Below are 230,686 nucleotides of genomic sequence, written 5' to 3'. Positions count from 1 at the left end.
AGAATTAGACGTTCTTCTCCAAACTAGGCATATGATCAAGATCTCTCGTTTTCAAACTGGCCAGGCCCAACAATTGACGAACAAAAAACCAACCATGATAGGAAATCTCCTTTTTAGCATGGCTGGTCGGTATAAATATCTTAATGCGTTTTAGTAAGTAATTTCATTTCTTTTTCCGTTAACGAGCGCCAGTGTCCCATAGGTAAATCGTTGAGGTGAATTTCTTTTATTCGTATTCTCTTCAACGTCTGGACAGTGTAATCGAACGTGCGACACATGCGCCGAATTTGTCGGTTGAGGCCTTGTGTTAGGGTAATCGAAAATGTTCGATCGTCTAGTTGAATCGCTGTACAGGGGGAGGTTATTTTCCCACGGATGTTGATCTCACCTTGTTGAATACCTTCAATAAGCAGGGGAGTAATGGTCCGATTAACGGTTACGATATATTCCTTTTCATGTTGGAATTCTTCTCGCATCAATGGATTTACAATACTGCCATCATTCGTCAGTAAAATAAGCCCTTCTGAATCTTTGTCCAATCTTCCAATAGGGAAAATCCGTTCAGGGTACTGGATGAAATCAATAATGTTTCCTTCAATAGAAGGTTGAGCGGTACATGTAATGCCTCGTGGTTTATTAAATGCTAAATAAATAGGAGCAGGTTTGCCAGGTAGTGGGTTCCCGTCAATTCGAACATCATCATCTTCTTGAATAGACTGGTTTGGTGTGCAAAGGACGCCATTAACCGTGATTCTTCCAGCCTTTATCAACCGCACTGTCTCTCTGCGTGAACAAACCCCTGATTTGCTTACAAATGAATGAATATGCAATCCGAACACCCCCAAAAGACCTTTAAACATCAAAATGAACAATTATTTAATGGATTAAAGCACTGTGACTCCTAACAAAAATTCTTCCACAACTTTAGCTACGCCGTCGTTCATGTTTGTGTCTGTAATATGGTCAGCGACTTGTTTGATGTCGTCAGGAGAGTTGCCCATTGCGACACCAAGTCCAGCGAATTTAATCATGGATAGGTCGTTGTAGCTGTCGCCTACTGCAATGACTTCTTCTTTGGTTATGCCGATTTTTTTAATTAACTGTTCAATGCTCGACCCTTTAGTTACGCCGTTTTCAGTGAACTCAAGGAAATATGGTTTTGAGCGCATGACGCTAAGTTGACCGCGCATTTCTTCTTGAAGTTTCTTTTCTACGTGAACTAATTTTTCTCCATCTTCTAGCATCAATACTTTCACGACAGGGTCTGTAACGGATTCTTTAAAATCCTCGATGATATTTAATGGTAGGCCAGTAATTTCAGCCTCAATATCTGAATAGGGGTTAGGCGTTTCTGTAATGATGGAATCACCAATGTACGTTTGAATACCAACATTTTCTCGTTGGCTAATATCATATAAATGATGAACTGTTTCAGGGGAAAGAGTGCTGCTGAACAATTCTTCCTTTGTATCGGCGTTAATAATTTTTGCACCATTAAATGACAAAATATAGCTACCGTAATTATCTAATTTAAGTTCCTTTGCAACATCAATCATGGCATACGTAGGTCGACCTGAGGCTAAAACGACCTTAACACCCATCTCTTGTGCAGCCATCAATGCTTTTTTAGTCTGTTCGGAGATGGTATGGTCATCTCGTAAAAGAGTATCATCCATATCGAGTACAATCATTTTATAGTTCATTTTAAAAATCTCCTTCTTATATAAACATGCCCTATATCTTACTACATTTGACTACCATTAAGCTAGTTCGCAACATGGTACTTCACTAGCTCTTACTGACTGATTTCAGATTTAATCGCAGAATCGACTGTCTTTTTAAATTGCGAAGATGTAGAAAAAATGTAAATGCTTAAAGAAAGTGCTACCGCCATCATACTAATCGTTCCGGTTATCACAACGATTTGAAGCGATAATAATTGAGTAAGAAATCCCAAAATCAATGTTGCCATAATAATTAAAATGGCTTCGATCAACCCGTAAATACTGCTAATTCTTCCCATCATTTCAACGGGTACATGATTTTGATAAAAGGTAAGAAATCCTGTATTAGCGAATGAGATGAAAAATGCAAGGGTGAAGACACCGAGAGCTGCAACAGGAAAAGTAGTAGAAAACGCAAAAATCATATACCCGAACGAAACAAGTACAGTGCCACCACTCATTAAAGTGAAAATGGAAAATGTTTTTGTAAGAAACGTATTTATGATCGATCCAACGACAATACCTGCTCCAGCAATGCTTACGAGAAATCCATATTTACTATCGGATAACTGCAAAACCTCTTTAGAAAAAGAAACCTCTAGTGAATCAACCGCTGTTGCCATGACCATCATAACTCCACTAAAAAGAAGATAAATGACAATAACAGGTAGGTTTCTACGGCTAAACGAGATGACTGCTTTCCAATCTTTTTTTAATAATTCCGACGAAAAGGTAGAGTGGTTTGCTCCATCCAAAGTATCACGTTCAAGGTTCGGCATGAACAACGTCGCGAGCGCTGACAAAATAAAAGTAATTACAGTTGTATAGAGGGCAAATATTGGTGTACCAATGTTAAAAAGAATACCTGCAATTGCAGGACCAATAAAAAAAGCACCAGATGTGACCATATTAAAGAGTGAATTGAATTGTCTTCTTTGTTCAACAGGAATTAGCTTTGTGATATAAGTCATCGAGGTAGGTTGAAAAATAGAGTTAGCCATATAAATAATAAAAGCAATGAAATAGATGAGCCAAATTGACGGTAGAAATGGAATCATCATAATAAAGATCGCTCTAGATAAATCTAAGTAGATCATCAAATTACGTTTGTTTTTCCGATCAATGACCGTTCCTGCCCAACTATTTGTACATAATGTAGCTAAAGGGATAAGCGTGTATAGAAATACAATGCTTAATGGAGAGCCTGTCATTTCAAATAAAATTAGATTTAACGCAAGTAAATAAATCCAAGAGCCTATGTTGGAAGCACCAACCCCGAACATTAAAATAGCATAATACTTCCAGCGTTCTTTCACTGTATGCATATCCATCTCTATTCCTCCCCGAATGTTTTTTTGTCACAAGTATTGATTCACACTTAATGCCAATAAAAAAAATCCCGCCTCCAAGATTTTCATCTTGGAGGCGAGATTATGCATTCGCGGTACCACTCCAGTTTTGTTGACATGTCACCATATCATCCTCATTAGGTACAGCATATTAGCTTATACCCTAGCTCTATAACGGGAGCTCCCGTCACACCATCACCAAAAAGGATCCTTTGTGCTGCTCAAAGACTTGGTTCAATAAGTCATTCTTGCTCCTTTTCAGCAACCGGAGCTCTCTTTGAAGAATGACTTTATCTACTCTTCTTATCATCGCGTTTGATTGTTTATGTTAACAGCAGTTGGATTATTTGTAAATAATGAATGTTCATAATTTTTAATAATGATATCTCTAAGCTCCTTAAGGATTTAAGTCACGCCAACTTGTTAGCAAAGAGTACTGACTTGTCGGAGTTCAGCACCCGCTTTCGCCTTTGTTCTATCCAGCTCAAGCGGGTAACCCCTGGGAGCGTACACCACCCAAAAAGCGCCTACTTGTGTTGATCGTTTTACGTCTGTCGGAGTTAAACACCTCTTTTTCTTTTGTTCCTTATGGCAATTCATACGCTTTTACTTCATTCGATTTCACTGTGTAAAGAGTATCTTCAATATAAAGCATACGCTGAACAAGCTCTTCCCAATTATCGTACATTTGCCCTTCGACTTTTTGGTCGTACATTTCTTTCGTAAGTTCAATGCCATTTTCGGGTGTGATCGTGTAGAGAAGGGCACCTTGGTTCACAAAATTCAATTCGCTATTCAGCTCTTTTTGATCGTAAACTGCGATAGGGAAGCCGAATAAATTGCGTTCAGTATGATGAAACAGCGCTTTGTGGTCGGACATAACAGGAGAATGAGTACCTTGCCCACCAATGATCTCAGTGTCCTTTTCTTTTGGATTGCTGAAATCAGTGATATCAAACAATGAAATCTTCATGCCAGTTTGAATGACCAATGGCGGCTGTCCAGCAACTTTACTTTCTTCGAGTTCTGTATCTACGCCAAAACCGATTAAGTGATTTTCATCTAATGGGTGCAAATAGGTACTGAAACCTGGGATTTTTAATTCACCCAATACTTCAGGTGCTTCAGGGTTAGCGGTATCAATAACAAAGAGTGGATCGGTTTCTCTAAATGTCACCATGTACGCTTTGTCACCCATAAATCGAGCGGAGTAGATGCGCTCTCCTTTTGCAAGGTCTTCAACCGAACCAACCTGCTCCATCGCTTCATTTAAAATAAAGAGATGGTTAAAAGAGGTCATGTTTTCTCCCTGCGTATTTCCTTCTGTTGTGACGACTCGGAAATGGTCATCATGCTCATCCATTGAAAATTGATTTAACACATTTCCTTTCACTGAGCCTTTCGCTACAAAATCAACATTCAAATCATCAATGGCAAATTTATAAATAGTTGTGCTTGAGTCTTCGGGTATGACTGGCATAATACCCATTTGTAACGTCGAAACCATATTATTTGTCTCTGCTAAATAAAGGCTGTTTTCCGACATGTATACTTGCCCGCTGCTACCTAAATAGGACTCTGTTAGAACTTCTGAATTGTGATCGCTTACATCTACGACGGTAATGACCGTGTAATTGCTGTTCTCGTTTTCAGGAATTATTTTAATCTCATCAACTGACATTGGTTCGAATGATTCGCTTTTATTACTGTCCCACGTATGAGGGCGTAGTTCGATGTCGCTATCCTCTTCCATAATCCAGTAATTTGGTGCGTGATTTGTAATGACATACAGGTTTGAATCAATCATTCTGGCGTTATTAAAATAACCTTCAGCTCCAACTTCACGCATTAATTCAGGTGCTGTTTGATTACTAACGTCATAAAGCTTGGCAATCGTGACATTTTGGTCGTACGAGTAATCCATATTACCGCTTTTTTCTTGATTAAAAGGAATCCACTTGTCTCCAATGACAACAAGCGTGTCGTCTGTTAAAAATAATTGTGAGACGTAAAAATTATCTTCGAATTCAATGGTTGCTACAGTTTCCAGCGCTTCAGCAGGATAGGATTTAACAACCTTTACATCCTGATGATCGTTAATATGGTAAATAAACTCTCCGTCAGTTTGAACAATATCAGCTTCATTTACACCATCTACTTGGTTATTCGTTTGGGAGTGGCCACTATCGCCACCTGATGAACTTTCTTCTATTGTCATCTTTACATTATCGAATGATTGGTAACTTTGCTCCTGACTCTTTTTATTTTCTAAAATAGCTGCAAAGTGATTTTTAAGGTATTCTTCCGATTCGACAGTAGCTAAGTCGTGACTTACCTTAAGCGGAATGGCTAGTTCTCCGCGTATTCCTAGACCAAACGTTGATTTAATGTTATCTGAAAGGTGTAGCGTGTAATCTTGAAGATTGTTATAACCATTTTCAGGAGGGGTGACGTGTAGAATCTTGCCATCTGTACTTAGCTGAACATCTACTAGAACACGTTCCTTTTCTTTATTTAAAACATAGACAGAATCTTCACTTATTGTAGATTCGTTCAATGAGCGTGAAAAATGAAGCGTCCAAGCATTCGTTTGCAAAGTACCGCTTGTGACTCCCATAACGGATGGTTGTAGAAAGAAAAAGAGCGTCGCTAACGATCCAATCAACAACGTGAGTATACCTGAGAGTACCCACCTTTTTTTATTCACACTGTTTCCCCCTTTACTGAGTGTTCTTTATAAAGTAGACGTGTATTGAGGGGGGAGGTTACAAATAAATATTTTATATTTCCAGATGTAAGAGAAGGAAGGAATGAGTGTTCGCTGACACTGATTTTGTGCTCGGTTAGCGGTGGAACATACGTTTATAAATAAAATGTCAATTTAAGAATCCGAAAGATCCGTCCACATTAACTGCAGACTTCATTGATATAGGTCGACATCTGAACGCTAAATATTTCAGAAAACGGAATAATAAAAAGAGCAGAGCATAACATTTGATAATATCTCGAATTTGAACTATTATAAAACCGTAACATTACCAAATCAAAGAAAAGAGGGTTTAAGTTATGACGAAAGTTCTTTACATTACAGCTAATCCAAATGATCACACTCAGTCTTACAGCATGGCGGTAGGAAAAGCATTTATTGATACTTATAAAGAGGCAAATCCTGCTGACGAAATTGTTCATGTAGATTTGTTTAAAGAAGATGTTCCAGCAATTGATGCGGAAGTATTTGGCGGTTGGGGAAAACTACAAAATGGAGCCGACTTTTCTCAATTATCTGATGGGGAAAAAGCAAAGGTTGGACGTTTGTCTGAACTATGTGAACAATTCATCGGAGCTGATAAATATGTTTTCGCAACACCAATGTGGAATTTCTCGTTCCCTCCAGTAATGAAAGCTTATTTAGACTCTGTTTCGATTGCAGGAAAATCATTTAAATATACAGAACAAGGTCCAGTTGGTCTATTAACAGATAAAAAAGCGATCCATATCCAAGCTAGTGGTGGCGTTTATTCTGAAGGTCCTGCAGCTTCAATGGAAATGGGCCATCGTTATTTAAACACGATCATGCAATTCTTTGCTGTTCCTGAATTTTCAGGAATCTTTGTTGAAGGTCAAAATGCAATGCCAGATAAAGCAGAAGAAATTAAAGAAAAGGCAATCGCTGAAGCAAGAGAAGTTGCTCAAAGCTTCTAATGATCTGATGCCAGCAAACACCCCTTATGAACTTAATTTGGGGTGTTTTTGTCTTTTTTATTATGAGCTAATTCAATTGTGCTAAACAATAACGATCCCGCATTCAACTTGATGATGGGATCATACTATCAATGTTTCAAGGTTATAGAGCCAGTATCTCTTGGAATAGGATAAGAAAAATAAATGGTGACGAATTCAATGGTGTGAAAATAAAATAATAAAACAAAAAACAGCCCCCTTACCAATTGAAGCAAGAGTGGCTTAGTCAATCATAGTATATGTAATTCTTATTGATTATTGTCCATAAGATCAAAGCGATCGACTCGCTTCCATAGAAAAAAGCACCCCGATGGGTGCTACGAGTGATCAATTGCAAATATTAGGTTTGTTACTAATATCACATTTATTTTCTTTGAAATTGTTGAGAGGAACTGTGATATTTTGATCGTTGATATCGAAAGTCGTATTCCCATTCCCATTCCCGAACGCACGATTAAAGAAAACATCATTGTCGTTAGAATTATCATCTAAGGAAATCCCATTAAAAGAAGGGGTATCTTTAACGTTATTTCCTTTAAGCAAGTTCTCGTCCGAAGAGTCTAAGGAAATTCCATTAAACATATTACGATTAACGTTATTCCCTTTAAGCGTGTTTCTATTTGAACTGTCTAACACAATACCCTGCTGATTACCATTAACGCTATTCCCTTTAATCATGTTGCTATTTGAACTAGATAATAAGCGAATACCAAAATCTCCACTCCTATTAACGTCATTCCCTTTAATCATGTTGCTATTTGAACTGGATAAGAAAAAACCAGAGCCAGAGAAGTTTTGAATAGAAAAATTCTGCACCAACACGCCAGATCTGTCAGTAAGATTTATACCTATACCTCCCACGACATCTCCATCTATTACAGGTTTCACTTTCCCTATCCCAATCAGTTTGATATTATCCGTATTAATATCGACGTTTTCCTCATAAGGGGTACCATCTTCTTTTGTTTTTACTAAGATAATATCTCCTTCTACTGCCATATCAACTGCAGATGAAATCGTAGGAAATTCATCCGTCGGCACCATGAGTATTTTTTCGTTAAAGAAAAGGATCCCACCCACGATGACGACCCCTACGAAGAGTAACCCAAACGTGAGAAGTAGAATGGACACTAAACACTTGTCTTTGGACGTTTTCAATCCTTCACCTCCCTACCTTTCCGAACGGTGCTTTCAGCAGTGACGCTTTTTCTCTTTCAAACAGTCACATACAAACTTCGCAAGAAGACAGAGTGTAATCGTTGCCCACTCCTTTACATGCACAGCAGGGGATTTTTCTACTTTATCAGTCATCATTTTTCAGCTCCATTTTTACTGACCATCTATCTTATGAGAGAAGACCTCGCTACATGCTGTTGATAGATAAAAAATACCCCTCCACCAACAGAGGTGACCTCGGTCAAGTAGACAGTGTTGTTTGTCACTATCAAATGCCATTATTATCGCCGCAGCATTGATCGTAATAGGGTTCGGAGAAATGTGGTGGCCTGTGGCTTTCATTCCTGCGATTATCGCCCTTATTGTCGGATGCCATTTTTCAAGTCACTTTGTTGGTTGGCACTATCACCACTGCATTGTTGGTATTAAAAGAAAGAGTAAATGTACCAGGAAGCTCTACCGATATGTATCTTCTTAAAAGTGGTTTATATATCACAGCTAGTCTGATATATGTTGATGTTAAGAATGTTTGATTGATGTCAAAATCCCTCTACCATTTAGTTGGCGGAGGGGTTATTTTTTTGTTATCAGAATATATAACGAGGTCTTCATCATAGGATATAAGTTGAATAAAAATAATCATATGAGGTGAAGAAGAAAAAGTCTTTAGCACATGTACAAGAGTTGGCAAGGCTCTTTCAAGCTCTGAAAGTAACGTGTTCCTTGATGAACAGCGTGGACTTCAGCATCAATTGTCTAGCAGTTCATTCCTACATGACTATGCAGATCCAGTGAACGCACTTGAAAGCTTTGTAACAGATTCTTCGATGAACCGTACCGGCTGGTCAAATGATGAATATGATCAGTTAATTGCAGATTCAAAAGTTGAGTCTGATGAAGCAGCTCGTTATGAATTACTTTATCAAGCTGAGAAGCTCCTGATGGATGAAATGCCTATTTTTCCCGTTCACTACAATAACCAAGTGCATTTGCATGATGAGTTAGTAAAAGACATCGTGCGACACCCAGTTGGCTATGTGGAATTAAAGTGGCAGACAAAACCGAATAATTACTCACTTCAGAAGGAAGTGCAAAATAATGCGCTTCCTTCCACATGGTGATTGCTCTTTATTACTGTGAAAAGTGGGTGTGTGACCACCCTTTTTTCAGAGTGAGAAAGGAGAATGATAGGATGATTTTGCCAAAAAGGTTACAGCGAGGAGATACGGTTGGAGTGATTGCACCAGCGAGCCCTCCTAATATCGAACAACTAAAGCGTTCCTTCATATTTTTAAGGGAGCTAGGTGTGAACGTGAAAATCGGGAACCATGTTCAAGACATCAATGGTTATTTAGCTGGAGCAGATGAAGACCGACTTCATGATTTACATTCAATGTTTAAAGATCCATTTGTTCATGCAATTTTTTGTGCTGGAGGAGGCTACGGCACTGGTCGAATTGCTGAACAAATAAATTATGAACTGATCAAGCGAAATCCAAAAATTTTTTGGGGATATAGTGATATTACATTTTTACACAATGCAATCCGTCAATGTACGGGATTGGTTACCTTTCATGGTCCAATGCTTGCATCTGATGTAGGGAAAGAAGGGTTTGATGACCTTTCAAAAAAGATGTTTCAGCAGTTGTTTGAACCAAAAGAGCTTCATTATACAGAATACATCTCACCACTTGAGGTGATTGCTGAGGGAGAATGTGTTGGGGAGCTTGTTGGAGGAAACCTTTCTCTTATACAGAGCATGATGGGGACCCCGTATGAACTGGAAACCGAAGGAAAGATCTTATTGATTGAAGATGTGGATGAAGAGCCGTATCGCATTGACGGTATGCTTAATCAACTTACAATGGCAGGAAAGCTGGCTTCTGCAGCGGGGGTTGTGGTTGGTGACTTTAAAAATGCTGTACCAACCAACGACAAACCTTCTCAAAGTCTGGATGAAGTGCTTGATCATTATTTAAAAAGATTAGAAATACCTGTTATTAAAGGCTTTAAAATAGGTCATTGTCAGCCACATTTTGCTGTGCCATTAGGAGTAAAAGCAAAGCTCTCGTCAAAAACGAAAAGCTTGATTATTATGCCAGGGGTCCAATGAGCATGTTAAAGGAGCGTATCTATGAAGGTTAAATTAATAGAAACATACCGTGTAGCAGTTCCTCTAAAGAAACCTTTTAAAACTGCGTTGCGCACTTTAACAGTTGCTGAATCTGTTGTGGTGAAAATCACGGCCGATGACGGGAAAATTGGCTATGGCGAAGCGCCTCCAACACATGTGATTACTGGAGACTCAATGGCAAGTATTGAAGCTGCAATCAATGACGTGATGGCACCTAAGCTTCTTAACTACTCCATATTAGATAGAGAGCAATTATTTTATCTTTTACATTCTTCAATGGAACGAAATACAAGTGCAAAAGCCGCAATTGATTCAGCTATTTATGATCTACTTGCTCAGCATGCTAATCTGCCATTGTATCAATTTTTAGGTGGTAATCGCTCACAGTTCACAACAGATTATACAGTGAGTGTAAATGAGCCTGAAGAGATGGCAGAGGATGCATCTCAATTTTTACAAGATGGATTTCGTGTGCTGAAAATAAAAGTAGGAATTGGCTCTATTCAGCAGGATATCGACCGAATCCGTGCAATTCGTGAAAAAGTAGGAATGGACTGTCAGTTGCGCTTAGATGCAAACCAAGGCTGGACCGCAAAAGAAGCAGTCTATGCGATTCGCAAAATGGAAGACGCGGGGTTTGATATTGAACTCGTTGAACAACCTGTCCCAGCACACGATATCGTCGGGTTAAAGCAAGTGACAGACCATACAAGCATACCGATCATGGCGGATGAAAGTGTGTTTACTCCTCAGGATGCGATTAATGTTTTACAAACAAGGAGCGCAGATTTAATCAATATAAAATTGATGAAATCAGGGGGCATTCACCAAGCTCTAACCATTAACAAGTTAGCTGAAGCGTACGGAGTGCTTTGCATGGTCGGCAGTATGATCGAGACGAAAATAGGTATTACGACTGCATCTCATTTTGCAGCTAGTCAACGAAACATCACTCGTTTCGATTTTGATGCACCACTGCTGCTTTCAAGGGATATTGTTCAAGGTGGTGTTCAGTTTGAGAGTGAAAAAATGTTTTTATTAAATACACCGGGTCTAGGGATAACTGAAATTATAGGGTTGAATAGCGTGGATTAGTTATTTTAGGAGGTGTATGTATGAGTATTGCAACAGGTCTTATCAATGTAACGGTAGCAACCCTGTGGACAGATGCACAATCACCTCGTTTAATCGATGAGGAAAGTGTAAGAAACCCCGTGCAAATAGAAGCGTGGCTAGAAAGATTATCACCAGAGGAACGAAAAGCATTATTGGATGAAAAACGAATCCAATCCCAAATCTTATACGGGGAAATTGTTTATATTTTAGAAGAAACAGGTGATTGGGCGCATGTTGTCATCCCGAATCAATTTTCTAAAAAAAATAAACTTGGCTATCCTGGATGGGTTCCGCTTGTGCACATTACAAAAATTGAACGAGATGATGAGGAGGAGTTCACCGACCATCAAATTGTAATAGTAACGGATAAAATAACAACATTATATGGCGAAAACAAAACAGGAATTATCCCGCTTAGCTATAACACGGTATTACCCTTACTTAGTGAACAAGAAGATCTTTTGGAGGTTCACACACCCCATGGAAATGCTTTTATACAAAAAGAAGCAGCAACAGCGTTTGATTCAGTGGATGAGATTCCTAAGAAAAATGGGGAAGGTATCATCAATGAAGCATCACGTTTCCAAGGCCTTTTATATTTATGGGGTGGGATGAGTGCATACGGCTATGATTGCTCAGGATTTAGTTACAACATTTTTAAAGCGAGTGGCTACCTCATTCCTCGAGATGCTAAGGAACAAGCTGAAAAAGGTTTCCGTGTTGAAAAAGAGGAGGTTCTACCAGGTGATTTGTTGTTTTTTTCCTATGAAGAAGGTAAAGGAGCCCTTCACCATGTAGGCATTTACTATGGTGATGGTCAAATGATCCACTCGCCAACACCTGGTGAAAAAATTGTGATTCAGACAATTGAAGGAACCTTTTATGAAAAAGAATGGTGCGAAACACGTCGTTACTGGAACGAATGAATACTTCTAGATTGAAGAGTACACAGGGGGCATTCGCATGACAACAGAAGTTTTATTAGAAGTGAAAAAATTAAAAAAGCATTTCGATATAGGTAAAAGTCAATTGTTAAAAGCGGTGGATAGAGTTAGTTTTCAAGTTTATAGAGGTGAGACGCTCGGTCTTGTTGGGGAATCTGGCTGTGGGAAATCTACAACAGGTCGCACGGTTATGGGGATGTACAAAGGCACAGAAGGAAACGTTCTTTATGATGGACGAGAGGTTCATACGATGAACGAGAAGGAACGATTTTCTTTTTTACGTAGCATGCAAATGATTTTCCAAGATCCATATGCTTCACTAAATCCCCGTTCCACTGTGATGGAAATAATATCAGAGGCCATGGATATTCATGGGATATATAAAACAATAAAGAAATGAAAAATAAAGTGTATCAGTTGCTTGAAGATGTTGGGTTAAACCGAGATCACGCTAATCGATATCCACATGAATTTAGTGGAGGACAAAGGCAGCGAATTGGGATTGCTCGAGCGTTGGCGTTAGAGCCCGATTTTATCATTGCAGATGAACCAATATCCGCACTTGATGTTTCTGTACAAGCGCAAGTAGTGAATTTACTTAAGTCACTGCAGGAGGAAAAAGGATTAACCTATCTTTTTATCGCTCATGATTTGTCGATGGTTAAGCATATTTCAGATCGAATCGGTGTGATGTATCTTGGGCATATGGTTGAATTAACATCAAGTGAGCGATTATATGAAATACCACTGCATCCGTATACGCAAGCATTGCTTTCCGCGATTCCAATACCAGACCCTGATGTAGAAGAGAAACGAGAACGTATTTTGCTTAAAGGAGAATTGCCAAGTCCGATCAACCCACCAAGTGGATGCGTATTCCGCACACGTTGTCCACTTGCAGAAGAACGTTGTGCACAGGAAAAACCGGTGTGGAGAGAAGTGGATAAAAATCACTTTCTTGCTTGTCACTTAGTTTAACCATTAGGTTTGTGATCTGCTCCAAAAGGGAAGAACGTTAACATAACAGGAGGGATCATAACTTATGGGAAAACTATTTCGTAACTTGATAAAATTTGGACCAATTATTTATCCGGTTGTAAAGAAAATAATGAATAATCGAAAAACTAGAAAAAAGTAAATCCTTCATGTGGATCGGATGCGCAGATGAGACATTCCACGTAAAAAGAAAGCGGTTACGCAAAATTTAAAAACATTTTTGAAGTGTCTTCCGCCCAGGTGTTGCTATTTAAAAAAATACGTGCTAGTATTAGGTAATACTTAATAAGTAACTATCTTTTAATTCACATGTTAGCAAGGGTTATATATCTTTCGGCATGTAATCTTTGGTAACATGTGAATTGTCTATTTTTACATTTTTATTAAGTAAAATTTAACAAAATGTTGGAGGTTTTACCATGAACGAAGGTACAGTTAAATGGTTTAATGCAGAAAAAGGATTTGGCTTCATCGAAGTTGAAGGCGGCGAAGATGTATTCGTACACTTCTCAGCTATCACTGGCGAAGGTTTCAAATCACTTGAAGAAGGTCAAAAAGTTAGCTTTGATATCACTCAAGGTAACCGTGGCGACCAAGCTGCTAACGTTGTAAAATTATAATTTTTACAATACAAAACGCCTGACACATCTGTGTCAGGCGTTTTTTTTATTTTAAAGACAATTTGGTTTAGTGAAAGGTGAGTAAACGGTTTGTCGGCTCCAGTAAAGTGATTGTAAACTTCGGTGCTCCATTGCTACCACGTATATCCAACGTATGATCGTACATAACCGCTACGCCATTTCAACCAATCCAAATTTTACAAAGGGATTCGCAGGGAAAATATAGAAGTATATAAAAAGCACAAATATAGATTGGAGCCATTTGACTATGATTCAATACAAACCAGTTCTACCAATATTTTACAACAAATCAACACTTGAACTGGCTCAAAATCTTCTTGGGTGCGTTCTGGTAAAAGAAACGGAAGAAGGTGTTGCGTCTGGATACATCGTTGAAACAGAAGCATACATGGGTCCTGACGATCAAGCAGCACATAGCTTTGGAAATCGGCGCACGAAGAGAACTGAAGTGATGTTTGATCAAGCGGGCACAGTCTACACTTACACGATGCACACTCATACGCTCGTTAATGTGGTATGTGCTGGAGTTGGAATTCCGCATGCGATTTTAATTCGTGCGGTGGAACCATTAGATGGTCAAGAGCTTATGGGAGTGAGACGCTCTGGACGTCCGAAAAAAGAATGGACAAATGGACCAGGGAAATTAACGAAAGCACTTGGTATTAAAATGGATGATTACGGAAAGCATTTTATGAAACCACCATTGATGATTTGCGAGGGGTGGCCAACAGACATACTTACCATTCAAGCAGGACCCCGCATTGGTATTGATAATTCTGGTGAAGCTCGCGATTATCCATGGCGCTTTTATGTAGCAGACAATCCATTCATTTCAAAGTGAATGAAAACACCAATTGAAAAGGGGATAAGTGCACAATGACACCAGATCTTCAAGCAGTTGTAGTGGATAAAAGAGATGAGGACGTTTCTATTGAGGTTAAATTCTTAACAAAAGATCAATTAACAAAAGGGGACGTTTTAATAAAGGTAGCCTATTCTAGTGTGAATTTTAAGGATGGCTTAGCGGGGCTTGCCAACGGTAAAATTGTTCAATCGTATCCGTTCGTTCCTGGAATTGATTTATCAGGCGTTGTTGTTTCATCAAGTGACGAGCGATTTAAAGAGGGCGACCAAGTACTTGCGACAAGCTATGAAATTGGTGTAACTCATTTTGGTGGATATAGCGAGTATGCGAATATTCCAGCTGATTGGATCGTTCCGTTACCTAAAAATATGTCACTAAGAGAAGCCATGATCTATGGTACAGCTGGCTTCACGGCGGCTTTATCTGTTCATCGATTAGAAGCGAATGGGCTAACACCTGACCAAGGAAACGTACTTGTGACGGGGGCAACAGGTGGTGTTGGGAGTATGGCTGTTGCGATGCTTGCGAAAAGAGGATACAAGGTTGTCGCTAGTACAGGGAAAGACGAGGAGCACGATTATGTGAAAAACCTTGGTGCACAAACGATTATTTCAAGACAAGATGTGTATAATGGCACGCTACGACCACTACAAAAAGGTGAGTGGCAAGCTGCAGTTGATCCGGTGGGTGGCCAAAGTCTGGCATCTGTTTTGAGTCGGATCAAGCGTGGCGGAGCAGTTGCTGTGAGTGGATTAACTGGCGGAAGTGACATACCAACGACGGTGCATCCATTTATCCTTCGTGGAGTAAGTTTAATTGGTGTAGATTCAGCGTATTGCCCAATGCCTCTTCGTGAAGAAATTTGGAAAAGACTCGCTGACGATCTTAAACCTGATGATCTGGATGAGATGGTGGATCGAGAAGTTCCTCTTGAAGATGTGCCAATTGCGATGCGTGATATTTTGCAAAGTAAAATTAGAGGACGTGTATTGGTAAAAGTTAATGAGTGATAAACAAACTGGATCTTACGGGTTCGGCTTGTTTATGTCTTAGGTTTTTAAGGCTTAACTTCCCCCTTTGTTGCGAACTCACCACCAATCGTGGACAGACTAAAGTCAATGTTGGCAACATAAAATCCAGTTGGCACCCTTCTGATAAGGCACCAACTGGATGTTTATAATATTTCAGATGTTTTAGCGTTAAAATGGATGTGTGATAGGTTTATCCACAGCTTATTCACTATCTTGGAGAAATACTTTTTTTCAGATAGTGAACTATTAACTGTTGTGTGTTTTATTTTTTCAAGTTTTTCTTGATGTATTGAACAATCTTACGCAGTTCTTTAACGTTTGGTCGGCCAAATGGACTCGTCTGCTTTTGTTGATAAAGAACGTTTCCTTTTTCATCGAGTAAAAAATAACCAGCTTCACCATGTGTGCCATGGTCTTCGTAAGGTGCATCCTCACCGTGGTAAAAAACACCATATTGTGATAACAAATCAAGCGAAGCATCAGATAAAACAGGAAAAGATAAACCATGCTCTTCTTTCATTGCATTAGAATCTTGTTGAATATCAGTGGAAATTGTGGTTATATGCACATCTTTACTTTCAAAATAAGGTTTGCTGTCTTCTAGATCTTTTAAATCCTGAACACAAACCGGGCACCATGCACCTCGGAAAAAAACCAAGAATCTCCATCCAGGACGATCATTTAGATCTTTTTCAAGCGAATAGGTCGCACCTGTTTCTGCCGGAAGTTCAAACAAAGGTGCTTGACTCCCTAATTTTAACGAATTCATAAAATCTCTCCTTTATAAATAAAGTTAATTTTTTTGTTTTTCCCTAATGGAAAAATTAAAATGCAGACCTGATGATTTTATAAACAACCTTTTTTGCTTTTCGTTGACAAGGGATTTAAGAAAAAAACGGTTCTAGAAACGCTTGTACCTCATCGGGTGTTTTGGCATTCGCACTGTGTAGGTGTCCTAGCTTTTGATTATTTTGAAATACGAGTAGGCTAGGGATCCCCATTACATCATTTTTGCTCGCGATGTCTGTAAATTCATCCTTATCAATTGAAAAAGAAGGAATCGAGTTAAAACCTTCCATCACTTCTCCAATAAATAAATCCATTCGTTTGCAATCAGGACACCAGTCCGCATAAAACTTTACTAATACGGGTTGATCTTGACCAATCGTTTTTTCATATTGTTCTGCTGATGTTAGTTGTTCAAACATGATGAAGCCTCCCTGTGAAAAGTTGGTTACTGAATAATAAAATTCAGTAATTAAAATATAACAAATATCAAAGAAAAAAGATGTGAGATGGATTACGTTTTAATTAGCTGTATACAGGTGCTTTTAAAGTAGTTCATTATTTGGCTTAGAGGTTGTTTGAAACTTGTTCATTGATGTGAGAAGATAGCGAAAAGATCTTCTGATCCATTGACAATGTTTGCTGCTGTTCTTAAAAGGTCAGCCGGCTCTTTTTTATATTCTTTTTCATTTTTCTAATGTAACTAGTAAATGCTCTATATTCATTATCTCGTCATATACATAATATTCTTGCTGAATGTTTAAAAGAGGAAATCCCTTTCTTTTCTCAATTGGCACATGTTGAAATAAATGGCGATAATCGAAAATATTATAAGTTTGAAAAGGAATGCCTAGCTCGTTTAATTTCATTTTTGCTTGTTCACATTTGGTACATCCAGGAACAATAAACAATGCATGATCTGAAGGATGCACATTTAATAGAAGAGAGGGGATTTTAACCATGGATAAACTGACACTCCTTTCGCACATCAACCTTTTTGATGAGTTGCCAATGGAAGATTTAGAGTTGATTGATAAAAGTAGTACGATGACGCCGGTGAAAAAAGGGACGCAAATTCTTATCCCTGATCAGCCTCTTGATGTACTATTTTTTCTTAAAAAAGGGCAAGTGCGTCTTTACCGTATGACTCCACAGGGAAAGCAATTTACCACTGATATCCTCATAGACGGCAATGTTTTTGGTGAAACGGAATCCTTTATGCTAACGGATCAGCAAACCTATGCAGAGGCGATGACCGACTGTTATTTATGCACAATGGACAAGGAAAAATTTGAAGATTTTATTCGATCGACGCCTGATGTTTCGCTTAAACTTATTCAAATTTTATCGAATCGACTGAAGGATACGTATGATCTTAGTGAAAAAATCGCACTCGGTGATGTCCGTTATCGAACACTTTTTCTGCTGATTAAAATGAGTGAAAAAAGCGGACAGCGAGAAAAAGAGTGGCAATCAATCAAAATGAAACTTACTCATGAAGATATTGCCACAATGGTGGGTTCCTCTCGAGAGTCGATTTCCCTTCTGATGAGTAAGTTGAAAAAAGAAGGATTACTTAAGAAAAATGTCTTTGGGTACACAATTAAAGCAGATGAAATGAAGAAAATCATTTTAAAGTAAGTATTATAATTATTTTCCCATATTATGCGCTGTAAAAAAGTGAGTTTAACTCACATAAAGAAATAAAAAATTTTCGGTCCTGTTGAAGAAATGATAACCCAACAGAACCGAAAAGTCATGAACTTAAGCTTTCTTTGGTTTATTGACTAGACGACTGAATAAAGCAGCTAGAATGAGAGAGAAGGCCAAGTGGGTGACAAGGTTCATTAGCTGAGCAGTTGTAAACATTTCTCCAATCATTGGACCCATGCCCATCATGATTGGCATCATGAGTAGGGGGCCAATCACCCAAATTAGTACACCGTGGATAAAACCAACTAAGTAATATCGAGAAGAAAGAAGAGTCATCGCTCCAAATCCAAGTCCAAAAATCCAACTGATCATCATATGCATGACCCATCCAATCGCCAGACTTTCTCCTCCCAACATCGTGAGCATGCCCTTCATCTGCATAAGTATTCCGAGAAAAACACCGGCTACTGTACTAGCAATTAAAGATGCTTTTATCATTGACGAATAGCTTGAAATTATTGATGGTTGTTTTGTATTTTCCATAGTTATCACTCCTTTGTTTTTTAATAGTATAAATCAGGATTAGGGTAAAAAAAGTGATGTATCTAACAATTCTAAATAATAAATAAAAAAAGAAGTCGACGTTTTGTCGACTTCTTTTTTTATTTATTATGCTTTTTCCCAATTGGCTTCAATTGGAATGCCAGCAGCTTTCAACGTTGTAAATACTGGGCATCTAGCATCTGTTTTTACTTTCAGTTCCTCAATACGTTCTTGGGTTTCATTCGTTTTTACTTTTGCGTGAACAGAGACATGATTAAAATAAGGTTGAACATCTGTCTGTCCCATTAGACCTCGGGGATCCAGTTCGCCTTTTATATCAAACTCAAGGCCTTGAAGGTCGAATTTCAATTCTTTTGCGACCATATTGGCGATCACATTTTCACAGCCAGCAAGTGAAGCTAGTAAAGTTGATAAAGGGTCGGCTCCTTGATCCGTTCCGCCCATAGTTGCTGGCTCATCAATCGTAATTGAATGATTTTTTGCTTTAAGTTCTGATTTCATTTTACTTGAAGTGCCTGTTACTTGAAAAGTCATCATATTAGACAATGTACTCTCCTCCTTCAATTGATTATGGTTACATTTATACTTTAACCGATTCGATTGAAAGAAAATGTTAGATGGCTAACATGTGAAGGTTGTTTGTTATACGTCTGCCTGGAGCTATACGCTTACTTCAACTTTCGTTACAACCACCACATATCCGTAGGTTGCTCTTTTATATTCACTGATTTCAAATTCGTAACCGCACGTTGGAATCCTTCTTCAATGCTCATAATTGGGTCTTCATGTTCGATGCTGACAACGTAGTCATAGCCATAGGTGCGAAGGGAACTAATGATGTCTGACCATTCTTGTACAGAGTGACCACAACCAACTGAGCGAAAGCTCCATGCGCGTGTGCGGATTTCACTATATGATTGCATGTCTGTTAGACCATACATGTTCACATTGTCTTGATCGATAAATGTATCTTTTGCGTGAAAATGATGAATTGCGTTTTCTTTTCCAAGAATTTTAATTGCGCCCACTGGATCAATTCCTTGCCACCATAAGTGACTTGGGTCAAGGTTCGCTCCTATGTATTCGTTCGTGGCTTCACGAAGTTTTAATAATGTGTATGGTGTGTGAACTGAGAAGCCGCCGTGCAATTCCAAACCAATTTTCACGTCCGCTTCTTTAGCGATTTCAGCGATTTCTTTCCAATAAGGAATCAGCTTGTTCTCCCATTGCCACGATAAAATATCGCCGTATTCATTTGGCCATGGTGCAACAGGCCAGTTTGGATGTTTTGCCTCTTCATCTGCACCTGGTGTTCCAGAGAACGTGTTGACAACGGGAACATCCATCAATTTCGCCAATTTAATGCTTTTTCTCAATGCGTCATCGCTGTCTTTTGCTAAAGTTGGATCTGGACTAACAGGATTACCATGACAGCTAAATGCACTGATTGTAAGACCTCGTGATATAACCGCATCCAAATACTGATTGCGCAATCCTTCATCTTCTAACAGTTCATCAATTGGACAGTGGTCAGTACCAGGATAGCCACCTGTTCCAATTTCAACAGCATCTAACCCTGATGCTTTTACATAATCAAGCATATCTTCGAATGATTTTTGTGCAAATAAGACCGTAAATACTCCTAGTTTCACTTTCTATTCCTCCTTAAGTGATCAAAACCGCTTTTCAGGTCACACTGTCCGTGATGTTTCAAAAAATAGCGTTTTGTCATCAGTTTAAATTTTATAAAAGCCTGCTGATTGTGTAAACGTTTACATAAAGCCGTATTTTGCGCCAACTACTTTTTCTCAAGCTCAATAATATCACGAGCAACTACAAGTTCAACTTGGTCGTTTTCTACATACGCTGATATATGGAGCCGTTTTGCAATTCTTCTGTACTGTTTAAAACAACTTTTAGATTTTTCGGTTTATGCTATTTAATCTTGTAGCCTTCAAGTTTTTCTAGTGGCTTTGCATTGCCGTAGACAGGGGAGTTGCGTGTTGTTGGTGTTGCCCATTTTACAGCGTTGCCAATGACTTTTTGAATTTGTTTGTTGTAGTAAGTTGGATGCGTTTCGTGTCCTGGCCGGAAGTAGAAAATCTTCCCGTTACCACGTTTGAACGTTGCTCCGCTTCGGAACACTTCTCCACCTTGGAACCAACTTAAGAAAACAAGCTCGTCTGGTGCTGGGATATCAAAGTGTTCTCCGTACATTTCTTCTTCTTCAAGCTCAATGTATTCGTCTATTCCTTCAGCGATTGGATGACTTGGATCGACAACCCATAGACGTTCTTTTTCTTTTGCTTCACGCCATTTTAAATCGCAGCCAGTACCCATTAGCTTTTTGAATATTTTAGAGAAGTGAGCAGAGTGAAGGACGATTAAGCCCATACCATCCCAAACACGTTTTTGAACTCTTTCAACAATCGCATCATCCACTTCTTCGTGAGCGAGGTGCCCCCACCATAGAAGGACGTCGGTATTGTTCAAAACGTCTTCTGTTAAGCCGTGTTCTGGCTCGTCTAATGTGGCCGTTTTTACATCGAAGCCTTGCACGCCTAGTTCAGAAGCTAAAACTTGATGTATTCCGGCAGGATAAATTTTACGAACCTCTTCGTGTTGTTGTTCATGACGATATTCGTTCCATACGGTTACATTCATTCATAGCACTCCTTCTTTGGGTTAGTCAGAGGGTTCGTCCAGCTGCAATTCTTCTTCCTCTTCAGGTGGTAAATCAGCTTGCTGAATTTCGATTGCGTGTTCAATGGATCGTGGGACATCACCTGTCGTCATTCTCATTCTTACAAAAAAGGGGACCAGTTCTTTCATATTATTCACATATTCATCGCCGTCACGTAGAGTTGTATGACCAACTGCTTCCCGTTGTTCATTTAAAAGAACAACCATAGGGGAAGATCCTCGTGCAACGACTTCTTGTTTCTCGCGATTCCATTCTTCAAATTCATACCAAAGATAGAGTTCATTTTCATTGCCACCATAAATTTTGTACGCATCGGTTATTACGCTATCTTCTTCATTTTTCCAAGCGATTTTTTCTTCTAAATAAGAATCAAGCGATGCTGAATCATACTTGGGGAGTAAAAAGAGTAGGTTAAAGACTAAGATTAGCAAACTAAGTATAATCATATATAAACCATATTTCGCTGGTCGCTTTAACCTCATATTGTCCCTCCAAATTAAACGGTGTCTTTACTAATTCGACAAATGGTGATGATTCCCTTCTTAGTGAGTCAAAAATATTCAGATGATGCAACCAACATATTAGAAACTTATCGAAATCGATTTTAGTAAGAAATATCGATATAATAGAAATTGAAATGAACGAAACGAATTTAACGAGGAGGCATCAGGTGGTATGACGAAAACGACTGATATAAAATTGATCGCTTTAGATATGGACGGTACGTTGCTAAAAGACGATCACACCGTGTCAGAACTAAACCGCCAAACGATAAAGCGTGCACAACAAGCGGGAGTGACTGTGATAATAAGTACGGGAAGACCTCTTATACACTGCAAAGAAATGGTCCAATCACTGGCATTGTCATCGTTTTTAATCACCGTAAATGGCAGTGAAATTTGGGATTCAGATTTGAACCTGCTCGAGCGAACGACGATTGATGTAAAACATATCGATCAAATGTATGGAATGGCACTTAAATATGGAACGCATTATTGGTCTTCAACTGTGGGGGGAGTGTGGAATAAGCATAGTTCTTTCCCCGAGAAAACGGACGAACATGAGTGGCTGAAATTTGGCTTTGATATTGAAGATGACAAAGTAAGAGAAACAATTAGAGAAGAATTAGGTCAAAACAAAGCGCTTGAAATCACGAATTCGAGTTTGACAAACATAGAAGTGAATGCTGTAGGAATCAATAAAGCAGTAGCAATTCGTAAAGTTTGTGACCAACTGGGTTTAACGATGGATCAAGTCATGGCGGTAGGGGATAGTCTGAACGACCTCGCGATGATTAAAGAATCGGGATTCGGTATTGCCATGGGAAATGCGCAGCAAAAGGTAAAAGATGCAGCAGATTGGGTGACAGATTCGAACCAAGAAGATGGCGTTGCGAAGGCAATTTTGAAGTATGTTTTTTAACTAAACAAACGTTTGATTAAACTTCTTTCATAGATAAATTACAATGTATTTCAGGTACTAGAAAGGAGAAACTCATGTATACTGAATAAGTACATATTTTTGATTTTGAAAGGAGATGTATTATGCAAACTGTAACATTGAATAATGGACTCAAAATGCCCCAAATCGGATTAGGTGTTTGGCGAGTGGAAGATGGACAAGTTGCAACAGACTCCGTGAAACAAGCGATTGAAGTAGGTTACCGCTCAATCGATACAGCTGCTATTTATAAAAATGAAGCTGGTGTAGGTCAAGGGATTAAAGAATCAGGTGTACCTCGTGAAGAACTTTTCATTACGACAAAAGTTTGGAACTCAGATCAAGGCTTTGATTCAACGATCAAAGCGTTTGATGAAAGCTTAGAGAAACTGGGTCTTGATTATGTTGATCTCTATTTAGTGCATTGGCCAATACCAGCCAAAGATAAATACATAGACACATACAAAGCGATGGAGAAGTTATACGAGGATGGCAAAGTAAAAGCGATAGGCGTATGTAACTTTGAAATCGAACATTTAGAACGCTTAATGGCTGAATGCACAGTGAAGCCTGTTTTAAATCAAATAGAGTGCCACCCGTATCTAGGTCAGCACGAACTAAAAGAATTTTGCGCAAAGAATGGTATTTTCGTTGAATCATGGAGCCCACTTATGCAAGGTGGTGCTGTGCTTGAAGACAAAATTGTGTGTAACATTGCAGAGAAATACGGCAAAGAACCAGCACAAGTCGTCATTCGCTGGCATTTACAAAGCAATGCAATCGTTATTCCAAAGTCAGTGACACCATCACGTATCGCATCAAACTTTGACGTATTCAACTTTGAATTAACAGAAGATGAAATGACTTGCATCAACGACCTAGACCGTAGTGAACGTAAAGGTCCACATCCAAACGACATGAACATAGAATGACACAAGCCAACGGTTCTGATGCAAAAATCATTTAATAGAGACATAGAGACACATGGCTGTTTTAAGGACCGGCCGTTTATGGTACAAAACAACTGATATATGAATCTAATTTCATCTTGGACAGACTTCACCTGTGAGTGAAGTTGTCCTTTTTTTCATATGCATGGGTTCAAATACCATCACTCAATGCCCTTCTGAGTCCACGTATTTACAGCGGCCGAATCGCAATCGCACTCTTAGGATTTTCGAGTAAATCCCTCTTCCTCTAAATAAGAAGAAGCTTCATTATACGTTGGGAAGATTCCATCTAAATTCTTCCCTGCGTAAACACTCCACATCTCTTCTTCTTTTGTGAGAGTAAGCGTTTGTTGGTTGCGGTTTTTCCACGTCTCTTCAACGTGCGGTTCAAAATCAGCTAATTCTTCATACTGCTCAACCGATAATGATTTAATGGATTTTTCAATTAACAAGCGAATATCTTCTTCAGGGAATTCTCGAATGTTGATCATGCCTTTGTCATTCTTTTTGTAGCCTTTTACAAAACCGCCAAATACAAAGCCATTTCCATTCGGATGGAGGTGGTAGACGACCAATGTTTTATCTCTTGTGCTTTCTTCGAAATGGAAATTCACTCGTCCAAGTGACACGTCATTTCGTGTTAATTCTGTATAGGATTCAATAATCGTTAATTTCTCTTCAAATGTAAGCATAAAGCCTCCGGTAAGTGTGTCTTGTTTTCGGCTAAGTATACCATAGATCAACTTAGATAAAATAAATTATTAGAGTGAATATTAAATGGTGAAACGTCCTTTTTTTCATGAACACAGTTGTTGGCTACCACCTCTAGTTTGCCACCACCATCTGATCGCAATTCCATTCTGTTAGCTTAAGATCAAGTTGTTTACATTAAGGAGTATGTATTTTACAATTGTGAGAAAATAGAGAACGTTTTTCATCATATAGAGATCAGTCAGAAAGTTGGAGAAATGTCGCTTGTACTTAGGTCCAGTACTGATTCCTCACGCTTAAATTTAAAAAAGGAGGTAGCTCCCATTAAAGTCATCGCCTCTCACGGATATGTGACAGTAACACGAAAAATTCATTGGGAAGAACAACTTATTATTGAGAATAATCATGATTTATTGTTATACGATCATTGTATTTCCGATCAAACACGTCAGTTTTTTCTCTCGGAAATATTAGATATATCATATAAGGCCAGTGCTAATAGTTATGGATGGCTTTATATTCATACAGTTAAAGGGCTCTTTCCATACAAAGTGAAAGAACATCCCAAGCTTTTTATCGAAAAATATCGAGAATTAAAATAGTTTTTCGGTATAATATTTGACATTTTTTGGGTGTTTCGAGATTATGTAGGGGAAGGGGGAATGAGGTATGAGTTTTTCTTTTAGAGGGATTGACCATGTACAATTAGTTTCACCTAAAGGCAAAGAAGATGAAGCAAGAAGGTTTTATACAGGGGTATTAGGTCTTGAAGAAATTCCGAAGCCAGAAAACCTACGTCATAGAGGCGGCTGTTGGTTTATATGTGGTCCGCAAGAAATTCATATTGGCGCATTAGAACCATTTGTTGCACCAAAAAAAGCACATCCAGGTTTCGTCGTTGAAGGTTTACAAAACTTGCGTCAAAAACTAGAGGAAGCTTCGTTTTTGATCGAAGAAGAAGAACCGATTACTGGAAGAGATCGAATGTTTTTAAAAGATCCATTCGGGAATCGACTAGAATTCATTGAATTTCATAAGTAATTAAATTCAACGCTGTCGTCTACTTTTTTACTGGCTGGGTGATATCTTCAATGGAAATCGTTGAAGTAAGTGTTGCACGGTGAGGGATACATCCGTATAATAAGTAAAAATTATAAATTTTAAATCGATGAACGAGAGAGTAGACTTTAGGAGATGCTGAAGCGAGTTGGGGATGGTGTAAGCCCGGCGCAGAACTAATGTTGAAACGCACTCGTGAGGTGTGATGCTGAACATGAGTAGGCATCAACGGATAAAGCGTCCGTTATTCGCTTGAGTTGGAGTGCACCTTTATGGGGTGAGTTCAATTGGAGTGGTACCGCGGATAAAGCATTCGTCTCCTGCATTTTTTGCAGGCGACGAATGCTTTTTTGTATTTATACAAGGAGGAATGAAGATGAAGAGAGACATCGCTCAAACGCTAAATGAGTTATTAAGCAACAAGTTTTCAACAATCGAAATTGAAAAAATGATAGAAAAACCAAAACATGTTGATCATGGAGATTTGGCATTTCCGTGTTTTCGGTTTGCTCGTGAATTCAAACAGTCCCCAGCCGACATAGCTAGAGATTTAGGTGGAGCTTTTGTATGTGAAGGTGTCCATAAAGTGAATGTTGTTGGTGGATACATTAATTTCTATCTTGATATACCAATATTGGCCGCAAAAGTCATGTCAGATATCACTACTCAAGGTTCTCATTTTGGAGAAAAACAGGTGGGACAAGGGAAAGCTGTCACGATTGATTTATCTTCGCCTAATATTGCAAAACCGTTTTCCATGGGGCACTTGAGATCAACAGTAATCGGGAATGCTCTTGCTAATATCGTTGAAAAAGTAGGTTATAAGTCAATTCGTATCAACCATATTGGTGATTGGGGTACACAATTTGGCAAGCTTATTACCGCCTATAAAAAATGGGGGGATGAAGAGAAAGTTAAAACTTCACCCATTGTTGAATTGCATAAATTATATGTTCATTTTCATGAACAAGCTGAATTGGATCCTTCATTAAATGATGAAGCCCGTTTATGGTTTAAACGTTTGGAGGAGGGTGATGCGGAAGCAGCTAAACTGTGGGAGTGGTTCCGAGAGGTCTCTCTTCATGCTTTTTCACTCGTTTATGAACTGATGGGCATCTCGTTTGACTCATTCAACGGAGAAGCATTTTATAATGATAAAATGTCAGCTGTGATCGACATGCTTGAGCGGGCAAATTTGTTGGAGGAATCTGATGGTGCAATGGTTGTACGACTTGATGAGGAAGGGCTCCCGCCATGTTTGATTAAGAAAAGAGACGGAGCTACTCTTTATGCAACACGAGATTTAGCAGCTGCCTACTACCGTTACGAGAACTATTCATTCGCAAAATCTTTATATGTAGTGGGCAACGAGCAATCGCTTCATTTTAAACAACTAGCGGCTGTTTTGAAGAAGTTAGATGTTCCATGGGCGAATGATCTTGTCCACATTCCATTTGGTATGATGTTGAAAGACGGCAAGAAAATGTCGACACGCAAAGGGAAAGTCGTTTTGTTAGAGGAGGTACTTGCTCAATCAGTTAAAATTGCACAAGCTGCTATCGAAGAAAAAAATCCAACTCTCGCAAAAAAAGATCTTGTGGCAAAAAAAGTAGGTGTAGGGGCTGTATTGTTTCATGATTTAAAAGTGTTTCGTCAAAATGATGTTCATTTTTCACTTGAAGATATGCTGAGGTTTGAAGGGGAGACAGGACCATATGTCCAATATGCGCATGCAAGAGCGTGCTCAATTCTTCGTAAAGCTAAAATGGACATGCAACATGGATGGTCAACTACTTATGAAACATTTGGTGAAGAAGAACGACCGCTCATAATCCAACTGCATGCATTTGAAGACACCATTTCAGAAGCAGTAAAAGAATGGGATCCATCTAAAGTTGCCAAATACGTAGTAGAACTATGCCAACACTTCAACCACTACTACGCACATGTCAACTTTCTGCAAAACGCAAATGAACAAGAAAAACAACAACGCCTAACACTTATATATAGCACGACCATTGTTATAAAAGAAAGCCTGCGATTATTGGGCATTGATGCTCCTGAAGAGATGTAGCAATTACTTTCGTTCGCTGAAGGGGACTGTGGACTGTAGCGAGCGAAAGTGCTTCAACCCCCATCTACATAAGCATTTCGGTGTTCGTTGGAGACAGAAATGGTTATGATGGAAAGAGCAATATACATTTTCGGCAGAGAGGGTTCAGGAGGTTATCCTTTTTGCTGTGAGAAAATGAAAAACTGAAAGGGAAATGTCGGATGAAGAATCGTAAAGCAGCGATGCTGTTGTGGGCTAGTCATGTGTTCTATTGTTTATTTTTACCTGTGTGGTTTATTTTCTTTGGCCTGTCAATGAGGATGTTCGATGATCCTAAGCTAGAAGGGAACATACTTGCAATTGTTCTGAAGTACGTGATTGGTGCGTATCCATTTGTTGTGATCGCGGTAATTGTAGTGACCTGGCTATCCTATCAAAAAGAGATATGGAAAAAAATGATTTTAGTCAATGCGCTTCCAATAGTATGGATTGGTCCAATCTTGCTTCTATTTTTGTTTGCTAATTTTATTTAAGGCAGTTTTCTAAGTTGAGGAAGCACTCATCTTTTCAGTTTGGGCAGAGTAGCTTATATAACTGAATTAAAACAAGCACAGAATTCTCTGCGCTTGTTTTAATGATTATTTTTTCGGAGATTTTTCGACAATTTCCCAGGAAATACGTGAAATCTCTTCAAGCTCATCGCGTGATAATTCAAAATTCATTGCTCCGATATTTTCTTCTGCATGATGAGGTTTTGAGGCGCCAGGAATCGCAAAAACTGTTTCACCGTGGTATGAAATTATCCAGTTGAGTGCGATTTGACTTGCGCTCACCTCATATTTTTTTGCCAATTCTTCAAGTTTTAAAATAAGTGGATACGATTTTGCCAATCCGTTAGGTTTAAAGCGCCCTAAATATTTTCTCATGCCACTTTTTTGAACAAGTGATGGATCGTTATGAAATTTCCCGCTGAGAATCCCTTGTTCAAGAGGTGAGTAGGCTATAAGAGAAATGCCAAGCTCTTTTGCTGCGTCAAGAACTCCGTTTTTTTCAATTCTTCGATCTAATAAGCTGTACCTCACTTGATTGGATGTTAAGTTGAGCCCATATTCCTGAAGTCTTGCATGTGCTTTTCTCATGGCAACCTCACTGAAATTACTTACACCTACGTAGTTGATTTTCTTTTCCTCAACTAGCTTGACCATTTGATCCATCTCTTTCTCAACGGAAGAAAAGGAGTGTGGTTGATGAACTTGGTATAAATCGATTGGACGATGATTTAACTTTTCTTGTCGTGTACCAATAGTGTTTGTAATGGAAGAGGAAGAACGGAAAAGTGGCCACCATTTAGTCGCGATATGTGCATCTTCAGGTGAAATGTTCAGTTCGTCTAACATGGCAGCAAGTGTTTCTTCAGATTGTCCTTTACCATAAACTTCAGCTGTATCAAACCAATTAATGCCTCCATCTAATGAAGTCTGTATGATTTCCTTGACTGTGCTATCCTCCATTGTAGCCCAATATCGTCCAACAATTCCTGTACCATTGCTGAACTGCCAGCACCCGAGACCTAGTGGTGAAAGTTTAAGGTCAGTTTGTCCAATCGCTCTTTTGTTGATTTTGCTCATTCTCTAATCCTCCCTAATATGTGTAGTGTGTAATGAGTAGCATACTATGTTCGTTCGGAAAATAACAATTTAATGCAATAAGTACGTGGGAATTTTCAATAGAATACGAGAAGCAAAGTTATCCACATATTATACACAATGAAAAAAGCTACCTTCCTATGCAAGTTGATTTCAAACTTTGATTCATTCTTAGGATAGAAATCTAATTACTATTTAATCTATTCATTTTTTTAGTATTGATGTACATATATGAATGGGCTTATCTTAACCCTATAATAGGTATATAGATATTTAATTATTACAAGCGGGGGGCATGATCAATGGGAGCACTTAATCAAACGATGGTCATCGACAGACCAATTGAGACCGTTTTTGCAATGGCAACCGATATGGAAAGGTCGCCACTAATCATGGATCAGGTCGAGCAGGTAGAAAAATTAACGAATGGTCCAGTTGCAGAAGGAACAAAATATCAAGAGGTTCGCAATCTAGGTGGGCGGCGGGTCCAATCAACTCTAGAGGTTATTGAATTTGTACCCGCAGAATCGTATGCCGTTTCAAGTGAACAAAACGGAGTGAGAATTGAATTTCGTTATACATTCAAACCTCAAGGAGAATCAACGTACGTAACCTTTGATGGGACGATTCAAACGAGTGGCTTTATACGCCGTTTATTTAAAGGGATGGTTGTGCGCATGATTTCCAAGGAAGAACTGTTCCATTTACAAAAATTAAAAAAGTATATTGAAAAAGAGGAAACAACGAAAGATAAAGCATTGTAAAGGAATTATTTTATAGGAAATTTGTGTGAGATCAACTGGTCAGTTATGATGGGGGTATTGCATAAAGGTCTTATCTAATAAGATCAACCCATGCTGTTGAGGAGAGATCATATTGAGCACGATTAAAATTAAGAACAAATTTAAAAATAAAGTAGCAAACGGTTTTCCGCTATTAACAAAAGAGATGCTTGTTAATCAAGATCAGTTGAAGCAGGAAGGTGATATTCTTGTTGCGGTTGATGAGCGAAATCAATTTATTGCGAAAGGATTTCAAGGAAATCAAAATAAAGGAATTGGCTGGCTTTTAACATGGGATTCGAGTGAAGAAGTGGATCAGCGATTATTTTCAAATCGATTACGTGCTGCGCTTGGGCGTAGAAAGAGCTGGTTTACGAAAACCAATACGACTGCTTTTCGTGTGTTTAACGGTGAAGGGGATGGTATTGGTGGGCTGACAATTGATTATTTTGATGGTCATTATTTATTCACGTGGTATAGCGAGGGGATTTACCTTTTCCGCGATGAAATTTTAGCTGCTTTTGAAGAGCTTTCTTCGTATAAAAGTATTTATGAAAAAAAGCGTTTTGATACGAAAGGGAAATATTTGGCTGATGATGACTTTGTACGTGGAGAACGTCCATCATTTCCATTAATCATCAAAGAAAATGGAGTGAATTTTTCTATCTATCTAAATGATGGAGCGATGGTTGGGGTGTTTCTTGACCAACGTGATGTTAGGCGTGCAATTCGTGATCGTTTTGCTGATGGAAAATCAGTCCTTAACCTGTTTTCTTATACAGGTGCATTTTCGGTTTTTGCATCTTTAGGTGGAGCGGTTAAAACGACAAGTGTCGATTTAGCAAATCGAAGCGTGGCAAAGACAATTGAACAATTTAGCATGAATGGGATCGACTATGAAGCACAAGACATTCTCGTTCGTGATGTGTTCCGTTATTTTGATTATGCGGTTAAAAATAATGTAAAGTTTGATCTTGTCGTCATGGACCCGCCAAGCTTTGCGCGTTCGAAAAAACATACTTTCAGTGCGGCAAAAGATTATAAAAATTTAATGAAGCAAGCGATTGATGTGACAGAAGATAAAGGAATGATTGTTGCTTCCACAAATGCAGCTTCATTTAACATGAAAAAATTCCAACGTTTCATAGATGAAGCGTTTAAAGAAAAAGGAATTCGCTATGAAATCCTTGAGACGTATTCACTACCTGAGGACTTCATGATCTCGTCTTCTTTTCCTGAAGGAGATTATCTGAAAGTTGTTTTTGTGAAAAAGAAATAGCTGTTCCACAATGTCATTCACCACCAAGCAATAGACCTCCTTTGAACTCTGCACTTTTTCAAGTGTAATTAGCGATAAGAAGGTCTATTTTTTGCTCCTACTTCGCAACGTCGGCATCCATAACTGCTTATCCTGCTCCTGTATTAAAAAAACCTAGTTAGACCAAGCAAAATGAGTAAAATTCCTGGTATGAATGACACGTGTTGGATCCATTTTATATGATTGAACATATTTCCTATTTTTACTCCACCAGTTGTAAATGATAAAGACAGAATCAGTACTGCTGCTGACAATAACAGCGGAGGATAACCTAAAAATGCTGCAGCAATACCAGCACCTAAACCATCCAATGATAACGCTATCCCTAATATTATTGCTTCAAATCCAGTAATCGTTCCAGAACGACCAAAGTCTGCTGCCAGAGGACGCTTCAGAATATTGATGACAAAACCAATCGATTTGATTTCAAAATTTAATAATATTTTTTCTTCATTAGGCACTTCATCTTCTTTTTCAGGTCGGAAAAATTGATATAAAATATACGTACCTAGTGCAATCAAAATGGTTCCTCCAATATGTTCTGCTGTAGTGGGGGACAAGAAGGATTCAAGTGATTGACCAACTAGCATTGATAATAATAATATCCCTGCCGCAAAGGTAGACATAAGAAAAACCCATTTGAGAGGAATGGTCATTTTGCGAAGGCCATACGTCAGCCCCGCACAGAAAGTGTCAAGGGATAAAGCCAGAGCCAGTAGCACTAATGAAAGAGATGCAGACATTAAAAAAACTCCTTCCAAATAACTTGATTCGGTAGTATATGGAAAGGGCGTTTATAATGTTAAATATTTTATTAATTTTAGGCATATGACCCAACTAGGTGCTTCTCTTCCTGTTGACCATCTTTTCTTATTGAGTTCTACACATTTGCCACTAGAGTGAAGGGTAAACGAAAGCAGCTAGCATTCGCTACGTAAGCGAAAACTAGCTGCTTTTCGTTCATGTCGTTCCAGTGATAACTGTTTCTGCTTTAGTTACTGTGTATGTTTTTAACTCGACCGACTTGCCCATCTTCTAGACGTACTTTTATGCCGTGAGGGTGGTTGGGGGATTTGGTTAGGAGGTCTTTCACGACGCCTTTTGTTAACTTACCTGAGCGTTGATCTTGCTTCAATACGATATCTACTTCAATGCCAGGTTGGATGTTGCTTCTTAGTTGTCCGTTCATGATTTGTTCCTACTCTCTACATGTTTTATTCATCTTATCATAGTACACAAAAAAGAGGGCAAGTTTACTTGACCCTCTGTGTAACTATTACAATTTTGCCATTAGACGTTTGGCAATTTGTTCATATTCATCACGACCAATTCCAGGGGCGAATTCTTCTGGTAAGTCATCAAGGTCGGGAATTGGAGCTCCTTGTGGAACGCCGTCTTGGACGATTAGCGGTTGTCCATTACTTGGGTTTGTGCCTTTCCAGATCGAACGTATATCTTGATAGTCAGTGTCACTCCAAGTAAACAGAACATTACCTACACCTTGATCTTCGTATTTCCTAGCATGATCAAATACGCGATTATCTAAGCTTGGAATTGGTATCATTTTTTTCATATCTACGCCTGTTGCCATTTCAATCGCTTTGGCATAAGCAAGGACGTGCGTTCCACCGCGCACGAGTAAATAACCAATCATTTCGCGGGCTGTTGGATGATCGGTCATTTCATATACGCGCATTTTATGCGTTCTTGCCCCTACCTCTAGGAAGAAGTTGTGTAAAAGGTCTAACACTAAATTTCCACTCGTAAACACATGATCTCCTCGCCAAGAATTACCCATAGAGTCGCCTGCTAGAGCTGTTTGGGCTGACGCAATAAAAGAATAAGTGTTTCTTTTATCTTTTGCATCTTGCAATGGTGTTAAGTCAGGTTCGGCGGTAAAAGTTGTTCCTTTTTGCAATAAATTAATGGTGTTGGCGACGAGCTCTACATGACCAAACTCTTCAGCTGTAATGCTTGCGACAAGGTCATAAAATGGTTTTAGTTTCCCTTTTTGACGGAAATTAAATGATTGATACATATAGTTGTTCAGAGTGGACATTTCACCGAATTTCCCACCTAAAAGCTCTTGTACCGCCGCAGCCGCATTGGCGTCGCCATATTCTGGAGCTGGGAGCTCAATTAGCAGTTTGTTTACTCTCTTAAACATCAGTTCTCCTCCTCTAACATGGTCGTCCTACTATTTATATGTGTGGGAGGAGAAGTTATGAAAGCAGATCTAGTTAAGAAGGTGACACCCATACAATTCTTTGAATTCGGACAAAAAATGGCGTGCGATTGATGTTAATCACAATGTGGTCTGGCGTAACGCCGCTTAACGTACCTTGTAGCGTGTTTTTAGTCGTTTGAACAACAATTTCATTCCCCATCAAATCACTGAGTGTTTGATATAAGTAAGGATCATACGTGCTGGTAAGCTGGACAGATTGTTGAGGTTGACCATTCATCTACATACACCCCTTAAGTAGCAATTGGTCTAGTATATGTTTCATTTTTGGGCGGTGTGACTATAATCCGAAACAGCAGGATCATCTGTCATGGTTTAATTTATGCTCACCGAAGGGCGCTCATAAAGGTAAGATCACGTTTTCGGGGTTGTTTCCATTTGTTTTCCGTATCCCGACACAACAAAAAGCACCCCAAAGGATGCTAAGAGTGATCAATTAAAAATCTAGTTACTTAGAAAATGTTTGAGGAAGTTCACTCAAATAATTAGCAATCACACGCAAACCTTGGTCAAAATTCTCAAGATGAAAGTGTTCATTCGGTGCGTGGAAATTCTCACCCGGCAAGCCGAACCCCATCAATACGATTGGCTTTTGTAAGATTTGGTCAAACGTAGCAACAATCGGGATTGAGCCGCCACCGCGAATGAACTGTGTTGGAACTCCGTACACTTTTTCATATGAACGACCAGCTGCTTGGATGGCAGGGTGAGAATAAGGGGTCACGTAAGGTGCTCCTTTATCAAATGGTGTAACGGTTACTGTGACACCTGGTGGCGTATGAGCGTTAACGTGTTTTGTTAACAATTCAACGATTTCATCTGGATCTTGGTTCGGCACAAGTCGGCACGTGATCTTCGCATGTGCTTCATTCGGCAACACGGTCTTGATTCCTTCCCCTTGGAATCCACCCCACATACCGTTAATTTCTAGTGTTGGACGGACCCAAGTGCGTTCAATATACGTATAGCCTTCTTCACCGACTAATTCCTCAACCGTTAGTTCTTCTTTTAGGCCGTCCTCTGAGAAATTAAGCGCATTATAAGCTGCTTTTTCCTCATCACTGAGTGCTTCTACCTTGTCGTAAAAACGTTTCACTTGAATGACCCCGTTGTCATCACGGAATGACTCAAGTAACTGAACAAGTGCATGTAGCGCGTTTTGAACGCCACCACCGTACAATCCAGAATGAAGGTCACCTTTTGCTCCTTTTACATCGATCTGTACACCAGCGAGTCCGCGCAACCCGTAACAAATAGCTGGCCGTCCTTTTTCCTGCATTCCAGTGTCTGAGATGAGGATTACATCGGATGCTAGTAGTTCTTGGTTTTCTTCTACAAACGCTGGAAGATTAACACTACCAATCTCTTCTTCACCTTCAATTAAAAATTTCACATTTACAGGTAGCTCTCCGTGTATGTTCATTAAAGCTTCAATGGCTTTTAGGTGCATGAAGAATTGTCCCTTATCATCTGTAGCGCCACGTGCGAAGATTTTATTGTCACGTATGGTTGGTTCAAATGGTGCAGTTTCCCAAAGGTGCAGCGGATCAACTGGCTGAACATCGTAATGACCGTAAATTAACACAGTCGGTTTGTTTTCCGCGTGAATCCAATCAGCATATACAACAGGGTGACCTTTTGTGGGGTGAAGCTTAATGTTTTCCATTCCAATTTTCTTTAAAGAATCTGCTATCCATTCTGCTCCTCTAAGTGTATCTTCTTTATGCTCAGAAAGTGAGCTGACACTTGGGATCGAAAGCCATTCTGTTAACTCGTTTAAATGTTGATCACGGTACTTTGTAAGGTAGTTATGAATGTCGTTATGCATGAGTATTGCCTCCTTATGTAGTAGGGTAGTTGACAAACGTTTAGCAGTAAGCTATGATGTGGGTTGATCATTTTACGAGAGCGACAAGAGAGTCGTGCTGACCTCACCAGCCGCTCCTAATTAAATAAAGGTCTGGCATTTAAGGCCTGATTGACTAGATTCGCCCTAGAGCGAGATCAACTGAGCAGTAAAAGTCGTTTGACACCAACAATAGGTATTACCCCCAAAAGCATGTCTGCGTGTACACATACATGTGCAAGGCATCCACTATTTTCTGCGTATCAAAGGACCATTCCATGTTTTACTTCTTATCGGTTCAGAATGTTTGAACCCTTTCAGACCAAAATCCAGATAACTGTACTAATGGGACAACCATTAACGTAGTAATGTCTGATTCACACTGGCACGGTCGAGGAGCCGTAAGGACGAAAGAGAGGTAGGGCTTTCGTTGTCTTAGGTGTTATGTAATAGTCACTCTCGTAAAAGTGATCAACCAATAAATGAACTCTATTTTACTTTACCTCTAGAAACCCCCTTTATCAAATATTCCACACTAGTTTCTCGCAAGAAAAATCCCCAGTTAAAAGCATTCATATGTAACACCATTTAATCGATAAGAAATATCTAAACTTTCAAATTGTGCGAGTGGAAATCTAATGCAATTTAGTATACGCTAAGCTTAATAAAAAACGTTTGATAAAAATCAGGAGGAATATCGTTGGAATTTATAGCCATAGCCTTGTTACTCTTTATGTCATTTTTTCTTTCAGGAAGCGAAACAGCTCTAACAGCAGTTAATAAAATGAAAGTTAAAACACGTGCAGAAAGAGGCGATCTTGCTGCAGAGAAGCTTTTAAAAACAGTGGCTAAGCCAGATAAAATGATTACAACTATTTTGATTGGAAACAATATTTCCAATATTATGATGCCAACCCTAGTGACCATGATTGCTATTAATTATGGTTTCTCAGTAGGGATAGCAACGGCGATATTAACTGTTACGGTCATTATTTTTGCGGAAGTCATCCCAAAAACCATTGCGGCAACTTTTGCTGATCGTATTGCTTTCATCGTAAGTCCAGTCATCCGAATGCTAATGACATTATTAAGTCCCATTACCTTCTTATTGTCTCGATTCACAAATGTTGTTATCCGTGTTTTGTCAAAAGGTGACATTAAAGAAGCAACCATCACGAAAGAAGAATTACGCACAATGGTCGATATCGCTTCAACAGAGGGAACATTTATAGGTGATGAATCATTACGTATTAAAGGGGTACTAGACTTCCAACATAAAGACGTTGGGGATGCGATGAAGACGCCGCGTGTTGATATTGTTGGTATGCCGGTAAATTTCACATACGAGGAAGCACGAAATCATGTCGTTGATAATCCCTATACACGCTATCCAGTATTCAAAGAAAATATGGATAACATCGTGGGGGTCTTTCATTCAAAGCAAGTGATTGAGTGGTCAATGAATCCAGAAAGGCCATTTAATGAATTTATAGACGAGGATCCATTGTTTACAGTAGAAACGACTTCCATTGAACGCATCTTTAAACGCATGCTTCAAGCAAAAAAACACTTTGCGATTATCTTAGATGAATACGGTGGTACACTTGGAATCATCACGCATGAAGATATTATTGAAGCGATGATTGGACAAGAAATTGCGGATGAAAATGATGATGACGAAGAGGTTTGGATTGACGAATTAACGGACTCCCACATCATTTGTCATGGAAAGCTTGCGATTCACCGATTAAATGAAGCCTTTAAAATAAGGTTACCTGAAGAACAAGATGTTCTTGCGGGCTTTGTATTAAAAGAAATTGGTCATCTCCCAGAACAAGGAGAAGCGTTTGATTATCAACATCTACGTTTTAATGTAATCGAAATGGATAAAAACAAAATTACAAAAGTAAAAATAGAAAAGCATATTATGGAAGGAAATAAGAAGAGTAGCGTTCTCGAATCCTAAAAATATGTTGAAAAAGCGACTGTCACGCAGTCGTTTTTTCTTTCGTAAAAACTAATTGATTGTTCGGAAAATTATTGATTTTTCGCTTGACTAATAACCGACTTGTACGATAGGATTAACGTATTAAAGTGAATAGCTCTTATCAAGAGTGGTGGAGGGATTGGCCCTATGAAGCCCGGCAACCACTGACACAAGTCAGAATGGTGCTACGTCCAGCAGGAGATTGAGAAATATTTCCTGAGAGATAAGAAAGAAGCAAAGCACACAACTTCTTCTGTCTCAGGGGAAGTTTTTTTGTTTATTTAGAAGAGGAGAGTGAGGATTAATGAAGTATGGATTTTGGTTACCGATCTTTGGTGGTTGGCTTCGCAATGTGGAGGAAGAAAGAATGCCACCAACCTTTGACTATGCTAAAAAGGTTGTCCAGTCTGCCGAACAATGGGGATACGACACTACATTAATTGCTGAACTTTATTTAAACGATATAAAAGGACCTGAACGAGATTCACTTGAAGCATGGTCAACTGCTGCAGCGCTTGCCGCTGTAACAGATAAAATTGAGATCATGACAGCAATCAGACCGGGTTTTCACAATCCAGCGGTCACGGCGAAAATGACTGCAAACATCGATCACATCTCAAACGGACGCTTTACACTAAATGTTGTATCTGCATGGTGGGCTGAAGAAGCAAAGCAGTACGGTGGCGTCTTCACTGAACATAATGAGCGTTACGATCGTACGGAAGAGTTTATAAAAGTGATGAAAAGCTTATGGACAGAAGAAACGTTCAGTCATAAGGGGAAGTTTTACAATATAGACGGAACCAAGCTCGAACCAAAGCCAGTTCAACGTCCAAATCCGATTCTTTACGCAGGTGGGGAAAGCCCTCGCGGAAAAGAAACAATAGTCAATCACTGTGACGCGTATGTGATGCATGGTGGAACAGTAAAAGAGATTGAGAAGAAAATTGATGAAATGAAACAGCGTCGAGCAATTGCAGGTAAAGATCCATTTCAGTCGTTCGGTATGGCCGCTTACATTATTTGTCGTGATACAGAAGAAGAGGTTCAAGAAGAGCTAGAGCGTATTACCGATGTAAAAGATGTAAGTGGGTACGCGGGTTATAACGATTTTGTTAGCAAATCACAGCTGGAACAGCAAGTAAAGCTATTGGATTACTCTGTTTCAAATCGTGGGTTACGTCCAAACTTAATTGGAACACCAGAACAAATTGCAGACCGCATCATCGCTTTTGAACAAGTAGGATTAGATTTATTGCTCCTTCAATTTTCACCGCAGCTTGAAGAAATGAAACGATTTTCAACCAAAGTAATGCCACTTGTTGAGAAAAAACGTAACCTAGAAAACATAAGCGTATGATTTCGCAGTAGGAGGGTGACCACCAATGGGTAAAGTATACGTGTTACATGAAAATGATGAATGGACTGTTCATTTAACGAAACGATTAGATGAACGAAACGTGCCTTATGAAGTTTGGCATTTAGATGAAGGTGTTGTGGACTTAACAGAAGAGCCTCCAGAGGGTATTTTTTACAGTAGAATGAGTGCGTCATCTCATACACGCGACCACCGATACGCACCAGAGTTAACAGAATCTGTGCTTTCATGGTTGGAACGCCACGGTAGAAAAGTGTTCAATGGCTCGAGAGCGCTTCGACTAGAAGTAAGTAAAGTCAATCAATACATGGCACTTAATGCACAAGGCATCAAAACGCCGAAAACGATGGCAGCAGTAGGGCGTAAACAAATTATCGAAGCGGCAGAAAAACTTGGTGAAAAATCATTTATTACTAAGCACAATCGAGCTGGTAAGGGATTAGGGGTTCAATTATTTCATTCAATTGAAGGCTTAAAACAATATGTGAATGGAGAGGACTTTGAACTTCCGGTCGATGGCATTACATTGATTCAAGAATACATCGAAGCGCCAGAACCATTTATTACACGATGTGAATTTATTGGCGGGGAATTTGTTTATGCTGTTCGTGTAGATGCGTCCGAAGGATTCGAACTTTGTCCAGCCGACGCATGCCAAATAGGGGACCTCTTTTGTCCAGTAGGGGAAGAAGTTGAAGAAAAACCGAAATTTAAAGTGGTCACTGATTTTGATGATCCGATCATTGCACAATATGAATCGTTCTTATCTGCCAATCACATTGCAGTAGCAGGAATTGAATTCATTCGTGATGCGGACGGCACCGTTTACACGTATGACATCAACACTAATACAAACTATAATGCAGATGCCGAAGAAAAAACCGGTAAATATGGAATGGTGGAGTTGGCAAAATTCCTTGAACAAGAACTTAAAAAAGAAGATCATGTTCTAGCTTTAAGTGATTTATAAAAAACGTTAGTCGGTTGAAGCGGCGGACTATGTGCTTCAACCGTCTAATGTTGCGCTTTCTCTGAACAAGAGGTATATTGTATATCAAATAAAATTGATTTAAAAGGAGGATTCTTATGAAAGGGTCTCAAGAATTAAAGCCTACACAAGAAACGTTTCAAAAGTTTGAAAAAAAATTTAAAGCATTGGCTGATGAAAAGAGGCTTGAAATTCTTCATTTAGTTCAAAAGCATGGTTCAGTATGCGTGTGTGATCTAGCTGAAGTGATTGCAATGTCGCAATCAAAACTGTCCTACCATTTAAAGCAGCTATTGGATGCAGACTATGTAACTGTTGAAAAGAAGGGGACATGGAATTATTATTCAATCAACGATGAAGGTTTAAATGGAGTCCTGTCACCAGAGCTTTGTTGCCTGTTTCGGAACGGGGATAAGTGTTAACTACAATTGTTCTAGTGGCAACATCGCTGAAAAAGACGTCATCTCGAACACCTACCCCTTCACTTTTTTCATACAAAAACCTGTAAGTTCTTAGAGAACTTACAGGTTACGTCCGGCAACCAAAAGGTTTGCGGTAAACCCTCCACATGCTGATTTTCAATCAGTTGAAGAATCTACTCCAGCTTATTGTAAGGGTGCATCACTGAAATATTTCACTTGATCTACCGTAAAGCCAAATGCTGTGATGCTGAAATCACTTTCTAAAGTTGCGCTAATTTCGTCACCATCAACAATGACCCAAAATGCATCTTTTGCACCATCGTGGCTCTCAACCGTCGTTCCATTTTGATCTTTAATACGGACAAAATCATAGTTTGCTTCTGTTTCAAACGCTGAGAAGTGGATAGCTACTTTTTGAGCCCCTGCTTTTTTATAAGTAAATGTGTCTGTAAAATTATTCGTATACGGGTGTGGTGTATCATAGCTTGTTTCTTCAACGAGCCATTCACCTTCACTCACCACTTCTTCCGGATAAGAAACCGTCAATGTATACGGACTCGTGCTATTTGCACCATCCCAGCCAATGACTTTCACATAAAACGTTCCTGCACCTGATGCATTATACGTAATGGATTCGTTAGAAGTATTTGCATTTTCTGACTTATCCAATGTTGAACCGTCACTACTTAATAAAAATAAATCGTAATCCTTTGGCACATTTGTTAAATCAATTGAGATTTCACCTGCTCCACTTGTTGTAAACTTATAGAAGTCGTCATCATTTGCATAAGAAATGTAAGAAGTATTCGCTTCTCCACTAGCTACTTCATATGCTTCACTTAACGTGTTGTTTGGCTCAAATGTATCATCAGTACCAGGGTCAACAACGGAACCACCGATTCCAACTGCTGCAAAGCCATCCGCTATCGCATTGTACTCAACTCCATCCTCACCATAAATATCTGCTGCTGATTGAAGTAACGCGTTACGAGCATCAATAAATTGTGATTGGGATGTTAAATATTGTGTTAATGCACGATAATAAATTTGACCTGATTTATCTAGACCAATTGTATTGGCAATGTTATAAAAAGCTTTGTTTGGAATTCCACTGTTCGTGTGAACACCACCCCAGTCACCCTGTTGCGTATTAGGTAAAACGACAAAATCATCATAGTGATCAGGTTGTCCATATTGAGTTGGATTCGAAATACTTCTTAACGCATCTCCACTAATTCCAGGTGTATAGACTTCTTCACCTAAAAGCCAATCGACTGATCCTTCATAGCCAGCCTCTACGATTAGTCCAAACACATCTGAAAATGATTCATTTAATGCACCTGGCTCAAGTTCATAAACTAAATCTGCAGAAAAGTCGGTTACAGCATGTGTTAACTCATGACCAACCACATCTAATGATGCTGATAATGCGGTAAATGTTGATCCATCTCCATCACCGTACACCATTTGCGTTCCAACCCATGCAGCATTGTTCCATGGTCTACTTAAGTCGTTTTGATCACGGACGTGCACACTTGAAATAATGTCACTTCCTTGATTGTCATAGCTATTTCGATTATGCTCCTCTTTGAAATAATCATAGACAACTCCAGCATAGAAATGCGCGTCGACGGCTGCTTTTTGACGAGAAGAAGTAAAGTTATTATCACTGTCCGTGACAATGGTTCCTGTAGCCCACTGATCTCCAGCATCATACGTTTCAATATTTCCATTCATAGGCTTCGTACGATCAGACAATGAATAGGTGCCACTTTGTTCATACGTATTGATCGTTTTCGTATCACCTAAAACCCCAGTACCTGTCCCAGTTGTTTCTGCATGTTGAATTCTGTTATAAGAATCAAGAATTTCACCTTTCTTAGCACTAATAAAGAAGTACTCACGGCCAATGTATGGCTCAAGGAACTGTAGTTCAACAACATAAGCAGGCTCCCATTTATTTTCATGCTTATAAATATACAGCTCAGAAGATGGTTCAACCGTATACGTATTTTCATCTGGCGTAAAGCTTAACTGTGCTTCAGCAATGTCAATTGCCTCCTGTTTAGAAAGTTTTACAGAATTAGACCACTTTTTATTCTCTAGCTTTGGCTCAACAGTACCGTTGATCGCTGTAATTACACCATCGACATCTGTATGAACAATAAGCTCAGCACCAAACACAGGTATTCCATCAGCCTTTAGCTGCGTACGATAATGAGTCATCCCTTGCTCATCTTTTTCAATTTTTTGGATCTCAAATTCACCAGAATTTACATTAAATATGTCTTGATTCTCACTTAGAAAATCAGAAATATTTGCATTTTTATCTGATAGTTTACCAGATATGTAGCTTGGAATCCCTTTCTTTTCATCCCATGTCATTTTAAATTTAGCATTGGCTTTTGTTGTTTTTTCTTGCAATTTTTCCAATTTCTTTTGCTGCTTAGTCTTTTGTTTTGCTTCAGAAGAAGCTTTTTCTGTCGTCTCCAATGCTGAAACTGTGGATGTTGTCGGTACGATTAATGTACTTAGTGCTATCCCCGTTGCTAACATCGACGTAACAAATTTTCTCTTTTTCATTTTTCTCCTCGTTTCTCTTATTTTTTGTGAGCAGCTTGGTTTATTATAAGTATTCGTATGCGGATACTTTGAATTAAAATGTAGTGAGTACGAGGATGACACAAATGATAAGGTGCATCCAAAAATAAACTTCTACTATACATTTGATAGAAAGCTTTCAGCTGTATTTGTAGAAACTATTCCGATATATAATCACTGACACTAAAATTACGTTGAGATCAAACTTTTGATAGTTACCTAATGGACAAGAACAGCTCACTCATATACTTTATATAATTCTGAACATTTGCACAATGTTTTTTTGGTAATTTTGTGAAATTGAATATTTATTACTATAAAATAATAAATCTACAACAATTTGATATATTTACTAGTGAATTAGTATGATTTTTATCAAATGGGAGATTTCCTACCATTGTTATCTAACTTCCCTCATATATATGAATTATTGTAAGTGTAGCGAAAAGAGTCTGAGGTGGTTGAAATGCCGCAATCAAAACTGTCCTATCATTTAAAGCAGCTACTGCATGCAGACTATGAACCGTTGAAAAGAAGGGGACATGTAATCATTATTCAATCAACGATGAAGGTTTGAATGGAGTCCTGTCACCAGAGCTTTGTTGCCTGTTTCGGAGCGGGAATAAGTGTTAACTACATTTATTCTGGCAGTTATATCAATTATTTTTGATTTTTAAAATAAAAAAAGAGCTTGTTTTGAACAAAGATGATCAAAATAAGCATAGTAAGATATCTTTTTTTGTAAAGCAATTTTTTATTGAAACAGGCGAATAATGTATCCGTCTTCTTCCACATTCGGAATCCAGGCAAACCAAATTTGTCAAAAACACGCCTTGCCCGTTTTCCCTTTTATCGAAGTTTTATCCGCGGCTGTAGTGCCAATATCGAAGTCTGAGTGGAGGATATCCGCGGATATGGCATCGTTATCGAAGTCTGCTCAGCGTTTATCCGCACTTCATGCCAAACGTCCTACCGTACATAATGGATATACATATTTCATATTTGAAACGTAACACAAATTCTTACTCATAAGAACCCTTCGTCAATGATCATTGCTTTATTATTTCACTCGAAATAAACAGAAAACCCGAATAAGGACACTTTTTATTTTAGTGTCCATTATTCGGGTTATCGTTCACTTTTTCATACTAACTATTATCATTGGCCCTTTTCAGCAAATTCCTTAATACGAGTACCAATTTGATCACGTACGGTTTGGAATACAATCCATTTTTCTTCGGCTGTGCCTTCTGCTTTGGCTGGATCGTCAAATCCCCAGTGTTCACGCTTTACATGCGGTGGAGTCATTGGACAATGGTCTTCCGCATGCCCGCACAAGGTTACGACAAGATCCGCATTGTTTAAAATGTCTGGATCGATTGTATTCGATGTTTGTCCAGAAATATCAATGCCAACTTCATTCATTGCTTTGACTGCGTTTGGATTTAAGCCGTGTGCTTCAAGCCCTGCACTTAAGACTGTCCATTCGTCACTTAAATAGTTTTTACCAAAGCCTTCAGCTATTTGGCTTCGGCACGAGTTTCCTGTACATAGAAAATAAAGTGTTTTTGTCGCCATTTGAATCACTCCTTCAAAGTTATAAGATAATCATTAGCCATAAATAAAGACCAATTAAAGTGAATAGTAGGGTTGGAATTGTAAGGATGATTCCCACTTTAAAATAGTATCCCCAACTGATATTAAATCCTTTTTTACTTAATACATGTAGCCATAAAAGAGTGGCCAAAGAACCGATTGGTGTAATTTTAGGTCCAAGGTCAGAACCGATTACGTTCGCATAAATAAGTGCTTCGCGAATGGCGCCAGTTGTCGTTGTTTCTTGAATCGCTAAAGCGTCAATCATAACAGTAGGCATGTTGTTCATAACGGACGAAAGAAGCGCTGCGATAAAGCCCATACTGATCGTTGCGACAAACAGCCCTTGAGCAGCTGCTACTTCAATCACATCCGCCAATACGCTTGTTAAACCTACATTTCGTAAACCGTAAACGACGACATACATACCGATTGAAAAAAACACAATTGCCCACGGTGCATCTTTAACCACAGTTTTTGTATGAACGGCAGGACTGCGGCGAGCGATCAATAAGAACACAATCGCGATTACCCCAGCGATCATCGAAACGGGCACGCCAGTAAATTCACTCGCGAAATAGCCGATGAGCAATACAGCTAAAACGCCCCAAGACAAACGAAACATTTTCGCGTCTTTAAGTGCATCTTTCGGTTTTCTCAACTGACTCATATCATAATTTTCTGGAATGCTTTTACGGAAAAATAGCCATAAGACCAGTAAACTTGCTCCGATGCTAAAAAAGTTCGGGATGATCATGCGGCTCGCGTACTCGGCAAAACCAATTCCAAAGACGTCCGCCGAAACGATATTTACAAGGTTGCTTACGATTAATGGTAAAGACGCCGTATCTGCAATAAATCCACTTGCCATAATAAACGGTAAAATCATGGCTTCTTTAAAGTTCAGGTTTCTTACCATTGCAAGAACAATCGGTGTTAAAATCAGCGCTGCACCATCATTCGCAAAGAATGCTGCGACAAGTGCACCTAGAAGTGTGACGTAAACAAACATTTTAATTCCGCTGCCATTGGCAAAACGAGCCATATGAAGAGCAGCCCATTCGAAAAATCCAATTTCATCTAAAATGAGTGAAATGATAATAAGTGCGACAAACGTTAAGGTAGCATTCCAAACGATGGATGTTACATCAACAACATCTTGCATTGATACTACGCCAAGAAGTAACGCGATGAGTGCTCCACCACATGCAGACCAACCAATTCCCAGTCCTTTTGGCTGCAAAATCACAAGTGTTAATGTCGCTAAAAAAATAAGTATGGCTAAACTTACTGAAAACACGGGCTACACTCCTTCAACTTACTCACAGGAAATTCGTTTTCCTTTTTTAATTAGCTCTTCTAAATGATGTTCTTGAACAGGCAGGTGATGAAGGACGCTTTGAATCATGTCATAGCTTTCGAACGCTTCGTTTAGTGAATAAACGATCCATTGTCCTCTGCGTTGCTCTTTAATCATGCCAATGTCCTTCATTTTACGAACGTGCTGGCTGACAGAAGGCTGGCTCATGTCAAATATCTCAACGAATTCACAGACACAGCAATCATGGTCCGCTAAAATACGTAGCATCGTTAACCGTGTTTTATCACCCATCAGCTTAAGTGCCGTTGCTGCTTTATCGATTGAAATGGCTTCTTTTGCGATCAACTGCGTTCACCTCCGAAAATGAGTTGTTTCTTAATCCATAATTAGTATATAGGCATATAATTATATAAGCAACTGATATATTTCATCTTTACATATTCTTAATAAAATTGTTTGTTCAAATGACAACTTTAATGCATTAATATAAAAGAAATAATTGCATCTATTCGCTTTTCCTTCATTGATCTTATATTCTTTTAAATAAAGAGGCTTAATAGGAGGTAATTCTTAATGATACGAAAGATTGGTTTTATAGGATGCGGAAAAATGGCTCAAGCGATGATCGCCGGAATGATACGCTCTGAAATGGTTCCAGCTGCATCTATTATTGTCAGTTCAAAAACAGCAGCTACACGAGAAAAAGTAGCATTACAATATGGGGCTAAAACAGTCCCATCTAATAAAGAAGTAGCGCAGCAAGCGAATATCTTATTTCTTGGCGTGACACCTAACTTGCACCAAGAAATTATTGAAGAAGTACGAGACTTGATTGCAGAGGACGTCATTATTGTGACGATTGCAGCTGGCTTAACGACTGAAGACATTTCAACAATGTTCAATAAAAACATCAAAGTTGTACGTACCATGCCGAATACGCCGTCACTTGTTGGAGAGGGTATGAGTGCTATGTGTGCGAACGACAGGGTGACAGAGGAAGAGCTTTGTGAAATTAAAAAGCTATTTGGATCATTTGGAGAAGTTGAAATTATTTCAGAAGCGTTAATGGATTCGATTCCTTCTATAAGTGGCTCTTCACCGGCTTATGTTTACATGATGATAGAAGCAATGGCTGATGGTGGGGTAAAGCAAGGATTAAAACGGGATCAAGCCTATCGTTTAGCGGCACAAGCTGTTTTAGGTGCGGCGAAAATGGTGCTAGATACTGAGCTTCATCCTGGCACGCTCAAAGACCAAGTTTGTTCTCCGGGTGGCGCGACAATCGCAGCTGTTTCTAGACTTGAGGAAGAAAGGTTCCGTGGTGCGATCTTAAGTGCGATGGAAAGCTGTACCGCTAAAGTAAAAGAATTGGGTAAATAAGAAAAAATCCTTTAGGTTAACGTAAGGTTAATCTAAAGGGTTTTTTAGTTAGTTGCTAGTTAAATAACTCTAATATTATTTGAATTTGACGAACGATTACTCTATAATATTGGTAAAAAATGAGAGGTTGTATATTTGGTTAATTATGGTTTATTCCATTAAAGAGCAGGGTTGCTGAAGAAGATATATAAAGATAAATGTAATCAAAATAATCAGGGGGATCATATGAAAAAATTGTTATTATTATTATTATTTTCTTCTTTATGTGCCATTACCTTTATTGGCTTCCAAATTTATCTGAACAAAGAAATGACCTTATTGGGTACTATAACCGAGGTTTCGATTTCTGAGTCTGAAGGATATGGAGGAATAAATGATAATTTCTTTGTTTCCTTTAAAAAAACAGAAACAGTATCAAATTTCGAAGACATTATGAAGAGTGCAAAAAGAAAACGTGAGGATGTAAATAGAGAAAAACCTGACTATGATATTTTAGTTCAATATCAAGATGATAACTATCACTTACTTCACCTATTACTAGGAAATGAAGGAGAAGAAAGCGCATTTATGTATATGGGTTATGAACATGTTTACTATATAACCCCAGACGCGACAAAAGAATTAAGGCAAATCATCAATGTAGAAGATTAATGCAAGATATTAATATTAAACAAACAAGAGTTTTAATGGTATAAGAAAGGGAACTTTTATTAAAGAAAGTTCCCTTATTTTTGTTCCAATATCAACAATAATCTTTTATTGTTGGAAACTGAAATTTATCTGTGAGAAAGAAATTAGCAATACATGTTTACTAACCTTCACATCCATCCGTTTTAATGACCTCAAGAGGCTTCATAGCTGGACCTTCCAATATCTCACCTTTAATAGTAAAACGGGATCCGTGACACGGGCAATCCCATGATTTTTCAGATGAATTCCAGTTCACAGAACAACCTAGATGCGTACACGTTGTATCAACAGCGTGTACGTTACCACTTTCATCTTTGTAAGCACCAATTTGTTGACCATTCCAATTAACATGTGCACCTGCACCAAGCGGCAGCTGTTTTAAAGTGATCACAGGTATTTCTAATTTGCTTTTAACAAAATGTTTGACTACATCACTGTTGATCGAGATCACTTTTTTCAATGCAGGATCAGCATGAAACCGACTTGGATCAAACAGGTCAGATGAAGGTGTAGAAGTTCCAAGAATGCGCTCACTAATAAGATGAGCCGCCATCGTTCCTTGCGTCATGCCCCATTTGCGAAAACCAGTGGCAACCAATATTCGGGGGTGACGATTCGAAATTGCTCCGATGTAGGGAAGCTTATCAAGCGTCGTATAGTCTTGGGAAGACCATCGATACGTAAAATCAACTTTTCCTAAATGAGTGGAGGTGAATTTTTGTAACACATCAAAATGATGGTCCGTTGGCTCACCCTGACCTGTCGAGTGAGGCTCGCCACCAACAAGGATACCGCGCGAACCGTCCATCGAGAAGAAACGAATGGACCGAACCGTTTGGTCAATCGAAATATACATTCCACCAGGATCTTTTTCTTTCCAATGACCTGCCATCAAATAAGATCGTTCAGGTTTCATTTTGGCGAAATAAAGTCCCATCCCATCGTAAAAGGGAAAATGACTGGCTACAACGACATGCTGACATGTTAATACGTGTCCATTTTCCATGGTGACTTGTATTTCTTGTCCTTCCTGAATATCAACAGCTTTCGTTTGTTCATGGAGCTTTCCACCCATTTCCACAATTTCTTCAACCATGGCAGAAATGTAACGAGTCGGGTGAAATTGTGCTTGGTTTGGCATGATGAGCGCTCCATCACAGTGAATATCGAAAGGAAGCTTAGATGCATGTTTGTAGGGGATATCCAGTTTATCATAGGCATGTTGTTCTTTTTCGAGTTGCTGAATAGTTGCTTCACTGTCAGCATAAATCCATGCGTCTTGTGTTTCGAAATCGCATTCCCACTGCTTTTGTGAGACGGTATTACGAATCCAGTCAATAGCTTGCTGATTTTTTTCATAAAAGGAACGCGCACCCTCAAGGCCGAAATGGTGTAGGAGCTCATCATAAATGGCTCCATGTTGCGCAGTTATTTTTGCTGTAGTATGGCCAGTCGTTCCTGATACGATCTCACTTGCTTCAACGACTGTTACACGTACGCCTTTTTGACAAAGAAGGTATGCAGTTGTGATGCCGGCGATTCCACCACCGACTACCACTACATCTGTCTCTCTACTTTCAGAAAGTGGGGGATGATCAGGCAATTTTGCTGTTAAGCGCCAATAAGCTTCTTGTTCACTTTTTTTATGCATAAGGAAACAACCTTTCTTTTGATAAATATTTCCTTAGTATGGCAATGAATGGAGGTTTTATGAGTGATTTTGCTATTTTATCTAACTAAAAAAAGAAGTCCTACACATCAATGGCGTGTAGGACTTCTTTATTAAATAAGATTATTTTTTTCATACATGATAAACCCTTTTTCAGTTAATGTCCGTAGTTCCTCAAACAACGTTAGATCCGGTTTCTTAAAGTTAAAACAAGATTTTCCGTGCATCCGTTTCTTTAAGTCATCTGAAATTTCTTCAAGTAGCTCTGGGTAAATGTAAACAGGCATTAGATGAAAGCTGACGTAATTTTTCTTGATTTGAACCGCACCGAAAAACACATTTTTTTTATTATGTTCCATGATGGTGTTTGAATCTAAATAGAAATCATTTTCCGTATCTTTTTTCAATACCAAATCTTGTTCATGACGGACTAAAATGTTCTTTAGCTGTTCAAAGGTTTCATTAAATGTAGAGTTGGTTTCCATTCATCATTCACCTCTCGTAGGATGGGGGGAATTTAGTCAAATCACATCATTGATTGGTTAGGCGGAAAAGATGTAAAACTTCCTTATTTAACAAAGAGTTTATTTTTGAGTTTAAAGGTTATTCGACCAGTTTTCCACATTCCACGTTGTTGTTGCCCAGTCTTCGTAAAATTCTGGTTCGTGGCAAACGAGAATGATTGTACCTTTGTATGCTTTTAGTGCGCGTTTTAATTCTTCTTTTGCTGTAACGTCAAGGTGGTTGGTAGGCTCATCAAAAAGTAACCAGTTGCTTTCATGCATCATAAGTTTGCATAAACGAACTTTTGCTTGTTCACCACCGCTTAGTTGATTCATTTGGCGAGTAATGTGTTCGTTTTTCAATCCGCAACGAGCAAGTGCAGAACGAACTTGGTTTTGATCCATTGAAGGAAACTCATTCCACACGTCGTCAATGGGTGTGATGGGTCTTGCTTTAAGCTCTTGTTCAAAATAAGAAGGGTAAAGGAAATCTCCATGAATGACTTTCCCGCCAAGTGGGTTGATTTTCCCCATAATCGTTTTTAATAAAGTTGATTTACCGACCCCATTACAACCGACAACAGCAATTTTTTCGCCACGTTCAATCGTCACATTGAGCTTAGGTAGTAGTGGTTGGTCATAGCCAATTTCAAGTTCTTCAGCTTCAATGACAAAACGACTGCTTCCACGTGATTCTTTAAAGTCAAACGTTGGTTTAACGGCTGTTTCAGGACGGTCAATTCGTTCGATTCGGTCCAATTGTTTTTGACGACTTTTCGCACGGCCTGTAGTCGAGTAACGTGCTTTGTTTTTTGCGATAAAGCTTTCTTGCTTTTTAATGAATTCCTGCTGCTTTTCGTACGCGTTGATATGCTGATTTTTATTTAGTTCAGCCAACTCTAAAAATTTATCATATGTCGCTGTGTAGCGATTCATTTTCGTAAATTCTAAGTGGAGAATAATATCCACGATGCCATTCATAAACGAAGTATCATGTGAGATAAGTAAAAATGCATGCGGATATTCTTTTAAATACATTGACAGCCAATGGATGTGTTCTACATCCAAATAGTTTGTAGGCTCATCCAATAACAAAACTTTAGGCTTTTCTAAAAGTAGTTTCGCAAGTAATACTTTTGTACGTTGACCACCACTAAGTGCAGCAACGTCGCGATCTAAACCAATCGCATCAAGACCTAAACCACGTGCAACTTCTTCGATTTTTAAATCTAACGAATAGAAATCACCTGCGTCTAGCGAATCTTGAACTTCAGCCATTTCTTCAAGCAACTGCTCGAGCTCTTCTGGCGTTGCATCAGCCATTTTTGATGTGATGTCATTTAGCTCTTCTTCCTTTTTAAACAAGGGAAGGTATGCATCTCGAAGTGTATCACGCATCGATCTCCCAGGTGCTAACCTCGTATGTTGGTCCAGGTAACCGTAGTGTGTGCCTGGTAGCCATTCTACTTTTCCTTCATCGTGTATGAGCTCACCGGTTAAAATGCTCATTAACGTGGATTTGCCAACGCCATTCGCTCCAACAAGTCCAATATGTTCTCCATCTAAAAGGCGAAACGATACGTCTTTAAAGAGCGTACGATCACCGAACGTATGTCCAACTTTTTCTACATTTAAAACACTCATTTGTGTAAATTCCTCCGATATTCATAAAGATCTCACTCCATCATACGGCATTTTACGGTTTCATCCTAGCAGAAAATCTTTCTAGGGGGGAGGTAAACAGTGGATGACTTAAAATCAATGCATGCTCTTTTAATATATAATAGAAGAAAAGGGAAAGTTCTTCTTTGATATTGTAGATCAGGTAGGGTGTTAAAAAATCTTTACACAATCAAATTAGAAACAGCATAAGAGAGGGCAAATAATCCTACCATCAATCCCACAAATAAAGCATCCCGTCTTTTGACTTGAATAGTTCGATACCAGTGGGTACGCGGTTCTCCAGTGAAACCTTTTGATTCCATGGCAATTGCAGTGCGCTCTGCTTTTCGGATCGCGCTTGCTAAAAGAGGGATGACAAAGCTTTTCCACTGTGACAAGCGTTCTTTCCATGTACGTGGTCGGCCAACTCCTCGTATTTGTTGTGCGCGTTGCATAATGTGAAATTCCTCTTTGATCAAAGGCAAAAATTGATAGCCAGCCATAATCCCATAGACCAAACGAGATGGGAGTTTAAGTTGCTGCATTAAACTCAGCATCATGACAGTTGGCTTTGTCGTTAAAACGAACAGTAGGGAAAGAGCTGAAAACAGGATGACCCGCAATCCAAGTGCTGCACTTCTAGCGAGCGATTCTTCTGTTAAACTGAGCCAGCCCCACTGCCAAAGCATCGTTTCATTTGCCATCAGTGCTTTATTTGGAAATAACATGGCGGTCCATACATAGCCAATTGCCATAAAGAGAAATGGCGCAGTGAGCAGTGCCCACGTTTTCCATGAAATACGAGCCAGCGTGAAAGTAATAAGGATAAGACCGAACCAAAAAAAGAGATAAAGAAACGGGTCCAAAAAAAACGCTAGAACGACAATCATGAATAGTGTTGTCAGCATTTTAATCGATGGGTTAATGGTGTGTAGCCACACGTGGCAGACCTCCTAACCACGTACGCAATTTCACAGAGGAGGGTAGAACGAGCCCGTGCTGTTCCAACGTTTCTTCTCCGAGTTGCCAAAGTGATGATGTCGGACCTTGAAAAATCTTTTTTCCGTCTGATAAAAGCAACGTACGATCAGCAACTTCCTGAACAAGCTCCATATCGTGGGTAACCATAACAGTCGTTTTTCCTTGCTGTTTTCTTTCTTGAATCATGCCAACAAGGTTTTTTAATGACTTTGCATCCTGTCCATAGGTTGGTTCATCCAATAAAAGAAGTGTCTGGTCATCAATTGTCATACTCGCAACGCTTAACCTTCTTTTTTGTCCCTGGCTTAAAGAGAGAGGGTGGTGATCTTCATAACCTACTAGTCCGATTGATCGCAGCTGAGACTGAATTCGTTCTGACACAATTTCTTCAGGTAACCGTTTTAGTTTTAAGCCAAAGCCAACATCTTCTTTGACTGTATGCTCAACAAACTGATGCTCAGGATTTTGAAATACATAGCCAATTTGACTGCGAACCTCTTGTGAAGAAAGGTGTTCTAGAGGTTTTCCTTGGAGATAAACCTTCCCTGTATAGCGGTTAAAGAGACCTGCCAACAAAAGGGCGAGCGTACTTTTTCCAGCCCCATTATGGCCACAAAACGCAATGGTTTCTCCTTGTAAAATATCTAGATCAACATTTTGTAAAATGTCTTTCCCTTCAACTGAATACGTGAGTGCCTCTGCTTGGATTAAAGGAGGGGTGTTAGTCTCTTTTTTTGGCTTAATTTTGATCTTTTCGTGAAGTAGATCGCATTGTTGTTCGCTCGCATGCTTTTTCCAATGTTTTTCCTTTACATAAACGCACTGACCGTGGATCTTCTGCACTTGAATAAAGAGTGGAAGTGCAATCGTCAACTCTTCAAAAACGTCATAATGATCACTCAGAGCTTTATCCATCGGTTTATCCAATTGAATGCGTCCGTCTGTATCTAGCAATAAAGCGCGATCAATCCATTCGACCCAGCCATGAAGATCATGATCAATCACGATGATAGTTAAATCAAACGTTTGTTTTAATTCAAATAAACAAGCAATTAGCTCTCTTCTTGATAAAGGATCGATATTGGCGAACGGTTCATCTAGTAACAAGATCTCCGTTTTCATGGCGAGTAGACAAGCAAGGGCCACTCGCTGTTTTTGGCCACCAGATAATTGGTGAATCGTTCGTTGTTCAAACCCATCTAATCCGACGCTTGCTAAAGAAGTATGTATACGCTGAACCATTTCGGTCCTTGGTAAATGGAGATTTTCGAGTCCGAAAGCAATTTCTTCTTCAACGGTCGTCTGACAAAATTGGCTATCAGGATCTTGGAACATCACTCCAATCTTTTTGGATATGGACCCAGCAACCCAGTTGGTAGAGACTGTTCCGAACCATTTAATTCGTCCATCTATTACACCGTTTCCGTTTTCTGGTAGTATCCCGTTCATTAACATTGTTAAAGTGCTCTTGCCAGCGCCACTCGGTCCTGAAAGCAGTACACTGTCACCTTGATTTACTACAAAGGAAAGTTCATTTAAAACAGGATCAAGCTCTTCGGAATGTCGGTAGGTTACCTGGTCAAAAGAGATGACGACGTGATCAAGACGCTTCTTCATATGTATCCCTCTTTTTAGCGCGTGCAATGGCATAGCTGTTCAATACGCCTGTTTGATACAGCCCATCAGAAATCCATTTCCCGAGTAAACCAGCTAAAATGGCACCACTTGCTAAACGCAGCACGAACATAAGTGTGACATAACCTGAATCTAGCGCACCGTATCCTGAAATAAAATAGCTCCACGCAAAACTTGTAACAGACGACCCCATACCAGCAAGCATCAGTACCCAAACACTCCAACGTTTGTAGCGTGTTGCAGCAAAGACGGCTTCAGCTCCAGCACCTTGAACCATTGCGGTTACGATTAGCATTGGACCTGTTGCACTTCCGATTAACACCTCGACCGTACCAGCAATCGTTTCAGATAAAAATGCTGTACCTGGCTTACGAAGGATGTAAGCAGCGATAATCGAAACGATGAACCAAATACCAAAAATCCATTCATAGCCAATCGGTCCCATTATTCCGGCCATCACATTACCTAATTGAACGAATGCAAGATACACCACACCGAAGACAACCGCTAAAACAGACAAGACAATTATTTCAGAGAGCTTCCATTTAGCTAACATTTAATTTTCCTCTGATTTGTGAGAGGGACTATTGATGCTCATGTTTACTGTCATCACGATATGTGCGCTGTTACTTTTCTTGGCATTGTTAAAAACATCCTCTAATGTGTTAAAAACATCATGAATATCTCCATGAAGGCCGCTCGCATAGTGAACGCTTTTATTTAGTGTGCCGTGGTTTTTCGCCAACTCAACCTGATCCATGATGGTTTCCATATAATCTGGATCTCCCATTGGGTAAAGAGCAAATTGAGAAGAAACGTATTGTTTAAGATTTTTGACGTTGGGCTCATTTAAACGAATATTATCTTCTGCCATAAACGTGTCACCGTCAGAATCACCTGGGCAACCAACTGAAAATGTAGCAGTTAAAACGACATGAACACCTGTTTTCGTTGCGTGAAGAACCATTGCTTTGACCACGTCAAAAACGTGTTCTTCACGTCCTCGGACCAAGGTGCTCACATCGTCGGTGAAACGCCAAGTTTTCGAGGTATCTACTTTCTCAAAAGCTTCATTGATAAGAGAAACAAAGGAATCGGACATCGGGTGAAGAGAAAAGCGACAGCCGACAATTTGACTTGTTCCACATGCGATTCCTGTGCCTGGTGTTTCAGGTGATTGAGTATTTGACATATATAATTCCCCCTGATGATGTGTTTTTAGACAAAACAAAAAGCTGCATCCTTGAAAGGAAATGCAGCTACTTCATCATCAAGTCGGACGTTCGCCAGTTACTGTGAATGATGAGTCACCACACTTCCCCACGCCAGTATTATCTGGATCGGGTAATGAGGGATCGGAACAAAATGTTCTCATCACAGCCCTTACGAGCACCCCTAGTGTATCGACTTTCATATGCAGTTTGTTTGCCACGTTCATCATAATGGTTGATGTACTTCTTGTAAAGTAGCAAATTATACTTCTGCTCACGAAAGGTTGCTAATGCAACTACTTTTTTGCTATAATGGATTGCAGATGAAATAAACGGAATGGAGAGTATAAAGATGGAAAATCAACGATCATATGAATCGGCTGGACGGTGGCTGTCTACTGTTCATCGTTATGGATATATGCACTTAAGCAAAACTTTCGACGAGTATGGGCTCGGTGAGGGACAAGTGAAATTTTTGATGGTATTGTTCGAAAAAAAAGAGCAGACGCAGGAACAGATGGCGAATGTACTTAATATTGATAAGACGACTACGGCTCGCGCAGTGAAAAAACTTGAAGATGAGGGCTATGTAACAAGAAAACCTCATGCTACAGATCGACGCTCACACCTTGTCTGCTTAACAGCAAAAGCCTTGGACATGGAGCCGATGATCAGATCTATTTTGAAAGACTGGACCAATACATTAACAGAAGATTTTACGGATGAAGAAAAAGTCATTGTAGTTGGTCTTTTAAAAAGAATGGCCACAAATGCCATCGCTAAAATCAAACAAGAGGAAGGAGTGAAAGAAAAATGAAACAGCAAAGTACTCAGCTAGGAACGGATAAAATACCTAAACTTATGATGCGATTTTCGCTTCCGGCGTTTATAGGAATGTTCGTTATGGCATTATACAATATCGCAGATACATTTTATATCGCACGAGGCGTGGGCACACAAGCGGTAGCTGCACTTTCTATTTCTTTCCCGCTTCAATTGATCATCACAGCCTTTGCAGCAGCTATTGGAATTGGTGGAGCATCTATTATTTCTAGAAGACTTGGTGAGGGGAAATTAGGAAAAGCCAATGAAGTGTTCGGTCATGTTATGTGGCTCGTAGGGTTATTTAGTATAATAATGGTTGGATTGTCATTAAGCTTTTTGGATCCGATTTTAGTTGCATTTGGAGCAACACAGGATGTTCTTCCTTATGCGAGTGAATATATGTCAATCATTTTGTATGGTGCTCTTTTTCAAGCTTTTATGATGGCATCCAATAATATTGTTCGTTCTGAAGGAAATGCCAAAGTGGCCATGCTGACAATGATTATTTCAGCGGGATTGAACATCGTGCTGGATCCAATTTTTATTTTCTGGTTAGACATGGGGGTAGCTGGAGCAGCCATTGCAACCGTTATTTCACAAGCGGTAGGGGCAGTTTGGATATTCTTGTATTTCTGGACGGGAAAAAGCTCGCTTACGTTTAAATGGATTGGACTAGTGCCAAAGTTGAATGTTGTACAAGAGATTGTTGGGATTGGTTCAGCTACGTTTGTCCGTCAAGTAGCAGGAAGCTTTATGTTTATCGCTGTTAACTGGATGCTAGTGTTGCATGGTGGTGATACGGCTGTGGCGATTTTTGGAATCATTAATCGAATCATGATGTTCGCAATCATGCCCATGTTTGGAATTGTTCAAGGGATGCAGCCGATTATTGGCTACAACTATGGTGCCAAGCTTTATCATCGAGTGAGTGACACGTTAAAGCTTGGAATCATCATCTCAAGTGGACTGGCAACGTTTGTTTGGGTTGTAACGATGCTTTTCCCTGGAGCTATGATGTCTATTTTTTCAACTGATCCGACAGTGGTTAAAGGCGGAGAAGAAGCAATGCGTTGGGTATTCCTTGCCGCACCAATCATTGGTTTTCAAATGGTTTCGGGAGGTCTTTATCAAGCGCTCGGTAAGGCAAAAATATCGCTTGTATTATCAATGTCTAGACAGCTGGTATTCTTAATTCCGCTCGTGCTTATTTTACCATCCTTCTTCGGTTTGGTGGGTGTTTGGATCGCCTTTCCTATAGCGGATATTTTGTCATTTGTACTATCGCTGTTCTTCATTTGGAGAGATCGTTCAACCCTATTTCAAAAAGCACCTGCCCAGGAGAAATTGCGTGAGGTGGAAGTGAATGGATAGGTAAGAAGAAATTTGTGTATATGAAAGGGTGGAAAGTGAGTGCTTCATCATATTGAGTTGTATGTTTCCGATCTTGAACGAACAAGAGAATATTGGACTTGGTTATTAGATGAACTTGGCTATGAGTCATTTCAAAGCTGGGAACACGGATTTAGCTTAAAGCATGGTGATACTTACATTGTGTTTGTACAGGTTGACAAAGAACACTCAGAAGCTGGGTATCATCGCAAGCGAGTGGGGCTGAATCATTTGGCTTTTTATGCATCATCAAAAAAGCAAGTTGATTCACTTGCCGCTCAAATAAAAGGGCGGGGGGATCGTTTGTTGTATGAAGACCAGTACCCATATGCTGGTGGGCCTAGTCATTATGCTCTCTATGCGGAGGACCCTGACCGTATAAAAGTTGAAATTGTAGCACCTCTTTAAAGCGGATGTGCTCGTTTAACCTCGGTCGGCAAGAGACGTTGCTTACAAATAAATAATTCCTAAAGTTTTTATAATAAAAGAACGATGCTCAAAAAGTGCATCGTTCTTTTAACTTTATTAACTCCCCTTACAAGTGTAGTTTCCTCAGTTCCTCTAGTTCCGCTTCAATTATCACGAGTCTTTTTTCGGCAGATGTTGCATCAGCTCCAACTGATTCATGCTTTTCTAAATCATCCTGCGCACGAACGTATTCCATCTTTAACTCTATAATGCGTTGTTCAATTGTGTTTTTATCCAAGTTAATGCACCTCATTTAATCTATTTTTTTATTTAGTATAGCAAATGGCAGCTCGCTTTTTTTGTTGTATTAAAGATTCCTTAAAATGCAATCAAGTTTTCACTCAGACGCTTTACTTCCACTATCTTGCTTTCACTGAGTCCAACGGCTTATACTAATCTAGAATTGTATCAAGTAGTCCGTGAAGTTAGGAACAGAGAAAAACCAGATAAAAAGAGCGATATGCCTAGATTATGCGCATGTGATAATTTTGCATCATTTTACCCACTCTAATGGAGCCGGGTTAAATAAAAATAAATTGTACAGTAGGAGTGGTAATACATATGAATAAACGTACAGGAGCTGTTATTGGGGCAACTGGGTTAGTAGGGCAGGAGCTAGTCAAAGAGCTTTGTAGTCGAAATGAATATGAATCAATTATCGTGATTACAAGACGCTCTGTAGATCAACACCACCCTAAGATTAAAGTAAAAAAAATTGATTTCAACGATTTAGAGAGCGCAGACATTGGACCTGTAGATGATGTATTCTGTTGTTTAGGGACGACAATGAAACAAGCAAAATCAAAAGAAGCGTTTCGCCAAGTGGATTTGGATTATCCAATTCAATTTGCTTCGATTGCCAAAAAAAATAATGCACAACAATTCCTTGTTATTTCAGCAATAGGTGCCGATTCATCATCTATCTTTTTTTATAATCGTATAAAAGGCCTGTTGGAAGAACAATTAAAAGAAATGGACTTACCACGATTGCAAATTTTTCGACCATCACTCCTGGTTGGCGATCGAGAAGAATTCCGCTTAGGAGAAATAGTTGGTGCTAAAATGATGGGATTGATAGGTTGGACAATGGTTGGTCCGCTGCGTTCTTATCGCGCTATTCACGCGGAGCAAGTCGCACTTGCCATGGTTGAAAACGCCTTAATGCCACCAAGTAAAAAAGTTATCGTTCATAATTCAGCAGCTATTGAAAAAGTTGAACGTATAAAAGAATGATAATCACCAAATGCCGGGGCAAGTTATTTGCATTCCTACGAAGATATTAAACAAGAAAAAAGAATTCGAATCTGGAAGGTAATATCAACAATAATGTAGAAGAATAATTTATGACTATATTTTAGGATTAAGATGTATCGAAGCCTGAACGATTTTTTCAAATCATGGGAAGATGAACCTGGATCAACAAGTAAGGTTCTAAAATTTTGACTGACGAATCACACTGAATTCTATCCGTCATTATACGTTTTGAGCCATTTTTATCAAGGCTTAACAGATAATTTGTTAAGCCATAAAACGGGCGCTTTTCTTGAAAAAAGATGGCGTCTTTTTTGATAGTGCTTTACGGGATTTTCTCCCAGCTCGTAAAAGCGTAGGCTACACGCAATCTGTTCTTAAAGCATGTAATCCATCAGTGTAACTCATAAACTTCTTTTTAAAGTAGATTTTTTTATCCATGAAGGGGGTTGTTGTGATGTCGCATGAGGCTTTCGATTTTATCAACTATACGTTTATATTCTTTTTAGTCATTTCGATTGTTTTGTTTTTGATCGTTACTTTTTTTAGTAAGCATTTTAAGCTAATTAATTGGGTTACTGTTGTGGTCATTTCATTTATTTTTGTAGTGGTTTCTATGTTAGATCTTATCGTATTAGGCTATGCGGCAGATGAAATAAACCTAGAAATGTATGAAAATTCATATTTGTTTATAGCTATCGTTCTTTTGTCAGTCGTTAATATTGTTATTTCTTATAGAAAAAGATAGTAGAAGTGATCCTGTAGGATCTATCTGATGTCGTGCCACTCCAATTGGGATGGCTTTTCTGTTTTTAGGCACATGAAAAGGCAATTGGTAAAAAGTATTCAATATAAAATATAAACATTTCACAGAAATAATATTTCTTCTTATTAAGATTGATGATTTTAATTGTATTACACAAAACGAACGTTTTATGGTCTCTTCAACACTTTTGAAATCAAAGTATTCAAAATCAGCTATAATAAAACTATTTACACAATGGGATGGTGGTGATTGAGGTGGCAAAAAGCGCAAAGGGAAAAACGAATGCAATGAGGAAGCTGGATTCAAGCGGTATTATGTATGAAAGATTTCAATACGATATAGATGATGGATTGCTGGATGGCGCTTCCGTTGCGGTAAAAATAAACCGAACCGTTGAAGAAGTGTTTAAAACGCTTGTCACACATGGGTCTTCAAAGCAAGTTTATGTTTTCCTCGTGCCGGTGCAAAGAGAACTAAGTTTAAAAAAGGCAGCATCAGCAGTTGAAGAAAAGAAAATAGACATGGTGCCTGTCAAGGATATTCAATCCATAACAGGTTACATTAAAGGTGGTTGTTCGCCGATTGGCATGAAAAAAAAATATCCAACTTTTGTTGCTAACCAAGCTACAAACTTGTCTTCGATCATAGTAAGTGCAGGGCAAGTTGGGACCCAAGTCGAATTGAGTGTGTCGGATTTACTTCAAGTGACAGAGGCTAAACTAGTTGATTTAACTTAAGTAGTTAACAGTTTTAATAGAATAGGAAAAGAGCCCGACAAAAGCGGACTCTTTTAGTGATTTTTATCTCCCCGATGAATTGTCGCCCACAACAAGCTATAGGTCTCAGCCGATCTTCCTGTAGTATAACCTTCAAAAATTGTAAAAATTCTTTTACCCCTCATACAGTCATTTTGTGGTAAAGTGGAGCAATAGACCCTTAGGGGGGCGAATGAATTTTTGTAAGGAAAGAAGGTAGGATGGATGAGCCGGAACTATTTGTTACGTTGGCTCTTTTTTATGACAGGTCTTGTCCTGTTGGCACTTGGAGTTAGCTTAACAATAAAAGGACAACGCTTGGGTATAGGTCCTTGGGATGTTTTACATGTTGGATTATTTCAACAACTTGGTTTAACCGTAGGCACGTGGTCGATCATTATGGGGGTTCTCATTATCGGTGTAACCGTGATTGTGACAAAGAAGCCACCTCGAGTCGGAGCCGTTTTAAATATGGTGTTGATCGGAATTTTTATTGATGTATTTAATTTCTTGATTTCAGAACCCTCCACTTTGACCGGAGTTATAACGGTTTTTTGTATTGGTATCGTGGTGATGGGATATGGTGTAGGAATTTATGTTTCTGCCAATCTCGGTGCTGGTCCTAGAGACACGGTGATGATGATGATTGTAGAAAAAACAGGTTGGAGCATCAGTAAGGTTCGGAGAGGAATCGAGCTTGTCGTGCTAGTTATTGGCCTTTCCCTTGGAGGACCTGTTGGTGTTGGAACCCTCATTATGGCACTATTTCTTGGGTCAATTGTTAATGTGTCGTTACCGCAAAGCACCTTGCTACTTCAACGTTTGCTGGACCAAAATAATGCTACAAATGAGTCTCATTTAGCATCAAAAAAATTATAGAGAAAAGAGAAGCGGACATCGTGTTACGCTTCTTTTTTATTTAGTTAAAACATAGAATGGTAATTATGCATATTCTTAAGGTATACGGAAAGAAAACGATGTTAGACAGGAGTGGTTTTTTGTACGATTTCGTCCGCACTAACGAGCAAAGAGAAATGGTTCGAGAACTGGAAAAATTACGACCGCTTTTCAAAAAAAGAGAACCATTACTTGATCAATTAAATTCATTGCCAAAAGAAAATATAGATGCATTAAAAGGAATCGGCTATCATACCTTAACGCTTTCAAAACAATTTGGAGGACAGGGAATGGGGTTGTATTCATTTGTTCTTGGACAAGAGCTAATTGCAAAAGGAAGCGGAGCAACAGCGCTATCGATTGGTTGGCATGTTGGGAGTTTACTTGAATTTAGCGAAAAGCGTCATTGGAATAAAAATGTAACAGACTGGTTATTGGATAAGATTAAGCAAGGTGCGTTAATCAACACGGCATCGACTGAGAAAGGTGCAGGGAGCCCTATGCGCGGTGCGTTACCAGGGACAACTGCAACACAATCGGGCGATCATTGGGTGATTTCTGGTAAGAAGTCTTATACGTCATTAGCACCGTTAATTGATTATTTTTTTGTGACAGCAACAATCGAAAAATCACAAGAGATTGCTACTTTTGTTGTGCCGAGAGAAACAACAGGAGTCTCCATTCTAAAAACGTGGGATAGTGTAGGGATGAGGGGGACAGCGAGTCATGATCTTGTAATGGATAAAGTAGTTATTCCAAAAGACTTTATACTAAAAAGACATGATAAAAAAAGCAAACCGTGGACACCAGGTTGGCAACTTCATATCCCGGCTTGTTACATCGGGATTGCGGGAGCTGCAAGAGATGAAGCTGTTGAATTTGCTGCTTCCTACACACCAGCTTCACTTGGAAAACCAATTGGGTCAATGCCCAACATTCAACAGGAAATCGGCGAAATGGATATTCAATTGCTCAGTGCACGCCAAGTTCTATACCATGCCGCACAATCGTATGAGGAATCGAATGATAAAGAGCAACTTCGCGCGCTCCTTTCATCTGCTAAAGTTACCGTGACAAATGCAGCCATTGATATTGTGGATAAAGCGATGAGAATTGTTGGTCCACAAGCAATGTCACAAAAAAACCCGATGCAACGATACTACTTAGACGTTCGAATGGGTCTCCATAACCCGCCGATGGAAGACATGGTGAAAAAGACCTTTGGTGAGCAAGCGATAAAAACGATTTAAAGTTTACACAGAGACGGATTATTGAGGATGGAGAGAAAGTTAATCAAAATCGCTACTGTATTTGTTGATGGCATAATAAGGATGTGAATAAGCCGTTATCTGGAGATGCGCTTCTTGCTTACAGGAAATATAAATGATAAATTAAATGATTGGACGTGTTTTAATTGAATAGGAAGAACTACTGTCACAACAGCTGAAGTGGCAATCTACTTAGCTGTTTCTCAATATACAGTATTTAAATTTGTTAGAAATCGTGACATCCTTCAGTCAAGATTGGTAGACGAATTTTGTTTAAAATAGATAGCATTGATGAATGGATTAAAGAAAGAGAACAGGGTGGTATTGTATGATGAAGAACTACGATATTTATTTTCTCCATTTTTAGAATGGATGGTTGTTATTGTTCTTAGTATAGTAATAATATTATTTATGAAGCATGAACACGATGGAACTGAAAATATTTGGATCGTTATTACTTTTGGCATTACCTTAATATTACTAACAATCGTTCAAATTATTTCTATTATCTATCGGTTATATTGGTTTAATCGCATAGGACAATAATCTCACGGGAGAGACCTCCTTTCGATTTAGAATCATCTGACTATTTTTGTGACGCCTCGAGATATCTCTAGTGCGTACGCCGACCAGCAACCTCGTGTATAAGAGCTTTCCCTGAAGATAACCTTCTAATGGAGTCCCTCAAAGAATTGATGGCACGAAAACAGGTCGCGGCTGCTGAAGAAAAAAAGCTGTGGGAGTGTCAAGAATCCCCTATTGAAAGAATTTGTTATTTAAATCAACAGTTTTAGAAAGTGGAAATCAACTTTGGTAACGAATTCAGTGCCGACAAAAAATAATAAAAGGTTGACACAACATAGAAAAGGCGGATTATAAATGTTAAACAACGAGATAAACAACTTTGTAGGCAAAAAAATAAAAGAGTTAAGACAAGAAAAAGAGTTAACACAAATGGAATTATCTAAAATGATACGAGTTGATGAAAGTATATTAGCCTATTATGAAGAAGGTTTATTGGAATTAACGGTGTCTAAATTACATGCTTTAGCTGAGAATCTTGATGTTTCGTACTCTTTCTTTCTTCCAAAACAAAAGCGCGTGAAATAGGTGAAGTTAACATAACTAAGATTAGCAGAAGTAAAAACCCCCCTACACTTGTTCAAGGTGCAGGGGGGTTTTGGGTTGTTTTGAATTAGGATTGATCCAGATTGTAGCGCATACGAGCGGGTTAAAGTTTATTAAACAGCAAAAAAGATCATCCCACAATTGTGAGGTGATCTTTTTTACATCTGACTGCTTAGAAGTTTTGAAGCACATGTAATCGCTTTAATAGGTGTAAAATGTACCTTTTTTATGCATGGCATTTACAAAATAATAGAAAATAAAAACTCTTAAAAAGGGGTTGTTATTTTTTCAATAGACGGTACTTCTTTAAAATGATTGTCCCTGAATCGAAAGCCGACTACCGTATAGGTTCGAGTGTCAGGGAGCTCAGCCTGCAAGTAGGGAGGCCCGCGCGTTCCACAGGGTTGACCATTTTTGGACGAATCCATCTATAACGGCACTTCCATATGGTTATATATTTTCTGTTGATATTTCTTATAACGATTTGAGTTATAGATTCGGACCAGGAATATTCAATTATGATAAGGAATTAAATGCTCATGTAACTACTCTTTCTGATAATTCCGTGTTAGAAACGCATAAGTTTTACGGAAGTGTCGTAGAATTCGATTGAAGTTCAGTAGAAGCCTTTGCGCCTTCGATAATTTAAGTTATATTTCCCTCATCCCCTCATATATATAATCGGGTGGCCATCATCAAGGGAGGGGTACAGCATGACTGGTAAGATACGTCATTATTTTACTGGGGGAAATACCGCGAAAGGATACCATCATTTCATTGAATCAAATGTCGATTCGCTTAGCAGGTTGTGGATTATGAAAGGTGGACCTGGTACGGGAAAGTCGACTCTTATGAAGCAGATTGGTCATATTTGGCTTGAAAAAGGCTTTGACATTGAATGGATTCATTGTTCATCAGATCCAGATTCATTAGATGGCGTGATTATTCCATCCCTTCAAATCGGTCTAGTAGATGGGACCGCCCCTCATATTTTGGAACCATCCGCTCCGGGAGCAAAGGAAGAGTACGTCAATCTCGGTCAGGATTGGGATAGTAGAAAACTTCAGTCACATGTTGAAGAGGTAGCTGACTACAATGAGAAGATAGAAGAGTGCTATGAAGAAGCATATAAAACATTTGGAGAAGCACTTGCGATTCATGATGAATGGGAAGAGATTTATATCGATAAAATAGACCGTAAAGTAGCCGATCAACTTGCAGAAAACTACATTAAAAAGCTTGTTGGAAATGTTCATCTTCATAAAAAGGCAGATGTGAAGCACCGGTTTTTAGGGGCAGTTACCTCGCAAGGTGCCGTCGATTATATTCCAAACCTAACGTATGAACTACCAAAACGTTATTTTATAAAAGGAAGACCAGGTACAGGTAAATCCACTTTACTAAAGAAGCTAGCAAAAAAAGCGGAACAGTGTGGGTTAGATGTAGAAGTTTATCATTGCGGATTTGATCCAGAAAACTTAAACATGGTCATTGTACGTGAACTAGGTTTTGCTATTTTCGACAGTACCGCACCACATGAATATTTTCCAGAACGAGAGGGAGACGAAATCCTCGATACGTATGAGAAAATTATTCCACCTGGTACGGATGAAGAGAATGCTGAGGCCATTCAGGAAATTAGGCAGCGTTATAATGTCAAAATGGATGAAGGCATTGCATGTTTAAAGAAAGCAAAATACCTGCATGATGAACTAGAGTCCATTTATATAGAGTCTATGGATTTTGAGCAAGTCAATAAAATACAACAATCCATCCATGCTCAAATTGAAGAATTAGTGGGTTTATCCGAGTGAAAAGAAAGACCATCCTGATGAGGGTGGTCTTAGTTCGTTTTTAAATAGATTCATACATGTGTGGAATCGCTAGGTTGAGCTGAGTGTCTCGTTTTACGAAACACTCGCACTCGCCATTATCATGATATAAAGGGAGAATGTAAGTGCTAGTCCAAGAATGAATGTAAAAGCTGCAGGTGCCTTTTTAGCAAAGGATAAAAAGAATAAGACAATAAATAAGACGGATAAACCACATAATAGAATCGTATTTAGGTTCCATTCAAGGGTGAGGTGGGCAAATTCAATCATCGTATTGCCGGTCATCGATTTAAATAGAGGCGAAACACCGTCGATTCGAATCGTATTTGCAAGATCATTTGGTGGTGCTTGCTGACTCATCACTGCGGTCACAGAAAAAATAAAAAATAAGATCACGCTTTCCGCTTTTGCCCAAGGTTTTGGTTGGTAAGAAGGGTCTTGTAATTTTTTCTTTACCCAAAATCCATTGATACACGCAAATAAAAAGACAGGAATGAATAACAAATGCTTGATCAATAAGGCTTGCCCATAATTGACAACCCATGTAGCAGGATACTGACTTACGTCCATCATTATGGTCATCATCAAATAACCGCTAATGAGCGTTAAGATTAAGCAACCAATCGCAAGTGGAGTAAACCATTTTAAAAACGCTGACCAGTTCGATTCATTGTTCGATAAAAAACTGATCACAATCAGGGTACCTACCCAAGCAGTAATAGCAACAAGGTGCATGGTGTAATATAAAATGCCAAGTGAAGGGGAGATGGATTGTGGATGACTGGACCAACCAAGTGTCACAATTAATCCCAAAGCTAAAACCAGGGCAGGAACTGCAATAGACCCTTGTTTTCCTCCTTTTGAGTAAACGAGGAGAACAAAAAATAAAATGGCAATACAGAGAGTAGCAAGCCAAGCTTGCCCAGCAGTATATTTGGTTAACACTTGCAACAATCCCTCTAGAAACCCACGGGAATCACTTATTCGTAAAATCAGCGGGATCAATGGAGCGAATGAAAAAATCATGACTCCTGCTACTGCATAAGAGATCCAACTACGTTTTATATTGATGGAAGGCTTCATGTTTGAGGGAACAAGTTCAACAATCAGCATCCCTACTAAAAAAGACAAAGACAAGTAAAGCATTGTCTCTGTCAGAAAAAGCGTGGTCATTGTTTTTTCCTGCGTAGGAAAAAGATCGTAGACCCAATTGCAACGGCGGCCAATACCACAATCACAATCGGCATCATGGTCGTATTCGTCGATGATGATGGCACATCACCCGAATCATTTTCCACGCTTTCTTCTTCAGGGATTATAGGGTCATTCATGATACCAACTTCTTGATCAGGATCTTCAACTGTGAAGGAGTAGACATCTTGAATTTGGTGTCCATCTTCACCAATAATATCCCACGCTACATCATACGTACCGTTAGATAAAGGATCTAGGAAGTGCGCGGTTAAGGTGTTTTGATCGATTTCAATCGTCTTCGTTTCAACTACTTGACCATTTTCACGTATGATTTCAATATTGCTTGATTCTTCAATCACGGTATTAAATTGAAGTGAAATTTCTTCAATCGCTTCAGTCACCGTTTCCCCATCTGCTGGTGTTGACTCATCAAGACCCGTATGAGCATAGGCAGGTGTGACTGAAAAAATGCTGATCATAACGAGCAATCCAATTATTTTTTTCATATATATTTCCTCCAAAAATATGTCTATTTCTTGCTAAGTATACTAATAAAAGAGTGTAATGGATCATTTTTTTTTGACAATTGAGTGGCACATCTGGATCAATCAGATGTCGTTTGACGCGAGTGATTGCCCCTCTGCGAACGTACGATACAATTCGTGAGTCGAGAACAATTCATCATGTGAACCGATTCCAGTTGCAAATCCATCATCTACAAATATGATTTGATCCGCATGTAACACAGTCGACAAACGGTGAGCAATGACCATAGTTGTTCGGCCGTCCATCAACCGTTGAAGGGCATCTTGAACAAGAATTTCTGATGAGCTATCTAAGTTTGATGTTGCTTCATCTAATAGTAAAAATTCAGGGTCAAGGATCAGTGCTCTTGCAATCGCAATTCGCTGACGTTGTCCACCAGATAATCGGATCCCTCTTTCGCCAACTTCTGTTTCGTATCCATCTGATAATTTCTCAATAAACTCTGCCGCATTCGCATCTCGAGCTGCCTGTTGAATCGTTTCCATATCCACTTCATGTCCAATGCCATAACAAATATTATCTTTTATGGATCCAGACATAAGTGGACTCTCCTGTGACACATAACCAAAGCCACTTCTCCAAGCGGATAAATCATAGGAAGAAATCGGTTGTTCGTTTAAATGGATCGACCCATTCGTCGGGGAATAAAACCGCTCAATCAATGAAAAGATGGTCGTTTTACCTCCACCACTAGGTCCAACAAAAGCCGTCATTTTCCCGTATGGAACGTTAAAAGATAAATCCTTTAAGATAGATTTTCCGTTATCATAGGAGAAGTCAACTTGATCAAACGAAAGTGTTTTACCTTGCCATTCTATTTGTTCAGTTGTGGAGCGTTGTTCAACATCCGTATCCAAAATTCCTTGAATTCTCTCTGTGGCACCTACGGCTTTTTGAAATGCGGTAAAGAAAGTCGCCATTTGTGTAAAGGGCACAACGATTTGGAATAAGTAAAAGATGATTGCCACTAAATCTCCAGCGGAAAGTTGGTTTGATGATACTTGAATGCCTCCATAGCCTAGAATAACAACCAAAAGAGCCATCATAATAAAGGTCATAAATGGTGAAATGACGGCTTGGATTTTTGCTTCTTTTAATCCGAAACGAAATAGCGATTGAATCCCATTTGATCCTTTAATCGATTCTTTTTCTTCTGCACGATACGCTTTGACCAAGCGAACCTCAGATAGTACACGACCTAACAAACCAGAAAAAGAAGCCATTTCATCTTGAACAGCTCTGGACACTTTGTACATCATTCTCCCAAGCGGCATCATGATTAATAGGGAAAGAGGAACGGCGATGAGTAAGATCAACGTCATTTTCCAGTCAATATAAAGTAAAAAAATGACTGAACCGATAACAGAAATCAAACCAGTCACGAACGTAACAAGATGGCCTGTAATTAACTGCTTTAACGTAGCGGTATCTTGTGTGACTCGACTCATCGTTTCACCTGTTTCGTGGTGGTCAAAAAATGGAATGGGTAACCGAACAATATGTTTCCACAATTTTTCCCGCAAATCAGTCACAATGCTTTCTCCTATGTATGCCAGCATGTAATAGGACACGCCACCCGTAACCCCTTGTATTAAAAACACCCCGATTAATAAACCGAATGTTGACCAGTTGATTGATGTTGCAGAAAGAGTATCAACCATATCCCTTGTAACGAGAGGGATAACTAAACTCACAGAAGTTTGAATTAAGGCGAAAAATAAAGCGAAAAACGTTACCCATTTCGGCCATTTTAATTGACGTATTAGATGAATAAATACACGCCATTGAACAGGCTTTTTTTCTTTAGTGATGGTGGCCATCTTTTTCCTCTCCTTTGAACTGAACCATTTGTTACTTTTAAATGTATCATAGTAAAAGTCTACGATCCTACCATTTAGCACAGGGATTTCAACAACTGTTGATTACCGGAAACGGATCACTGGATTCATTTACATTTTTAGATGACTGAATCGATTGCTTCATTTTTCAATTCGAAGTGGTGATAAAGCTCGCCTGTTTATTAGGATCTTCTGTACAGAAGGCAGTTCTTGAACACGTTGATAAATGAGGGAGTGCATGCGCTTCAGCTAATGGCTTTAACCATTCCATTTATTTTTCCATCCTGCACGAAGTTTGTATTTACAGGGTCTTCAATTGTTTTCATATAGAAGACCTCCAACAAAGAGTCTAGTATATAATATTATAATACCAGTTTATGAAATCTTTAACATATGAATATGTTTTTAAAGGAGTGACTATATGCCTAATATTGAGGAAATAGCTAAAATATGCAAAGTATCTAAAACAACTGTATCCAGAGTTTTAAATAACCATCCATACGTCTCAGAAGAAAAGAGAAGAAAAATTTCAAGTGTGATTAAAGAGCTAGATTATACTCCAAATTCTTTAGCAAGGAATTTAAGAACGAACAAAACGTATACACTCGCAATTTCTGTCCCGAGCATTGATCATTCTTTTTTTGGACAATTAATCAAAGGGATCTCTAATGAAGCATTTGTACAAGGGTATAAGGTTTTAATTTGTCAAACATTCTATGATAAACAAAACGAACTAAAGGTAATGAATTTACTACGAAATAACGAAATAGATGGTGTAATATTAGGAACTTTAGAAAATGAATGGACAGTGATTGAACCTCACTTAAAATATGGACCGATCTTGTTATGTAACGAGTATCATGAAAAAGCGTCCTTACCGATCATTTGCTATGATGAATTTGAAGCAGGTTATAAGGCTGTGAGACATTTAATTGAAAAGGGACATAAAAAAATTGGCTTTTGTTATGATACTTCTTATAGTCAAGCTCAACGACAGCGTAAGGAAGGATTTTTAAAAGCTTTAGCTGAATCAAATTTACAAACAAGGAATGAATGGACTTTCGATCGTGCTTTTAATATCGAAGATGGATTTCGAATTTTTAACGAGATTAATAAGTTAAATGAAAAACCTACCGCTTTGTTTACAGGAAATGATCAAGTAGCTGCAGGAATAATTAAAAAAGCGATAGTAAACGGTTACGAGATCCCTGAGGATTTGGCCGTTATAGGGTATGATAATCAATTGTTATGCCAAGTTACTACTCCTACTATAACAACAATAGGTATTCCTATTATTGAATTGGGAATACAGTCGGTATTAAAAATAATCCAATATATAAGAGGTAATGAAGGAGTTAAACGTGAAATAATTCGACTGTCAACTAAACTCATCGTAAGAGAGTCTACATGACATGAATAACTAATCTGGGAGTCCTGGTGCAAAAACTTCAACATAATTGTGGTTCATCCGTAAGTGTTGGAGATACTGATGACTTTAACTTCAAAGCAAAGGGAGCGGCGTTATTGCTATTAAGCTTAAGCCACTCCTATAACTGTGCTTCATTCATCTTTTTATATCTTCTTCACATATTAGGTGAAAAGAACACTGGTCGTAACGCCACTTTTGATATGACCATTATTTGTGTCACGCGGACCAGTGTTCTTCTTTAGTCTAGTTTGTGGAAAGGATTTCATGTCAACGGGTATAATAAAATAATTCAATAATGCTTAATTTGCGGTGAATATTTTTGAAGAACGCTGGCGTTCTATGTTGGGATTCAAATGAAACATCCACCTCGACATTACTTTTCCGCTCCTTGTACAAGTTTCACTTTTAAATGTACCAGTGTGTCTATAGCCCCATTTAGCACAGTGATTTCAACAACTGTTGATAAGCAGCTGCTTCATCCAATTGACCTGTTTCTTGATAAAGGGTTTGTAGCCATTTTACGGGAGATGGATCATTAGGATTCATTTCCATTTCGTAGATAAATGAATCGATTGCTTCATTTTTCAATCCGAGTTGGTAATAAAGCTCACCTGCCAAAAACTGTTTATTAGGATCTTCTGCATACAAGGCAAGTTTTTGAACACGTTGATAAATGGGAAGTGTGCATTTCGCTTCATCTAATGGCTTTAACCATTCCATTAAGTAGTTTAAGTCATGCGTTTGACTAAGAATAGGTACACATGCTGTTAAGATCGTGTCTAAGTGATGTTTTTCTTCTTTTAAAATGGGAATCAGAGCGCGACTTAATTGATCGATTGGTAAGTGCTCATTCCATTTTACATGTGCGATTGCCTCTTTCAAGCTATGTAAATCTTGATCCTCTAGGAGAAATGGGTGTTGAATGAACGTTGTCAAGGCATCTTCCCAAGCACGCAGACGAATACATTGTCTGAATGCTTCTTGATGAATGACACTATTTGGTGAATGGGTCATTTGAAGCAAAATATCTTTTAACTCCTTTTGGGTGAAAAGATGTTTTGCTGTATCTAAGAATTGGTGTATGGAAGTAGAAGTTGAGCTGGTTAGTTGTTGTTCATAAAGTAAAGAAAATGCAGCTAACGAATGAGCAGACTTCAAACTAAACGAATCTATCCACGTGGTTAAATTCTGTGGCTCATATCGATGTTTCCAAAGAAGCCAATCCATTGTGGTTGGGTCCGTTGTTAAAAGAGAGGAGTCTAAGGTGTCATATTTATCATGATAGGAAGAAAAACTGGCGTCATGTTTTGTGTGAGCAATCCATTCATGTGTGGGGAATGCCTCTTCTAAAGTGACAAGTACAGAATACGCTTTGCCCCATTTTCCGTCACGGCGATAGTCGTAATAACATTCACGCATGACTTTAAATAGTTTATCCTTTTGAATCAATGAGTCGAAGCAGCGGAAAATTTGGGAAACCTCTAGCGGTGAATAACGGTTTTTAATAGACGAATGGAGATCTGTTAGGGATTTGTTTTTCAGTTGATTTTTTCCTTGAAGCAAATGGGTGACAACAGGATGAGGACATAAAAAAACAATTCCTTTTGTCATCGCCAGTTCAAGATAACTACCCAGCCTAGAGCGGGTGACCTTTTTGGCGGCAAGGAATTGTTGCCTGAAAAAATATGCGTGATAAAGTTCGCCTGTTTGGGAAGTGGCTTCCATAATTGTACAAGGAGAATGAACTGCCATTCGAATAGGAGTAAGTTGTGTTTTACGATTGTTTTTTCCCAACAATGTGATTGTGGTCAGATGGTTCATCAAGATCCCTCCTTTTTCTCCCTCTATCATACCATATTTATTCTATGAACGGTAGAAAACTAAGGCCGCCCAACGAATGACAACCAAGCAACCGTCATCTTATCTTTCTGAGCGCTCTCTTTATATTGCTGATACAGCTGTAGAATCATTGTCCGTATCATACAAACATGTTAAACTAGCAATGTGAATAAAGACTAATGAATAAATGAATTTCAGCTTATACTGTATATATCAAAAGGACATCTGTCCAATTCCACGAAAATATAGGAGGAGTACACATGGCAAAGATTTTAGACCAATTCTTAAAAGAAAACTTAAATGACTTAAAAGAACGGGGTCTTTATAACGAAATTGACCCAGTTGAAGGTCCAAACGGTGCGAAAATCAAAATTGGTGGCAGAGAGCTAATTAACCTTTCATCCAACAACTATCTTGGACTTGCAACAAATGATCATTTAAAAGAAGTCGCTAAAACAACGATTGATACATATGGGGTTGGTGCTGGAGCAGTTCGTACAATTAACGGTACGCTTGATCTTCATGTGAAACTTGAAGACAAGCTAGCAGAGTTTAAAAGCACAGAAGCAGCGATTGCTTTCCAATCAGGGTTTAACTGTAACATGGCTGCGATTTCAGCAGTAATGGACAAAAACGACGCGATTTTATCAGATGAGCTAAATCACGCTTCAATCATTGATGGCTGCCGTTTATCTCGTGCAAAAGTTATCCGTTTTAATCACTCTGATATGGAAGATTTGCGTGCTAAAGCAAAAGAAGCGACTGAATCTGGTCAATACAACAAAGTAATGGTTATTACAGATGGCGTATTTTCAATGGATGGTGATGTGGCGAAACTTCCAGAAATCGTTGAAATTTCGAAAGAATTCGACTTGATCACATATGTTGATGACGCTCACGGTTCAGGTGTGATGGGTAAAGGTGCGGGAACGGTTAAACATTTTGGTTTGTCAAAAGACATCGACTTCCAAATGGGTACATTATCAAAAGCAATTGGTGTAGTTGGTGGATATGTCGCTGGATCGCAAGAGCTTATTGACTGGTTAAAGGTTCGCTCCCGTCCATTCTTGTTCTCCACGGCACTAACACCAGGTGATACCGCTGCAATCACAGAAGCGCTTCAAATGCTGATCGATAGCACTGAACTTCACGACAAGCTATGGGAAAACGGCCGTTATTTAAAAGACGGATTGAAAAAAATCGGCTTTGATATTGGTGAGAGTGAAACACCAATTACACCTTGTATCATTGGCGAAGAAAAGCTAACTCAACAATTCAGTAAACGCCTAAGCGAGGAAGGTGTTTACGCAAAATCAATCGTGTTCCCAACCGTTCCGCGTGGCACAGGACGCGTGCGCAACATGCCAATGGCAACGCACACAAAAGAAATGCTTAATGAGGCACTTGCTGTATATGAAAAAGTTGGGAAAGAATTAAATATTATAAATTAAATAAATGCTTAAAGAGATCCTGTCTGGTGATTATGCTAGACGGGATTTTTTTGTTTGAAACGTAAAGTAACAACTTCTTCACGTCATTCTAGCCTATTTAAAAAACTCTGCATAAAATAAACAAAATGCCGGAAATTTCTTTGCCAACTTTCCTTTTTGATATAAATTGCTCAGTGATCGTTATACTTGGTTGATACAGCTGTTGGAGTCAGATGTAGTAAATGTGCTGAACAAAAAATCGAATGTTGCATAATCTTATAATTTCTAACCAAACTAAAAAATGGACTAAGTGTGTCTTGGTTTTTAGTTTGAATAAAGCGGTTACAAAGTTATGAAGATTATCCTCAAAATAAAAGGTCGAATTTATTTGTCCTCCTGGTATAAACATTTTATTCGAAATGTGTTAAGTTATAAATGCATAAAACATGGATTAACTAAAAGTGTGTTTTTGGTGTGTACACTTGTTCTTTCTGTAGGGAGATATACTTACTAAGGTGAAATTGAATAGAGGGGGATAAGATATCATGAAGAGAATTTTAGTCACTGGTGCGCTTGGTCAAATCGGATCAGAGCTTATCACGAAATTGCGCAAAGAATATGGCACAGATGCTGTTGTTGCATCTGATATTCGATCAATGGATAACGAGGTCGTTAACGGAGGACCATTTGAACTTTTGGATGTAACGGATGCAGAGCAGATGAATGCAATTGCGAAAAAACACAATGTTGATACAATTATGCACATGGCAGCATTATTGTCGGCAAAAGCTGAAGAAGCACCACAACTTGCTTGGCATTTAAATATGGGTGGACTTGTGAATGCACTGGAAGTATCTCGCGAGCAAAATCTTCAATTCTTTACACCGAGTTCAATCGGTTCTTTTGGACCTGATACACCAAAGATGGAAACACCACAAGATACATTGCAACGTCCTACGACAATGTATGGTGTGAATAAAGTTGCAGGGGAATTACTTTGCGATTATTATCATTCACGTTTTAATGTAGATACAAGAGGAGTTCGCTTTCCAGGTTTGATTTCATACGTTACGCCACCAGGTGGGGGAACAACAGACTACGCAGTGGAAATTTACTATGAAGCATTGAAAAACGGTCAATACACTTCGTTTATTGATAAAGGTACGTTCATGGATATGATGTATATGCCAGATGCTCTTCAAGCGATTGTAGACTTGATGGAAGCTGATCCTGCTGGATTAAAACACCGTAATGCATTTAATGTAACGGCTATGAGCGTTGAACCAGAGCAAATTGCAACTGAAATTAAAAAACATATTCCTTCATTTGAAATGATCTATAAAGTGGACCCCGTTCGTCAAGCGATTGCTGATAGTTGGCCAAATTCAATTGATGCATCAGCTGCTAAAGCAGAGTGGGGCTTCAAGACAAAGCATGATCTAACATCCATGACAAAAGATATGCTAACAAAACTTAAAACAACGATAACTGTCTGAATACGCAAAAATCCCGCTGAAATGAAATGATTTCCAGCGGGATTTTTCTAATGGCTGGAGAGGGCACAATAAAAAAGGTAGTTAAAATACAAAGGTCGATCTATTCCTACAATATTCAACATGATATGATAATATGGTATTATTTCATTAATTTTACAACTTAATGTTGAAATGTTTGTAGAGGTGGGTGATTTATCCTGATACAATCTTACTCTTGTTCTCATATGAAAGTCCTAATTGGATTATTAATTTTACTTTTCTTTATTCAAGATGCACTTGTTTTTTCTGGAATCGGATGGTTACCTAGACAAATCTACATAGGGGCCGAAATAATTGTCTCATTATTAATTGTTATGGTTGGATTTACTATGTTCAGACGATACCGCAAAGAACAGCAGCTTTTTATAGAAATGAAAGAGGAAGAAGTAAAGATGACAGCGCTTTTTCAATCGATGCCTGACTTTGTTTGCTTTAAAGACGGGGAAGGACGTTGGATCCGTATGAATGATTTTGGGTTAGCGCTTTACGAGTTGGAAAATGAAACATATATAGGAAAAACAGACCGAGATCTCGGGCTCAAAAATCCGTTTTTTAAAGAAGCATTTGAGGGTTGCTTAGAATCAGATGAAGAAACATGGAAAAAAGCTGAAACAATTCGAGTAGAAGAAGAATTTTACGTTCCTTCGGGGGAATTAAAGACTTTTGATGTGATAAAAGTTCCGATGTTTTATAAAGACGGTTCGAGAAAAGCACTCATTATCATTGGGAGAGATATTTCACAGCAAAAAATAGTTGAAGAGCGTTTAGTCAAACAAGAAAAATTGTCTGTTTCAGGTGAACTTGCTGCTGGAATCGCTCATGAAATTAAAAACCCATTAACAAGTTTAAAAGGATTTGTTCAGTTGATGCGTGAACAGCCTCACCTTTCGACAAAAAATGTAGAAATTATGGCTTCAGAAATCGATCGCGTTCATTCAATAGTTGAAGAGCTTTTAGTACTCTCGAAACCTCATAAACGAGTCCAAAAATGCTTTTCCCTTCAAGAAGCAATGGACTATGTCGTGAATGTTATGAAGCATCAAGCTTTGTTAAGTCGTGTAGAGATAATTGTTGAACGTTCTTCTACAGAATCCGATCATGTATTAGGCGATCGAAATAAACTTATTCAAGTGATGATCAACCTGGTTAAAAATGCAATTGAGGCAATGGAAGATGGCGGTGAAATGAAGATCCGTTCGGTTAAAAAGAATGAAGAAGTATGGATCCAAATTCAAGACGAAGGCGTAGGCATTTCAACTGAACAACTCAATAATCTTGCAAAGCCATTTTATACGACAAAAGTAAAAGGAATGGGCTTAGGACTTACCATATGCAACAAAATTATCCATGAGCATAATGGACAGTTAACTATTCAAAGTGAACTAGGAAAAGGAACAATTGTCACGGTAAAGATGCCTATACATAAACTTAAATTTGAGTAAAAAACAGTCGCGCATAAGCACGACTGTTTTTATTTTAGTAGTTTAAGAGGCTAGCCCCTCGAGTCACAAGTCGCTTTCCTGTGGTGGTAAAGAACGCCCTCCTCGGGAACTGCCTTATGCCTGTCGGAGCTGGTCAAGCCGCTTCGCTTTTCGTTGATGTCTAGCTCCAGCGGCTAGCTCCTCGGGGTCATAAGTCAGTTCCCTGTGGTGGTAAAGAACGTCCTCCTCGGGAACTGCCTTATGCCTGTCGGAGCTGGTCAAGCCGCTTCGCTTTTCCGGTTAAAATAGTAAGTGTGCTATTCCAGCAATGATCGGTAATGTGATCAGTGTACGTAGTAAGAAAATCAATACAAGATCAAAGAATGATACCGGGATACGTGAACCGAGTAGCAGGCCACCGACCTCTGACATGTAAATAAGCTGTGTGACAGATACTGCTGCAATCACAAATCGAGTCATATCTGAAGGAATGTCACCGCCGATAATTGCAGGTAAAAACATATCAGCAAATCCGACAACCATCGTTTGTGCAGCGTCAGCCGCATAAGGAATTTGAAGAAGTTCTAATATCGGAACAAATGGTGCACCTAAAATGGCGAAGGTACTTGTTTTTTCTGCAAGAATCAAAGCGATCGTACCAAACGCCATAACAACAGGTGCAACACCCATCCACATATCTAAAATGTTTTTACTGCCATCCACAACAAATTTTTTCGCACTGTTGTTGCGTTTTGCTGCAGCAATAGCCGTTTCAGTTCCGTATTGAAGACGTGTTTTTCCGCCAGGGATATTTTCTAAATCTGAATCCTCTACTGCCTCAGAAATGTATTCCTTTTTCTTTAGAGACAGGGGTGGAATACGGGGCATAATAATTGCAGCCACAAATCCTGCAAGTGCTACAGTTAAATAAAACGGTACAAAATAATTAGCCAAACCAACTTCTTCAATTATGATAATACTAAATGTGAATGAAACAACGGAAAATGTTGTACCAATCACAGCCGCTTCACGTTTTGAATAATGTCCTTCTTCGTATTGCTTGTTTGTAAGAAGAACCCCAATTGTTCCATCTCCAACCCAAGAAGCCAGTGCGTCAACTGATGAACGACCAGGCAATTTAAACAAAGGACGCATAATTTTTGCCATCAGTGCACCGAACCATTCAAGTAGTCCGAAATTCAATAGAAGTGGTAAGAACATTCCTGCAAATAAAAAGATAGAGAACAATGACGATAATAGTCCTCCTTGTTCAAGTAGCAGTCCACCTGTATCAGATGACCAAATGGCTTCCATTAAAGGACTTGAACCTACTTGGAAAAAGGCGATTAGTGCAAAGGTAGAAGCAATGACTCTTACAACCACCCAAAACCATGAAACGAATAATAACTTATTCCAAAATTCATTATTCATAATAAATCCTGGTTTGCCGAGTCTAGCTATAAGCGTTAGTACTGCAGTTAAAACAATAATAAAGGTCATAATAGCAGGGAGAATAGAACCGATACTGTCTTGAAGCCACCCTGATATGATCGCTATCGGAATCGTAAGAGATTTGTCCCCTGTTTCAGGATCTGTTATCGGAAAAGGTGTCATAAAAACTAAAATCCCGATAATGGATGGGATAATAAAGCGTAAATAATCTATTGCTCTTGGTTGCTTCATAATTCTCTCCTTTTTTCTGTATAGAATTTAAAATTCTTCATTATTTATTTTGTATAAAAATAAGTCATATTCTATTTTAATTCACCCCCGGATAAAAATCCATTGATTTTAGAAGAAAAGATTAATAGATATCGATTTTATTAACTCTTGTACTTTATTTAACCACTGCTAGTACTTATTATCAATAATTGTCTGAAAATAATAACATTTTTGAAAATATTTTGGTCGAAAAAGGTGTAATAAACCTCTACATTTCGGGGAATAGATAGAAAAATGAAAATTTTTGAGGTGGGGTATATGAATTCCTTAAAAGGTCTTACAGATGACAAGTTAATTGAAGCATTTGAAACGGCTAAGGAGAAAAACTTATCAAGCGATTTTATTGAATTGCTTGAAGTTGAGATTGTTTTTCGAGAATTGCAAATTTAGTTTTATAAGCAAGCATGGTGAGCAACATGGCCATGCTTTTTCTAATAAAGATGGGTAAGATAAAGTATTGTAAGGGATTGCAAAAAGTAGGGCATGATACAATGGGACTACATTGAAAAAAGAAAGGTGACATAATATGATTAAATTAATGGCATCAGATATGGATGGCACACTTTTAAACGGTGACCATGAAATAGGAATGAAAAGCATCAAAGCGATAAAAGAAGCTCAAAAGCACGGAGTCGAGGTACTCGTTGCAACTGGGCGTTCGTATTTAGAGGCAATGCTTCCGCTAAAAGAAGCAGGTATTGTTTGCCCGGTGATTGCGGTAAACGGAGCAGAAGTGAGAAGTGCTGAAGGTGAACAGCTTCTAGTTAAAGGCATCGACGACAAAGCAGCAAAGCATGTAGCTGAACAGCTTGAAGAGCTAGACATATATTTTGAGGTGTACACAAATAAGGGAACATTTACAAACGATAAAGAGCAAGGAATTGCTTTGCTGATCGATATTTTTTTAACAACGAATCCAGACACTCCACTTCCGCATGTTCAAACGGAAGCAAACAATCGTTATGACGAGGGGCATATCACAGTCATTAAAGGCTATGAAGAATTACTCAAGGATTCGACTCAGACTGTCTTTAAGTTTTTGGCGTTTTCAGCGAATCCAGATTTACTCGTTAAAGCAAGAGAAATCCTTTTAAAGCTAGATGACCTAGCGATTAGTTCATCTGGTAACGAAAACCTTGAAATTACGAGCTCTCGTGCACAAAAAGGGCTCGCACTTGAATGGTATTGTGCGAACAAAGACATTGCGATGAAAAATGTAATGGCGATCGGTGACAATTACAACGACCTATCGATGATGGAGAAAGCTGGTTATTCAGTAGCAATGGGGAATGCACCAGAAGATATTAAAGAGCAGTGTATGCATGTCACAACATCTAATCGAGAAGATGGCGTCGCAAAAGCGATCCAACAACTGATTATGGTTCCATCACGATGAACATTTCCCCGACGTTGGAAAGAGTGAATTGTTATTCAGGAATGGAGTAAATGAAAAAAATCCCGAGTAGCTATGTGCTCGGGATTTTTTAGATGTAAATTTTGTGATTTGTTAGCCATCTTCAGCAGGTAGGTGCTCAAGGTCACAGGTCAATCACTGCAGAAGGCCAAAAGCGCCTACCGTCAGCGCTCGCCCTGTGACTGTCGCATCTAACCGCCAGCTTCCACCATATCTTCAGCAGGTAGGTGCTCGAGGTCACAGGTGAATCACTGCAGAAGGCCAAAAGCGCCTACCATCAGTGCTTGTCCTGAGCTTGCCGCACTCTGCTTTTATTTGTATCCCTGGTCCCAACGGTAGTTGTAAAATCGTTCCTTGGTTAACCACTGGATCGCTTCTGGATCCTGATCAGCTAATCGTTTTTCTAGGTCTTGGAGCATCCATGCTGTTTGAGATATGTGTGCACGTATTGTGTTGAGTTTGATCTCACGAACAGATGAAATATCGTGAATAATATCTGGTTCGCCTAGTTCAGCAAGCGTGTTATTCGAAAATGCAAGACAGTGGAGCTTTGGTCGACGCTCATCTGGTGTGCGTCCCACCGCACGAACAACAGCTCTAGCCGTTGCTTCATGGTCAGGATGAACGCAATAATTAGGATAAAATGTAATGACTAATGACGGATTTACATCATCTATTAAATCTCTCATCATTTTCACCATTTTTTCATCATCTTCAAACTCTACCGTTTTATCGCGAAGCCCCATCATACGTAAATCGTCTAATCCCATTGCATTTGCTGCGCCAAGTAATTCCTGTTTGCGAATAAGCGGAAGTGATTCGCGTGTAGCAAAGGGTGGATTGCCTAGATTCCGTCCCATTTCACCAAGTGTTAAGCAGGCATAGGTAACTCCGTTGCCCATTTGAATATGTGACGCAATTGTTCCAGACACCCCGAATGCTTCATCATCTGGATGAGGAAAAACTACGAGTACATGTTTTTCGGTTGTAATCATCGTATGGACTCCTTTTTAAGAATTAGTAAGACAGGGTTACTCAAATGGCGTCTGGCTAATCTGTAATGCCACCGCAAGCTTTCCCTGATTGTCATGACCAGCCATAAGCAAGCGTTTTTTTGAATCGAGTTCAAAATGGGTAATGCCCTGTGCATAAATCCATCCAAGATCAAGCTTCAATCCGACGCGAGATGGTGCGTCACCAATTATTTTACCAAGCTCATAACGAACTTTCGCATTCCGGATAAAGGCACCTGCATTAAAAAAATTTTCATCCTTATGGGTAGCATACGAACCGTTCGTTGTTTCTAAATGAATATAGACATCTTTTCCTGCAAAGCGATCAATCAATGTCTGCACTTCTTCTATGTTGACAGGCTGCATAACGCTCCTCCTTGATATTTCATTCTACTATTTATAGTTTACTTGATCTGAAACAAGAATGCGAAAAGAAGGTACTATTTAAAAATAGGAGAGCGGAGGTTTATTTTTGACAAAATTAAATATTTACTCGAGAAGTTTTCCTTTATCATACACGACAGACATCGAAAGAACCGAAAGTATACAGTCGTGGAAATGTGGCAAATTTCCTGGGAAATATTCGCTCTGTTTAGTCTGAAGTTGCGTGATTTTGTCGGAATTAAAGATATCAAAAAAGGGTGTTTGATGGTACGGGTTGTAGGTTTTCATCATTCGCCCTTTCTCGTATAATAGAATAGGATTGTCGTACAGTGGATTTTGTGAATTCGCTGGTTATGTCGCAACGATTGTTGATCTAGGAGGAATTCTTATGCCGCATTCAAACGTTCAAAATGATTGGCAACAGCTACTTGAAAAAGAGTTTACGGAGCCATATTATCAGGAGCTTTGTGAGTTTTTAAAAGAAGAATATGCTAGTAAATCGATATTTCCTCCAGTGAAAAACATTTTTCAAGCTCTTCATGATACGCCTTTTTCGAAAGTGAAAGTGGTGATTTTAGGGCAAGACCCTTACCATGGGGTTGGACAAGCGCATGGCTTGAGCTTTTCGGTACAACCTGGAGTTCGCCCCCCCCCTTCATTGAAAAATATATTTAAAGAAATAGAGAGCGACCTTGGAATCACAATTCCATCAAATGGCCATTTGCAGAAATGGGGTAAACAGGGAGTGTTACTTCTAAATACTGTGTTGACGGTTCGTGAAGGTGAGGCAAATTCACATCGTAAACGAGGGTGGGAAACACTGACCAACGAAATTATTCGTTTGCTAGGTGAGCGAGATCAACCTACTGTATTTATTTTGTGGGGAAAACCTGCCCAGTCAAAAAGGATACTAATTAACGAACGATTTCATTGTGTTTTAACCGCTCCACATCCAAGCCCGTTGTCGGCGCATAGAGGTTTTGTTGGTAGCAAGCCATTTTCCAAGACAAATGATTTCCTAGAGACTAATGGGATCGAACGAGTGGATTGGGCGTTAGAGGATTGATTGCTATGTAACTATGGTACAATGAAGCACGCGAAATGATCGCTAAAGGAAACAGGTGTGAAGGATGGAATCGAAGCGTATCAACTGTAATGAATGCAAACATTATTATGTCACATGGGATCCTAAATTCCCCAAAGGATGCAAAGCACATCATTTTAAAACAAAACACCTGCCTTCATTAGAAGTGTTTCGGGCTTCGGGTCATTCTTGTTATGCTTTTGAAAAGAAAATGCACCAACATGCAAGTCGCAATGGAAGGAGGACTAGAAAATGAGCATATCATATGAACAATTACTCATGAAGATTGAGCAAGAAGTAGGGCAAGCAAAACTCGCTCGCTCCTCGCAAATGAGAGAACATCTTCACTCCATTCGTACGCTTTGTGACTTGGCTTTGGAAGACCAGGGGGAAGGAAAGAGTCTTAGAGGGATGGCAGGACAGGAACTTGGTAGAATACAATCAAATGTTGTGGGAAATGTCCAGTCAGCAAATGTTTATCAACCACCTGAACAACCGACTGTCTCCGTTCCACGAGACAAGCCGATGAAAATGGACGATGGATCAAATGGAGACTCTTTGTTTGATTTTTAATTTTGGATGAGAGATAGCGAAAGGATGTTTAAGTAAATGAAATTATTCATTATTATAGGTGCGATCAATGCACTACTTTCAGTGGCACTTGGTGCATTCGGCGCACACGCACTTGAGGGACGCGTTGAAGCGAAATATTTAGCTACTTGGAACACTGCTGTTCAGTACCAAATGTTTCATGCAACAGGTATTCTAATTATCGGTATTTTAATGGGGAACCTTCCAGCAACAGGTTTACTTAGCTGGGCGGGCTGGCTTATGCTAGTCGGCATCATCTTTTTCTCAGGAAGCCTTTACGTACTTAGCCTGACTGGTATCAGCGTTCTCGGTGCTATTACTCCAATCGGTGGTCTCGCATTCTTAGCCGCATGGGGTTGTTTGGTTCTTGCTGCGATGAAAGTGCTTTAATTTGCTAAAGGTATCTAACCGGTCAGTGAACTAACTGAAGCACGCAAAAACCGCTCTCCAATAAGATATGGAGGGCGGTTTTTTGTTCGTGTTAAAATCAATATTTTTATCGTGAAGGGTAGCTTGCCATGCCGTTGAAAGGGTATGAGTACTGAATTTCGCCTTCAAAAGTAATGTAATCTAGGTAAATCATTGGTAAAACATAACGGATTCCTGTTTTCATATCACTTAGAACAATGTGATCACGACCAGCGGCTTCAACGACTCCTTTGAAAATTTTTGCGTTCCATTCGCGGTTATTTTCAAAAGTCATGTATACTGTTGCTGTCTTGCCTCGATTTAGACGCAGTATGTTTTCAATATAGGATTCTTCTGTTGGCAACATCGATTGGCCGCCAACCTGTTGTCCTGTAGGTGCCTGCGTCCCCTGTGTAGGATAGGAGTAGTATGGATAGCTAGCTTGAGATGGTTGGTAGTAGGGGTATGAGTATCTTGCGTTTGGTTGTCCAGTTGACTGTGTATTTGGTTGTCCAGTTGATTGCGCATTTGACTGTGCACTTGGTTGTCCAGTTGGTTGCTGGTTTGCATTATTCATAGATGAAGGGTTAGTCATCAATGAACTCCTCCTTTATATTTCTAGGGATAAGTGAACGTAAATGACTAGTAGACTTCAGGACACTCTCCTTGAGTAGGGGCATAAAAACAATGTGATTTGTATCGTCCAACGTTCCATTGTCCAAAAAATTGGGCGGGACAATCGCCATCAGGTCGGAAAAACCACAGCGTATTTGTAGCAGGGTGGAATCGCTCGCCTTGAAGTACTCTGCGTGCAAGTCTCTTATCTTGTTCACGTGCGCGCTGATAAAAGTACCCCTTTACTGTTGCTTCGAAGCCGCCGGGACGCTGAAAAACCATATCTTGAATTGATACAATATTTGTAAAGTCTAGACATTTCACTCGGGCTCGATTAACACCAACATTGCCAACCATCAGCATACCAAGCTGACCTTCACCTTCAGCCTCAGCGCGCATTAAACGCGCCAACAACTCAATCTCTTTATCAGTATGAGCAACTACAGCCACATATCCTCACTCCTCCCCATCGATTTAAACTATATGCAAAAGAGGAAAGAGTTATGATTTTGTTTTAGTTTTTGTTGTAAAAAAGAAATGAGACTGTCGGTAAACGTAAAAAAGAACAATGACCGAAGCCTATAAACTGAAAGGCACGATCATTGTTCGTTATGTTTAAACGTGTAAAAATTGTGGGAGACTTTCGTCTTCAAGAAGGTTACCTACATAGAAGGAACCGAATTCGCCGTAGCGTGCGCTGACTTCATCAAAACGCATTTCATAAACAATTTTTTTAAACTGGAGAACGTCATCTGCATAAAGTGTAACGCCCCATTCCCAGTCATCAAAACCAACTGAACCTGAAATGATTTGCTTGATTTTACCTGCATAACTTCGACCAATCATGCCGTGGTCGTACATAAGTTGCTTGCGTTTTTCCATCGGAAGCATATACCAGTTATTATCGCCTTCACGCTTTTTATCCATTGGATAGAAACAAATGTGCTTTGCTTTCGGTAGCTGTGGAAACAGGCGAGAACGTACATATGGGTTTTCGTAAGGGTCTTCATCGGATTCGTTCGAACCATAGGTGCCAAGCTCGACAACTGAAACGTATGAATACGTAGGTATCGTATACTCAGCAATTGTTAGTTTATTAAATTCATTTTCGAGGTCGTTCAATTCTTCCATTGTTGGACGTAAAATAAATAACATAAAATCTGCTTTTTGACCAACAATTGAATAAAAAGAATGGCTTCCTTGTTCTTGATCTTGAATGTTATGCAGCTTTTTTAGGAACTGCTGAAATTCGGTAATCGCTAATGTGCGCTCATCGCTTGACAGCCGCTTCCACGATGTCCAATCCATTTTGCGAAAATCATGAAGGCCATACCAGCCATCAAGAGTTGTTGATGCTTCACTCATTCTATGTCACTCCTTGATCAGTACTTAATTTTCTACCGTAATCATATCACAAATAACTCTAATGCACGGAAAACACAACCTACGTTCATTAAATCGTCAAGACAAGACGGCCTAGCGAACAAAAGTGGTGTTAATTGTGTGAAAAAATAAACATCAGCATTGTAAGCGTTCACATATCAGCTTGTTCTTGAATTCTTATATGGATGGGGTATGCTAACGGTAAAGATGGTTTAAGGAGGGTGCATAATGACTAATTTATGGACAACATTGACAGAAAAAGTGAAGGGTAATGACTTACGTATTGTATTTCCAGAGGGACAAGACGAGCGGATTTTACGTGCTGCAAGCCGTTTAGCTGATGAAGGTATTTTAACGCCAATTTTGATTGGTGCTCAAAAAGAAATAGAAACAACAGCATCTAAAGTAAATGTGAAACTTGATGGTTGTGACATCTTAGATCCTGTTACTTATGATCAAATGGATGAACTTGTAGCTACATTTGTTGAGCGTCGTAATGGCAAAGCAACAGAAGAGGATGCACGCAAAATTCTATTGGACGAAAATTATTTCGGCACAATGCTTGTGTACACAAATCGTGCGCAAGGACTTGTAAGTGGTGCGGCTCATTCAACAGCTGACACCGTGCGCCCCGCTCTTCAAATTATTAAAACAAAAGCAGGCGTGAAAAAAACATCTGGCGTATTTATCATGGTTCGAGATGATGAAAAATATGTGTTTGCAGATTGTGCGATCAACATTTCGCCTGATAGCCAAGATTTAGCTGAAATTGCATTAGAAAGTGCGAAAACAGCGCAAATGTTTGATGTAGATCCACGTGTAGCAATGCTTAGCTTTTCAACAAAAGGTTCAGCGAAATCACCTGAAACTGAAAAAGTAGCTGAAGCAGTTAAAATCGCTAAAGAACAAGCACCTGAGTTGACCTTAGACGGAGAATTTCAGTTTGACGCAGCGTTCGTACCAGCAGTTGCGAAAAGCAAAGCACCAGATTCAGACATAAAAGGGGACGCGAACGTATTTGTTTTCCCTAGTCTTGAAGCAGGTAACATCGGTTACAAAATCGCCCAACGTCTAGGGAACTTTGAAGCAGTAGGGCCAATTCTACAAGGGTTAAATGCCCCTGTAAACGACCTTTCCCGTGGTTGTAACGAAGAAGATGTATACAAACTTGCTCTTATTACAGCGGGACAAGCACTTTAATACTTAAAATATAGAGAACAAAACAATCCATAACGAATAAAAAACCCTTACCAAAGTTATTCTTGGTAAGGGTTTTTTGAATACTTTTGTTCACTGATGGGACAGGTCCCTTTAGCGAACAAAAGCACTGAATTTATGCTATAATTTGATCAGTTTGCAATGTAGAGGAGGTTAATTGAAATGGAACAAGATAAGGTACTGGGAGTGTTGCAGCAGTCGGTGTGGAGGATAATAGATCAGTCGAGTTATGGTCCGATGTTTGATGGGTTGCAGTCGTTTGCGATGGACGATACGTTATGTACATCTGTTGGAGCAGGTAATGCACCTGTGACCGCTCGCTCGTGGGTGCATCACGATACGGTTGTGCTCGGCATTCAAGATACACGCACTCCACATTTAAAAGATGGCTTAAAGGAGCTTGAGGAATCTGGCTTTCACTATATAGTACGAAATTCTGGAGGACTAGCGGTTGTACTAGACGAAGGTGTTCTCAATTTGTCGCTTATTTTAGCTGAAAACGAAAAAGGCATAGATATCAATCGTGGCTATGACGCGATGGTTGAACTTGTTCGTGGAATGTTTTCCGACTTTGATGCCCAGATTGAAGCATTTGAAGTTGTAGGTTCCTATTGTCCAGGAAGTTACGATCTAAGCATTGGGGGACAAAAATTTGCAGGGATCTCACAACGTCGTATCAGAGGCGGCGTTGCTGTGCAAATATACTTATGCATGTCTGGCAGCGGTAGCAGTCGGGCAAAGTTGATTCAACGTTTTTATGAACGAGCGGTAAAAGGAGATAAAACGAGAGTAGAATTTCCTGTCATTAAACCACAGGTCATGGCATCACTATCTGAGTTATTGAGTGTTGAATTAACCATTCAAGATGGTATGGTACGTTTTTTGCAGTCGTTAAAAAACATCAGCGGCACCATTCAAGCTGGCCAGCTAAATGAAAAAGAGCGTCTATTGTATGATGGGTATTTAATGAGAGTAATGGATCGCAATAACAAAGCGCTAGATAAATAAAAAAGTCTGTCCTCATGGTGATGATCACCGCTTGGACAGACTGACTATTTTAAGTGATAAAGTGGTTGTGAGTTTAGTTTACACAATTTGCTGGGCGAAAGTTTCCTATCTATGGAAAAAGGATTCGTCTAAGCCCAAATTCCCCGCCCGTTCAATCTAAATTAGTTCTCCATAACCTTTTCTAAGTTCCCATTTCGATCCATTTTAAACGTATTCGATGGCAGTTCTTCTTCCTCAAATAAAATTAGTTTTCTTGCTCTGTTCATAATTTTCATAAGGGTTTCGTAGTCTTCTTGCATAGTTGTTTCTTGGTCTTTAAGTCTATGAACTTGTTGCTCGAGCTTCATGCACTGATCACGTAATAAGTGGTTTTCGTTTAACACACGGTCGAGTTGCCGTCTTGTTTGTGCGTCCTGACCTCGTGTTTGACCTAGCTGTTGTAAATAGGCGATTACAACCTCTAATGATAAAGAAGAGATGGGCGTCTGCTGCGTTGGCTGCATGTCTCGATACGATGTAAAAGATTCGTTTTGTACGTCTTGTACAACTTCTTGTGCAACTTCACTTTGGTAATCTACATCCACATTCACATCCGTTGTTGGCTCATCTGTAAATGGTAGATCGACGGATTGAAATTCTTCGATCGACGTAAGTTTCGGCTGATAGAGCACCTTTTTCTTTCCGCTTTGTTCTTTGCCGAGAAGGCGATGACGTTGTTTACGTTGTTTTTTTGCTAGATCAAGTGCTTTATCGTATTGCTGACGAACGACTGCATTCCAGCGAAATCCGCATGCAGCTGATGTGCGATTTAATTTGTCACCAACTTCTTCAAATGCATTTAACTGAGTACTTCCTTCTCGCACGTGGCGTAGTACTGTATCGGCCAAAATCAAGTCGTCTTCTTCCATCCAAGCGTCTTGTCTTTGTTTCATCTTATTCACTCCTGTTCCAGTAATCTTTCTTTTGGACTAGTATCCATATCGTAAGTGTCACCATGTTTTCAAGAGTTCATACATTCATCGCTTTTAGAAAAGTTAAATAATGTTTCATTTTTGGGATTTGCCTTGAAATGAGAGCATCAAATCGGTACAATGACTGATAGTGAATAAACGAGACTCACGAGGAAAGGGTTGTCGACAAATGGCAAACGAATTTCGAGTTTGCGATGATTGTCAAGCCGTTAATATTAAGACATTGATTCCAAAGTTGAAGGACATAGATCCCGATGCTTCAGTTGATATAAGGTGCCAATCTTATTGTGGTCCAGGCCGCAAAAAGACATTTACCTTTGTCAATAATCGCCCTGTCGCGGCATTGACAGAAGAAGAACTAATGGGTAAGGTACGTAAGAAATTAAAAAAATAACACATAAACGACAAATCAACAGCGTGCAACAAAAGTCCAGCCACCAACGAGCGTTCATTCACTGCCTGACCAAGAAGGTCTTACGCAAAGAAGTTCGCAGACGGGGAGGTTGGATTTTTTAATTGTTTAAGGAATTATATTATGTGTGGATAAATAAACGTGGCGAAACTATTTATCCAGCTAAAGCGGTTTTCTATCGAGTTATCAGTTTTACTGACTTGATGCAGAGAGTCCCACCTTGTCGGGGCGGCTTATACTTGCATAAAACGCTATAATAACTTTTTTAAAGTCTCAAAAATTGAGATAGCAATGTTTTAGAATGGTTGTAAATTGTCAAGTAGTGTAACGAAAAAAATAGCCGTTATAATAAAATTATGAAGTATGAGAAGAGGGGAAACGATGACGTATTCCACGGAAAAGCTTCAAGAGGAAAAGGTTTTTAAAGATCCTGTTCATCGTTATATTCATGTGCGCGACCGTGTGATTTGGGATTTAATCGGTACAAAAGAATTCCAACGTTTACGCCGTATTCGACAGCTTGGAACGACGTATTTAACCTTCCACGGTGCAGAGCACAGCCGTTTCAATCATTCGCTTGGTGTCTATGAAATTATACGTCGAATTGTCGATGATGTATTTGCGCCTCGTTCAGAATGGGACCAAAGTGAACGACTCGTTTCGCTTTGTGCAGCGTTATTACATGATCTTGGGCATGGACCATTTTCACATTCATTTGAAAAGGTGTTTGATTTTGATCACGAAGCATTTACACAAGCGATCATTTTAGGTGATACGGGCGTGAATAGAGTGCTTAGTCGTGTAGATGAGTCATTTCCACAACATGTGTCTGACGTGATTGCTAAAACGTACGAAAACAAGCAAGTTATTAGTTTGATTTCAAGTCAAATTGACGCGGATCGAATGGACTATTTACAGCGCGATGCATATTTTACAGGTGTTAGCTATGGTCATTTTGATATGGAACGTATTTTACGTGTACTGCGACCACGAGAAGATCAAGTTGTCATCAAATCAAGCGGGATGCATGCGGTTGAAGATTACATCATGAGTCGTTATCAAATGTATTGGCAAGTATATTTTCACCCAGTGACCAGAAGCTCAGAAGTGATATTAACTAAGGTTCTTCATCGTGCAAAAGAACTTAGTGAAGAAAACTATGAATTTGCAATGGAGCCGTACCATTTTGTATCGATGTTTAAAGGTGATGTCACATTACAGGATTATCTAAAACTGGACGAATCGATCGTTTTGTATTATTTCCAAATGTGGGAAGAGGAAAAAGATCCAATTCTAAGTGATCTTTGCCAACGATTTATGAATCGTAATCTATTTAAATATGTGGAATTTGATCCATCTAAAGAATATAAGAAATTAAACAAGCTTGAAAAACTGTTCCAGCAGGCTGGCTTGAACCCAGAATATTACTTGGTCGTCGATTCATCTTCAGATTTACCGTATGATTTTTATCGACCAGGCGAAGAAGAGGAACGCGTTCCGATCCATTTAATGATGCCAAGCGGCGAGTTACGTGAGCTTTCAAGGCAGTCGGATATTGTGGACGCTATTTCGGGGAAACGAAGAACGGATCATAAACTCTATTATCCAAAAGATTGTGTAATGAATGATTCTACCCATAAAGAAATTAAAGCGGAAATACGTAATATCCTTGGTATTAACTAGTTATTTGCAGGTAGTTAAAGGAGATGAAAGCCATTGATGAAAGATCATGCCAAGCTGATGCAGGCATTTTTCGCTTCAGGGGATATTGTGGGACGGAAAAAACTGCAAAAGATGATTTATATTGCAAAAAAATTATCATTTCCTTTTCATGAAAAATATCAGTTTCACTTTTTTGGACCGTATTCAGAAGAGTTGACTCTACGCGTTGAAGAACTCTGCAATATGGGGTTTTTGACTGAACAAAAAGAAAAGAAAAGTGGTTATATTCAATATCGATACGGCGTTACAGATGAAGGGAAGGCGTTTTTAGCTTCGCAAAAAGCAGATCCAATGCCGTCGTTAGAAAATTGCTTGGTCGATCTAAACACACAGTCCTCTCGATTTTTAGAACTTGTCGCAACGATGCTTTATTTTGACGGATTAAAAGAAAAGGATCTTGTGGAGAAAGTTCATAAGGTTAAAGGAAAACAAAATTACTCAAACGATGAAATTGATCAAGCGTTGAACTATATTGAGCACCTCTCTATGATTTCATCATGAAAACGATCATCGCCTATGCGGCGGTGATCGTTTTTTTTCTGCGGGAACGGGCTGAAATGTAGAAGTTTAAAAGTTACCTTTTTGAAACGGAGAATCTCTCAACATGCCTTCTGTGACTAATTTTGGATGAAAATGATTGATTTTGATTGATTTTAGAAAGCGTTCTCTTTATACTAAATGTAAGATTTTGAAATGGAGGCGTGTCAGATGCTGACAGACGAGAGGTTTGCACTCATTTTAGAGCGTGTAAAACAACAAGATGTAGTAAAAATTCAAGAGCTCGTTGACGTAATAGGTGTCTCGGAATCTACAATTCGCAGGGATTTAACGGAGCTTGAAAATAAAAAATATATAAAACGAGTTCACGGAGGTGCCAAGCTTTTAAAAGGAAAGCTTCAAGAACCAAGTGTTCCAGAGAAATCATTCAAAAGCTCTCAAGAAAAAAAGAAAATCGCTCAATTTGCATCATCGCAAGTGGAAGAAGGCGATTGTATTTTTATCGATGCCGGAACTACTACGCAACAAATGATCGGTTTTTTACCAGATAAGGAAATCGTCGTCGTGACGAATGGTTTAATGCACATTGAACAACTCCTTCAAAGAGGGATCAAAACATACCTAATTGGTGGTTATATCAAGCCACGAACAAACGCTATGATCGGACGTGGTGCACTTGATTCAATGAAAGCATACCGATTTGATAAAGCGTTTATGGGTACAAATGGGGTTCACTTTGAATCTGGCTATACAACACCAGATCCAGAAGAGGCACAGGTTAAGGAACTAGCCATCTCCTTATCACGCGAAACATATGTACTAGCTGATGATAGCAAAGTGGGCGAAATTGCTTTTTCTAAATTTGGGAATACTGAAGACGCCGTACTTATTACAAACGAATTAGAAGAAGTCGTTAAATCTCAATATAAAAAACAAACAACCATAAAGGTGGTGGGAGTATGATCGTAACCGTCACACTTAATCCGTCAGTGGATTATGTCGTTAGATTAAGTGAACTTAACATCGGTTCATTGAACAGAACAGGTGATGCAACTTATTTTGCAGGTGGAAAAGGGATAAATGTGACCCAAGTCCTTCATGAACTTCATATCCCAAGTGTTGCAACAGGCTTTGTCGGTGGGTTTAGCGGAGAGTTTATCAAAGATTCTTTGACTGCGAGAGGTATTCAAACGAATTTCGTTCAAATTGATGAGCCAACACGGATCAACATTAAACTAAAGACGCGTGATGAAACAGAGGTTAATGCAGCGGGCCCTTCAATTTCAACGGAGAATCTTAACGCTCTATTACAGCTAGTTAATGAATATGGGGAGGGAGACACGCTCGTGTTAGCTGGTAGCATCCCGTCTTCACTGTCATCATCGCTATATGGTGACCTCACCGAAAAGGCATCATCTAGTGGGATGAAAGTTGTTATTGACGCAGAAAAAGCCTTGCTTGAGCCTGCATTAACGTCATCGCTTCACTTTATTAAACCAAACCAACACGAGTTAGGTGAATATTTCGGTGTTGAAGTGAAAACGGTTGAAGAGGCCATTTTGTATGGTAAAAAACTATTAGCTTATGACATTGAAAATATTATGATCTCCATGGCTGAAAAAGGTGCTGTACTACTGACAAAAGACGCCATTTATCAAGCTCAAGTCCCAAAAGGTATAGTGAAAAATAGTGTGGGTTCGGGTGATTCCTCGGTTGCTGGATTTTTAGCGGGGCGTGAGAAAGGCCTCTCGATAGAAGAGTCATTTCGTTTTAGCGTCGCAACAGGTTCTGCAACGGCTTTTTCAGAAGGATTAGCAACTGCCGATGATATTGAACGTTTAGTACCACAAGTAACAATCCAATCACTAATTTAAAGGAGGGTTTTCATTGAAAATAACAGATTTGCTGACAAAAGAGTTAATTCAGCTGGAACTACAGTCAACGGATAAAGCAGGTACAATTGCAGAGATGGTTTCTGTTTTAGATCGTGCGGGAAAGTTAAATGATCGTGTTGCTTATCAGCAAGCAATCCAGGCAAGAGAAGATCAAACGACAACTGGAATCGGTGAAGGGATTGCCATTCCTCACGCAAAAACAGAAGCAGTAAAAAATCCCGCCATCGCATTTGGTCGTTCAACAGCTGGACTTGATTATGAGTCACTTGATGGTCAACCAGCGCATCTAATTTTTATGATCGCTGCCACTGCTGGTGCGAACGATACTCACCTAAAAGCGCTAAGCCGTTTATCTGTGTTGCTATTAAAAGAAGAAGTGAAACAAGGGCTGCTTGAAGCAAAAACGACAGAGGATGTCATTGCTATCATTGCACATCATGAAGAAGAAAAAGAGAGAGAAGAAGCAGTTGAAGCACAGTCACAAAAGGAAGCGACACAACAAGTGTCAAGCGGAAAAGTGTTAGCTGTAACGGCCTGTCCAACAGGAATCGCACACACATACATGGCTGCTGACGCGCTAAAAAATAAATCAAAAGAAATGAACGTAGATATTAAAGTTGAAACAAACGGTTCAGACGGTGCGAAAAATGTGTTAACACCAGCTGAAATCGAAAACGCAGTTGCTATTATTGTCGCTGCAGATACGAAAGTAGAAATGGAACGCTTTAGAGGTAAGCATGTGATTGAAGTTCCTGTTACAGATGGGATTCGAAAATCAGAAGAATTGATCAATCGTGCGATTAAACAAGATGCACCTATTTACCAAAGTTCAGGGGCTGCTTCAAAAGAAGATGGAGCATCCAGTGGAGGAACAGGGCGCTCAGGTGTTTACAAACACTTAATGAACGGGGTTTCAAACATGCTCCCATTAATCGTAGGGGGTGGAATTTTAATCGCAGCATCTTTTGCGTTTGAAAATCAACTTACGGGAGAACGTTCTCCTTTCGGTGATATTTTAAGCTACATCGGTGGCGATAATGCATTCTTCTTAATCGTTCCTGTTCTTGCTGCATTTATCGCGATGAGTATTGCAGATCGTCCAGGTTTTGCACCAGGTATCGTCGGGGGATTAATGGCTGCAACAGGTGGCGGTGGATTTCTTGGAGGGATTATCGCTGGTTTCTTAGCTGGTTACATCGTACTTGGATTGAAATCTATATTTAAAAACCTTCCGGCAATCTTCAATGGATTAAAACCAGTATTGATTTACCCGTTATTCGGTATTTTAGCAACAGGACTTATTATGTATTGGGCGGTTCTGCCACTTAGTGCGATCAATGAAGGCATTCTTAATTGGTTAAGTGGACTTGGAACTGGTAACCTAGCCTTACTCGGCATTCTCCTTGGAGGTATGATGGCAATTGATATGGGGGGACCGATCAACAAAGCTGCATATGCTTTTGCAATAGCCGTTGCTGCTGACGGTCAATTTGGTCCTCAAGCAGCTGTTATGGCAGGAGGAATGGTACCACCACTAGGACTGGCACTTGCAACAACTTTGTTCAAACGTAAATTCAATGATCAAGAACGCAAGACGGGGGTATCGGCATATTTCTTAGGGGCATTTTTTATTACAGAAGGTGCGATCCCGTTTGCCGCGGCTGATCCATTGCGTGTTATTCCATCTGCTGTCGTAGGTTCAGCAATCGCTGGTGGACTAACACTATGGTTTGACCTCGCATTGCGTGCACCACACGGAGGAATTTTCGTCTTTGCTACACTTGAAGATGGGTTAATCAGCATCCTGCTTTATACACTAGCGATTGCAGTCGGAACTGTTGTAACTGCGATTATGGTTGGATTGTTAAAAAAATCGGTTAAGTAATAAAATGATTGAAGTCGCCGCCTTTTGGCGGTGGCTTCTTTTTTGATTGAGGACAAATCCTCGGTTATGACAATTTTATTGAAGTCGACTTATGATTTGGTGTCAAAGGTGTATTGTACCTAATAAAACACCAGAACCACGCAAACGAGCAGTTCTGGCTAAAATATCTACTATTCTATGTCACTTAAACGTTTTCCAGCAACACCGTAATGGTTTTTACTCATCTCTTCGATGAATACCACTACTTTTTCTGTGGGTGCACCTGTTGTTTCAACGACTGCATTCGTTACTTTTTCCACTAACGCTTTTTTCTGATCTTCAGAGCGCCCTTCGATCATTTTAACGGTTACATAAGGCATGTGCATAATCTCCTCTTCAATAAACTTCAGCAACGTATGGTGGATCCCAAATGTGATACAATCGAATCAATCAGTTGCTGCTTCTTTTAGTGTAAATGACCATGGTATAAACACAAGTAAAATAAGTAAAAATGGGTCGATTGAAAGGAAGTTGAAGCGTGTTTTCATTATTTAATAATCCAGAACAGCTCGTGTATATCATCATTACACTTTTGATGGCATTTACATTGCATGAGCTTGCACATGCGTATATTGCTTATAAGTTTGGTGATCCTACCGCGAAAAACGAAGGACGATTAACATTAAATCCGTTAAAGCACTTAGACCCAATTGGGACTATATTGATTTTTATCATTGGATTTGGATGGGCGAAGCCGGTCCCCGTTAATCGATTTTATTTTAAACAACCTCGTCTCGCTGGTGTACTCGTTTCGATTGCGGGACCACTGACAAATCTTATGCTTGCGTTTTTTGCACAAGCGACGTATATTGCACTTGATATAGCAAGTGTTCAAGTACCTTTATTCGTAAGCGATTTGTTAATTACGATGGTTAGTTTAAATATTTTACTGTTCGTGTTTAATTTAATTCCGTTACCTCCGCTTGATGGATACAGAATTATTGCGGATTTGGTGCCGAATCATGTGCGACCAAAACTGACACAGTATGAACAATATGGTGGACTCGTATTTTTAGTTATTGCGATCACCCCGCTCAGTAAATACACAATCACCCCGTTGTTTAATGTGACAATTCCAGCGATTGGACAATTCCTTGGCAAAGTTGTAGGTGCGATTTTTGGACTTTAGAAATAGAGGAGTGGATTTGAATGAGTGAGAAGAAAAAGAAAACTATTGGCTTTAATATTATAAAAAATGATCCTACTGATGGGCACGGTGGCTACGGTATTGGTGCACTTAGTTTAGATAATGTTTCCCCTGTTATTGTTGATGTTGAAGAGGGAGAAGCGGAAATCGATGTCGGTGCAATGCATGCGAGAAGTAAGGCTGAAAAAGGAGTTAAGTTCACACAAAATCGTGAAGACTCTGAGGGAGGCAAGCAGTTCTGGCTTGTATGGGTGACGGTCGACCGTAAACCAGAAGGTCCATATTATGCGGGCGTGACAGCGTGTGAAATGGTTATAAACCGTGAAAAACGCCGCGGTTATAAGATGTTACCTGAACACGTTAATTTAATGGATAAATCAATGAAACGAAAAATTATCGTTGAGAAAATGGATGAGCGATCAAAAGGTGTATTAGCAGACTTTTTGAAACGTCATAATGCAGCAATGTGGACGCACTCGGAACAGGAATTACGCGAAGCCCTACATATCAATAAATAGGGAACAACAAATTTGGACAAAATGTGACGGTTTCTGCAAAAATGGTAAAAATTTATTGCCCCTATAGGAGAAACCGAGTAAACTACAAATACACAAGCATAAAGTGTAACTAGGACAGGAAAAACCTCGAGGCCGCACACCTCGAGGTTTTTCTACTATTTTGAAGAACGTCCTCCCTGGTAATCGCCTTGTGCATGTCGGGGCTGAGCAAGCCGCTTCCGCGCTTTTCGTGATGTCTAGCTCCAGCGGCTAGCCCCTCGAGTCACAAGTCGCTTCCCTGTGGTGGTAAAGAACGCCCTCCTCGGTAATCGCCTTGTGCATGTCGGGGCAGAACGAGCCGCTTCCACTTTTCGTAATGTCTAGCTCCAGCGGCTAGCCCCTCGAGTCACAAGTCGCTTCCCTGTGGTGGTAAAGAACGCCCTCCTCGGTAATCGCCTTGTGCATGTCGGGGCAGAACGAGCCGCTTCCACTTTTCGTTTAAAACTAATTTTCTAACCAATCCCCATCCGCTTCTTCAATTTCCTCAGGTGCCTCAGGTTCTTCGATTGGTGTCATAACTGGTTCGCCTGGTGGGTCAATTTCGTCTTCATTTGAGCATGCATCTATGGGTTCTGTATCATTTAGGAAATAAGCTGTGCGCATACCTTCGCATTGATCGGAAGAAAGTAATCCAGAGTTAGGGTCCATATCGACCGCGACAACACCATCTGGTGGCACAAACCACTCTTCTTCCGTTCCTTCTAACGCACGCTCCATAAAACGAATCCACACGGATTTAGCGATTGCTTTATCTTCGCTTAATGTTAATTCCCGACTGTCATCATAGCCTGTCCATATACCAGCAGTTAAAGAAGGAGAGAAGCCAATCATCCATTGATCAGTGTCGGTTGTTCCTGACTTTGCACCATATTCGCGGGACTTTTCATCTAACAAAGTAATTCCCGTAACAGTTGAATAATCGTTTAGAGCAGGATCGAATGTTCCTGTGAGCATATGCGTCATGACAAACGCCACATTTGAATCGACAACTTCTTGGGATTCATCTTTATGCTCATAAATGACCGTCCCGTCTGCTGTTTCGACACGTCTCACAAAAACAGGTTCAGTGCGTTTCCCGCCATTGGCAAACAGATTGTACGAGTTGATCAATTCGAGCGGGACAACTTCAGATGTTCCAAGTGCTGCAGCTGGTTGGTTGTCAATCTCTGTACTCAATCCAAAGCGATGACCAATCTCACTCAACGTATTTTCCCCTAAGAATTGATGAGTTTTTACGGCATAAATATTGTCTGAAATTGCGATTGCCTGAGCAAGTGTAATCGTGTCATTTGCAAATTTACGGTTAAAGTTTTGTGGTGAGTATTCGCTGTTGCCATTATCGTACGTAAACGTTGTTGGCTCACTACGCATCGTTGTGGCTGGAGTAAAACCATGTTCAAGCGCAGCTGTATAAAGCAATGGTTTAAGCGTTGAACCAGGTTGACGAACGGCTTGTGTCGTTCGGTTAAAAGGGCTTGCGTCGTAATCTCGTCCACCAATCAGAGCCTCTACATAACCTGTCTCTGGATCTAGGGCAGTAAATCCTACTTCAATCTCAGAATCCTCTGGTACAACCTCCTCCATCACTTTTTCTGCAATTTGTTGTTTTTCAAGATCCAGCGTTGTGTAAATTTTTAAGCCGCCGTATTTTAAATGATCGAGTCCTATCTTCTCTTCAAGCTCGGCCCACACCGCGTCTTGGAAAAAAGGTGCGACCTCTGTAGCAGTATATGGATGCTGTGCTGTAATTTCGAGATTCTCAGCTTTTGCCTCATCAGCTGTTTCTTGTGATATATCGCCGTTTGTTACCATGGCAGATAAAATTAGTTCCTGTCGTTCCTTTGCATTATCAAAATAGTTAACAGGCGAATAGCCAGAAGGAGATTTTGGAATACCCGCGAGTAAAGCCGATTGCGCAAGCGTCAGGTCACTAGCGGGGACTCCGAAATAATATTGGCTCGCAGCTTCAATACCATAGGAGCTGTGCCCGTAATAAATCGTATTTAAGTAGCCTTCTAAAATCGTTTCTTTGTCATAGTTCCATTCGAGTCGTACCGTATAAAGTGCTTCGTTCAGCTTGCGATTCCACGTTTTGTCATGGGTGAGATAAAGATTACGAGCGTATTGTTGCGAAATCGTACTTGCCCCTTGAACTTTAGACAGGGCTTTTACATCCGCTATCACAGCTCCTGCAATACGTTTAAAATCAAAGCCACTATGATCATAAAACTTGCGATCTTCAATCGCGAGTGTTGCATTTATTAAATCTGGTGCAATGTTATCTAGCGACTTCCAATATCGTTTTTCACCCGTATGTCGTTCACCAATGGGCTCATCATCAATGGAATAAATGAGTGTTGATTGGCTCACTGCAACAGACGGGGGGCCCGTTGTTTTGGCATAAAAATAGAGACCAACAGCAAGTACACTCCAAAGTCCAACGAACACAACGGTCGATAGTAAACTATAGCGAAGTACTCGAACCCATTTGCGTTTTTTTCTCCTTTCCAATCTACCCATAATTTCCCCACTTCCAGATGTCTTTTATTGATTAGTATGAGCGGATAGGGAAGATTTTAAACGAAACGCTTGAAAGCTTTTGGATAGCTCTATGCTGCTTGGGTAAGGTAAAACAAGGAAGGGTAAATTTTTCACGAAATATCTCTTGAATTTCCTGTATTTATCTCTATAATTTTCTCGTGTGTGTTATTAATTTGAATGATGTGGAAAACAATGCTTAAGTGGTATTAACTTGTTTCTAACAACATCGGAAAATAGAAAATGACCATTTAAAATAGATTTTTACAAAGGAGAATGAACGTGGCAGGATTATGGTTCACTGAAAAGCAAACAGAAAATTTCGGTATTACAATGAAAATTAACAAAACGCTTCACACAGAAAAAACAGATTTTCAACACCTTGAAATGGTTGAAACACCTGAATGGGGTAACATGCTCTTGTTGGATGGCATGGTTATGACGTCTCAGCGTGATGAGTTTGTCTATCATGAAATGGTGGCACATGTACCGTTATTCACTCACCCGAATCCTGAAAACGTTCTTGTCGTTGGAGGCGGAGATGGTGGTGTGATACGAGAAGTGCTAAAGCACCCATCTGTGAAAAAGGCAACACTTGTTGAAATTGACGGTAAAGTAATCGAGTACTCAAAAAAATATTTACCTGAAATCGCTGGTGATCTAGAAGATGCACGTGTAGAAGTCGTTGTGGGAGACGGTTTTATGCACATTGCAGAAAGTGAGAATATTTACGATGTAATCATGGTTGATTCAACGGAGCCTGTTGGACCAGCAGTTAACTTATTTACAAAAGGTTTCTATTCAGGCATATCAAAAGCTTTGAAAGAGGATGGAATCTTTGTTGCTCAATCGGACAATCCTTGGTTTAAAGGAGATTTGATCAAACAAGTAATGAGTGACGTGAAAGAAATTTTCCCTATTACGCGCCTTTATACAGCAAATATCCCAACGTATCCAAGCGGACTTTGGGCGTTTACGTTAGGTTCAAAAAAGCATGATCCGCTTAAAATAGCTGAAGAGCGTTTCCATGAAATCGATACGAAATACTATACGGAAGAGCTGCACTACGCTTCATTCGTACTACCAAAATTCGTTAAAGATTTAACGGAATAGGAGGCTTTATCAGTGCGTTTTGACGAAGCTTATTCAGGAAATGTATTTATTAAAAGTCACCCATCTTACGAGAAAAGTAGTACAGTGATCTACGGTATGCCGATGGATTGGACGGTTAGCTATCGACCAGGTTCACGTTTTGGGCCGTCTCGTATTCGCGAGGTGTCGATTGGGCTTGAAGAGTATAGCCCTTATTTAGATCGCGAATTGGAAGACGTTAAGTATTTTGATGCAGGTGATATTCCATTGCCATTTGGAAATCCATATAAAAGCATTGAGTTGATCGAGCACTATATAGATGGCTTGATGGCGGATGATAAATTTCCACTTGGTATGGGTGGAGAGCATCTCGTGTCATGGCCAGTGATGAAAGCTGTTGCGAAAAAATACCCAGATTTAGCTATCATTCACATGGATGCGCATACCGATCTTCGAGTGGATTATGAAGGAGAGCCGCTTTCTCACTCAACACCAATCCGTAAAATTGCGGAACACATTGGACCGAAAAATGTGTATTCCTTTGGGATTCGTTCAGGAATGAAAGAAGAGTTTGACTGGGCAAAAGAAAAGGGCATGCATATTTCAAAATTTGAAGTGCTAGAGCCATTAAAGGAAATCTTGCCTAAGTTAGCAGGGCGCCCAGTCTATGTTACGATTGATATTGATGTACTAGACCCGGCTCATGCACCGGGAACAGGCACAGTTGACGCAGGTGGGATCACATCACGCGAACTTCTTGCTTCGATTCACGCAATTGCGGGTTCAGATGTAAATGTAGTTGGAGCAGATCTTGTTGAAGTTGCACCAATCTATGACCACTCCGAGCAAACAGCAAACACAGCAAGCAAACTGATGCGTGAAATGATTCTTGGATGGGTAAAATAAGGTTTAAGTTAGCTGCCGGATAAAGAGTCCGGCAGTTTTTGCGTCTTGTTGAGTCGTAGTCGTGGGGGCGGAGAGAAAAATATGTCGAAAGGCTGTATATTGTTGATGAAAAGCAGAAGGTCACAATCGAAGTACAGAACGATCGACACAACCACAGCAGCCATTGCATTTTGCCACAAACATTTCTATAATAGTAAGGTTACAAATTACGATAAGTATGGATCTCCCATTTATAATAGATTACAAATGGCTAAAGGAGTGAATAATGTGGAAAACTCAACTCCGGTGAGCATCACATTAACAAGCGTGATCACACAACCAGACGGTTCAAAAGAAGAGTTGACACTAACCTCATCAGGTGAATGGATTACAAAAAATAATATAGATTATTTAAAGTATGAAGAAGCACAAGAAGAAGGAACGATTCGCACGGTTGTAAAAATGGAAGAAGACCAAGCTGTGATTTTACGCAGTGGAGCACTTAAAATGCGACTTGCTTTTCGTTTAGGAGAGTCTATGATGTGCTCCTACGACAGTGAATACGGCACAATTTCTCTCATAACTAATACAACAAAATACATACATCGCACCCCTGCAAAAGAGCCTGGATGCTTTCATGTTTCCTATGGACTTGAAATGGATGGGGAATCAGTTGGCACCTATGCGATGACCATTGAATATAAGGAGGTTACTTAATTATGACGATTGTTTCCTATGTGCAGGAAAATTTAAAGCAAGAAATTAAAGCGGCAGTTATCAAAGCAGGGCTGGCAACAGAAGAGCAGCTTCCTGAAGTCGTTTTAGAAACACCAAAAGATAAAGCAAACGGTGATTTCTCAACCAATATGGCGATGCAGCTTGCTCGTATTGCAAAAAAAGCTCCACGCGTCATTGCTGAGGGTATTGTTGAATACTTTGATTCGTCAAAAGCTTCGATCAAAAAAATTGATATTGCGGGACCTGGATTCATTAATTTTTACATGGATAATGCTTACCTAAATGATTTGATCAAAACGATCCTTCAAGCAGGTGACCAGTATGGCGAGTCACAGGTTGGAGCGGGGCAAAAAGTTCAAGTCGAATTTGTTTCAGCTAATCCTACAGGCGACCTTCATCTCGGTCATGCGCGCGGTGCTGCGGTTGGCGATGCGCTTTGTAATGTACTTTCAAAAGCAGGCTATGAGGTGTCAAGGGAGTATTATATTAACGACGCGGGTAACCAAATTCATAACCTCGCATTGTCGGTGGAAGCAAGATACTTCCAAGCTCTCAACCTTCAAAAAACCATGCCTGAAGACGGATATCATGGTGCAGACATCATCGGTATCGCTAACAACTTAGCTGAAGAATATGGCGATAAGTATGTTAACACAACAGAAGAAGAGCGTTATGAATTTTTCCGTGAGTACGGGTTGAAATACGAACTTAAAAAGTTACAAGATGATCTTGAAGCGTTCCGAGTGCCATTTAATGTATGGTTCTCAGAAACGTCTCTTTATAAAAGCGGGAAAATTGATGCAGCGCTTGATGTGTTAAAAGAACGTGGCCACGTATATGAAGAAGATGCGGCGACATGGTTCCGTTCAACCGAACTTGGTGATGATAAAAACCGCGTACTAATTAAAAACGATGGCTCATATACGTACTTAACACCTGACTTAGCGTACCACCGTGATAAATTTGAACGTGGATTTGATAAAGTCATTAACATTTGGGGAGCGGATCATCACGGCTATATTCCACGAATGAAAGCGGCTGTTGAAGCACTTGGTTACAAGCGTGAAGACCTTGAAGTTGCGGTGATTCAAATGGTTCAGCTGTATAAAGATGGAGAAAAAATGAAGATGAGTAAACGCACAGGTAAAGCTGTCACAATGCGAGAACTCGTTGACGAAGTTGGCTTAGATGCAGTTCGTTATTTCTTCGCAATGCGTAGTGGAGATTCTCATATGGATTTTGATTTAGATTTAGCGGTTTCTCAATCAAATGAAAATCCAGTTTATTATGCTCAATATGCACACGCTCGCATTTGCAGCATCCTTCGCCAAGCTGAAGAACAAGGCATTGATCTTAAAAGCGATGCAGATCTTTCATTGATCGGATCTGAAAAAGAAGTAGACTTGCTGAAAAAACTAGGTGATTTCCCGCAAACCATAAGCGATGCAGCAGAAATGCGCACACCGCACCGAATCGCAACCTACATCAATGAACTCGCATCTGCTTTCCATAGCTTTTACAATGCCAACAAAGTATTGGATGCAGAATCTCCAGAACGCACAAAAGCTCGCTTGAAACTGATCGAAGCAGTCCGTCAAACGATAAAGAATGCTTTAAAACTAATTAGTGTTGAAGCTCCCAATAAAATGTAATCACAAAAGCGGAAGCGGCTCGTTTAGCTCCGACAAGCATAAGGCAATTCCCGAGGAGGGCGTACTTTACCACCACAGGGAAGTGACTTATGACTCGAGGAGCTAGCCGCTGGAGCTAGACGAAACAAAAGCATAAGCGGCTCGTTTAGCTCCGACAAGCATAAGGCAGTTCCCGAGGAGGGCGTACTTTACCACCACAGGGAAGTGACTTATGACTCGAGGTGCGATTAACCAATTAGAACCATCAAGAATCTTTGTGATTCTTTGATGGTTTTTTCTCATTACACACCCAATTTATGTCTTATGAAATTACATATAGATCGACCTATTTAGAAAAAGGATTTTAATGATTGTTCTCGAATTAAACTAGGTAGGAGGCGAGACGATGAACGTATTAACGAAGCATTTATCAACAAAACAAATTACAGCCATTCATTTATTTCTTCAGCGTGATGCAAGAGAGGTGGATCGCGCATTCCACCTTTATCGCCAAGGGGAAGGTTCGTATGAAGAGGTGATTCAAGCGCTTCAAGCGTTCCAAAATCAAGATGGTGGCTTTGGGCGCGCATTAGAACCCGATAGTCGATTGCTGGACTCATCCGTGTTAAATACAACTGTAGCGCTTCAATATTTAGTGCAACTTCCTGTTAGAGGAGACCATCCAATGGTGAAAAAAGCGCTTGATTACTTGAGTCTACAATTTGATTCTGTTCATAAAAAATGGCCGATTGTACCTGTAACGATCAATAATGTGCCTCGTGCACCTTGGTGGAATGTGAATGAAGAAACAGGGGAGACAGGATTCGAAAAAACACCTGGAAACCCTGCAGCTGAAATTGTTGGTTATTTTCATTTTTACCGTGATTATGTGCCACAGGATTTGATTGAGAAATCTCAATTGATGGTGATGAAGCGCTGGGATGAAATGACTGATTGGGAAACGCACGAGGTCCAGTGCTACTATCGTTTAGCAGAACTGACGGACGACAATGAAATTAAACAACGAATAATTGAGAAAATGAAGCAAAATCTAGACAATATTTTCACTCTTACACCCGAACAGTGGTTAGGTTATGGACTTCAACCAGTTGCAATCATTAATCAAACGAGCTCTCCTCTATACAATGAATTAGAAGAAATTGTAGAAGAGAATGCATATTGGTTGGCTGAGCAATTAACCAAAGATGGGTACTGGGAGCCGAGTTGGGAGTGGGGGCAGTATCCGCTCGAATGGGAGCAAGCAAAAAAAGAGTGGAGAAGCTTTTTAACTGTAAAGGCATGTCATCCATCAAAGTTTGAAATGTAACTAGCAGGAACTTGCCACCATGAATTATTTACTATCAGTTTCTTTCAAAGATTTATCTCTCGATTTATAATTGCAACCCATTCACCCATTTTATTGGCTCTTACAGGTGCTGAGATTTTGGAGTTGGGAGAGGGTTGTGTTTTTGAAGAAGAGAACTATGATGATCTAGAACGTTATTTATAAAAGAGTGTGTCTGTCAAAAAACAAAAAACGTGACAGATATGCTCATTTTTTGTTAAAATAATCACCGACCTACATTATTCCGAGTATACTGGTAAGAATACTTTAGATTGAATGGAGTGTGCTTAAAGTGGGGCGCGAATTTGTAGGGATATTTGATGAATGGATAGATTCGTATGATGATTCCGTAAGCGGCAAAGACGAAGAATATCGTGAAGTTTTTGCAGGCTACGATGATATATTGCAACAAGTAGCTGATCGTTCTCAAGGATTAACAGTTGAGTTTGGGGTTGGCACGGGAAATTTAACAGAGAAGCTTTTACAAAAAAAATTAGATGTTGTGGGTGTTGAACCAAATGCAGCGATGAGAGCACGAACACAAACACGTTTTCCTGATCTTTCGGTGGTGGATGGAGACTTTAATCATTTTCCTTTGCCTGAAAAGCCGATTGACACATTGGTCAGCACATACGCTTTTCACCATTTAACGGATGAGGAAAAAGCGCAAGCGGTTAATCAATACGCAAAGATTTTATCCCCGAATGGGCAAGTGGTATTTGCGGATACGATGTTTGAAAATGATGAAGCGCGTCAAAAACAATGGGAAAAAGTCAAAAAACAGGGCTTCAACAACCTTCTTGAAGATTTAAAACGTGAATTCTATACGACAAAGCAGATCATGCAAAAATTGTTTGAGGATGCAGGTTTTTTGATCTCATTTTCACAATTGAACGATTACGTCTGGTTAATTCACGGGAAAAAACAAGCTTAAAAGAAAATTGGCCAGGTAACAACTTACTTACACATAGTATCTGTACAGCATATAAATGAAGCATGGAGATAAAAGTAATTAGATTAAATTTGCATAAAGGGGAGATACCAAACATGACGAAAAAAATGAATGTAGAAAGCTTTAACTTAGATCACACAAAAGTAGTAGCACCGTATGTACGACTTGTAGGCGTGACATCAGGACACAATGGAGATGAAATTCATAAATACGATCTTCGTTTCACACAACCTAACAAAGCGCACATGAAAATGGATGGTCTTCACTCCCTTGAGCATTTAATGGCTGAAAACATTCGAAACCATATGACAAACGTGATCGACATCGGTCCAATGGGTTGCCAAACAGGCTTTTATTTATCCGTTATTAACCATAATGATTACGATGAAGTGTTAGTTGTCATAGAAAAAACGTTAAATGACGTGCTTGAAGCTAGCGAGGTACCAGCTTGTAACGAAGTACAATGCGGATGGGCAGCCAATCACAGTCTAGAAGGTGCGAAAGACATCGCTCGTGACATGCTAACAAAACGTGATGAGTGGAAGAACGTATTTGGTGAGGAAGCATAAATGAATATCGCAAAAAATGTCCAAGAATTGATTGGCAATACGCCGATCGTTGAAATAACGAATATTGACATTCCGAATAAGTCGCGCATTTTTGCGAAATTGGAATTTTTTAATCCTGGAGGCAGTGTCAAAGATCGACTTGGCATGGAGCTTTTAGAAGATGCAATCGCGGGCGGTAAATTGCAGGCAGGAGGCACGATAATTGAGCCAACAGCCGGCAACACAGGCATTGGGCTCGCACTTGCAGCAGTTGGTCGCGGCTTTAACGTCATGTTTGTTGTACCAGAAAAGTTCAGTGTGGAAAAACAAACGCTGATGCGTGTTCTTGGTGCAACCGTTGTAAATACACCGACTGAAGAAGGCATGAAGGGTGCAATTGCAAAAGCTGAACAGCTTGTAAAAGAAATCGAAGGATCATTTTCCCCTGCTCAGTTTGGCAATCCAGCGAATCCTATGACCTATTACAAAACGATGGGTCCAGAAATTTGGCGTGATTTAGACGGTAAGGTGGATGTGTTTTTAGCAGGTGCTGGAACTGGCGGCACCTTTATGGGCACAGCCCGCTATTTAAAAGATCAAAAGGCTGACGTAAAAACGGTCATTGTAGAACCTGAGGGGTCAACCATCAATGGCGGCGAATCAGGTCCACATAAAACGGAAGGCATCGGTATGGAGTTCTTGCCCGACTATATGGACCGGAGTTATTTTGACGGCATTCATACAGTAGATGATGTTGATGCATTTTACTGGGTCAAAGAGCTCGCAGCAAAAGAAGGATTACTCGTTGGAAGCTCTTCAGGTGCAGCGTTTCATGCAGCTCTGAAGGAAGCGGAAGTGAGTGCACCGGGCAGCCACATTGTGACCGTTTTTGCGGATAGTAGTGAGCGTTACTTAAGCCAGAATATATATAAAGGTGGAAAATAGATATGCAACCAAAAACGAAACTAATTCATGGTGGTGTTTTCGGAGACGAAACAACAGGAGCTGTTTCAACACCAATTTATCAAGTTAGCTCGTATAAGCAAGATGGCGTCGGAGGTTTGCGTCAAGGTTACGAATACTCTCGTACTAGCAACCCAACTCGTCACGCGTTAGAAGAACTAATCAAAGACATTGAGAATGGACATGCAGGATTTGCGTTTGGCTCAGGAATGGCTGCGATCAGCTCTGTCATGATGATGTTTGGAGCAGGATCACATATCGTGTTAACAGATGACGTCTACGGTGGAACGTACCGCGTCATGACAAAGGTGATGAACCGTTTGGGTATCACATCAACCTTTGTCGACACAAGCAAACTTGACAATGTGGTTGCTGCGATTCAAGACAATACAAAAGCAGTGTTTATTGAAACACCAACGAATCCACTTTTAAAGGTAACAGACATTGAAGCTGTATCAAATGTTGCAAAGGAGCATGGATTATTAACGATTGTTGATAATACATTTACAACGCCATATTGGCAAACGCCACTTGATCACGGAGCAGACATCGTTGTTCACAGTGCAACAAAATACATCGGCGGTCACAGTGACGTTGTCGCAGGGCTTGTTGTTGTCAATTCTGCAGCACTTGCGGAAGAGATTCATTTCGTACAAAACTCTGTAGGCGCAGTGCTCGGACCACAGGATTCATGGTTGTTGATCCGTGGCTTGAGAACGCTAGGTATTCGTATGGAAGAACACGAAGTAAATGCAAAAGAAATAGTCAAGTTCTTAGAAAATCATAAGGGTGTTTCGACCATTCACTATCCAGGCATCAAATCACACCCAGGTCACCAGATAGCGAACAAACAATCACGCGGCTTTGGCGGCATAATCTCATTTGATGTAGGCAGTGGAGAAAAAGCAGATCAAGTATTAAAAAAACTACGCTATTTTACACTGGCAGAAAGCCTAGGTGCAGTAGAAAGCTTAATCTCTGTTCCAGCACGAATGACACATGCTTCCATCCCGCAAGAACGCCGTGCGGAACTAGGTATCACAGACGGACTCGTGCGAATTTCTGTTGGTATCGAAGACATTAAAGACTTGTTGGAAGATTTGGAGCAGGCATTAGCTTAAGGTATAAGAGTGGAATAGAAAGGATCGCATGGCGGCTCTTTTGGGGGAGAATGAATATGTATCGAGCGTGGGACATATGTGAATCCTGTGCCGAAATGTAAGAATTCTCACCCGAAATGTGAGCATGTGCGACCACTCTCACTACTTGCATTCTCTCACAAAATCATTTATAATAAAATCAAATATCTCGAATTCAAGATAAAATGATAGAGGGAGTGTTTTTAATGAAAGTAACAGGAATTCATCACGTTTCGGCGATTACAGGGCAGGCAGAAGAGAATTATGATTTCTTTACGCGGATTTTGGGGATGCGTTTGGTGAAAAGAACGGTGAATCAAGATAATACATCTTCGTATCATTTGTTTTATGCGGACGCGGTTGGAAGTGCTGGGACGGATATGACATATTTTGATATTCCGATGGCAGGCCGTACGTATCCTGGAGTATCTAGTATTTCAAATACGGCGTTTCGTGTAGCAACTACGAATTCGCTTCATTATTGGAAAGAACGATTCCAATCGTTACATGTAAAGCATGAGGATATTACTAAACGAGCGAATCGCGATACTCTTTATTTTGAAGATAATGAAGGATCTCGTTTAATGCTTGTTGCCGATAATGGTGAAGATGGCGTTGCACCAGGTGTTCCTTGGACAGGAGCAGACGTGCCAGCTGAGCATGCGATTATTGGACTTGGTCCTGTAACATTAACGGTTCGTTATGCTGATCGCACAATAGAAATATTAGAGAAAGTGCTTGGATTTAAAAAAATTGGCGAATATCCATCAAATGCGGGTGATTTTCCTGCGATTCAAGTCATGTCCGTTGCTGAAGGTGGAACGGGTGCAGAGGTTCATATTGAAGAGCGTCCTGATCTACCACCTGAGCGTCCGGGTCGTGGAAGTGTGCATCACGTGGCATTCCGTATTCCAACGTATGAGGATTATGATAAATGGGATGATCACTTGCGTAGCTTCGGTTTGCAAACATCAGGTGAAGTGGATCGATTCTATTTCCGCTCCATTTACTTCCGAGAAGCAAATGGCATTTTGTTTGAATTAGCAACTGATCAGCCTGGATTTGCAACAGATGAAGAGATGGATCAACTAGGTGAATCATTAGCGCTGCCACCATTCTTGGAGCCGCGCAGAAAAGAAATTGAAGCATCACTTCGTCCGCTCAAAATTGAAAATTAATCTACATTATTTCCGCTCTGCTAAAAGGATTTTACATCTTTTAGCAGAGTTTTTTATTATTATCGTGCGAGATTGTCGAATTTTCGCTATAATGATAATGGAAAAACATTTCATATGGACGGATGTAGGTGCTCTTGCGTTTAACGACAAGGAGTTAAAAGGGAAGCTGGTGAAAATCCAGCGCGGTCCCGCCACTGTAAAATGGGAGTGAATTGCTGATGACCACTGTAGCAAGTATGCTATGGGAAGGGGCGATGAACATTGACCATAAGCCAGGAAACCTGCCTACATTCCCACATCATAAAAACCTACGAGGATAGGTCGGTGTTGCAGGCTTCGTTTGATGAGCAAAAAGCCATACGATTCTTCGTGCAACCCAACATCTCCGACTGGTGAGGTGTTTTTTTATGTTCAAAAAGAAGGTTGTCCTCGCTCGATCAGGCATAATAACATGCTTCCCCCATTTACATAGGTTTTAGGACAAAGGACAGATTGAACCTGATCTGTCTGTTTGAATGAACGTTTTGTAGACTTTATTTTAGGAGGAGAAGAAATGAAGAATTGGAAATGGATGATTAGTTTACTAGTCGCATTAGGACTTTTAGCAGCATGCGGTGATCCGGATACTGAAACAGGAAGTGATTCAGAGCAAAGTGTAGAAACAGCCTTTCCTGTAACGATTACAGATGCAACTGGTGAAGAGGTTACGATTGACGAAGAGCCGAAAGCAATCGTATCTATGATCCCGAGTAATACAGAGATTGTGTATGCACTTGGCTTAGATGAAGAGATTGTTGGTGTTTCCGATTTTGATAACTACCCTGAAGAAGCAGAGGACGTAGAAAAAATCGGTGGTATGGAATTTAACGTTGAGAAAATTATTTCACTTCAACCAGATGTAGTATTGGCTCATGATTCTAATTCAACGCAAGAAGACGGTCTCAAGCAGATTGAAGATGCAGGGATTACAGTCGTGGTAATTGAAAATGCGACATCATTTGATCAGGTATATGACACGATCGATACGATTGGTAAAGTGACTGGTAAAGTGACAGAAGCGGAGCAAGTGATCGAGGATATGCAGGATGGCTTTGCTGAAATTGAAGAAAAAGCAGCAACGGTTGAAGAAGCAGATCGTAAAAAGGTGTTAATTGCTGTTTCGCAAATGCCGGATGTTTATGTAGCTGGAAACGATACATTTATGCAAGAGATGCTTGATTTGATTCAAGCTGATAATGCTGCAGGGGAACAAGATGGTTTCCCAATGCTCGCTGAAGAAGAAATCGTACGTCTTAACCCTGATACCGTTGTTGTTACATCTGGGTATTATGAGGAAAATCTGACGCAAGAATGGTTAACACATGGCAGCTTTAGTGATTTAACGGCTGTTCAAAATGAAGATATTCAAGAAGTTTCCTCTGATCCGGTTAATCGTTCAGGCCCTAGACTAGTAGAAGGTGCACAAGAACTTGCTGAAGCGATTTATCCGGACATTTTCAGTGAGTAAGATATGGGTAGGATATGTACTGTCAGCGCTTTTATTAGTGTTCGCTTTTTGTCTAGCGATCACAGTAGGAACGGTGCAGGTACCATTAAAAGAGATGCTCCAAATTTTTGGGGGCACTCTTTTTGGCACTTATGAGGGAATTGAACCGATGTTCACGACGATTGTGCTGTATATTCGTTTTCCTCGTGTAGTATTAGCGGCTTTAGTAGGTGCATCTTTGGCGGTTGCGGGTGCATCTTTTCAAGGTTTGCTGAAAAACCCATTAGCCGATCCGTACACATTAGGTGTTTCTTCGGGTGCTTCAGTGGGTGCGGTAATGACGATCTTCTTAGGCCTAACGCTACCTGGTCTAGGAAGATTTACTTTACCAACAGTAAGTATTCTTGCCGCAATACTGACATTAATGATTGTTCTAAGCTTTGCTCGGTATGTTGATCGGGCTATGAAAATGGAAACGATTATTTTAACCGGAATTATCTTTAGTTCTTTTTTAGGGTCCACTTTATCACTTATGATTACGTTGTCTGGCGAAGACCTTCGACAAATTATTACTTGGCTTCTCGGTAGTGTTTCGATGCGAGGCTGGGAATATATTCACTTAATCGCTCCGTTTTTTGTGATTGGGTCTATGTTGTTGATGTGGAACGCAAGAGAATTGAATGCCATGGCATTTGGTGAAGAACGTGCACACCATCTTGGGGTGAATGTTCAGCTCCGAAAATACATTGTGTTAGTGTCGGGTTCATTATTGACGGGTGCTGCTGTAGCAGTATCTGGAACGATTGGCTTTGTTGGATTAGTCGTTCCGCATATGGTAAGAACAGCCTGGGGGGCTGACCATCGTCATGTCCTGCCGCTTTCGATGATTAATGGGGCAAGCTTATTGATCGTGTGTGATTTGATCGCACGAACGATCTTGTCGCCAACTGAGCTTCCAATTGGCGTTATTACCGCATTGATTGGTGCACCGGTATTTGGTTATATTTTGATCACACAACGAAAAGAAAGAAGAGGATAGCGATGCTAAATGTGACAGGTGTAAGTGGAGGGTATGGAGAACAGATCGTAGTGAAAAATATATCCTTCCATTTACAACAACAGGAGATACTTGGCATATTAGGCCCCAACGGCAGTGGCAAAACGACACTGATGAAGCTGATCAGTGGGTTATTACCTCCTCAAGAAGGGACCATTTCTTTTAAAGGACTCAAGCTTAGCGATTATTCCTCAAAGCAATTGGCGAAAGAGATTGCTGTTCTTCCTCAGCTTCATAGCCATGCATTTGATTACACCGTTCGTGAAACGGTATGTATGGGTCGATATCCACATCAAAAGGGAATGTTCGCTCCATGGACGGAGCAAGATGAAAAAGCAGTGATCGATGCGATGGAACAAACGGGCGTTCTTCAATTTGAAAAACATTCGATTCAGGATTTATCAGGTGGAGAGCGTCAGCGTGTTTTCTTGGCACAAGCTTTAGCACAAGAACCTAAGCTTCTCTTGCTTGATGAGCCAACGAATCATTTAGATTTGTCATACCAAAAACAGCTGTTAGATTTATTAAAGGAATGGACGACTTCGCACGAGCTCACGGTGATTTCGATTTTTCATGATTTAAATGTGGCATCCTTGTATTGTGATCGTCTACTGTTGCTTCATCATGGAGAAACGGTAAAGTTGGCTTCACCAGGCGCTGTATTGAAAAAAGAAACGGTTGAACAAGTATATCAAGCTCGTATTCACACGCAAGCGCATCCGGAATTGCCTAAGCCACAAGTTACTTTGCTTCCAAAACACGGTCAAAGTGGGGATGACTTCATTACGAAAGACCTTTTTCATATTTCCTCTGATCACGTGCATTTGACCGCGCCACAACCTTTAAAAACGCTGTCATCGGCAGTAATTGGGCCAGGTTTAGGATGGCACCGTCATTTTGTTAATCGTCACGTCCCAATGGATTATCAGTGTGATGATAGTTATCAGGACATGTGTAACTATGCGGGTGAATGGGGATGGAATCCTTCCGACACGGTCGGGATGATGACGGCTGTGATGGTAGAGGATGTTGTCATAAAGGAATTCAAAACGCAGGAGCTTTCTATTGTGATTGCTGTTACAGCAGGCGTTGGAAATGCAGTCGATGTTGCACTAGCGCATGAAAGAGAGCACCCATCTTCAATAGGTACAATCAATATCTGGCTCTTTGTGAACGGGAAGCTATCTGATGAGGCATTTATTCAAGCGATGATGACAGTGACAGAGGCTAAAGTGAAAGCACTGCAGCACGCAGACGTTAAAGACCCGCTTACGAATACGCTAGCAACAGGCACCGCGACGGATAGTGTGATGGTTGCCGCCACTCAGTCAGGAAATAGTGTTCAATACGCAGGTCCCATCACCGATCTAGGAAAAATGATTGGTAAAGGTGTTGTTCTATGCACCACAGAAGCCATTCAACAGTATTCAAAGCGGAAGAAGCATTTATAGCATGCTTGTTCATCTATTAGCCGTGATCATCGCACTCATTGCTGATCGATTCATTGGGGATCCGCCTAATTGGCCACATCCTGTAAGATGGATTGGCTCATTGATCATGTTTTCTGAGAGAAGAATGAATAGGGGCAAACATAGGAAGTTAAACATTGGCTAGAGCAGGTATCAAAACAAGAGAGCAAAATGATCGTTTACTACAGGCGGTGACAGCATGGATTCAGGAGGAATCATCACAGTAATAGGTGGAGTACGTAGCGGAAAAACAAGCTGGACAGAAAAACAAGCTATCCTTTTGGCTGATGCAGAAAACAGTAGGCTCATTTATATTGCATCTGGCGTGGCGTTAGATGAAGAAATGAAAAATCGGATCAATCGACACAAAGTAGATCGCATGAATCAACAATGGATCACTATCGAACAGCCAGTGGATCTTATGAGTTGCACACATAAGCTTCAACCGAGTGACGTTGTCGTCTGGGATTGTCTCACCACATGGCTTACTAACGAACTCATGCAGCGGTTTGATGAAACAGATAAAAAATCGCAATTATCTGTGCAAGAAACCATACAAAAAGAATTATACACCTTTATCAACTGGATTAAAGCTAACCTTCTCACATGCTTTATCGTATCTAATGAAGTCGTAAGTGAAGCAGTTTTTGAAGAGGAACTAACGGCTGTTTATCAGAAAATGATCGGGGAGCTCCATCAGTCATTAGTTGCTATGAGTAAAAAAGCAATCGAAATGGAAGCCGGTATACCATTGGTTCGCAAAGGAGCGTATCCAGTATGAAAGGGATTATGCTACAAGGAACGTCCTCAGATGTAGGGAAAAGCCTAGTCGCGACAGCGTTTTGCCGATTATTGGCGCAAGAAGGGGTTAAAGTAGCGCCATTTAAATCACAAAATATGTCCAATAATTCATATGTTACACAAGATGGTCTTGAAATTGGACGTGCACAAGGCGTACAAGCAGAGGCAGCTGGAATTCCTGCAAGTGTAAATATGAATCCCATTTTATTAAAACCTCAAAATGATCGATCTTCAGAAGTTGTTTTATTTGGTAAACGACTGGCTTCTTATGACGGCATGGCGTATCGAAAAGAGTTTTATGAAAATGGAAAAAAAGCAATTCAATCGTCTTTGTCAAGTCTTTCAAATGAATATGAAGCCATTGTGATTGAAGGGGCGGGTAGCCCTGTTGAAATGAACCTTCAATCAAGAGAGCTTGTCAATATGATGGTCGCTCGAATGGCAGATGTTCCAGTCGTTCTTGTTTCAGATATTGAACGAGGCGGTGTGTTTGCGAGTATTATAGGAACACTCGAACTTCTTTCAAAAGAAGATGTGCAACGTGTGAAAGGAATCATCATCAATAAATTTCGTGGAGATCGAAAGCTCTTTGAAGATGGGGTCAAATGGATTGAAGAACATACCGGTATCCCTGTTTTAGGAGTGCTTCCTCACATCGAAAACCACGGAATAGAACAAGAAGATTCACTTGGCGTGAATGTAGTAACTAAAAGCGCCATAAATCCTGAAGCCTTCGTATCGATTGTGGTGATTCAATTGCCGTATATGTCGAATTTCACGGATGTAGAAGCGCTGTTACAAGAACCAGATGTCTCTTTAACGTGGATTAGTCGTCCGGAAGATCTGAAGGAAGTGCCTGATCTGCTTATTATTCCAGGAACGAAAAGCTCTATTTTTAATCTTAGAGAGTTGAAGAGACTAGGGTGGCAGATGGAATTAGAAAGCCTGCAACAACAAGGCGTATGGATTATGGGCATTTGTGGAGGCTTTCAACTGTTGGGTGAAGAACTGTCAGATCCATTCGGTTTAGATACAGGGATGAACGAAACCATGGAAAATGGTTTTGGACTATTCCCGTCTAAAACCGTTTTTCAACAGGAGAAAGAAGTGACATGCCGATCTGGCTTTGTATTATCTGACAAGGGTGAGCCGGTTGCTAGCATAAAGGGATATGAAATTCATTTAGGAAGAACATCCGTGAGGAAAACTTCGTACTTGCGTCCCTTTTTAGCGTTAGAGTTTGGCCAAACAGAGGGATACTGGTCTTCAGAAAAGCGGCTTATCGGAACATACCTTCATGATGTATTTCGCGTTGCACCTGCCCGCAGATACATATTAAATGAAATTAGAAAATCAAATGGATTAAAGGAATTTAAGCAAACAGCAGAGAAAAAGGATGTGTACGATGAACTTGCCAATGCGCTAAGACCTCATCTTGAATGGGATAAAATTCGAAGGATAATAGGGGTAGATAAATGAATAAGTTCAAGCTACCTAACCTGCTAAATGGTTTTTTGCTGGCACTTCAGTTTTTTACTATCATTCCTATACGGAAAGAAATAGAGATGAATGAGCGCACCGTTCCTTGGATGGTAGGGAGCATGCCTTTAATTGGCTTTATCATAGGTGGAGTAACAATTGTATTTGTCGAAATCACAGATAAAGTATTCACGATCAGTCCACTCATCACGGCTTTTCTTTTATTGATAAGCTTTATTATATGGACTGGCGGATTACATTTGGACGGTTGGACAGATGTAAGTGATGCTTTTTTTTCCTATCAAGATTTTGATAATAGACATCGCATTTTAAAAGATCCTCGAGTCGGGGCGTTTGGTGTTCTGTCAATAGTGATTTTACTTGCCACGAAAGCCATCGTACTTATCGATATTTCCTACCAGTTTGGCATAGAAGTTATTTGGTTTTTGTGGATTCCTGTACTTTCTCGTTTAATGATCTCGCTATTGTTAGTCAGGATGCCGTTAGCAAGAGAGGATGGTCTAGCTTATTTTCTCAGACAGTCAGTGAAACGAAGTCATATAGCTATTCCTTTCGTTCTTTCTGTCTTACTACTCGCAGTGCCCTTTGCGTTTGTCCAAGTGGAATGGCAACTGATGATCTTGCTGATGGCAGGTTGGTTCATCTATCTAATTGGTTTTATACGATTTGCGAAAAAGGAGTTTGGTGGTATAACGGGGGATTTACTAGGTGCTTGTTTGGAAGGGGGAGAATTATGGAGCGTAATTCTGGTGTGGTGTTATCTCTCTATCGCCATGGTTTAACAACAGCTAATCAAGCAAAACAGTATATTGGCTGGACGGATGCACCTTTAGCACCTGAAGGTCTTGAGGTGCTTATGAAAACGGCTCAATTTAGACCTGAGGCAGACCGTGTAATTGTTAGCGATTTAACTAGGTGTGTTGAGTCAGCTGAGCAATTATTTCCAGAACAAAAAAAGATCTATCATAAGGGACTGAGAGAAGTTAACTTTGGCGAGTGGGAAGGGAAAACGGCTGATGAATTGATGTCACGTCTTGATTTTTCCACTTGGCTGAGCGATCCGGAGAAGATGGAGCCTGAAAACGGGGAGTCCTTTTTCGATTTCACCAAGCGATTAGGTGGGACTTGGGACATGATTCGAGAATGGTGCTTTCAAGATGGAGTGAACAAAATAGCCATTGTGTCTCATGGTGGACCGATACGCCAGCTTCTAGTCAACCTTGCCCCGGAGAGGAAAAACTTTTGGGATTGGAAACCACTGCATGGTCAAGGAGTTACCCTTTTTTGGTCTGATCATGATGCGTTTAGGAGGGGTGAGAGATGCACTTTGTTATCGGCGGTGCCTATAATGGAAAAAGAGAATGGGTGAAAAATAAATTGATTACTGATGCGATTTCAGCGGACAGTATTCAATTTAGAAAATCCGTCGTAGAAAGAGCCTCATGTAAAGACGTTCAAGTAATTATTTGGACTGGAATTGAAAAGTGGATCGAAGAAAAGTGTGTCCAAGGCTTATCAGAAGCTACCATCCTTGAGCAATGGAAAAGAGAACTGACTGATTTAGCTCATTGGGAAAAAGGCAGTAATCAAAGACAGGTCATAATTATTGGTACAGATCAATCCAAAGGCATTGTTCCGCTGGATCGTATGAAGCGATTCGTACGTGACGTTTCAGGGTGGTGTCATCAATTTACGGCCAAAAAAGCCTCTCGAGTAACGAGAGTTTGGTACGGTATAGCAGAAGAATTAAAAAACGAGGAGGACTAGCCATGAAAATTTATACGAAAACAGGCGATAAAGGTCAAACAAGTCTGATTGGTGGCCGCGTTGATAAAGATGATGTTCGCGTAGAAGCTTACGGAACGATTGATGAAGTAAATAGTTTTGTAGGAAAAGTTGTAACTGACTTAGACCAAGAAAAGTTTTCGGATATTTTAGAGGACCTCGAAGCGATTCAGCATGAGCTTTTTGATGCTGGTGGAGATCTTGCAAATGTATCGTCAAGAAGAGAATGGAAGTTGGATGGTAAAGCCATTGAGCAGCTTGAACGGAGAATTGATCAGTTGATAGAAGATGCGCCTGACTTAGAACGATTTGTTTTGCCTGGCGGTTCTCAAGCTTCTGCATCGCTACACATCGCCCGTACCATTACGAGAAGAGCAGAAAGACAAGTTGTTTCATTAGCAAAAGTAGATCCTGAACTTCCCGTAACACCTCAGAAATACCTTAATCGCTTATCTGACTACTTTTTTGCATGTGCCCGTGCTGTTAATGCTCGTCAAGGCATCTCAGATGTTGAATACATTCGCAGCGCAAAAGTTTTTCGAACGGGCAAACGCATATCCAAACAAGAAGAACAATGAAAACGTCAGAAGTTGGACGTAATGCATTAGAATGGTCCGTTGGTAACAGCATATGGGTAATGACAACGGATAACAGCGGGGCTATCGGCGAAAAACCTGGAGATCATGTGAAGGTTTCTTATCATATTGTTGCGTATTTCTCCTTTCGTTCAGCAGTACTAGATTGTTTGTCAGCTGGTGCACTACCCGCAACAGTTATCCTGCATAATTTTTGTGGAGATCATGTTTGGGATAAACTTGTAGAAGGGGTCAATCAAGGACTTGAAGAGCTTGGATTACAAGACGTTGTGGTAACTGGAAGTACTGAATCAAACATGTCTTTAAATCAATCGGCGGTTGCCATTACAATTATTGGTGAGCGGAAACGCCATTTTGCTATTCCGTCGCAAGGGACAATCGAATGGGACCTTATTGGTGAGCCTCTTGTTGGGATGGACGTGATCAAAAAAAGTGACCGTATTGCTCCGCTTTCAAAAGCGATTGAACTTTTTTCGGATGAGGAAACAATCGTTTTCTGGCCAATTGGTTCAAAAGGTATTCGTCAAGAGTGGTCGAACCTAAGTGACCGATTTAATTGGAGTGAAACGCCTCCTCCCTTCAATGAAGACATCGATGCTTCAGCAGGACCTTCAACTTGCTGGATTTTGGGGAGGAAACATGATCAATAAGTGTTACGTCTAGAGCAGGTGGGAGATCGAACGGGCAAGCCATTCTTTTGTCACATCGACCATCCCATTTGCTTTTATTTGCTCTTTTGTCAACAACACTGAATGCTCCAAATCTTTGTCAATACTCGCGAGCAATTGAGCAATAATTGCTGGATCGTCTGTTAGTACATTTATCTCATCATTGATAAGCAAACTTCTTCGATCAAAATTTGCTGTTCCAATGTCTCCAAGTGTCTGATCAATCAATAGGGCCTTTGCATGGTAAAATCCATTTTGAAAGTGAAATACTTGTGCGCCGCAATCAATCAATTCACGCAGATATCGATAAGAGGCTGGCTGGACGAGCACGTGATCAGGAGTACCGGGAACTAAAATGGTTAGTTTGATTCCCTCTTCTAAGCGTTTTATTAAAGAAGAAAACACTGCCTTAGTCGGTATAAAATAAGGCGTTCCTATGAAAATAGAGGACTGTGCTTGATTAAAAAGACTGATCATAAATGCTTCCAGATCGATAGGTTCTGATGGAACAATTTGGTGTTTCGAAGTCATCTTTTCTTTTTTTTCAACCGATTCCTCCGCCACATCAATCTTCTTCAACCGCGACGTTTCATCGAATTCTCTTTTCCAATCAATTTCAAATTCCATTAACGCGTCTTGAACACCTTCACCTGTGAAGCGCAAATGATAATCGCGCCAAGGAGAGAGTACGGGATCGAGGTGAACATATTCTCGGCCGATATTAAATCCGCCAATATGCGCAACAACTCCGTCAACAATAGCAATTTTTCGGTGGTTGCGTCGTTGCAACGCAAAAAGCGATCCTTTAAAAATAGGTGGACGACTCATCCCTACCTCAATTCCCTCGTCCTGCAAAGGTTTTAGCCATTTTTTCATTTTATGGCTACCTAAGGCATCAACTAGTAACCGAACATGAACCCCTTCCTGCGCACGTTCTTTTAGTAAAGTGAACAGTCGACGTCCTACTTCATCGGGCTGAATAATATAAAATGAAATACATATGGATTCCTTTGCTTGTATGCAATCGAGCTCTAATGTTTTCATCCATTCGATGCCGTCATCGTAAAACGTAAGATTTCCTGATCGCCAAGGATAAATGGAGGAAGCACGTTGACGTTTTAATGAGTGTAGACCAATCAGCCAATCTAAACGCAACCATAAACAAATTAAAAAAAGTATGCCAACGATTGTCATGTTAAAAAACCTCCTTTATCAGCTTTAGCATGCCCAATGGAGTAAAATCAATGGCGCTTAAGAGAGAAATTCATCGGAAAATAGTTGACTGAATGTTCCTTCATAATATAATGGAAAGAGAGATATAATTTTTTATGTTGCGACATCAAAGGGGAGGAGTGCATCGATCATGGGGAGTACATTGCTGATTATCAATTGGATTGCGTTCTTTCTTGTAAGCGCTTACGCATTATTTTTGTTCGGTTATTTACTTAAGACACGTTATGAATTCATTAAACTCGGCAAGAAGACTGAGTTTGATAATAACGTTAAAGTGCGCATGAAGAAGTTCATGGTCCACGTATTCGGCCAAAAGAAACTGTTAAAAGATAAAAAAAGCGGCATTATTCATCTTATGTTCTTTTATGGGTTTCTGTTAGTTCAAATGGGAGCGATTGATTTTATTTATAAAGGATTAATCCCTGGCGCGCACTTGCCACTTGGGATTTTTTATCCGGGCTTTACCTTTTTCCAGGAACTTGTGACGTTAATGATCTTAGTTGCTGTAGTTTGGGCTTTCTATCGTCGTTATATGGAAAAACTTGTTCGTTTGAAAAGAGGATTTAAATCAGGCATCGTCTTGATTTTTATTGGCGGACTTATGCTTTCTGTGTTGATTGGAAATGGCGCGGGAATAGTTTGGTTAAATCACGATTTGGCTTGGACTGAGCCAGTGGCATCTGCCATCGCATTTGCGACAGGTTGGATGGGTGAAAGTGTGGCTGTCGTACTATTTTATATCGCATGGTGGGTTCATTTATTATTCCTTCTAGGCTTCTTAGTATACGTACCACAATCCAAGCACGCTCACTTAATCGCGGGTCCTGCTAATGTATATGTTAACCGCATTGATAACCCAGGTAAGCTTAGCAAAATTGATTTTGAAGATGAGTCGCAAGAAACATTTGGAGCTGGCAAAGTTCAAGATTTTACACAGCTGCAACTAATGGACTTATACGCATGTGTGGAATGTGGGCGCTGTACTAATATGTGTCCTGCAACAGGTACAGGAAAAATGCTTTCACCAATGGATTTAATTACGAAAATCCGTGACCACTTAACATTCACTGGAGCTGCGGTTACCTCCCAGTCTCCGTGGGTCCCAGTACCTGCTTTTTCAAATACGAAAGGGAACCAAATTGCGGCAGCAGCTATGAGCGGTGGTCAAGAAGCAGCGATAGACATGTACCATCCAAGCTTGATTGGGGATGTGATTACAGAAGAAGAAATTTGGGCATGTACGACTTGCCGAAACTGTGAAGACCAATGCCCAGTCATGAATGAACATGTTGATAAAATCATCGACCTTCGCCGTTACTTGGTTTTAACTGAAGGGAAAATGGAGCCAGATGCACAGCGCGCGATGCAAAGCATTGAACGTCAAGGCAATCCTTGGGGGCTAAACCGTAAAGAACGCGAAAAATGGCGTGAAGCTCGTGAAGACGTTGTGGTGCCAACAGTAAAAGAAATGAAAAAAGCAGATGAAGAGTTTGAATATTTGTTCTGGGTAGGATCTATGGGTTCATTTGATAATCGCAGCCAAAAAATTGCTCTGTCGTTTGCCAAATTGATGAACGAGGCAGGAGTAAAATTTGCCATTCTCGGAAACAAAGAGAAAAACTCTGGCGATACACCTAGACGCCTTGGAAATGAGTTTTTATTCCAAGAGCTTGCAACAGCTAACATCAAGGAATTTGAGAAAAATGAGATTACTAAAATCATAACGATCGATCCGCATGCGTATAACATATTTAAAAATGAGTATCCTGATTTTGGCTTGAAAGCAGAGGTTTATCACCATACTGAAATCCTTGCGAAGCTTGTGGGAGAAGGACGCTTGAAACCAGTGCATGCAGTAAATGAGGAAATTACCTTCCATGATTCTTGCTATCTAGGAAGATATAACGAAGTATACGATCCACCACGTGAAATTTTAAAAGCGATTCCTGGTGTGACCTTAATTGAAATGGATCGAAACCGCGAAAACGGCATGTGCTGTGGAGCGGGTGGAGGTCTAATGTGGATGGAAGAAGATAAAGGACATCGGATCAATGTCGCGCGTACAGAACAAGCGCTTGCTGTTCAACCTTCTGTCATTAGCTCTGGCTGTCCATATTGCTTAACCATGCTATCCGACGGAACAAAAGCAAAAGAAGTGGAAGAAGAAATTGGTACGTATGATGTTGCTGAACTGCTAGAACGCAGTGTAGTCGGAACTTCGAACCTCAGCGAGAAAATATTACTCGCTAAAAAATAAAATAAACAAAAGTGGGACCGAACAAGTCCCTTTTCTTATCACTCGATTTCGAGCGAACGCTCAGTCAACAAGTGAACAATTATTTAACAAAGGGGAGAACAACAATGACAAAAACGGTAATTTTAGATGGTGCTCGTACACCTTTTGGTAAATTCAGTGGAAGCTTATCCTCATTTTCAGCTTCAGATTTAGGTGGCTTTGCAATTAAAGAAGCACTTAAACGCTCCAACGTAGAAGCAGACCAAATTGATGAAGTGATCATGGGCTCAGTACTTCAAGGAGGTCAAGGGCAAATTCCGTCAAGGCAGGCAGCGCAAAAAGCGGGGATTCCGTGGGAAGTGAAAACAGAAACGATCAACAAAGTATGTGCATCAGGTTTGCGTAGTGTAACGCTTGGTGATCAGCTGATTCGTTTAGGAGATGAGTCAGTGATTGTAGCGGGTGGCATGGAATCGATGACGAATGCACCTTATTTTATTGATAAAGCACGTGGTGGTTTGCGCATGGGTGATGCAACAATTAAAGATATGATGGTTCACGACGGGCTTACATGCTCGTTTAATAATGTCCATATGGGAACCTATGGAAACTCGACAGCTGCAGAATTTGATTTAACTAGAGAAGAGCAAGACGAATGGTCATTCAGAAGTCATCAGCTGGCGGGAAAAGCAGTTGATAATGGTATTTTTTCTGAAGAAATCGTTGCTCTTGAAGTACCCCAACGTAAAAGCGATCCAATTAAAGTCGTACACGATGAGTCGCCACGTAAAGATACATCAGTTGAAAAGCTCTCAAGACTTAGACCTGTATTTGACAAAGACGGCACGATCACAGCAGGAAATGCACCAGGAATCAACGATGGTGCGTGCGCAATGGTGTTAATGAGTGATGAACGTGCTCAACAAGAAGGAAAAACCCCACTTGCGACGATTTTAGGTCACGCAGAAGTTGCAGTTGAAGCAAAAGACTTTCCGCAAACACCCGGTTTAGTGATCAATAAATTACTAGAGAAAACCGGCCGCACAATTGAAGAAATTGATCTTTTTGAAATCAATGAAGCTTTTTCAGCTGTAGCTCTAGCAAGTATGAAAATTGCGCAATTAGATTTAGAGAAAGTGAATGTTAACGGAGGCGCGGTAGCACTTGGTCACCCAATTGGGGCAAGTGGCGCACGCATTATTTTAACACTCGCTTATGAATTAAAGCGTCGAGGTGGTGGCGTTGGAATCGCGTCAATTTGTAGTGGCGGCGGGCAAGGTGATGCCGTAATGATCGAAGTAAAATAATTGAGCTTTAGGGGGAAATCGGATGAATATTCAAAAAGTAATGGTAATTGGCGCTGGTCAAATGGGCGGCGGAATTGCACAGGTGTGCGCGCAAGCTGGCTATGACGTCTTACTAAATGACTTGAAAGATGAATACCTTGATCGCGGGATTGCTGTCATTTCCAAAAACCTTTCCCGCTCAGTTGAAAAAGGGCGCATGGCAGAAGAAGACAAAACAGCAGCACTAGCAAATATTACTCGCTCAACCGATCTTCAAGATGCAGTTGACGTTGACATTGTCATTGAAGCTGCAGTTGAAAACATGAAAATCAAAACAGAAATTTTTCAAAAATTAGATGTGATTGTACCAGCACATGCAATCCTAGCAACGAACACATCATCACTACCAATCACTGAAATTGCTGCGGCAACAAAACGTCCAAACCAAGTAATAGGCATGCATTTTATGAATCCAGTGCCTATCATGAAGCTGGTTGAAATTATTCGTGGACTAGCCACAACAGACGAAGTCTACAATACGGTTGAAAAAATGACGAAAGATCTGAAAAAATCACCTGTTGAAGTAAATGACTTTCCAGGATTCATATCAAATCGCATCTTGATGCCGATGATCAATGAAGCAATTTACTCACTTTACGAAGGTGTTGCAACGAAAGAAGCAATTGATGACGTAATGAAAATGGGCATGAACCATCCAATGGGACCACTTCAATTAGCGGATTTCATCGGGCTTGATACATGCCTGTACATTATGGAAATCTTACACGAAGGCTTTGGCGACAGTAAATACCGCCCTTGTCCGTTGCTTAGAAAATATGTCAAAGCTGGCTGGTTAGGTAAGAAAACAGGTCGAGGATTTTATGAGTATGCATAATACCTAGGGGGATAAATGATGGAATTTCGCTTTACAGAAGAACAAAAAATGATGAGAAAAATGGTGAGAGACTTCGCGCGTGATGAAGTAGCACCATTTATAGAACGAATGGAACAAGGGGAATTCCCACGTGAAATAATAAAAAAAATGGGTGAGCTTGGCTTAATGGGTATTTCGGTTCCTGAAAAATACGGTGGCTCAGAAATGGATTTTATTTCATACATTATTGCGGTTCATGAACTATCAAAGGTGAGTGCAGTTGTGGGCGTTATTTTATCAGTGCACACATCAGTTGGCACAAATCCAATTCTTTATTACGGAAATGAAGAACAGAAACAAAAATACGTCCCGAAGCTTGCAACGGGTGAGCACCTAGGTGCGTTTTGTTTAACAGAGCCTGGTGCAGGGTCCGATGCTGCCAGTTTAAAAACAAAAGCGGTGAAAAAAGACGATCATTACGTCATAAACGGATCGAAAATTTTCATTACAAATGGAGGAGAAGCCGATACGAATATCGTGTTTGCGATCACAGATCCAGCAGCGGGTACACGTGGCATTTCAGCCTTTATCGTAGGAAAAGACACGCCTGGTTTTATCGTAGGAAAAGATGAAGAAAAAATGGGTCTGCACGGTTCACGAACAGTGCAGTTAACATTTGAAGATATGAAAGTTCCTGCCCAAAATCTTCTTGGAGAAGAAGGAGAAGGATTTAAAATTGCGCTTGGAAATCTCGACACGGGTCGAATTGGTATCGCGGCAAAATCACTTGGAATCGCTGAAGCAGCGTTTGAAGCAGCGGTGGATTATGCCAAGCAGCGAGAGCAATTTGGTAAGCCTATTTCAGCACAGCAAGGAATTGGCTTTAAGTTGGCTGATATGGGGACTGCAACTGAAGCATCACGTTTACTTGTGTATCAAGCAGCGAGCCTGCGAGCACAGGGGAAGTCTTGTGGAAAAGAAGCTTCCATGGCAAAACTTTTTGCTTCAACAACAGCTATGAATAACGCAATTGAAGCGGTTCAAGTGTTTGGTGGAAATGGCTATACAGAAGATTATCCAGTTGAGCGCTTTTTCCGAGATGCAAAAATATGTGAGATTTATGAAGGTACGAGTGAAATTCAGCGTATCGTAATTAGCAAACAAGTAACCAACTAATTTAAAAGATTGACAGGGGGAAATACAATGAATTTTAAACTAACTGAAGAGCATGAAATGATTCGAAAAATGGTACGCGATTTCGCGGAGAAAGACGTAGCGCCAACTGCTGCTGAGCGTGATGAAGAAGAACGTTTTGATCGCTCCATTTTTAATAAGATGGCTGATCTTGGTTTAACGGGAATTCCATGGCCAGAAGAGTACGGAGGGATTGGCAGTGACTATCTTGCGTATGTCATTGCGGTTGAAGAATTATCACGCGTGTGTGCGTCAACGGGCGTAACACTTTCTGCTCACCTTTCACTTGCAAGCTGGCCGATCTTTAAATTCGGAACAGAAGAACAGAAAAAGCATTACCTTCGTGCATTAGCACAAGGAGAAATGCTTGGCGCTTTTGGTTTATCTGAGGCGGGTGCAGGTTCTGATGTTTCTTCGATGAAAACCAAAGCTGTAAGAAAAGAGGACCACTACGTGCTTAATGGTTCAAAAGTTTGGATTACGAACGGCGGTGTTGCCGATCTTTACATCATTTTTGCCATCACTGAACCGGGACAAGGCACACGCGGCATGAGTGCATTTATCGTGGAACCAGGATGGGAAGGTTTCTCGGTTGGAAAGAAAGAGAAGAAGCTCGGCATTCGTTCATCTCCAACAACTGAACTTATTTTCGAAGATGTAAAAGTACCTGCTTCAAATCTCCTCGGAAAAGAAGGGGAAGGATTTAAAATTGCGATGATGACACTTGATGGAGGTCGTAACGGAATTGCCGCACAAGCTGTTGGGATCGCACAAGGTGCAATGGATGCAGCAATTGACTACGCAAAAGGACGGGAGCAGTTTGGTAAAACAATTTTAGCGAATCAAGGTGTGTCATTCAAAATTGCTGACATGGCAACTGGAATTGAAGCATCACGTCTATTAACGTACCAAGCAGCATGGCTTGAATCAGAAGGACTTTCATACGGAAAAGAGTCGGCAATGTCGAAATTATTTGCTGGTGATACAGCAATGAAAGTAACGGTTGAAGCGGTGCAAGTATTCGGTGGATACGGCTATACGAAAGATTATCCAGTTGAGCGCTTTATGCGCGATGCCAAAATCACTCAAATTTACGAAGGAACACAAGAAATCCAACGCCTAGTCATCGGACGAATGGTTAGTAAGTAAAAGCGGAAGCGGGCGTTTAGGCTCGACAGACGTAAGGGAGGCGCCGAGGAGGGCGTTCTTTACCACCGCAGTCGCATTCCTTACGATCCGAGAGCCTGCCCGATGTAGCTAGATAAAGTAAAAGCGGAAGCGGGCGTTTAGGCTCGACAGACGTAAGGGAGGCGCCGAGGAGGGCGTTCTTTACCACCGCAGTCGCATTCCTTACGATCCGAGAGCCTGCCCGCTGAAGCTGGATAAAGTAAAAGCGGAAGCGGGCGTTTAGCCCTGCTAAGCACAATCCACGATAGCGATGCGACGGTACGAATATTTCGATCACATAAAACGAAAGGTGGCTGATGCGATTGGATAAACGACGTGAAGTGCAGTCTTCAGTGAAAGATGAACGATTAGTTGAGATGCGTCGTAATCAAATGATTCGAGGAGCCGTTTCGCTATTTAAGCAAAAGGGATTTCACCGGACGACAACTCGGGAAATTGCTCGTGCGTCTGGCTTTAGTATCGGGACACTTTATGAATACATCAGAACAAAGGAAGATGTGCTGTACCTCGTCTGTGATCGCATTTACGATGAGGTTCGAGCGCAGCTTAATAGCATGGATTTAAACGGTGGGACGATTAGCGATCTGTCTATCGGCATCGCTCATTATTTTAAAGTAGTGGACGCGATGCAAGACGAAGTTCTAGTCATGTATCAAGAAACGAAATCACTGTCCAAAGATGCACTGCCTTACGTTTTAAAAAAAGAACTAGAGATGGTTCAAATGTTTGAAACGCTAATTAGGCAATGTGTTGAAAAAGGAGAGCTACATATAGAGGAGAAACAAATTCATTTGTTGGCTCAAAACATCTTTGTCCAGGGGCAGATGTGGGGATTTAGAAGATGGGCGCTTCATCACACGTACACTATCGAGCAGTACATTGAACGTCAAACTGAATTGTTGTTAATTGGCATTAAAGGCTACAAAGCAGCAGAGAAGAAGGGGGAATCATAATGTCTGTAAATGAAGCAACGATCTACAAGCCAACGAATTCAGTCAGATTTGTAACGGCTTCTAGTCTTTTTGACGGGCACGATGCGTCGATCAATATTATGCGTCGTATTTTACAATCGAGCGGAGCGGAAGTGATTCATTTAGGGCACAACCGGTCTGTTGAAGAAGTCGTAAACGCGGCGATTCAAGAGGATGTGCAAGGTATCGCGATTTCATCGTACCAAGGTGGTCACGTTGAATATTTTAAATACATGTATGATTTGCTAGAGGAACGAGGGGCTCCTCACATTCGTCTTTATGGCGGAGGTGGAGGGGTTATCATTCCTCGTGAAATAAAAGAGCTCCATGAATACGGTATCGCTCGGATTTTTTCACCCGAAGACGGCCGTCAACACGGTCTTCAAGGCATGATTAACCAAATGCTTGAAGAATGCGATTTTTCAACGGTTAATTCAGAAATGACAGACCAAATGAACGAGTTAAAAACAGGTAAAACTCCTGTTATATCAAAATTCATTTCGCTTGCTGAGTACCGAATGCAGGCAGGTGGAGGAGATCAAGATCAGTGGCAAGTGATTATGGATCAGGTGAAAAAAATTGAAGAATCTGCGCCAGTCGTTGGAATTACAGGTACAGGTGGAGCAGGGAAAAGTTCACTAACAGACGAACTCATCCGTCGCTTCATCAACGAGGTTCCTGACAAAAAAGTGGCGATCCTTTCGATTGACCCAACAAAGCAAAAAACAGGCGGCGCACTACTTGGTGACCGTATTCGAATGAACGCTATTTTCTCTGATCGTGTTTACATGAGGAGTTTGGCGACTCGTGGATCGAAAAGTGAGCTGTCACTTGCAATTAGAGACGCCATTTCTGTTGCGAAAGCGGCAGAATTTGACTTGATCATTATTGAAACGAGTGGAATTGGGCAAGGGGATGCAGAAATTGCGGAAATCGCTGATGTGTCAATGTATGTTATGACAAGTGAATTTGGTGCACCTTCTCAGCTCGAAAAAATCGACATGATTGATTATGCAGATCTCATCGTGATTAATAAATATGAACGTAAAGGTTCTGAAGATGCAAAGCGTCAAGTTCAAAAACAATACCAACGAAGCCACATGCTATTTGAAGAAGATCTCGACAATATGCCGGTTTTTGGCACAATCGCGTCTCAATTTAATGATGCTGGAACGAATGCACTTTTTGCAACACTCATTGGTGTCATTAACAAAAAGACCGAACTTGACTGGGCTACGGCTTTTTCAACAAAAGCAGACGTTGAAAAACAAAATGTCATTATTCCAAATGACCGGCGTTATTATTTGCGTGAAATCTCAGAAAGCGTTCGTCGTTATTTTTCAACTAGCGAACAACAATCTAAGCTGGCACGTCGATTCTTCCAATTAGAAGGTTCAATTGAAGCGCTAAAAGAGCAAGATAAAGAGGGGGGATCGCTTGAATCGTTGAAAGAAGAGGTATGGGAGAAGCTTTCACTTGAGTCGAAAAAAGTACTTGAAGGCTGGCAGGACCAAAAAATTCTTTATGCTCAAGAACAATTCACAACGAAAATTCGTGATAAAGAAATCGTAACGGAGCTGACAACGAAAAGCTTATCTGGTTTGTCGATTCCAAAAGTTGCGCTTCCTAAATACGAGGACTACGGTGAAATTTTAAAATGGGTATTCAAAGAAAATGTGCCAGGTTCATTCCCTTACACAGCAGGTGTTTTCCCGTTTAAGCGAAAGGGTGAAGATCCGAAGCGTCAATTTGCTGGTGAAGGAACCCCTGAACGTACGAATCGTCGTTTTCATTACCTTTCAAAAGATGACGATGCAAAACGCTTAAGCACAGCGTTTGACTCTGTAACTCTTTACGGCGAAGACCCTGACCATCGTCCTGATATTTATGGCAAGGTCGGCGAAAGTGGTGTTAGTATTTGTACACTTGAAGACATGAAAAAGCTTTATGCCGGGTTTGATCTTTGTGCGCCATCAACCTCAGTTTCGATGACGATCAATGGTCCAGCACCGATCATTTTAGCCATGTTCATGAATGCTGCAGTGGATCAACAAGTTAAGCGTAAAGAAGAAGAACTAGGTCGCGCATTGTCGATGGAAGAGTTTATGGACGTTCGTGCAGGGACACTTCAAGTTGTACGAGGAACAGTTCAAGCTGATATTTTAAAAGAAGATCAAGGACAAAACACGTGTGTTTTCTCAACAGAATTTGCCTTGCGTATGATGGGTGATATTCAACAATATTTCATTGATCAAAAAGTGCGTAACTACTATTCCGTGTCAATTTCTGGTTATCACATTGCAGAAGCGGGAGCAAATCCAATTTCTCAGCTTGCCTTTACTCTTGCAAATGGCTTTACGTATGTGGAGTATTATTTAAGCCGTGGAATGGATATTAATGCATTCGCACCAAACCTATCATTCTTCTTCTCAAATGGTCTCGATCCTGAATACACAGTGATTGGTCGTGTAGCTCGACGCATCTGGGCAATAGTGATGAGGGATAAGTATGGTGCAAACGAGCGTAGTCAAAAGCTAAAATATCATATTCAAACGTCAGGTCGATCACTGCATGCGCAAGAAATCGATTTTAATGATATTCGTACAACGCTCCAAGCATTAATGGCGCTGCAGGATAACTGTAACTCTCTTCACACGAATGCGTACGACGAAGCAATTACAACACCAACGGAAGAATCCGTGCGACGTGCAATGGCGATACAAATGATCATTACGAAAGAACACGGGCTAAGCAAAAACGAGAACCCGCTTCAAGGATCTTTTATCGTAGAAGAGTTAACAGATTTAGTTGAAGAAATGGTACTCCAAGAATTTGAGCGCATTAATGATCGTGGTGGAGTCCTTGGTGCTATGGAAACACAATATCAACGTGGCAAAATTCAAGAAGAATCCATGTTTTATGAAATGAAAAAGCATACAGGTGAACTGCCGATTATTGGCGTGAACACTTATCTAAATCCTAACCCTCCATCTGAAGAGCAAATGGACAGCATGGAACTTGCTCGTGCAACAAAAGAGGAGAAAGAAACGCAAATCAATAATTTACGAACTTTCCAAGTGAAAAACGATGCGGAAGTTGAAGAAGCGTTACAACGCCTTAAAGACACAGCAGTTTCAGGGGGGAACCTTTTCTCAGAGTTGATGGAGACGGTTCAAGTGGCAAGTCTTGGCCAAATCACACACGCTCTCTATGAAGTTGGCGGGCAATATCGTAGAAACATGTAAAGAGTATGTAAATTGCCTGACGCTAGGAATAATATTGCGTCAGGTTTTTCAGTTTCGGTTATAATAAAGATATACATAATTTTTATGCAGACAGGACGTGAGCCAATGGCTAAAACACTAGTCTTATATGCGACCATAATCTTGATGATTGTAATCACTATTATGCTCTATAATCGAATGTTAGGTGCGATCCCATTGTTGCTTTTATCCATTGTTCTCTATTATTGTGCCTTCCTCGAGTCGAAGCAAGCAGACAAGGATCGAAAACAGTAGAGGGATTAATTCACGGAATTGCGATAGTAGGTATGGCATAATCATTATGACTTTGGTTATAATGGATAATATGCTTTCGGAGAACAAAAAAGAAATTTCTTTTTATAATAGGAAGTATCATTTGAAAAGAGAGTATGGGGTGCCTCACTTAAGGTGAACGCCCCCTTTCTAACTAAAAGGAGTGCACGTAATGGAACTTAAGAATCTATCAAAAGAAGAACTTCGTGAATATTCATTTATCGAAATCACACATTACCTTCTCGTTGAACGCCACGAGGCGATGTCTTTTCATGATATGTTAAATGAATGGAAGAAGCTTCTTGGGTATAACGATAAAGAAATGAAAGCTCGCATGGTTCAATTTTACACAGACTTAAATGTAGATGGCAGATTCATCTCTTTAGGAGAAAACAAGTGGGGCTTGCGTACGTGGTATCCACTTGATCAAGTAGAGGATGAGCAAGTGACAAGCGAAATTCAAACAAAGAAAAAGAAAAAGACAAAATCAAAAGCCAAAAAGAAAAAAGCAGCTGATGAGGATCTTGACTTTGATAACTTAGACGACAAAGAAGACGACCTTGTGTACGATGAGTCAGAGGATGCTGACGACGAGGATGACTTCGATGAAGAGCTAGTGGACGAAGATGAGTATGACCTCGATGAAGATGAAGATGAAGATGCTGATGAAGACGAGGATGATAAATAGTTGATTTGCAAGTGCTTAAGTTTTAGTGTTACTCAATAAGTGCACTGTACTTGAGTTTTGCCGGGTCTGAACGAGCCGTTCGCTTACTTGTGTTGTGCGGCTTATACTTGTTGGATCTGAATAATCTGCTTGCATTTTTGTACTTGACTTCTCGTTTTTTGATGGTAGTATTTTATTTGGGCTCCTTGAAAAAGGATCAATCGCAGATATTCGCGCTCCCTTGCGTTTTTACACGTGGGTGGGGCGCTTTTTGTTTTTTTTATTAGCTAGATCTTACAAAATATCGATACGCTATAGTTCAAATAATTTGTTGAACACCCTCATAAAAAGGCAAGCTAAGTAAAGCCTAATTTAGAAATCAGATCGATAGCATCGAAAGGAGAAAGAAGCATGACAAAGTATATTTTCGTAACAGGTGGCGTAGTATCGTCCCTCGGAAAAGGAATTACAGCCGCATCACTTGGACGTCTATTGAAGAATAGAGGGTTGAATGTCACGATTCAAAAATTTGATCCATACATTAACGTGGATCCAGGAACGATGAGCCCATATCAGCATGGTGAAGTTTTCGTAACAGATGACGGTGCTGAAACGGATCTAGACCTTGGCCACTATGAGCGTTTTATCGATATCAACTTAAATAAATACAGTAACGTCACGACAGGAAAGGTTTACTCTACTGTTCTGAAAAAAGAACGTCGTGGTGACTACCTTGGCGGAACTGTACAAGTTATCCCACATATTACGAACGAACTAAAAGAACGCGTTTACCGTGCAGGTCGTGAAACAAGTGCAGATGTCGTTATTACGGAAATCGGTGGAACAGTTGGAGATATCGAATCGCTACCATTCTTAGAAGCCATTCGCCAAATTAAAAGTGACGTTGGACGTGACAACGTGATGTACATTCACTGTACACTCATTCCTTACCTAAAAGCAGCAGGCGAAATGAAAACAAAACCAACACAACATAGTGTAAAAGAATTACGTAGTCTAGGGATTCAACCAAATATCATCGTTGTGCGTACGGAAATGCCCATTTCTCAAGATATGAAAGACAAACTTGCGCTATTCTGTGACATTGATGAATCGTCAGTTATTGAAGCAGCAGATGCAGATACATTATATGCAGTTCCACTTGCACTTCAAGCACAAAAAATGGACAGCATCGTGTGCGAACATTTGAAACTTGATGTGGGCGAACCAGATATGACGGAATGGAACGCACTTGTTGATCGTGTTCGTGACCTTTCAGGAAAAACGAAAATCGCCCTTGTCGGTAAATATGTTGAACTTCAAGATGCATATATTTCTGTTGTTGAATCGTTAAAACACGCTGGGTACCAGTTTGACGTGGATGTTGAAGTGAAATGGTTAAATTCCGAATTACTTACTCGTGAAAACATCGAGCAAGAGCTGGGTGATGTTGACGGAATTCTTGTACCAGGAGGATTTGGTAACCGTGGAATCGAAGGGAAAATCGAAGCTATTCGCTATGCGCGTGAAACAAAAACACCATTCTTCGGAATTTGTCTCGGCATGCAGCTTGCTTCAATCGAGTTTGCACGTAATGTATTGGGTCTAGAGGGTGCTCACTCGGCTGAAATTATGCCAACAACATCGCATCCAATCATCGACCTTTTACCAGAACAAAAAGATATTGAGGACCTAGGTGGAACGCTTCGTCTTGGCCTTTACCCATGTAGATTAGACGCTGGCACAAAAGCGGTTGAAGCATACAATGCAGAAGTTGTATATGAACGTCACCGCCACCGTTTTGAATTTAACAATCAATACCGTGAACAAATGGAGAACGAAGGATTCCTATTTTCAGGAACAAGCCCTGACGGCCGCCTAGTTGAAATCATCGAACTAGCTGACCACCCATGGTTTGTCGCTTCCCAGTTCCATCCAGAATTCACATCACGCCCAACGCGCCCACAACCACTGTTTAGAGACTTTATCAAAGCAACATTGGCGAAATAATCGTATTGCACAAAAAACGACAAGCTGCGGCTTGTCGTTTTTGCTCTTTATAGTTGAAAAATAGCGGTCATCATCAATATGCTGTTCAAGAAATCCAAACAGAACTGTCGTTGAAGTAGTTTGCTCTCCTAATATTCTTCAACCATTTCCTCAAGCGTAAACTTCACGCCATGGTATAGATACAAAGCCGCAATCAATGATGGAAAACCAAATCTACCACCATCTTCATGCGGTAACATACCTTTTACAACCTGCGTGTTCAAGCAAACATTAGCCATCGACAAAAGATCGTGTTCACTATTTTTCACTACGCCGCAAATCGTAACAAACGGAATATCTTTTTCAACAAGTTTTGCACCGAGCTTCAGCGCTTCTTCATCCGTTGAGCGTCTCGTTACAAGCAACACACGGTCAGTCCCGCTTAACTCGTCAATGTCAACGAACTCACGCATGCCTTGTAGAGGTTCTTCGCCAGTCAAGGCTTCACTCACCACGCCATTCATTTCACGATATCCCTTTATGAAAATCGTACCTTCTCCAACTGCTGCTTGTGCGAGTAGGCGAGCTGCGTCTTCTATTTCCATTTCTTCTTTTCCGTGAATTCTTAAAAATAATCCAGAAAGCTGGGTTGTAAACATTTTTAACATTTTTCTTCATCCCTTTCAGTGTTTTTCAAGGTGTAAAGTTCTATTTGTTGAATGGTGTGAAACAATTCTTATTCCCTAATTGAGAACATAAGCAGGAAATGTTCAATATCTGTAGAATGTACCATAGCATAAGAAGAATTTGAAAATATATCGACAGGTATAGGCATAAAGACTTATTATGTTAATGAGGTGAAAAAAGTGGGAGAGAAAATTTTAATCGTAGATGACCAATTCGGTATTAGGATATTATTGAACGAGGTACTGAATAAAGAGGGGTATGTAACATTCCAAGCAGCTAATGGCCATGAGGCACTCGCTTTTCTTAAAGAAGATCCTGACCTCGTATTATTAGACATGAAGATTCCAGGGATGGACGGCATTGAAATTCTGAAGCGGATGAAGAAGCAACGTCCTGCTATTCGTGTTGTAATAATGACCGCTTATGGCGAATTAGATATGATTCAAGAGGCAAAAGATTTGGGTGCGCTTACACAAGTGACGAAGCCTTTTGACATTGAGGATATCCGACAAGTTGTACGAAAATATTTGCAGTACGTTAGTTGAATAGTATAAATAGCTTGAATTATATTTCTTTTAATGGGTAAGGTGCAAACATAGTCAAATGGTGTTTCATTTGATATGATATTAGGGAAAAATATTTGTTGAGTCCATTGAATAGGGGGATCCTATTCAATGATCACAGCCGGTATAAAACCATTCAATTACAAGGAGGATTATAATTATGCCTTTAGTATCAATGACAGACATGTTAAATATAGCAAAAGAAAAAGGGTATGCAGTAGGACAGTTTAACTTGAACAACCTTGAGTTCACTCAAGCTATTCTTCAAGCGGCTGAGGAAGAAAAATCACCAGTTATTCTTGGAGTATCCGAGGGTGCTGCACGTTATATGAGTGGATTTAAAACGGTTGTTAAAATGGTTGAAGGTCTTTTAGAGGACTTGAATATCACAGTGCCAGTTGCCATTCATTTAGATCACGGTTCAAGTTTTGAAAAATGTAAAGAAGCGATTGATGCAGGTTTCACATCTGTTATGATCGATGCTTCTCACGGTCCTTTTGAAGAAAACGTTGCAGTTACAGCTAAAGTAGTTGATTACGCTCATTCTAAAGGTGTTTCAGTTGAGGCTGAGCTAGGTGTTGTAGGCGGACAAGAAGATGACGTGATCGCTGATGGCGTTATTTACGCTGACCCTAAAGAATGTCAAGAGCTTGTTGAACGTACAGGCATTGATACACTTGCACCAGCACTAGGTTCTGTTCACGGTCCTTACAAAGGCGAACCAAACCTTGGTTTTAAGGAAATGGAAGAAATCGGTTTGGCAGCTAGTGTTCCAATCGTACTTCACGGCGGAACAGGAATCCCAACTAAGGATATCCAAAAAGCCATTTCTTACGGTACGGCAAAAATCAACGTAAATACAGAAAACCAACTTGCTTCAGCTAAAGTTGTTCGCGAAGTTTTAGCTACTGATGCTGAAGTGTATGATCCACGTAAATACCTAGGGCCTGCACGTGAAGCAATCAAAACGACAGTCGCTGGTAAAATGCGTGAATTTGGTTCTTCAAATCAAGCGTAAGAACTAAGTCTCGGTTTCCTGTTTAAAGGAAAAGAGTCATATCATAAAAGAGGCTGACTCACGAACAAGAGCCGACGCCAAAGGATGATGTTCTTCAGATGAAGCATACATGCTCAATCTGAGAATCCATCCTAGGAGTTGGCTGGTTTAGAGTCAGCCTTTAGTTTATCTTTAAAAATCTGTATTTTTAATTTTTTTAACACGAATAAGGAGATGGCGAGATGAAATTTTTTATTGATACAGCTAACATGGATGAAATTAAAGAAGCGCATAGCTGGGGAATTGTTGCCGGGGTAACGACAAATCCGTCTTTAGTAGCAAAGGAAAACATTTCATTTCATGATCGTTTAAAAGAAATTACGTCACTTGTTGATGGATCGGTAAGTGCAGAAGTGATTTCAACTGAGGCAGAAGGTATGATCAAAGAAGGACTAGAACTGGCTAAGATTGCACCAAACATCACTATCAAAGTCCCAATGACCCCTGATGGACTGCGTGCAACTGCTGCTTTTGCGAAACAAGGGATCAAAACAAACGTAACACTGATCTTTAGTGCGAACCAAGCGTTGCTTGCAGCAAGAGCAGGAGCAGCATACGTATCACCTTTCCTAGGTAGACTCGATGACATCGGCCATGACGGCATGGATTTAATCAACACAATTTCAGATATTTTTACAATTCACGAAATTGACACGGAAATTATTGCGGCATCCATACGTCATCCTCAACACGTCACTTCAGCAGCATTAAACGGAGCACACATTGCTACCTGCCCAATTAAAGTGTTAAAACAATTGTTCCACCACCCATTAACAGATGCGGGGATTGAAGCATTCTTAAACGATTGGAATAAACAGAAATAATTTTTATCTATTCTCATAATTTCTTTCACATGAATGGAAAGAAGTGTGTACACACTAACATAAAAGTCATCGATGAACCAGTGTGATTAAGAGCGAAAAAGAGTCACAACAAAAAGGGTTCTACAACGCTTCTTAATGGAATGGCGGAAGGAGCTTCAACATGGATAAACTTAAAATAGAAGGTGGACACCCTTTACACGGCAATATTAAAGTAAGTGGAGCCAAAAATAGCGCCGTAGCACTCATTCCTGCAACAATATTAGCCGATTCTCCAACAGTCATTGAGGGCTTACCTGAAATTTCAGACGTCCTCACACTTAAAGAACTGCTAGAAGAGATTGGCGGTAAAGTAGCGATTCATGAAGGTGAAATGCACGTTAATCCTGAGGGGATGGTCGCTATGCCAATTCCCAATGGACGTGTGAAAAAGCTTCGCGCATCTTACTACATGATGGGCGCCATGCTTGGACGTTTTAAAAAAGCAGTGATCGGTTTACCAGGTGGCTGTCATCTTGGACCTCGACCGATCGATCAGCATATTAAAGGGTTTGAAGCGTTGGGTGCAAAAGTAACAAACGAACAGGGGGCAATCTATTTACGGGCAGATGAGTTAAAAGGAGCACGCATTTATTTAGATGTGGTTAGTGTTGGTGCAACCATCAACATTATGCTTGCCGCTGTACGTGCAAAAGGTCAAACAATAATTGAAAATGCCGCAAAAGAACCTGAAATCATTGATGTTGCTACCCTTTTAGTCAATATGGGGGCAAAAATCAAAGGAGCAGGAACGAATGTCATCCGAATTGATGGCGTGGAGGAGCTTCATGGAACAAGACATACGATTATTCCCGATCGAATAGAGGCAGGTACATACATGATTCTCGGTGCAGCCGCTGGTGGTGGTGTGACAGTTGAAAATGTAATCCCGCTTCACATGGAATCGTTAATTGCAAAGCTCCGCGAAATGGGCGTGCCAATTGAAGTAGACGACGAAGACATCCATATTGGCAAGACAGACAAACTTCGTGCAGTCGATATTAAAACGCTCGTATACCCGGGCTTCCCGACAGACTTGCAGCAACCAATGACGACGCTATTAACGAAAGCGGAAGGAACGGCTACGATAACAGATACAATTTATTCTGCCCGATTTAAGCACACAGACGAACTCAGAAGAATGAACGCGAATATCAAAACAGAAGGTCGTTCAGCCTTTGTTTATGGACCGACGAACCTTCAAGGGGATCGAGTAAAAGCCTCTGATTTACGTGCGGGTGCAGCGCTTGTTATCGCGGGCATTATGGCAGAGGGAATCACGGAAGTCACTGGACTCGAGCACATCGATCGTGGGTATAGTGATCTAATTGATAAATTAACGGGGTTAGGCGCAGTTGTTTGGCGTGAAAAAATGACAGAAGAAGAGCTCGAACAAGTTAAAAATTCTTGAAAACAAAATAGTATGTCACATTTTGGTGCGAATGTGTTATACTGATCCCGAGATAACATAAAAAGGGGATGGGACACATGGAACGTAGTTTATCGATGGAACTCGTGCGTGTAACAGAAGCAGCAGCTCTTTCATCTGCAAGATGGATGGGGAGAGGACTTAAAATGGAGGCGGATGATGCAGCCACTACTGCGATGAGAGATGTGTTTGATACCATTCCAATGAAAGGTACAGTTGTCATCGGTGAAGGGGAAATGGACGAAGCCCCAATGCTTTATATTGGTGAAAAGCTTGGTACTGGATATGGACCACGCCTTGACGTTGCTGTTGATCCACTCGAAGGAACAAACATTGTCGCTTCAGGTGGTTGGAATGCGCTTGCTGTTTTAGCTGTCGCTGACCATGGTAACTTATTAAACGCACCAGATATGTATATGGAGAAAATTGCTGTTGGACCAGAGTCCGTCGGTAAAATTGATATTAACGCTTCCGTATTGGACAACCTCAAGGCTGTTGCGAAAGCGAAAAATAAAGACATCGAAGACGTTGTGGCGACAATTTTAAATCGCCCCCGCCACGCAAAGATTATAGAAGAGCTTAGAAATGCCGGAGCTAGAATCAAACTCATTGACGATGGGGATGTTGCTGGTGCCATCAATACAGCATTTGACACAACGGGAGTGGACATTTTATTTGGCTCAGGTGGCGCACCTGAAGGCGTTATCGCAGCAGTCGGATTGAAATGCCTTGGCGGTGAAATCCAAGGGAAACTACTTCCTCAAAATGATGAAGAAGTAATTCGTTGTGAAGCGATGAACATCGACACCAACAAAATTCTTCTAATGGAAGATTTAGTGCGTGGTGACGATGCGATCTTTGCTGCAACAGGCGTAACAGATGGTGAGCTTTTAAAAGGGGTTCAATTTAAAGCAACCTACGGCGAAACGCACTCACTAGTTATGCGAGCAAAATCAGGCACGATACGCTTCGTAGAAGGCAACCATAGCTTGAATAAAAAACCGAACTTAGTAATGAAATGAAAGCGGAAGCGGCTCGTACAGCCCTAGCAAATGGACGTATAAGTTCCTCCGAATTCATTTCAAGCGTAAACACACGTGAAGTTTCGAGAACATAATTAATTTGGACTCGAAGCTTCATTTTTTTTAGCATTGCGTGTCTCACTGAAAAAAGGTAAAATGATGGTGATAAAAAGATTTCTTCACGCTCCAATCAACGGTTAAAAGCAATCAACCTCTTTTCTTCTAGTAATATGCCCTTACCCATTTCAACAACCAACCAACAACGTATGGCTAGAGAACTGAAAATTTAAAAAGTGTGGTGTCCTTATGGAATTGACAATGTCGTCGCTGGATAATATGAAATTAAAAGAATTATACGAGCTGGCGAAAGAATATCGTATATCGTACTATAGCAAACTGACAAAAAAAGAACTTATTTTTGCTATTATAAAATCTCGTGCCGAGCAAGAAGGCTTTTTCTTTATGGAAGGTGTTCTTGAAATCATCCAATCTGAAGGTTTTGGATTCTTGCGTCCAATCAATTACTCGCCAAGCTCAGAGGATATCTATATATCAGCATCACAAATTCGCCGTTTTGATTTACGAAATGGGGATAAGGTGTCTGGAAAAGTACGTCCTCCTAAAGAAAATGAACGTTACTTCGGACTTCTTCATGTGCAAGCAGTCAATGGTGAGGATCCTGAAACGTCAAAAGAGCGTGTGCATTTTCCTGCTCTAACTCCGCTGTACCCAGATCGTCATATAAAGCTTGAAACAGAGTCGAAATTGCTATCAACGCGCATTATGGATCTTGTTTCTCCGGTTGGTTTTGGGCAACGTGGACTTATTGTTGCTCCACCAAAAGCTGGTAAAACGGTGCTGTTAAAAGAAATCGCGAACTCGGTTACAACAAATCATCCTGAAGCAGAACTGATCGTATTGCTAATCGATGAGCGCCCTGAGGAAGTAACTGATATCGAACGTTCGGTACAAGCTGACGTAGTTAGTTCAACATTTGATGAAGTACCTGAAAACCATATTAAAGTAGCTGAGCTAGTACTAGAGCGTGCAATGCGTTTAGTTGAACATAAGCGTGATGTTATTATTTTAATGGATAGCATTACGCGTCTTGCACGTGCTTACAACTTGGTTATTCCGCCAAGTGGACGTACACTTTCAGGGGGGATTGACCCTGCTGCGTTCCACCGTCCAAAACGATTTTTCGGTGCTGCTCGTAACATCGAAGAAGGTGGTAGCTTAACCATCTTAGCAACGGCTCTTGTGGAGACAGGGTCTCGCATGGATGAAGTTATTTATGAAGAATTTAAAGGAACAGGAAACATGGAACTTCACTTAGATCGTAACTTAGCTGAACGTCGTATTTTCCCTGCGATTGACATTCGCCGAAGCGGTACGCGGAAAGAAGAGCTAATTGTTCCATCAACCCACCTAGACAAGCTGTGGACGATCCGTCGAGCATTGTCAGATTCACAAGACTTTGGTGAGCGATTCCTTCGCAAACTTCGTCAATCCAAAACGAACGGTGAATTTTTCGAGAACCTAACAGATGAAATGAAAACCCATCAATCAAACAGTTCTTCACGTAACAAATAAATGAGTGGTTGATTATCGAAAAAGACGCTGTTATAATATTAGCAGTGTGCTTGATCGACACTTAGTTACATGGTATTCTTATAATTACTTACTCTGTTCCAGATGGTTCAGGGCGGAAGGAGATGAAAGAGATGAGAGCAGGAATTCATCCAAATTTCAAAATTGCTAAGGTTTCTTGTACTTGCGGTAATGAATTTGAAACTGGTTCTGTGAAAGAAGATATTCGTGTTGAGGTTTGTTCTGAATGTCACCCATTCTATACAGGTCGTCAGAAATTCGCAGCAGCGGATGGACGTGTAGATCGTTTCAACAAAAAATACGGTCTTAAAGAAACAGTTAAGTCAGAATAAATTTCAAACAGGCAAGAGCTTGTCTTGCCTGTTTTTTTACGGCTAAAATAGGGAAAAAAAGGGGGATATTGACGAATTGGGTCTAATTATCCCCTGTTCTATTTTTACTAACCACGTAAAATAAAACCATTAACAAAGGCAAACATAATACGTCGAATGACTCCTCTTACATAACAAATAAAAAGGAGATCATTCTTTTATTTTTCATATAGATCGTTGATGTGTAGTGCTTTTTCGCTAAAAAGTGTTTACCTCGCAATTGAAAAAGCAAAAGCGGAAGGAGCTGAGTGTCTGGTGTATGTGATGAAGCAATCAGGCTGGGTTGAGGTTATTTGCGGAAGTATGTTTTCTGGGAAGTCAGAGGAATTGATCAGACGTGTACGTAGAGCGCAATTTGCACGACAACGAATTTTGGTGTTTAAGCCGAAGGTAGATGATCGTTATAGTGAAGAGGCGATCGTTTCACATAATGGTGCATCTGTTATCGCAGCTCCGGCTGATGGGTCTTCTGAAATTTGGGAACAAGTAACGCCTGATACAGATTTAATTGCAATTGATGAAGTGCAATTTTTTGATCACGGCATAATTGATGTCGTAACAAAATTAGCTGATCATGGGTATCGAGTAGTTGTTGCAGGTCTTGACCAAGATTTTAAAGGTGAACCATTTGGACCGGTACCTCATTTAATGGCATTAGCTGAGCAAGTGACCAAGTTTCAAGCAGTTTGTGCAGTTTGTGGATCGCCTGCAAGCAGAACGCAACGTTTAATTGAAGGGCGCCCAGCAGGCTATGATGATCCAATCATTTTAGTTGGTGCTTCGGAGGCCTACGAACCACGTTGCAGACACCATCATGAAGTTCCAAAAGGCGTAACGGTTGCGAATGATTCTTCTATTCAACCGTCTTCATAATAAAATGAACACCTCATTTAAAGGCGAAAGCTGGTAATAGAGGTGTTTTTATTTTGTAAACATTGTCTACAAACAGCTATTCCTATATACTATCTAAAGAGGTGAGCAATCATGTTTGATCGATTACAGGCGGTAGAAGACCGTTATGATAAATTAAATGAAATGCTTAGTGATCCAGCAATTATTAGTGATACGCATAAACTGCGTGATTACTCAAAAGAACAGTCTGATATGACAGAAACGGTTGAAACGTATCGTCAGTATAAGGAAGTGTACCAACAGCATAAAGATGCAAAAGAGATGCTGGATGAAAAGCTTGATGCTGACATGCGCGAAATGGTGAAAGAAGAAGTGAATGAACTAGCGAAAGAAATTGAAATGCTAGAAGAAAAGCTTCACGTGTTGCTAATTCCAAAAGATCCAAACGATGATAAAAACGTAATTATGGAAATTAGGGGTGCTGCTGGCGGTGATGAAGCGGCTTTATTTGCCGGCGACCTTTATCGTATGTATAGCCGTTATGCAGAAGTACAAGGCTGGAAGATTGAAGTCATTGAAGCAAGCACAACAGATGTTGGTGGCTATAAAGAAATTATCTTTATGGTCAATGGAAACGGTGCCTACTCTCACATGAAATTTGAAAATGGGGCACATCGCGTTCAACGTGTACCTGAAACTGAATCTGGCGGACGAATTCATACATCAACAGCAACGGTTGCGTGTTTGCCTGAAACAGAAGAAGTTGAGATCGACATTCATGAAAAAGACATTCGCGTTGATACATTTGCGTCAAGTGGACCAGGTGGACAGTCGGTAAATACAACAATGTCTGCCGTTCGTTTAACGCACGTACCAACAGGCATTGTCGCATCGATTCAAGATGAAAAATCACAAATCAAAAACAAAGAAAAAGCGATGAAATTATTGCGCGCTCGTGTGTATGATAAATTCCAACAAGAAGCTCAAGCGGAATATGACGCAGTACGTAAGTCAGCTGTAGGCTCAGGTGACCGTTCTGAACGAATTCGTACGTACAATTTCCCGCAAAACCGTGTAACCGATCACCGAATTGGCTTAACGATTCAAAAACTGGATCAAATTTTACAAGGCAAGCTTGATGAAGTGGTTGAAGCGCTGATCATGGAAGAGCAATCTAGTAAAATGGAGTCAATGAACAATGGCGAAAATGTATAAAATTTATGAGGCCCTTAATTGGGCTTCTTCTTATTTAGAGGACCGTGAACGCGAGCCTTATGCAGCCGAAATTTTATTGCAGTACGTCTTAAATGTAGATCGAACAAAAATGTTTATGAACTTTCGAGAAGATATGACAAACGAAGATTTTGACCAATATGAGCAAGTCATACAAAAGCATGCTCAGGGTATTCCAGTTCAGCACATAATGGGTGTTGAATCATTTTTCGGACGAACATTTAGGGTAAATAAAGATGTACTAATTCCCCGTCCAGAAACAGAAGAACTTATTTTCTATGCACTTGAGCGCTGTGAAAAACTATTTGAGAAAGAAGCTCCGTTATCGTTTGTGGATATTGGGACGGGCAGTGGAGCGATAGCAGTGACTGTTAAACTTGAACGTCCGACCTGGAGCGTTAAAGCAGTCGACTTATCACAGGCTGCACTCGCTGTTGCAAGAACTAACGCAGAAACTCTGCAAGCTGAGGTTAAATTTTTGGAAGGTGACCTGTTCACACCTCTTGATCAAAATGAACAGATTGATGTGGTATTGTCGAACCCACCGTACATTCCACATTCTGATCAATCATCAATGTCTGATGTTGTGGTGAATCACGAGCCTCACGAAGCGCTGTTTGCGGATGAAGAGGGGCTCAAGCTATATCGTCAAATGAGTGAACAACTTCCAGGGCGAATGAATCGTCCGGGCTTAATTGGCTTCGAAGTCGGGGCTGGTCAAGGGAAACCCGTATCACAACTTTTACAAAACGTATTTCCACAGGACGAGGTTGAAGTTGTGTATGACATTAACGGGAAAGATCGAATGGTATTTTGTCGATTAACGCCTCATGTTTAAAAGTTAAATCATTCGTCCACACTGTCGTAGTAACTGAAGTGTGGAGGAACGATTATGCGAAAAAAAATGCTAGTAGCTGCAATTCTATCAAGCTCTTTACTTTTTCCAACTAACCAATTAGAAGCAAACGAGCAGCAAGATATCCGTTTTCGTGTGCTTGCGCATAGCGACAACGAACAGGACCAAGCTGTAAAAGAAAAAATCTACGAACAGCTACAAGAAGAGTTGTTCAAAACGTTTGCTGTGGATAACGTGTGGGAAAGAGAGTCAGTGATTGAAAAAATTGAAGAACAGATAAGTGAATGGGAACAACTTGTGCAGAACGCATTAATCAACGAGGGTTTCACTTATGGTGCCACGGTTCGATTTGAGAAGCATCTTTTTCCAACTAAAATAACGAAGGATGGTACGTTTCCATCTGGTGTGTTTGATACCATTGTCGTTAGACTTGGTGAGGCTGAAGGAAAGAACTGGTGGTGTTCCATTTTTCCAGATCTTTGTGGACAAGTGTTAATAAGCGACTCTAAAAAGAAAGAAAAGGATAGCGAAGAAACGTGCGAAACAGACTTATCCCCAGAAAAAGATCTTTCAGACGACACGGTGAAAGTAGATTCTGCTATCGTAAGTTGGATTCAAAAAGGGTGGAAATGGATTTTTTAACTAAATCTCCTCAATGGACCGAATAAAACGATAAATACTTATTTATGCACAAACTTATACACAAAACGATTAAAGTTATACACGGTTTGTGGACAATTAGAACAAAATTGTTGATTAAAATAAATATAATAAACTAATAATTTAAGATAGTTAGAGCTAAATGAAGAAAATACAGTGTTTCGATCAGATAAAACATAAAAATAAAAATGATTTGGGAGATGATTCACATGCACACTAACCGGTGGACTGTGGATAACAATGTGGATAAAAATAAAAGTTATTCACACATTCAACAAGCTGCACAATTATTAAACGACGGACAAACAGTTGCCTTCCCAACTGAGACGGTATATGGGCTTGGTGCAGATGCGACAAATGATCAAGCAGTGCAAAAAATTTTCAATGCAAAAGGCAGACCATCTGATAATCCGTTGATTGTACATATCGCTTTAAAAAGCCAACTAAAAGGCTTAGTGGAAGGTTTTAGTGATAAGGCGGAAAAACTTATGGACAGCTTTTGGCCAGGACCATTAACGATTATATTTAGAAAGAAACAAGGTGTATTTTCGGAGTTAGTAACTGCTGGGCTCGATACAGTTGGCATTCGACTTCCGAGCCATCCTGTTGCGCTTGCTATAATCGAACAATCCACACGTCCAATCGCTGCACCGAGTGCCAATCGTAGCGGCAAACCGAGTCCGACAACGGCAGAGCATGTTTATCACGATCTTAATGGACGAATTGCAGGAATAGTAGATGCTGGGGAAACGGGCGTAGGGGTAGAATCAACCGTTATTGACTGTACCGTTGATCCTCCAATGATCCTTCGACCAGGAGGCGTATCAAAGGAAGAGATTGAGGACTGTATAGGCTTTGTTGAGGTGGATCCGTCCATGCAGCAACAACATGAAACAGCTCGTTCACCAGGCATGAAATACACACACTATGCACCAACTGCCCCTCTTTATGTTACAGAAGGTTCAATGGAATGGTTTCAACAAACGATCAACACTTATCAACAAGTGGATAAAAGGGTCGGAGTCTTAGCTGTGAAAGAAACGATCGAACAATTACAAGCAGATGTACTCGTCGCTTGTGGGAGCAGTAAAGACTTATACACAACCGCCCACTCACTTTATGACAGCATCCGTGCATTTGACGAAGAAGCTGTGGATATCATTTTAGCAGAAAGCTACGAAACCTCAGGCATTGGTGCAGCCATCATGAATCGACTCGACAAAGCCGCAGGTCATAAATGGTTAAAAGAAATTGAATAATAAAACATGTCTCTAGGTTTTGGAGACATGTTTTTTTTGGAGTAAAAATGATCGCTGGGTTTTTCTCTGCCATAAAGGGGAAAATCATGCCTAGCGTGGAGGCATTGTCAGAGAGTATTACGTTTGGTGCAGGTATCAATATATATTGACTACATTTTCACTACCTTCTTACCACCTTCTCCTTCCTAGGTTAGGTTATCCTTCTGAGTTCCAACAATTCCCCATTTTTTAGTAACATCAGTAACTTATTCACGTTTGATCTAGGCTGAAATTGATTGATTCAAGTAAATTTACTGTTGTTAATAAGTTGTTAATTCATCTCCCAAGTGAATTAAACAACCAAAGGAAATTGCAAATACAGCTGCTACTGAAATAGCAAAGTAACTTCATCGATATAAAACATTCGACAGTTGTTGAATTGAGAGCGCCCTTTTATAAAAAAATAATAGAATAATAAAATATTTTGAAAAATTTATATTATTTTCATTGATTTTAACTAAAATAAATTTAAAATAGAATTGTAATCGTCTTCATTGTTGTTTCTTTAGGTAAACAGGAGGTTGGAGTATGAGGTTGGATTTTTTAGAAAATTCATTTAAAAGGGTTTTTCAACGAGAGCATGAGCATCGTTTCTTCGCTCCGGGACGAATTAATTTAATTGGTGAACACACAGATTATAATGGAGGAAATGTTTTTCCGTTAGCGATCACATATGGCACTTATGCTTTAGTTGCAAAAAGAAATGATCGTATGATTCGATTTATGTCACTTAATTTTGAGGAATTAGGTGTGCTTGAAAACTCACTAGATTCTCTGAGCTTTGATCCAGCAGCCGATTGGACCAATTATCCAAAAGGTGTAACAAAATTTTTCATAGAAAATGGACACGCGATTGATCATGGATTTGATGTTCTATACTACGGTGATATTCCAAATGGCGCAGGCCTATCATCATCTGCATCGATTGAGATGGCTACAGGCGTCCTACTTCAACGTTTGTTTAATTTAACGATTGAACGTATTGAAATGATTAAGGTATGTAAAATGGTGGAAAACGAATACATTGGCGTACATAGCGGAATCATGGATCAGTTTGCGATCGGAATGGGTAAAAAAGGGCATGCAATATGGTTAAACTGTGACACGCTTGAATACGAATATGCTCCCGTAGAGTTAGAAGAAGAACAAATCGTTATTATGAACACAAATAAACGCCGACAATTAGCATCGTCAAAATATAATGAAAGGCGCAATGAATGTGAGGAAGCTCTAAAGCGCATCCAACAAAACATTCCTGTTCGATCATTGGGTGAAGTAACTCCAGAGAAGTTTGAGGAAATAAAAAGTGTGATAAATGACGAGCTTTTGATTAAAAGAGCAGCTCATGTAATATATGAAAATGCCAGAACAGAAAAAGCCTTGAATTATTTGAAAGCAGGGGATTTACTAGCTGTGGGTGAATTGATGAATGATTCTCATCGATCACTGAAAAATGATTTCGAAGTTACCGGAAAAGAATTAGACACATTAGTTGAATTTGCATGGAAACAAACTGGTGTGATTGGTGCTCGCATGACAGGAGCGGGATTTGGAGGATGTGCGATTGCGATTGTAAAAACATCATCTATTCCAAGTTTTATTGAAAACGTTGGTGCTCACTACTTCAAAGAATGTGGATTGAAAGCAACATTTTATACTGCTCGTGTTGGAGATGGAGCACATGAAATGAAGAAAAATGCATGAATGACACCGCATTAATAGAGTTAACTAAGCCTACTTTAAAGGGCTGAACGTATTTTTCTGAAGGTAGTTCATAAAACAAGGAGGCGCTGATCAATGTCAATCATTGTAACAGGTGGTGCTGGGTACATAGGAAGCCATGCAGTGCTCGCGTTAAAACGCCAAAATAAAGATGTAATAATTATTGATAGTTTACAAACAGGACATCAGCAAGCGGTAGACGACGATACCACGTTTTATCAAGGGGATCTTCGAGATAGCGCATTTTTAGATACTGTATTTTCTTCTCATGATGTGGAAGCGGTCATTCATTTTGCAGCAGATTCTTTAGTTGGTGAAAGTGTTAAAGATCCTCTTAAATATTATGATAATAATGTTGGAGGAGCTATTTCACTGTTACAAGCAATGAATCGTCATGAAGTGAAAAAAATCGTATTTTCTTCAACTGCTGCTATCTACGGAGAGCCACAGTCTCAATATATCGATGAGAATGATCAGGCTGTGCCAACGAATCCATATGGAGAAACAAAACTCGCAATTGAAAAGATATTGAAGTGGGCTGAGAATGCTTATGGAATTCGCTGGATTGCACTGCGCTATTTCAACGTTGCAGGAGCAGATATTGAAGGGAAAAAAGGTGAAGACCATCGTCCAGAGACTCATCTTATTCCAATCGTGCTACAAGTAGCGCTTAACCAGCGAGATGAAATCACTGTTTTTGGTTCGGATTATAAAACACCGGATGGTACGTGTATACGTGATTACATACACGTAACTGATTTAGTCGATGCACATTTACTATCATTGGAAAAATTAAGTGATGAGGCAAAAAGTGACGTATACAACCTAGGAAATGGAAAAGGTTTTAGTGTGATGGAAGTAATTGAAACAGCACGTAAAGTGACAGGACAAAAAATCCCTGCTCGAATGGCACCAAGACGTGAAGGTGATCCTGCTTACCTCGTTGCTTCATCTGCAAAAGCAACACGCCAATTAAAGTGGTCACCTAACTACACTTCTTTAGAGACGATTATTGAAAGCGCTTGGAATTGGTATGTTAACCATCCAAATGGTTATACGACTCATAAATAACTGTGGATTTAAAGGAGGAATTCTGTGTTTATATCCATTCAGGTTGAACGATTAATCCAGTTTGGTATCCAAAAACAGATGGTAGGAAGTATGGACAAGGATTATGTAAGAAATCGTCTGATGAGAATCCTTCAGTTGGACGATATAAAAGAAGTGAAACCACCAGAAGAAATGTTAGATTATCCAGTAGAAATACTTGGGAATATCCTTGGTTGGGCGGCGGAAGAGGGGGTATTGCAAGTAAATAGCATCACAGAACGCGACCAGCTGGATGCTGAACTTATGGATTGCTTATTATCACGTCCTTCTGAAGTTAACCATTCATTTTTCACACGCTATTGTCAATCCCCATCGCTTGCAACTGATTATTTCTACACGTTATCAAAAAATGCAAATTATATAAGAACAGATCGGATCGCAAAAAATGATCACTGGTATAGCGAAACTGAATATGGAAGCCTTGAAATAACAATCAATTTATCCAAGCCTGAAAAAGATCCAGAAACCATTGCGACAGAGAAGCAGGCTAAATCCATTAGTTATCCACTCTGTTTATTATGTAAAGAAAACGTTGGATATGCTGGAAGAATCAATCACCCCGCAAGAAATAATCATCGAATTATCCCTGTGAATTTAACAAACGAGAGATGGTATTTTCAATTTTCTCCATATGTGTATTATAACGAACATGCAATTATCTTTTCTGAGGAACACAGACCAATGAAAATCTCAAAAAGTGGATTTGATCGTCTCTTACAATTTGTTGAGCAATTTCCTCATTATTTTGTTGGTTCCAATGCGGATCTTCCAATTGTCGGTGGATCAATTTTAAGTCACGACCATTTCCAAGCAGGAAGACACGACTTTCCGATGGCGAAAGCGCCTGTAGAAAAGAAGTATCTGATTGCAGGTTTTGAAAAAGTTGAGGTTGGTACGGTTAAGTGGGCGATGTCGGTAGTGAGACTAAGGGGGGAAAATCGCGACCAAATTTCTGAGCTGGGTAACCTAATTTTAACAGCGTGGAAAGGCTACAGCGATGAATCAGCCTCTATTCACGCTAATACAAAGGGTATCCCACACAATACAGTAACCCCTATCGCAAGAATGATAGACGGTTTCTTCCAACTCGATTTAGTTTTAAGAAATAATCGAACAAACGAAGAGCATCCATTAGGAATTTTTCATCCGCATAAAGAGGTTCATCATATTAAAAAAGAAAATATTGGCTTGATCGAAGTAATGGGACTTGCGGTTCTACCAGGGCGTTTAAAGGAAGAACTTAGCCTTCTTGCTGATCATCTAGTTAATGATTCCTTGGATAAAGCAATTAAAGATGAACGGACAGCAAAACATGTACAATGGGCAAAAAAAGTAGTCGTGGAAGAGGGAGTGATTACAGCAAGATCGGTTCAAGAGGTGCTTCGTAAACATGTAGGGTTTGTTTTTTCAAAAGTGCTTGAAGACGCGGGTGTATTTAAACGCGATTCGCAGGGACAAGCTGCTTTTGAAAGGTTTATGCAATATCTAAACGAAATTCGTGAAGGAAGTTGTCATATCAAACAAAACTCTTAAATATATATTTTTAAAAAAGAAAAAGCAGGAATGTCAGCCTTGGTTGATATTCCTGTTTTTTGGTTATTTATCTATTTTCCTGAAAGAATACTCCTACCTCAAATGCGAATGCGTGAAGGGTGTAGCCCCGCATTATGTAGGGGATGAATTTCGGGTTGGCGTCAGCCATCTTAACCGTAGGAACTACGGAGTTAGCCTAGTCAATTAGAGATCGTTAGATTTCTGTACCTAGGAATCCCCCACTTCAATCCAGACCGTAAGGTCGGATAAGTGGTGGGTAGTTCAAGATCGGTTATATGTCTCATAACTTGGCAATGCTTGATATAAGACTGCAAAATGAAAAGGATTCCAATAAGCGCAACAAACACGATTTGTGGTATGATTATCTTTAGATCACGTTCCGTCTGCTTAGATAATGTACGGGAGGAAAACGCTATGAATATATTATTTGTTTGTACAGGAAATACCTGTAGAAGCCCGATGGCAGAGGCCATTTTACGACATAAAAATATTGATTTCATTGAGGTCAGGTCAGCAGGCATTTTTGCGATGGAAGGCGGACAAAGTTCTCATCACACAAAACATGTGCTTGATGAAAATGGTATTCATCATGACCATCAATCGCACAGTGTGACGCAAGCGGATGTGCACTGGGCAAACTATGTTTTTTCGATGACAGGTGCTCACAAAGCGATGCTTGTTGAACAGTTTTCATTTGCTACGGACCGAATTTTTACGTTAAAAGAATTTACGACTGGAATGGGTCTCGACGTTTCAGATCCTTTTGGTGGATCCGTTGAGATGTATAGACAAACTTATCGGGAGCTCGCTCAATTGATGGATAGACTTATTATCAATATTGAGCATCAAACGCTAGGAAGATAAGGTTGCACTTAAAGGAGGAAATGAGCATGAAAGTTGCGCTAGCATCAGACCATGGTGGTATTAATTTACGAAAAGAGATTGCCGAGGTTTTAACGGAGCTCGGTATTCAATATGAAGACTTTGGTTGCGATTGTGAAGGATCAGTTGATTACCCAGACTACGCACTTCCTGTGGCGAAAAAGGTTGCAAGCGGCGACTTTGACCGTGGAATATTAATTTGTGGTACTGGAATCGGTATGAATATCGCAGCAAACAAGGTTAAAGGCATTCGCTGCGCTCTTGTACATGATACTTTTAGCGCAAAAGCAACCCGGGGACATAACGACACGAACATTCTGGCAATGGGCGAACGGGTCATCGGACCTGGTCTTGCACGTGATATCGCAAAAATCTGGCTATCAACTGATTTTGAAGGTGGACGTCACGAAAACCGCATTCGGAAAATTAGTGATTACGAGAAATTAGTATAGTCTTGAAAAGGGCGATCCTGATGAAGAATGAATTGGTAGGTATTTTATCAGAGTATCAGAAACAAGCACAGCTTAAACCTGGACAGCTTTTTGTCATCGGATGTTCAACATCTGAAGTTGTCGGTAAAAAGATCGGCACGGCAGGAACGAACGACATCGCATCTTCTTTATACGAAGCTTGTGTTGAATTTTGGAGCGACAAAGGTATCCAACTTGCATTTCAAGGTTGTGAACATATTAATCGTGCGCTTGTGATGGAACGGGAAGCTGCCCACATGCGAGGCTATGACGAAGTAACGGTCGTCCCTGTGCGAAAAGCAGGTGGCGCAATGGCATCGTTTGCGTTTCGTGCGATGAAAGATCCTGTCATAGTCGAACATATACAGGCGCAAGGCGGCATCGATATTGGAGATACGTTCATTGGTATGCACCTAAAACATGTGACCGTGCCAGTGAGGGTTTCAGCTCGAACACTTGGTGAAGCACACATCACACTTGCACGTACAAGACCAAAGATGGTCGGTGGCGCGAGAGCTGTTTATGAAATGGAATAATATTACTAGAGCCTAGTGAGAGGGGATCTCGCTGGGTTTTTTAGTGTTGCCGAATCTTAATGAATTTACTCTGTATTAGTGAAAACAATATTTTGAGTAATAGAATGATTTATTCTGATAATCGTAGAATCCTAAAAAGAATACCATAAGTGGTATAACTCTTGAAATATGGGTATCGGCATCGGCTCTGAAGCAAGTGGGTCCGCTCACAAATTAATTATTCAATCATAACTTTCACGTGCAGAAAAAAGTAAACAATGAACAATTCTCTTTAATTAAAATATGTTTAGAGTGAATGAAGAGCCTATAAGGACTATAAGGTAACCCCATAAAACTACCCTAAAGACCTCTCCCAACAACTGTCCGTCGTAGAAATGCAAAAGAATCGTCAACCAGGCGGCTTGTCCCATAAAATACTTTTCCCGCACATAGACAAAGAATGATAAAATAAAGAAGATTTTTTGGCCAATGACGGGAATTGTCCCGAAGACCTGAGGGGGATTACAATGAATAAGATTCAGCAGCAGGATCAAGCACTATTCGAAGCGATGCAAAATGAGTTGAAGCGTCAACGTACGAAAATCGAGTTGATTGCTTCAGAAAATTTTGTTAGTGAAGCAGTCATGGAAGCGCAAGGATCAGTTTTAACCAACAAATACGCAGAAGGTTATCCTAGTCGTCGGTATTACGGTGGCTGTGAATATGTAGATGTAGCAGAAAATCTTGCGCGCGATCGTTCGAAAGAAATTTTTGGCGCAGAGCATGCAAACGTACAGCCTCATTCTGGCGCGCAGGCAAATATGGCTGTTTACTTCACAATCCTTGAGCCAGGTGATACGGTTCTAGGTATGAACCTGTCCCACGGTGGTCATTTAACGCACGGAAGTCCAGTAAATTTTAGTGGACAGCTTTACAACTTTGTAGACTACGGTGTGTCAAAAGAAGACGAGCGCATCAATTATGAAGACGTTCGCCAAAAAGCGCTTGAGCACAAACCTAAGCTTATTGTAGCGGGTGCGAGTGCTTACTCTCGTTCAATCGATTTCGCGAAGTTCCGTGAAATTGCAGACGAAGTGGATGCGTATTTAATGGTTGATATGGCACATATTGCTGGTCTCGTTGCAACTGGCGCACATCCAAGTCCAGTGCCACACGCTGATTTTGTTACAACAACAACGCATAAAACTCTTCGTGGACCTCGTGGTGGATTGATTTTATGTAAAGAACAATTCGCTAAAAAAATTGACAAATCAATTTTCCCTGGGGTACAGGGTGGCCCGTTGATGCACGTCATCGCTGCAAAAGCAGTAGCATTTGGCGAAGCGTTGGAAGAGTCATTTAAAGGCTATATTGATCAAGTTGTGAAAAATGCAAAAGCAATGGCAGAAGCATTTAAAAAAGAAGGCATTGATATCGTTTCAGACGGAACGGACAATCATCTTGTTCTTGTTAATCTTCGTTCGCTTGAAATGACAGGGAAAATTGCGGAGAAAGTGTTGGATGACGTTGGAATTACGGTCAATAAAAACACAATCCCATTTGATCCAGAAAGCCCATTTGTCACAAGCGGGATCCGTATTGGAACACCAGCTGTAACGTCACGTGGGTTTAAAGAAGAAGAGATGGAAGAAATTGCAGCACTAATTGCTTTTACACTGAAAAACCACGAAGATGAAGCGAAACTAAAAGAATCAGCAGAACGCGTTGAAGCTATCACAAGACGCTTTCCACTGTACGAATAAAAACATATTGGTGAAACAAGCAGAGGAGTGGATTCCTCTGCCTTTTTCATTTTTTATTAGATGAAATAGGAGTGACGGGTAGAAGACCACCTATAGGGATGCTTTTTCATTTATATTAAACGTCTTGGGTAAGCGGTGATATCTAAATTTAATAAATGACTTATATAAACTGGGTGCGTCAGTTCTGTAAGGTATAACCCTATAAAAATTGGTTATAATAATTTGAGTTATCCTATCAAGTGAGGTGATTAAATGAATTTAAAAGAATTTGCGTCTTATACAAAAAAAGATATTTTCATTTTGGTAGTGGTCATTATAGTGATGTACAGTATATTTACTTTTGCTTATCTTTTTTTAAAAGATGTATTCAAGTTGTTGTTTTAATCAATTACACAAGGGCTTGCCGTTATTCGGCAGGATCTTTTTTATTTATTTTCAAAACTCCCACCACTTCTTCTTAGACTTCTCTATCTTCTGAAACATCGAAGGTTACGCGATAGATTAAGCTCTACTTATCCACCCTCGGTTTTGGCGATTTCTTGTCAAATTCCACGAAGTATGATAACTTTCGTGAGGATTTGCTTTATAATAGTAAGGAAAAACATGTTTACATAGAAGGAGTGGTAGCTATGGGAAAAGTTTATGTTTTCGACCATCCGTTAATTCAGCACAAACTGACATATATTCGTGACGAGCGAACGGGTACAAAAGACTTTCGTGAATTAGTTGACGAAGTTGCAACACTAATGGCATTTGAAATAACGCGAGATCTACCTTTAGAAGATGTTTATATTGACACACCAGTTAGCGAAGCTACAGGGAAGATCCTTTCAGGTAAAAAGTTAGCAATCGTTCCTATCCTGCGTGCAGGAATCGGTATGGTTGACGGTATTTTAAAATTGATTCCAGCTGCAAAAGTAGGACACGTGGGATTGTATCGTGATCCTGAAACACTGCAACCAATCGAGTACTACGTGAAACTTCCATCTGATGTGGAGGAACGTGATTTTATTTTGGTGGATCCAATGCTCGCAACGGGTGGATCGGCAGTTGAAGCCATTCACTCACTTAAAAAGCGTGGAGCGAAAAATATTAAATTCCTTTGTCTAGTAGCAGCTCCTGAAGGTGTCGAAGAAATCCAAAAAGAACACGACGACGTTGACATCTATATTGCATCTCTTGACGAAAAACTAAACGAAAAAGGCTACATCGTACCAGGTCTAGGCGATGCTGGCGACAGACTTTTCGGAACGAAATAATTCCTAACGAACAATAAAATGTTGAATTCGCATTGGCTTAAGGACACTTTTGTGCGTGAAGGGGTTTAACCCCGTTAGCGCTCAAAAGCGTTTTTTATATGCTTGCCTTAAAGAGGAGGAACCAGCATCATGTTCAAACGAATTAAGGTTATGACGATTTTTGGGACGAGACCTGAGGCGATTAAGATGTCTCCACTCGTACTTGAATTAAAGAAGCAAAGTGAATTTTTTGAACCGATTGTGACGGTTACAGCGCAACACCGTGAAATGCTAGATCAAGTGATGAATATTTTTAATATCACGCCTGACCATGATTTAAATATAATGAAGGATCGGCAAACGCTTATTGATGTGACAGCGCGTGGGTTGGAAGGCTTAGATCGCATTATGAAAGAGACGAAGCCTGATATCGTACTTGTTCATGGTGATACAACGACGACTTTCGTCGCGAGTCTTGCAGCATTTTACAATCAAATCGCAGTGGGACACGTGGAAGCAGGTCTTCGGACGTGGAACAAATACTCTCCATTCCCAGAAGAAATGAATCGTCAACTAACAGGCGTTGTAGCAGACCTTCACTTCTCACCAACCGATCAATCATTTGCCAATCTAATCCGTGAGAATAAACCAGAAGCAAGTATTTTCATTACGGGTAACACAGCGATTGATGCCTTAAAGACAACGGTAAAAGAGGATTACTCTAGTGAGATCTTAACGAAGCTTGGTGATGATCGCTTAATTCTTTTAACCGCTCATCGACGGGAAAACCTTGGTGAGCCAATGAAGAATATGTTTAGAGCAATTAAACGCATTGTGGACGAGCATGAGGATGTGCAGGTTGTATATCCGGTTCATATGAATCCAGCTGTTCGTGAAATTGCTCAAGAGATTCTTGGTGGAGACGATCGCATTCATTTAATCGAACCGCTTGATGTGATTGACTTCCATAACTTCGCATCAAAAGCCTATCTTATTTTAACGGATTCTGGTGGAGTGCAAGAAGAAGCACCGTCGCTTGGGGTACCAGTTCTTGTGTTACGTGATACGACAGAGCGTCCTGAAGGAATTGAAGCAGGTACGTTAAAGCTTGCAGGAATCAAAGAAGAACAAATTTATACGATGGCAAAAGAGCTTGTTGTTGATTCAAAAGCGCATGAAAAAATGTCGAAAGCATCCAATCCATATGGGGACGGAAATGCATCAAAACGAATTGCGGAAGCAATCCGTTTTCACTTCGATCAAATTTCTGAACGACCAGCCCCTTTTAATGTCGAAAAATAGCTCAAAAAGCATCATGGAGACGCGCCATCTCTATGGTGCTTTTTGCTTGTCTATGTCGAACTGAAGACCGGGCGTAAACTGTCACCCCGAAAACCATTTCGGGCTCTGAAATACCCTTGGTGAACAGCAATTCTTAGCTGTAAAGAGTGTTGAATCATGCTTTCGTTCGCTGGTGGGGACAGCGTATTTTAGCGAACGAAAGGTCGTTTTGTCCAAAATGTGAACGCGCTTAGAACCATTTTTGACGTTGTGAACTTTTTGTCGAGTACTCGTTGACATACAATAGTGCCTATTGTATGCTTTTAAAGGGTGTAATGATAAGGTTTTCATGGACTCGAGAAGCGGGCATTTTCCGGTTCTTTCGAGGCTTTTTTTTGCCCAGACCCCAATTCCATTCTCAGAATGTGAGGATGCGCTTATGTGTCAACATAGACGTCCGTACCGAGCGATGGCATTGTATTCTGCCATTCTGTCACAACTAGCTGGTTCCATGCTGGTCGGTCTTTTCGCCGGAAGGTGGTTAGATCAGAAATGGAACACAGAACCGCTGTTTTTGATCATGGGTTTAGTTCTTGGTCTTGGGACGGGAATTTACGCCATGCTTCGGCACAGTGAATCATTTCGACTCAGGAGACTAATAGAATGCCTGACCTAAAACAGCATTTCCAACGGTATACCAAGTACATATTATACTTGCTATCCATCTTCTTCCTCGGCTGGGGATTTACCCCCTATCCATCCGTTTTTCTAGGCCTAATACTAGGAAGTTCGCTCAGCCTTTTTAACCTCTGGTTGATTAGGAAGCGAATGGAGCGCTTTGATCGCGCGCTTGAAGAAGGGAAAAAAGTGCGCTCACTTGGAACGTTTTCTCGAATGGCCTCAGCAGGGGTTGCAGTGTTAATTGCATTGAAGTTTCCGGAATTCATTCACTTGATTTCCACTGTTATTGGATTAATGATGGTTTACATCGTCATTATGATAGATTATTTTTGGCAACAAACTATCCTACACAAGAAGCAGAAAGAGAGGTGAAAATAAATGGATCATGAAGCGCCGTTGCGTGAGTTTCTGGGGCTAACCTTTAATCTTTCCAATGTTCTGATGGTGACAGTTGCAAGTGTAATCGTGTTTCTTATCGCTGTTCTTTCGACAAGAGCACTAGCAATGAAGCCGACTGGAATGCAAAATTTCATGGAATGGATCATGGATTTTGTGCGAAATATCATTAAGAGTAACATGGACTGGAAAACGGGTGGTAGTTTCCATATTCTTGGTATTACCTTGATTATGTATGTGGCCATTTCCAACTTTTTGGGGTTGCCATTCGCGATCACATATGACCACGTATTATGGTGGAAATCACCAACAGCTGATCCAGTCATTACGATGACTCTTGCTATTATGGTTATTGGTTTAACCCATTATTATGGTATTAGAATGAAGGGCTTCAAGGAATACGGAAAAGACTTTTTCCGCCCAATGAGTTTCCTATTCCCGCTGAAGATCATTGAAGAATTCGCTAATACGTTAACACTCGGTTTACGTCTCTACGGTAACGTCTACGCAGGTGAGATCCTACTCGCACTATTAGTAGGAGGATTAGCTACTACTGGTGCTTTTGGTTGGGCTGCAGCAGCAATTCCAACGCTCGCTTGGATGTCATTCAAAGTCTTTATCCTTACAATCCAAGCATATATCTTTGTTATGTTAACGATGGTTTATATGTCTCACAAAGTGAGTCACGACCATTAATATATTACCTGTTCAGTAAATGAACAATCAGTATTCATAAAAAATTATTATCTAATACAAGGAGGATTTCCCCAAATGATTACAGGTTCAATTGGTCTATTAGCAGCAGCAATAGCGGTAGGTTTAGCAGCACTAGGTGCAGGTATCGGTAACGGTATGATCGTTTCTAAAACAGTAGAAGGTATCGCTCGTCAACCAGAAGCTCGTGGTATGCTTCAAACTACAATGTTCATCGGGGTTGCATTGGTTGAGGCCGTTCCGATTATCGCAGTAGTTATTGCGTTCATCGTACAAGGTCAATAATCACGTAACAACGTTCCAACCTGGCGAAGATCATTCCAAGCGAACCTTCGCCATTCCTTTATGTCTATAATCTTTCTCTCAAATAGTAGAAAGATGAACTATACATTGTATTTTTGATCAACTCTTGAAGGGAGTGAAACGAGCGTGTTCACACTTGACGCATTTATTCTTGGAGCAGGTAGTGGCTTTAACGGTGGAGATATTCTTTTCCAACTAGTTATGTTCATGATCTTATTGTTCCTAATGAAGAAATTCGCATGGGGTCCACTTATGGGCATCATGAAGCAACGTGAAGACCACATTGCTGGTGAAATTGAAGCAGCTGAAAAAAGTCGTATTGAAGCAAAGCAACAGCTTGAAGAGCAACGTCAACTTTTAAAAGAAGCTCGTCAAGACGCACAAGAACTGATTGAAAACGCGCGTAAACAAGGTGCCCTTCAACGTGAAGATGTTATTTCTGCCGCTCGTGCAGAATCTGATCGTATGAAAGAATCTGCATTACGTGAAATTGAGACTGAAAAAGATCAAGCAGTTGCCGCACTTCGCGAGCAAGTAGCTACTTTATCTGTCTTAATTGCATCGAAAGTGATCGAGAAAGAATTGACTCTTGAAGAGCAACAACAGCTAATCAACGAGACAATTGAGAAGGCAGGCGATCTGCGATGAGCAAATCAACAGTCGCAAACCGTTATGCACAGGCTCTTTTTGAGCTTGCACAACAACATGGAAAAGTAGAGGCAGTCGAAGCAGATTTGCGCGTGGTACGCCAAGTGTTCCAAGGCAATCCTGATTTTTCTTTACTTCTCCAATCTCCCAAGTTTACAAAAACACAGAAGAAGCAACTATTCAAACAATCGTTTGTTGGGTTGTCTCCGTATGTGTTAAATGTAGTATCTATGTTAATCGATCGTCGTCGAGACACTGAATTTGTGTCAATGGCGGATGCTTATATTGAGCTTGCACTGTCAGCTCGCGGTGTTGCTGTTGCAGAAGTGTATTCTGCAACCAAACTAAGCGACGCGGACCAAGCAGCTTTATCTACAGCTTTTGCTACACGCGTTGGAAAACAGAGCTTACAAATAAATAATAGTGTCGATTCATCGTTACTTGGCGGACTTAGGATTCGTATTGGAAACCGCATTTTTGACGGAACCATTCGCAGTAAGTTACAACGTCTTGAGCGTGAATTGAAGCGATAAGATCCATAAAATAAGGGGTGACATTCATGAGCATCAAAGCTGAAGAAATCAGTGCGCTGATCAAACAGCAGATTGAGAATTATCAATCGGACATTCAAGTAACAGAGGTTGGTACCGTCATCGAAATCGGGGATGGTATTGCTCGTGCTCATGGCCTTGATAACGTCATGGCGGGAGAGTTAGTTGAATTCTCTACTGGTGTTATGGGTATGGCACAAAACTTGGAAGAAAATAATGTTGGTATCATTATTCTTGGACCATACCGCGACATCAAAGAAGGCGATGAAGTTCGTCGTACAGGCCGTATTATGGAAGTTCCAGTTGGGAATGAGCTAATAGGACGAGTAGTTAATCCACTTGGTCAGCCAGTTGATGGCTTAGGACCAATCTCAACATCTAAGTCACGTCCAATCGAAAGCCCAGCACCAGGTGTAATGGCGCGTAAATCCGTTCACGAACCACTTCAAACGGGTATTAAAGCGATCGATGCACTTGTGCCAATCGGCCGTGGACAACGTGAGCTAATCATCGGTGACCGTCAAACAGGTAAAACATCTGTTGCGATCGATACGATTTTAAATCAAAAAGACCAAGACATGATCTGTATTTATGTTGCAATTGGTCAAAAAGAATCAACGGTACGTGGAACGGTTGAAACCCTTCGTAAACACGGAGCGCTAGACTACTCAATCGTTGTAACAGCTTCTGCATCACAGCCATCCCCATTATTATTCCTAGCTCCATACACAGGAATCACAATGGGTGAAGACTTCATGCTAGACGGCAAGCACGTTCTTGTTGTGTATGATGATCTTTCAAAACAAGCTGCTGCATACCGTGAGCTGTCATTACTACTTCGCCGTCCTCCAGGTCGTGAAGCGTATCCTGGTGACGTATTCTACTTGCACAGCCGTTTACTTGAGCGTGCAGCTAAATTAAACGAAACGCTTGGATCTGGTTCGATTACAGCTCTTCCATTCGTTGAAACACAAGCTGGAGATATCTCTGCTTATATCCCAACAAACGTTATCTCGATCACAGATGGACAGATCTTCTTACAATCAGATCTATTCTTCTCGGGTGTACGTCCAGCGATCAACGCGGGTCTTTCTGTATCACGTGTTGGTGGGTCGGCTCAAATCAAAGCAATGAAAAAAGTATCTGGTACACTACGTCTTGACCTTGCAGCATACCGTGAACTTGAAGCATTTGCTCAGTTTGGATCAGATCTTGATAAAGCAACACAAGGTAAACTTAACCGTGGAGCTCGTACTGTTGAAGTACTGAAGCAAGACTTGAATAAACCACTTAAGGTTGAAAAACAAGTTATGATTCTTTATTCATTAACACGAGGCCATTTAGATGATATTCCAGTTGTAGATATTCGTCGTTTCGAAAACGAATTCCTAAGCTGGTTGGATTCAAACCATTCCGAGTTGTTGGATCAAATCCGCACTACTCAAGGTCTTCCAGGAGACGATGAAATGGTTGCGGCAATCAATGCATTCAAAAAGACGTTTGCAAAAACAGAATAGTTTTTAAAGGGAGTTAACCTTTAAAGATCTGCAAGTATAGGATCTTTTTGAACGATGAAGGGGTATTAAATCTCTTTACCGGATCCATATTTTCAACCAAAAGGGTGGTGAGAACCAATGGCATCGTTACGCGATATAAAAAACCGAATTACGTCGACGAAAAAGACGAGTCAAATCACAAAAGCGATGGAAATGGTATCTGCCTCTAAATTAAGCCGTGCAGAGAATAATGCAAAAGCATTCGTCCCTTACATGGATAAAATTCAAGAAGTAGTAGCATCCATTGCAGTTGGCGCAAAAGATGCAACGCACCCAATGCTTGTATCACGCCCTGTGAAAAAAACAGCGTATCTTGTTATTACTTCAGACCGTGGGCTTGCAGGTGCATACAACTCAAACGTGTTGCGTGCAGCGAATAATGCAATCCAAAGTCGCCATACAAGTAAAGACGAATATGTTGTTTTGACTGTTGGCCGCGTAGGCCGCGACTTTTTCGCGAAAAAAGGGACTAACATTATCGATAGCATCCTTGGATTACCAGATCAGCCAACCTTTGCTGACATAAAAGAAATTACGAGCAAAGCAGTGGCCATGTATGCAGATAGCGTTTTTGATGAGCTCTATATGTACTACAACCACTTCGTAAGTGCAATCTCTCAAGAAGTAACGGAGAAAAAGGTCCTTCCTCTAACAGATGTAGCAACTGTATCAAACAAGCTATCATCGTATGAGTTTGAACCTTCCGCCGAAGCGATTCTTGAAGTGCTTTTACCTCAATATGCAGAGAGCCTGATTTATGGCGCATTGCTTGATGGTAAAGCAAGTGAGCACGCAGCACGTATGACGGCAATGAGAAGTGCAACTGATAATGCTAAAGATTTAATCGATTCGTTATCTCTATCCTATAACCGCGCTCGTCAAGCAGCGATTACGCAAGAAATTACCGAAATCGTCGGCGGAGTAGCTGCATTAGAATAGAAAAGTGGAAGCGGACGTTTAGCTCCGACAGGCGTAAGACGAGCAAGCTGAGCAGGTCTTTTTACCTACGGAGTAACCCGCTGATACGAAACAAGATGCATTCATAAAAGTAAGCTAGGAGGGAAAACATGAATAAAGGACGCGTTCAAAAGGTAATGGGTCCAGTTATCGACGTTAAATTTGATAACGGTCAACTACCTAATATTTATAACGCTTTAACGGTACCAGTCGGCGTCAATGGCGAAACGACACTAACGTTAGAAGTTGCGCTTCATCTTGGGGATGACGCAGTTCGTACGATTGCAATGTCCTCCACGGACGGAGTAACACGTGGCGCTGAAGTTACAGACCTTGGTTCCCCAATTTCTGTTCCAGTTGGAGATCATACACTAGGTCGTGTATTTAACGTACTTGGAGAAGCAATTGACTTAGCTGACGAAATGGAGCCGGGTACTCGTCGTGACCCAATTCACCGTTTAGCACCAACATTCGAAATGCTTTCAACTGATACAGAAATTCTTGAAACAGGAATCAAGGTTGTAGACCTTTTGGCTCCTTACATCAAGGGTGGAAAAATCGGTCTTTTCGGAGGAGCTGGTGTTGGTAAAACAGTACTTATCCAAGAATTGATCAACAACATCGCACAAGAACACGGTGGTATTTCTGTATTCGCTGGTGTTGGAGAGCGTACTCGTGAAGGAAATGACCTTTTCCATGAGATGACCGATTCAGGCGTTATTAAAAAGACTGCCATGGTATTTGGTCAAATGAATGAGCCACCGGGTGCGCGTATGCGTGTAGCTCTTTCTGGACTAACAATGGCTGAATATTTCCGTGATGAGCAAGGACAAGACGTTCTTCTTTTCATCGATAACATCTTCCGTTTCACACAAGCAGGTTCTGAGGTATCGGCACTTCTTGGTCGTATGCCATCAGCGGTTGGTTACCAGCCAACACTTGCTACAGAGATGGGTCAACTTCAAGAGCGTATTACATCTACAAATGTTGGTTCTGTTACATCGATTCAAGCGATCTATGTTCCAGCCGATGACTATACGGATCCAGCGCCAGCAACAACGTTTGCTCACTTGGATGCAACGACTAACCTTGAGCGTAAGCTTTCGGAAATGGGTATTTATCCAGCGGTGGATCCTCTTGCTTCAACTTCTCGTGCCCTGTCACCTGAAATTGTTGGAGAAGAACATTACAGCATTGCCCGTGAAGTGCAACAAACACTTCAACGTTATAAAGAGCTTCAAGATATCATTGCGATCCTTGGAATGGATGAGCTTCAAGATGAAGACAAGCAAGTCGTGTCTCGTGCACGACGTATTCAATTCTTCTTGTCTCAAAACTTCCACGTAGCAGAACAATTTACAGGTCAAAAAGGTTCGTATGTACCGGTAGCTGAAACGATTTCTGGTTTCAAGGATATCCTTGCAGGCAAATACGATCACCTTCCAGAAGATGCTTTCCGTCTAGTTGGACGCATTGAAGAAGTAATTGAAGCTGCGAAAAAATTGGGTGTAGAGGTATAATTAGGGACCAGGAGGGAAAAAAATGAAGACCGTTAAAGTCAGTATTGTGACTCCCGATGGCCCTGTGTACGAGTCTGATGTGGAAATGGTAAGCACTAAGGCTCAGAGCGGTGAGCTAGGCATTTTACCAGGGCACATCCCGATGGTTGCTCCGCTTGATATTGGTGCTGTTCGATTGAAAAAAGAAGGACACACTGATTATGTAGCTGTAACAGGTGGTTTCCTAGAAGTACGTCCTGAGCAAGTAACCATTCTTGCACAAGCTGCAGAGCCGGCAGACCAAATTGACATTGAACGTGCGAAGGAAGCAAAGCATCGTGCTGAGCAAAACCTTCAAGCGAAGCAGGACAACATTGATTTCAAACGTGCAGATTTAGCGCTACAACGTGCGATGAACCGAATCCAAGTTCATCAACACACTAAGTAAGTTTTCTGCATTTCAACATACCGGCTCTTATTTCGGATTTCAGTCACGAATTTCGTGCTATCCGAATAAGGGGCGGTATTTATTTTTGCTTTATAATACGGGTAGTGACTTTTAATCTATCTTTTCAAACACAACGATTTATACAATTCCTTCAAATTCTTACCTAGCTTTGATATACTTACAAAGTTGGTTAAAAGGAGAGTCATTCATGGTTAATTTTGGACAGCAAGCTTTACTTAGTATGATTGTTCATTTAGTATTTATCTCGTTGAGCTTTTGGGCGTTGCAAGCACTTCGGTTTGAAAAAGCGCTTCGACCAAACCGTGTTATGCAAGCGCGCGTACTTTATATCTTAATAAGTATTGCGATTGGATCAACTGTCGCAGACTTCTTTTTGTCTTATTCCATCTCGTCTCAACAGCTCCATTTACTCTGGTAACATTTTATACGGATGATGTAAGTGTTTTCATTGAAAAAATGTGCTTTTAAGTTAGAAATAAACGATTTTAACCTATGAATTCAATTGAAAATGGTTTATTTTTATTTAGAGGTGGAATAGATACTCAACCATTGATCCATTACATTTTGGTAACAGATTTTACTCGAAACTCTCTATATATAAGAGAACGGTCGTGACGCTTTATTAGAAAGCTTTTTAGTCGCTACACTGTGGTACAAATTCAAAAAATGCTTTCTGTACAGTGAAAATTCGACAGTCGATTTTCGACAAGTTGGGTCAATTCATGACCTTATTCTCTTGTATTAAAGAGTCTTTGAATGATATGATTTGTCATGTTTTAGTTTTAATGATTACAAGATAACCTGCACATGATTTGTAAATTTGATATTACTTTGTCCTTTGAATATGAGCTGATTGAGTGTGGGTGCAAATGCGTTTTCACTTCAGTCACTAAACTTGAATATGAATAGTAGTAATAGAATAAGACGCGGAGGGGAACTCAATTGGATAAAATTATCGTACGTGGCGGTAATACGCTACATGGAACAGTTAAAGTAGAAGGAGCGAAAAACGCTGTCCTTCCTATTCTTGCAGCATCCCTGTTAGCCAGTGAAGGAAAAAGTACATTATTAGACGTACCGGCATTATCGGATGTCGATACGATCAACGAAGTACTTCGTCACTTAAATGCAGAGGTATCATACTCGGTTAATGATAACAAAGTGGAAGTAGATGCACAGGGCAATCTAGAAGCAGAGGCACCATTTGAATACGTGCGCAAAATGCGTGCATCCGTTCAAGTAATGGGACCACTTCTTGCACGTAATGGTCATGCGCGTGTTGCATTACCAGGCGGTTGTGCGATTGGATCTCGTCCGATTGATTTACACCTAAAAGGCTTTGAAGCTATGGGTGCAGCTGTTACAGTGGGTAATGGCTTTATAGAAGCAAGAGTGAATGGACGTTTAATAGGGGCAAAAATTTATCTTGATTTCCCAAGTGTTGGTGCTACAGAAAACATCATGGCTGCAGCAACATTAGCTAAAGGCACAACTATTCTTGAGAACTGTGCGAGAGAACCAGAAATCGTTGATATGGCTAACTACATGAACAAAATGGGTGCTAAAATCAAAGGTGCGGGTACAGACACAATTCGCATTGAAGGCGTTGAAGCGCTACATGGCGCAGTCCACAACATTATTCCTGACCGCATCGAAGCTGGAACATTTATGATTGCAGCAGCGATTACAAACGGTAATGTATTAATCGAAAATGCAGTACCCGAACATTTAGCTTCTATTACTGCTAAATTAGAAGAAATGGGTGTTTCTGTTGTTGAAGAGAACGAAGGACTTCGTGTCATCGGTCAACCAATTTTAAAATCAGTTGATATCAAAACGATGCCACACCCAGGGTTCCCTACAGATATGCAATCACAAATGATGGCCTTAATGCTGAAAGCCCAAGGTACAGGTGTGATCACAGAAACAGTTTTTGAAAATCGTTTTATGCACGTGGAAGAATTCCGTCGCATGAATGCGAATATTAAAATTGAAGGTCGTTCTGTTATTATAAACGGACCAAATGACCTTCAAGGTGCAGAAGTCGCAGCGACTGATCTTCGTGCTGGTGCAGCATTGATCTTGGCAGGTCTTGTTTCAGAAGGCTATACACAAGTGACAGAACTAAAACACCTTGACCGTGGCTACGTTAACTTTCACCAAAAGCTGGTTTCTCTTGGGGCGAATGTTGAAAGAGTCAACGATGAGGTAAAAGTACGAGAAGAAGAAGCGGTTCGAGTTTAAATGAACTTATTTTAGTGCTACTAAACCACTTACTCATACTATTAAACTATAAGCAGTATACCCATGATTCGTCGTGGGTATACTGCTTTTTCATTGGTCGATTTCTAAAAATCTCTAGAATTATTAGGAGTCGCATCCCGCTATGTAGCGCAACATAAGTGATCATCAGCGAAGAGCAGTTACCCTAGGCGGACATACGTATTCTGTGTAGTCTGCACGCTCTTCACTTATGTGCTATTTATCTACCTATCTGCATACAGTTGAACAAAGGCCGAATGATAAGGAGGGAGTCTACTTGCATAAACAGAAATCGCTCTTAATCGTACTCATTACGTACATGTTGTTATTGCTACTCATCCCAGCCGTTATACTGCTCCCATTTTCAAAAGAACACCGTGCTGAACCAAAGTCGGAGGAAATTCAATCTACTGACTTTACTGTTGCTGTTTTTCGTGATCAGAAAAACCAGGTAGAAGAGATTGAACTAGAAACATACGTAGAGGGTGTTGTCGCAAGCGAAATGCCAGCTTCTTTTGAAGAAGAAGCGCTTAAGGCACAAGCACTCGCTGCAAGAACGTATGTGACACAACTCATTGCGAATGGAGGAGCCACAGGTCTCCCGGTTGAAGCAGAGATAACCGATACCATCGCACATCAAGTTTATAAAGATGATGAAGAGCTAAAACAAATATGGGGTGAAGCATACGAAGATAATAAAGAAAAAATCCAGCAAGCAGTAGCTGCGACAAAAGGTGAAGTATTGACATATCAAGGAAAACCAATCACCGCATCCTTTTTCTCTACAAGCAACGGCTGGACAGAAAATGCCAAAGATTATTGGGAAGAAGATGTTCCTTATTTGCAATCAACTGAAAGTGAGTGGGATTTGGAAGTTTCACCTGAATTCTTACACGAAATCACCATGCCTGTTGATGAATTTGAAACAAAACTAGGCATCACACTAAGCGAAGGAGAAATTGGTACCATCGTTGAACGCACAGCAGGGCAGCGCATCAAAACAGTTAGCATTGCTGGCCAAACATTTACAGGAAGAGAAATACGCGAAAAACTTGAGTTGCGTTCTAGCGATTTTCACTGGACGCTACAAGGAGACTCAATCGTCATCGAAACGAAAGGCTACGGGCATGGTGTTGGAATGAGTCAATACGGAGCAAACGGTATGGCAATTGAAGGAAATACTTATGGGGACATCGTAACGTATTATTTCAAAGGGGTAGAAATTACATCAGTTGAGACGATTTTGCCACCTTTACTAGTGCAGAGATAGATTTGTTTTTTTGAGAGATTGTCGGTAGGAAGGGATTATTGCACGCGGAGGGGTTATTTATGTAACTAAAAGAGGTGGTTTCGATCAAAACCAGCGACCTGCAATGACAAAAAACGATCAAGCTCTCAGCTTGATCGTTTTTTCTGTTCATTCCCCTATACATTTCTCAAACGCATGCGCCGGACACCCTACGTACCTTATCGCATGCCTGAAATAATAAACGCTGTGCAATCAGATAAACGATCAATGCACCGATCAAATCCTTCACGACGTCCACTGATGTAGAAAAGCGTGAGTGACCGAATACATGATAATCCATTTAGTAATCCACAGACCGATAGCAGCAATATGTGTTGGAACGGCCAACTTTCCATGGGCAATGATTCTTTGAAATATAGGAAAAATGATTTCGACGCAAAGCAAAACGGATCGTATGGCAAGCTAGAAAGTAATCAAATGATAATTATACATAGGAAAGGTAAGAATGTTAGAATCCTCTTTTCAGAAACCGTGTCCTCTCGAGGGTTTAATCATAGTGGGATTGTGTGTCATTTGATTGTGATTCAAAAAGAAATATTTTGAGGCAATGTATAGAATTTCCTTTATCCGTTCAAAATGGTTGCTGAGGTGATGAATATGAATAAGGGAGACAAAAAACAATCTACCCTAAAAGCAAACTGGAAAGTGTTTTTGAAAAAACGTTGGTCGTTGCCTGTTCTATACTTAGCGTGTGCAGCCGTCATCGTATCAGCTGTTGTTGTGTTACAAAATCCTGGTGATAAGGATGTTGCGTCGGACAATGATGATTTGACGTTTGAGCAAAATCAAACAGACTGGGCACAAGATCCATCTGAAGAAGTAACGGAAGTAAATCAGTCAGTGGAAAAAATGGTAATGCCTGTTGAAGATCCAAATGCAATCGTAATCAACCGCTCATTCTATGACCAAAATGCATCAGCTGAGGAGCAACAAGATGCCTTGATTGTTGTTAATCAAAACTATTATCCGAATCAAGGGATTGATATTGTGCAAGATGGAGAGTCTTCTTTTGAGGTCTTAGCTGCGATGAGTGGAACAGTCACAGTGGTGCAAGAAGATCCATTTATCGGTAATGCGATCGAAATTGAGCACGCAGATGGTTTAGTAACAAAATATAATTCTATAAAAGATATCACAGTACAAGTTGGGGAAGAAGTCAATCAAGGTCAACCAATTGCGATGTCAGGAACAAGCGAGCTTAATGTTGAAGCGGGTACACATCTACACTTTGAAGTTTACGAAGACAATGTAGCTGTTAATCCAGTATCGTATACAGAATAATGATGATGACGAAAAGTCATTCAGGTGCCTGCATCTGAGTGACTTTTTTAATGTTCGAAACCTATATGTTTAAAAAATGTGGATAACTAAACATGCGTTATTCTTCATTTAGCGCAGGCGATCAGCGGTTCGAGGTCAGGAGTCAATCACTACAGAAGAAAAAAATGCCTTAGGTTAGTGTTTGCCTTGTGCTTGTCGCAGCTGAACAAGCCGCATGCACTTTTGTATCGTCTAGCGCAAGCGGCTAGCCCCTCGAGGTCATAAGTCAATTCCCTGTGGTGGTAAAGAACGCCCTCCTCGGGAATTGCCTTATGCTTGTCGTGGCTGAACAAGCGCATGCGCTTTTGTATCGTCCAACGTCATTGGTTAGCCATTTTGATATTTTTGAAAGAAATCACGCATAGCCTTGGCAGTACTCTGCATATAATGGGACAAATGGAGGGGGTCACTCCCCTGGATTGATCCCCTGTAGGAGGCCGTGAAGCTGTGCACGACTACATCAGGGAGAGAACGCTCTTGGTTGGTAAGCACATAGTGGAGACGAGACAGACTGTACGCGTCACTGCCAAAACCTTTGGTGTATCCAAAAGCACCATACACAAGGATCTGACCGAGCGACTGCCTGAATTAAATCCGGCATTGGCCAACGATGTAAAACATATTCTAGACTACCATAAATCGATACGGCATCTAAGGGGCGGGCAAGCAACAAAACAAAAGTACAAGGGATAAGAGGTCATAAATCAAACGTTTGTTTGGTTCATGACCTCTTGTCTTTGTTGTGGTAATATATACTTATTGGACTATGCTTGCGTGCGAAATGCTGTGAGTCTTATCTGGTCATACATCGATTACATAAATGACTTGATCGGAATCCATTTAAATCAGGAAAAACGAATGATAAATTAAGCTAGAGAAGAGTGAAGGGAGCAACGACAAGAATGTTTGCAAAAGATATTGGAATTGACCTTGGTACAGCTAACTTATTGATTCATGTAAAAGGTAAAGGAATCGTTTTAAATGAACCTTCTGTTGTCGCAATTGATAAAAATACGAATCGCGTTTTAGCAGTTGGAGAAGAAGCACACAGTATGGTAGGAAGAACGCCTGGAAACATCGTTGCGATTCGTCCGTTAAAAGACGGTGTTATCGCAGATTTTGATGTAACAGAAGCAATGTTAAAGCATTTTATAAATAAATTAAATGTAAAAGGAGTTCTTTCAAAGCCACGTATCTTAATTTGCTGTCCAACTAATATCACGAGTGTTGAACAAAAAGCGATTCGTGAAGCAGCTGAAAAAAGTGGTGGTAAGAAAATTTTCTTAGAAGAAGAACCAAAAGTTGCTGCGATCGGAGCGGGCATGGATATTTTTCTACCAAGCGGAAATATGGTCGTTGATATCGGTGGAGGAACAACGGATGTAGCGGTTTTATCAATGGGCGACATCGTCACATCTTCTTCAATCAAAATGGCCGGCGATCAGTTTGATGCTGACATTTTGAATTATGTAAAAAAAGAATACAAATTATTGATTGGTGAACGTACAGCTGAGGCAATCAAAATAAAAATTGCAACAGTGTTCCCAGATTCTCGCCAAGAAGAGCTTGAAATTCGCGGGCGCGACATGGTAAGCGGTCTTCCACGTACAATCACAGTTACATCAAGTGAAGTAGAAGGTGCATTACGCGAATCCATTTCAGTTATCGTACAAGCAGCGAAAAATGTACTAGAAAAAACGCCACCTGAGCTTTCATCAGATATTATTGACCGAGGAGTTATTTTAACAGGCGGGGGAGCACTTCTTCATGGTATTGACCAACTTTTAGCAGAAGAATTAAAGGTTCCAGTTTTTGTAGCAGAAAACCCAATGGACTGCGTAGCAATTGGTACAGGTGTCGTACTTGAAAACATTGATAAAATACCACACCGAAAACTAGGTTAATAGGACACATGGAAGATGGTTTTCAACTATTTGAAATTGAAAAACCATCCAAATTATCCATCCACAATTTAGCGAAATTTGTTTATAATAAAAAGAACAAAAGCGGAAGCGGCTCGTTCAGCTCCGACAAGCATAAGACAGTTCCTGAGGAGGGCGTACTTTACCACCGCAGGGAAGTGACTTATGACTCGAGGAGCTAGCCGCTGGAGCTAGGTGATGAGTCATTTGGAAATTTCACAAAGTAAACTAACTATTTATACAACATCGAATAACGAGGTGATTAGATGTTTAGAGGATTTTATACCGCTGCAACAGGAATGATTGCACAACAGCGAAGAACTGACCTGTTAACCAACAATATGTCCAATGTTAATACACCTGGTTTCAAGGCGGATCAGTCTTCAATGAGAGCTTTTCCCGACATGCTACTTTCAAGTCTTGGCGAATCAAAAATTCCAACCGAAAAAGGCCTGACACTAGCGAATATGCCAACCGTCGGCGCTTTGAACACGGGTGTATATATGCAAGAAACCATTCCTCTGTTTACACAAGGTGACGTTAGAGAAACTCAGTTTACGACTGACATGGCACTTGTCCAAGGCGATATGCCACTAAATGGAGAAACAGGTTTACCGGGAATGATCTTCTTTACGTTAGAAAATCCAGATGGAACAAACCGCCTAACTCGTAACGGAAACTTTACGCTTGATGCACAGGGCTTCCTAACAACAGCAAACGGTTATTATGTGTTAGATGATGCGGGTAACCGAATCGAGCTTGAGAGTGATCAATTTCAAGTTAGTGAAGATGGTCGTATAGTAGTAGATGGCACTGATGTTGCTCGAGTAGGTGTAGCTTACTCAGATGACCCGCAAGCGCTTGTTAATGAAGGCGATGGCCTTTTAAGAGCACCAGATGGGGTTGTATTGCCCAACGCATATGCACAAGAGGACATTGCATTTAGAGTAAATCAAGGCTTTCTTGAGCAATCTAACGTCGACAGCGCACGTACGATGACGGATCTTACGAACGCTTACCGCGCGTATGAAGCGAATCAAACGGTTTTACAAGCCTATGATCGCAGCATAGAAAAGACGGTGAATGAAGTTGGGCGTGTGAACTAATCTTTGTTAAGGGGAACTTACAATGACTCGAAATATGGTAACGGCAACAAACACGTTGGGACAATTGCAACAACAATTAGACATCATTTCAAATAACATCGCAAATGTAGACACAATTGGCTATAAACAAAGTACAGCAACGTTCACATCTTTATTAACACAGGAATTTCAAAACCAACGAGGCGACGATGCAGATCGTCAAACACCGCTCGGTATTCGAATGGGAAATGGTGCGAAAATAGCTCAATCCCAGTTGAATGGGAAGCAAGGTAGTTTGCAAGGAACGGACCGCTCGTTAGATTTTGGATTCACCGCAGAAAATCAATACTTTAAAGTACTTATACAAGGTGCAAATGGGGATCAAGAACAAAACTTCACTCGAGCTGGTGCGTTTTATTTTACACCAATCAATGATGATGAAGTTATGCTTGTTGATGGACAAGGGAATGCGCTTTTGAATCAAAATGATGAAATTATTGTATTTGATGGTCCGGTTGATAATATTCGATTGACTAACACCGGGACATTACAAGTTTCAGCTAATGGAGTACAGCAAGAGGTTGACTTAGGCGTTGTGAACATTCAACGTCCTCAACTCATGGAACGCGTAGCCAGTGGGTACCTCAGTATGCCCAATAATTTAGAAGAGCTTGGTGTGTTTCCTGGCGAAGTGATGGTTCAAATGGAAGGAGAGCTTCGTCAGCAAATCGGTCTCGAACAAGGTACACTTGAACAATCAAACGTGGACTTAACAACAGCGTATACTGATTTAATAGAAGTTCAACGCAATTACCAATTTCTCTCAAGAGCAATCTCCATGTCAGACCAAATGGCTGGTCTTGTAAACGGAATGCGTTAAAGGAGTTTTTATTTATGAAACAAACACGATCGTTTGAGGAAAAATCTTCGACGAATGAAGAACAAGAGCAAGATCAACAAAAAAACGCACACCAAAATGGGTACAAATCCGCCGATTTCCCATCCTAATAAGACTGGCACTAGTCATCGCGCTAATATCAGCAAGTTTGATTATTGGGCTAATGGTCGGGTACGGCGTCATTGGAGACGGTGATCCTCAAGATGTCTTGAAGAAAGAAACGTGGACGCACATTTTAGACCTTGTGATGAAAGATGCTAAATAAAGAAAACAGGGGGATTATTCATGTTAGATACACAACAAATTAAAGAAATTATTCCACATCGTTATCCTTTTTTACTTATTGATAAAATTATTGAGATCGATGAGGGCAAACGCGCAATCGGCATTAAAAATGTCACAGCAAATGAAGAATTTTTCAATGGTCATTTTCCAGATTACCCAGTAATGCCTGGTGTATTAATTGTGGAAGCACTTGCTCAAACAGGTGCGGTTGCCATACTTAAACAAGAAGAGTACAAAGGCAAATTAGCATTTTTCGCTGGAATCAATAATTGCCGATTCAAGCGTCAAGTGAAACCTGGTGATCAGCTTCGTTTGGAAGTAGAAATTGTGCGTGTCAAAGGTCCGATCGGTAAAGGCAAAGCAACAGCAACTATCGACGGTGAAATTGCTTGCGAAACGGAAATCACGTTTGCATTAAAATAAAAGTATGTCAAACGAAAGTAGGAATGAGGTGATTGTTCCTAGCTTTCGTTTTTATTATGTCCAAATATGGGGATAAAATAAATGAAGGTAGCTTCATCCCAAGCAGGTTCTCAGGTCGTAAGTGATCCAGCTGCGGTGGTAAAGAACACCTCCCTCGCTGTTTCCCTACATTTATTGAGCCCTCCGCTTTTAAATACATAAATCATCTTCCCATGGAGAAACTACGAAAGACCATTAAAGGTCATTTAATTTCGAAGGGGGAGAAGGCTTGAATGAATAAAGTGCTTAAGGTTACAGCAGGTACCATGGTGGCAGCCGCTTTAATGGTTGGATGTAACATGAATGACGAGGCAAACGAATCGTTAATGAATGAACCAAACCGTGATATTGAAAAAGCGGTTGATCGTGAAAATACCATTAACAATAATATGAACGACAGAAAAAATGAAGAAGAAGATCTAATGCGTGATAAAAAATTAAATAATGAAGAAGACCCTTTTAATGATGAAAACAAGCGTGAACGTAAAGACAGAAACAATATGGGTGAGTAATCAGTAACGACTTAGTTAAGTTTTGAAAGGGGGAGAGATCCCCTTTTTACATATATGACAGTAGTTTAATCACCTATAAGATCCAGAGGGTCTGCAGGTTATACATGGAAATCCGCAGAATTGCTTCGGTCAAATTCATATTTTAGGTTCTGCGTTTTCATACATCCCCTTACAATTTCTAAAAGATAAAATGTCTTAACTTTTATTTAGCCTCGGTCGCTTCTTCATTTGCTCGCGAAAAGTATCTATAAGAGCGTTACCAGTTAAATCGGTGTGGGATACGAGATGGTCAAGTAATTGACCAGCATATTCATTACGTTGATTTTTTAGTTGTCCTTTAAATAACACGCTCACCTTATCGCCAATCTGGCGGACTTCATGCACTTGAGCAAATAGGGATGCTGGATCATTTCGTTCATTTGTAATCACCGCAAGAACTTCGATGTCTTCACGTTTTTGTTGGATGCGCTGAAAATAATCCAGGTCATCATCACGTAAAAATGCTTCTAATATCCACGTATGTTTGTCATCTTCTTTATTGATAATCAGTCCATCAAGGAGCGAGAAATTACGTGTATTATCGCTTTCAACGATTTGTAGTTTAATCAGTTTAAATGTCTTCATCATCAAGCCCTCCTTCCTGTTTATTTTATGTTTACTTATTATACCATTACGTGCGAGTTTCTACACATTTCCATAAGCGCAGGGGATTCGCACATACCACCCTATATCTATGTCGAGAAAAAAATTGAATAAGATAGCTTAAATATTTTTTTCATGTAAATAAAATGATAAAAGAGATAAACCTCTTAGAGAAAAAATTCTTTTTCTTTAAAATTTTACACAAAAAGCATTTTTTCACTGTTTTACAACAAAAAATAGATGCGCTATGATGACCTTATCCTTACGAAAGGAGGGGGAAATAATTAACCAAGTAACACTTGTTGGTCGGTTGACAAAGGACCCAGAGCTTCGGGCAATTGGCAATGGAAAGCATGTATTATCTGTTATTGTTGCTGTCACTCGTCCATTTAAAAATCAAAACGGTGAAAAGGATGCTGATTTCGTTCGATGTACCATGTGGAATCGTAACGCTGAAAACACGTCTGAGTACTGTGCGAAAGGTTCACTCGTGGGCATCACAGGAAGGCTCCAAACACGCAACTTTGATCGTGAAGACGGCAATCGGCATTTTATGACTGAAGTTGTAGCTGAATCCGTCCGCTTTCTTGAACCCAAACGCCTCGCATTTACACCAGTCAAAAATTCTGTCGAATTACCCGCGAAAGAAGAACATCTCCATGTAGAAACCATTCGATAATAATGTTCTAAAATCATTCCTCTAACAAAACTTCGAAATATAGTGGTAACTTCGCTGTACCTTCTCCGCAATGAATAAGCCCCAGTTTGCTAGATCGACTGGGGCGCTTCGTATGTTAATCTGACAATAGCAATAAATCCTCAAGCTCTTTATTTGACAGCTCGGTGATCCATTGGTCACCTTTAATAATTTCGTCATTCAACGTCTGTTTTTTCTCGAGCATTAAATCAATTTTTTCTTCAACTGTACCAGAACTAATAAATTTATGAACATGTACAAAACGCTTTTGACCAATTCGATATGCACGGTCTGTTGCTTGATTCTCAACAGCTGGATTCCACCAACGATCATAATGAACGACATGATTTGCAGCCGTAAGTGTTAACCCTGTTCCTCCTGCTTTCAACGACAAAATGAAAATAGGGAACTTTCCACTCTGGAATTGCTCAACCATTTCATCCCGGCGATTTTTCGGTGTAGATCCATTTAAAAACGGAACCGTGACCCCGTATTCATTCTCGAGAGCCCTCTTGATCATGTTGCCCATCGAAATGTACTGGGTGAAAATAATCGTTCCTTCGTCTGCTTCCATGATTTGTTCCACTAAATCCATTAGCTTCAACATTTTTTCAGAGCGAGCGACGAGGTGGTCAGGATCTAACTCTTTTAAAAATAAAGCTGGGTGATCGCAAAGTTGTTTTAATTTGTTTAGCATTTGTAAAACCATTCCCTTGCGTTCAATTCCACTCAATGTTGGCACTTTCTCAAGGGTGTCTTTAACAAGCTGTTCATACAGCGAAGCTTGCTCTGACGTTAATGGACAGAATTCTTTTTGCTCGATTTTTGAAGGTAAATTCAAACCGACAGCTGGATCGTTTTTTGTTCGTCTCAGTAAAAATGGACGTATTCGACCTTGGAGCTTTCTCGTTAACGCTTCCGAGTTATCTCGTTCAATCGGCACAATATAATGTTGACGGAAGTTTGACAAGGAACCAAGATACCCGTGATTGATAAAATCAAAAATAGCCCAAAGTTCCGATAGTCGATTTTCCATAGGTGTACCAGTTAAAGCGATATGATGTTGCCCTTGAAGCTGTCTAATCGCTCTTGATTGCTTTGTATGTGGATTCTTAATGTTCTGCGCTTCATCTAACGCGACAGCTGACCATTGAATGGAAGTAAGCACTTCTTGGTCGGCATGACACAAACCATATGAAGTAAGCACGACATCTGCTTTTTGGATCGCTTGATTAAATGAATCTTTTTTTGCACGATTTGCCCCATAATGCAAATAAAGCGATAAACTTGGTGAAAAACGCTCAATTTCACGCTGCCAGTTGCCTAAAACAGACGTTGGACAGACGATTAAAAACGGTGTCTTCAAGGTTTCAGTTTCTTTTATATGAAGCATATAGCTGATCAATTGAATCGTTTTACCAAGACCCATATCATCTGCTAAGCATGCACCAAATCGATTTGAACGTAAAAAATTCATCCAGCTAAACCCTTGCTGCTGGTACGGACGTAACGTACCCTTCAAGAGAGATGGAGGAGCGATGAGCGGGATTTTTCCAACATCCGCAAGTGTATCCATCATGGATTTCATCGATCGATTTAATTCATATTGAATACGTAAGCCATCTTGTTCATCACTCATTGCATCTTCATCTTCATTTTCCGCTTGGTCGAGCTCTTGTTCTAGTAAATCTTGCATGCGAATCCCACGTTTTTTTGCAGTGGACATTGCTTGTTGAATACGTGCGATAAGTGCAGGGTCTAGCGCGATCCAATCGCCGTTAATTTGAACAAAGCGACGTTTTTCATTAACTAGATCATTGAACTCTTCATCGGTCATATCGCTTCCATTGATTGATACCTTCCAATCGTAATCTACAAGCGCATCAAGTCCAACAAAGGAAGGACGGTAGCTGCGATCACCTTTAACTGCAGCTTTTAGGGAAACATTTGATTGCTGAATCGATTTCCACCATGATGGAAGTAAAATCTCCACATCGAGCGCAAGAAGCTTTTGACTTCCCTCCGTTAAAAACAACCATGCGCGTTCTTCGGTCATTTCCGTTTGCCACTCGTCTTCACTCTTCAAATAAGGAATCAGACGAACCCAGCGAGCTAGCTCTTGTTCAATTTCCTGTTTTTCCTTTTTCCAGCGATCAGGAAGCGAACGCTCGAGTGGCAATGACATAGTTAAATCATACGTCCAATCTGCGCGGCGTTGATCACGCAAAAATGGCTGCATGGTCCAAAGTCCTTCTTCAGATTCAGGCTCTTCAAAACGAATGCCAAAACGGTAGGGATGTGTTAAATCCTTTTCTTGGATCCAAGAAGCCCATTTATCTTCATCAAAATAGGTTGCCAAATCTTCAGCTGTGAGTGCATGGTCTTGATTAAAAATTCTCTCTGCTAGCCCCTGACTGCGATGGTGATGCTCAAAAAAGAATGCAATAGATTGCTGATACCATTCGTTAACATGCTCTTTTGATTCGCTTGCGAGTGGCTCAGCGTCCTCATGCGCGATATCTGCCCACTCTGCCCAAAAGTCCTCGCTTAACGTCATCGAAAAACGCTTATCTTGTTGTGTGTCCTGGTGGTGCCATTCGTCAAGCCATTTACCTTCTGTGATCCACTCAAAAAGCAGTGGAGCCACATCATAATAAAACTGTGCATTAGGAGATAAATTCCACTCAATTCGTCCGTGGAAACTCGGTTGTGCAAATAATGTGAGGAGCGCCCAGCTATCGAGCACAATGCTGTGTGCATGGGCTTTGTCGTGTTGTTTAAGCAGCGTTCCGTGATAACTTTCCTTGTGCCATAAAAGCAGTTGGTTCTTCCATTTAAAAGGATCGAGTGTTTCACCATCCTTACTGCTAACCTGTAAGGAGAAATGACCGTCTGGTAGTGATGTTACATCGATCATTTTGAGATCACTCATCCACATTAATCAACTTCCCCCTTTTGCATTCTTCTTGAAAAGCACGTAGTCGTTTATGTTGCTGTAAAATCGAATGAAAATACCGATCCCATTTTGACGTTTGTTTACTTTGTGTGTAAATTTTCTTTAATTTTTTCAAATAACCAACGGCTTTACGGTAACTATCACGTTGTCTTTGTGCGATTAACTCTTCGATCCATTGATGAAGAATAGGGACCGACAAATCTGGTCGCTCTTCAAGAAGCTGTTTAAATCCAGTGATTTGAAGTTCTTCTGGCGAAAAGCCAATCCAATGAACAAGCTCAACCCACTCTTTATAACGCCCAGAATCAAGTAATAACGAGCCTAAATGACGTGAACTATACGGAAGTAGCGATTCATACACAGCTATCGTTGACTCAGGTGACTGCATGCGTATTTTGCTTGGCTCAAGCTTGCGGATCAACCAAAGTGAAAAAGAGCGTTTCTCCGAATCAAGTGTGAACGAGTCCAAATAAGCAGGAACTTTTTTTGGTAACGCTTTTAAAATGGTGACAGCTGCCAAGGCACGGTCATCCCACAACAGCCATTCCATCCATCGCACCGCATGGGGGACAATGGATGGAGAAGACAAGTGGAATTGTTCTTTCCAAACATCATTTTTCATTAGTAGTAGCGCAAGAGCCGTTCGTGCGAAATATAGTTCTTCTGTGTCATTATTTCGTTCTGTAAGTTGTTCAAGTTCATTTTCTCTCCACGCTTTCGTTGTGAAAAGTTGAAACCATAAAAGTGAGTAAACTGAAAACGAGACCTGTGACGACACATCCTCTAACAACTCACGCGAACCGATGCGTAAGTCTTTCAAAAAAGGATCGAATGCAAATGGGCGAGCATACACAGCCAAATCTGACATGGCATCTTCCATCTCTTCTAACATGCGAGTCAAAGTATCCATCACGTCTTCATGTTTTAGCGCATTCGGTTGGGCAGATGAGAACCCTTTTGAAAGAGTAATGAACAACCAAAACATTGTGTGTAAATCATATAAAGGTTTCCACTCTTTTTCCATAGGCGCTTGTTTTTGAATCGTCATAAGTGCGTTTTGTACGTAATGATCAAGTAAAAAAGGTTGATCAATTAGCTGTGAATAATTTAATTTGGAAACTGCTTGCTGCACAATCTGTTTCCAAGCTTCGGGGGATTTTTGAGCTTTAAGAAGCGTTGATTTTTGATTCCGCCAACGCGTGATCCACTGACTTACGCTTGCGGTTTGCTGGTAAAACTTAAAAAATACGGCCATGCGATGTCGGCACCACTGCTCTTCTGGACAGCTACAGCTACTGGCTTTCGCAGGATCAAGTGAAATACGGACATTCACTTGATAAACATCCCGCACCTTCGCACGAAGCATTTGAAGTGAGGATTCGTAGGCAACATCATACACGGTACCTTGTCTATATAAGAAAAGTCCTTTTTGAATAAGGCGTTCGTCCTGCTGATTTGAGGGTAAAAATTGTCTAAAAAGCTTTGATTCCAATTGCTCAATACCATTTGTAAATGATTGAGAATGAAAACTCATATAGTAACTACCACCTTTAAAAAATCAAAAAAACGTACCTTTTATTATACTCCATTTTGGAGGAAAAACGAACTGTGAGGATGTAAGTTTCTAAAAAGACCAATATGATGAGGGGTGAAAAAGATTGCACGTGAAGGGTAGATACGCACCTACTTCACCCGAATCCTAAATCTAATACATTCTCAATCAAAACAAGACCCCCGTACACACAAAAGTATACGGGGGTCCATTTGAGTCATTTAATGAGGTAATACACCTAGCAACAAATGCTTCCAATTATCACGGGTCGCCATGTGATCCAGATTATCAAACGTTAATCGCTTGATCGTCATCTGAGCAAGGTATGGCGAATTGAAACGTTCAACCTGCTTAGGGTCAGCGACGATCCATTCACCAGGGGCAACGTTGTCCAACGCTTCCTGACGATCTTCCACGCGTAATCCAAACTCAACCATGCGTGGCTCCACAAGTCCTGTCGCAGAAAGAACATTGACACGCTGCTGCTCATCTAAACTAATAATCGGAACAGTCGTCGCGTCCAATGACTCATCTAAAACAATTTCATTAACAACATGCTGGCCGATAAACCATTCGTTACCTTGCTCAAAGAGGTCGATAGCAACCGGGTACAAGCTGTTTGAACCGAGTACAGGTTGTTCTTCGGGAATTTGAGTATTTGTCAAAACTGCACCATCAACCGTCGCATTCGCAACTGGTGAAGTCACGCGTGAAGACATGCCAGTCAACACTTCTCTTGCTTCAGCCTCGGTTAACGTTGACTTAGAAACAAGGCTCTCTGTATGTATAGTAATAAGCGGGTTACCCATATCTTCTGCTAAATTAGCAATCTTTCCGTCAAATTCACTTTCAATCGTTACAACTGGGCTTTCTTCTAAACCGCTAATTAATCGTTCGAATTTCTCCTGTTCAGCTTCTAAACGACCAATGACCGCTTCCTGTTCACCGATTTTTTGATTTAAAATGGATCGCGTTTGATCAATCGTCGCATCAGTGATATCAATGCCAACTTCAAGTCCGATTGTGATCATCAATTCTTCATCTTCTAATGAATTTGTTGGTGTATTCGTTGTTGATGGAGAGGAGCCTGAAGGTAGTTGACTCTCGATTGATGATAACTCTCCAATGTAGCTTTCAAGTGAAGAAATTTCGCTTGAAAGTTGCTCTGCTTCTGATTCGAACAGCAACCTCTGCTCTTCCAAATCTAAAACCGTATATTCATAGAGTGGCGTACCTTGTGTAACCATTTGTCCTTCCTCTACTAGAAAACGAGTAAACATACCCAACTGCTCAGAAAAATACACATGTTGTTCAGCTGCAGTATCGATCACACCGTTTTTCACTAGCAAATGTTGAAGATTTTCTATTTGAGCTTGCTTTTGATCATGGACGATCGACGTACGATCAATCAAGTCAGCATCTGTTTTAATTAAATAAAGATTCGATCCGACAAACAACAGAGCCAGTAAGCCGACACCCATCCATTTATTCCGAGTATTCAAGTTGTTTGCCTCCTTTAGCTATACAAGTATTGGTGAAAATTCAACGTGGCAAACGTAGCAGTAATAGCCCAAAACAAGGTGTTCATTGCTAAAATAATAACGAAGACCACCCACCATTTTAACGTTGTGACGATTCGTAGGGATAAGAACTGCCAATACATGACCCATATTTTAAATAGAGAAATAGATCCTAAGAAATAAATGGTCCACTGATGTTCAATGACAAGTTGGCCAATCACTCCTAATGAGAATGGAGACGAATGCCAATCAATTCCTTGCCAAACCATTAAAAGAATGAACAGTAACTGCTCAAGCAATAAAATAGATATAGGAAAAATTTGTATCATAACAAATTTTCGATACGAATGCTCGTCGGCAAGCAACCAATAAAGAAGTGCAGGGAAAAGTAATAGGACCGCAATATATAAAATTCCTAGTAATATTCTCCCGAGAAAAAAATAAAATCGTTGAAGATCATATTCTAACCCATACGCTGTTACAAATTGCCCTGACCACGTTTGGCTTCCCATACCGATCCACCCAACAACTCCAAAAATCACACTACTTATAAAAAAAAGTGCAAACATCCTGCTTCGTATATTTGTAAATGACTCGACTGTCTTCCAGCTTTCTAGAAAAACTGAAGGTTCTTTTAACCCTTGAAAAAAACGAAAATTCATCATTGAACCTCCCATTTTCACACGCTTATTCTATTGTAAAGAAAAAAGAGAATGTTGTCACTGTTAGAAACATTTTCAAGAAAAAAGTCATAATTAATTGTGACTTACATATTCATGAAAAAAGAGATCAATAAAAAAAGCCTTTAGAGAACGATCGATCGAAGTCTCTAAAAGCTTTGGTTAGGTGAAATGTTTAACTGCTTTTATTAGGTTAATTAATCCTTCAACGTTCTTTTTCTGCCTTGCTGTTGGAAGCGTCGATAATGTTTGTAAATGTTCGTGAAGGGTTGGGTATAGCTCAAGGAACTGCATTAATTCGATGGTTTCCCGATCTTCATATTGGGCACGAAGTTCGGTGCTTTCTTCACGAATTCGATCTGCGACTTTATCACGATCTAAAAGCATATTGATAAATGTACCGTCATCAATTTCGTATTTTTGTTTCCAAAGTACAAGCATGTCTATTGGGATTTGCCGTCTGCCAAGCTCGTAGTTTGATAATGTAGATTGTTCAATATTCATCATTTGTGCCGCTTTGTCTTGTGGAATATTTAGCACTTCAAGTCGATATTGTCGTAAATGTTCATAAAACGCCATTTCGTTCACCCGATTCCTATCTAGATAATTATATTTACGATAGCAACAAAATCAAGGGGAAACGAAAAATATTCATTACGAAATAAATAAGCGTATGACGTATTGTTAAAATGGTTTAGGAGTACTATATAATAGAATATAGAATACTATATAATAGAATAATATTATATTTGTAATATTCAAACATCTAAGGAGGTAAGCATATGAGTGAATCACTAATGAAGTTAAAAAGATTACAAGATGAGTTTGAGGAGAAATTAGACAGAGAACTTGAACAAAATGAAATCGAATTTCTACAGTGGCTCGCGAATAAAAAGTTAGATGATGATATGATTGCAAGTGTAGAGTGTAGTTAGAAGATTTTTAAATACATGAGAAAGGAGTGCAAGTGCCTCTTTCAAAAGATAAAATAAATTTTATCTATGTATGACAAATCGTTATGAAGTTCAACAAATTTTTAATTGCATTTCGTTAAAAAGAGAATTTTTTCTATATTTTATATAATCTTCCTTATATTTTGTTGTATGATGTATTCGTATCATATATTGGATATATTGGAGGTTTTGATGATGATGTATAATGCACAATTCACTGGAGCTTTTCCGGCTTATTTAAGTAAGTTGAGAAAGGATTTTCGAGAGTATCAACGTGTGTCAAACGTTGACCACTTACCTGAGAGCTCCTTCTTTAAACAATTAAAAACAATTCTATATCGTGAACAAATTTGTTACTTTAAAGAATGTATTCGTTATCAAACAACTGAACTGCCTCAAGACTGCTCCTACAAAATTACCCTTCATAAAAATGTTGATTTCACCCTCACCATCGACATCAACTACCTAGAAAAGACTTTTTCACTATCAATACCTAACAATACACACGTAAAACCAGAAGTCATCGGCAAAATTACCTGTTTTTGTCTAACAAATGACTTCGACCAACATGCAAAAAAAGGTAATTGGTCGGGAATTGTGTGGAGATAATACAAAAAAACAGGACTTTCGACTCCATTTGAGGTATAATACTAGCATATCTACAAACGGAGCGAATCAGCGATGAAAACTCAAAGCACAACCTTCACAAACGAACATCTATCCCTTCTACTAGAACAAGCCCACAAAAGAGGCACCGAAGAAGAGATCACTATGTCAGAAATGATCAAATGGTTGGCGGAAAAACTAAAGAAGTAGTCTAGCCTTAAGAAATACGAGCGATACCCCCTAGGAAGGTTATCCCTTGGGGGTTATTGTGGTGGATTTATCATCTACACTTCTAGGAAAGGAATTAGTAAAATCTTTATCACCGCGACAAAGAATCCTTCGTTCCGACGGATTACTTTGGTGCTTATTGCACTAAAGTTGCACTCTAGGATGTTCTGAGACTAGATTTGTCGATAATTGTCTTTTTCCAAAGAAAGGCACCTATTATCATGTTGTGGTATGTGTTAATATACAAGAGTAGTTAGTTATTATACAAAACAAAATAGTATTGTATTATACAAGTTAATCGTTATTAACTTACTGGTAATGTCTCCAGTACCATTATAAATGGGGGCACTCGATCACGCCGTGGGTAGATACATAAATGTATTACCGTAGACAGTCTTTGTCATTGGTGTGGTGTGAGGATGGGTTAAATGCCCATTATTTCTAATAAAACAGTTAGATAATAAATATCTAATGAAAGGGCTTACATGAGTGTGCCTTTTCATTAGGTATTTATTTTTGTGCGAGATCTCGCAATAAAAACTCATGGAAAGGTGGCTGAAAAATGACCTATAAGAAAAGGATTGCAAGTCTTGTTTTTGTAGATTCGCTAATTGTTTTAGCGTCCATTTTTATTTGCTATTATTTATTACTACCATATGAAAACAGCTATTCCCCAGTCTTAGTTGCTAGCTCAGTTGTATTACTATTAATTCATCACTTTTTTGCCTATCGTTATGGCCTTTATAAAAAGGTTTGGGCATACTCAAGCGTGAGTGAATTGGTTGCTATTCTTAAAGCAGTCACATTTTCTGTATTGATTGTTGCTATCTTACAATTGGTCGTAGCAAATTCCTTATATACACGAACATTAGCGATCACCTGGATGATGCACATTCTATTAATCGGCGGTTCACGATTTGCATGGCGTATGTATCGTGATACATATATCAAACCCAATCCAGATCGCAAACGAGCATTGATTATTGGTGCTGGAGCAGCTGGAACAATGGTTGCGAGAGATCTTAATCAAAAAATAAACTCAGAGCTTGAGCCGATTGGTTACATTGATGATGATTTTACTAAACATAGTCTAGAGATTATGAATATCCCCGTTCTTGGTGGGGTTAAACAAATCGAATCGATTGTCAAAGAATTTAAGATAGAGCATATTATCATCGCTATTCCTTCATTAAGTAGAATGGATGTTCAACGTATTTACACGGAGTGTGCAAAAACGACAGCAAAAACGAAGATCCTTCCACTGCTTGAAGATCTCATGACAGGGAAAGTCGAAGTTAGCCAAATACGTGAAGTTCAAGTAGAAGATTTACTTGGAAGAGATCCAGTCGAGTTGGATATGGAGAGTATTTCGGAAAAACTTGAAGGAAAAACGATCCTTGTGACAGGAGCGGGAGGCTCGATCGGTTCAGAGATTTGTCGTCAAGTGTGCAAATTCAATCCCGAGAAATTAATTCTACTAGGGCATGGTGAAAACTCCATCTACACCATTCATATGGAGCTGCGAAATCAATATGGAGACGCTATTGATATCGTGCCAATCATTGCTGACGTACAAGATCGAAAGCGTATTTTTGAAGTTGTCGAAAAATATATGCCAAGCGTCATCTACCATGCAGCTGCACATAAGCACGTACCTCTAATGGAAATCAATCCAAAAGAAGCGGTCAAAAACAACATTTTCGGAACAAAAAATGTAGCCGAAGCCGCACATGAATATCATGTGGAAAATTTTGTTCTTGTATCGACAGACAAAGCGGTTAACCCACCAAATGTCATGGGTGCTACCAAGCGCTTTGCTGAAATGGTCATTCAAAATTTGGCACAAGGGAGTAATACAAAATTTGCCGCTGTGCGTTTTGGTAATGTATTAGGTTCAAGAGGTAGTGTCATTCCCCTTTTTAAAAAGCAAATTGCAGCAGGCGGACCTGTCACCGTAACCGACCCTGAAATGACCCGTTACTTTATGACGATTCCTGAAGCATCAAGATTAGTCATTCAGGCAGGTGCACTCGCATCAGGTGGAGAAGTGTTTGTGCTTGATATGGGTGAGCCAGTGAAGATAGTAGATTTAGCTAAGAACGTGATTCGTCTTTCTGGGTATACGGAAGATGAGATTAAGATTAATTACAGTGGTATTCGCCCTGGTGAGAAGTTGTTTGAAGAGCTTCTGAATGAAAATGAGATTCAGAGTGAGAAGGTGTTTCCGAAGATTTATGTTGGGAAGGCTGCGCCGATTAGTAAGCATGAGTTGGTTTATCTTTTGGAGGAGATTCCTAGCCTTACAAGTAGTGAGTTGAAGGAACTTTTGGTTGGTGTTGCTTGTAGGAAGAATGTTGAGGTTAGTGGAGAAGTAATAGGTTAATGAGAAATTTATCTATTAATTAATGAATGTGGGGATATGAAATGAATTTTGGAATAATTGGTTGTGGATTTATAGCAAAAAAGCATGCTTTAGCAATTGAAAAAATACCATCTGCTAAATTAGTAGCTGTATGTGACAGAGTTCCCGAAACAATGGAATATTATACTGAAACCTACGGAGCTAAAGCATATACGGATTCAATAGAAATGTTGAAAAATACAGATCTTGATGTTATTTGTATTTGTACACCGAGTGGATTACATGCGCCAATCGCTGAGCAAGTAGCAAAAGCAAAAAAACATATTGTACTTGAAAAGCCGATTGCAATGACACTTGAGGAAACGGATCGTATTATCGAAGCAGCTAACTCGAACAATGTTAAATTGACAATCGTTCATCCGAATCGCTTTAGGACAGCAGTTCAAGTAACTAAGAAATTACTGGATCAAAATTTATTAGGGAAAATTAGTCACGCGAATTGCTTGGTCAACTGGAATCGTGGCCAAGAATATTATAATCAAGCACCTTGGCGAGGAACAAAAACTCATGACGGTGGGGTATTGATGAATCAATCAATACACAATGTAGATCTTCTTTTATGGTTTATGGGAAAACCTAAAGAAATCTTTAGTATGGAAGCTACTAGACTACGAGATATCGAAGCAGAAGATGTATCTACAGGAGTTATTCGATTTGAGAGTGGCGCGTTGGCAAATGTTCAAGCATCAACAACGGTCTATCCGAAGAACTTTGAAGAATCAATTACAATATTTGGTGAAAAAGGAACGGTTAAAATCGGAGGTGCTAATGCGCTTTATTTTGAAAAGCTTGAAATAGAAGATTTGAATGAGTCAGAAATCAATGAACTTATAAATAGAGTAAAAGATGATCCATGGGGAACGCCAGGACATCAGCGAATCATTGAAGAGTTGATTTACTCAATCGAAAACAATCTTGAGCCTTCTGTAACTGGGGAAGACGGGAAAAATGCTTTAAATCTTGTGTTGGCATTTTATGAATCTGCAGAAACAAAAAGTCTTGTAAGCATTTCAGAAAAAACTATTAAAAGGAGCTTAATATGACAACAATCACATTAGAAAAATTAGATGCAAATTTAATAAGTAAATTACAATCCAAAACAGCCACAATTGGTGTAGTAGGACTCGGGTATGTAGGTTTACCTTTAGCGGTAGAAAAAGCGAAGGCTGGTTTTAATGTTATCGGGTTTGATGTTCAAGAAGAAAAAGTAAATAGCGTTAATGATGGTATTAACTATATAGGTGACGTATTGCCTGCAGATTTGGAAGCATTAGTGAAATGCGGGAAATTAAAAGCGACATCTGATTATTCCTTTATTAAAGAGGTTGACGCAGTAGCAATTTGTGTTCCAACACCCTTGGATATTTATAAGCAACCTAATATGTCTTATGTTGAAAGTTCTGCTAAAGCTATAGCTGATAACTTTACAAAAGGTACACTAATCGTCTTAGAGAGCACAACTTATCCAGGAACAACTGAAGAATTAATTAAACCGATTTTAGAAGCTGAGGGAATGATTTGTGGAGAAGACTTCTTCCTAGCATACTCACCAGAGCGAGTAGATCCAGGTAACAAGGACTTCAATACTAAAAACACACCAAAAGTTGTTGGTGGAATGACAGAGAACTGTACGAAAGTGGCAGCAGCTATGTACCGAGCTGTATTAGAGGGAGACGTTCACGAAGTTTCAAGTCCAGCCGTAGCAGAGATGGAAAAACTACTAGAAAATACATTCAGAAATATTAATGTTGCTTTAGCAAATGAAATGGCTATACTCTGTCATAAAATGGATATTGATGTTTGGGAAGTAATTGATGCAGCTGCTACAAAACCTTACGGGTTTATGCCTTTCTATCCAGGTCCAGGATTAGGTGGACATTGTATTCCGATAGATCCTTGGTACTTAACTTGGAAAGCGCGTGAATACAACTACCATACAAAGTTGATTGAAACTGCTGGTGAGATAAATGATAGCATGCCAGATTTTGTTGTACAAAGATGTGCAGAGATTTTAAATGAGCAGGGGAAAGCTCTTAGAGGATCTAAAATTTTAGTACTTGGAGTTGCATATAAAAAAGATATTGATGACTATAGGGAGTCTCCTGTGTTGCCAATATTGGATAGATTAACAAAGACAGGTGCAGAGTGGTGTGTTGTAGATCCATATATTCCGGAGTTTAAATTACACAGAGAATTAGTAAAGACAGTAGAGATGACAGAAGAGAGTTTACATGAATCGGATCTTGTTTTGATTGCTACTAACCATAGTGGATTTGATTATCACTTAATTGGTGAGAAGAGTAAGGCGATATTGGATACAAGAAATACGATCGTGGATAACGATAAATATTATAAACTATAAAATGATGTAGCAATGTAATTCAAGGAGCTGCATTGTTGGTAGGATGGTCAAGGTGTCAAAAACAAAAAATTCTTTTTCGAAAAATGTATTAACCGTTTTAACAGGAACTACATTCGCTCAAGCATTACCGATTATAGCATCACCTATAATAACTCGATTATACACCCCCGAAGAATTTGGTGAGTTTGGGTTATTCATTGCAGTGTTAGCTGTTCTGTCAGTAATTGTATGTTTAAGATATGATCTTGCAATAGCATTACCGAACGACGATCGCAAGGCAGTAAATGTACTTGCACTATCAGTAACTAGCGCAGCAATTTTCAGTTCCGTACTATTAGTTTTAGCTTTCATAATAAACATGACATCAATAATTCCAGAAATAAATCCAGATTTAACTACAGTAATTTGGATACTTCCTTTTGCAGTATTATTAACTGGTATATTCCAATCTCTTCTAAACTGGAGTATTAGAACTGAAAAATTCAAAGTGATCGCTACAACTCAAATTCATAGATCAACTACTATTGTTTCCGGCCAAATAAGTACAGGTTTTTTTATGAATAGTTCCCTTACTCTAATGCTTTCTCAGCTGGTAGGCCAGCTGATAGCCGTAATTAGTATATTAAAAAGTTCACTTGTAGATATATTAAAGCACAAAGAACATATAAAAAAGAAAGTTATGAAAGAGCAATTATTTAAATACAAGAAATTTCCTGTTTTTAATTCTTGGTCTTCTCTACTTAACGCAGGTTCAGTGCAACTTCCTCTATTTATGTTAGCTTTTTTCTTTAATCCAGTCATAGTAGGATTTTACACATTAGCACATAGAGTACTGGCAGCTCCTATTTCAATTATTGGTACGGCGATTGCTCAGCCTTATTTACAAAAAGCAACGGAAAAAAATAGAGAAAATAAATTAGGTGAATTTAGTTTACAAATATTCAAAGTTCTGCTAAGCATTGGTCTAGTCCCAATAATACTGATTTCCATAATTGCTCCTGAATTATTTGCAACAATTTTTGGGGCTACATGGTCTAAGGCTGGGGTCTATGTTCAATTAATTTCAATTTGGTTGTTATTCGTTTTTATAGTATCACCACTTTCTCATATTTTTACAATTTTAGAATTACAGAAAGAAAGCTTGAACTTTAATATTGTATTATTCTTAAGTAGAATTGCTGTTCTAACTATCGGTGGATTGACAGGTAATGACGTTATTACAATAGGTTTGTTTGGAATAACAGGTGCCATATTGTATTTTCTTCAGTTACTCTGGCTATTAAGGAAAACGGGAGTGAAAATCTCATTAACTGTAAAAAGTCTATGGAATGAATTTTTGTTTGGAATACCATTTATCATTATATTAATTGTATCTAAAATATTTATAAATACAGACTTGTTTATTTTCGTTATAACTTTAATAATTTTATTTTTGTTTGTACTCATTAGGTTTAAGAAGTTTTATTTAAACTTGTTAAAAACAAAGTGAGATTTTATCGGAGAGTTTTAATTAAGAAAAAATTTTTTGGGAAATGTGATGACATGAAGATAAAAAAAGGAATGTTAATAACGGTAGTATCAATATTTTTATTAAAGGTAATTTTTGACTATTTGTATTTCAATTATGTATCACAATACTTTGTAATAGATCTTTTTTATTTAGACTACTCACTTGACAAGCATGTATATTCATATTTACTGCTGTTTGTTGTCAGTATATTCGTTTTGTCATCGTTTAACCAAATCCGTAAGCCTAGCAACGTGGTTATTTTAATAATGTTTTTATGTATTATAATTCCACTACTAACGTTATATGGTTTTCAAAATGCATCTTCTAGCTTCGTGCTTGTAGTAATACTGAGCTTCGTACTGATTATTGTACAAATAAATATTCTGCCTACCATTGAATTTAAAATATTTCATAGAAGTTTGGTAATAGTATTGCTGGGAGGCATAGTTCTTATTTATCTATACGTATATTCCTATTTGATCTTCACTGGTGGTTTATTAAGGTTTAATTTTAACCTTGAGGAAGTATATGATATTAGGTCAGAATATGCCGTCTTAGCAGCTAAGGGACCTTTGTTAGGCTATTTTATTACATGGGTTGCAAATGTATTTAATATCGGAATACTTTCATGGGGTTTGTTCAAAAAGAATAAGAAATTTATTATTGTAGCAATCATTCTGCAGCTATTCCTTTTTGGAATGACTAATTTTAAATCATTTCTTTTTGCCCCTTGTTTAGTTATTTTTCTTTATATATTTACGAAAAATAGAAACTTATTACTTTATTCAGTTCTATCAGTGTCAATTTTATTGCTAATCAGCTATTTCAGCTTCGTTCTGTATAATGACCACCAATGGTCATCAATGTTTATTAGAAGGCAATTTTTCACGCCTTCAAATTTACATTTAATTTATTATGATTTTTTTAGTCATGAATATAATCCATTTATATATCTATCTAATTCAATATTTCAGGTTTTTTTGGAATATCCATATCAAACAGAAGTGACAAAGGTAATCTCTTGGGAGTATTGGGGGAAAGATGGTGGACCGAATGTGGGTTTTTTTGCTAATGCCTATAGTAATTTCGGGTATTTTGGAATCTTCATATTCTCAGCAATGTTAGGTTTTATTTTGAAAATACTTGATAGTTTAGTTTCTGTATTACCTCATAATTTAATTGCAGCATTTATAGCTATTCCGGCATTTTCTTTGGTTAATTCTGGATTATTTACTACTCTATTAACACATGGTTTTTTAGTTTCTATATTAACTTTATTAATTATGGGGAATTTAGTAAAAAGAGAGGGTATCAAATGAATATATGTCATTTAACATCGGTTCATTCTAAATCAGACACAAGGATTTTTCTGAAGGAATGTCGTTCATTAGTGCAAGCGGGATATGTAGTGAACTATGTGGTCCCAGGTGTTGAAAATTCAATTGAAGAAAACGTTAATATTCATGGTATAAAAAAAAGTAATGGGAATCGACTTGATCGTATGACGAAGACAGTGAAGGCCATTTATCTAAAAGCCCTAGAAATTGATGCGGATGTTTATCACTTCCATGATCCTGAGCTCATGCCAGTCGGTTTAAAGTTGAAGAAAAAAGGTAAAAAAGTTATTTACGATATACATGAAGATTTACCTAGAGCACTACTTTCAAAAAGGTGGATCAACCCAATAATAAGAAAGCCGATGTCACTCATCTTTGAGTTTTACGAGGATTATGCTTCCAAGAAATTTGACTGCCTTATGACTGCAACCCCCTTTATCACAGAGCGATTTAATAGAATAAATACTAATACTGTTAACATTAACAACTATCCATTGCTCGGAGAACTACAAATTTCTAATACGGATATTCCTCAGTCTAAACAAAAACAGGTATGTTATGTGGGAGGATTGAATCCGATAAGAGGTATTTACCAGCTATTGAGTGCTGCAGATTCAATAAAAGGAGCTGGAGCTATACTTATTGCAGGTCCGATTAACCCTAATGAAATGAAACAACAACTCCATGCACATGATAACATTGAATACTTGGGTTTCGTGGATAGAGTTGAATTGAAAAAACTACTAGCTTCTTCCATTGCAGGTATAGTCACATTTTTACCTGAACCGAATCATATTAACGCTCAGCCGAATAAAATGTTTGAATATATGTCTGCTGGTATCCCAGTAATTTGTTCTGATTTTCCTCTATGGCGTTCAATTATTGATAAGCACCGTTGTGGTGTTTGCGTTGATCCTGAAAAACCAGAAGCTATTGCGGAAGCTATCAATTACCTGTTGGATAATCCAGGTGAGGCAGAACGTATGGGTCAAAATGGAAGGGGAGCAGTAGAAGCAGAATATAATTGGGAGCAAGAGAGTGAAAAGCTAATTCAAGCATATAAAAATTTATAATTAATGATGATTAGGAGATAAAAAAATGAAAATTCCAATGCTCGATCTATCAGAACAATATTCGATACTTAAAGATGAAGTTCTTTCAAAACTTGACGAAGTTATGTCATCGTCGCAATTCATCCTAGGAAGTCATGTGAAACAAGTTGAGAATGATATTGCTGAAATGAGTAAGACGAAAAATGGGATTGGTGTTGGGAATGGGTCTGACGCAATCCATATAGCGCTTCAAGCGGCTGGTGTGTGTGAAGGAGACGAGGTAATTACAACATCGTTTACTTTCTTTGCCACGGCGGGTGCCATTGCACGTGCGAATGCGAAACCGGTGTTCGTTGACATTGATCCGGTTACATTTAATATTGACCCATCTAAAATTGAAGCTGCTATTACAGAAAAAACCAAGGCGATTATTCCCGTTCACCTATATGGACAAATGGCGGATATGGATCCAATCATGGAAATCGCTAAGAAACATAACTTGCATGTCATTGAAGACGCTGCACAAGCAATTGGTTCTGAGTACAAAGGAATGCAAGTTGGGGAAATGAGTAGTGCTGCTACTTACAGCTTTTTCCCTACTAAGAACTTGGGTGCATACGGTGATGGAGGGATGATCGTTTCAAATGACGATGATCTGTCTGAACAAGCACGCATCATACGTGTACATGGTAGTAAGCCGAAGTATCATCATCACATATTGGGTTATAATAGCCGACTCGATGAAATGCAGGCAGCCATAGTCAGTGTTAAAATTCCTCATTTGTCATCTTGGAGTGAGAATCGTAGGAAGCATGCTGCATACTACACTGAGAAGATTAACAATGCAGTTGCTGAGAACATCGTAACACCAGTTGAAGTAGAAAACCGTTACCATGTATTCCACCAATATACACTTCGTGTTGAAAAAAGGGACGAGCTTCAAGCATATTTGAAAGAGCAAGGAATTGCTACAATGATTTATTATCCAGTTCCACTACACACGCAGCCTGTATTCAAAGAACTTGGTTATAAAGAAGGCGATTTACCTGAAACGGAAAAAGCGGCGATTGAAGCATTGTCATTGCCGATGTTCCCAGAACTAAAGAAAGAACAACAAGACTATGTCATTGAGAAGATTGTGGATTTTTATTCATGAAAAAGATTTTAACGATTGCAGGGACAAGACCACAGTTAGTAAAAATAGCAGCTGTCTCAAGGGTATTACGTCAGTCATTTGAAGAAGTGCTTGTTAATACAGGTCAGCATTATGATTACAATATGGCTGGTGTGTTCTTTGACGAGTTAAATATACCGAAGCCCGATTATGACTTAGGTATAGGGTCTGATTCTCATGGCAGACAGACAGGAAAAATGTTGATTGCCGTGGAAGAAGTGGTGGAGAAAGAACAGCCAGATGTAATCCTCGTTTATGGAGACACGAATTCTACATTAGCTGGAGCAACAGTCGCCAGTAAATTGCACATACCGATTGTGCATATTGAAGCTGGATTACGCAGTTATAATAAGAAAATGCCTGAGGAAATTAATCGTATCCTAACAGATCATGTCTCCACTCTTTTGTTTGCACCAACTGATGTCGCAGTGTCTAATTTGGAAAACGAGGGCATCAATAATGGTGTTTATCAAGTTGGAGATGTTATGTATGATGCAGTTCAATTCAATATGGAATTGGCTGAGCAGAAATATAAACTTTCCTATTTCGGGTTGGAACATAAATCTTTTGTTTTAGGCACAATCCATAGAGCTGACAACACTGATAATAAAGATCGTTTGGAAGCAATATTACGTGCATTTGCTTCTATTGAAGAAGAGGTTTATTTGCCTCTGCATCCAAGGACGAAAAGCAAAATTGAACAATATGGTTTTGAACCCATCCTTGAGCAAGCACGGAATATTACGGTTGTCGCACCCATTTCATACTTAGAAATGTTGTTGTTAGAGAAGCATGCCAAAGCGATTGTAACGGATTCTGGCGGAGTTCAGAAAGAAGCTTATTTTGCTAAAGTTCCTTGCGTTACCCTACGCGATCAAACCGAATGGGTGGAAACGATTGATTCAGGATGGAATCAATTAGTCAATCCACTTAAAGTAGATTTGGGAACGATTCTCTCAAATTTGACTGATGGTAAGCCGATAGAGGGTCTTTATGGAGATGGAAAATCTGCCCGGGAAATTGTATCAATCATGCATGATTACTTTAAATAATAAAAAGAGGCCAGTCCGTTTAAGACTGGCTTTCTTTAAGGAGAATTTGAATGGAGATTAATAAAGGTGTAAACGTGGTAATCGGTGAAGGTGTACGGTTTGGAGAAAATGTTGTAATGGGAAATAATGTGGTGATCTATGCTGGAACAGTTATTGGAAACAATGTAATCATCCAAGATAATGCAGTAATAGGTAAACAGCCTACTCGTGCAAAAGCTTCTATTCTTCCAGAAGTAAAGCAATTACCACCTGCACAAATTGGAAACGGTGTAACAATTGGTACTTCAGCCATCATATATGCCAATTCTCAAATAGCTGATGAAGTATTCGTTGCAGACTTAGCCACAATTAGAGAAAGAGTAAGTGTTGGTGCAAGAACCATTGTTGGTCGTGGTGTAGCAATAGAGAATGATTGTGTAGTTGGAAAACGATGCAAACTTGAGACTAACTGTTATATTACAGCTTATTCGGAATTAGGGGATTATGTATTCGTCGCTCCTTGTGTTGTTACGACTAATGATAATTACATGGCACGGGGAAAAGAAAGGTTTGACAAATTTAAAGGTGTAACAGTTGAAGACGGAGGTCGCATTGGTGCTAACGCAACCATCCTGCCAGGAAAAACAATTTCCCTAGATGGTACTGTAGCTGCGGGAAGTATTGTATCGAGGAACGTAGAACAAGAGAGCTTGGTTGTGGGATCGCCTGCGAAAGAACTAAGAAAGGTTCCTGAAGAGCAACTGTTAAGGAATCAGTAAGGATGTTTTACACATGAATTTATGGATATTCAATCATTATGCAGCAGGACCAAATAGTTATGGTGTAACAAGACATTTTGATTTAGCGAAATACCTTGTGAAAAAAGGGCATAAGGTTACCATTTTTGCATCATCATTTAACCATTGGAGAAAAGAAGAGTCTAAAGACTATTCTAGAAATGAATTTTATAAAATAGAGACCTATGATGGAGTCAGATTTGTTTGGTTTAAAACGTCTCCATATAAAAGCAATAGTCTTTCAAGGATAAAGAACATATTCTCATTCTATTTTGTATTGAAAAAATTCAATTACAAAATTTTAAATGAGAAACCTGATTATATTTTAGGTTCTATTCTACACCACTTATCTGGTTGGTTTGCATTTAAAATTGCAAATAAATTTAAAGCAAAGTTTATTTTTGAAGAGAGAGATCTCTGGCCACAAACTTTAATTGATCTGGGAAAAGTCTCTAAATGGAACCCGATTGTTAAGATATTAGACATTTATGAATCATTTATGTACAAGAAAGCTTTTAAGATTATAGTATTGTTTGATAAAGCAGATCAATATGTCATGTCTAAAGGCATAGACCCAAATAAAATTATATATTTACCAAATGGTACTGATATTTCTCGCTTTACCAACATTGAGAAATTTGGTGAGGTGAATGATATTTCAACTCGTTTGGAAGGAAAATTGGTGATAGGTTATGTTGGTTCCCATAGTTTAGCAAACAACTTAGATCGAATAATTAAACTTGCTCAAATTCTTAAAACAGATAAAAGGTATGTATTTCTATTTGTGGGAGAAGGCACTTATAAGGATGAAGTAATAAGTAGTGTTAAAGATATGTCTTTGAATAATTGTATCTTTTTACCTGCAGTAAACAAAGAAAAAATACCATCAATTTTAAACCATTGTGATTTTGGTATTATATCTTTAAAGGATAGCCCGGTTTATAATTATGGTTTTAGTTTAAATAAACTCTACGATTATTTGGCTGCAAAACTACCTGTAATTATTGATACATCTGTAAAAAATAACGTTATTAACTCGAATGATTTAGGTATATCATCTAATAATTTAGTTGATTTGGCTAACATGTTATCAAATCTAACTAAAGAAGAAATTGATGTAATGAAGAAAAATGCATCAAAGTATGTTTTAGATAATCACAACTGGGAATTATTAGCTGATAAATTTGAATCTGAAATTTTCTTAAAAGGGAACGAGATCAATGTATGATTTAGTAAAAAGAATAATAGATTTTATAGCTTCTTTATTAACAATTATATTCATGTTTCCGGTTCTTTGTCTTGTTGCAGTCGTAATTAAATGTGATTCTAAAGGACCTGTCATTTTTAAGCAACAGAGACATGGAAGAAATCAAAAGCTCTTTACTATATATAAATTCAGAACTATGAGAACTGATACACCAAACGTATCAACAGAGAATCTTGGAGATCCATCTGTTTATATGACTAAAATAGGTGAATTTCTAAGGAAATCTAGCTTAGATGAACTTCCTCAACTCTTTAATATATTGAAGGGGGACATGTCGATAGTCGGACCAAGACCAGCTCTGTATAACCAATATGATTTAATTGAAATGCGTGAGAAAGTTAAGGTCAATTCCATTCGTCCTGGTCTTACAGGATATGCACAAGTTAGAGGTAGAGACTTTATTACCGATACTGAAAAAGTTGAATTTGATAGGTATTATTTTGAGAATATGAATCTCTTATTTGATATTCAAATTATTTGGTGGACTGTTAAAAGTGTATCTAAATTAGAAGGTGTAAAAATTAATTAATTTAAGAAGTTTATTAAATTAATTGAAATAAATTGAAATAAATTGAAATAAATATATTACTAAAGTCGTCAAGTTTTTCTTGAAAAACTAGTTTAAATGAACTTTCGCACCACTTTAATGCAATTTAAGAAGGGATTTCATTGCCGTCCTGTATTGTATAATCAACGTGAGTTAATCAAGTTTGGTATGAACTAAATGTCATGATAAGCAATTCCTCGCTGGTTTTGGGCGAGGTTTTGTATTTCGTTGCCCTCCAGTTGAAGAGACCAGCTCAAAAAAGTAACTTGGCTGGCCAGGATAAAATAAAATTAGAAGGGAAGAATTAATTTATTCCCAACCACTTATCTATAACCTATGTTAAGCCAACTCCCTCATTCTTATCCTCCCCAAAGCCCCCTTCCTCCACTTCTTAACCGCCGATAAACTAACACCTTCCTGCTCAGCAATTTCCACAACTGTTAACTGCTCTTGAAACGTCAGCCAAAACCATTTTTGTTGCGTGGAGGTTAGCAGCTCAGCGAATTCTTGGAGTGTATCTTGTTCTAAGTGTTTGTCTAGTTCACCATCCGTTCGCATGTCCCAGTACGCCTCTGATCGCACGATTTCTTTTTCTTTATAACGATTGTCTTTTCGCATGTAGGTCAACATGCCGCCGCGTATGCATTGGTAGGCATAGGGGGCGAATTCGCCTTGTGTTGAGTCAAACTTTTCCCATGCGCGCCATAGTGATAGCATGCCTTCTTGCACGTAGATATCGTGATCTTGTCGGATATTGAGTTTGCGGATCATGTGAAAAATCATTGGTTCAAATTGGGTGTATACTTCCTCAAACGTGTTCATGGTTATTCTCCGATTAGGAGACGCGTCGCCTGTTATTCTCGAGTGACTTTAGTGTAGCGAGAATGGTTATGGGAGACGAATGGACGTTTGCAGGAAACGGGATGGATGATTGCTTTGTTTGTGCTTAATTAGGTGGTTGAAACGAAAAACGAAGATTGTTAACTGATAAACGACAGTTTCCAAAATAAAATGGTGTGAGCGAATGGAATCAAATCCATTTGTTCACACCATTTTGTTTCATTAAATTGGAAATGGATCCCTCGGTCGATCAGGATCGATTCTTGGGAAAAATGAAAACTCATAAAACAACTGTGAGGTTCGCTTTTGTTGATTACGAAAAGATGACAAAGAGCAATTAGCCGTGATGAATTGGTTCGTACTTAAAATGATGATGGTTTTCTTTGGGTTGTCTGGGTGGGGGCGTTGATCGACCACATGAGGAGGGAAGAACCAAATGTTTTGATCATTCGTAGATGAGTGGGTAGGGAATGCATATAAATAGGTAAGTGGGTCTATGATGAGTGGTATTTTGTTGCGTATGGTCAACGTATGTCTGGCGGCTTCCAGTCGTCCCTTCATTTTACTGCCAGCTCGAAGACAACTTTCCTCCAAAAGAGCCATCACGGGCTTTTTTGAATAGTAGGTACCTTTACGATCGTAAATAACGGATTCATACTCTAAATGAAACGCTTGCTGTATGGCCATTGTAGATTGACTAATCCTGTACTCGTGATTTGCCATATAAGTCATTAACCACCCCTCCAGTCTTTGTCCCTATTATACTTTATCATTCTACAAATAAAAACAATAAAATTGAAAATTATGAATAATTTGCTTGATGGTTATAGTTATCCACAAGTACTTAAAACTTGTCCCTGTTTAATGTTGATTCTTGCAATACATAATCATGCTGAGTCTATGGGTGGGGGCCCTTTTTCTATGTTAGACACCACCACCAAGTTACGATATCATTTAATTGTTAGAACATTTAAATAGAATAAAGTTTTCCGATACCAAAACGATGAGTTTATATAAACTAACATTGGTATTTCAAGAACGAAAGGGTGAACTAGCATGTATATAGCAGGTATAGATCTTGGAGGAACTAGAGTACGTGTAGGTGTAATAGATGATGATGCGACAGTACTACACTGGGAAGAAAGAGATTCAGAGGTTGGACATGGGCCGGCTCATACTCTTTCGATCATATTCGCGATGTTAGAACGAGCAATGGAGAAGTACCCGTTCCAGCGAATTGGATTATGTGCTCCTGGACCGTTGGATCACCAGCAAGGTCTGTTGTTAGATCCGCCTAATCTTCCTAATTGGGGACATTTTCATATTACAAAGGCGCTACAAGAGCATGTTAATCTTCCAGTGTTCCTTGTGAACGATGCAAATGCATCGGCTCTTTCAGAGGCAATGAATGGGGCGGGAAAAGGGTACGAAAGTGTCTGGTTTACAACAGTTAGTACAGGAGTTGGAAGTGGTTATGTTCACCAAGGCGCTCTCATTCAAGGAGATAAAGGATGTGCTGGTGAGATTGGAAACATGATCATCGTGCCAGACGGTAGGATTCACGCGAATATGAATCCAGGTGCTTTGGAGGCCTATGCTAGTGGCACAGCCTTATCACGTGAGAGTCGAAGGCAATTCGGATGGGAAAACGGAGCACAAGAAGCGATTCAGCGGGCCATCGCAGGTGAAAAAGAAGCTGTTCAGCTAGTTGACGAAACCCTTACTTACATCGCGATCGCATTGGCGAATGTTGCGCACACGATCAATCCAGCGATTTTCGTTATGGGTGGAGGCGTGATGACTGAACACGAATACCTATTACCTATCTTGGTTGAAAAAACGAACGAGCGCGTCTACGATAGTTTAAAACATTCATTTCATTTCTCTCACGCTACACACGGTAATGAAGCGGGCGTTCTAGGTGCGGCGTTTTATGCAAAGAGTGAGGTCTACGTGGGCTAGAATTCTTTTAGCTTGGAGACGGTTTTAACCTTTAAGAACATACACGTTATTACCAAAACAAAAAATGTTGACAGTCTATTTTGTCAATGATATTATTCTGTTAATTCAATATTTTGAAACTCTTATTTAGAGAGGCAGAGGGACTGGCCCTATGAAGCCCGGCAACCTTCCAGCACTAAGTGTTGAAAAGGTGCCAATTCCAGCAAAGCAAAAAATGCTTTGAGAAATAAGAGGGGTGCGTAAATGAGCCTCTCTATCTACAAAATAGAGTGGTTTTTTTGTTTTCTATCGCACTCATTACCAATTAAATATCGTGAATGACTTCAGGTGTTGTCTTAGCTATCCAAAGCTAATTCAACTTAAAAGGGAAGTTCGGTGAGAATCCGACGCGGTCCCGCCACTGTATATGGGAGCAACCTGCACAAAGGTCACTGTCTCTTTCGTGAAAAGAGATGGGAAGGCGCAGGAAGTGAAGAACATAAGCCAGGAAACCTGCCTGTTGGAAAGACACTAGACTACGAGGATAGGGAGGTGTTATGAACGCGTTGGGACAAGACTGTCTTCACAACCTTTATTTGACCATGCGCCCATAACAATCTCTCTGAAAATGGAGAGATTTTTTTATTGGGTTCGTTTTGTATGTAATGAAAAAATGAATGGAGGAATAAAAATGACGAAAGTACTAAGTTCAACGATCGGTTATCCAAGAATCGGAGTAAAAAGAGAATGGAAAAAAGCCCTTGAGCAATTTTGGGCAGGAAAAATCACTAAATCGTCATTGTCGACAGAAATGGAGCATCTCCGCTTACACGATCTTCAGAAACAAAAAGAGATGGGAATTGACCTCATTCCAGTGGGAGATTTTAGTTTTTACGACCATGTTCTTGACACGGCAGTCATGTTTGGATTCGTACCAAAGCGTTTCCAGCATAAAGGTGGAGAAGTGCCAATCGAAACGTACTTTGACATCGCACGAGGTAACAAAGAATCGGTCGCTTCTGAAATGACGAAATGGTTTAACACAAATTATCATTACATTGTCCCAGAGCTTGAATCTAGCGAGCCAACGCTTACAGAAAATCGTCTGCTTCATTCCTTTCTTGAAGCAAAAGATAAAGTTGGAATCGTAGGGAAGCCAGTTATTCTCGGCCCAATTACTTTTTTAAAACTATCCAAAGGATACGATAAAAAGGATTTTCATAAACTACTTCAAAAACTTATTCCGCTGTACATAAACGTTTTTAAAGAGTTGGAGAACGCTGGAGCTGAATGGATACAAATTGATGAGCCAATCTTAACAACATCTATCTCAGAGGAAGAAATCAACTTATTTAAAGAAACGTATAAGAGTATACAAAAGGGAGTTCCGAGTATAAAAATTCTCCTTCAAACGTACTTTGAAGCGGTCGAACATTACACGGAGATCATTTCTCTTCCTGTTGCCGGGATCGGACTTGACTTTGTTCATGATCAAGGTGCCAATCTGGAATCTCTAAAAAAGTATGGCTTTCCTGAAGACAAATTCTTGGCTGCGGGGATCATCAATGGTCGTAACATTTGGAGGTCAGACCTGGATGGTAAACTCACACAGCTTGAGAGGATTTTATCCGTTGTTGAAAAAGACCGACTAATCGTACAACCATCCTGTAGCTTACTGCATGTCCCTGTAACCGTTACAACGGAGAAGGAGATTGATGCCGCAGTAAAAAACGCCCTCGCCTTTGCGGATGAAAAGCTTGAAGAGGCGATTGTTCTAGCAGAAGGTTTGAATAACGGAAAAAAAGCGATCGAAGCAAAAATCAAAGAGAGTGCCCGAGGAATAGAAATCCTTTGGCAGTCACCAGGTAGAAATCAAAAGAAAGTCCAAGAAGAGCTCAAAAGATGGGACGAAGTGGAGCCGAAACGAAAGACACACTACTCCATCCGCCAGCAAATACAACAAGATGTCTTTAAGCTTCCGCTGCTACCAACAACAACGATTGGCAGCCTCCCCCAAACCAAATTAATCCGGCAAGCACGGCTTAAATGGCGAAGAGGAGAATGGTCTAACGGGCAGTATGAAAAATTTATTGAAGAAAACATCTCCTACTGGATCGAGCATCAGGAGGGAATCGGCCTCGATGTACTCGTACATGGTGAATTTGAACGCAATGATATGGTCGAATATTTCGGAGAAAAGCTGGACGGGTTTGCCTTTACCAAGTACGGTTGGGTACAATCATACGGTTCTCGATGTGTGAAGCCACCTATTATTTATGGAGATATTTCATTAAAAGGATCAATGACGGTAAAGGAAATCTCATACGCTCAATCTCTCACAAAAAAACCGGTGAAAGGGATGTTGACAGGCCCTATTACAATTTTGAATTGGTCATTTGTCCGAGATGATATAAGCCGATTTGAAGTCACCAAACAAATTGCTCTGGCATTGAAAAAAGAAATTAAATTCCTTGAGGAAAATCGTATTCATATGATACAGGTTGATGAGCCAGCTTTACGAGAAGGCCTTCCACTGAAAGTCGAAAAGCAAAAGGAATATTTGAAGGAGGCAGTTCACGCCTTTAAGCTCGCCACATCCTCTGTACAGGATAACACTCAAATCCATACACATATGTGCTATTCTGATTTCGAGAAAATCATGGATACCATCGATCAATTGGATGCTGACGTCATCTCGATTGAAGCTGCCCGAAGCCATGGAGAGTTGATTTCTGCTTTCGAAGAAAAGGCATATGAAAAAGGAATCGGGTTAGGCGTATACGACATTCATAGTCCGCGAGTACCGGGAGTGGAAGAAATTAAAACCAACATCCAACGAGCATTACACGTACTTCAACCAAAAATTTTCTGGATTAATCCAGACTGCGGATTGAAAACAAGAGGAATCGAAGAAACAACCAACGCCCTTAAAAACATGGTCGAAGCAGCCCGACAAATTCGAAAGGAAACACCAAGCGAGGCACTAGTTAAGTAGTAGAAACGGATAGAAAGGGGGTTCCATATTGAACAGGCAAAGCGCTTCAGTCAATCAATCACACACGTTACAAACAAGGCTGGTCATACCGCCAGATACGAATCATATAGAGACGATTTTTGGCGGACAGGTATTATCATATATTGATGAAATAGCTGCTATTTCTGCCATGAGGCATTGCAACAAAGTTGTTGTAACAGCGTCTATCGATTCGGTTAATTTTGTCGGCGCAGCTAAAGTAGGAGATATCTTGATTTTAGAGGCTTTTGTTTCATCTACGGGAAAAACATCGATGGAAGTATATGTGAAAGTCTACTCTGAAAATTTATTAGAAAAAGTGAAAAAAGTAACCACCACCTCATTTTTAACAATGGTTGCTGTTGATGATAAAGGAACACCTACAGAAGTTCCTTTGGTGGTACCAGAAACGGAAGAGCAAAAGTGGCTTTTTCAAACTTCCCAGCAACGAAGAGAGCAACGAAAAAGGACAGTCAATCAGGATGCTCCGTTAGTCAAACATAAGTAAGTAGTACCGCTCGTAAGGATAACACCTGTAAGAGATGAGTGACATGGTACCAGCCTTCGTCAATCGACCGCAATTTGGTTGGAAAAATGGAGCAAAAGACGTGGTTCAGCTGTTATCTCCATATATAGACGGAATAAACAGGGGAAGGAAGAACCAATCCAGTTTAAGAGGATCACTCCGACAAGATCGGTGTGATCCTCTTTGATGTGCAAATATATTAACAAGTTCTTTTTTGTAGGTGTAGAAAAAAAGACAACATTTTGCAAACTGGTAATGCAGTAAAGAGATATTCCAAGAATACATAGACATACAGTAGAAGAAACATGTCAGAAAGGAAGTATTATAAGCTTAACTATAGAATTTAATAGATTGTGTTTAATTGTAAAATCAAATGCAACACCTCTCCAGACACCGATTTTTCACCCGCACCCTGCTTGTTTAAGTGTAGATACAATAGGTAAATCACCAATCGTCTTTTTATAATTCGAATTAATTTTAATTTCCAGATCTCTACATGCAGAATAACTCTGTCCGTTGCACAGCAATAACGAAAATACTCAGTTGTTATTTTCCTTCCGATTCTCATTTGCTCTCTAGCTACTTGTTGAATGACCAAATATACATTGACGACTTAGTGATGCTTTTTTTACCTCTACAAAAAGTACAGTAAATGTGAAGAGCTCTTTACATGCTTGTTTTTTTGAGAAGGAAAGGCTATAAGTATGCTCTTTTTTAGTACAATAATCGGAATCCTAATTGTGATGAGTAAGAGTAATGTGCAGATTAATAATCGCTTATACAATTTAATGGAGTGTTGAGTACTGTGTTTGGAATCTACTATATGTATAAGCTGGGGGTCATGCTCCTTATTTTATGATGCAATAATATGCTCGGTATGAGCTTTATTAGAAAAGTATTTGACATGTAGGTTAATCAACTTATCTAACTTTTCACTACAATGTAGCGTTTCTGTACTATTTATTCCAGTTTCAAAAGCGGTGTTAATCATTTCTTTTCTAATTCTATTAATCTTTTTTAATAGTAGTTGTTCAATGCTAACTCTATTCATTGTACTCTCCCTTAATTGTATTTTTTTCTCACAAAGACTATTATAGAAGATATTTCATATTTCGAAATAGCATCGACAAAGGTTCTAAAAAAAAGACAAAAAAAGAAAAAAGGTGCAAGTGGGAGAGGAGTAAAACGTGTCCATGTAGGAAATAAATAGACACGACAAAATTGCATATAAAAAGAAGAATTCGCTACAGTGATTTGAAAAGCAGGTGATTCGATCACCGGGTGCGCAGATTCTCACATCAAACCAAATAATTCGCACATATCCCCGAACCAACTACTTTTTTGATCACCATGAACCAATGCTAATGCAAAGGGTCAGTTCTTCGTCGCAATCACGTATCGAAGATCTGATCCTATGTTTGTTACTTGCTATGAATAAACGCTTTTTTAACCGCACACGTTAAAATCTCAACTCCATGTACAAGACAAGATCGGTCAAAAGTCATCTTTGGATGATGTAGGCCAGGGGTGAGATTTGCCCCTAAGGCTAGCATTGTTGCTTTTAGGTTCGGTCGTTTGATCGTGTAAAAGTGAAAATCATCACTTCCTGGTGTAGTGATTGGTTCAACTAGATTGGCGTCTCCTCTTGTTTCCCTGATTGCCGATTCAAGGATGTGTTTCGCTTCATCAGAAACTTCTGCTCCGGGCGTATAATCGATCCACGTTCCTTGAATTTTAACCGCATACAAATTCTCCAATGAATTCATAATGGCTTGCGTACGTTCTTGTAAAGTCGATAAACCTTGATTGGTTTGTGATCGAACATCCACACTGAAAGAAGCAGAGCCAGGAATGATATTGGGGCTTTTACTTCCAGCATGAAATTTTGTCATTTTAATTGAATGTGGAATCATTGGGGAAAGACGCAACTGATTAAGGTGTTGCTGAAGTGTCATGCCTATATCGATGGCGTTCACCCCTAGATAAGGTCGTGCCCCATGTGTATCCGAACCAACAATTTCTCCTTCATAAAAGATTGCCGCACCATGTCGTAAAGAGGGGGCGGACTTACCTAATGCTAGTTCTTCTTTTGGACGTAGGTGGACGCCAAATAAAAAATCCATATCATCGACAAAGCCAGTTTGAACCACAGACAATGAACCATTCCCTTGTTCTTCAGCGGGTTGAAAAAGGCAACGTATCGTTCCTTTTAACGAAGCTTCTTCTTGTTTGAGCGCGAGCAATACACCAATCGCAATGGTCATATGCGCATCGTGACCACACGAGTGATTGGCTCGCATTTTGCCATCTACCTCTTGCCAAAGAGCATCGATATCTGCTCTTATACCTATCACTGGTTTACCTGATCCTACTTCAGCAATTAGGCCGGTATGATGGGGAAATCGCTCAACATTAATGTTATTTTCTTTAAGGAATTTCTCTATAAATTTCGTCGTGTTTTTCTCTTCCCAACTTACCTCAGGGATCGAGTGCAATGTATCAAAAATCTCAAGGAGTTTCATCTCATCGTCCTCCTGTTATGTTCGTTCTTTTTTACAATAAGCCCATAAAAACAGGCATGATTAACGCAGGTGTCAGCGATAATAAACCAACCTAAGAATCTACTATTATACAAATATCAATAGTTAGAACGTCACTTTGTCCTGTTTCACGCTTAAGTCTTCAAGAATTGCGTGATTCACTGTGATACCTAAACCTGGTTCCCCACTCAATGACACGGTCGGAATATCATAAAGAAGGTCCCCGATATCTTTAGAAAAGAGGAGTGGACCCGTAAGTTCTGTACCTGTGATATTTCTTTTTGATAGGGCTACATGGTAGCCAGCCGCAGATCCTATGGATGACTCAACCATAGATCCTATTTGGCACGTTAAGCCTGCTGCTTCAGCGGTTTTTGCAAGATGAATGGCTGGATAAATGCCGCCGCATTTCATTAGTTTAATATTGATTTTATCTGCAGATCTTGTTGTAATTGCTCGTTGTAAGTCTTGGGCATTATGTATACTTTCATCCAGCATGAGGGGAGTGGACGTTTGCTTGCGAAGTTCACTCATCTCATTAAAATAGGAAGGGTCTAGTGGTTGTTCCACCCAATCTAATTCCAGCTGTTCTAACTTCGCCAGTGCTCGTTTGGCTTGATCGTAGGTTCGCCAACCTTGATTTACATCGATACGAATCGGTACGTTACTTGTTACGGCTTCACGGATCGCTTGTAATCGGATGATATCCACTTTGACATCACCGCTTACTTTTATTTTTAATTCCTCGTATCCAGCATGAAGTGCTTTTTTGCATGCATCCACCATTTCATCAGGCGTCCCAATTGAAATCACTTTCGGATAGGTTTGCCGATCATGAGCCTTTCCCCCGATCAGGTTATAAATCGGCTGACCTATCGCTTTTCCCATTAAGTCATAGCAGGCAATATCAATCGCAGCTTTAATAGAGGGATTTTGGCGGATACTATCGTCTAAACGCGCGTGAATAGCTTCAATATTAAATGGAGACTGATTCATAATCGCAGGAAGTAATTGATGTTTTAGCAACTCATACGATGCTAGAAACGATTCTCCAGTGACGTGTTCATCTGGTACAGCTTCACCATACCCAACTAATCCATCATCGGTCTTTAACTGAACAATAATCGATGGCATATGGTGAAAAGTTGCATACGAAATCACAAATGGTTCTTTTAGTGGTAAATGAATTCCCCATAATCGAGCTTCAACAATGTTCATGGTATACCAACTTTCTGTCGTTTAATTGTCGTTAAATACGCACGTTAATAATAATCAGAAAATTTTTTATAGTCAACTGTGGCTTGAAATAAAGTTATAAAAATAATGAGATGGGTAATTGAAATCATAGTACGTTATTTGATATTATAATTTTGCTTTTTCTCGTTATGTTCCGGAGATTAAAGGATTTTTGCATATTTTTGTCGAACTAATGATGCAGTTAGTTTTTAGAGGTGTCACTGGTTCATTGCTGCCCGAATAAATGAACCAGGTTAATATAAAGAACGCAGGGTAGGATATTTAATAGGTAAAAGCAAATGAGGGTGTGTAGAGAATATGATTTTTTGGGTTGCTGAAATAAGGTGAGAACAGATACCGTACTTAATCCCGACGATCAATTTGAGCCTAACCTCGCATGGCGTATGCTCGGATGGCTGCTGCTCGCGCAAATTATTGTTGCATTAGTGGGAAGAAGCATTGCGCCTATTTCTCCATTCATTGCCGAAGATTTAGGCTTAACCAACGCTCAAGTTGGTTTGTTGCCATCTGCTCTTTTTGCAGGACAAATGCTAGTGAGTATTCCGTCTGGATTGCTGGTTGATCGGATGGGAACCAAGAAGTTATTGTTTATCGTTTGTTTGATGTTAGGAGCTTCATACACGGTAGCAACTTTACTTGAATCTTATGTACTTATCCTTTTATGCATCGTTCTTGGTGGAATGGCGTATGGTACCATGCATCCGGTAACCAACCGAGGCATCTTATATTGGTTCCCCAAAAGACGGCGTGGGATGGCAATGGGTATTAAGCAGATGGGCATTACCTTTGGATCTGCCTTAGCTGCCATTGTGCTTTTACCAATAGCGATCGGGAGCGGGTGGCGGATAGCGATGGTGGGTGCATGCTTGCTATTGATTTTAGCTGGTGCTCTCTCTTACGTTAACTATAAAGAGAGGCCAATTCAGCAAAAAGAAGGATCTGAGAGTACAAAGTCGTTGTTTGTTCAAGTAATGAGTGTAGCTAAGTATCGACCGCTTGTTATCATTAGTCTGGTTGCTCTTATTATCAACGGATCCCAGATGAGCTTAAATATCTATTTGTTGTTTTATGTAGGTAATGAGCTGTTATTTGGATTAGCGATTGCTGGGACGATGTTTGTATTATCGGAAGTTGGAGGGTCTGTCGGTCGTGTTGTGTGGGGAACGATTAGTGATACGTTTTTTGGAGGAAGTCGTTTTGCGGTTATGCTTATTCTAACGATTATTGGATTTGGTGGGTCACTTTCCATGACATTCCTCGAACCTACGACACCTGTGTGGCTTTTAGGATTGTTGATTTTCATTTTAGGTTTTGCCGTTTCTGGATTCAATGGACTATGGATGAACATCGCGACTGAACTTACACCTCCTGAAAAAGCGGGATTGGCAAGTGGTTTTAGTCTAACGATTGGTTCCGTAGGGGTCATTATTTTTCCACCCGTTTTTGGAATGATTTCGGATATTAACAATAGTTTTATTGCTTCGTGGATATTTATGGCTGGATTAATGTTACTAGCGGCCCTTCTTTTACTAGTATTAAGGAAAACGAGAAAATTTTAGAAAAACACCTATTTGCCGCGCTAATTCACGTACAAATAGGTGTTTTTTAGTGTGATGAATTTCATAAAATCTCTTAGTCCATTTCATCAGCTGTGATTACATTTTGATCTTAGGCGATTAAAAACAATCAAAATATAAGTCTTTTGACCTTGTTAATTAGATTATAATAATATAAATGATTATAAAGTAATTGATTTTTTTATGGATATTTAGTATTATATGAATGAAAAAACTTATATAATATCTTCTGTTTTCACTAGAGCTTTTAATATAAGATTTTCATAGGGAAGTCCTCTTTTCTGTGAATTGGTTGTGGTGACTTCTTCTTTAAGAAGGTCGTCTTTTTTTATCTCTAGGGAAGATACTAAAGTATAAATTTCTTAGATAAACCTAAAGTTATACATTTGTATAATTAAACCAATAACTCCTATTTTTAACTAAAACTATAATTGCATTGATTTCATTGTATTCTAAATGTATATTTAATAGGAAAAGGCTGGACCACAAAGTTACAGTCTAATGTTTAATTGATATGACGGCTGAAACGCCGAAAATACTTTATTGTTAGTGTTTTATGGAGGTTAGATGATGAGCGTTTTAGGAGAGTATCAAGATAGAAGGTGTCAGGACCTATGAAACTTAGACACTGGTTTGATTGTAGAATTAGAAAAAAACATAGATATGACTATTACACCGATCGATGCATCATATGTGATAGAAAGAAATCAGACTCAACAATTAAAAAAAGATAGAATATTAATCGTCAATTAAAAACGTTGCCCCTTATGATTTTTGATCGGAGGCAATGTTTTTTAATTGACGATTGTTGCAGTAATACTACTGGTTGTTATTTAACCCAAGATTACAAAAAACCAGTTCTGGCACTAGTCGCAGAACTGGTTTTTGTGTGGTTAATTTACAAATTAAGATGATCTTTTAGTGATGATTGAATTTTTGAGATTTCTTCATCGGGAACTACATAGTAATAAATACCGTCAATCATTTGACCTGATCCATTTTCAATCGTTGATTGCTCAAGACTTGATGCAGCAGCTCGGTATTCACGTTGAATATCGACCATCTGATCAAGGGATAGATTTGTCTTAATGTTATTTCCTAATGCATCAAAAATATTTCCAAAATTCCAAAGCGAGTTCACACTTGCTCCCTCTTGTATAAAAGCTTCCATAACTTGACGTTGACGTTCTTGACGACCAAAGTCACCATTTGGATCCTCATAGCGCATACGTGTGAATGCTAATGCCTCATCACCACTTAAAGATAATTCTCCCTCAGGAAACGAATGACCACCAGATTCAAACGAAAAATTATTATTAATAGTCACGCCATCAACAGCGTCAACGAGTTCTTCAAAGCCTTCCATGCTCACTTCAACAAAGTAATCAATAGGTATATCTAATAAATTTTCAACGGTATCCATTGCCATTGGAACGCCACCGAATGCATAAGCGTGATTGATTTTATCGTCGTATCCGTATCCTGCTCCGATCATTTCTGTATACGTATCACGTGGGATACTTAAAATCTTTGTCGTTTCTTCTTGAGGGTTTACCGTCATGACCATCATCGTGTCGGAACGCCCTGTCCCATTTTCGTCCCGATCTATTCCTAGCAGCAATACAGAAAATGGATCTTTTTCTTCGAACTGAACTTCTTCCGCTCGCTTGTCAGAACCATCTCGATCAATGGATTGATGCATTTGATCCGTCGCTGAAGTTAGAGATCGATAGATTGAAAATCCATATACTCCAATTCCAACTACGAATAGTAGTGAAATAATCAACGTCCACTTCAGCCACTTTTTCTTTTTCTTGTTGCTATTTTTCGTTCGCGTACTCATCCTGTCCCTCATTTCAAAATTAGTGTCTAATTGTAATGATATCATGCAATAAGGGAAAAAGGAATATTCGAAAAATAAGTACAATAATAGGAAGGAACTAGTTTTACTCAAAATATATGTCATCGTCAATCATCTTTACCTTACTGCCTACAATCCTGTCACACCACAAAAAAACAGTCCAAAGATACATCAACATGCCTCAGACTGTTTTCAATATTAGTTACTATTCAATTGTTTTCGCATAACATCTTCTATATACTCCATTCCTTCTGTCGTCAGTTGATAGCGCATTTGACCATCGTATTTTATTTTCTTAACTTTTGGACGAGAACGACTTAGAGCGATTTGCACAGCTTTTAATGAATATTTATACGAAAAGTAATCACGTAAAATCGTGTGGACATCTTGTGCAGAGAGATGTGAAAAATCCAGTTCCGTTTTATAAATGTAAAGTACGCTTAGCGCTTGGTCTTCCATTCGTTCGAGCAATGATGGATTCGGGTTTTGGTCTAAATGAAGCTCTTCCAACGTGAAATCGAGTAACTGACGCTGACGATCGTTTTGTGTGGTATTTGTTAAATCAGCAGCATTTTCCTGCTCAGAGTTGATCTTTTTTAAGTTCCGAATATAATGAATGCCTGTCTCGGTAATCTCGTACGTTTTCTGAAGTTCTGCTAGGCCAAATTCTTTTAAATAGTCTTTTTTTACACACGTATGAAAACTTAAATGGATATTATTCGGAACAGTGTGGCGTGCTTCAGAAAATTGTTTACGTACAGATTTAGCTGTAAATGATGGCTGTAATTTATATTGAGATAAATAAAAAGCCATCGCCAGGGTGAACTGCCATTCTGAGTGAAGAGGCAATTCTTCAAGAAAAAGCTGAATATCACGTTTTTCTTCTATCGGTATCTGGGCGATTGGTTTGCGTGTAGTTGAAGGTTTTTCAAGATCAAGGGTGCCCGAAATTTTAACGTCACGTGTTGCTGGATTAGGGATTGGATCATTTCTATCAAAATTGATCTCTTTATTCATCAATTGTGATAGCAAATCAAGGGCAATCGGTTCGTGACGATCAATAAAGGATGCGTCTCCAGAAACTGTGTATTCAAAATCTTTATAACGAACACTTAGTGTGCCCTCTTTTTCACTCATTCTTGGCCCTCCTCACAAAAGTTAACTTCACTAGTTCACTCAACGGAAAATATATTATATTTTAATTTTAGCCCTTTCAACGAGAAGTTACAACACTTTCGTTCTGTATTAAGAACTATCTTTTGATTTGTGAAATCTTGTACTACTACCACTAGCTTGTACCATAAGTACATAATTAAACAATTTATTATGTAAGTTAAAATATTCAAACACCTGTAAATCGTCTGCTTTGTGCTCATTCGTGAAAATTGCCTTCAGATCTGTATAAGCTTTCTTATCCCACTTATTCAATTCGACGTTTGGCTAGGTACTCCTTTTTTTAGTTTCATATCTCTTAATTCCATTAGTGTTGGCTATGATTCGATTATTCTTATCATTGTCTATTTTAAGAATTTTATCCAACTTGACTTTAAAAGTTAAAACGTTTAAAAATTTTCTTCACAGAATGTTAAATCTTGTGTCACAGAAAGGCTTTTTTAAAAAAATGTTGTTGTGAAGATACATAATCAAATTGATAAGTTGTCGCAAGGGCAGGTGAGGGCAGTTCACACTTAAATATGTCTATATTGTTAACCAGTCAATCATTCTTTGCATTTCTTGTTGTTCAGATGATACTTCAATCAACTTTAACTTTAGGAGTCTAGTAATAAGAAAATTATAGTCATAAATACATTATTCATTCTTTGCATTTCTTGTTGTTCAGATGTATACTTCAATCAACTTTAACTTTAGGAGTCTTGTAAATGGAACTATTTATACAGGCTGTGATGGAGTCCTTGCAGGAAGGGACGATCCCTCTTGCTTACTTATTATTGTTGATATGGAGCTTTAATGGCCCACTTAGGATCAGTGGACTTAAGCAAAGCTGGTCACGAAAAAACATAATTGTTCCTTTAAATAATAATAGATCAACAACTAACTCACGTGCAATCGAAGCGTATTGTAGTCGCATGCTTTTCGGAAAGGCGATTAAACGAAAAGTTTGCCCGGATGATTCTGAAGATGCGTACGTTCCTTTTTCTATTTAAAATAATCGGATTTTAATAGAAAAAGGAATGGTGGAAAAACGTGAAGAAATTATCAGTATTATTAATGGGGACGCTAGTAACACTCTTTTTAACAGGATGTGTAAGTGTTGAAAACGTAAAAGGGATATTCGTACGTCCTTTTGAAATAGGGATTTTTGAAATAGGAACATTTTTTAATGATGATTTTGGTTTGTCGATTATCATCATCACATTGATCATCCGACTGATCCTCATGCCGTTCATGCTCAAAACGTACAAAACCCAGCAAGTGATGAGAGAAAAAATGGAGATCTTAAAACCTGAAATGGATGATGTTCAAAAACGGTTGAAAATGGCTGAATCAAAAGAAGATCAAATGAAAATCCAACAAGAAATGATGGGGCTTTATCGTAAACATGGCGTAAACCCACTCAATATAGGGTGTTTGCCACTCCTCATTCAAATGCCAATTTTGATGGGGTTATATTTTGCGATTAGAAGCTCAGAGGAGATTGCAACACACTCGTTTTTGTGGTTTAGCTTGGGAAGTCCAGATATGGCGATGACGCTGATCGCGGGTGCCATTTATTTTGTTCAGGGGTTTGTAACATTAAAAAATATGCCTGAAGCACAGCGCAAACAAATGAAAATTATGACGTTTATATCACCAGTGATGATCATGTTTATTTCATTTTCGGCCCCAGCAGCTTTACCGCTTTACTGGACTGTTGGAGGAGTGTTTCTCATAATTCAAACGTTGATCGGTCAAAAGCTTTATCGTAAACGTCCTGAAAAAACCGAGGAATCCGTCCAGGCTTGAACGGCAATTAATATGATTTGAAATTAATAATAAAAAGGTAAGCTGCGATCTTCGTAGCTTACCTTTTTATTGTAGAACCTCACCTCAAGAAAAGTGTATACTAAACAAAAGAAATTAAGGAGGACTTTACATGATTTGTGCTATTGTAACAGGTGCTTCTAAAGGATTAGGGGCTGCAATCGGGGATCAACTTCTAGAAAATAATATTCACCTTATAGATGTGTCGCGATCAGGAAACGATGATTTGAGAAAAAAAGCTGAGGAACACAACCTCAATTATCATCATGAAAAATTGGATGTTAGCTCAACAAAGGAGTCAGTGAATTTCTTGCAGAGTTGGTTTGATGAGCAAACAAACAGACCACCAGAAAAGCTTTATCTTATACATAATGCCGGGACAGTTGAACCCATCGAAACGGTTGGTCAGTTAGATGCTGATTCAGTTGAACGTAGCGTCCATATCAATTACATTACGCCTGTTTTATTAACGAATATAGCTTTCGAACGTACAACAGAACTTGGGATCTCATTGACAGTCGTTAACGTTACTTCGGGTGCAGCTGACAAACCAAATCATGGTTGGAGTGTATACGGAAGTACCAAAGCTGCGCTAAATTTATTTACAGAGACAGCAGCACTAGAACAGAGTAAAGCAGATTCAGAGCATATGATCATCTCATTTAGCCCAAGTATTATGGACACTGATATGCAAAGTGTGATTCGCTCATCCTCCTCATCCGCTTTTACGCAAGTTGAACGATTTAAAGAATTTAAAGAAAAAGGGCAACTACGACAACCGCATGAGGTAGGAAAAGCTCTTGTACAATTATTGATGAGCGAAAAACTTGAAAACGGAAAGCTATATCACATCAACGATCTTCTATAGAAATAGCGAAAAACCTTCAACCATTAGTGAAAAGAAGTAATGGTTGAAGGTTTTTTGGTCGTACGAAGGAATTAAGCTAGTTTACGCATATGCATCCACAAGCCCAAGAAGATCGTAGGAATCACAGCAACTCCCATGCCAATAAATGCATAACCAGAAGACACTTCATATAAATAGCCTCCTACTTGCGTTAATACTGCAGCACTAAATCCCATTCCAAGAGACGCGTAGACGCCTTGTGCGGTTGGAATTAATGGTCGATCAACGGCACGATACAAGTAGCGGATGAATGCATAATGGGCGAGGCCGAATGTTACTGAGTGTAAGGTCTGCGTTAAAATAAAGATCCAAAGTGAAGGGAAAAGACCCACTAAGACCCATCTAATAACTGAACCTATGCCAACAATGATAAACATGGATGACACCGGTGTGTGTTTTAATAGTCGATCTGCAAAGGCAAAAAATAGTATTTCAGAAAGCACCGCGATATTTAAAATAAAGCCAATGTAAAGACTAGAAACCTGTAAGTCTTGTAAATAAATGAATCCATAGTTGTAATAGGCCGCATGTGAACCTTGAATTAAGATACAAATACTCATGACAACAATAAAACCTGGTGTAACAAACAGAGCACGGAAGCTGCCTCTTTGTGGACTTACTCGTTCATGTAAAGCTTCTGGAGCAGATCTAAAAGAGGCTGTAATCATCATGACGCACCCTAGTACCATGACTACCATAATCGAAGATTCGGACCATATGGCCGTTGTGATCCCGATCACAATTAGTCCCACTGTATACCCGAGAGAACCCCAAGAACGACTTCGACCGTAATTGATGTTGTTCGTTCTCATAAGCAGGGATGCATTGCTTTCCATCATTGGTAGCATGTTTGGATAAAACAAACTAAATAATATCATCACAACCATCAGACCGAAAAATGATTGAACGGGGATAAATAAAAGTAACAAAGCTGTTGAAATAAGAGGTAAGATTTTCATAAGTTGAGCAAGACTAAATCGTTTACTTAACTCAGGAAAAAAGAACAAGGTTGAAAAAGAGCGTGCGAACAGTCCGGCTGCAATAATCGAGCTTGCAGATGCAACACTAAGATCCTTTTCAAAGACGAGCCACCCTGTCCAGTAAGGTAAAAATACGCCCCACGTAAAGAAGAACGTAAAGAAATTAGTAGATAACCACGCTTGTTGCTTCAATTTAAATCACTCCATCTATCCATTCAAATAATTGTCGAACCCTAGTATAGCAGAAAGAAGGACGACAACAAAATGTATCCTGCCTTTTGATATTTCACCACAAATACCAAAAATTGCATTAAAAAATAATCTTCAGATAGAAAGAAAGGAAAAAGGCGTTTTTTTACAGATATAGTGGGGTTTAGAACAAAGCTCATAAACTGATTGAGTGACCTACTATTGTAGGGTTTTCTGTATTATTTGTGTTTTCGCTGTGTTACTGTAATATCTTTTGGTAGAATGGTGTAGTGATTGAAGGATTTAAATTGTTGCCAGAGAGGATAAAGTTCATCATGAGAAAAGAGAGATTATTTATAAATAAAAAAAAGAGAACGAAATGGTGGATTTCTTTAGCTGTGATCTTCACGATTTTAGTAGGGGCATCACTTGGTACATTGAGTATGTATAATTGGTCCGTTAACCAAGCAATACAAGGATTATTTTACAATACAAAACAACCTGTAAATGTTGCCGATGACACAGGGGAAGAAAATCCTTCAGATAATAATGAAGAAGATCCAACATCTGAAACGCCAGATCCTTCTGAAGATGAACTAGATGATGTAACACCACCGACATATGGGGAAAACGAAAAAACACCAGAAACGATAGAGGAGCCAACCTTTGTGGAGGACGTACTTATTTCGAATAAGCAAAACCCTATTCCAGCTACTTATGATCCTGGTGAGAGCGAAGAAGCAAGAGAAGCATTTTTAGCAATGAAAGCAGCAGGAGCTGCGGAAGGTTTTGATTTAGTCGCATTTAGTACGTATCGATCGTATGATACTCAAGTTCGCTTATATAGTGAGTATGTGGAAGACTATGGTCAAGATGAAGCTGATCGTTTTAGTGCGCGACCGGGCTATTCAGAGCACCAAACTGGCTTAAGTTTTGATATAGGTGAGGTTGGACAAGAGATACATTGGGCGGAAGATAGCTTTCAAGATACAGCTGCAGCGCACTGGCTTAATGAAAACGCTCATAATTTTGGTTTTATCTTGCGCTATCCAGAAGACAAGGAACACATCACTGGGTATAAATATGAAGCATGGCACTTTCGTTATTTAGGGGAAGATCTTGCTACAGAAGTTTATAATAGTGAATTAACGTTAGAAGAATATTTGAATATATAAGATTAGAAAACCTGCCTGGGATGATGTTCTTGGTGGGTTTTTTCAGATAGTCTTCTCTAATATGATCTTAATTCTTTTAATTCTGAATATTGAAAGTTATAATGGGTTTAATATCTTCACAATAAAGGAGGCGTTAGATGAGGTTGTTAATTCTGGGTGGAACACAATTTTGTGGTCGGCATATGGTAGAGAGTGCACGAAAATCAGGTCATGAGGTAACATTGTTTAATCGAGGGAAATCGAATCAAGACTTATTTCCTGATGTTGAAAAACGTGTTGGTGATCGAAATGGAGATTTAACGTCCCTAGAGGAAGGGGCGTGGGATGCGGTTATCGATGTGTCAGGTTATGTGCCGAGTCAAGTGAAGGCAACGACTAATCTCTTAAAGGATCGAGTGAAGCATTATACGTTTATTTCAACTATATCTGTCTATGAAGATTTTACAAAAGGTCCTGTGATTGAAGGCGAGACAAAACTCGGTGAACTAACAGAGGATACAGAAGAAGTGACAGGGGGAACATACGGGCCACTAAAACAACTTAGTGAAGAAATCGTAAAAGAGACATTTGGTGAGCGTTCGTTATGTATTCGCCCAGGTCTGATCGTAGGGCCAGATGACACAACTGATAGATTTACGTACTGGGTCAATCGAGTAGGAGAAGGCGGTTCCGTACTTGTACCAGGTGAACCGTCAAGAGAAATTCAATGGATCGACGTACGGGATTTAACAGAATGGATCATTCGGATGGTAGAAAAAGAAGCGACTGGAACGTACAACGCAGCTGGATTAACGTACTACCCATCAATGGAAGAATACGTAACGACTGTTAAAAAAGTAACGAATTCGGATGCGGTGTTTCAATGGGTATCTGACGATGTGTTGACTAGACAGGGAGCTTTCGCATTTGTGGAAGTGCCGTTTTGGATTCCACGTAGCGAGACGTATCCAGATGGATTTATTTTAGCGGATGCCACGAAAGCTATTGAACAAGGGTTAACGTTTAGATCTGCAGAAGAAACGATTAGAGATACGTTTATATGGCAAGCTGCAAGAAAAGGTCACCAATGGAAAGCAGGTCTAACGAGTGAAAAAGAAAAATCCATATTAAGTTCAATATAACGGAATAAATTGTTTTTTGTGAAAATATAATAAATAGGCCTACTAATATGTGGGAGGTGGAAGATGTGGATCGTATTACAAGGAATGGTTATATTGTCGCTGCCATCCATACGGCATTTTTCCTGAATCTAGCGTTTGATTTTATCATATTTTCTTGAATAACAGTATAACAAAAGGAGCTTCCCTAGCTGTTGTAGGGTAGCTCCTTTGTTTTTGTTTGACTTACTTCATCGTCTAGCTCCATGATAGGAGCTGGTTGAGCTTTGGATCTTATAAAATCGGTGATAGTAATCTTGATATCGATTCTTTAAAACGAATGTAATGAGAACGTTGCTGATAAAGCTCTGGAGTTAATTCGGTAGATAACTCCATATCTTCAATGAAAATTTGGCAAAGGGTTGTCACCGTTTCTTGATGATACACAAAGGCATTTACTTCAAAATTCAATCGGAAACTACGTAAATCAATATTTGCTGTCCCAACAGAAGCGGCTGAATCATCGGTTACTAAAGTTTTTGCATGGATAAATCCATTTTCGTAAATGTAAATTTTTGCACCGGCTTTAATGAGTTCGCCAACATAAGAATAGGTGGCCCAGTACACAAACATGTGATCCGGTTTATTTGGAATCATAATGCGTACATCAACACCTGACAATGCTGCGATTCTTAAAGCGTCAAGCAAGCTTGCATCAGGTATAAAGTAGGGTGTTTGTATGTAAATATATTTTTTGGCATTCGTCACCAGTTTGATGTAGCCATTTTTAATTTGCTCCCACTCAGAATCTGGTCCACTCGAAACAATTTGCATCGCAACGTCTCCTTTAAGAGGAATCGAAGGAAAGTAATCATCTGCATATTCAATATCATATCGATACGAGGCTTGATTCCAATCAAGAATGAAACGAGTTTGGATTGGGTGAACGGCACTTCCTTCAACACGTAAATGCGTATCACGCCAGTACCCGAAACGTTTATTTAGACCTAAGTATTCATCACCAACATTAAATCCACCGATATATCCGACTCTGCCATCTATAATGATGACTTTACGGTGATTTCTAAAATTTAGACGTGGGTTAATGAGAGGTACGTGTGAAGGAAAAAAAGCTTCCACTTCGCCACCAGCTGCACGGAGTTCTCTAAAGTAACGTTTTGTCATCCCACGCGAACCCATGTCGTCATAAAGCACACGCACTTGAACACCTTGCTGCGCTTTTTTTATCAACAAAGCAAGTAGTCGTTTTCCTAAGTCATCACGTCGCAAAATATACGTCTGAAGATGAATATGGTCTCTTGCAGCTTCAATGTCTTTGAACATAGCCATAAATTTCTTTTGACCATCAATAAAAATATCCACAGCATTGTCTTGAGTTAAAACGGAGTCATCATTTTTAAGTTGCATATAAATAAGATCTTGCATGGCTTCTGTTTCTTTTGATTTGAATTCGAACGTTTTGTCCTGGATGGCATTACTTTGATAACGGATCAGCTGCTCAATCCCTACTTTGCTTCGTTCATCCCAATCAAATAAACGCTTTTTATTCAAGCGTCTTCCAAGAAGTAGATACAAAGCAAATCCTAACACAGGAATAAAAAAGAGGACCATCAACCATGCCCATGTAGCGCTTGCATCTTTTCGCTCGAGGAAAATAAGAATGCCAGCAAAGATGAAGTTTAAAAAAAAGATCAATCCAACAAGAATTGAGATCCAATCCATAATAATCCCTGCCAATCTGTAAGTGGTTTAGAGTAGGTTTAATAAGTTCTTTCTATTATATATGAAAACTAGGGAAAATACGCTTAATTAGTAAATGCTTCAAATTTTTGGTCGTGAATGATAATGAAAAAACCTTCATTCCATAATAATGATGTGGAATGAAGATTTAAATAAAATATTCTTTTTGAATAGGGGAGTGGTTAACGATGTGCGTGAATTCTTGGTTCTCCCTTTTAGTATTGTGTCAATTCCTCAACTGAAACAAATGTAGGAATCATTCCACCTTTATATTCGTCTTCAATAAACTGTGCAACATCGTCCTCTTGATATAGTTCTGCAATCCTTTGAAGGTCTTCACGTTCTACATCTTCTGTACGACTTGCAATAATATTGAGGTAAGGAGTTGCCGTTTCGCTTTCACGGAATATAGAATCATTTGTAGGACTGAACCCAGCGTCCACCGCGACGCCATTATTGATAATGGATGCATCTACGTCTGGTAGAGAGCGGGGGGTTTGACCTGCAACGACAGGTAGAATCTCGATGTTTTTAGGATTTTCAATAATGTGTTGATCCGTACCTGTTAATCCTGCGTCATCACTTAATGTGATAAGCCCTGCTTCTTCAAGCAAAAGTAGGGCGCGTCCTAAGTTCGTTGCTTCGTTTGGAGCGGCAATTGTTGCGCCATCTGGTAGTTCGTCAATAGATTCGACCTTTTCTGAGTACAGGGCCATAGGTGCGATAACTGTTGCCGCGATTGGAGATAATTCTAATCCTCTTTCTTCAATAAATGAATCAAAATAAGAGATGGTTTGAAAAGCATTTAAATCTAATTCACCCTCATCAAGAGCAATATTTGGTTGTACATAGTCTGAAAATGTTACGATTTCAATTTCAATATCTTCTTCTGCTGCTTTTTCCGCAACAAACTCCCAAATGCGTGTATCCGAACCACTGACGCCTATTTTAATTGGTCCGCTTTCATCGTCTCCGCACGCTGATAACTCGATTGATAAGAGTGAAATAAGAGTCAGTATTGTTTTTTTCATGTCAAATTCCTCCTGTAATTAGCTTCTTCGAATTTTTTTAGATAGTAAATTACCTGTTGATTGTAATCCTTGAACCATGATGATTAAGATCCCAACTGTGATATACATGGTTGTTGTATCAAAACGTTGATATCCATATGTGATAGCTAAATCACCGAGCCCTCCGCCCCCAACAGCACCAGCCATTGCAGAGGCACCAATCAATCCAACCGTTGCGATGGTCAACGCTAAAACAAGAGAGCTTAATGCTTCAGGAACTAAAAATCGAAAAATAATTTGACCTGGTGTAGCGCCCATCGCTTCAGCTGCCTCGACCACTCCTTTATCAACTTCTAACAGAGAGTTCTCGATAAGTCTTGCAATGTAAGGACCAGCATAGAAGACGAGAGGGACAATCGCTGCTGCAGTTCCAATAGATGTTCCAACAATAAAGCGAGTCACTGGAATGATGGCGACCATTAAGATAATGAATGGAACGGAACGAAAAACATTTATAATGCCATTTAGAACATTGAAAAAAGGTGCGTTTTCGAGTAAATGTCCTTTTCGTGTAACAACAAGCAAGATACCTAGCGGAAAACCGATGAGGGTAGAAAATAATAGTGAGAATCCGACCATCGAAATCGTTTCCCACAATGCTTCAGTGATCTGGTCAGTACTAACTAGCATGGTTGATCACATCCTTTACCGCTATGTTTTGCTGTTGAATCGACAACAACGCTTGTTGAATTTGCGCACGATCACCAATAAATTCAACGATCAAGTTACCATACGGAATTCCTTGTAGTTCTGTAATATTGCCGTACAACACATTTAAATCAAGATCAAATTCACGAGAAATTCTTGATAAAAGCGGTTGACCAGTAGAGGATCCTGTATATTGAATACGATAAATTTGGTGATGCTCTTTCTCTTTAATTTCGTTAAGTATACTTTCAGGAAGTTGGTCGTTCATGATTGATTTGACAAATTTCTTTGATGTCGCATGCTGTGGGTTCGTAAATACATCAAACACGCTTCCTTGTTCTTGCACCACACCATTTTCAAGCACGGCAACCTTATCGCAAATCTCTCTTATCACGGTCATTTCATGCGTGATAATTAAAATCGTAATGTTGTATTCCTGGTTAATCCGCCGCAGCAGTTCCAATATCGATTGCGTCGTTTCAGGATCAAGCGCTGACGTTGCTTCATCACAGAGCAGAACGGAGGGGTTGGTTGCCAATGCACGAGCAATGCCAACGCGCTGCTTCTGCCCCCCAGAAAGCTGGTCGGGGTATTGTTCAGCCTTATCCTCCAACCCTACAAATGCAAGAAGGTCTGTAACTCTTTTAGTCACAACACTTCTTTTTAAATTTGAAAGAAGAAGAGGCATAGCGACATTATGGAACACCGTTTTTGAATTTAAGAGATTGAAATGTTGAAAAATCATTCCGATATCTTTTCTCGTTTCTCTAATTTGTTTTTTGGATAGCGTCGTAAGATCTTTTTGATGAATAAGAATTCTTCCTTCGGTGGGACGCTCTAATAGGTTAACGCAACGAATGAGTGAACTTTTCCCCGCTCCGCTGAATCCAATGACACCGAAAATTTCACCTGTCTCAACTGTTAAATCAATGCCGCTCAACGCATGAACAGCGTCTTCACCACTGCCATACGTTTTTGTAACTGATTCAAATTGAATCACTTTTATACCCCCTCAGAAAATATAACTAAACAAATAGTATTAGTTGGTTTAATTATGAGAAGAGGACTCTTTAGTGAAAATATGATACAAAAAAGCCTCTTCTCGCAAAAACAAGAAGAGGCTACTCGCGTAAACACCTCTTCTCATCTCTCAGACGAATGTCTGCTGGAGTTGGCACGGTGCTTGCAATCGCAAGTCCGCTGCCGAGGTATCGTAGGGCCAGTCCCTCCACCTCTCTGGATAAGAAGATATTGTTCTATTCAAATGTTGTTCCTAACTTTACTACGCGTTTTTTAACTTGTCAAACAATTTTTAAAATATTATTCATCTTGGGGAAGAGTGCTTTATCATGACAAAGCGAAACAAAGGGCTTTACATACCTAGAGGGGGTATGTTATTCTTATTGCAGGAAAGAAGTTACTAGGAGTGATAGGCATGGCGGATCTTGAGGGAAAGGAAAACATGCTGAAGGTGGATGGTGGTCATTGTGCAACAAATCATGAGCGCAAGAGTCATCATTCAGATGCAATGAAGAAAAACTTAACAACGCGATTAAATCGTATAGAAGGGCAAATTCGTGGGATCAAAAAGTTGATTGACAAAGATACCTACTGCGATGATGTCATTACTCAAATTGCTGCATCTCAATCAGCGCTCAACAGCGTTTCAAATCTTTTGCTAGAGGGTCATATGAAGAGTTGTATCGTAGACCGCATCCAAGAGGGTGACCTTGAGGTGGTTGACGAATTACTTTCAACGATGAAACGATTGACGAAAAAATAGGGGGAATGAATCATGGTAGAATCGGTAACGCTAAATGTAGAAGGTATGTCATGCCAACATTGTGTAAACGCAGTTGATACCAATGTACGCGATCTTGCTGGAGTAAACGAAGTACGCGTTCATCTTGAACAAGGTACAGTTGACGTTGATTTCCAACCAGCGTCCGTTACAGTAAGTGAAATTCGCGAAATAATTGAAGAGCAAGGTTACACAATCAAGTAATAAATAGTAAAAGTGTGCAGCGAAGGCAGCGCACTTTTTTTACCAAAGAAATATACCCTTATGGGGTATGGGGGTGGCTAATATGACACAATTGAAAAGAGAAATACAAATCTCTGGCATGACATGTACGGCTTGTTCCACACGTATAGAAAAAAGTCTTCAAAAGCTTGAAGGCGTTGATCATGCTTCGATTAACCCTGCACTTGAACAAGCAAGTATATCTTATGATTCTACAGCATTGACGCTAAAAGAAATTGAACAAAAAGTTGAAGACCTAGGGTACGGTGTTGTGACATCTAAGGCTGAATTCGATATTATAGGTATGACCTGTGCCACGTGTGCCACGCGTGTTGAAAAAGGACTTAACCGTTTGGAAGGCGTGAAAACGGCGAATGTAAATTTAGCTTTAGAGCAAGCAACCGTAGAATTTAACGAAAGTAGTTTGGCGGTTGAAGATATAATCGCACAAGTTCAAAAACTTGGTTATGATGCAAAGCGAAAAGATGATCAACAAGAGCAAGTAGACCATCGTCAAGTTGAAATCCAAAAGCAGCAACGCAAGTTTATCTTTTCATTGATTTTCGCACTGCCGTTGCTTTGGACGATGTTTGGTCATTTCAGTTTTACTTCGTGGCTATATGTTCCGGATATCTTGATGAATCCATGGTTTCAAATGGCACTCGCCACACCCGTTCAATTTGTCGTTGGGAAGTCGTTTTATGTCGGTGGTTATAAAGCCCTTCGACATGGTAGTGCGAACATGGACGTACTTGTTGCACTAGGTACATCTGCTGCATATTTTTACAGTGTGTATTTAGCTTTCCAATCAATCGGAATGCAAGGTCACCAAATGGGTTACTATTTTGAAACGAGTGCGGTACTTATAACGCTTATCGTTTTAGGAAAACTGTTTGAAGTAAAAGCAAAAGGCAGATCATCTGAAGCAATCAAAAAACTAATGGGTCTTCAAGCCAAAACGGCCTTCATCATCCGTGATGATAAAGAGCAAGAGGTTCCTTTAGAGGACGTGCGTGTTGGAGACATCATGATCGTGAAACCAGGTGAAAAAATCCCTGCAGATGGAACGATTTTAGAAGGAAGTTCAGCCATTGATGAATCGATGATTACTGGTGAAAGTGTCCCTGTGGATAAAAAACAAGGAGACGCTGTCATTGGATCGACAATGAACAAGCAAGGATTTTTGAAAATAACCGCTACAAAAGTTGGTAAGGAGACGGCGCTCTCACAAATTATCAAAGTTGTAGAACAAGCTCAAGGTTCTAAAGCGCCAATTCAGCGTCAAGCAGATAAAATCTCTGGTGTTTTCGTCCCGATTGTTGTGGGCATTGCGTTGCTTACGTTTATTGTTTGGCTTACGGTTGTCTCACCAGGTGAAATCGCACCTGCACTAGAAGCAACGATTGCCGTTCTTGTTATTGCTTGTCCTTGTGCGCTCGGTCTTGCAACACCAACATCAATCATGGCCGGATCTGGTCGTGCAGCTGAATTCGGCATTTTATTTAAAGGTGGAGAACACCTAGAAATGACACACACAATTGATACGATCGTCCTTGATAAAACAGGGACCGTAACGAAAGGTGAACCAGTATTAACAGATGTGTTAGCGGTGGGAGAATGGTCTGAAGAAGACCTACTCTATCTTGTTGGTTCAGCCGAGAAAGGCTCAGAACATCCTTTAGCTGAAGCGATTGTTAAAGGAATTCAGGCTAAAGATCTTAAAGTTGGATCTCCATCTTTCTTTGAATCAGTCACAGGGTTTGGCATACGCGCTACTGTGAATGAAAAAGATGTGTTAATTGGCACGCGTAACTTGTTGAAGCAATCAGGTATTGACAGCAATGATGTGGAAGATGCGATGATGACTTTTGAGCAGGCTGGGAAAACAGCGATGCTCGTAGCAATTGATGGTGAGTTAGCCGGAATGGTAGCTGTTGCAGATACCATTAAAGAAACGTCAAAAGAAGCGATCACTCAACTGCGTTCAATGGGGTTAGATGTGATTATGATAACTGGTGATAACAAACGAACTGCGATGGAAATTGCAAAAGAAGCAGGAATTACAAAAACCATTGCTGAAGTTTTGCCAGAAGGAAAAGCAGATGAAATTAGCAAGCTTCAAGCAACAGGTAAAATAGTTGCGATGGTTGGCGATGGAATTAATGATGCGCCAGCACTAGCAGTGGCAGACATTGGAATGGCCATTGGGACAGGCACTGACGTTGCAATGGAAGCTGCAGATATTACACTCATTCGTGGTGACTTAAAAAGTATTGCGGATGCAATTACGATGAGTCGCAAAACGATGAAAAATATTAAACAAAACTTGTTCTGGGCATTTGGGTACAATACGCTAGGAATTCCCATTGCAGCTGTAGGTCTGCTCGCACCGTGGTTAGCTGGAGCGGCCATGGCATTTAGCTCCGTCTCCGTTGTATTAAACGCACTGCGTTTGCAGCGAGTAAAGTTGTAAACGAACAATGTAGAACTCCCCTGATTGGTATGCCAGTTCTCGCAATGTGGAGAAAACAAAAAACAGTTCAGCACACAAAAACGCTTGGGAAGTAACTTAACCAAGCGTTTTTGTTCATCATAGTTAATTGTTTTTGATAACTAACTCCTGCAACTACTTAAATCACATTTACCATTGGGGAATTATGAATAGTTCTTAACATAACGAATCCCCTAAGTCAGTCCATCCACTTTATCAGCATCCACATACTGCAACAGTAATTCTTCTGGTTTTTTGCTATATAAAAAGAGTCGGTGCATGGCGCGTGTCATGGCGACATAAAGTAATTTAATATCAAGCTCATTCTCTTCATATTTCACTTCCAGAGAAGGAATGAAAACGGCGTCAAACTCCAGACCTTTGGCTAAGTGGGAAGGGAGGAGGGTGATGTGATCTTTTTTCAAATCTTCATGTTCAGTGATTAGTTGAACTTTTACTAAGCTAGACTCCATTCGTTTAAAAATAGCTGTGCATTCAGCCGGTGTTTTTCCAATGATGGCGATCGTGTGATAACCGTCTTTTTTTACCGAAAGGATATCTTTTTCGATTTGGACGGCCATTTCATCATGATTTATCAGGTGATATGTAGGCATTTCGCCACGCCTGACAACAGGTTCAACAAGAGGAAGCGGTTCGGTCATACGTTGCATCACATCATTAGCAACATTCATAATTTCAATCGTTGTTCTGTAACTTTTTTGCAGTGTGAAATAATGTGCTTCACTAAAAATGTCTTTCTCAATCACTTTCCAGTCGCGCATTCCCCTGTAGGAATGAATTCCTTGAGCCAAGTCACCAACGACAGTGAACAAGCTTGTATCTAAAATTCTCCGAAGAGCCGCTAACTGAAAATAGCTATAGTCTTGCGCTTCATCAATAAATACGCTTTTGACTTTTGCTTCATCAGCTAGTCCATGTAAACGACCGTGTAAATAATAAAGAGGTGCTAAGTCTTCTAATTCGTATGTTCTTTTCGAAAAAATTTGCTGGCTATGCGAACAGATCAATTGGACCTGTTTTGTCGTCAGTTCCTCTGCAACAGATTTGAGTAAATCAGGCGATGACAATAATTCTTTGTACAAATCGATTGGTGACTTTTTATCAAATGATTTCATGTATAGGCGTACTGTAGAGCGTGCTTCTTTTTGAATGGAATCTAGGCGCGCCGCTTTCGTATCCATGATAAAAGTGACTTTTTTCCGTCGCTTGTTATCGTTTCGAATACCATACAATGCTTTTTCTAATGCGTCTTCATAGACGTCTTCAATTTTCTTGAGGACTTGTTTTTTCTTTGTTCGCATATGATTCTGGATGACGCCTTTGATTTTATCGAATCGTTTATATACAGGCATGTAGGTGTAGTCGTGCAAAAAAAGTGTTCGTAACCGATTTCCTCTGAGAATTCTAAATTTCTCGAGCATGACATCTTCACTTGGTGCCATTGCTTCTTCGATTTGATCAATGTAACGATCGACAATTTTCATAAAGGTTAGCGAACCTTTAAACTCAGACAGCCACTTGATTTGTTCATTATTTTTCCCGCGTTCAATTAAAGCTAGTAACTTTATGGTAGGGTCTATCAAGCGAATATTTTGACCAATCGCCATTTTCATATAGTCAATCAATGTTGTTTGTTTAATTTTATCTACACCAAGCTCCGGAAGAACTTCTGAAATGTATTCGATAAATAGTTGATTTGGTGCTAGGATCATAAGGTTTGATGGGTGGAAGGTTTCACTATTTACATATAAGAAATATGAAATTCGGTGAAGTGCGATTGTTGTTTTTCCGCTACCTGCAGCTCCTTGAACAATGATTGGACGATTTAGAGGTGCGCGAATAATATCGTTTTGTTCTTTTTGAATGGTTGATACGATTTCATTTAAACGATTGTCTGCTTTTTGTGCGAGTGATTGTTGTAGTAGTTCATCGGTGGTTGTGAGATCGACGTCTTGGATATTTAGTAATTGACCATCTTCAATTTGGTATTGGCGTTTAAGGGATAAATAGCCTTCCGTGGTGTAACCATTCACTTCATATTCCACATCACCGAGTCGACCGTCATAGTAGACATTGGCAACAGGCGAGCGCCAGTCAACGATGATTTGGGATTGTGTCTCTGGATTATGAAGTGAAGCCTTGCCTATGTAAAGCGACTCTTTTTCTTCTGTTTCCTTTTGGTAATCAATGCGAGCAAAGTATGGTTTGTCATAGACACTTTCAAGTCGTTTGATTTGATCAGCACTCATTTGAAGCAAGCTCGCACCAGTTAATAAATTCATGTAGCTTAAACTACTGTCGAGCGAATCGAGTGTCTCGTATGCTTGGCGTAAACTTTCGCGTGCGTTACCTTCACTCTGTTTTGAAGTTGTTAAGGCTTGATCAATATACAATCTCGTAAAAGTTAATCGATCTTTTTCATCTTTGTAGTCGGGGTGGTTAAGGGAAGGGGGAACAATTTTTTTGGTCATCTTACTGTCACCTCATTCGCATAGTTTCAATCGCAGCCGCGAAAAAAGAGCGTTTACAATCGTATCATAAAGCGAACGTAAAAGGAAGACCCTTCCATGAAGTCTGTCGAGAGGTTCTTGATAGATAGTTTTGGATTTCATTAATGACCTGAGTACTTATTTAAAGAGATAAAGTCAGCTACGAAAAAGAATATGATCGCATTAGTATTTATAAAAAAGATAAACAATCAAATTATCAGAAGCAATCCGGTTCTGGTGCAAAAACATCAAGATCCATGCAAGTAATCTCTAAACCTTGGACAT

221 protein-coding genes, 1 pseudogene, 6 riboswitches and 2 other annotated features are annotated in these 230,686 nt (G+C 39.7%); of the genes and pseudogenes, 154 read left to right on the top strand and 68 right to left on the bottom strand.

All coding sequences use genetic code 11. The features are described 5' to 3' along the window. Window positions 1-140: 140 nt before the first annotated feature. From AB1471_RS04130 to AB1471_RS04115, 4 genes are all read right to left on the bottom strand, one after another. Window positions 141-830: a pseudouridine synthase gene (locus AB1471_RS04130; protein WP_367778331.1), complete on the bottom strand. Its 690-nt coding sequence runs from the start codon at window positions 828-830 to the stop codon at window positions 141-143. 54 nt (window positions 831-884) lie between these two features. Further along, window positions 885-1,703: a Cof-type HAD-IIB family hydrolase gene (locus AB1471_RS04125; RefSeq protein ID WP_367778330.1), complete on the bottom strand. Its 819-nt coding sequence runs from the start codon at window positions 1,701-1,703 to the stop codon at window positions 885-887. Between the two features lie 92 nt (window positions 1,704-1,795). Beyond that, complete coding sequence (locus AB1471_RS04120; protein ID WP_367778672.1) at window positions 1,796-3,049, bottom strand: MFS transporter; 1,254 nt, start codon at window positions 3,047-3,049, stop codon at window positions 1,796-1,798. A 93-nt stretch (window positions 3,050-3,142) separates the two neighbouring features. Further along, window positions 3,143-3,392, bottom strand: a binding site (T-box leader). Between the two features lie 267 nt (window positions 3,393-3,659). Then, window positions 3,660-5,780, bottom strand: coding sequence for a beta-propeller domain-containing protein (locus AB1471_RS04115; protein WP_367778329.1), 2,121 nt, complete (start codon window positions 5,778-5,780; stop codon window positions 3,660-3,662). Window positions 5,781-6,139: 359 nt separating this feature from the next. Here AB1471_RS04115 and AB1471_RS04110 point away from each other — a divergent pair, with 359 nt between their 5' ends. After that, a complete protein-coding gene (locus AB1471_RS04110) occupies window positions 6,140-6,775 on the top strand; it encodes an FMN-dependent NADH-azoreductase (RefSeq protein ID WP_367778328.1) in 636 nt (211 codons plus the stop codon). Window positions 6,776-7,141: 366 nt separating this feature from the next. Here AB1471_RS04110 and AB1471_RS04105 read toward each other — a convergent pair whose 3' ends face one another. Together AB1471_RS04105 and AB1471_RS04100 are read right to left on the bottom strand one after the other, a co-directional pair. After that, window positions 7,142-7,972: a NosD domain-containing protein gene (locus AB1471_RS04105; protein ID WP_367778327.1), complete on the bottom strand. Its 831-nt coding sequence runs from the start codon at window positions 7,970-7,972 to the stop codon at window positions 7,142-7,144. Between the two features lie 33 nt (window positions 7,973-8,005). Continuing rightward, complete coding sequence (locus AB1471_RS04100; RefSeq protein WP_367778326.1) at window positions 8,006-8,128, bottom strand: hypothetical protein; 123 nt, start codon at window positions 8,126-8,128, stop codon at window positions 8,006-8,008. 578 nt (window positions 8,129-8,706) lie between these two features. Here AB1471_RS04100 and AB1471_RS04095 point away from each other — a divergent pair. The 9 genes and pseudogenes from AB1471_RS04095 (at window position 8,707) to AB1471_RS04060 (ending at window position 15,696) form a co-directional block, all read left to right on the top strand. Beyond that, window positions 8,707-9,111, top strand: a complete 405-nt coding sequence (locus AB1471_RS04095) for a periplasmic substrate-binding domain-containing protein (RefSeq protein WP_367778325.1) — start codon at window positions 8,707-8,709, stop codon at window positions 9,109-9,111. 71 nt (window positions 9,112-9,182) lie between these two features. After that, window positions 9,183-10,103: a S66 peptidase family protein gene (locus AB1471_RS04090; protein ID WP_367778324.1), complete on the top strand. Its 921-nt coding sequence runs from the start codon at window positions 9,183-9,185 to the stop codon at window positions 10,101-10,103. A 21-nt stretch (window positions 10,104-10,124) separates the two neighbouring features. After that, on the top strand, window positions 10,125-11,219 hold the full coding sequence (locus AB1471_RS04085; RefSeq protein ID WP_367778323.1) for a dipeptide epimerase: 1,095 nt from the start codon (window positions 10,125-10,127) through the stop codon (window positions 11,217-11,219). A 20-nt stretch (window positions 11,220-11,239) separates the two neighbouring features. Next, window positions 11,240-12,166, top strand: coding sequence for a C40 family peptidase (locus tag AB1471_RS04080; protein WP_367778322.1), 927 nt, complete (start codon window positions 11,240-11,242; stop codon window positions 12,164-12,166). 37 nt (window positions 12,167-12,203) lie between these two features. Next, window positions 12,204-13,162 (top strand): annotated as a pseudogene (locus AB1471_RS04075) (ABC transporter ATP-binding protein). Window positions 13,163-13,226: 64 nt separating this feature from the next. Further along, window positions 13,227-13,322 carry a small protein YxzF gene (yxzF, locus tag AB1471_RS18500; RefSeq protein ID WP_496350329.1) on the top strand — a complete coding sequence of 32 codons (96 nt, stop codon included), beginning with the start codon at window positions 13,227-13,229 and terminating at the stop codon, window positions 13,320-13,322. A 277-nt stretch (window positions 13,323-13,599) separates the two neighbouring features. Continuing rightward, window positions 13,600-13,800 carry a cold-shock protein gene (locus AB1471_RS04070; protein ID WP_041053681.1) on the top strand — a complete coding sequence of 67 codons (201 nt, stop codon included), beginning with the start codon at window positions 13,600-13,602 and terminating at the stop codon, window positions 13,798-13,800. Between the two features lie 268 nt (window positions 13,801-14,068). Then, entirely contained in the window at window positions 14,069-14,662 is a 594-nt protein-coding gene (locus tag AB1471_RS04065; RefSeq protein WP_367778321.1) for a DNA-3-methyladenine glycosylase, read from the top strand. A gap of 35 nt (window positions 14,663-14,697) precedes the next feature. Next, entirely contained in the window at window positions 14,698-15,696 is a 999-nt protein-coding gene (locus AB1471_RS04060) for an acrylyl-CoA reductase family protein (protein WP_367778320.1), read from the top strand. 283 nt (window positions 15,697-15,979) lie between these two features. Here the strand turns inward: AB1471_RS04060 and AB1471_RS04055 are convergent, their stop codons facing one another. The 3 genes from AB1471_RS04055 to AB1471_RS04045 all read right to left on the bottom strand — a co-directional run bounded on the left by AB1471_RS04055 (window position 15,980) and on the right by AB1471_RS04045 (window position 17,465). Beyond that, window positions 15,980-16,486 carry a peroxiredoxin family protein gene (locus AB1471_RS04055; protein ID WP_367778319.1) on the bottom strand — a complete coding sequence of 169 codons (507 nt, stop codon included), beginning with the start codon at window positions 16,484-16,486 and terminating at the stop codon, window positions 15,980-15,982. A 115-nt stretch (window positions 16,487-16,601) separates the two neighbouring features. Continuing rightward, entirely contained in the window at window positions 16,602-16,925 is a 324-nt protein-coding gene (locus tag AB1471_RS04050; RefSeq protein WP_367778318.1) for a thioredoxin family protein, read from the bottom strand. Between the two features lie 264 nt (window positions 16,926-17,189). Further along, the gene (locus AB1471_RS04045) at window positions 17,190-17,465 is read right to left on the bottom strand and encodes a glutaredoxin domain-containing protein (RefSeq protein ID WP_367778317.1); all 276 of its coding nucleotides are present in this window, start codon (window positions 17,463-17,465) and stop codon (window positions 17,190-17,192) included. On the opposite strand from AB1471_RS04045, the gene AB1471_RS04040 reads away from it, so the two are divergent. After that, window positions 17,464-18,144 carry a Crp/Fnr family transcriptional regulator gene (locus AB1471_RS04040; RefSeq protein WP_367778316.1) on the top strand — a complete coding sequence of 227 codons (681 nt, stop codon included), beginning with the start codon at window positions 17,464-17,466 and terminating at the stop codon, window positions 18,142-18,144. The genes AB1471_RS04045 and AB1471_RS04040 overlap by 2 nt on opposite strands. A 123-nt stretch (window positions 18,145-18,267) precedes the next feature. On the opposite strand, the gene AB1471_RS04035 is transcribed toward AB1471_RS04040, so the two are convergent. The 5 genes from AB1471_RS04035 to AB1471_RS04015 form a co-directional block, all read right to left on the bottom strand. Continuing rightward, window positions 18,268-18,699 (bottom strand): hypothetical protein, encoded by a 432-nt coding sequence (locus tag AB1471_RS04035; RefSeq protein ID WP_367778315.1) that lies wholly within the window; start codon window positions 18,697-18,699, stop codon window positions 18,268-18,270. Window positions 18,700-18,825: 126 nt separating this feature from the next. After that, window positions 18,826-19,266 carry an OsmC family protein gene (locus tag AB1471_RS04030; RefSeq protein WP_367778314.1) on the bottom strand — a complete coding sequence of 147 codons (441 nt, stop codon included), beginning with the start codon at window positions 19,264-19,266 and terminating at the stop codon, window positions 18,826-18,828. A gap of 137 nt (window positions 19,267-19,403) precedes the next feature. Then, window positions 19,404-20,372: a sugar phosphate isomerase/epimerase family protein gene (locus tag AB1471_RS04025; protein WP_367778313.1), complete on the bottom strand. Its 969-nt coding sequence runs from the start codon at window positions 20,370-20,372 to the stop codon at window positions 19,404-19,406. Between the two features lie 283 nt (window positions 20,373-20,655). After that, window positions 20,656-21,384, bottom strand: coding sequence for a ThuA domain-containing protein (locus tag AB1471_RS04020; protein WP_367778312.1), 729 nt, complete (start codon window positions 21,382-21,384; stop codon window positions 20,656-20,658). 21 nt (window positions 21,385-21,405) lie between these two features. Beyond that, window positions 21,406-21,906 (bottom strand): hypothetical protein, encoded by a 501-nt coding sequence (locus AB1471_RS04015; RefSeq protein ID WP_367778311.1) that lies wholly within the window; start codon window positions 21,904-21,906, stop codon window positions 21,406-21,408. Between the two features lie 193 nt (window positions 21,907-22,099). On the opposite strand from AB1471_RS04015, the gene AB1471_RS04010 reads away from it, so the two are divergent. Together AB1471_RS04010 and AB1471_RS04005 are read left to right on the top strand one after the other, a co-directional pair. Continuing rightward, entirely contained in the window at window positions 22,100-22,846 is a 747-nt protein-coding gene (locus AB1471_RS04010; protein ID WP_367778310.1) for a Cof-type HAD-IIB family hydrolase, read from the top strand. 122 nt (window positions 22,847-22,968) lie between these two features. Further along, entirely contained in the window at window positions 22,969-23,796 is an 828-nt protein-coding gene (locus AB1471_RS04005) for an aldo/keto reductase (RefSeq protein ID WP_367778309.1), read from the top strand. 236 nt (window positions 23,797-24,032) lie between these two features. Here AB1471_RS04005 and AB1471_RS04000 read toward each other — a convergent pair whose 3' ends face one another. Continuing rightward, window positions 24,033-24,506 carry a hypothetical protein gene (locus AB1471_RS04000; protein ID WP_367778308.1) on the bottom strand — a complete coding sequence of 158 codons (474 nt, stop codon included), beginning with the start codon at window positions 24,504-24,506 and terminating at the stop codon, window positions 24,033-24,035. A 688-nt stretch (window positions 24,507-25,194) separates the two neighbouring features. Between AB1471_RS04000 and AB1471_RS03995 the strand changes: the two genes are divergently transcribed. The 3 genes from AB1471_RS03995 (at window position 25,195) to AB1471_RS03985 (ending at window position 28,170) form a co-directional block, all read left to right on the top strand. Next, window positions 25,195-25,566, top strand: coding sequence for a VOC family protein (locus AB1471_RS03995; RefSeq protein WP_367778307.1), 372 nt, complete (start codon window positions 25,195-25,197; stop codon window positions 25,564-25,566). Window positions 25,567-25,684: 118 nt separating this feature from the next. Further along, window positions 25,685-25,908, top strand: a binding site (T-box leader). 46 nt (window positions 25,909-25,954) lie between these two features. Next, window positions 25,955-27,658, top strand: a complete 1,704-nt coding sequence (gene argS / locus AB1471_RS03990) for an arginine--tRNA ligase (protein ID WP_437342328.1) — start codon at window positions 25,955-25,957, stop codon at window positions 27,656-27,658. A 200-nt stretch (window positions 27,659-27,858) separates the two neighbouring features. Continuing rightward, on the top strand, window positions 27,859-28,170 hold the full coding sequence (locus AB1471_RS03985; RefSeq protein WP_367778305.1) for a hypothetical protein: 312 nt from the start codon (window positions 27,859-27,861) through the stop codon (window positions 28,168-28,170). Between the two features lie 105 nt (window positions 28,171-28,275). Here the strand turns inward: AB1471_RS03985 and AB1471_RS03980 are convergent, their stop codons facing one another. Further along, the gene (locus AB1471_RS03980; RefSeq protein WP_367778304.1) at window positions 28,276-29,265 is read right to left on the bottom strand and encodes an aldo/keto reductase; all 990 of its coding nucleotides are present in this window, start codon (window positions 29,263-29,265) and stop codon (window positions 28,276-28,278) included. A 320-nt stretch (window positions 29,266-29,585) separates the two neighbouring features. On the opposite strand from AB1471_RS03980, the gene AB1471_RS03975 reads away from it, so the two are divergent. Both AB1471_RS03975 and AB1471_RS03970 read left to right on the top strand, forming a co-directional pair. After that, window positions 29,586-30,047: an SRPBCC family protein gene (locus AB1471_RS03975; RefSeq protein ID WP_367778303.1), complete on the top strand. Its 462-nt coding sequence runs from the start codon at window positions 29,586-29,588 to the stop codon at window positions 30,045-30,047. A 112-nt stretch (window positions 30,048-30,159) separates the two neighbouring features. Beyond that, complete coding sequence (locus AB1471_RS03970) at window positions 30,160-31,344, top strand: class I SAM-dependent rRNA methyltransferase (RefSeq protein ID WP_437342327.1); 1,185 nt, start codon at window positions 30,160-30,162, stop codon at window positions 31,342-31,344. Window positions 31,345-31,487: 143 nt separating this feature from the next. Here the strand turns inward: AB1471_RS03970 and ytaF are convergent, their stop codons facing one another. From ytaF to AB1471_RS03945, 5 genes are all read right to left on the bottom strand, one after another. Further along, window positions 31,488-32,126, bottom strand: a complete 639-nt coding sequence (ytaF, locus tag AB1471_RS03965) for a sporulation membrane protein YtaF (protein ID WP_367778302.1) — start codon at window positions 32,124-32,126, stop codon at window positions 31,488-31,490. Between the two features lie 248 nt (window positions 32,127-32,374). Beyond that, entirely contained in the window at window positions 32,375-32,572 is a 198-nt protein-coding gene (locus tag AB1471_RS03960) for a YwbE family protein (protein WP_367778301.1), read from the bottom strand. An 87-nt stretch (window positions 32,573-32,659) separates the two neighbouring features. After that, on the bottom strand, window positions 32,660-33,550 hold the full coding sequence (locus AB1471_RS03955) for a manganese catalase family protein (RefSeq protein ID WP_367778300.1): 891 nt from the start codon (window positions 33,548-33,550) through the stop codon (window positions 32,660-32,662). 73 nt (window positions 33,551-33,623) lie between these two features. Beyond that, window positions 33,624-33,848 (bottom strand): YuzF family protein, encoded by a 225-nt coding sequence (locus tag AB1471_RS03950; RefSeq protein WP_367778299.1) that lies wholly within the window; start codon window positions 33,846-33,848, stop codon window positions 33,624-33,626. A gap of 228 nt (window positions 33,849-34,076) precedes the next feature. Further along, window positions 34,077-35,456: a dipeptidase gene (locus tag AB1471_RS03945; protein WP_367778298.1), complete on the bottom strand. Its 1,380-nt coding sequence runs from the start codon at window positions 35,454-35,456 to the stop codon at window positions 34,077-34,079. A gap of 718 nt (window positions 35,457-36,174) precedes the next feature. Between AB1471_RS03945 and AB1471_RS03940 the strand changes: the two genes are divergently transcribed. The 4 genes from AB1471_RS03940 to AB1471_RS03925 all read left to right on the top strand — a co-directional run bounded on the left by AB1471_RS03940 (window position 36,175) and on the right by AB1471_RS03925 (window position 40,249). Continuing rightward, entirely contained in the window at window positions 36,175-37,440 is a 1,266-nt protein-coding gene (locus AB1471_RS03940; RefSeq protein WP_367778297.1) for a hemolysin family protein, read from the top strand. 136 nt (window positions 37,441-37,576) lie between these two features. Continuing rightward, window positions 37,577-37,691: riboswitch (SAM riboswitch) on the top strand. A 74-nt stretch (window positions 37,692-37,765) separates the two neighbouring features. Then, the gene (locus AB1471_RS03935; protein ID WP_367778296.1) at window positions 37,766-38,821 is read left to right on the top strand and encodes an LLM class flavin-dependent oxidoreductase; all 1,056 of its coding nucleotides are present in this window, start codon (window positions 37,766-37,768) and stop codon (window positions 38,819-38,821) included. Window positions 38,822-38,846: 25 nt separating this feature from the next. Continuing rightward, window positions 38,847-39,809 carry an ATP-grasp domain-containing protein gene (locus tag AB1471_RS03930; RefSeq protein ID WP_367778295.1) on the top strand — a complete coding sequence of 321 codons (963 nt, stop codon included), beginning with the start codon at window positions 38,847-38,849 and terminating at the stop codon, window positions 39,807-39,809. Between the two features lie 116 nt (window positions 39,810-39,925). Then, a complete protein-coding gene (locus AB1471_RS03925) occupies window positions 39,926-40,249 on the top strand; it encodes an ArsR/SmtB family transcription factor (protein ID WP_367778294.1) in 324 nt (107 codons plus the stop codon). Window positions 40,250-40,432: 183 nt separating this feature from the next. Here AB1471_RS03925 and AB1471_RS03920 read toward each other — a convergent pair whose 3' ends face one another. From AB1471_RS03920 to AB1471_RS03900, 4 genes are all read right to left on the bottom strand, one after another. Next, window positions 40,433-42,832, bottom strand: a complete 2,400-nt coding sequence (locus AB1471_RS03920) for a M4 family metallopeptidase (RefSeq protein WP_367778293.1) — start codon at window positions 42,830-42,832, stop codon at window positions 40,433-40,435. 1,176 nt (window positions 42,833-44,008) lie between these two features. Further along, window positions 44,009-44,428 (bottom strand): arsenate reductase (thioredoxin), encoded by a 420-nt coding sequence (gene arsC / locus AB1471_RS03910; RefSeq protein WP_367778292.1) that lies wholly within the window; start codon window positions 44,426-44,428, stop codon window positions 44,009-44,011. 19 nt (window positions 44,429-44,447) lie between these two features. Continuing rightward, a complete protein-coding gene (locus AB1471_RS03905) occupies window positions 44,448-45,746 on the bottom strand; it encodes an arsenic transporter (RefSeq protein WP_367778291.1) in 1,299 nt (432 codons plus the stop codon). An 18-nt stretch (window positions 45,747-45,764) separates the two neighbouring features. Beyond that, the gene (locus AB1471_RS03900) at window positions 45,765-46,109 is read right to left on the bottom strand and encodes an ArsR/SmtB family transcription factor (protein WP_367778670.1); all 345 of its coding nucleotides are present in this window, start codon (window positions 46,107-46,109) and stop codon (window positions 45,765-45,767) included. A 231-nt stretch (window positions 46,110-46,340) separates the two neighbouring features. On the opposite strand from AB1471_RS03900, the gene proC reads away from it, so the two are divergent. Further along, window positions 46,341-47,147, top strand: coding sequence for a pyrroline-5-carboxylate reductase (gene proC, locus AB1471_RS03895; RefSeq protein WP_367778290.1), 807 nt, complete (start codon window positions 46,341-46,343; stop codon window positions 47,145-47,147). Between the two features lie 225 nt (window positions 47,148-47,372). After that, complete coding sequence (locus tag AB1471_RS03890) at window positions 47,373-47,798, top strand: YhfM domain-containing protein (protein ID WP_367778289.1); 426 nt, start codon at window positions 47,373-47,375, stop codon at window positions 47,796-47,798. Between the two features lie 160 nt (window positions 47,799-47,958). Here the strand turns inward: AB1471_RS03890 and AB1471_RS03885 are convergent, their stop codons facing one another. The 7 genes from AB1471_RS03885 to AB1471_RS03855 all read right to left on the bottom strand — a co-directional run bounded on the left by AB1471_RS03885 (window position 47,959) and on the right by AB1471_RS03855 (window position 55,479). After that, window positions 47,959-49,488 carry an FAD-dependent oxidoreductase gene (locus tag AB1471_RS03885; protein ID WP_367778288.1) on the bottom strand — a complete coding sequence of 510 codons (1,530 nt, stop codon included), beginning with the start codon at window positions 49,486-49,488 and terminating at the stop codon, window positions 47,959-47,961. A gap of 131 nt (window positions 49,489-49,619) precedes the next feature. Next, window positions 49,620-49,991 (bottom strand): hypothetical protein, encoded by a 372-nt coding sequence (locus AB1471_RS03880; RefSeq protein WP_367778287.1) that lies wholly within the window; start codon window positions 49,989-49,991, stop codon window positions 49,620-49,622. 111 nt (window positions 49,992-50,102) lie between these two features. Beyond that, window positions 50,103-51,653, bottom strand: coding sequence for an ABC-F family ATP-binding cassette domain-containing protein (locus tag AB1471_RS03875; protein ID WP_367778286.1), 1,551 nt, complete (start codon window positions 51,651-51,653; stop codon window positions 50,103-50,105). Window positions 51,654-51,853: 200 nt separating this feature from the next. Continuing rightward, on the bottom strand, window positions 51,854-52,612 hold the full coding sequence (locus AB1471_RS03870) for an energy-coupling factor transporter transmembrane component T family protein (protein WP_367778285.1): 759 nt from the start codon (window positions 52,610-52,612) through the stop codon (window positions 51,854-51,856). Further along, entirely contained in the window at window positions 52,593-54,269 is a 1,677-nt protein-coding gene (locus AB1471_RS03865) for an ABC transporter ATP-binding protein (RefSeq protein ID WP_367778284.1), read from the bottom strand. Before AB1471_RS03865 ends, AB1471_RS03870 begins: the two co-directional genes overlap by 20 nt. Continuing rightward, window positions 54,253-54,843: an ECF transporter S component gene (locus AB1471_RS03860; protein ID WP_367778283.1), complete on the bottom strand. Its 591-nt coding sequence runs from the start codon at window positions 54,841-54,843 to the stop codon at window positions 54,253-54,255. Before AB1471_RS03860 ends, AB1471_RS03865 begins: the two co-directional genes overlap by 17 nt. Continuing rightward, window positions 54,844-55,479, bottom strand: a complete 636-nt coding sequence (locus tag AB1471_RS03855) for a YkoF family thiamine/hydroxymethylpyrimidine-binding protein (protein WP_367778282.1) — start codon at window positions 55,477-55,479, stop codon at window positions 54,844-54,846. It abuts the gene before it with no gap. 108 nt (window positions 55,480-55,587) lie between these two features. Beyond that, a riboswitch (TPP riboswitch) is annotated at window positions 55,588-55,694 on the bottom strand. 156 nt (window positions 55,695-55,850) lie between these two features. Here AB1471_RS03855 and AB1471_RS03850 point away from each other — a divergent pair. From AB1471_RS03850 to AB1471_RS03840, 3 genes are read left to right on the top strand one after another with little or no spacing between them, the layout of a single operon-like run. Then, complete coding sequence (locus AB1471_RS03850; protein ID WP_367778281.1) at window positions 55,851-56,315, top strand: MarR family winged helix-turn-helix transcriptional regulator; 465 nt, start codon at window positions 55,851-55,853, stop codon at window positions 56,313-56,315. Then, entirely contained in the window at window positions 56,312-57,694 is a 1,383-nt protein-coding gene (locus tag AB1471_RS03845; RefSeq protein ID WP_367778280.1) for an MATE family efflux transporter, read from the top strand. Before AB1471_RS03850 ends, AB1471_RS03845 begins: the two co-directional genes overlap by 4 nt. Before the next feature lie 39 nt (window positions 57,695-57,733). Next, on the top strand, window positions 57,734-58,120 hold the full coding sequence (locus AB1471_RS03840; RefSeq protein WP_367778279.1) for a VOC family protein: 387 nt from the start codon (window positions 57,734-57,736) through the stop codon (window positions 58,118-58,120). Between the two features lie 127 nt (window positions 58,121-58,247). On the opposite strand, the gene AB1471_RS03835 is transcribed toward AB1471_RS03840, so the two are convergent. Then, complete coding sequence (locus AB1471_RS03835; protein ID WP_367778278.1) at window positions 58,248-58,418, bottom strand: SE1832 family protein; 171 nt, start codon at window positions 58,416-58,418, stop codon at window positions 58,248-58,250. Window positions 58,419-58,741: 323 nt separating this feature from the next. Here AB1471_RS03835 and AB1471_RS03830 point away from each other — a divergent pair, with 323 nt between their 5' ends. The 8 genes from AB1471_RS03830 to AB1471_RS03800 all read left to right on the top strand — a co-directional run bounded on the left by AB1471_RS03830 (window position 58,742) and on the right by AB1471_RS03800 (window position 66,059). Continuing rightward, window positions 58,742-59,413 carry an oxidoreductase gene (locus AB1471_RS03830; protein ID WP_367778277.1) on the top strand — a complete coding sequence of 224 codons (672 nt, stop codon included), beginning with the start codon at window positions 58,742-58,744 and terminating at the stop codon, window positions 59,411-59,413. 475 nt (window positions 59,414-59,888) lie between these two features. Continuing rightward, a complete protein-coding gene (locus AB1471_RS03825) occupies window positions 59,889-60,179 on the top strand; it encodes a hypothetical protein (protein WP_367778276.1) in 291 nt (96 codons plus the stop codon). A 272-nt stretch (window positions 60,180-60,451) separates the two neighbouring features. Continuing rightward, complete coding sequence (gene ybaK, locus AB1471_RS03820) at window positions 60,452-60,934, top strand: Cys-tRNA(Pro) deacylase (protein ID WP_367778275.1); 483 nt, start codon at window positions 60,452-60,454, stop codon at window positions 60,932-60,934. Window positions 60,935-61,177: 243 nt separating this feature from the next. Then, on the top strand, window positions 61,178-61,831 hold the full coding sequence (locus AB1471_RS03815; RefSeq protein ID WP_367778274.1) for a YczE/YyaS/YitT family protein: 654 nt from the start codon (window positions 61,178-61,180) through the stop codon (window positions 61,829-61,831). Between the two features lie 119 nt (window positions 61,832-61,950). Next, window positions 61,951-63,099 carry an acyl-CoA dehydrogenase family protein gene (locus tag AB1471_RS03810; RefSeq protein ID WP_437342326.1) on the top strand — a complete coding sequence of 383 codons (1,149 nt, stop codon included), beginning with the start codon at window positions 61,951-61,953 and terminating at the stop codon, window positions 63,097-63,099. A 692-nt stretch (window positions 63,100-63,791) separates the two neighbouring features. After that, on the top strand, window positions 63,792-63,911 hold the full coding sequence (locus tag AB1471_RS18490; protein WP_496350328.1) for a hypothetical protein: 120 nt from the start codon (window positions 63,792-63,794) through the stop codon (window positions 63,909-63,911). 85 nt (window positions 63,912-63,996) lie between these two features. After that, window positions 63,997-64,227, top strand: coding sequence for a helix-turn-helix domain-containing protein (locus tag AB1471_RS03805; protein ID WP_367778273.1), 231 nt, complete (start codon window positions 63,997-63,999; stop codon window positions 64,225-64,227). A gap of 731 nt (window positions 64,228-64,958) precedes the next feature. Continuing rightward, window positions 64,959-66,059: a PRK06851 family protein gene (locus tag AB1471_RS03800; RefSeq protein WP_367778272.1), complete on the top strand. Its 1,101-nt coding sequence runs from the start codon at window positions 64,959-64,961 to the stop codon at window positions 66,057-66,059. 93 nt (window positions 66,060-66,152) lie between these two features. Here the strand turns inward: AB1471_RS03800 and AB1471_RS03795 are convergent, their stop codons facing one another. The 4 genes from AB1471_RS03795 to AB1471_RS03780 form a co-directional block, all read right to left on the bottom strand. Beyond that, window positions 66,153-67,250, bottom strand: coding sequence for a CopD family protein (locus AB1471_RS03795; protein WP_367778271.1), 1,098 nt, complete (start codon window positions 67,248-67,250; stop codon window positions 66,153-66,155). Next, complete coding sequence (locus tag AB1471_RS03790; RefSeq protein WP_367778270.1) at window positions 67,247-67,777, bottom strand: copper resistance CopC family protein; 531 nt, start codon at window positions 67,775-67,777, stop codon at window positions 67,247-67,249. The genes AB1471_RS03795 and AB1471_RS03790 overlap by 4 nt, the downstream gene beginning before the upstream one ends. 102 nt (window positions 67,778-67,879) lie before the next feature. Beyond that, complete coding sequence (locus AB1471_RS03785) at window positions 67,880-69,637, bottom strand: ABC transporter ATP-binding protein (RefSeq protein ID WP_367778269.1); 1,758 nt, start codon at window positions 69,635-69,637, stop codon at window positions 67,880-67,882. Window positions 69,638-69,803: 166 nt separating this feature from the next. Next, window positions 69,804-69,926 carry a hypothetical protein gene (locus AB1471_RS03780; protein ID WP_367778268.1) on the bottom strand — a complete coding sequence of 41 codons (123 nt, stop codon included), beginning with the start codon at window positions 69,924-69,926 and terminating at the stop codon, window positions 69,804-69,806. Window positions 69,927-70,076: 150 nt separating this feature from the next. Here AB1471_RS03780 and AB1471_RS03775 point away from each other — a divergent pair, with 150 nt between their 5' ends. Continuing rightward, window positions 70,077-71,066 carry a LacI family DNA-binding transcriptional regulator gene (locus AB1471_RS03775; RefSeq protein WP_367778267.1) on the top strand — a complete coding sequence of 330 codons (990 nt, stop codon included), beginning with the start codon at window positions 70,077-70,079 and terminating at the stop codon, window positions 71,064-71,066. Between the two features lie 453 nt (window positions 71,067-71,519). On the opposite strand, the gene AB1471_RS03770 is transcribed toward AB1471_RS03775, so the two are convergent. After that, entirely contained in the window at window positions 71,520-72,905 is a 1,386-nt protein-coding gene (locus AB1471_RS03770; protein ID WP_367778266.1) for a tetratricopeptide repeat protein, read from the bottom strand. Window positions 72,906-73,183: 278 nt separating this feature from the next. Between AB1471_RS03770 and AB1471_RS03765 the strand changes: the two genes are divergently transcribed. The 3 genes from AB1471_RS03765 (at window position 73,184) to AB1471_RS03755 (ending at window position 77,330) form a co-directional block, all read left to right on the top strand. Then, window positions 73,184-74,374 carry a glycine C-acetyltransferase gene (locus AB1471_RS03765; RefSeq protein WP_367778265.1) on the top strand — a complete coding sequence of 397 codons (1,191 nt, stop codon included), beginning with the start codon at window positions 73,184-73,186 and terminating at the stop codon, window positions 74,372-74,374. Between the two features lie 524 nt (window positions 74,375-74,898). After that, the gene (locus AB1471_RS03760; RefSeq protein WP_367778264.1) at window positions 74,899-75,849 is read left to right on the top strand and encodes an L-threonine 3-dehydrogenase; all 951 of its coding nucleotides are present in this window, start codon (window positions 74,899-74,901) and stop codon (window positions 75,847-75,849) included. Window positions 75,850-76,073: 224 nt separating this feature from the next. After that, window positions 76,074-77,330, top strand: coding sequence for an ATP-binding protein (locus tag AB1471_RS03755; protein ID WP_367778263.1), 1,257 nt, complete (start codon window positions 76,074-76,076; stop codon window positions 77,328-77,330). 279 nt (window positions 77,331-77,609) lie between these two features. Here AB1471_RS03755 and AB1471_RS03750 read toward each other — a convergent pair whose 3' ends face one another. After that, window positions 77,610-78,992 carry a YjiH family protein gene (locus AB1471_RS03750; protein WP_367778262.1) on the bottom strand — a complete coding sequence of 461 codons (1,383 nt, stop codon included), beginning with the start codon at window positions 78,990-78,992 and terminating at the stop codon, window positions 77,610-77,612. A 297-nt stretch (window positions 78,993-79,289) separates the two neighbouring features. On the opposite strand from AB1471_RS03750, the gene sda reads away from it, so the two are divergent. Both sda and AB1471_RS03740 read left to right on the top strand, forming a co-directional pair. Then, a complete protein-coding gene (gene sda / locus AB1471_RS03745; protein ID WP_367778261.1) occupies window positions 79,290-79,421 on the top strand; it encodes a sporulation histidine kinase inhibitor Sda in 132 nt (43 codons plus the stop codon). A gap of 136 nt (window positions 79,422-79,557) precedes the next feature. Beyond that, window positions 79,558-80,427, top strand: a complete 870-nt coding sequence (locus tag AB1471_RS03740; RefSeq protein ID WP_367778260.1) for a Cof-type HAD-IIB family hydrolase — start codon at window positions 79,558-79,560, stop codon at window positions 80,425-80,427. 329 nt (window positions 80,428-80,756) lie between these two features. On the opposite strand, the gene bshB2 is transcribed toward AB1471_RS03740, so the two are convergent. Together bshB2 and AB1471_RS03730 are read right to left on the bottom strand one after the other, a co-directional pair. Further along, window positions 80,757-81,440 carry a bacillithiol biosynthesis deacetylase BshB2 gene (bshB2, locus tag AB1471_RS03735; protein ID WP_367778259.1) on the bottom strand — a complete coding sequence of 228 codons (684 nt, stop codon included), beginning with the start codon at window positions 81,438-81,440 and terminating at the stop codon, window positions 80,757-80,759. A gap of 36 nt (window positions 81,441-81,476) precedes the next feature. Continuing rightward, entirely contained in the window at window positions 81,477-81,824 is a 348-nt protein-coding gene (locus tag AB1471_RS03730; protein WP_367778258.1) for a YojF family protein, read from the bottom strand. Window positions 81,825-82,230: 406 nt separating this feature from the next. On the opposite strand from AB1471_RS03730, the gene AB1471_RS03725 reads away from it, so the two are divergent. The 3 genes from AB1471_RS03725 to AB1471_RS03715 all read left to right on the top strand — a co-directional run bounded on the left by AB1471_RS03725 (window position 82,231) and on the right by AB1471_RS03715 (window position 83,907). Beyond that, window positions 82,231-82,908 carry a uracil-DNA glycosylase gene (locus AB1471_RS03725; RefSeq protein WP_367778257.1) on the top strand — a complete coding sequence of 226 codons (678 nt, stop codon included), beginning with the start codon at window positions 82,231-82,233 and terminating at the stop codon, window positions 82,906-82,908. A gap of 270 nt (window positions 82,909-83,178) precedes the next feature. Beyond that, window positions 83,179-83,499, top strand: coding sequence for a YwdI family protein (locus tag AB1471_RS03720; RefSeq protein ID WP_367778256.1), 321 nt, complete (start codon window positions 83,179-83,181; stop codon window positions 83,497-83,499). A 36-nt stretch (window positions 83,500-83,535) separates the two neighbouring features. Further along, window positions 83,536-83,907: a DUF423 domain-containing protein gene (locus AB1471_RS03715; RefSeq protein ID WP_367778255.1), complete on the top strand. Its 372-nt coding sequence runs from the start codon at window positions 83,536-83,538 to the stop codon at window positions 83,905-83,907. 106 nt (window positions 83,908-84,013) lie between these two features. On the opposite strand, the gene gerQ is transcribed toward AB1471_RS03715, so the two are convergent. The 3 genes from gerQ to hemQ all read right to left on the bottom strand — a co-directional run bounded on the left by gerQ (window position 84,014) and on the right by hemQ (window position 85,905). Further along, entirely contained in the window at window positions 84,014-84,520 is a 507-nt protein-coding gene (gene gerQ, locus AB1471_RS03710) for a spore coat protein GerQ (RefSeq protein ID WP_367778254.1), read from the bottom strand. Window positions 84,521-84,567: 47 nt separating this feature from the next. Further along, entirely contained in the window at window positions 84,568-84,990 is a 423-nt protein-coding gene (locus AB1471_RS03705) for a cell wall hydrolase (protein WP_367778253.1), read from the bottom strand. Window positions 84,991-85,155: 165 nt separating this feature from the next. Next, window positions 85,156-85,905 (bottom strand): hydrogen peroxide-dependent heme synthase, encoded by a 750-nt coding sequence (gene hemQ / locus AB1471_RS03700; RefSeq protein ID WP_367778252.1) that lies wholly within the window; start codon window positions 85,903-85,905, stop codon window positions 85,156-85,158. Between the two features lie 246 nt (window positions 85,906-86,151). On the opposite strand from hemQ, the gene pta reads away from it, so the two are divergent. Further along, a complete protein-coding gene (gene pta / locus AB1471_RS03695; RefSeq protein WP_367778251.1) occupies window positions 86,152-87,123 on the top strand; it encodes a phosphate acetyltransferase in 972 nt (323 codons plus the stop codon). A 180-nt stretch (window positions 87,124-87,303) separates the two neighbouring features. Further along, on the top strand, window positions 87,304-88,149 hold the full coding sequence (gene lipL, locus AB1471_RS03690; RefSeq protein ID WP_367778250.1) for an octanoyl-[GcvH]:protein N-octanoyltransferase: 846 nt from the start codon (window positions 87,304-87,306) through the stop codon (window positions 88,147-88,149). 161 nt (window positions 88,150-88,310) lie between these two features. Here the strand turns inward: lipL and AB1471_RS03685 are convergent, their stop codons facing one another. Continuing rightward, a complete protein-coding gene (locus AB1471_RS03685; RefSeq protein ID WP_367778249.1) occupies window positions 88,311-89,081 on the bottom strand; it encodes an RsfA family transcriptional regulator in 771 nt (256 codons plus the stop codon). Window positions 89,082-89,289: 208 nt separating this feature from the next. Between AB1471_RS03685 and AB1471_RS03680 the strand changes: the two genes are divergently transcribed. The 6 genes from AB1471_RS03680 to AB1471_RS03655 all read left to right on the top strand — a co-directional run bounded on the left by AB1471_RS03680 (window position 89,290) and on the right by AB1471_RS03655 (window position 95,532). Next, entirely contained in the window at window positions 89,290-89,514 is a 225-nt protein-coding gene (locus AB1471_RS03680) for a YuzB family protein (RefSeq protein WP_367778248.1), read from the top strand. Between the two features lie 399 nt (window positions 89,515-89,913). Continuing rightward, entirely contained in the window at window positions 89,914-91,215 is a 1,302-nt protein-coding gene (locus AB1471_RS03675) for an HD domain-containing protein (protein ID WP_367778247.1), read from the top strand. 33 nt (window positions 91,216-91,248) lie between these two features. After that, on the top strand, window positions 91,249-91,755 hold the full coding sequence (locus AB1471_RS03670; RefSeq protein ID WP_367778246.1) for a YwgA family protein: 507 nt from the start codon (window positions 91,249-91,251) through the stop codon (window positions 91,753-91,755). Between the two features lie 207 nt (window positions 91,756-91,962). After that, a complete protein-coding gene (locus AB1471_RS03665; RefSeq protein WP_367778245.1) occupies window positions 91,963-92,715 on the top strand; it encodes a DeoR/GlpR family DNA-binding transcription regulator in 753 nt (250 codons plus the stop codon). Further along, window positions 92,712-93,626, top strand: coding sequence for a 1-phosphofructokinase (gene pfkB / locus AB1471_RS03660; RefSeq protein WP_367778244.1), 915 nt, complete (start codon window positions 92,712-92,714; stop codon window positions 93,624-93,626). The genes AB1471_RS03665 and pfkB overlap by 4 nt, the downstream gene beginning before the upstream one ends. 13 nt (window positions 93,627-93,639) lie before the next feature. Further along, window positions 93,640-95,532, top strand: a complete 1,893-nt coding sequence (locus tag AB1471_RS03655; protein WP_367778243.1) for a PTS fructose transporter subunit IIABC — start codon at window positions 93,640-93,642, stop codon at window positions 95,530-95,532. Between the two features lie 170 nt (window positions 95,533-95,702). Here AB1471_RS03655 and thmT read toward each other — a convergent pair whose 3' ends face one another. Further along, complete coding sequence (gene thmT / locus AB1471_RS03650; protein ID WP_367778242.1) at window positions 95,703-95,891, bottom strand: 2-hydroxymuconate tautomerase; 189 nt, start codon at window positions 95,889-95,891, stop codon at window positions 95,703-95,705. Window positions 95,892-96,106: 215 nt separating this feature from the next. Here thmT and AB1471_RS03645 point away from each other — a divergent pair, with 215 nt between their 5' ends. Together AB1471_RS03645 and AB1471_RS03640 are read left to right on the top strand one after the other, a co-directional pair. Further along, a complete protein-coding gene (locus AB1471_RS03645) occupies window positions 96,107-96,700 on the top strand; it encodes a site-2 protease family protein (protein WP_367778668.1) in 594 nt (197 codons plus the stop codon). A gap of 20 nt (window positions 96,701-96,720) precedes the next feature. Continuing rightward, the gene (locus tag AB1471_RS03640) at window positions 96,721-97,236 is read left to right on the top strand and encodes a YwhD family protein (protein ID WP_367778241.1); all 516 of its coding nucleotides are present in this window, start codon (window positions 96,721-96,723) and stop codon (window positions 97,234-97,236) included. 483 nt (window positions 97,237-97,719) lie between these two features. Here the strand turns inward: AB1471_RS03640 and AB1471_RS03635 are convergent, their stop codons facing one another. Continuing rightward, window positions 97,720-99,795, bottom strand: coding sequence for a transglycosylase domain-containing protein (locus AB1471_RS03635; RefSeq protein ID WP_367778240.1), 2,076 nt, complete (start codon window positions 99,793-99,795; stop codon window positions 97,720-97,722). Window positions 99,796-100,095: 300 nt separating this feature from the next. On the opposite strand from AB1471_RS03635, the gene speE reads away from it, so the two are divergent. The 21 genes from speE to AB1471_RS03530 all read left to right on the top strand — a co-directional run bounded on the left by speE (window position 100,096) and on the right by AB1471_RS03530 (window position 119,628). Then, window positions 100,096-100,926: a polyamine aminopropyltransferase gene (gene speE / locus AB1471_RS03630; protein WP_367778239.1), complete on the top strand. Its 831-nt coding sequence runs from the start codon at window positions 100,096-100,098 to the stop codon at window positions 100,924-100,926. Window positions 100,927-100,938: 12 nt separating this feature from the next. Further along, window positions 100,939-101,811 (top strand): agmatinase, encoded by an 873-nt coding sequence (speB, locus tag AB1471_RS03625; protein ID WP_367778238.1) that lies wholly within the window; start codon window positions 100,939-100,941, stop codon window positions 101,809-101,811. A gap of 267 nt (window positions 101,812-102,078) precedes the next feature. After that, complete coding sequence (locus tag AB1471_RS03620) at window positions 102,079-102,507, top strand: YwiB family protein (RefSeq protein WP_367778237.1); 429 nt, start codon at window positions 102,079-102,081, stop codon at window positions 102,505-102,507. A 2-nt stretch (window positions 102,508-102,509) separates the two neighbouring features. After that, window positions 102,510-104,180, top strand: a complete 1,671-nt coding sequence (argS, locus tag AB1471_RS03615) for an arginine--tRNA ligase (RefSeq protein WP_367778236.1) — start codon at window positions 102,510-102,512, stop codon at window positions 104,178-104,180. A gap of 385 nt (window positions 104,181-104,565) precedes the next feature. After that, window positions 104,566-105,486: a hypothetical protein gene (locus AB1471_RS03610; protein WP_367778235.1), complete on the top strand. Its 921-nt coding sequence runs from the start codon at window positions 104,566-104,568 to the stop codon at window positions 105,484-105,486. Between the two features lie 310 nt (window positions 105,487-105,796). Then, window positions 105,797-106,438: a class I SAM-dependent methyltransferase gene (locus AB1471_RS03605; protein ID WP_367778234.1), complete on the top strand. Its 642-nt coding sequence runs from the start codon at window positions 105,797-105,799 to the stop codon at window positions 106,436-106,438. 113 nt (window positions 106,439-106,551) lie between these two features. Continuing rightward, window positions 106,552-107,025, top strand: a complete 474-nt coding sequence (locus AB1471_RS03600) for an S-ribosylhomocysteine lyase (RefSeq protein ID WP_367778233.1) — start codon at window positions 106,552-106,554, stop codon at window positions 107,023-107,025. Further along, window positions 107,026-107,949 carry a PLP-dependent cysteine synthase family protein gene (locus AB1471_RS03595; RefSeq protein WP_367778232.1) on the top strand — a complete coding sequence of 308 codons (924 nt, stop codon included), beginning with the start codon at window positions 107,026-107,028 and terminating at the stop codon, window positions 107,947-107,949. Between the two features lie 2 nt (window positions 107,950-107,951). After that, on the top strand, window positions 107,952-109,088 hold the full coding sequence (locus tag AB1471_RS03590) for a bifunctional cystathionine gamma-lyase/homocysteine desulfhydrase (protein ID WP_367778231.1): 1,137 nt from the start codon (window positions 107,952-107,954) through the stop codon (window positions 109,086-109,088). Between the two features lie 224 nt (window positions 109,089-109,312). Next, window positions 109,313-110,284 carry a ring-cleaving dioxygenase gene (locus tag AB1471_RS03585; RefSeq protein WP_367778230.1) on the top strand — a complete coding sequence of 324 codons (972 nt, stop codon included), beginning with the start codon at window positions 109,313-109,315 and terminating at the stop codon, window positions 110,282-110,284. A gap of 109 nt (window positions 110,285-110,393) precedes the next feature. Next, window positions 110,394-110,587, top strand: a riboswitch (cobalamin riboswitch). Between the two features lie 250 nt (window positions 110,588-110,837). Next, window positions 110,838-111,791 carry an ABC transporter substrate-binding protein gene (locus AB1471_RS03580; protein ID WP_367778229.1) on the top strand — a complete coding sequence of 318 codons (954 nt, stop codon included), beginning with the start codon at window positions 110,838-110,840 and terminating at the stop codon, window positions 111,789-111,791. Then, complete coding sequence (locus tag AB1471_RS03575; protein WP_367778228.1) at window positions 111,754-112,809, top strand: FecCD family ABC transporter permease; 1,056 nt, start codon at window positions 111,754-111,756, stop codon at window positions 112,807-112,809. Before AB1471_RS03580 ends, AB1471_RS03575 begins: the two co-directional genes overlap by 38 nt. Window positions 112,810-112,811: 2 nt before the next feature. Next, entirely contained in the window at window positions 112,812-114,278 is a 1,467-nt protein-coding gene (locus AB1471_RS03570; protein ID WP_367778227.1) for an adenosylcobinamide amidohydrolase, read from the top strand. Between the two features lies 1 nt (window position 114,279). After that, window positions 114,280-114,441, top strand: coding sequence for a cobalamin biosynthesis protein (locus AB1471_RS03565; protein ID WP_367778226.1), 162 nt, complete (start codon window positions 114,280-114,282; stop codon window positions 114,439-114,441). A 54-nt stretch (window positions 114,442-114,495) separates the two neighbouring features. After that, window positions 114,496-115,077, top strand: a complete 582-nt coding sequence (locus AB1471_RS03560; protein ID WP_367778225.1) for a bifunctional adenosylcobinamide kinase/adenosylcobinamide-phosphate guanylyltransferase — start codon at window positions 114,496-114,498, stop codon at window positions 115,075-115,077. Further along, a complete protein-coding gene (locus AB1471_RS03555; protein ID WP_367778224.1) occupies window positions 115,074-116,576 on the top strand; it encodes a cobyric acid synthase in 1,503 nt (500 codons plus the stop codon). The genes AB1471_RS03560 and AB1471_RS03555 overlap by 4 nt, the downstream gene beginning before the upstream one ends. Beyond that, a complete protein-coding gene (locus tag AB1471_RS03550) occupies window positions 116,573-117,379 on the top strand; it encodes an adenosylcobinamide-GDP ribazoletransferase (protein ID WP_367778223.1) in 807 nt (268 codons plus the stop codon). Before AB1471_RS03555 ends, AB1471_RS03550 begins: the two co-directional genes overlap by 4 nt. Then, window positions 117,331-117,966, top strand: coding sequence for a histidine phosphatase family protein (locus AB1471_RS03545; RefSeq protein WP_367778222.1), 636 nt, complete (start codon window positions 117,331-117,333; stop codon window positions 117,964-117,966). Before AB1471_RS03550 ends, AB1471_RS03545 begins: the two co-directional genes overlap by 49 nt. Next, window positions 117,918-118,364 carry a bifunctional adenosylcobinamide kinase/adenosylcobinamide-phosphate guanylyltransferase gene (locus tag AB1471_RS03540; protein WP_367778221.1) on the top strand — a complete coding sequence of 149 codons (447 nt, stop codon included), beginning with the start codon at window positions 117,918-117,920 and terminating at the stop codon, window positions 118,362-118,364. Before AB1471_RS03545 ends, AB1471_RS03540 begins: the two co-directional genes overlap by 49 nt. A 2-nt stretch (window positions 118,365-118,366) precedes the next feature. Next, a complete protein-coding gene (locus AB1471_RS03535; protein ID WP_367778220.1) occupies window positions 118,367-118,960 on the top strand; it encodes a cob(I)yrinic acid a,c-diamide adenosyltransferase in 594 nt (197 codons plus the stop codon). Beyond that, a complete protein-coding gene (locus tag AB1471_RS03530) occupies window positions 118,957-119,628 on the top strand; it encodes an ATP-binding protein (RefSeq protein WP_367778219.1) in 672 nt (223 codons plus the stop codon). The genes AB1471_RS03535 and AB1471_RS03530 overlap by 4 nt, the downstream gene beginning before the upstream one ends. Before the next feature lie 9 nt (window positions 119,629-119,637). Here the strand turns inward: AB1471_RS03530 and AB1471_RS03525 are convergent, their stop codons facing one another. Further along, the gene (locus tag AB1471_RS03525; RefSeq protein ID WP_367778218.1) at window positions 119,638-120,840 is read right to left on the bottom strand and encodes a phospholipase D-like domain-containing protein; all 1,203 of its coding nucleotides are present in this window, start codon (window positions 120,838-120,840) and stop codon (window positions 119,638-119,640) included. Window positions 120,841-121,009: 169 nt separating this feature from the next. On the opposite strand from AB1471_RS03525, the gene AB1471_RS03520 reads away from it, so the two are divergent. The 10 genes from AB1471_RS03520 to pyrG all read left to right on the top strand — a co-directional run bounded on the left by AB1471_RS03520 (window position 121,010) and on the right by pyrG (window position 134,838). Further along, window positions 121,010-123,136: a heterodisulfide reductase-related iron-sulfur binding cluster gene (locus AB1471_RS03520; protein WP_367778217.1), complete on the top strand. Its 2,127-nt coding sequence runs from the start codon at window positions 121,010-121,012 to the stop codon at window positions 123,134-123,136. 104 nt (window positions 123,137-123,240) lie between these two features. Then, on the top strand, window positions 123,241-124,422 hold the full coding sequence (locus AB1471_RS03515) for an acetyl-CoA C-acetyltransferase (protein ID WP_367778216.1): 1,182 nt from the start codon (window positions 123,241-123,243) through the stop codon (window positions 124,420-124,422). Between the two features lie 22 nt (window positions 124,423-124,444). Next, window positions 124,445-125,296, top strand: a complete 852-nt coding sequence (locus tag AB1471_RS03510) for a 3-hydroxybutyryl-CoA dehydrogenase (RefSeq protein ID WP_367778215.1) — start codon at window positions 124,445-124,447, stop codon at window positions 125,294-125,296. An 18-nt stretch (window positions 125,297-125,314) separates the two neighbouring features. Further along, a complete protein-coding gene (locus tag AB1471_RS03505) occupies window positions 125,315-126,451 on the top strand; it encodes an acyl-CoA dehydrogenase (protein ID WP_367778214.1) in 1,137 nt (378 codons plus the stop codon). 27 nt (window positions 126,452-126,478) lie between these two features. Further along, window positions 126,479-127,618 carry an acyl-CoA dehydrogenase gene (locus tag AB1471_RS03500; RefSeq protein WP_367778213.1) on the top strand — a complete coding sequence of 380 codons (1,140 nt, stop codon included), beginning with the start codon at window positions 126,479-126,481 and terminating at the stop codon, window positions 127,616-127,618. 341 nt (window positions 127,619-127,959) lie between these two features. After that, window positions 127,960-128,610 (top strand): TetR/AcrR family transcriptional regulator, encoded by a 651-nt coding sequence (locus tag AB1471_RS03495; RefSeq protein WP_367778212.1) that lies wholly within the window; start codon window positions 127,960-127,962, stop codon window positions 128,608-128,610. Continuing rightward, window positions 128,610-131,873: a fused isobutyryl-CoA mutase/GTPase IcmF gene (gene icmF, locus AB1471_RS03490; protein WP_367778211.1), complete on the top strand. Its 3,264-nt coding sequence runs from the start codon at window positions 128,610-128,612 to the stop codon at window positions 131,871-131,873. Before AB1471_RS03495 ends, icmF begins: the two co-directional genes overlap by 1 nt. Window positions 131,874-131,978: 105 nt before the next feature. Beyond that, on the top strand, window positions 131,979-132,146 hold the full coding sequence (locus AB1471_RS03485; RefSeq protein WP_367778210.1) for a hypothetical protein: 168 nt from the start codon (window positions 131,979-131,981) through the stop codon (window positions 132,144-132,146). A 190-nt stretch (window positions 132,147-132,336) separates the two neighbouring features. Further along, window positions 132,337-132,852 carry a DNA-directed RNA polymerase subunit delta gene (gene rpoE / locus AB1471_RS03480; RefSeq protein ID WP_367778209.1) on the top strand — a complete coding sequence of 172 codons (516 nt, stop codon included), beginning with the start codon at window positions 132,337-132,339 and terminating at the stop codon, window positions 132,850-132,852. 390 nt (window positions 132,853-133,242) lie between these two features. After that, the gene (pyrG, locus tag AB1471_RS03475) at window positions 133,243-134,838 is read left to right on the top strand and encodes a CTP synthase (protein WP_367778208.1); all 1,596 of its coding nucleotides are present in this window, start codon (window positions 133,243-133,245) and stop codon (window positions 134,836-134,838) included. 128 nt (window positions 134,839-134,966) lie between these two features. Here pyrG and AB1471_RS03470 read toward each other — a convergent pair whose 3' ends face one another. Further along, complete coding sequence (locus AB1471_RS03470) at window positions 134,967-135,485, bottom strand: DUF2529 family protein (RefSeq protein ID WP_367778207.1); 519 nt, start codon at window positions 135,483-135,485, stop codon at window positions 134,967-134,969. A gap of 198 nt (window positions 135,486-135,683) precedes the next feature. On the opposite strand from AB1471_RS03470, the gene AB1471_RS03465 reads away from it, so the two are divergent. From AB1471_RS03465 to AB1471_RS03260, 42 genes are all read left to right on the top strand, one after another. Next, window positions 135,684-136,049 (top strand): response regulator, encoded by a 366-nt coding sequence (locus AB1471_RS03465; RefSeq protein WP_367778206.1) that lies wholly within the window; start codon window positions 135,684-135,686, stop codon window positions 136,047-136,049. A 178-nt stretch (window positions 136,050-136,227) separates the two neighbouring features. Further along, entirely contained in the window at window positions 136,228-137,085 is an 858-nt protein-coding gene (locus AB1471_RS03460) for a class II fructose-bisphosphate aldolase (protein WP_367778205.1), read from the top strand. Window positions 137,086-137,306: 221 nt separating this feature from the next. Continuing rightward, a complete protein-coding gene (fsa, locus tag AB1471_RS03455; protein WP_367778204.1) occupies window positions 137,307-137,948 on the top strand; it encodes a fructose-6-phosphate aldolase in 642 nt (213 codons plus the stop codon). Between the two features lie 160 nt (window positions 137,949-138,108). Further along, entirely contained in the window at window positions 138,109-139,395 is a 1,287-nt protein-coding gene (gene murA, locus AB1471_RS03450; RefSeq protein WP_367778203.1) for a UDP-N-acetylglucosamine 1-carboxyvinyltransferase, read from the top strand. 77 nt (window positions 139,396-139,472) lie between these two features. Further along, window positions 139,473-140,435, top strand: coding sequence for a class II fructose-bisphosphatase (glpX, locus tag AB1471_RS03445; RefSeq protein ID WP_367778202.1), 963 nt, complete (start codon window positions 139,473-139,475; stop codon window positions 140,433-140,435). Between the two features lie 306 nt (window positions 140,436-140,741). Then, window positions 140,742-142,028 (top strand): transcription termination factor Rho, encoded by a 1,287-nt coding sequence (gene rho, locus AB1471_RS03440; RefSeq protein ID WP_367778201.1) that lies wholly within the window; start codon window positions 140,742-140,744, stop codon window positions 142,026-142,028. Window positions 142,029-142,159: 131 nt separating this feature from the next. Further along, on the top strand, window positions 142,160-142,378 hold the full coding sequence (gene rpmE / locus AB1471_RS03435; RefSeq protein WP_367778200.1) for a 50S ribosomal protein L31: 219 nt from the start codon (window positions 142,160-142,162) through the stop codon (window positions 142,376-142,378). A gap of 294 nt (window positions 142,379-142,672) precedes the next feature. Beyond that, entirely contained in the window at window positions 142,673-143,290 is a 618-nt protein-coding gene (locus AB1471_RS03430; protein ID WP_367778199.1) for a thymidine kinase, read from the top strand. 111 nt (window positions 143,291-143,401) lie between these two features. Then, entirely contained in the window at window positions 143,402-144,484 is a 1,083-nt protein-coding gene (gene prfA / locus AB1471_RS03425; RefSeq protein ID WP_367778198.1) for a peptide chain release factor 1, read from the top strand. Beyond that, window positions 144,468-145,340 (top strand): peptide chain release factor N(5)-glutamine methyltransferase, encoded by an 873-nt coding sequence (gene prmC, locus AB1471_RS03420; protein WP_367778197.1) that lies wholly within the window; start codon window positions 144,468-144,470, stop codon window positions 145,338-145,340. The genes prfA and prmC overlap by 17 nt, the downstream gene beginning before the upstream one ends. 54 nt (window positions 145,341-145,394) lie before the next feature. Next, a complete protein-coding gene (locus AB1471_RS03415) occupies window positions 145,395-146,000 on the top strand; it encodes a stage II sporulation protein R (RefSeq protein ID WP_367778196.1) in 606 nt (201 codons plus the stop codon). Between the two features lie 227 nt (window positions 146,001-146,227). Next, window positions 146,228-147,277 carry an L-threonylcarbamoyladenylate synthase gene (locus tag AB1471_RS03410; RefSeq protein ID WP_367778195.1) on the top strand — a complete coding sequence of 350 codons (1,050 nt, stop codon included), beginning with the start codon at window positions 146,228-146,230 and terminating at the stop codon, window positions 147,275-147,277. Window positions 147,278-147,844: 567 nt separating this feature from the next. Then, complete coding sequence (locus AB1471_RS03405) at window positions 147,845-149,020, top strand: galactokinase (RefSeq protein WP_367778194.1); 1,176 nt, start codon at window positions 147,845-147,847, stop codon at window positions 149,018-149,020. Window positions 149,021-149,113: 93 nt separating this feature from the next. Next, complete coding sequence (galE, locus tag AB1471_RS03400; protein WP_367778193.1) at window positions 149,114-150,109, top strand: UDP-glucose 4-epimerase GalE; 996 nt, start codon at window positions 149,114-149,116, stop codon at window positions 150,107-150,109. A gap of 24 nt (window positions 150,110-150,133) precedes the next feature. After that, window positions 150,134-151,681, top strand: a complete 1,548-nt coding sequence (gene galT / locus AB1471_RS03395) for a UDP-glucose--hexose-1-phosphate uridylyltransferase (protein WP_367778192.1) — start codon at window positions 150,134-150,136, stop codon at window positions 151,679-151,681. Window positions 151,682-152,116: 435 nt separating this feature from the next. Then, entirely contained in the window at window positions 152,117-152,566 is a 450-nt protein-coding gene (locus AB1471_RS03390; RefSeq protein ID WP_367778191.1) for a low molecular weight protein arginine phosphatase, read from the top strand. Between the two features lie 26 nt (window positions 152,567-152,592). Next, entirely contained in the window at window positions 152,593-153,036 is a 444-nt protein-coding gene (rpiB, locus tag AB1471_RS03385) for a ribose 5-phosphate isomerase B (RefSeq protein WP_367778190.1), read from the top strand. A 20-nt stretch (window positions 153,037-153,056) separates the two neighbouring features. Further along, window positions 153,057-153,590, top strand: a complete 534-nt coding sequence (locus AB1471_RS03380; RefSeq protein WP_367778189.1) for a TIGR01440 family protein — start codon at window positions 153,057-153,059, stop codon at window positions 153,588-153,590. Window positions 153,591-154,096: 506 nt separating this feature from the next. Continuing rightward, on the top strand, window positions 154,097-155,332 hold the full coding sequence (gene glyA / locus AB1471_RS03375) for a serine hydroxymethyltransferase (protein WP_367778188.1): 1,236 nt from the start codon (window positions 154,097-154,099) through the stop codon (window positions 155,330-155,332). Window positions 155,333-155,961: 629 nt separating this feature from the next. After that, complete coding sequence (gene upp, locus AB1471_RS03370; RefSeq protein WP_367778187.1) at window positions 155,962-156,591, top strand: uracil phosphoribosyltransferase; 630 nt, start codon at window positions 155,962-155,964, stop codon at window positions 156,589-156,591. A gap of 129 nt (window positions 156,592-156,720) precedes the next feature. Beyond that, window positions 156,721-157,872 (top strand): non-hydrolyzing UDP-N-acetylglucosamine 2-epimerase, encoded by a 1,152-nt coding sequence (gene wecB / locus AB1471_RS03365; RefSeq protein WP_367778186.1) that lies wholly within the window; start codon window positions 156,721-156,723, stop codon window positions 157,870-157,872. Window positions 157,873-158,290: 418 nt separating this feature from the next. Next, on the top strand, window positions 158,291-158,527 hold the full coding sequence (locus AB1471_RS03360; protein WP_367778185.1) for an AtpZ/AtpI family protein: 237 nt from the start codon (window positions 158,291-158,293) through the stop codon (window positions 158,525-158,527). Next, complete coding sequence (locus tag AB1471_RS03355; RefSeq protein WP_367778184.1) at window positions 158,515-158,904, top strand: ATP synthase subunit I; 390 nt, start codon at window positions 158,515-158,517, stop codon at window positions 158,902-158,904. Before AB1471_RS03360 ends, AB1471_RS03355 begins: the two co-directional genes overlap by 13 nt. Before the next feature lie 6 nt (window positions 158,905-158,910). Next, on the top strand, window positions 158,911-159,624 hold the full coding sequence (gene atpB, locus AB1471_RS03350; protein WP_367778183.1) for a F0F1 ATP synthase subunit A: 714 nt from the start codon (window positions 158,911-158,913) through the stop codon (window positions 159,622-159,624). A gap of 90 nt (window positions 159,625-159,714) precedes the next feature. After that, window positions 159,715-159,927, top strand: a complete 213-nt coding sequence (gene atpE, locus AB1471_RS03345; RefSeq protein ID WP_041061890.1) for a F0F1 ATP synthase subunit C — start codon at window positions 159,715-159,717, stop codon at window positions 159,925-159,927. A 144-nt stretch (window positions 159,928-160,071) separates the two neighbouring features. Continuing rightward, window positions 160,072-160,593, top strand: coding sequence for a F0F1 ATP synthase subunit B (gene atpF, locus AB1471_RS03340; protein WP_367778182.1), 522 nt, complete (start codon window positions 160,072-160,074; stop codon window positions 160,591-160,593). Continuing rightward, complete coding sequence (locus AB1471_RS03335) at window positions 160,590-161,126, top strand: F0F1 ATP synthase subunit delta (RefSeq protein ID WP_367778181.1); 537 nt, start codon at window positions 160,590-160,592, stop codon at window positions 161,124-161,126. The genes atpF and AB1471_RS03335 overlap by 4 nt, the downstream gene beginning before the upstream one ends. A 26-nt stretch (window positions 161,127-161,152) precedes the next feature. Continuing rightward, complete coding sequence (gene atpA, locus AB1471_RS03330; RefSeq protein WP_367778180.1) at window positions 161,153-162,661, top strand: F0F1 ATP synthase subunit alpha; 1,509 nt, start codon at window positions 161,153-161,155, stop codon at window positions 162,659-162,661. Between the two features lie 117 nt (window positions 162,662-162,778). Then, a complete protein-coding gene (locus tag AB1471_RS03325; protein WP_367778179.1) occupies window positions 162,779-163,639 on the top strand; it encodes a F0F1 ATP synthase subunit gamma in 861 nt (286 codons plus the stop codon). Between the two features lie 128 nt (window positions 163,640-163,767). Beyond that, a complete protein-coding gene (gene atpD, locus AB1471_RS03320) occupies window positions 163,768-165,177 on the top strand; it encodes a F0F1 ATP synthase subunit beta (RefSeq protein WP_367778178.1) in 1,410 nt (469 codons plus the stop codon). A gap of 22 nt (window positions 165,178-165,199) precedes the next feature. After that, entirely contained in the window at window positions 165,200-165,604 is a 405-nt protein-coding gene (locus AB1471_RS03315) for a F0F1 ATP synthase subunit epsilon (protein WP_367778177.1), read from the top strand. 208 nt (window positions 165,605-165,812) lie between these two features. After that, window positions 165,813-166,043 carry a DUF1146 family protein gene (locus tag AB1471_RS03310; protein WP_367778176.1) on the top strand — a complete coding sequence of 77 codons (231 nt, stop codon included), beginning with the start codon at window positions 165,813-165,815 and terminating at the stop codon, window positions 166,041-166,043. A gap of 524 nt (window positions 166,044-166,567) precedes the next feature. Continuing rightward, window positions 166,568-167,869 (top strand): UDP-N-acetylglucosamine 1-carboxyvinyltransferase, encoded by a 1,302-nt coding sequence (gene murA / locus AB1471_RS03305; protein WP_367778175.1) that lies wholly within the window; start codon window positions 166,568-166,570, stop codon window positions 167,867-167,869. A 295-nt stretch (window positions 167,870-168,164) separates the two neighbouring features. Continuing rightward, entirely contained in the window at window positions 168,165-169,157 is a 993-nt protein-coding gene (gene spoIID / locus AB1471_RS03300) for a stage II sporulation protein D (RefSeq protein ID WP_437342325.1), read from the top strand. 636 nt (window positions 169,158-169,793) lie between these two features. Then, window positions 169,794-170,477, top strand: coding sequence for a stage II sporulation protein SpoIIQ (gene spoIIQ / locus AB1471_RS03295; protein WP_367778174.1), 684 nt, complete (start codon window positions 169,794-169,796; stop codon window positions 170,475-170,477). A gap of 486 nt (window positions 170,478-170,963) precedes the next feature. After that, window positions 170,964-171,209, top strand: coding sequence for a sporulation transcriptional regulator SpoIIID (gene spoIIID, locus AB1471_RS03290; protein ID WP_367778173.1), 246 nt, complete (start codon window positions 170,964-170,966; stop codon window positions 171,207-171,209). Window positions 171,210-171,418: 209 nt separating this feature from the next. Continuing rightward, a complete protein-coding gene (locus tag AB1471_RS03285; RefSeq protein WP_367778172.1) occupies window positions 171,419-172,420 on the top strand; it encodes a rod shape-determining protein in 1,002 nt (333 codons plus the stop codon). Window positions 172,421-172,704: 284 nt separating this feature from the next. Then, window positions 172,705-173,544 (top strand): flagellar hook-basal body protein, encoded by an 840-nt coding sequence (locus tag AB1471_RS03280; RefSeq protein ID WP_367778171.1) that lies wholly within the window; start codon window positions 172,705-172,707, stop codon window positions 173,542-173,544. A gap of 22 nt (window positions 173,545-173,566) precedes the next feature. Then, the gene (locus AB1471_RS03275; protein ID WP_367778170.1) at window positions 173,567-174,403 is read left to right on the top strand and encodes a flagellar hook-basal body protein; all 837 of its coding nucleotides are present in this window, start codon (window positions 173,567-173,569) and stop codon (window positions 174,401-174,403) included. Between the two features lie 106 nt (window positions 174,404-174,509). Beyond that, window positions 174,510-174,686, top strand: coding sequence for a DNA-directed RNA polymerase subunit beta (locus AB1471_RS18315; protein WP_437342333.1), 177 nt, complete (start codon window positions 174,510-174,512; stop codon window positions 174,684-174,686). Window positions 174,687-174,706: 20 nt separating this feature from the next. After that, window positions 174,707-175,129 (top strand): 3-hydroxyacyl-ACP dehydratase FabZ, encoded by a 423-nt coding sequence (gene fabZ / locus AB1471_RS03265; RefSeq protein ID WP_367778168.1) that lies wholly within the window; start codon window positions 174,707-174,709, stop codon window positions 175,127-175,129. Between the two features lie 272 nt (window positions 175,130-175,401). Next, window positions 175,402-175,680, top strand: coding sequence for a hypothetical protein (locus AB1471_RS03260; protein ID WP_367778167.1), 279 nt, complete (start codon window positions 175,402-175,404; stop codon window positions 175,678-175,680). 195 nt (window positions 175,681-175,875) lie between these two features. On the opposite strand, the gene AB1471_RS03255 is transcribed toward AB1471_RS03260, so the two are convergent. Next, window positions 175,876-176,304 carry a YwpF family protein gene (locus tag AB1471_RS03255; RefSeq protein WP_367778166.1) on the bottom strand — a complete coding sequence of 143 codons (429 nt, stop codon included), beginning with the start codon at window positions 176,302-176,304 and terminating at the stop codon, window positions 175,876-175,878. 298 nt (window positions 176,305-176,602) lie between these two features. On the opposite strand from AB1471_RS03255, the gene AB1471_RS03250 reads away from it, so the two are divergent. Continuing rightward, window positions 176,603-177,001 (top strand): single-stranded DNA-binding protein, encoded by a 399-nt coding sequence (locus AB1471_RS03250; protein WP_367778666.1) that lies wholly within the window; start codon window positions 176,603-176,605, stop codon window positions 176,999-177,001. A 115-nt stretch (window positions 177,002-177,116) separates the two neighbouring features. Here the strand turns inward: AB1471_RS03250 and AB1471_RS03245 are convergent, their stop codons facing one another. The 5 genes from AB1471_RS03245 to AB1471_RS03225 form a co-directional block, all read right to left on the bottom strand. Next, the gene (locus AB1471_RS03245; protein ID WP_367778165.1) at window positions 177,117-179,957 is read right to left on the bottom strand and encodes a DEAD/DEAH box helicase; all 2,841 of its coding nucleotides are present in this window, start codon (window positions 179,955-179,957) and stop codon (window positions 177,117-177,119) included. Continuing rightward, on the bottom strand, window positions 179,944-181,509 hold the full coding sequence (locus tag AB1471_RS03240) for an SWIM zinc finger family protein (protein ID WP_367778164.1): 1,566 nt from the start codon (window positions 181,507-181,509) through the stop codon (window positions 179,944-179,946). Before AB1471_RS03240 ends, AB1471_RS03245 begins: the two co-directional genes overlap by 14 nt. 239 nt (window positions 181,510-181,748) lie before the next feature. Next, entirely contained in the window at window positions 181,749-183,029 is a 1,281-nt protein-coding gene (locus AB1471_RS03235; protein ID WP_367778163.1) for an efflux RND transporter periplasmic adaptor subunit, read from the bottom strand. A 14-nt stretch (window positions 183,030-183,043) separates the two neighbouring features. Next, window positions 183,044-183,709 (bottom strand): hypothetical protein, encoded by a 666-nt coding sequence (locus AB1471_RS03230; protein WP_367778162.1) that lies wholly within the window; start codon window positions 183,707-183,709, stop codon window positions 183,044-183,046. 180 nt (window positions 183,710-183,889) lie between these two features. Continuing rightward, window positions 183,890-184,306 carry a helix-turn-helix domain-containing protein gene (locus AB1471_RS03225; protein ID WP_367778161.1) on the bottom strand — a complete coding sequence of 139 codons (417 nt, stop codon included), beginning with the start codon at window positions 184,304-184,306 and terminating at the stop codon, window positions 183,890-183,892. Between the two features lie 203 nt (window positions 184,307-184,509). Between AB1471_RS03225 and AB1471_RS03220 the strand changes: the two genes are divergently transcribed. The 14 genes from AB1471_RS03220 (at window position 184,510) to AB1471_RS03160 (ending at window position 198,995) form a co-directional block, all read left to right on the top strand. Continuing rightward, entirely contained in the window at window positions 184,510-184,662 is a 153-nt protein-coding gene (locus AB1471_RS03220) for a hypothetical protein (RefSeq protein WP_367778160.1), read from the top strand. A 213-nt stretch (window positions 184,663-184,875) separates the two neighbouring features. After that, window positions 184,876-185,289 (top strand): hypothetical protein, encoded by a 414-nt coding sequence (locus AB1471_RS03215; protein WP_367778159.1) that lies wholly within the window; start codon window positions 184,876-184,878, stop codon window positions 185,287-185,289. Window positions 185,290-185,361: 72 nt separating this feature from the next. Further along, window positions 185,362-185,496: a YwzD family small protein gene (locus tag AB1471_RS18485; protein ID WP_496350327.1), complete on the top strand. Its 135-nt coding sequence runs from the start codon at window positions 185,362-185,364 to the stop codon at window positions 185,494-185,496. 580 nt (window positions 185,497-186,076) lie between these two features. Further along, window positions 186,077-187,897: a polysaccharide biosynthesis protein gene (locus AB1471_RS03210; protein WP_367778158.1), complete on the top strand. Its 1,821-nt coding sequence runs from the start codon at window positions 186,077-186,079 to the stop codon at window positions 187,895-187,897. A 41-nt stretch (window positions 187,898-187,938) separates the two neighbouring features. Next, the gene (locus tag AB1471_RS03205) at window positions 187,939-188,979 is read left to right on the top strand and encodes a Gfo/Idh/MocA family protein (RefSeq protein WP_367778157.1); all 1,041 of its coding nucleotides are present in this window, start codon (window positions 187,939-187,941) and stop codon (window positions 188,977-188,979) included. Continuing rightward, entirely contained in the window at window positions 188,976-190,298 is a 1,323-nt protein-coding gene (locus AB1471_RS03200; RefSeq protein ID WP_367778156.1) for a nucleotide sugar dehydrogenase, read from the top strand. Before AB1471_RS03205 ends, AB1471_RS03200 begins: the two co-directional genes overlap by 4 nt. 52 nt (window positions 190,299-190,350) lie before the next feature. Next, window positions 190,351-191,787, top strand: coding sequence for a lipopolysaccharide biosynthesis protein (locus tag AB1471_RS03195; protein ID WP_367778155.1), 1,437 nt, complete (start codon window positions 190,351-190,353; stop codon window positions 191,785-191,787). 53 nt (window positions 191,788-191,840) lie between these two features. Continuing rightward, window positions 191,841-193,127: an O-antigen polymerase gene (locus tag AB1471_RS03190; RefSeq protein WP_367778154.1), complete on the top strand. Its 1,287-nt coding sequence runs from the start codon at window positions 191,841-191,843 to the stop codon at window positions 193,125-193,127. Beyond that, a complete protein-coding gene (locus AB1471_RS03185; protein ID WP_367778153.1) occupies window positions 193,124-194,218 on the top strand; it encodes a glycosyltransferase in 1,095 nt (364 codons plus the stop codon). The genes AB1471_RS03190 and AB1471_RS03185 overlap by 4 nt, the downstream gene beginning before the upstream one ends. 25 nt (window positions 194,219-194,243) lie before the next feature. Beyond that, the gene (locus AB1471_RS03180; RefSeq protein ID WP_367778152.1) at window positions 194,244-195,353 is read left to right on the top strand and encodes a DegT/DnrJ/EryC1/StrS family aminotransferase; all 1,110 of its coding nucleotides are present in this window, start codon (window positions 194,244-194,246) and stop codon (window positions 195,351-195,353) included. Continuing rightward, window positions 195,350-196,423, top strand: coding sequence for a non-hydrolyzing UDP-N-acetylglucosamine 2-epimerase (gene wecB / locus AB1471_RS03175; protein ID WP_367778151.1), 1,074 nt, complete (start codon window positions 195,350-195,352; stop codon window positions 196,421-196,423). The genes AB1471_RS03180 and wecB (AB1471_RS03175) overlap by 4 nt, the downstream gene beginning before the upstream one ends. 50 nt (window positions 196,424-196,473) lie before the next feature. Further along, window positions 196,474-197,181: an acyltransferase gene (locus tag AB1471_RS03170; RefSeq protein ID WP_367778150.1), complete on the top strand. Its 708-nt coding sequence runs from the start codon at window positions 196,474-196,476 to the stop codon at window positions 197,179-197,181. A gap of 13 nt (window positions 197,182-197,194) precedes the next feature. Further along, window positions 197,195-198,427: a glycosyltransferase family 4 protein gene (locus AB1471_RS03165; RefSeq protein WP_367778149.1), complete on the top strand. Its 1,233-nt coding sequence runs from the start codon at window positions 197,195-197,197 to the stop codon at window positions 198,425-198,427. Continuing rightward, complete coding sequence (locus AB1471_RS03160; RefSeq protein ID WP_367778148.1) at window positions 198,420-198,995, top strand: sugar transferase; 576 nt, start codon at window positions 198,420-198,422, stop codon at window positions 198,993-198,995. The genes AB1471_RS03165 and AB1471_RS03160 overlap by 8 nt, the downstream gene beginning before the upstream one ends. A gap of 357 nt (window positions 198,996-199,352) precedes the next feature. Here the strand turns inward: AB1471_RS03160 and AB1471_RS03155 are convergent, their stop codons facing one another. Both AB1471_RS03155 and AB1471_RS03150 read right to left on the bottom strand, forming a co-directional pair. Then, the gene (locus tag AB1471_RS03155) at window positions 199,353-199,835 is read right to left on the bottom strand and encodes a sigma-70 family RNA polymerase sigma factor (RefSeq protein WP_367778147.1); all 483 of its coding nucleotides are present in this window, start codon (window positions 199,833-199,835) and stop codon (window positions 199,353-199,355) included. Between the two features lie 240 nt (window positions 199,836-200,075). Beyond that, window positions 200,076-200,585 carry a competence protein ComK gene (locus tag AB1471_RS03150; protein ID WP_367778146.1) on the bottom strand — a complete coding sequence of 170 codons (510 nt, stop codon included), beginning with the start codon at window positions 200,583-200,585 and terminating at the stop codon, window positions 200,076-200,078. 324 nt (window positions 200,586-200,909) lie between these two features. Between AB1471_RS03150 and AB1471_RS03145 the strand changes: the two genes are divergently transcribed. The 3 genes from AB1471_RS03145 to AB1471_RS03135 all read left to right on the top strand — a co-directional run bounded on the left by AB1471_RS03145 (window position 200,910) and on the right by AB1471_RS03135 (window position 205,315). After that, entirely contained in the window at window positions 200,910-201,815 is a 906-nt protein-coding gene (locus AB1471_RS03145; RefSeq protein ID WP_367778145.1) for an ROK family protein, read from the top strand. A gap of 119 nt (window positions 201,816-201,934) precedes the next feature. Then, window positions 201,935-202,048: riboswitch (SAM riboswitch) on the top strand. Window positions 202,049-202,123: 75 nt separating this feature from the next. Next, window positions 202,124-202,329, top strand: a riboswitch (cobalamin riboswitch). 156 nt (window positions 202,330-202,485) lie between these two features. Beyond that, the gene (gene metE / locus AB1471_RS03140; protein WP_367778144.1) at window positions 202,486-204,789 is read left to right on the top strand and encodes a 5-methyltetrahydropteroyltriglutamate--homocysteine S-methyltransferase; all 2,304 of its coding nucleotides are present in this window, start codon (window positions 202,486-202,488) and stop codon (window positions 204,787-204,789) included. Between the two features lie 28 nt (window positions 204,790-204,817). Then, window positions 204,818-205,315, top strand: coding sequence for an acyl-CoA thioesterase (locus AB1471_RS03135; RefSeq protein WP_367778143.1), 498 nt, complete (start codon window positions 204,818-204,820; stop codon window positions 205,313-205,315). An 871-nt stretch (window positions 205,316-206,186) separates the two neighbouring features. On the opposite strand, the gene AB1471_RS03130 is transcribed toward AB1471_RS03135, so the two are convergent. The 3 genes from AB1471_RS03130 to AB1471_RS03120 all read right to left on the bottom strand — a co-directional run bounded on the left by AB1471_RS03130 (window position 206,187) and on the right by AB1471_RS03120 (window position 209,091). Beyond that, window positions 206,187-206,384 (bottom strand): Spo0E family sporulation regulatory protein-aspartic acid phosphatase, encoded by a 198-nt coding sequence (locus AB1471_RS03130; protein WP_367778142.1) that lies wholly within the window; start codon window positions 206,382-206,384, stop codon window positions 206,187-206,189. A gap of 370 nt (window positions 206,385-206,754) precedes the next feature. Next, window positions 206,755-207,855 carry an amidohydrolase gene (locus AB1471_RS03125; protein ID WP_367778141.1) on the bottom strand — a complete coding sequence of 367 codons (1,101 nt, stop codon included), beginning with the start codon at window positions 207,853-207,855 and terminating at the stop codon, window positions 206,755-206,757. A 123-nt stretch (window positions 207,856-207,978) separates the two neighbouring features. Continuing rightward, window positions 207,979-209,091 carry a mandelate racemase/muconate lactonizing enzyme family protein gene (locus tag AB1471_RS03120; RefSeq protein ID WP_367778140.1) on the bottom strand — a complete coding sequence of 371 codons (1,113 nt, stop codon included), beginning with the start codon at window positions 209,089-209,091 and terminating at the stop codon, window positions 207,979-207,981. A gap of 362 nt (window positions 209,092-209,453) precedes the next feature. Between AB1471_RS03120 and AB1471_RS03115 the strand changes: the two genes are divergently transcribed. After that, a complete protein-coding gene (locus AB1471_RS03115; RefSeq protein ID WP_367778139.1) occupies window positions 209,454-210,689 on the top strand; it encodes an MFS transporter in 1,236 nt (411 codons plus the stop codon). A 916-nt stretch (window positions 210,690-211,605) separates the two neighbouring features. Here AB1471_RS03115 and AB1471_RS03110 read toward each other — a convergent pair. Both AB1471_RS03110 and AB1471_RS03105 read right to left on the bottom strand, forming a co-directional pair. After that, the gene (locus AB1471_RS03110) at window positions 211,606-212,550 is read right to left on the bottom strand and encodes an LCP family glycopolymer transferase (protein ID WP_367778138.1); all 945 of its coding nucleotides are present in this window, start codon (window positions 212,548-212,550) and stop codon (window positions 211,606-211,608) included. A 216-nt stretch (window positions 212,551-212,766) separates the two neighbouring features. Then, window positions 212,767-213,705 carry a hypothetical protein gene (locus AB1471_RS03105; RefSeq protein ID WP_367778137.1) on the bottom strand — a complete coding sequence of 313 codons (939 nt, stop codon included), beginning with the start codon at window positions 213,703-213,705 and terminating at the stop codon, window positions 212,767-212,769. Between the two features lie 743 nt (window positions 213,706-214,448). On the opposite strand from AB1471_RS03105, the gene AB1471_RS03100 reads away from it, so the two are divergent. The 3 genes from AB1471_RS03100 to AB1471_RS03090 all read left to right on the top strand — a co-directional run bounded on the left by AB1471_RS03100 (window position 214,449) and on the right by AB1471_RS03090 (window position 216,418). After that, complete coding sequence (locus AB1471_RS03100) at window positions 214,449-214,733, top strand: hypothetical protein (protein ID WP_367778136.1); 285 nt, start codon at window positions 214,449-214,451, stop codon at window positions 214,731-214,733. Between the two features lie 64 nt (window positions 214,734-214,797). Further along, window positions 214,798-215,532, top strand: a complete 735-nt coding sequence (yidC, locus tag AB1471_RS03095) for a membrane protein insertase YidC (protein ID WP_437342332.1) — start codon at window positions 214,798-214,800, stop codon at window positions 215,530-215,532. Between the two features lie 130 nt (window positions 215,533-215,662). Further along, on the top strand, window positions 215,663-216,418 hold the full coding sequence (locus tag AB1471_RS03090) for an SDR family NAD(P)-dependent oxidoreductase (RefSeq protein ID WP_367778134.1): 756 nt from the start codon (window positions 215,663-215,665) through the stop codon (window positions 216,416-216,418). Between the two features lie 71 nt (window positions 216,419-216,489). On the opposite strand, the gene AB1471_RS03085 is transcribed toward AB1471_RS03090, so the two are convergent. After that, the gene (locus AB1471_RS03085; protein WP_367778133.1) at window positions 216,490-217,629 is read right to left on the bottom strand and encodes an MFS transporter; all 1,140 of its coding nucleotides are present in this window, start codon (window positions 217,627-217,629) and stop codon (window positions 216,490-216,492) included. A 332-nt stretch (window positions 217,630-217,961) separates the two neighbouring features. Between AB1471_RS03085 and AB1471_RS03080 the strand changes: the two genes are divergently transcribed. Next, on the top strand, window positions 217,962-218,801 hold the full coding sequence (locus tag AB1471_RS03080; RefSeq protein WP_367778132.1) for a M15 family metallopeptidase: 840 nt from the start codon (window positions 217,962-217,964) through the stop codon (window positions 218,799-218,801). 137 nt (window positions 218,802-218,938) lie between these two features. Continuing rightward, the gene (locus AB1471_RS03075) at window positions 218,939-219,922 is read left to right on the top strand and encodes an NAD-dependent epimerase/dehydratase family protein (RefSeq protein WP_367778131.1); all 984 of its coding nucleotides are present in this window, start codon (window positions 218,939-218,941) and stop codon (window positions 219,920-219,922) included. A gap of 270 nt (window positions 219,923-220,192) precedes the next feature. Here the strand turns inward: AB1471_RS03075 and cls are convergent, their stop codons facing one another. From cls to AB1471_RS03055, 4 genes are all read right to left on the bottom strand, one after another. Beyond that, a complete protein-coding gene (gene cls, locus AB1471_RS03070) occupies window positions 220,193-221,641 on the bottom strand; it encodes a cardiolipin synthase (protein ID WP_367778130.1) in 1,449 nt (482 codons plus the stop codon). 233 nt (window positions 221,642-221,874) lie between these two features. Then, window positions 221,875-222,690 (bottom strand): MetQ/NlpA family ABC transporter substrate-binding protein, encoded by an 816-nt coding sequence (locus AB1471_RS03065; RefSeq protein WP_367778129.1) that lies wholly within the window; start codon window positions 222,688-222,690, stop codon window positions 221,875-221,877. 18 nt (window positions 222,691-222,708) lie between these two features. Beyond that, window positions 222,709-223,359: a methionine ABC transporter permease gene (locus tag AB1471_RS03060; protein WP_367778128.1), complete on the bottom strand. Its 651-nt coding sequence runs from the start codon at window positions 223,357-223,359 to the stop codon at window positions 222,709-222,711. After that, window positions 223,349-224,377 (bottom strand): methionine ABC transporter ATP-binding protein, encoded by a 1,029-nt coding sequence (locus AB1471_RS03055; protein ID WP_367778127.1) that lies wholly within the window; start codon window positions 224,375-224,377, stop codon window positions 223,349-223,351. Before AB1471_RS03055 ends, AB1471_RS03060 begins: the two co-directional genes overlap by 11 nt. A 140-nt stretch (window positions 224,378-224,517) precedes the next feature. After that, window positions 224,518-224,624: riboswitch (SAM riboswitch) on the bottom strand. A gap of 188 nt (window positions 224,625-224,812) precedes the next feature. Here AB1471_RS03055 and AB1471_RS03050 point away from each other — a divergent pair. The 3 genes from AB1471_RS03050 to AB1471_RS03040 all read left to right on the top strand — a co-directional run bounded on the left by AB1471_RS03050 (window position 224,813) and on the right by AB1471_RS03040 (window position 227,873). Further along, entirely contained in the window at window positions 224,813-225,160 is a 348-nt protein-coding gene (locus tag AB1471_RS03050) for a metal-sensitive transcriptional regulator (RefSeq protein ID WP_437342324.1), read from the top strand. Window positions 225,161-225,172: 12 nt separating this feature from the next. Next, a complete protein-coding gene (gene copZ, locus AB1471_RS03045; protein ID WP_367778126.1) occupies window positions 225,173-225,382 on the top strand; it encodes a copper chaperone CopZ in 210 nt (69 codons plus the stop codon). Window positions 225,383-225,464: 82 nt separating this feature from the next. Next, window positions 225,465-227,873: a heavy metal translocating P-type ATPase gene (locus AB1471_RS03040; protein ID WP_367778125.1), complete on the top strand. Its 2,409-nt coding sequence runs from the start codon at window positions 225,465-225,467 to the stop codon at window positions 227,871-227,873. Window positions 227,874-228,085: 212 nt separating this feature from the next. Here AB1471_RS03040 and helD read toward each other — a convergent pair whose 3' ends face one another. After that, window positions 228,086-230,383 (bottom strand): RNA polymerase recycling motor HelD, encoded by a 2,298-nt coding sequence (helD, locus tag AB1471_RS03035; protein WP_367778124.1) that lies wholly within the window; start codon window positions 230,381-230,383, stop codon window positions 228,086-228,088. Between the last annotated feature and the right edge of the window lie 303 nt (window positions 230,384-230,686).

Origin of the sequence: Jeotgalibacillus marinus (assembly GCF_040801915.1) — a bacterium.
Classification (GTDB): Bacteria; Bacillota; Bacilli; order Bacillales; family Jeotgalibacillaceae; genus Jeotgalibacillus; species Jeotgalibacillus marinus.
Note: the sequence above shows the minus strand (reverse complement) of the source record. Positions and strands in the feature narration are given on the sequence as shown.

Bases quoted from the DNA above. Each gene is read 5' to 3' on its own strand.
- AB1471_RS04125 (WP_367778330.1), bottom strand. From the start codon at position 1,703: ATGAACTATAAAATGATTGTACTCGATATGGATGATACTCTTTTACGA.
- AB1471_RS04120 (WP_367778672.1), bottom strand. From the start codon at position 3,049: ATGCATACAGTGAAAGAACGCTGGAAGTATTATGCTATTTTAATGTTC.
- AB1471_RS04110 (WP_367778328.1), top strand. From the start codon at position 6,140: ATGACGAAAGTTCTTTACATTACAGCTAATCCAAATGATCACACTCAG.
- AB1471_RS04100 (WP_367778326.1), bottom strand. From the start codon at position 8,128: ATGATGACTGATAAAGTAGAAAAATCCCCTGCTGTGCATGTAAAGGAG.
- AB1471_RS04090 (WP_367778324.1), top strand. From the start codon at position 9,183: ATGATTTTGCCAAAAAGGTTACAGCGAGGAGATACGGTTGGAGTGATT.
- AB1471_RS04085 (WP_367778323.1), top strand. From the start codon at position 10,125: ATGAAGGTTAAATTAATAGAAACATACCGTGTAGCAGTTCCTCTAAAG.
- AB1471_RS04080 (WP_367778322.1), top strand. From the start codon at position 11,240: ATGAGTATTGCAACAGGTCTTATCAATGTAACGGTAGCAACCCTGTGG.
- yxzF (WP_496350329.1), top strand. From the start codon at position 13,227: ATGGGAAAACTATTTCGTAACTTGATAAAATTTGGACCAATTATTTAT.
- AB1471_RS04070 (WP_041053681.1), top strand. From the start codon at position 13,600: ATGAACGAAGGTACAGTTAAATGGTTTAATGCAGAAAAAGGATTTGGC.
- AB1471_RS04065 (WP_367778321.1), top strand. From the start codon at position 14,069: ATGATTCAATACAAACCAGTTCTACCAATATTTTACAACAAATCAACA.
- AB1471_RS04060 (WP_367778320.1), top strand. From the start codon at position 14,698: ATGACACCAGATCTTCAAGCAGTTGTAGTGGATAAAAGAGATGAGGAC.
- AB1471_RS04055 (WP_367778319.1), bottom strand. From the start codon at position 16,486: ATGAATTCGTTAAAATTAGGGAGTCAAGCACCTTTGTTTGAACTTCCG.
- AB1471_RS04050 (WP_367778318.1), bottom strand. From the start codon at position 16,925: ATGTTTGAACAACTAACATCAGCAGAACAATATGAAAAAACGATTGGT.
- AB1471_RS04040 (WP_367778316.1), top strand. From the start codon at position 17,464: ATGGATAAACTGACACTCCTTTCGCACATCAACCTTTTTGATGAGTTG.
- AB1471_RS04045 (WP_367778317.1), bottom strand. From the start codon at position 17,465: ATGGTTAAAATCCCCTCTCTTCTATTAAATGTGCATCCTTCAGATCAT.
- AB1471_RS04035 (WP_367778315.1), bottom strand. From the start codon at position 18,699: ATGGAAAATACAAAACAACCATCAATAATTTCAAGCTATTCGTCAATG.
- AB1471_RS04020 (WP_367778312.1), bottom strand. From the start codon at position 21,384: ATGAATGTAACCGTATGGAACGAATATCGTCATGAACAACAACACGAA.
- AB1471_RS04015 (WP_367778311.1), bottom strand. From the start codon at position 21,906: ATGAGGTTAAAGCGACCAGCGAAATATGGTTTATATATGATTATACTT.
- AB1471_RS04010 (WP_367778310.1), top strand. From the start codon at position 22,100: ATGACGAAAACGACTGATATAAAATTGATCGCTTTAGATATGGACGGT.
- AB1471_RS04005 (WP_367778309.1), top strand. From the start codon at position 22,969: ATGCAAACTGTAACATTGAATAATGGACTCAAAATGCCCCAAATCGGA.
- AB1471_RS04000 (WP_367778308.1), bottom strand. From the start codon at position 24,506: ATGCTTACATTTGAAGAGAAATTAACGATTATTGAATCCTATACAGAA.
- AB1471_RS03995 (WP_367778307.1), top strand. From the start codon at position 25,195: ATGAGTTTTTCTTTTAGAGGGATTGACCATGTACAATTAGTTTCACCT.
- argS (WP_437342328.1), top strand. From the start codon at position 25,955: ATGAAGATGAAGAGAGACATCGCTCAAACGCTAAATGAGTTATTAAGC.
- AB1471_RS03985 (WP_367778305.1), top strand. From the start codon at position 27,859: ATGAAGAATCGTAAAGCAGCGATGCTGTTGTGGGCTAGTCATGTGTTC.
- AB1471_RS03980 (WP_367778304.1), bottom strand. From the start codon at position 29,265: ATGAGCAAAATCAACAAAAGAGCGATTGGACAAACTGACCTTAAACTT.
- AB1471_RS03975 (WP_367778303.1), top strand. From the start codon at position 29,586: ATGGGAGCACTTAATCAAACGATGGTCATCGACAGACCAATTGAGACC.
- ytaF (WP_367778302.1), bottom strand. From the start codon at position 32,126: ATGTCTGCATCTCTTTCATTAGTGCTACTGGCTCTGGCTTTATCCCTT.
- AB1471_RS03960 (WP_367778301.1), bottom strand. From the start codon at position 32,572: ATGAACGGACAACTAAGAAGCAACATCCAACCTGGCATTGAAGTAGAT.
- AB1471_RS03955 (WP_367778300.1), bottom strand. From the start codon at position 33,550: ATGTTTAAGAGAGTAAACAAACTGCTAATTGAGCTCCCAGCTCCAGAA.
- AB1471_RS03950 (WP_367778299.1), bottom strand. From the start codon at position 33,848: ATGAATGGTCAACCTCAACAATCTGTCCAGCTTACCAGCACGTATGAT.
- AB1471_RS03945 (WP_367778298.1), bottom strand. From the start codon at position 35,456: ATGCATAACGACATTCATAACTACCTTACAAAGTACCGTGATCAACAT.
- AB1471_RS03935 (WP_367778296.1), top strand. From the start codon at position 37,766: ATGAAGTATGGATTTTGGTTACCGATCTTTGGTGGTTGGCTTCGCAAT.
- AB1471_RS03930 (WP_367778295.1), top strand. From the start codon at position 38,847: ATGGGTAAAGTATACGTGTTACATGAAAATGATGAATGGACTGTTCAT.
- AB1471_RS03925 (WP_367778294.1), top strand. From the start codon at position 39,926: ATGAAAGGGTCTCAAGAATTAAAGCCTACACAAGAAACGTTTCAAAAG.
- AB1471_RS03920 (WP_367778293.1), bottom strand. From the start codon at position 42,832: ATGAAAAAGAGAAAATTTGTTACGTCGATGTTAGCAACGGGGATAGCA.
- arsC (WP_367778292.1), bottom strand. From the start codon at position 44,428: ATGGCGACAAAAACACTTTATTTTCTATGTACAGGAAACTCGTGCCGA.
- proC (WP_367778290.1), top strand. From the start codon at position 46,341: ATGATACGAAAGATTGGTTTTATAGGATGCGGAAAAATGGCTCAAGCG.
- AB1471_RS03890 (WP_367778289.1), top strand. From the start codon at position 47,373: ATGAAAAAATTGTTATTATTATTATTATTTTCTTCTTTATGTGCCATT.
- AB1471_RS03885 (WP_367778288.1), bottom strand. From the start codon at position 49,488: ATGCATAAAAAAAGTGAACAAGAAGCTTATTGGCGCTTAACAGCAAAA.
- AB1471_RS03880 (WP_367778287.1), bottom strand. From the start codon at position 49,991: ATGGAAACCAACTCTACATTTAATGAAACCTTTGAACAGCTAAAGAAC.
- AB1471_RS03875 (WP_367778286.1), bottom strand. From the start codon at position 51,653: ATGAGTGTTTTAAATGTAGAAAAAGTTGGACATACGTTCGGTGATCGT.
- AB1471_RS03865 (WP_367778284.1), bottom strand. From the start codon at position 54,269: ATGAAGAAGCGTCTTGATCACGTCGTCATCTCTTTTGACCAGGTAACC.
- AB1471_RS03860 (WP_367778283.1), bottom strand. From the start codon at position 54,843: ATGTTAGCTAAATGGAAGCTCTCTGAAATAATTGTCTTGTCTGTTTTA.
- AB1471_RS03855 (WP_367778282.1), bottom strand. From the start codon at position 55,479: ATGTCAAATACTCAATCACCTGAAACACCAGGCACAGGAATCGCATGT.
- AB1471_RS03850 (WP_367778281.1), top strand. From the start codon at position 55,851: ATGGAAAATCAACGATCATATGAATCGGCTGGACGGTGGCTGTCTACT.
- AB1471_RS03845 (WP_367778280.1), top strand. From the start codon at position 56,312: ATGAAACAGCAAAGTACTCAGCTAGGAACGGATAAAATACCTAAACTT.
- AB1471_RS03830 (WP_367778277.1), top strand. From the start codon at position 58,742: ATGAATAAACGTACAGGAGCTGTTATTGGGGCAACTGGGTTAGTAGGG.
- AB1471_RS03825 (WP_367778276.1), top strand. From the start codon at position 59,889: ATGTCGCATGAGGCTTTCGATTTTATCAACTATACGTTTATATTCTTT.
- AB1471_RS03815 (WP_367778274.1), top strand. From the start codon at position 61,178: ATGAGCCGGAACTATTTGTTACGTTGGCTCTTTTTTATGACAGGTCTT.
- AB1471_RS18490 (WP_496350328.1), top strand. From the start codon at position 63,792: ATGGAGTCCCTCAAAGAATTGATGGCACGAAAACAGGTCGCGGCTGCT.
- AB1471_RS03805 (WP_367778273.1), top strand. From the start codon at position 63,997: ATGTTAAACAACGAGATAAACAACTTTGTAGGCAAAAAAATAAAAGAG.
- AB1471_RS03800 (WP_367778272.1), top strand. From the start codon at position 64,959: ATGACTGGTAAGATACGTCATTATTTTACTGGGGGAAATACCGCGAAA.
- AB1471_RS03795 (WP_367778271.1), bottom strand. From the start codon at position 67,250: ATGACCACGCTTTTTCTGACAGAGACAATGCTTTACTTGTCTTTGTCT.
- AB1471_RS03790 (WP_367778270.1), bottom strand. From the start codon at position 67,777: ATGAAAAAAATAATTGGATTGCTCGTTATGATCAGCATTTTTTCAGTC.
- AB1471_RS03785 (WP_367778269.1), bottom strand. From the start codon at position 69,637: ATGGCCACCATCACTAAAGAAAAAAAGCCTGTTCAATGGCGTGTATTT.
- AB1471_RS03780 (WP_367778268.1), bottom strand. From the start codon at position 69,926: ATGGAATGGTTAAAGCCATTAGCTGAAGCGCATGCACTCCCTCATTTA.
- AB1471_RS03775 (WP_367778267.1), top strand. From the start codon at position 70,077: ATGCCTAATATTGAGGAAATAGCTAAAATATGCAAAGTATCTAAAACA.
- AB1471_RS03770 (WP_367778266.1), bottom strand. From the start codon at position 72,905: ATGAACCATCTGACCACAATCACATTGTTGGGAAAAAACAATCGTAAA.
- AB1471_RS03765 (WP_367778265.1), top strand. From the start codon at position 73,184: ATGGCAAAGATTTTAGACCAATTCTTAAAAGAAAACTTAAATGACTTA.
- AB1471_RS03760 (WP_367778264.1), top strand. From the start codon at position 74,899: ATGAAGAGAATTTTAGTCACTGGTGCGCTTGGTCAAATCGGATCAGAG.
- AB1471_RS03755 (WP_367778263.1), top strand. From the start codon at position 76,074: ATGAAAGTCCTAATTGGATTATTAATTTTACTTTTCTTTATTCAAGAT.
- AB1471_RS03750 (WP_367778262.1), bottom strand. From the start codon at position 78,992: ATGAAGCAACCAAGAGCAATAGATTATTTACGCTTTATTATCCCATCC.
- sda (WP_367778261.1), top strand. From the start codon at position 79,290: ATGAATTCCTTAAAAGGTCTTACAGATGACAAGTTAATTGAAGCATTT.
- AB1471_RS03740 (WP_367778260.1), top strand. From the start codon at position 79,558: ATGATTAAATTAATGGCATCAGATATGGATGGCACACTTTTAAACGGT.
- bshB2 (WP_367778259.1), bottom strand. From the start codon at position 81,440: ATGATTACAACCGAAAAACATGTACTCGTAGTTTTTCCTCATCCAGAT.
- AB1471_RS03730 (WP_367778258.1), bottom strand. From the start codon at position 81,824: ATGCAGCCTGTCAACATAGAAGAAGTGCAGACATTGATTGATCGCTTT.
- AB1471_RS03725 (WP_367778257.1), top strand. From the start codon at position 82,231: ATGCCGCATTCAAACGTTCAAAATGATTGGCAACAGCTACTTGAAAAA.
- AB1471_RS03720 (WP_367778256.1), top strand. From the start codon at position 83,179: ATGAGCATATCATATGAACAATTACTCATGAAGATTGAGCAAGAAGTA.
- AB1471_RS03715 (WP_367778255.1), top strand. From the start codon at position 83,536: ATGAAATTATTCATTATTATAGGTGCGATCAATGCACTACTTTCAGTG.
- gerQ (WP_367778254.1), bottom strand. From the start codon at position 84,520: ATGACTAACCCTTCATCTATGAATAATGCAAACCAGCAACCAACTGGA.
- hemQ (WP_367778252.1), bottom strand. From the start codon at position 85,905: ATGAGTGAAGCATCAACAACTCTTGATGGCTGGTATGGCCTTCATGAT.
- pta (WP_367778251.1), top strand. From the start codon at position 86,152: ATGACTAATTTATGGACAACATTGACAGAAAAAGTGAAGGGTAATGAC.
- lipL (WP_367778250.1), top strand. From the start codon at position 87,304: ATGGAACAAGATAAGGTACTGGGAGTGTTGCAGCAGTCGGTGTGGAGG.
- AB1471_RS03685 (WP_367778249.1), bottom strand. From the start codon at position 89,081: ATGAAACAAAGACAAGACGCTTGGATGGAAGAAGACGACTTGATTTTG.
- AB1471_RS03680 (WP_367778248.1), top strand. From the start codon at position 89,290: ATGGCAAACGAATTTCGAGTTTGCGATGATTGTCAAGCCGTTAATATT.
- AB1471_RS03675 (WP_367778247.1), top strand. From the start codon at position 89,914: ATGACGTATTCCACGGAAAAGCTTCAAGAGGAAAAGGTTTTTAAAGAT.
- AB1471_RS03665 (WP_367778245.1), top strand. From the start codon at position 91,963: ATGCTGACAGACGAGAGGTTTGCACTCATTTTAGAGCGTGTAAAACAA.
- pfkB (WP_367778244.1), top strand. From the start codon at position 92,712: ATGATCGTAACCGTCACACTTAATCCGTCAGTGGATTATGTCGTTAGA.
- thmT (WP_367778242.1), bottom strand. From the start codon at position 95,891: ATGCCTTATGTAACCGTTAAAATGATCGAAGGGCGCTCTGAAGATCAG.
- AB1471_RS03645 (WP_367778668.1), top strand. From the start codon at position 96,107: ATGGCATTTACATTGCATGAGCTTGCACATGCGTATATTGCTTATAAG.
- AB1471_RS03640 (WP_367778241.1), top strand. From the start codon at position 96,721: ATGAGTGAGAAGAAAAAGAAAACTATTGGCTTTAATATTATAAAAAAT.
- AB1471_RS03635 (WP_367778240.1), bottom strand. From the start codon at position 99,795: ATGGGTAGATTGGAAAGGAGAAAAAAACGCAAATGGGTTCGAGTACTT.
- argS (WP_367778236.1), top strand. From the start codon at position 102,510: ATGACGATTGTTTCCTATGTGCAGGAAAATTTAAAGCAAGAAATTAAA.
- AB1471_RS03610 (WP_367778235.1), top strand. From the start codon at position 104,566: ATGAACGTATTAACGAAGCATTTATCAACAAAACAAATTACAGCCATT.
- AB1471_RS03600 (WP_367778233.1), top strand. From the start codon at position 106,552: ATGACGAAAAAAATGAATGTAGAAAGCTTTAACTTAGATCACACAAAA.
- AB1471_RS03595 (WP_367778232.1), top strand. From the start codon at position 107,026: ATGAATATCGCAAAAAATGTCCAAGAATTGATTGGCAATACGCCGATC.
- AB1471_RS03590 (WP_367778231.1), top strand. From the start codon at position 107,952: ATGCAACCAAAAACGAAACTAATTCATGGTGGTGTTTTCGGAGACGAA.
- AB1471_RS03585 (WP_367778230.1), top strand. From the start codon at position 109,313: ATGAAAGTAACAGGAATTCATCACGTTTCGGCGATTACAGGGCAGGCA.
- AB1471_RS03580 (WP_367778229.1), top strand. From the start codon at position 110,838: ATGAAGAATTGGAAATGGATGATTAGTTTACTAGTCGCATTAGGACTT.
- AB1471_RS03570 (WP_367778227.1), top strand. From the start codon at position 112,812: ATGCTAAATGTGACAGGTGTAAGTGGAGGGTATGGAGAACAGATCGTA.
- AB1471_RS03565 (WP_367778226.1), top strand. From the start codon at position 114,280: ATGCTTGTTCATCTATTAGCCGTGATCATCGCACTCATTGCTGATCGA.
- AB1471_RS03560 (WP_367778225.1), top strand. From the start codon at position 114,496: ATGGATTCAGGAGGAATCATCACAGTAATAGGTGGAGTACGTAGCGGA.
- AB1471_RS03555 (WP_367778224.1), top strand. From the start codon at position 115,074: ATGAAAGGGATTATGCTACAAGGAACGTCCTCAGATGTAGGGAAAAGC.
- AB1471_RS03550 (WP_367778223.1), top strand. From the start codon at position 116,573: ATGAATAAGTTCAAGCTACCTAACCTGCTAAATGGTTTTTTGCTGGCA.
- AB1471_RS03545 (WP_367778222.1), top strand. From the start codon at position 117,331: ATGGAGCGTAATTCTGGTGTGGTGTTATCTCTCTATCGCCATGGTTTA.
- AB1471_RS03540 (WP_367778221.1), top strand. From the start codon at position 117,918: ATGCACTTTGTTATCGGCGGTGCCTATAATGGAAAAAGAGAATGGGTG.
- AB1471_RS03535 (WP_367778220.1), top strand. From the start codon at position 118,367: ATGAAAATTTATACGAAAACAGGCGATAAAGGTCAAACAAGTCTGATT.
- AB1471_RS03530 (WP_367778219.1), top strand. From the start codon at position 118,957: ATGAAAACGTCAGAAGTTGGACGTAATGCATTAGAATGGTCCGTTGGT.
- AB1471_RS03525 (WP_367778218.1), bottom strand. From the start codon at position 120,840: ATGACAATCGTTGGCATACTTTTTTTAATTTGTTTATGGTTGCGTTTA.
- AB1471_RS03520 (WP_367778217.1), top strand. From the start codon at position 121,010: ATGGGGAGTACATTGCTGATTATCAATTGGATTGCGTTCTTTCTTGTA.
- AB1471_RS03515 (WP_367778216.1), top strand. From the start codon at position 123,241: ATGACAAAAACGGTAATTTTAGATGGTGCTCGTACACCTTTTGGTAAA.
- AB1471_RS03510 (WP_367778215.1), top strand. From the start codon at position 124,445: ATGAATATTCAAAAAGTAATGGTAATTGGCGCTGGTCAAATGGGCGGC.
- AB1471_RS03505 (WP_367778214.1), top strand. From the start codon at position 125,315: ATGGAATTTCGCTTTACAGAAGAACAAAAAATGATGAGAAAAATGGTG.
- AB1471_RS03500 (WP_367778213.1), top strand. From the start codon at position 126,479: ATGAATTTTAAACTAACTGAAGAGCATGAAATGATTCGAAAAATGGTA.
- icmF (WP_367778211.1), top strand. From the start codon at position 128,610: ATGTCTGTAAATGAAGCAACGATCTACAAGCCAACGAATTCAGTCAGA.
- AB1471_RS03485 (WP_367778210.1), top strand. From the start codon at position 131,979: ATGGCTAAAACACTAGTCTTATATGCGACCATAATCTTGATGATTGTA.
- rpoE (WP_367778209.1), top strand. From the start codon at position 132,337: ATGGAACTTAAGAATCTATCAAAAGAAGAACTTCGTGAATATTCATTT.
- pyrG (WP_367778208.1), top strand. From the start codon at position 133,243: ATGACAAAGTATATTTTCGTAACAGGTGGCGTAGTATCGTCCCTCGGA.
- AB1471_RS03470 (WP_367778207.1), bottom strand. From the start codon at position 135,485: ATGTTAAAAATGTTTACAACCCAGCTTTCTGGATTATTTTTAAGAATT.
- AB1471_RS03460 (WP_367778205.1), top strand. From the start codon at position 136,228: ATGCCTTTAGTATCAATGACAGACATGTTAAATATAGCAAAAGAAAAA.
- fsa (WP_367778204.1), top strand. From the start codon at position 137,307: ATGAAATTTTTTATTGATACAGCTAACATGGATGAAATTAAAGAAGCG.
- murA (WP_367778203.1), top strand. From the start codon at position 138,109: ATGGATAAACTTAAAATAGAAGGTGGACACCCTTTACACGGCAATATT.
- glpX (WP_367778202.1), top strand. From the start codon at position 139,473: ATGGAACGTAGTTTATCGATGGAACTCGTGCGTGTAACAGAAGCAGCA.
- rho (WP_367778201.1), top strand. From the start codon at position 140,742: ATGGAATTGACAATGTCGTCGCTGGATAATATGAAATTAAAAGAATTA.
- rpmE (WP_367778200.1), top strand. From the start codon at position 142,160: ATGAGAGCAGGAATTCATCCAAATTTCAAAATTGCTAAGGTTTCTTGT.
- prfA (WP_367778198.1), top strand. From the start codon at position 143,402: ATGTTTGATCGATTACAGGCGGTAGAAGACCGTTATGATAAATTAAAT.
- prmC (WP_367778197.1), top strand. From the start codon at position 144,468: ATGGCGAAAATGTATAAAATTTATGAGGCCCTTAATTGGGCTTCTTCT.
- AB1471_RS03415 (WP_367778196.1), top strand. From the start codon at position 145,395: ATGCGAAAAAAAATGCTAGTAGCTGCAATTCTATCAAGCTCTTTACTT.
- AB1471_RS03410 (WP_367778195.1), top strand. From the start codon at position 146,228: ATGCACACTAACCGGTGGACTGTGGATAACAATGTGGATAAAAATAAA.
- AB1471_RS03405 (WP_367778194.1), top strand. From the start codon at position 147,845: ATGAGGTTGGATTTTTTAGAAAATTCATTTAAAAGGGTTTTTCAACGA.
- galE (WP_367778193.1), top strand. From the start codon at position 149,114: ATGTCAATCATTGTAACAGGTGGTGCTGGGTACATAGGAAGCCATGCA.
- AB1471_RS03390 (WP_367778191.1), top strand. From the start codon at position 152,117: ATGAATATATTATTTGTTTGTACAGGAAATACCTGTAGAAGCCCGATG.
- rpiB (WP_367778190.1), top strand. From the start codon at position 152,593: ATGAAAGTTGCGCTAGCATCAGACCATGGTGGTATTAATTTACGAAAA.
- AB1471_RS03380 (WP_367778189.1), top strand. From the start codon at position 153,057: ATGAAGAATGAATTGGTAGGTATTTTATCAGAGTATCAGAAACAAGCA.
- glyA (WP_367778188.1), top strand. From the start codon at position 154,097: ATGAATAAGATTCAGCAGCAGGATCAAGCACTATTCGAAGCGATGCAA.
- upp (WP_367778187.1), top strand. From the start codon at position 155,962: ATGGGAAAAGTTTATGTTTTCGACCATCCGTTAATTCAGCACAAACTG.
- wecB (WP_367778186.1), top strand. From the start codon at position 156,721: ATGTTCAAACGAATTAAGGTTATGACGATTTTTGGGACGAGACCTGAG.
- AB1471_RS03360 (WP_367778185.1), top strand. From the start codon at position 158,291: ATGTGTCAACATAGACGTCCGTACCGAGCGATGGCATTGTATTCTGCC.
- AB1471_RS03355 (WP_367778184.1), top strand. From the start codon at position 158,515: ATGCCTGACCTAAAACAGCATTTCCAACGGTATACCAAGTACATATTA.
- atpB (WP_367778183.1), top strand. From the start codon at position 158,911: ATGGATCATGAAGCGCCGTTGCGTGAGTTTCTGGGGCTAACCTTTAAT.
- AB1471_RS03335 (WP_367778181.1), top strand. From the start codon at position 160,590: ATGAGCAAATCAACAGTCGCAAACCGTTATGCACAGGCTCTTTTTGAG.
- atpA (WP_367778180.1), top strand. From the start codon at position 161,153: ATGAGCATCAAAGCTGAAGAAATCAGTGCGCTGATCAAACAGCAGATT.
- AB1471_RS03325 (WP_367778179.1), top strand. From the start codon at position 162,779: ATGGCATCGTTACGCGATATAAAAAACCGAATTACGTCGACGAAAAAG.
- atpD (WP_367778178.1), top strand. From the start codon at position 163,768: ATGAATAAAGGACGCGTTCAAAAGGTAATGGGTCCAGTTATCGACGTT.
- AB1471_RS03315 (WP_367778177.1), top strand. From the start codon at position 165,200: ATGAAGACCGTTAAAGTCAGTATTGTGACTCCCGATGGCCCTGTGTAC.
- AB1471_RS03310 (WP_367778176.1), top strand. From the start codon at position 165,813: ATGGTTAATTTTGGACAGCAAGCTTTACTTAGTATGATTGTTCATTTA.
- spoIIQ (WP_367778174.1), top strand. From the start codon at position 169,794: ATGAATAAGGGAGACAAAAAACAATCTACCCTAAAAGCAAACTGGAAA.
- AB1471_RS03285 (WP_367778172.1), top strand. From the start codon at position 171,419: ATGTTTGCAAAAGATATTGGAATTGACCTTGGTACAGCTAACTTATTG.
- AB1471_RS03280 (WP_367778171.1), top strand. From the start codon at position 172,705: ATGTTTAGAGGATTTTATACCGCTGCAACAGGAATGATTGCACAACAG.
- AB1471_RS03275 (WP_367778170.1), top strand. From the start codon at position 173,567: ATGACTCGAAATATGGTAACGGCAACAAACACGTTGGGACAATTGCAA.
- fabZ (WP_367778168.1), top strand. From the start codon at position 174,707: ATGTTAGATACACAACAAATTAAAGAAATTATTCCACATCGTTATCCT.
- AB1471_RS03260 (WP_367778167.1), top strand. From the start codon at position 175,402: ATGAATAAAGTGCTTAAGGTTACAGCAGGTACCATGGTGGCAGCCGCT.
- AB1471_RS03255 (WP_367778166.1), bottom strand. From the start codon at position 176,304: ATGAAGACATTTAAACTGATTAAACTACAAATCGTTGAAAGCGATAAT.
- AB1471_RS03245 (WP_367778165.1), bottom strand. From the start codon at position 179,957: ATGTGGATGAGTGATCTCAAAATGATCGATGTAACATCACTACCAGAC.
- AB1471_RS03240 (WP_367778164.1), bottom strand. From the start codon at position 181,509: ATGAGTTTTCATTCTCAATCATTTACAAATGGTATTGAGCAATTGGAA.
- AB1471_RS03230 (WP_367778162.1), bottom strand. From the start codon at position 183,709: ATGAATTTTCGTTTTTTTCAAGGGTTAAAAGAACCTTCAGTTTTTCTA.
- AB1471_RS03225 (WP_367778161.1), bottom strand. From the start codon at position 184,306: ATGGCGTTTTATGAACATTTACGACAATATCGACTTGAAGTGCTAAAT.
- AB1471_RS03220 (WP_367778160.1), top strand. From the start codon at position 184,510: ATGAGTGAATCACTAATGAAGTTAAAAAGATTACAAGATGAGTTTGAG.
- AB1471_RS03215 (WP_367778159.1), top strand. From the start codon at position 184,876: ATGATGTATAATGCACAATTCACTGGAGCTTTTCCGGCTTATTTAAGT.
- AB1471_RS18485 (WP_496350327.1), top strand. From the start codon at position 185,362: ATGAAAACTCAAAGCACAACCTTCACAAACGAACATCTATCCCTTCTA.
- AB1471_RS03210 (WP_367778158.1), top strand. From the start codon at position 186,077: ATGACCTATAAGAAAAGGATTGCAAGTCTTGTTTTTGTAGATTCGCTA.
- AB1471_RS03205 (WP_367778157.1), top strand. From the start codon at position 187,939: ATGAATTTTGGAATAATTGGTTGTGGATTTATAGCAAAAAAGCATGCT.
- AB1471_RS03200 (WP_367778156.1), top strand. From the start codon at position 188,976: ATGACAACAATCACATTAGAAAAATTAGATGCAAATTTAATAAGTAAA.
- AB1471_RS03190 (WP_367778154.1), top strand. From the start codon at position 191,841: ATGAAGATAAAAAAAGGAATGTTAATAACGGTAGTATCAATATTTTTA.
- AB1471_RS03185 (WP_367778153.1), top strand. From the start codon at position 193,124: ATGAATATATGTCATTTAACATCGGTTCATTCTAAATCAGACACAAGG.
- AB1471_RS03180 (WP_367778152.1), top strand. From the start codon at position 194,244: ATGAAAATTCCAATGCTCGATCTATCAGAACAATATTCGATACTTAAA.
- wecB (WP_367778151.1), top strand. From the start codon at position 195,350: ATGAAAAAGATTTTAACGATTGCAGGGACAAGACCACAGTTAGTAAAA.
- AB1471_RS03170 (WP_367778150.1), top strand. From the start codon at position 196,474: ATGGAGATTAATAAAGGTGTAAACGTGGTAATCGGTGAAGGTGTACGG.
- AB1471_RS03165 (WP_367778149.1), top strand. From the start codon at position 197,195: ATGAATTTATGGATATTCAATCATTATGCAGCAGGACCAAATAGTTAT.
- AB1471_RS03160 (WP_367778148.1), top strand. From the start codon at position 198,420: ATGTATGATTTAGTAAAAAGAATAATAGATTTTATAGCTTCTTTATTA.
- AB1471_RS03155 (WP_367778147.1), bottom strand. From the start codon at position 199,835: ATGAACACGTTTGAGGAAGTATACACCCAATTTGAACCAATGATTTTT.
- AB1471_RS03150 (WP_367778146.1), bottom strand. From the start codon at position 200,585: ATGACTTATATGGCAAATCACGAGTACAGGATTAGTCAATCTACAATG.
- AB1471_RS03145 (WP_367778145.1), top strand. From the start codon at position 200,910: ATGTATATAGCAGGTATAGATCTTGGAGGAACTAGAGTACGTGTAGGT.
- metE (WP_367778144.1), top strand. From the start codon at position 202,486: ATGACGAAAGTACTAAGTTCAACGATCGGTTATCCAAGAATCGGAGTA.
- AB1471_RS03130 (WP_367778142.1), bottom strand. From the start codon at position 206,384: ATGAATAGAGTTAGCATTGAACAACTACTATTAAAAAAGATTAATAGA.
- AB1471_RS03125 (WP_367778141.1), bottom strand. From the start codon at position 207,855: ATGAAACTCCTTGAGATTTTTGATACATTGCACTCGATCCCTGAGGTA.
- AB1471_RS03120 (WP_367778140.1), bottom strand. From the start codon at position 209,091: ATGAACATTGTTGAAGCTCGATTATGGGGAATTCATTTACCACTAAAA.
- AB1471_RS03110 (WP_367778138.1), bottom strand. From the start codon at position 212,550: ATGAGTACGCGAACGAAAAATAGCAACAAGAAAAAGAAAAAGTGGCTG.
- AB1471_RS03105 (WP_367778137.1), bottom strand. From the start codon at position 213,705: ATGAGTGAAAAAGAGGGCACACTAAGTGTTCGTTATAAAGATTTTGAA.
- AB1471_RS03100 (WP_367778136.1), top strand. From the start codon at position 214,449: ATGGAACTATTTATACAGGCTGTGATGGAGTCCTTGCAGGAAGGGACG.
- yidC (WP_437342332.1), top strand. From the start codon at position 214,798: ATGGGGACGCTAGTAACACTCTTTTTAACAGGATGTGTAAGTGTTGAA.
- AB1471_RS03090 (WP_367778134.1), top strand. From the start codon at position 215,663: ATGATTTGTGCTATTGTAACAGGTGCTTCTAAAGGATTAGGGGCTGCA.
- AB1471_RS03080 (WP_367778132.1), top strand. From the start codon at position 217,962: ATGAGAAAAGAGAGATTATTTATAAATAAAAAAAAGAGAACGAAATGG.
- AB1471_RS03075 (WP_367778131.1), top strand. From the start codon at position 218,939: ATGAGGTTGTTAATTCTGGGTGGAACACAATTTTGTGGTCGGCATATG.
- cls (WP_367778130.1), bottom strand. From the start codon at position 221,641: ATGGATTGGATCTCAATTCTTGTTGGATTGATCTTTTTTTTAAACTTC.
- AB1471_RS03065 (WP_367778129.1), bottom strand. From the start codon at position 222,690: ATGAAAAAAACAATACTGACTCTTATTTCACTCTTATCAATCGAGTTA.
- AB1471_RS03060 (WP_367778128.1), bottom strand. From the start codon at position 223,359: ATGCTAGTTAGTACTGACCAGATCACTGAAGCATTGTGGGAAACGATT.
- AB1471_RS03050 (WP_437342324.1), top strand. From the start codon at position 224,813: ATGGCGGATCTTGAGGGAAAGGAAAACATGCTGAAGGTGGATGGTGGT.
- copZ (WP_367778126.1), top strand. From the start codon at position 225,173: ATGGTAGAATCGGTAACGCTAAATGTAGAAGGTATGTCATGCCAACAT.
- AB1471_RS03040 (WP_367778125.1), top strand. From the start codon at position 225,465: ATGACACAATTGAAAAGAGAAATACAAATCTCTGGCATGACATGTACG.
- helD (WP_367778124.1), bottom strand. From the start codon at position 230,383: ATGACCAAAAAAATTGTTCCCCCTTCCCTTAACCACCCCGACTACAAA.